General features: G+C 28.2%; 233 protein-coding genes (1 of these 233 cut by a window edge). 38 read left to right on the top strand and 195 right to left on the bottom strand.

Annotated features, from left to right (window positions below):
- Positions 1-151 precede the first annotated feature (151 nt).
- On the top strand, positions 152-340 hold the full coding sequence (locus tag JW646_RS16185; protein WP_228415658.1) for a DUF4236 domain-containing protein: 189 nt from the start codon (positions 152-154) through the stop codon (positions 338-340).
- A gap of 186 nt (positions 341-526) precedes the next feature.
- On the opposite strand, the gene JW646_RS16180 is transcribed toward JW646_RS16185, so the two are convergent.
- On the bottom strand, positions 527-1,420 hold the full coding sequence (locus JW646_RS16180; RefSeq protein ID WP_074915941.1) for a sulfite exporter TauE/SafE family protein: 894 nt from the start codon (positions 1,418-1,420) through the stop codon (positions 527-529).
- 237 nt (positions 1,421-1,657) lie between these two features.
- Positions 1,658-2,068 carry a peptide deformylase gene (locus JW646_RS16175; protein WP_074915939.1) on the bottom strand — a complete coding sequence of 137 codons (411 nt, stop codon included), beginning with the start codon at positions 2,066-2,068 and terminating at the stop codon, positions 1,658-1,660.
- Positions 2,069-2,254: 186 nt separating this feature from the next.
- Here JW646_RS16175 and JW646_RS16170 point away from each other — a divergent pair, with 186 nt between their 5' ends.
- Positions 2,255-2,698, top strand: coding sequence for a hypothetical protein (locus JW646_RS16170; RefSeq protein ID WP_148556489.1), 444 nt, complete (start codon positions 2,255-2,257; stop codon positions 2,696-2,698).
- A 45-nt stretch (positions 2,699-2,743) separates the two neighbouring features.
- On the opposite strand, the gene JW646_RS16165 is transcribed toward JW646_RS16170, so the two are convergent.
- From JW646_RS16165 to JW646_RS16095, 15 genes are all read right to left on the bottom strand, one after another.
- On the bottom strand, positions 2,744-3,184 hold the full coding sequence (locus JW646_RS16165) for a DUF2628 domain-containing protein (RefSeq protein ID WP_228415657.1): 441 nt from the start codon (positions 3,182-3,184) through the stop codon (positions 2,744-2,746).
- A gap of 201 nt (positions 3,185-3,385) precedes the next feature.
- The gene (locus JW646_RS16160) at positions 3,386-4,609 is read right to left on the bottom strand and encodes a deoxyguanosinetriphosphate triphosphohydrolase family protein (RefSeq protein ID WP_228415656.1); all 1,224 of its coding nucleotides are present in this window, start codon (positions 4,607-4,609) and stop codon (positions 3,386-3,388) included.
- A gap of 242 nt (positions 4,610-4,851) precedes the next feature.
- Positions 4,852-7,341, bottom strand: a complete 2,490-nt coding sequence (locus JW646_RS16155; protein ID WP_228415655.1) for an ABC transporter permease — start codon at positions 7,339-7,341, stop codon at positions 4,852-4,854.
- A complete protein-coding gene (locus JW646_RS16150) occupies positions 7,338-8,015 on the bottom strand; it encodes an ABC transporter ATP-binding protein (RefSeq protein WP_228415654.1) in 678 nt (225 codons plus the stop codon). The genes JW646_RS16155 and JW646_RS16150 overlap by 4 nt, the downstream gene beginning before the upstream one ends.
- Positions 8,016-8,123: 108 nt before the next feature.
- On the bottom strand, positions 8,124-9,044 hold the full coding sequence (locus JW646_RS16145) for a sensor histidine kinase (protein ID WP_228415653.1): 921 nt from the start codon (positions 9,042-9,044) through the stop codon (positions 8,124-8,126).
- A complete protein-coding gene (locus tag JW646_RS16140) occupies positions 9,044-9,721 on the bottom strand; it encodes a response regulator transcription factor (protein WP_228415652.1) in 678 nt (225 codons plus the stop codon). The genes JW646_RS16145 and JW646_RS16140 overlap by 1 nt, the downstream gene beginning before the upstream one ends.
- Before the next feature lie 238 nt (positions 9,722-9,959).
- Positions 9,960-11,204: a hypothetical protein gene (locus JW646_RS16135; protein ID WP_228415651.1), complete on the bottom strand. Its 1,245-nt coding sequence runs from the start codon at positions 11,202-11,204 to the stop codon at positions 9,960-9,962.
- Between the two features lie 14 nt (positions 11,205-11,218).
- Positions 11,219-12,049: a hypothetical protein gene (locus tag JW646_RS16130; protein WP_228415650.1), complete on the bottom strand. Its 831-nt coding sequence runs from the start codon at positions 12,047-12,049 to the stop codon at positions 11,219-11,221.
- Positions 12,039-12,731 (bottom strand): ABC transporter ATP-binding protein, encoded by a 693-nt coding sequence (locus JW646_RS16125; protein WP_228415649.1) that lies wholly within the window; start codon positions 12,729-12,731, stop codon positions 12,039-12,041. The genes JW646_RS16130 and JW646_RS16125 overlap by 11 nt, the downstream gene beginning before the upstream one ends.
- Before the next feature lie 16 nt (positions 12,732-12,747).
- The gene (locus JW646_RS16120) at positions 12,748-13,107 is read right to left on the bottom strand and encodes a GntR family transcriptional regulator (RefSeq protein WP_074915918.1); all 360 of its coding nucleotides are present in this window, start codon (positions 13,105-13,107) and stop codon (positions 12,748-12,750) included.
- 280 nt (positions 13,108-13,387) lie between these two features.
- On the bottom strand, positions 13,388-14,848 hold the full coding sequence (locus JW646_RS16115) for an aminoacyl-histidine dipeptidase (RefSeq protein ID WP_228415648.1): 1,461 nt from the start codon (positions 14,846-14,848) through the stop codon (positions 13,388-13,390).
- Positions 14,849-14,870: 22 nt separating this feature from the next.
- On the bottom strand, positions 14,871-16,286 hold the full coding sequence (locus tag JW646_RS16110) for a YfcC family protein (protein ID WP_228415647.1): 1,416 nt from the start codon (positions 16,284-16,286) through the stop codon (positions 14,871-14,873).
- 110 nt (positions 16,287-16,396) lie between these two features.
- Positions 16,397-17,746, bottom strand: coding sequence for an MATE family efflux transporter (locus tag JW646_RS16105; protein ID WP_228415646.1), 1,350 nt, complete (start codon positions 17,744-17,746; stop codon positions 16,397-16,399).
- 111 nt (positions 17,747-17,857) lie between these two features.
- Entirely contained in the window at positions 17,858-18,295 is a 438-nt protein-coding gene (locus JW646_RS16100; protein ID WP_148556479.1) for a MarR family winged helix-turn-helix transcriptional regulator, read from the bottom strand.
- Between the two features lie 113 nt (positions 18,296-18,408).
- Complete coding sequence (locus JW646_RS16095; protein ID WP_074915910.1) at positions 18,409-18,981, bottom strand: DUF4878 domain-containing protein; 573 nt, start codon at positions 18,979-18,981, stop codon at positions 18,409-18,411.
- Positions 18,982-19,253: 272 nt separating this feature from the next.
- On the opposite strand from JW646_RS16095, the gene JW646_RS16090 reads away from it, so the two are divergent.
- A complete protein-coding gene (locus JW646_RS16090) occupies positions 19,254-19,514 on the top strand; it encodes a hypothetical protein (protein WP_074915909.1) in 261 nt (86 codons plus the stop codon).
- Between the two features lie 51 nt (positions 19,515-19,565).
- On the opposite strand, the gene JW646_RS16085 is transcribed toward JW646_RS16090, so the two are convergent.
- The gene (locus JW646_RS16085; protein WP_148556478.1) at positions 19,566-20,294 is read right to left on the bottom strand and encodes a TraX family protein; all 729 of its coding nucleotides are present in this window, start codon (positions 20,292-20,294) and stop codon (positions 19,566-19,568) included.
- A 110-nt stretch (positions 20,295-20,404) separates the two neighbouring features.
- Positions 20,405-22,003, bottom strand: coding sequence for a hypothetical protein (locus JW646_RS16080; RefSeq protein ID WP_228415645.1), 1,599 nt, complete (start codon positions 22,001-22,003; stop codon positions 20,405-20,407).
- Between the two features lie 256 nt (positions 22,004-22,259).
- Between JW646_RS16080 and JW646_RS16075 the strand changes: the two genes are divergently transcribed.
- A complete protein-coding gene (locus JW646_RS16075) occupies positions 22,260-22,556 on the top strand; it encodes a YciI family protein (RefSeq protein WP_074915900.1) in 297 nt (98 codons plus the stop codon).
- 87 nt (positions 22,557-22,643) lie between these two features.
- On the opposite strand, the gene JW646_RS16070 is transcribed toward JW646_RS16075, so the two are convergent.
- Positions 22,644-23,231 (bottom strand): TetR/AcrR family transcriptional regulator, encoded by a 588-nt coding sequence (locus tag JW646_RS16070; RefSeq protein ID WP_148556476.1) that lies wholly within the window; start codon positions 23,229-23,231, stop codon positions 22,644-22,646.
- A 175-nt stretch (positions 23,232-23,406) separates the two neighbouring features.
- Between JW646_RS16070 and JW646_RS16065 the strand changes: the two genes are divergently transcribed.
- On the top strand, positions 23,407-25,620 hold the full coding sequence (locus tag JW646_RS16065; RefSeq protein ID WP_074915896.1) for a YhgE/Pip domain-containing protein: 2,214 nt from the start codon (positions 23,407-23,409) through the stop codon (positions 25,618-25,620).
- A 55-nt stretch (positions 25,621-25,675) separates the two neighbouring features.
- On the opposite strand, the gene JW646_RS16060 is transcribed toward JW646_RS16065, so the two are convergent.
- The 22 genes from JW646_RS16060 to JW646_RS15955 form a co-directional block, all read right to left on the bottom strand.
- Positions 25,676-26,773: a uroporphyrinogen decarboxylase family protein gene (locus JW646_RS16060; RefSeq protein ID WP_228415644.1), complete on the bottom strand. Its 1,098-nt coding sequence runs from the start codon at positions 26,771-26,773 to the stop codon at positions 25,676-25,678.
- Between the two features lie 24 nt (positions 26,774-26,797).
- Positions 26,798-28,603 carry an ASKHA domain-containing protein gene (locus JW646_RS16055; protein WP_148556473.1) on the bottom strand — a complete coding sequence of 602 codons (1,806 nt, stop codon included), beginning with the start codon at positions 28,601-28,603 and terminating at the stop codon, positions 26,798-26,800.
- The gene (locus JW646_RS16050; RefSeq protein WP_148556472.1) at positions 28,596-29,627 is read right to left on the bottom strand and encodes a methylcobamide:CoM methyltransferase MtbA; all 1,032 of its coding nucleotides are present in this window, start codon (positions 29,625-29,627) and stop codon (positions 28,596-28,598) included. Before JW646_RS16050 ends, JW646_RS16055 begins: the two co-directional genes overlap by 8 nt.
- Before the next feature lie 15 nt (positions 29,628-29,642).
- A complete protein-coding gene (locus JW646_RS16045; RefSeq protein ID WP_074915888.1) occupies positions 29,643-30,311 on the bottom strand; it encodes a corrinoid protein in 669 nt (222 codons plus the stop codon).
- 24 nt (positions 30,312-30,335) lie between these two features.
- Positions 30,336-31,205, bottom strand: a complete 870-nt coding sequence (locus tag JW646_RS16040; RefSeq protein WP_148556471.1) for a uroporphyrinogen decarboxylase family protein — start codon at positions 31,203-31,205, stop codon at positions 30,336-30,338.
- Between the two features lie 190 nt (positions 31,206-31,395).
- Positions 31,396-31,920 carry a hypothetical protein gene (locus tag JW646_RS16035; protein WP_228415643.1) on the bottom strand — a complete coding sequence of 175 codons (525 nt, stop codon included), beginning with the start codon at positions 31,918-31,920 and terminating at the stop codon, positions 31,396-31,398.
- 75 nt (positions 31,921-31,995) lie between these two features.
- Positions 31,996-32,904, bottom strand: a complete 909-nt coding sequence (locus JW646_RS16030) for a permease prefix domain 1-containing protein (RefSeq protein ID WP_228415642.1) — start codon at positions 32,902-32,904, stop codon at positions 31,996-31,998.
- Positions 32,904-33,212 (bottom strand): PadR family transcriptional regulator, encoded by a 309-nt coding sequence (locus tag JW646_RS16025; protein ID WP_033316522.1) that lies wholly within the window; start codon positions 33,210-33,212, stop codon positions 32,904-32,906. The genes JW646_RS16030 and JW646_RS16025 overlap by 1 nt, the downstream gene beginning before the upstream one ends.
- Positions 33,213-33,377: 165 nt before the next feature.
- Positions 33,378-33,995: a YitT family protein gene (locus JW646_RS16020; protein ID WP_228415641.1), complete on the bottom strand. Its 618-nt coding sequence runs from the start codon at positions 33,993-33,995 to the stop codon at positions 33,378-33,380.
- Positions 33,996-34,126: 131 nt separating this feature from the next.
- Entirely contained in the window at positions 34,127-36,022 is a 1,896-nt protein-coding gene (locus JW646_RS16015; protein ID WP_228415640.1) for an FtsX-like permease family protein, read from the bottom strand.
- The gene (locus JW646_RS16010; RefSeq protein WP_148556938.1) at positions 36,022-36,768 is read right to left on the bottom strand and encodes an ABC transporter ATP-binding protein; all 747 of its coding nucleotides are present in this window, start codon (positions 36,766-36,768) and stop codon (positions 36,022-36,024) included. Before JW646_RS16010 ends, JW646_RS16015 begins: the two co-directional genes overlap by 1 nt.
- A 153-nt stretch (positions 36,769-36,921) precedes the next feature.
- The gene (locus JW646_RS16005; RefSeq protein ID WP_228415639.1) at positions 36,922-37,902 is read right to left on the bottom strand and encodes a sensor histidine kinase; all 981 of its coding nucleotides are present in this window, start codon (positions 37,900-37,902) and stop codon (positions 36,922-36,924) included.
- A gap of 8 nt (positions 37,903-37,910) precedes the next feature.
- Complete coding sequence (locus tag JW646_RS16000; RefSeq protein ID WP_228415638.1) at positions 37,911-38,603, bottom strand: response regulator transcription factor; 693 nt, start codon at positions 38,601-38,603, stop codon at positions 37,911-37,913.
- A gap of 67 nt (positions 38,604-38,670) precedes the next feature.
- Positions 38,671-39,501: an undecaprenyl-diphosphate phosphatase gene (locus JW646_RS15995; RefSeq protein ID WP_148556464.1), complete on the bottom strand. Its 831-nt coding sequence runs from the start codon at positions 39,499-39,501 to the stop codon at positions 38,671-38,673.
- 201 nt (positions 39,502-39,702) lie between these two features.
- Complete coding sequence (locus tag JW646_RS15990; RefSeq protein ID WP_148556463.1) at positions 39,703-41,097, bottom strand: metallophosphoesterase; 1,395 nt, start codon at positions 41,095-41,097, stop codon at positions 39,703-39,705.
- A 239-nt stretch (positions 41,098-41,336) separates the two neighbouring features.
- Positions 41,337-42,152, bottom strand: a complete 816-nt coding sequence (locus JW646_RS15985) for an ABC transporter permease subunit (RefSeq protein ID WP_228415637.1) — start codon at positions 42,150-42,152, stop codon at positions 41,337-41,339.
- Entirely contained in the window at positions 42,152-43,045 is an 894-nt protein-coding gene (locus tag JW646_RS15980) for an ABC transporter ATP-binding protein (RefSeq protein WP_148556461.1), read from the bottom strand. The genes JW646_RS15985 and JW646_RS15980 overlap by 1 nt, the downstream gene beginning before the upstream one ends.
- Positions 43,046-43,154: 109 nt before the next feature.
- Positions 43,155-43,868, bottom strand: coding sequence for a hypothetical protein (locus JW646_RS15975; protein WP_148556460.1), 714 nt, complete (start codon positions 43,866-43,868; stop codon positions 43,155-43,157).
- 95 nt (positions 43,869-43,963) lie between these two features.
- The gene (gene dapB / locus JW646_RS15970; RefSeq protein ID WP_187359192.1) at positions 43,964-44,710 is read right to left on the bottom strand and encodes a 4-hydroxy-tetrahydrodipicolinate reductase; all 747 of its coding nucleotides are present in this window, start codon (positions 44,708-44,710) and stop codon (positions 43,964-43,966) included.
- Positions 44,711-44,886: 176 nt separating this feature from the next.
- A complete protein-coding gene (locus JW646_RS15965; protein ID WP_074915853.1) occupies positions 44,887-45,138 on the bottom strand; it encodes a kinase to dihydroxyacetone kinase in 252 nt (83 codons plus the stop codon).
- A 168-nt stretch (positions 45,139-45,306) separates the two neighbouring features.
- Positions 45,307-45,606 carry a hypothetical protein gene (locus tag JW646_RS15960; RefSeq protein WP_074915851.1) on the bottom strand — a complete coding sequence of 100 codons (300 nt, stop codon included), beginning with the start codon at positions 45,604-45,606 and terminating at the stop codon, positions 45,307-45,309.
- 60 nt (positions 45,607-45,666) lie between these two features.
- Positions 45,667-46,938: a dihydroorotase gene (locus tag JW646_RS15955; protein ID WP_148556458.1), complete on the bottom strand. Its 1,272-nt coding sequence runs from the start codon at positions 46,936-46,938 to the stop codon at positions 45,667-45,669.
- A gap of 389 nt (positions 46,939-47,327) precedes the next feature.
- On the opposite strand from JW646_RS15955, the gene JW646_RS15950 reads away from it, so the two are divergent.
- The gene (locus JW646_RS15950; protein ID WP_148556457.1) at positions 47,328-48,368 is read left to right on the top strand and encodes a PTS sugar transporter subunit IIC; all 1,041 of its coding nucleotides are present in this window, start codon (positions 47,328-47,330) and stop codon (positions 48,366-48,368) included.
- A gap of 151 nt (positions 48,369-48,519) precedes the next feature.
- Here the strand turns inward: JW646_RS15950 and JW646_RS15945 are convergent, their stop codons facing one another.
- The 10 genes from JW646_RS15945 to JW646_RS15900 all read right to left on the bottom strand — a co-directional run bounded on the left by JW646_RS15945 (position 48,520) and on the right by JW646_RS15900 (position 58,620).
- The gene (locus tag JW646_RS15945; RefSeq protein WP_148556456.1) at positions 48,520-49,353 is read right to left on the bottom strand and encodes a prephenate dehydrogenase; all 834 of its coding nucleotides are present in this window, start codon (positions 49,351-49,353) and stop codon (positions 48,520-48,522) included.
- A gap of 10 nt (positions 49,354-49,363) precedes the next feature.
- The gene (pheA, locus tag JW646_RS15940) at positions 49,364-50,233 is read right to left on the bottom strand and encodes a prephenate dehydratase (protein WP_228415636.1); all 870 of its coding nucleotides are present in this window, start codon (positions 50,231-50,233) and stop codon (positions 49,364-49,366) included.
- Between the two features lie 15 nt (positions 50,234-50,248).
- Positions 50,249-51,328: a chorismate synthase gene (gene aroC, locus JW646_RS15935; protein WP_228415635.1), complete on the bottom strand. Its 1,080-nt coding sequence runs from the start codon at positions 51,326-51,328 to the stop codon at positions 50,249-50,251.
- A complete protein-coding gene (aroA, locus tag JW646_RS15930) occupies positions 51,309-52,601 on the bottom strand; it encodes a 3-phosphoshikimate 1-carboxyvinyltransferase (protein ID WP_228415634.1) in 1,293 nt (430 codons plus the stop codon). Before aroA ends, aroC begins: the two co-directional genes overlap by 20 nt.
- Positions 52,602-52,632: 31 nt before the next feature.
- On the bottom strand, positions 52,633-53,646 hold the full coding sequence (gene aroF / locus JW646_RS15925; RefSeq protein WP_228415633.1) for a 3-deoxy-7-phosphoheptulonate synthase: 1,014 nt from the start codon (positions 53,644-53,646) through the stop codon (positions 52,633-52,635).
- Positions 53,647-54,123: 477 nt separating this feature from the next.
- The gene (locus JW646_RS15920; RefSeq protein ID WP_228417398.1) at positions 54,124-54,432 is read right to left on the bottom strand and encodes a rubredoxin-like domain-containing protein; all 309 of its coding nucleotides are present in this window, start codon (positions 54,430-54,432) and stop codon (positions 54,124-54,126) included.
- A gap of 170 nt (positions 54,433-54,602) precedes the next feature.
- The gene (locus JW646_RS15915; RefSeq protein ID WP_228415632.1) at positions 54,603-55,517 is read right to left on the bottom strand and encodes a CPBP family intramembrane glutamic endopeptidase; all 915 of its coding nucleotides are present in this window, start codon (positions 55,515-55,517) and stop codon (positions 54,603-54,605) included.
- A gap of 691 nt (positions 55,518-56,208) precedes the next feature.
- Entirely contained in the window at positions 56,209-56,751 is a 543-nt protein-coding gene (locus JW646_RS15910; protein WP_206923879.1) for an NADH peroxidase, read from the bottom strand.
- A 182-nt stretch (positions 56,752-56,933) separates the two neighbouring features.
- Positions 56,934-57,470 carry a (Fe-S)-binding protein gene (locus JW646_RS15905; RefSeq protein WP_074915837.1) on the bottom strand — a complete coding sequence of 179 codons (537 nt, stop codon included), beginning with the start codon at positions 57,468-57,470 and terminating at the stop codon, positions 56,934-56,936.
- Between the two features lie 13 nt (positions 57,471-57,483).
- Positions 57,484-58,620, bottom strand: coding sequence for an aminotransferase class V-fold PLP-dependent enzyme (locus tag JW646_RS15900; protein ID WP_228415631.1), 1,137 nt, complete (start codon positions 58,618-58,620; stop codon positions 57,484-57,486).
- 199 nt (positions 58,621-58,819) lie between these two features.
- Here JW646_RS15900 and JW646_RS15895 point away from each other — a divergent pair, with 199 nt between their 5' ends.
- Both JW646_RS15895 and JW646_RS15890 read left to right on the top strand, forming a co-directional pair.
- Positions 58,820-59,488, top strand: a complete 669-nt coding sequence (locus tag JW646_RS15895) for a deoxynucleoside kinase (protein WP_148556451.1) — start codon at positions 58,820-58,822, stop codon at positions 59,486-59,488.
- Positions 59,476-60,129 (top strand): deoxynucleoside kinase, encoded by a 654-nt coding sequence (locus JW646_RS15890; RefSeq protein WP_074915828.1) that lies wholly within the window; start codon positions 59,476-59,478, stop codon positions 60,127-60,129. Before JW646_RS15895 ends, JW646_RS15890 begins: the two co-directional genes overlap by 13 nt.
- A 53-nt stretch (positions 60,130-60,182) precedes the next feature.
- On the opposite strand, the gene JW646_RS15885 is transcribed toward JW646_RS15890, so the two are convergent.
- The 10 genes from JW646_RS15885 to JW646_RS15840 form a co-directional block, all read right to left on the bottom strand.
- Positions 60,183-61,097, bottom strand: coding sequence for a DMT family transporter (locus JW646_RS15885; RefSeq protein WP_228415630.1), 915 nt, complete (start codon positions 61,095-61,097; stop codon positions 60,183-60,185).
- Between the two features lie 148 nt (positions 61,098-61,245).
- On the bottom strand, positions 61,246-62,688 hold the full coding sequence (locus JW646_RS15880; RefSeq protein WP_228415629.1) for a sensor domain-containing diguanylate cyclase/phosphohydrolase: 1,443 nt from the start codon (positions 62,686-62,688) through the stop codon (positions 61,246-61,248).
- Positions 62,689-62,997: 309 nt separating this feature from the next.
- Positions 62,998-65,199 carry an SH3 domain-containing protein gene (locus tag JW646_RS15875; protein WP_228415628.1) on the bottom strand — a complete coding sequence of 734 codons (2,202 nt, stop codon included), beginning with the start codon at positions 65,197-65,199 and terminating at the stop codon, positions 62,998-63,000.
- Positions 65,200-65,510: 311 nt separating this feature from the next.
- Positions 65,511-66,284, bottom strand: coding sequence for a MurR/RpiR family transcriptional regulator (locus JW646_RS15870; RefSeq protein ID WP_228415627.1), 774 nt, complete (start codon positions 66,282-66,284; stop codon positions 65,511-65,513).
- A 4-nt stretch (positions 66,285-66,288) separates the two neighbouring features.
- On the bottom strand, positions 66,289-67,047 hold the full coding sequence (locus JW646_RS15865) for a MurR/RpiR family transcriptional regulator (protein ID WP_074915820.1): 759 nt from the start codon (positions 67,045-67,047) through the stop codon (positions 66,289-66,291).
- Positions 67,048-67,184: 137 nt separating this feature from the next.
- Complete coding sequence (locus tag JW646_RS15860; RefSeq protein ID WP_228415626.1) at positions 67,185-67,682, bottom strand: PTS sugar transporter subunit IIA; 498 nt, start codon at positions 67,680-67,682, stop codon at positions 67,185-67,187.
- A 13-nt stretch (positions 67,683-67,695) separates the two neighbouring features.
- Positions 67,696-69,033, bottom strand: a complete 1,338-nt coding sequence (locus JW646_RS15855) for a 6-phospho-alpha-glucosidase (protein WP_074915816.1) — start codon at positions 69,031-69,033, stop codon at positions 67,696-67,698.
- A gap of 207 nt (positions 69,034-69,240) precedes the next feature.
- Positions 69,241-69,783, bottom strand: a complete 543-nt coding sequence (locus JW646_RS15850; protein ID WP_228415625.1) for a hypothetical protein — start codon at positions 69,781-69,783, stop codon at positions 69,241-69,243.
- A 59-nt stretch (positions 69,784-69,842) separates the two neighbouring features.
- Entirely contained in the window at positions 69,843-71,429 is a 1,587-nt protein-coding gene (locus tag JW646_RS15845; RefSeq protein ID WP_228415624.1) for an alpha-glucoside-specific PTS transporter subunit IIBC, read from the bottom strand.
- Between the two features lie 221 nt (positions 71,430-71,650).
- Positions 71,651-73,414: a 1-deoxy-D-xylulose-5-phosphate synthase gene (locus tag JW646_RS15840; protein WP_228415623.1), complete on the bottom strand. Its 1,764-nt coding sequence runs from the start codon at positions 73,412-73,414 to the stop codon at positions 71,651-71,653.
- A 247-nt stretch (positions 73,415-73,661) separates the two neighbouring features.
- Here JW646_RS15840 and JW646_RS15835 point away from each other — a divergent pair, with 247 nt between their 5' ends.
- The gene (locus tag JW646_RS15835) at positions 73,662-73,895 is read left to right on the top strand and encodes a small, acid-soluble spore protein, alpha/beta type (RefSeq protein WP_018590242.1); all 234 of its coding nucleotides are present in this window, start codon (positions 73,662-73,664) and stop codon (positions 73,893-73,895) included.
- Between the two features lie 59 nt (positions 73,896-73,954).
- Here the strand turns inward: JW646_RS15835 and JW646_RS15830 are convergent, their stop codons facing one another.
- The 22 genes from JW646_RS15830 to JW646_RS15725 form a co-directional block, all read right to left on the bottom strand.
- On the bottom strand, positions 73,955-75,313 hold the full coding sequence (locus tag JW646_RS15830; protein ID WP_074915810.1) for an MATE family efflux transporter: 1,359 nt from the start codon (positions 75,311-75,313) through the stop codon (positions 73,955-73,957).
- A gap of 63 nt (positions 75,314-75,376) precedes the next feature.
- The gene (locus JW646_RS15825; protein ID WP_148556441.1) at positions 75,377-76,588 is read right to left on the bottom strand and encodes a GNAT family N-acetyltransferase; all 1,212 of its coding nucleotides are present in this window, start codon (positions 76,586-76,588) and stop codon (positions 75,377-75,379) included.
- Between the two features lie 273 nt (positions 76,589-76,861).
- Positions 76,862-78,403 carry an ABC-F family ATP-binding cassette domain-containing protein gene (locus JW646_RS15820; protein WP_228415622.1) on the bottom strand — a complete coding sequence of 514 codons (1,542 nt, stop codon included), beginning with the start codon at positions 78,401-78,403 and terminating at the stop codon, positions 76,862-76,864.
- 202 nt (positions 78,404-78,605) lie between these two features.
- Positions 78,606-78,869 (bottom strand): CD3324 family protein, encoded by a 264-nt coding sequence (locus tag JW646_RS15815; protein WP_148556439.1) that lies wholly within the window; start codon positions 78,867-78,869, stop codon positions 78,606-78,608.
- Between the two features lie 181 nt (positions 78,870-79,050).
- Positions 79,051-79,722 (bottom strand): VanZ family protein, encoded by a 672-nt coding sequence (locus JW646_RS15810; protein ID WP_228415621.1) that lies wholly within the window; start codon positions 79,720-79,722, stop codon positions 79,051-79,053.
- A 601-nt stretch (positions 79,723-80,323) separates the two neighbouring features.
- The gene (locus JW646_RS15805; RefSeq protein ID WP_074915799.1) at positions 80,324-80,527 is read right to left on the bottom strand and encodes a hypothetical protein; all 204 of its coding nucleotides are present in this window, start codon (positions 80,525-80,527) and stop codon (positions 80,324-80,326) included.
- Between the two features lie 243 nt (positions 80,528-80,770).
- Positions 80,771-81,271 (bottom strand): GNAT family N-acetyltransferase, encoded by a 501-nt coding sequence (locus tag JW646_RS15800; protein WP_148556436.1) that lies wholly within the window; start codon positions 81,269-81,271, stop codon positions 80,771-80,773.
- A gap of 68 nt (positions 81,272-81,339) precedes the next feature.
- Complete coding sequence (gene lepB / locus JW646_RS15795; RefSeq protein ID WP_074915795.1) at positions 81,340-81,876, bottom strand: signal peptidase I; 537 nt, start codon at positions 81,874-81,876, stop codon at positions 81,340-81,342.
- Positions 81,877-82,080: 204 nt separating this feature from the next.
- Complete coding sequence (locus tag JW646_RS15790) at positions 82,081-82,515, bottom strand: GNAT family N-acetyltransferase (protein WP_148556435.1); 435 nt, start codon at positions 82,513-82,515, stop codon at positions 82,081-82,083.
- A gap of 65 nt (positions 82,516-82,580) precedes the next feature.
- On the bottom strand, positions 82,581-83,165 hold the full coding sequence (locus JW646_RS15785; protein ID WP_148556434.1) for a sugar O-acetyltransferase: 585 nt from the start codon (positions 83,163-83,165) through the stop codon (positions 82,581-82,583).
- 93 nt (positions 83,166-83,258) lie between these two features.
- The gene (locus JW646_RS15780) at positions 83,259-83,759 is read right to left on the bottom strand and encodes a GNAT family N-acetyltransferase (RefSeq protein WP_148556433.1); all 501 of its coding nucleotides are present in this window, start codon (positions 83,757-83,759) and stop codon (positions 83,259-83,261) included.
- Between the two features lie 195 nt (positions 83,760-83,954).
- Positions 83,955-84,368 (bottom strand): GNAT family N-acetyltransferase, encoded by a 414-nt coding sequence (locus tag JW646_RS15775; RefSeq protein ID WP_148556432.1) that lies wholly within the window; start codon positions 84,366-84,368, stop codon positions 83,955-83,957.
- Between the two features lie 72 nt (positions 84,369-84,440).
- Positions 84,441-84,608, bottom strand: coding sequence for a hypothetical protein (locus tag JW646_RS15770; protein WP_228415620.1), 168 nt, complete (start codon positions 84,606-84,608; stop codon positions 84,441-84,443).
- Positions 84,609-84,723: 115 nt separating this feature from the next.
- The gene (locus JW646_RS15765; RefSeq protein WP_148556430.1) at positions 84,724-85,167 is read right to left on the bottom strand and encodes a DUF2628 domain-containing protein; all 444 of its coding nucleotides are present in this window, start codon (positions 85,165-85,167) and stop codon (positions 84,724-84,726) included.
- Positions 85,168-85,297: 130 nt separating this feature from the next.
- The gene (locus tag JW646_RS15760) at positions 85,298-85,750 is read right to left on the bottom strand and encodes a GNAT family N-acetyltransferase (protein WP_148556429.1); all 453 of its coding nucleotides are present in this window, start codon (positions 85,748-85,750) and stop codon (positions 85,298-85,300) included.
- 126 nt (positions 85,751-85,876) lie between these two features.
- Positions 85,877-86,236 (bottom strand): VOC family protein, encoded by a 360-nt coding sequence (locus JW646_RS15755; RefSeq protein ID WP_148556428.1) that lies wholly within the window; start codon positions 86,234-86,236, stop codon positions 85,877-85,879.
- A 139-nt stretch (positions 86,237-86,375) separates the two neighbouring features.
- Entirely contained in the window at positions 86,376-86,804 is a 429-nt protein-coding gene (locus JW646_RS15750) for a GNAT family N-acetyltransferase (RefSeq protein ID WP_228415619.1), read from the bottom strand.
- Between the two features lie 154 nt (positions 86,805-86,958).
- Positions 86,959-87,108 carry a hypothetical protein gene (locus tag JW646_RS15745; RefSeq protein ID WP_187359191.1) on the bottom strand — a complete coding sequence of 50 codons (150 nt, stop codon included), beginning with the start codon at positions 87,106-87,108 and terminating at the stop codon, positions 86,959-86,961.
- 91 nt (positions 87,109-87,199) lie between these two features.
- The gene (locus tag JW646_RS15740) at positions 87,200-87,586 is read right to left on the bottom strand and encodes a VOC family protein (RefSeq protein WP_074915776.1); all 387 of its coding nucleotides are present in this window, start codon (positions 87,584-87,586) and stop codon (positions 87,200-87,202) included.
- A gap of 352 nt (positions 87,587-87,938) precedes the next feature.
- Positions 87,939-88,928, bottom strand: a complete 990-nt coding sequence (locus tag JW646_RS15735; protein ID WP_228415618.1) for a CPBP family intramembrane glutamic endopeptidase — start codon at positions 88,926-88,928, stop codon at positions 87,939-87,941.
- A gap of 244 nt (positions 88,929-89,172) precedes the next feature.
- Positions 89,173-89,706, bottom strand: coding sequence for a leucine-rich repeat domain-containing protein (locus JW646_RS15730; RefSeq protein ID WP_228415617.1), 534 nt, complete (start codon positions 89,704-89,706; stop codon positions 89,173-89,175).
- 241 nt (positions 89,707-89,947) lie between these two features.
- Positions 89,948-90,754, bottom strand: a complete 807-nt coding sequence (locus tag JW646_RS15725) for a DUF975 family protein (RefSeq protein WP_228415616.1) — start codon at positions 90,752-90,754, stop codon at positions 89,948-89,950.
- Positions 90,755-91,029: 275 nt separating this feature from the next.
- Here JW646_RS15725 and JW646_RS15720 point away from each other — a divergent pair, with 275 nt between their 5' ends.
- Together JW646_RS15720 and JW646_RS15715 are read left to right on the top strand one after the other, a co-directional pair.
- A complete protein-coding gene (locus tag JW646_RS15720) occupies positions 91,030-91,341 on the top strand; it encodes a PadR family transcriptional regulator (RefSeq protein ID WP_228415615.1) in 312 nt (103 codons plus the stop codon).
- A gap of 15 nt (positions 91,342-91,356) precedes the next feature.
- A complete protein-coding gene (locus JW646_RS15715; RefSeq protein ID WP_228415614.1) occupies positions 91,357-91,893 on the top strand; it encodes a DUF2812 domain-containing protein in 537 nt (178 codons plus the stop codon).
- A gap of 102 nt (positions 91,894-91,995) precedes the next feature.
- On the opposite strand, the gene JW646_RS15710 is transcribed toward JW646_RS15715, so the two are convergent.
- The 5 genes from JW646_RS15710 to JW646_RS15690 form a co-directional block, all read right to left on the bottom strand.
- Entirely contained in the window at positions 91,996-92,265 is a 270-nt protein-coding gene (locus JW646_RS15710) for a hypothetical protein (protein ID WP_228415613.1), read from the bottom strand.
- Between the two features lie 10 nt (positions 92,266-92,275).
- Complete coding sequence (locus JW646_RS15705; protein WP_228415612.1) at positions 92,276-92,677, bottom strand: SHOCT-like domain-containing protein; 402 nt, start codon at positions 92,675-92,677, stop codon at positions 92,276-92,278.
- Positions 92,678-92,690: 13 nt separating this feature from the next.
- Positions 92,691-93,059 (bottom strand): DUF2089 domain-containing protein, encoded by a 369-nt coding sequence (locus JW646_RS15700; protein WP_074915761.1) that lies wholly within the window; start codon positions 93,057-93,059, stop codon positions 92,691-92,693.
- 391 nt (positions 93,060-93,450) lie between these two features.
- On the bottom strand, positions 93,451-93,612 hold the full coding sequence (locus JW646_RS15695; protein ID WP_148556419.1) for a MerR family DNA-binding transcriptional regulator: 162 nt from the start codon (positions 93,610-93,612) through the stop codon (positions 93,451-93,453).
- A 30-nt stretch (positions 93,613-93,642) separates the two neighbouring features.
- Positions 93,643-93,837: a hypothetical protein gene (locus tag JW646_RS15690; protein WP_148556418.1), complete on the bottom strand. Its 195-nt coding sequence runs from the start codon at positions 93,835-93,837 to the stop codon at positions 93,643-93,645.
- 572 nt (positions 93,838-94,409) lie between these two features.
- Here JW646_RS15690 and JW646_RS15685 point away from each other — a divergent pair.
- Positions 94,410-94,886: a hypothetical protein gene (locus JW646_RS15685; protein ID WP_228415611.1), complete on the top strand. Its 477-nt coding sequence runs from the start codon at positions 94,410-94,412 to the stop codon at positions 94,884-94,886.
- 108 nt (positions 94,887-94,994) lie between these two features.
- On the opposite strand, the gene JW646_RS15680 is transcribed toward JW646_RS15685, so the two are convergent.
- A complete protein-coding gene (locus tag JW646_RS15680) occupies positions 94,995-95,270 on the bottom strand; it encodes a hypothetical protein (RefSeq protein WP_148556416.1) in 276 nt (91 codons plus the stop codon).
- Between the two features lie 376 nt (positions 95,271-95,646).
- The gene (locus JW646_RS15675; protein ID WP_228415610.1) at positions 95,647-96,561 is read right to left on the bottom strand and encodes a DUF2935 domain-containing protein; all 915 of its coding nucleotides are present in this window, start codon (positions 96,559-96,561) and stop codon (positions 95,647-95,649) included.
- A 235-nt stretch (positions 96,562-96,796) separates the two neighbouring features.
- Here JW646_RS15675 and JW646_RS15670 point away from each other — a divergent pair, with 235 nt between their 5' ends.
- The gene (locus JW646_RS15670; RefSeq protein WP_331478028.1) at positions 96,797-97,834 is read left to right on the top strand and encodes a PQQ-dependent sugar dehydrogenase; all 1,038 of its coding nucleotides are present in this window, start codon (positions 96,797-96,799) and stop codon (positions 97,832-97,834) included.
- A 140-nt stretch (positions 97,835-97,974) separates the two neighbouring features.
- Here JW646_RS15670 and JW646_RS15665 read toward each other — a convergent pair whose 3' ends face one another.
- The 15 genes from JW646_RS15665 to JW646_RS15595 all read right to left on the bottom strand — a co-directional run bounded on the left by JW646_RS15665 (position 97,975) and on the right by JW646_RS15595 (position 112,209).
- Positions 97,975-98,319: a hypothetical protein gene (locus JW646_RS15665; RefSeq protein ID WP_074915742.1), complete on the bottom strand. Its 345-nt coding sequence runs from the start codon at positions 98,317-98,319 to the stop codon at positions 97,975-97,977.
- Between the two features lie 111 nt (positions 98,320-98,430).
- Complete coding sequence (locus JW646_RS15660) at positions 98,431-98,922, bottom strand: hypothetical protein (RefSeq protein ID WP_228415608.1); 492 nt, start codon at positions 98,920-98,922, stop codon at positions 98,431-98,433.
- 160 nt (positions 98,923-99,082) lie between these two features.
- Positions 99,083-99,757, bottom strand: coding sequence for a protein kinase family protein (locus JW646_RS15655; RefSeq protein WP_331478090.1), 675 nt, complete (start codon positions 99,755-99,757; stop codon positions 99,083-99,085).
- Between the two features lie 91 nt (positions 99,758-99,848).
- Positions 99,849-100,019, bottom strand: a complete 171-nt coding sequence (locus JW646_RS15650) for a hypothetical protein (RefSeq protein ID WP_175487619.1) — start codon at positions 100,017-100,019, stop codon at positions 99,849-99,851.
- 264 nt (positions 100,020-100,283) lie between these two features.
- Positions 100,284-100,739, bottom strand: a complete 456-nt coding sequence (locus JW646_RS15645; RefSeq protein ID WP_228415607.1) for a helix-turn-helix domain-containing protein — start codon at positions 100,737-100,739, stop codon at positions 100,284-100,286.
- Positions 100,740-101,015: 276 nt separating this feature from the next.
- Positions 101,016-101,231 (bottom strand): hypothetical protein, encoded by a 216-nt coding sequence (locus JW646_RS15640; protein ID WP_074915733.1) that lies wholly within the window; start codon positions 101,229-101,231, stop codon positions 101,016-101,018.
- A gap of 166 nt (positions 101,232-101,397) precedes the next feature.
- Positions 101,398-101,925 carry a putative immunity protein gene (locus JW646_RS15635; protein WP_228415606.1) on the bottom strand — a complete coding sequence of 176 codons (528 nt, stop codon included), beginning with the start codon at positions 101,923-101,925 and terminating at the stop codon, positions 101,398-101,400.
- Positions 101,926-102,241: 316 nt separating this feature from the next.
- Positions 102,242-103,129: an AraC family transcriptional regulator gene (locus JW646_RS15630; RefSeq protein ID WP_228415605.1), complete on the bottom strand. Its 888-nt coding sequence runs from the start codon at positions 103,127-103,129 to the stop codon at positions 102,242-102,244.
- A gap of 200 nt (positions 103,130-103,329) precedes the next feature.
- Entirely contained in the window at positions 103,330-104,673 is a 1,344-nt protein-coding gene (locus tag JW646_RS15625; RefSeq protein ID WP_228415604.1) for a Na+/H+ antiporter NhaC family protein, read from the bottom strand.
- A 277-nt stretch (positions 104,674-104,950) separates the two neighbouring features.
- Entirely contained in the window at positions 104,951-106,021 is a 1,071-nt protein-coding gene (locus JW646_RS15620) for a uroporphyrinogen decarboxylase family protein (RefSeq protein ID WP_074915727.1), read from the bottom strand.
- A 299-nt stretch (positions 106,022-106,320) separates the two neighbouring features.
- Positions 106,321-107,949, bottom strand: a complete 1,629-nt coding sequence (locus JW646_RS15615) for an amidase family protein (RefSeq protein WP_228415603.1) — start codon at positions 107,947-107,949, stop codon at positions 106,321-106,323.
- A gap of 392 nt (positions 107,950-108,341) precedes the next feature.
- On the bottom strand, positions 108,342-108,707 hold the full coding sequence (locus JW646_RS15610) for a phage holin family protein (protein ID WP_228415602.1): 366 nt from the start codon (positions 108,705-108,707) through the stop codon (positions 108,342-108,344).
- A 233-nt stretch (positions 108,708-108,940) separates the two neighbouring features.
- Entirely contained in the window at positions 108,941-110,269 is a 1,329-nt protein-coding gene (locus tag JW646_RS15605; protein WP_228415601.1) for a hemolysin family protein, read from the bottom strand.
- A 202-nt stretch (positions 110,270-110,471) separates the two neighbouring features.
- Complete coding sequence (locus JW646_RS15600) at positions 110,472-111,866, bottom strand: hemolysin family protein (protein WP_331478027.1); 1,395 nt, start codon at positions 111,864-111,866, stop codon at positions 110,472-110,474.
- A 175-nt stretch (positions 111,867-112,041) separates the two neighbouring features.
- The gene (locus JW646_RS15595; RefSeq protein WP_187359189.1) at positions 112,042-112,209 is read right to left on the bottom strand and encodes a hypothetical protein; all 168 of its coding nucleotides are present in this window, start codon (positions 112,207-112,209) and stop codon (positions 112,042-112,044) included.
- Between the two features lie 333 nt (positions 112,210-112,542).
- Here JW646_RS15595 and JW646_RS15590 point away from each other — a divergent pair, with 333 nt between their 5' ends.
- On the top strand, positions 112,543-113,103 hold the full coding sequence (locus tag JW646_RS15590; protein ID WP_148556404.1) for a cupin domain-containing protein: 561 nt from the start codon (positions 112,543-112,545) through the stop codon (positions 113,101-113,103).
- A 122-nt stretch (positions 113,104-113,225) separates the two neighbouring features.
- On the opposite strand, the gene JW646_RS15585 is transcribed toward JW646_RS15590, so the two are convergent.
- The gene (locus JW646_RS15585) at positions 113,226-113,687 is read right to left on the bottom strand and encodes a GyrI-like domain-containing protein (RefSeq protein WP_228415600.1); all 462 of its coding nucleotides are present in this window, start codon (positions 113,685-113,687) and stop codon (positions 113,226-113,228) included.
- A 270-nt stretch (positions 113,688-113,957) separates the two neighbouring features.
- Positions 113,958-115,202: a glycosyltransferase gene (locus tag JW646_RS15580; RefSeq protein WP_228415599.1), complete on the bottom strand. Its 1,245-nt coding sequence runs from the start codon at positions 115,200-115,202 to the stop codon at positions 113,958-113,960.
- Positions 115,203-115,321: 119 nt separating this feature from the next.
- On the opposite strand from JW646_RS15580, the gene JW646_RS15575 reads away from it, so the two are divergent.
- Positions 115,322-115,891 (top strand): TetR/AcrR family transcriptional regulator, encoded by a 570-nt coding sequence (locus JW646_RS15575; protein ID WP_148556401.1) that lies wholly within the window; start codon positions 115,322-115,324, stop codon positions 115,889-115,891.
- 139 nt (positions 115,892-116,030) lie between these two features.
- On the opposite strand, the gene JW646_RS15570 is transcribed toward JW646_RS15575, so the two are convergent.
- From JW646_RS15570 to JW646_RS15540, 7 genes are all read right to left on the bottom strand, one after another.
- Positions 116,031-116,273 carry a GNAT family N-acetyltransferase gene (locus JW646_RS15570; RefSeq protein ID WP_228417396.1) on the bottom strand — a complete coding sequence of 81 codons (243 nt, stop codon included), beginning with the start codon at positions 116,271-116,273 and terminating at the stop codon, positions 116,031-116,033.
- A 98-nt stretch (positions 116,274-116,371) separates the two neighbouring features.
- Positions 116,372-117,304 (bottom strand): M14 family zinc carboxypeptidase, encoded by a 933-nt coding sequence (locus JW646_RS15565; RefSeq protein WP_228415598.1) that lies wholly within the window; start codon positions 117,302-117,304, stop codon positions 116,372-116,374.
- A 105-nt stretch (positions 117,305-117,409) separates the two neighbouring features.
- Entirely contained in the window at positions 117,410-117,550 is a 141-nt protein-coding gene (locus JW646_RS15560) for a hypothetical protein (RefSeq protein ID WP_228415597.1), read from the bottom strand.
- A gap of 153 nt (positions 117,551-117,703) precedes the next feature.
- Positions 117,704-119,377 carry a bile acid germinant receptor pseudoprotease CspC gene (gene cspC, locus JW646_RS15555; RefSeq protein ID WP_228415596.1) on the bottom strand — a complete coding sequence of 558 codons (1,674 nt, stop codon included), beginning with the start codon at positions 119,375-119,377 and terminating at the stop codon, positions 117,704-117,706.
- Between the two features lie 9 nt (positions 119,378-119,386).
- Complete coding sequence (locus JW646_RS15550; protein ID WP_228415595.1) at positions 119,387-122,584, bottom strand: S8 family serine peptidase; 3,198 nt, start codon at positions 122,582-122,584, stop codon at positions 119,387-119,389.
- Positions 122,585-122,849: 265 nt separating this feature from the next.
- Complete coding sequence (locus JW646_RS15545; protein WP_228415594.1) at positions 122,850-123,269, bottom strand: GNAT family N-acetyltransferase; 420 nt, start codon at positions 123,267-123,269, stop codon at positions 122,850-122,852.
- 236 nt (positions 123,270-123,505) lie between these two features.
- Entirely contained in the window at positions 123,506-125,509 is a 2,004-nt protein-coding gene (locus JW646_RS15540) for an SH3 domain-containing protein (protein WP_148556396.1), read from the bottom strand.
- A gap of 341 nt (positions 125,510-125,850) precedes the next feature.
- On the opposite strand from JW646_RS15540, the gene JW646_RS15535 reads away from it, so the two are divergent.
- The 4 genes from JW646_RS15535 to aspD all read left to right on the top strand — a co-directional run bounded on the left by JW646_RS15535 (position 125,851) and on the right by aspD (position 132,179).
- Positions 125,851-127,587 (top strand): methyl-accepting chemotaxis protein, encoded by a 1,737-nt coding sequence (locus JW646_RS15535; RefSeq protein WP_148556395.1) that lies wholly within the window; start codon positions 125,851-125,853, stop codon positions 127,585-127,587.
- 231 nt (positions 127,588-127,818) lie between these two features.
- On the top strand, positions 127,819-128,727 hold the full coding sequence (locus tag JW646_RS15530) for a D-alanine--D-alanine ligase (RefSeq protein WP_148556394.1): 909 nt from the start codon (positions 127,819-127,821) through the stop codon (positions 128,725-128,727).
- Positions 128,728-128,794: 67 nt separating this feature from the next.
- Positions 128,795-130,249 carry a MocR-like pyridoxine biosynthesis transcription factor PdxR gene (gene pdxR / locus JW646_RS15525; protein WP_148556393.1) on the top strand — a complete coding sequence of 485 codons (1,455 nt, stop codon included), beginning with the start codon at positions 128,795-128,797 and terminating at the stop codon, positions 130,247-130,249.
- Positions 130,250-130,550: 301 nt separating this feature from the next.
- Entirely contained in the window at positions 130,551-132,179 is a 1,629-nt protein-coding gene (aspD, locus tag JW646_RS15520; RefSeq protein WP_148556392.1) for an aspartate 4-decarboxylase, read from the top strand.
- Between the two features lie 26 nt (positions 132,180-132,205).
- Here the strand turns inward: aspD and JW646_RS15515 are convergent, their stop codons facing one another.
- Positions 132,206-132,985 (bottom strand): sugar phosphate isomerase/epimerase family protein, encoded by a 780-nt coding sequence (locus JW646_RS15515; protein ID WP_228415593.1) that lies wholly within the window; start codon positions 132,983-132,985, stop codon positions 132,206-132,208.
- A gap of 287 nt (positions 132,986-133,272) precedes the next feature.
- Between JW646_RS15515 and JW646_RS15510 the strand changes: the two genes are divergently transcribed.
- The 3 genes from JW646_RS15510 to JW646_RS20150 all read left to right on the top strand — a co-directional run bounded on the left by JW646_RS15510 (position 133,273) and on the right by JW646_RS20150 (position 136,258).
- Positions 133,273-135,183 carry an ABC-F family ATP-binding cassette domain-containing protein gene (locus JW646_RS15510; RefSeq protein ID WP_148556390.1) on the top strand — a complete coding sequence of 637 codons (1,911 nt, stop codon included), beginning with the start codon at positions 133,273-133,275 and terminating at the stop codon, positions 135,181-135,183.
- Positions 135,184-135,273: 90 nt separating this feature from the next.
- Complete coding sequence (locus tag JW646_RS15505) at positions 135,274-136,014, top strand: glycerophosphodiester phosphodiesterase family protein (RefSeq protein WP_148556389.1); 741 nt, start codon at positions 135,274-135,276, stop codon at positions 136,012-136,014.
- Positions 136,015-136,126: 112 nt separating this feature from the next.
- On the top strand, positions 136,127-136,258 hold the full coding sequence (locus JW646_RS20150) for a hypothetical protein (protein WP_255701426.1): 132 nt from the start codon (positions 136,127-136,129) through the stop codon (positions 136,256-136,258).
- 238 nt (positions 136,259-136,496) lie between these two features.
- Here the strand turns inward: JW646_RS20150 and JW646_RS15500 are convergent, their stop codons facing one another.
- The 3 genes from JW646_RS15500 to JW646_RS15490 form a co-directional block, all read right to left on the bottom strand.
- Positions 136,497-136,748, bottom strand: a complete 252-nt coding sequence (locus JW646_RS15500) for a hypothetical protein (protein WP_074915685.1) — start codon at positions 136,746-136,748, stop codon at positions 136,497-136,499.
- Between the two features lie 124 nt (positions 136,749-136,872).
- Entirely contained in the window at positions 136,873-137,496 is a 624-nt protein-coding gene (locus JW646_RS15495) for a DUF3867 family protein (RefSeq protein ID WP_074915683.1), read from the bottom strand.
- A 178-nt stretch (positions 137,497-137,674) separates the two neighbouring features.
- On the bottom strand, positions 137,675-138,592 hold the full coding sequence (locus JW646_RS15490; RefSeq protein ID WP_228415592.1) for a S66 peptidase family protein: 918 nt from the start codon (positions 138,590-138,592) through the stop codon (positions 137,675-137,677).
- Between the two features lie 124 nt (positions 138,593-138,716).
- Between JW646_RS15490 and JW646_RS15485 the strand changes: the two genes are divergently transcribed.
- Positions 138,717-139,151: a YrvL family regulatory protein gene (locus JW646_RS15485; protein WP_228415591.1), complete on the top strand. Its 435-nt coding sequence runs from the start codon at positions 138,717-138,719 to the stop codon at positions 139,149-139,151.
- 33 nt (positions 139,152-139,184) lie between these two features.
- Here JW646_RS15485 and JW646_RS15480 read toward each other — a convergent pair whose 3' ends face one another.
- Positions 139,185-140,453, bottom strand: coding sequence for a Gfo/Idh/MocA family protein (locus JW646_RS15480; RefSeq protein ID WP_228415590.1), 1,269 nt, complete (start codon positions 140,451-140,453; stop codon positions 139,185-139,187).
- Between the two features lie 72 nt (positions 140,454-140,525).
- On the bottom strand, positions 140,526-141,404 hold the full coding sequence (locus JW646_RS15475; protein WP_148556385.1) for a DMT family transporter: 879 nt from the start codon (positions 141,402-141,404) through the stop codon (positions 140,526-140,528).
- 219 nt (positions 141,405-141,623) lie between these two features.
- On the opposite strand from JW646_RS15475, the gene JW646_RS15470 reads away from it, so the two are divergent.
- Positions 141,624-142,244, top strand: a complete 621-nt coding sequence (locus tag JW646_RS15470; protein ID WP_018590170.1) for a TrkA C-terminal domain-containing protein — start codon at positions 141,624-141,626, stop codon at positions 142,242-142,244.
- A 66-nt stretch (positions 142,245-142,310) separates the two neighbouring features.
- On the opposite strand, the gene glpK is transcribed toward JW646_RS15470, so the two are convergent.
- The 5 genes from glpK to JW646_RS15445 all read right to left on the bottom strand — a co-directional run bounded on the left by glpK (position 142,311) and on the right by JW646_RS15445 (position 146,017).
- On the bottom strand, positions 142,311-143,816 hold the full coding sequence (glpK, locus tag JW646_RS15465) for a glycerol kinase GlpK (RefSeq protein WP_228415589.1): 1,506 nt from the start codon (positions 143,814-143,816) through the stop codon (positions 142,311-142,313).
- 213 nt (positions 143,817-144,029) lie between these two features.
- Positions 144,030-144,230 (bottom strand): cold-shock protein, encoded by a 201-nt coding sequence (locus JW646_RS15460; protein ID WP_018590168.1) that lies wholly within the window; start codon positions 144,228-144,230, stop codon positions 144,030-144,032.
- A 155-nt stretch (positions 144,231-144,385) separates the two neighbouring features.
- Positions 144,386-144,643, bottom strand: a complete 258-nt coding sequence (locus JW646_RS15455; protein ID WP_148556383.1) for a DUF1294 domain-containing protein — start codon at positions 144,641-144,643, stop codon at positions 144,386-144,388.
- Positions 144,644-144,653: 10 nt separating this feature from the next.
- Positions 144,654-145,193: a hypothetical protein gene (locus JW646_RS15450; protein ID WP_074915667.1), complete on the bottom strand. Its 540-nt coding sequence runs from the start codon at positions 145,191-145,193 to the stop codon at positions 144,654-144,656.
- A gap of 14 nt (positions 145,194-145,207) precedes the next feature.
- Positions 145,208-146,017, bottom strand: a complete 810-nt coding sequence (locus tag JW646_RS15445) for a class I SAM-dependent methyltransferase (RefSeq protein ID WP_074915665.1) — start codon at positions 146,015-146,017, stop codon at positions 145,208-145,210.
- Positions 146,018-146,116: 99 nt separating this feature from the next.
- Between JW646_RS15445 and JW646_RS15440 the strand changes: the two genes are divergently transcribed.
- Positions 146,117-146,635: a superoxide dismutase family protein gene (locus JW646_RS15440; protein ID WP_228415588.1), complete on the top strand. Its 519-nt coding sequence runs from the start codon at positions 146,117-146,119 to the stop codon at positions 146,633-146,635.
- Positions 146,636-146,778: 143 nt separating this feature from the next.
- Positions 146,779-147,420, top strand: a complete 642-nt coding sequence (locus JW646_RS15435) for a GyrI-like domain-containing protein (protein WP_228415587.1) — start codon at positions 146,779-146,781, stop codon at positions 147,418-147,420.
- Positions 147,421-147,480: 60 nt separating this feature from the next.
- Here the strand turns inward: JW646_RS15435 and JW646_RS15430 are convergent, their stop codons facing one another.
- The 4 genes from JW646_RS15430 to JW646_RS20145 form a co-directional block, all read right to left on the bottom strand.
- Positions 147,481-148,332, bottom strand: coding sequence for a CAP domain-containing protein (locus tag JW646_RS15430; RefSeq protein ID WP_228415586.1), 852 nt, complete (start codon positions 148,330-148,332; stop codon positions 147,481-147,483).
- Between the two features lie 231 nt (positions 148,333-148,563).
- On the bottom strand, positions 148,564-148,821 hold the full coding sequence (locus tag JW646_RS15425; RefSeq protein ID WP_074915660.1) for a hypothetical protein: 258 nt from the start codon (positions 148,819-148,821) through the stop codon (positions 148,564-148,566).
- Between the two features lie 118 nt (positions 148,822-148,939).
- Positions 148,940-149,095 (bottom strand): hypothetical protein, encoded by a 156-nt coding sequence (locus JW646_RS15420; protein WP_228415585.1) that lies wholly within the window; start codon positions 149,093-149,095, stop codon positions 148,940-148,942.
- Complete coding sequence (locus JW646_RS20145; RefSeq protein WP_255701425.1) at positions 149,070-149,201, bottom strand: hypothetical protein; 132 nt, start codon at positions 149,199-149,201, stop codon at positions 149,070-149,072. The genes JW646_RS15420 and JW646_RS20145 overlap by 26 nt, the downstream gene beginning before the upstream one ends.
- Before the next feature lie 543 nt (positions 149,202-149,744).
- Here JW646_RS20145 and JW646_RS15415 point away from each other — a divergent pair.
- Positions 149,745-150,200, top strand: a complete 456-nt coding sequence (locus tag JW646_RS15415; RefSeq protein ID WP_018589594.1) for a hypothetical protein — start codon at positions 149,745-149,747, stop codon at positions 150,198-150,200.
- 67 nt (positions 150,201-150,267) lie between these two features.
- On the opposite strand, the gene JW646_RS15410 is transcribed toward JW646_RS15415, so the two are convergent.
- Positions 150,268-150,528 carry a TIGR03905 family TSCPD domain-containing protein gene (locus JW646_RS15410; protein ID WP_074915658.1) on the bottom strand — a complete coding sequence of 87 codons (261 nt, stop codon included), beginning with the start codon at positions 150,526-150,528 and terminating at the stop codon, positions 150,268-150,270.
- Between the two features lie 145 nt (positions 150,529-150,673).
- Here JW646_RS15410 and JW646_RS15405 point away from each other — a divergent pair, with 145 nt between their 5' ends.
- Both JW646_RS15405 and JW646_RS15400 read left to right on the top strand, forming a co-directional pair.
- A complete protein-coding gene (locus JW646_RS15405; protein WP_074915656.1) occupies positions 150,674-151,090 on the top strand; it encodes a hypothetical protein in 417 nt (138 codons plus the stop codon).
- A gap of 109 nt (positions 151,091-151,199) precedes the next feature.
- Positions 151,200-151,958, top strand: coding sequence for a peptidylprolyl isomerase (locus JW646_RS15400; RefSeq protein WP_148556377.1), 759 nt, complete (start codon positions 151,200-151,202; stop codon positions 151,956-151,958).
- A 41-nt stretch (positions 151,959-151,999) separates the two neighbouring features.
- Here the strand turns inward: JW646_RS15400 and JW646_RS15395 are convergent, their stop codons facing one another.
- From JW646_RS15395 to JW646_RS15385, 3 genes are all read right to left on the bottom strand, one after another.
- On the bottom strand, positions 152,000-152,482 hold the full coding sequence (locus JW646_RS15395; RefSeq protein WP_083399257.1) for an Lrp/AsnC family transcriptional regulator: 483 nt from the start codon (positions 152,480-152,482) through the stop codon (positions 152,000-152,002).
- A gap of 155 nt (positions 152,483-152,637) precedes the next feature.
- On the bottom strand, positions 152,638-155,406 hold the full coding sequence (locus JW646_RS15390) for a calcium-translocating P-type ATPase, PMCA-type (RefSeq protein ID WP_228415584.1): 2,769 nt from the start codon (positions 155,404-155,406) through the stop codon (positions 152,638-152,640).
- 156 nt (positions 155,407-155,562) lie between these two features.
- Positions 155,563-155,988 carry a CBS domain-containing protein gene (locus JW646_RS15385; protein WP_074915650.1) on the bottom strand — a complete coding sequence of 142 codons (426 nt, stop codon included), beginning with the start codon at positions 155,986-155,988 and terminating at the stop codon, positions 155,563-155,565.
- 149 nt (positions 155,989-156,137) lie between these two features.
- Between JW646_RS15385 and JW646_RS15380 the strand changes: the two genes are divergently transcribed.
- Positions 156,138-156,899, top strand: a complete 762-nt coding sequence (locus tag JW646_RS15380) for a hypothetical protein (protein ID WP_148556375.1) — start codon at positions 156,138-156,140, stop codon at positions 156,897-156,899.
- A 101-nt stretch (positions 156,900-157,000) separates the two neighbouring features.
- Here JW646_RS15380 and JW646_RS15375 read toward each other — a convergent pair whose 3' ends face one another.
- Positions 157,001-157,201: a cold-shock protein gene (locus JW646_RS15375; protein WP_018589602.1), complete on the bottom strand. Its 201-nt coding sequence runs from the start codon at positions 157,199-157,201 to the stop codon at positions 157,001-157,003.
- A 145-nt stretch (positions 157,202-157,346) separates the two neighbouring features.
- On the bottom strand, positions 157,347-158,498 hold the full coding sequence (locus tag JW646_RS15370; RefSeq protein ID WP_148556374.1) for an amidase domain-containing protein: 1,152 nt from the start codon (positions 158,496-158,498) through the stop codon (positions 157,347-157,349).
- Between the two features lie 221 nt (positions 158,499-158,719).
- Here JW646_RS15370 and JW646_RS15365 point away from each other — a divergent pair, with 221 nt between their 5' ends.
- From JW646_RS15365 to JW646_RS15355, 3 genes are all read left to right on the top strand, one after another.
- Entirely contained in the window at positions 158,720-159,538 is an 819-nt protein-coding gene (locus JW646_RS15365; protein ID WP_228415583.1) for a pyridoxamine kinase, read from the top strand.
- 87 nt (positions 159,539-159,625) lie between these two features.
- Positions 159,626-159,946 carry a YlbF family regulator gene (locus JW646_RS15360; protein WP_148556372.1) on the top strand — a complete coding sequence of 107 codons (321 nt, stop codon included), beginning with the start codon at positions 159,626-159,628 and terminating at the stop codon, positions 159,944-159,946.
- A 139-nt stretch (positions 159,947-160,085) separates the two neighbouring features.
- A complete protein-coding gene (locus JW646_RS15355) occupies positions 160,086-161,408 on the top strand; it encodes an aminotransferase class III-fold pyridoxal phosphate-dependent enzyme (RefSeq protein WP_228415582.1) in 1,323 nt (440 codons plus the stop codon).
- Between the two features lie 149 nt (positions 161,409-161,557).
- Here the strand turns inward: JW646_RS15355 and JW646_RS15350 are convergent, their stop codons facing one another.
- The 6 genes from JW646_RS15350 to JW646_RS15325 form a co-directional block, all read right to left on the bottom strand.
- Entirely contained in the window at positions 161,558-164,200 is a 2,643-nt protein-coding gene (locus tag JW646_RS15350; RefSeq protein WP_228415581.1) for a calcium-translocating P-type ATPase, PMCA-type, read from the bottom strand.
- Positions 164,201-164,513: 313 nt separating this feature from the next.
- Positions 164,514-165,635 carry a hypothetical protein gene (locus JW646_RS15345; protein ID WP_228415580.1) on the bottom strand — a complete coding sequence of 374 codons (1,122 nt, stop codon included), beginning with the start codon at positions 165,633-165,635 and terminating at the stop codon, positions 164,514-164,516.
- Positions 165,636-165,793: 158 nt separating this feature from the next.
- A complete protein-coding gene (locus JW646_RS15340) occupies positions 165,794-166,798 on the bottom strand; it encodes a DUF4097 domain-containing protein (protein WP_228415579.1) in 1,005 nt (334 codons plus the stop codon).
- A complete protein-coding gene (locus tag JW646_RS15335; RefSeq protein WP_148556367.1) occupies positions 166,788-167,510 on the bottom strand; it encodes a DUF1700 domain-containing protein in 723 nt (240 codons plus the stop codon). The genes JW646_RS15340 and JW646_RS15335 overlap by 11 nt, the downstream gene beginning before the upstream one ends.
- Entirely contained in the window at positions 167,503-167,832 is a 330-nt protein-coding gene (locus tag JW646_RS15330; protein ID WP_206923967.1) for a PadR family transcriptional regulator, read from the bottom strand. The genes JW646_RS15335 and JW646_RS15330 overlap by 8 nt, the downstream gene beginning before the upstream one ends.
- A 192-nt stretch (positions 167,833-168,024) precedes the next feature.
- Positions 168,025-169,359, bottom strand: coding sequence for a hypothetical protein (locus JW646_RS15325; RefSeq protein WP_228415578.1), 1,335 nt, complete (start codon positions 169,357-169,359; stop codon positions 168,025-168,027).
- Positions 169,360-169,504: 145 nt separating this feature from the next.
- Between JW646_RS15325 and JW646_RS15320 the strand changes: the two genes are divergently transcribed.
- Positions 169,505-170,620 (top strand): MGDG synthase family glycosyltransferase, encoded by a 1,116-nt coding sequence (locus JW646_RS15320; protein ID WP_206923968.1) that lies wholly within the window; start codon positions 169,505-169,507, stop codon positions 170,618-170,620.
- A gap of 55 nt (positions 170,621-170,675) precedes the next feature.
- On the opposite strand, the gene JW646_RS15315 is transcribed toward JW646_RS15320, so the two are convergent.
- The 3 genes from JW646_RS15315 to JW646_RS15305 all read right to left on the bottom strand — a co-directional run bounded on the left by JW646_RS15315 (position 170,676) and on the right by JW646_RS15305 (position 174,797).
- Entirely contained in the window at positions 170,676-171,350 is a 675-nt protein-coding gene (locus JW646_RS15315) for a hypothetical protein (protein WP_074915626.1), read from the bottom strand.
- 199 nt (positions 171,351-171,549) lie between these two features.
- The gene (locus tag JW646_RS15310) at positions 171,550-172,338 is read right to left on the bottom strand and encodes a M23 family metallopeptidase (RefSeq protein WP_228415577.1); all 789 of its coding nucleotides are present in this window, start codon (positions 172,336-172,338) and stop codon (positions 171,550-171,552) included.
- A gap of 551 nt (positions 172,339-172,889) precedes the next feature.
- Entirely contained in the window at positions 172,890-174,797 is a 1,908-nt protein-coding gene (locus JW646_RS15305; protein ID WP_228415576.1) for a type I glutamate--ammonia ligase, read from the bottom strand.
- 284 nt (positions 174,798-175,081) lie between these two features.
- On the opposite strand from JW646_RS15305, the gene JW646_RS15300 reads away from it, so the two are divergent.
- Positions 175,082-175,846 carry a 3'-5' exonuclease gene (locus JW646_RS15300; RefSeq protein WP_074915618.1) on the top strand — a complete coding sequence of 255 codons (765 nt, stop codon included), beginning with the start codon at positions 175,082-175,084 and terminating at the stop codon, positions 175,844-175,846.
- Between the two features lie 36 nt (positions 175,847-175,882).
- Here the strand turns inward: JW646_RS15300 and JW646_RS15295 are convergent, their stop codons facing one another.
- Together JW646_RS15295 and JW646_RS15290 are read right to left on the bottom strand one after the other, a co-directional pair.
- Complete coding sequence (locus JW646_RS15295; RefSeq protein WP_148556362.1) at positions 175,883-176,635, bottom strand: exodeoxyribonuclease III; 753 nt, start codon at positions 176,633-176,635, stop codon at positions 175,883-175,885.
- A gap of 13 nt (positions 176,636-176,648) precedes the next feature.
- A complete protein-coding gene (locus JW646_RS15290) occupies positions 176,649-177,611 on the bottom strand; it encodes a galactose-1-phosphate uridylyltransferase (RefSeq protein ID WP_228415575.1) in 963 nt (320 codons plus the stop codon).
- 302 nt (positions 177,612-177,913) lie between these two features.
- On the opposite strand from JW646_RS15290, the gene JW646_RS15285 reads away from it, so the two are divergent.
- Complete coding sequence (locus JW646_RS15285) at positions 177,914-179,134, top strand: pyridoxal phosphate-dependent aminotransferase (RefSeq protein WP_148556360.1); 1,221 nt, start codon at positions 177,914-177,916, stop codon at positions 179,132-179,134.
- Positions 179,135-179,191: 57 nt separating this feature from the next.
- On the opposite strand, the gene JW646_RS15280 is transcribed toward JW646_RS15285, so the two are convergent.
- The 29 genes from JW646_RS15280 to JW646_RS15140 form a co-directional block, all read right to left on the bottom strand.
- The gene (locus tag JW646_RS15280; protein ID WP_018589622.1) at positions 179,192-179,644 is read right to left on the bottom strand and encodes a MarR family winged helix-turn-helix transcriptional regulator; all 453 of its coding nucleotides are present in this window, start codon (positions 179,642-179,644) and stop codon (positions 179,192-179,194) included.
- Between the two features lie 234 nt (positions 179,645-179,878).
- The gene (gene purB / locus JW646_RS15275; protein WP_148556359.1) at positions 179,879-181,324 is read right to left on the bottom strand and encodes an adenylosuccinate lyase; all 1,446 of its coding nucleotides are present in this window, start codon (positions 181,322-181,324) and stop codon (positions 179,879-179,881) included.
- Positions 181,325-181,417: 93 nt separating this feature from the next.
- A complete protein-coding gene (locus JW646_RS15270) occupies positions 181,418-182,326 on the bottom strand; it encodes a tyrosine-type recombinase/integrase (protein ID WP_074915607.1) in 909 nt (302 codons plus the stop codon).
- A gap of 115 nt (positions 182,327-182,441) precedes the next feature.
- On the bottom strand, positions 182,442-184,226 hold the full coding sequence (locus JW646_RS15265) for a DEAD/DEAH box helicase family protein (protein ID WP_148556358.1): 1,785 nt from the start codon (positions 184,224-184,226) through the stop codon (positions 182,442-182,444).
- Positions 184,227-184,417: 191 nt separating this feature from the next.
- Complete coding sequence (gene rny / locus JW646_RS15260) at positions 184,418-186,004, bottom strand: ribonuclease Y (RefSeq protein ID WP_209006033.1); 1,587 nt, start codon at positions 186,002-186,004, stop codon at positions 184,418-184,420.
- Between the two features lie 178 nt (positions 186,005-186,182).
- Positions 186,183-187,211: a recombinase RecA gene (gene recA, locus JW646_RS15255; RefSeq protein WP_074915604.1), complete on the bottom strand. Its 1,029-nt coding sequence runs from the start codon at positions 187,209-187,211 to the stop codon at positions 186,183-186,185.
- A 232-nt stretch (positions 187,212-187,443) separates the two neighbouring features.
- The gene (pgsA, locus tag JW646_RS15250; RefSeq protein WP_074915601.1) at positions 187,444-187,986 is read right to left on the bottom strand and encodes a CDP-diacylglycerol--glycerol-3-phosphate 3-phosphatidyltransferase; all 543 of its coding nucleotides are present in this window, start codon (positions 187,984-187,986) and stop codon (positions 187,444-187,446) included.
- A complete protein-coding gene (gene rimO / locus JW646_RS15245) occupies positions 187,970-189,307 on the bottom strand; it encodes a 30S ribosomal protein S12 methylthiotransferase RimO (protein ID WP_074915599.1) in 1,338 nt (445 codons plus the stop codon). The genes pgsA and rimO overlap by 17 nt, the downstream gene beginning before the upstream one ends.
- Complete coding sequence (gene mnmH, locus JW646_RS15240) at positions 189,301-190,359, bottom strand: tRNA 2-selenouridine(34) synthase MnmH (protein ID WP_074915597.1); 1,059 nt, start codon at positions 190,357-190,359, stop codon at positions 189,301-189,303. The genes rimO and mnmH overlap by 7 nt, the downstream gene beginning before the upstream one ends.
- Positions 190,360-190,362: 3 nt before the next feature.
- Entirely contained in the window at positions 190,363-192,795 is a 2,433-nt protein-coding gene (locus JW646_RS15235; RefSeq protein ID WP_148556355.1) for an FtsK/SpoIIIE family DNA translocase, read from the bottom strand.
- 163 nt (positions 192,796-192,958) lie between these two features.
- The gene (locus JW646_RS15230) at positions 192,959-193,804 is read right to left on the bottom strand and encodes a ClpP family protease (protein ID WP_175487614.1); all 846 of its coding nucleotides are present in this window, start codon (positions 193,802-193,804) and stop codon (positions 192,959-192,961) included.
- 129 nt (positions 193,805-193,933) lie between these two features.
- Complete coding sequence (gene dapG, locus JW646_RS15225; RefSeq protein ID WP_074915593.1) at positions 193,934-195,139, bottom strand: aspartate kinase; 1,206 nt, start codon at positions 195,137-195,139, stop codon at positions 193,934-193,936.
- 9 nt (positions 195,140-195,148) lie between these two features.
- The gene (locus JW646_RS15220) at positions 195,149-195,394 is read right to left on the bottom strand and encodes a YlmC/YmxH family sporulation protein (protein WP_074915591.1); all 246 of its coding nucleotides are present in this window, start codon (positions 195,392-195,394) and stop codon (positions 195,149-195,151) included.
- A gap of 126 nt (positions 195,395-195,520) precedes the next feature.
- Positions 195,521-196,762, bottom strand: coding sequence for a M16 family metallopeptidase (locus JW646_RS15215; protein WP_228415574.1), 1,242 nt, complete (start codon positions 196,760-196,762; stop codon positions 195,521-195,523).
- Between the two features lie 93 nt (positions 196,763-196,855).
- Positions 196,856-197,605: a polysaccharide deacetylase family protein gene (locus tag JW646_RS15210; protein WP_074915587.1), complete on the bottom strand. Its 750-nt coding sequence runs from the start codon at positions 197,603-197,605 to the stop codon at positions 196,856-196,858.
- Positions 197,606-197,856: 251 nt separating this feature from the next.
- The gene (gene pnp / locus JW646_RS15205) at positions 197,857-199,962 is read right to left on the bottom strand and encodes a polyribonucleotide nucleotidyltransferase (RefSeq protein WP_228415573.1); all 2,106 of its coding nucleotides are present in this window, start codon (positions 199,960-199,962) and stop codon (positions 197,857-197,859) included.
- A 129-nt stretch (positions 199,963-200,091) separates the two neighbouring features.
- On the bottom strand, positions 200,092-200,934 hold the full coding sequence (locus tag JW646_RS15200) for a DegV family protein (protein ID WP_074915582.1): 843 nt from the start codon (positions 200,932-200,934) through the stop codon (positions 200,092-200,094).
- Between the two features lie 99 nt (positions 200,935-201,033).
- Entirely contained in the window at positions 201,034-201,288 is a 255-nt protein-coding gene (rpsO, locus tag JW646_RS15195) for a 30S ribosomal protein S15 (protein WP_018589639.1), read from the bottom strand.
- 101 nt (positions 201,289-201,389) lie between these two features.
- The gene (locus JW646_RS15190; protein WP_148556353.1) at positions 201,390-202,319 is read right to left on the bottom strand and encodes a bifunctional riboflavin kinase/FAD synthetase; all 930 of its coding nucleotides are present in this window, start codon (positions 202,317-202,319) and stop codon (positions 201,390-201,392) included.
- A 24-nt stretch (positions 202,320-202,343) separates the two neighbouring features.
- Positions 202,344-203,252, bottom strand: a complete 909-nt coding sequence (gene truB / locus JW646_RS15185) for a tRNA pseudouridine(55) synthase TruB (protein ID WP_228415572.1) — start codon at positions 203,250-203,252, stop codon at positions 202,344-202,346.
- A 12-nt stretch (positions 203,253-203,264) separates the two neighbouring features.
- Positions 203,265-204,245, bottom strand: a complete 981-nt coding sequence (locus JW646_RS15180; protein WP_228415571.1) for a DHH family phosphoesterase — start codon at positions 204,243-204,245, stop codon at positions 203,265-203,267.
- Positions 204,238-204,627: a 30S ribosome-binding factor RbfA gene (gene rbfA, locus JW646_RS15175; RefSeq protein WP_148556350.1), complete on the bottom strand. Its 390-nt coding sequence runs from the start codon at positions 204,625-204,627 to the stop codon at positions 204,238-204,240. The genes JW646_RS15180 and rbfA overlap by 8 nt, the downstream gene beginning before the upstream one ends.
- Before the next feature lie 28 nt (positions 204,628-204,655).
- Complete coding sequence (gene infB, locus JW646_RS15170; protein WP_074915573.1) at positions 204,656-206,584, bottom strand: translation initiation factor IF-2; 1,929 nt, start codon at positions 206,582-206,584, stop codon at positions 204,656-204,658.
- A 24-nt stretch (positions 206,585-206,608) separates the two neighbouring features.
- A complete protein-coding gene (locus JW646_RS15165; RefSeq protein WP_074915571.1) occupies positions 206,609-206,917 on the bottom strand; it encodes a L7Ae/L30e/S12e/Gadd45 family ribosomal protein in 309 nt (102 codons plus the stop codon).
- The gene (gene rnpM / locus JW646_RS15160; protein WP_074915569.1) at positions 206,907-207,182 is read right to left on the bottom strand and encodes an RNase P modulator RnpM; all 276 of its coding nucleotides are present in this window, start codon (positions 207,180-207,182) and stop codon (positions 206,907-206,909) included. Before rnpM ends, JW646_RS15165 begins: the two co-directional genes overlap by 11 nt.
- Positions 207,183-207,194: 12 nt before the next feature.
- Positions 207,195-208,250, bottom strand: a complete 1,056-nt coding sequence (gene nusA / locus JW646_RS15155) for a transcription termination factor NusA (protein WP_228108922.1) — start codon at positions 208,248-208,250, stop codon at positions 207,195-207,197.
- A gap of 30 nt (positions 208,251-208,280) precedes the next feature.
- Complete coding sequence (locus tag JW646_RS15150) at positions 208,281-208,742, bottom strand: ribosome maturation factor RimP (protein WP_074915565.1); 462 nt, start codon at positions 208,740-208,742, stop codon at positions 208,281-208,283.
- A gap of 181 nt (positions 208,743-208,923) precedes the next feature.
- Positions 208,924-209,169 carry a YgjV family protein gene (locus JW646_RS15145; protein WP_074915563.1) on the bottom strand — a complete coding sequence of 82 codons (246 nt, stop codon included), beginning with the start codon at positions 209,167-209,169 and terminating at the stop codon, positions 208,924-208,926.
- A gap of 80 nt (positions 209,170-209,249) precedes the next feature.
- Positions 209,250-213,545: a PolC-type DNA polymerase III gene (locus JW646_RS15140; protein ID WP_206923982.1), complete on the bottom strand. Its 4,296-nt coding sequence runs from the start codon at positions 213,543-213,545 to the stop codon at positions 209,250-209,252.
- Between the two features lie 164 nt (positions 213,546-213,709).
- On the opposite strand from JW646_RS15140, the gene JW646_RS15135 reads away from it, so the two are divergent.
- Both JW646_RS15135 and JW646_RS15130 read left to right on the top strand, forming a co-directional pair.
- The gene (locus tag JW646_RS15135) at positions 213,710-214,390 is read left to right on the top strand and encodes a hypothetical protein (protein WP_074915560.1); all 681 of its coding nucleotides are present in this window, start codon (positions 213,710-213,712) and stop codon (positions 214,388-214,390) included.
- Between the two features lie 204 nt (positions 214,391-214,594).
- Positions 214,595-215,329, top strand: a complete 735-nt coding sequence (locus JW646_RS15130; protein WP_074915558.1) for an NAD-dependent protein deacylase — start codon at positions 214,595-214,597, stop codon at positions 215,327-215,329.
- A gap of 58 nt (positions 215,330-215,387) precedes the next feature.
- Here the strand turns inward: JW646_RS15130 and JW646_RS15125 are convergent, their stop codons facing one another.
- From JW646_RS15125 to alaS, 19 genes are all read right to left on the bottom strand, one after another.
- A complete protein-coding gene (locus tag JW646_RS15125; RefSeq protein WP_175487613.1) occupies positions 215,388-215,531 on the bottom strand; it encodes a hypothetical protein in 144 nt (47 codons plus the stop codon).
- A 161-nt stretch (positions 215,532-215,692) separates the two neighbouring features.
- Positions 215,693-216,130: a GerW family sporulation protein gene (gene ytfJ / locus JW646_RS15120; protein ID WP_074915556.1), complete on the bottom strand. Its 438-nt coding sequence runs from the start codon at positions 216,128-216,130 to the stop codon at positions 215,693-215,695.
- Positions 216,084-216,674, bottom strand: coding sequence for a DUF2953 domain-containing protein (locus JW646_RS15115; protein ID WP_148556346.1), 591 nt, complete (start codon positions 216,672-216,674; stop codon positions 216,084-216,086). The genes ytfJ and JW646_RS15115 overlap by 47 nt, the downstream gene beginning before the upstream one ends.
- 98 nt (positions 216,675-216,772) lie before the next feature.
- The gene (locus tag JW646_RS15110) at positions 216,773-217,012 is read right to left on the bottom strand and encodes a hypothetical protein (protein ID WP_228415570.1); all 240 of its coding nucleotides are present in this window, start codon (positions 217,010-217,012) and stop codon (positions 216,773-216,775) included.
- A 68-nt stretch (positions 217,013-217,080) separates the two neighbouring features.
- Positions 217,081-217,617 (bottom strand): SMC-Scp complex subunit ScpB, encoded by a 537-nt coding sequence (gene scpB / locus JW646_RS15105; protein ID WP_228415569.1) that lies wholly within the window; start codon positions 217,615-217,617, stop codon positions 217,081-217,083.
- The gene (locus tag JW646_RS15100) at positions 217,610-218,338 is read right to left on the bottom strand and encodes a segregation and condensation protein A (protein WP_228415568.1); all 729 of its coding nucleotides are present in this window, start codon (positions 218,336-218,338) and stop codon (positions 217,610-217,612) included. The genes scpB and JW646_RS15100 overlap by 8 nt, the downstream gene beginning before the upstream one ends.
- A gap of 11 nt (positions 218,339-218,349) precedes the next feature.
- The gene (locus JW646_RS15095) at positions 218,350-218,940 is read right to left on the bottom strand and encodes a site-2 protease family protein (RefSeq protein WP_074915545.1); all 591 of its coding nucleotides are present in this window, start codon (positions 218,938-218,940) and stop codon (positions 218,350-218,352) included.
- Positions 218,941-219,075: 135 nt separating this feature from the next.
- On the bottom strand, positions 219,076-220,227 hold the full coding sequence (locus JW646_RS15090) for a D-alanyl-D-alanine carboxypeptidase family protein (RefSeq protein WP_074915543.1): 1,152 nt from the start codon (positions 220,225-220,227) through the stop codon (positions 219,076-219,078).
- A 118-nt stretch (positions 220,228-220,345) separates the two neighbouring features.
- Positions 220,346-220,633: a DUF503 domain-containing protein gene (locus JW646_RS15085; RefSeq protein WP_074915541.1), complete on the bottom strand. Its 288-nt coding sequence runs from the start codon at positions 220,631-220,633 to the stop codon at positions 220,346-220,348.
- A 15-nt stretch (positions 220,634-220,648) separates the two neighbouring features.
- Positions 220,649-220,984: a YlbF family regulator gene (locus tag JW646_RS15080; RefSeq protein ID WP_074915538.1), complete on the bottom strand. Its 336-nt coding sequence runs from the start codon at positions 220,982-220,984 to the stop codon at positions 220,649-220,651.
- 127 nt (positions 220,985-221,111) lie between these two features.
- Complete coding sequence (locus JW646_RS15075; RefSeq protein ID WP_139216733.1) at positions 221,112-222,788, bottom strand: ribonuclease J; 1,677 nt, start codon at positions 222,786-222,788, stop codon at positions 221,112-221,114.
- A gap of 203 nt (positions 222,789-222,991) precedes the next feature.
- Positions 222,992-223,447: a Fur family transcriptional regulator gene (locus JW646_RS15070; protein WP_206923986.1), complete on the bottom strand. Its 456-nt coding sequence runs from the start codon at positions 223,445-223,447 to the stop codon at positions 222,992-222,994.
- A 126-nt stretch (positions 223,448-223,573) separates the two neighbouring features.
- The gene (locus tag JW646_RS15065) at positions 223,574-224,464 is read right to left on the bottom strand and encodes an LCP family protein (protein WP_228415567.1); all 891 of its coding nucleotides are present in this window, start codon (positions 224,462-224,464) and stop codon (positions 223,574-223,576) included.
- 124 nt (positions 224,465-224,588) lie between these two features.
- Entirely contained in the window at positions 224,589-224,858 is a 270-nt protein-coding gene (locus JW646_RS15060; protein ID WP_074915529.1) for a DUF1292 domain-containing protein, read from the bottom strand.
- Positions 224,859-224,935: 77 nt separating this feature from the next.
- Positions 224,936-225,364 carry a Holliday junction resolvase RuvX gene (gene ruvX / locus JW646_RS15055; protein WP_074915527.1) on the bottom strand — a complete coding sequence of 143 codons (429 nt, stop codon included), beginning with the start codon at positions 225,362-225,364 and terminating at the stop codon, positions 224,936-224,938.
- 159 nt (positions 225,365-225,523) lie between these two features.
- Positions 225,524-227,704 carry a hypothetical protein gene (locus JW646_RS15050; RefSeq protein ID WP_228415566.1) on the bottom strand — a complete coding sequence of 727 codons (2,181 nt, stop codon included), beginning with the start codon at positions 227,702-227,704 and terminating at the stop codon, positions 225,524-225,526.
- 342 nt (positions 227,705-228,046) lie between these two features.
- Complete coding sequence (locus tag JW646_RS15045; protein ID WP_228415565.1) at positions 228,047-230,221, bottom strand: hypothetical protein; 2,175 nt, start codon at positions 230,219-230,221, stop codon at positions 228,047-228,049.
- Between the two features lie 17 nt (positions 230,222-230,238).
- Entirely contained in the window at positions 230,239-230,496 is a 258-nt protein-coding gene (locus tag JW646_RS15040) for an IreB family regulatory phosphoprotein (RefSeq protein WP_074915521.1), read from the bottom strand.
- An 18-nt stretch (positions 230,497-230,514) separates the two neighbouring features.
- On the bottom strand, positions 230,515-230,686 hold the 3' end of the coding sequence (gene alaS, locus JW646_RS15035; RefSeq protein WP_228415564.1) for an alanine--tRNA ligase. It continues 2,468 nt past the right edge of the window; 172 of the gene's 2,640 nt are visible here — the last part of the coding sequence; the start codon falls outside the window, past its right edge; the stop codon is at positions 230,515-230,517.

The raw sequence follows: 230,686 nt of genomic DNA, 5'->3' as shown, positions 1-230,686 counted from the left end.
AATTAAAACTTTTTCTGAGCATTTTATATTAAATTATTACATAAGAAAAATTGTTACCAATACTAGCAATATAGTAGAGTGTACTTGTAGTATAATAATATTATAAAAGAAAAAAATATAACAAAAATTTCAAGTAATAAGGGAGATCTGTATGGGGTTTAATTTTAGGAAATCAATAAAAATAGGAAAGAATTTAAAGTTAAATATTAGCAAATCTGGAGTCAGTACATCTGTGAAGATCGGCAATATAACTCATAATAGCAAAAGAGGAACTACAATCAATCTTGGTAATGGATTATCATACAAAGTAGAAAATTCTAAAAAGAAAAATACTAAGTAAGTCTAATCATAATCAAAGTCACTTAACTAAAGTATTTTAAACATGCGTAGCAAGTTTTTAAGTTATTTAGCAATTATATATCACTCATAAAAATTTCATTTTTATAACTTTCTACTAAAAAAAGTCTACCTTATTTTTATAAAGGTAGACTTGTATATTTTACTTAATAAATCTAATATTAAATTATTAGCTAACTTTTTCTTCTTTTTCAGTTTCTACATTTTTAGTCATAGCTGCTTTAAACATAGTTGCTGAAGTATAAACAACAACTAAAACTACTAACCATTTTAACCAATATACTGGCATGTTAGTTACGAATAATAATGCAAGAATTGAACCTATTACCCCACCTATAGTTATACCCATAGATACTTGTCTTTCATAAGCTCCTTCTTTAACGAACTTTGTACTAGCTATTGGTCCAACAAATGCACAAGCACCCATCATTATTGGGAATGCTGCTTTTGGGTTCATTCCAAGAAGTGCAATCATTGCCATACATGGTGCATATAATCCTATACCTGCTGTCATTAATGCTCCAAGTATAAAGTTACCAACTATACCTACTATTAATTTTCCACCAGCAAGACCCATAGCCTCCCCACCTGATGGCATTAATCCTAGTTGACCTAACACTAATAATACAGCTGTTCCTGCAAGAGCAACCCCCATAGTTAATTGAACTTTTTTCTCTGGTAATTTTGATATTATACCAGCTCCTATCCAAGAACCTACTACTGCTGATATTATCATTGATAATAAAGTAGTCATGTCTACAGATATTGCATTAAGTGATAAAAACGCTTGCGTTATCATTGGTAATGCATGTGCAACGTTTAATGTACCTGGTAATAACTTGTCTGGTACATTTACTTTCTTACTAAATTTTAAAATTGCTGTTGTAGTTGCAAAAGAACCTACGCCTATTGCATCTAAAAAATCTGTTATAAATCCTATAAATAGTCCTGCTCTGAATACGTTTGCCTTGGATGCATCCCTGTGTTTCCTAAAGTCATTTACGTAAACTGTTGTGTAACCTGCTGTTATAACGCCTAATGCGCCTAAAATTGCTGTTAGCATAATTGCTTTAGCCCCCTTAAAATTAAATATTTTTTTTGACAAGAACGATTATACATCTTATTTTTATATTTTTCTATACCTTTTTTAATTTTTTTTTAAATTTTTTTATATTTTCAAATACATATAATTATTTCATGTCTTATTTTGTTATAAAAAGGTTGAATTTTACACAATTCCAGTAAACTATCTATGGAGTTTAAATAAAAAAAATACTAGTATTTTTACTAGTATTTTACTCTAAATTATTATTCCATTACAGTGATCCACTTCATGTTGAATAATTTGTGCTACAAATCCATTAAATTTATTCTTATGTTTTTTGAAACTCTTGTCAAAATATTCTACCTCTATTGTTTCATATCTTGTTGTTTGTCTAAAACCTATTAAAGATAAACAACTTTCCTCTATCACATAACTATTCTCTTTCTTAGTTATAACTGGGTTGATCATTGGAACTATTGAATTTCCTACAGCAAATACAATTATACATTTCTTAACTCCTATCATGTTTGCTGCCATTCCAACACAGTTTTCAAGGTTTGCTCTCAATGTATCAACCAAGTCATCAACTACATGTATATCTTCTTTCGTAGCTAGTTCAGATTTTTCCCCTAAAAACAATATGTCTTTCATAATTGGTTTTATCATATTCATCCCAACCTTTCCAAATTTACTTATGTATTTATTTTTTCATAATATGTTTTTCTTATTATATCATATAAAAATTTTCTGTTCTTCATTATCCGCCTAATAATAATTTTAATAGCCCCTCTAATGATAAAATCTATAATTTTTGATATAATAACATTACACTAAGATGAGGAGATTTATAAAATGAACAATAACATTGATAATAAAATAACATCCAATCCTAATATATATTCCTGGAATGAATCTATGATTTTAGATAAAATACAAGAAATTTTAGATGATAAAAATATAGATGATTTAGAACTTAGCAAAGAAGAATTAGAAGATATAATATCTAAATTAAATAACAACATTACAACAGAAGAACTAAATGAATCTGCTTGCATTATAGCTGAAAATATTGATGAATTAAAAGTATTGCCTAAAGAAGATGTAAAAGAATACATATTAAGATTAATAAATTACTTAAACAATACTAATTTAAAATGTATTATAGGTGAATTTAAAGGAATTGAATTTGAAATATTTAAAGATTCCAATGTGGATGATGTATTTAAAGATTACTACTCAAAATACGATGAAACATATGGAATATCTAGCATGCTTTCAGACTTAGGTTTAAAATAAACAAAAATAGCATTCACTAAAATAAATTAGTGAATGCTATTTTATTTAAATTTTTGAAACCAAAACTAAAATTGCTATTACGACTATATTGTGAACTGCGTATAATCCAATTGCAAGAGATAAGTTTGTTCCTCCTCTTTTCTTTGCAATTATCTCTTTGGCCTCAGGTAATAATCCCTTTGTTTTTTCCATATTTCCACGTATCTGATCCTGGTATAATGCATTTGCATAAATCCCTATACCAATTAAAACTGCAAGGTTTAGTATGCCTCCAATATATGGTGTAGAAGATGCTACTAAGCTTAATATAAAAAATGCACCTGCTTTAAAGTACATTTTTCTATATATCATCCAATATATGCCCATAAAAAATGCTGCCCAGTTCCAAGATATGCTCTTTCCTGAATCATCCATTTTTCTAAATTTTTCTTCATAAAAATTCAGATTCTTTTGTATGAATAAATTTAATTCATTTACTTGTTGCATAAATTTTTCTCCTTGATGATTTTAATTATTGAAATACTTAATATACTATCATATTTTTGCTCATTATGCTCAAAATTTATTTGTCTTTTATATTAATATTTATACCCATTTTAAAATTAACAAAACTAAATTGTATAGTATTCAAAATATTCAAACAGACTTTTTCATAGTAATTTTATCTTTTTTGTTAAACTTTTATCACTAAAAACATATCAATTCATTAAAACATTTAATAGCATAAGAATCTGTCATACAAGAAATATAATCTACTATGGCTTCTTTATATATTTTTTCACTATGTAAGGTTCCATAAACCTTCACATTATTTAGACTATTTTTCAAATCTTTTCTATCAAAAATACTTTCATCACAATACTTTATTATCCACCCTTTAAAATCACTTAAGACAAATCTGTATTTCTTATATATATTAGTTTGCAAATTATTTATGGTATTTTCCTTGTCATAATATTTGAATAGTTCTTCAAATATGCTGTTAATCACTAAGTTTGCATATTTTTTATAGTAACTAAATTTTTCGTTATCGTATATTTTTTCATAGTTAAATTTTTTTATGGAGTCAATAAAGTTCTGTTTTTCATGAGAAAAGCAAATTCCATTTTCAATAGAGCTGTTTTCAATAAGATCGCCCATTAATTCGTGCATTATTACGGAAGTGTTTACTGTTTTTTGGCCGTACTTATGACCTAGTTCATATACTTCTTTTAAATCATCACGACTAATTATTTTTAAAAGAAGTGCATCTTCTATATCTCTTCCAAGATAAGCTATTTTGTCAGCAATTTTCACAACACAACCTTCCCAAGTATAAGGTTGCACCTGACCAGGATTAGTTATGGTATTTAGATCTATAAAATCTTTTCTAGGGTAGATTCCATTTTCATCCACCTCACCACAATGACATATTATGCCATCTCTTACTGCATATGTAAGGTTTAAATTACTTAGGTCTCCCTTATTATCTTGGAGTAATTCCAGCTTGTCTACTACTTTCAAACCATTTTTTTCATGCCAAAAAGAATAGTTTAAATTTTCTTCTAGTATATTTTTTATAACATTTTCCCCCTCATGACCAAAGGGTGCATGGCCTAAATCATGGCCTGTTGCTATTGCTTTTGTTAATTCATGGTTTAGCCCTAAAGCTTTAGCTATAATATAACTTACTGATTCCACATGAGATACATGTTCCATTCTTGTGCAAATATGATCATTTTGCGTGTTAAAAAATACTTGTGTCTTATGTTTTAATCTTCTATATGCTAAGCTGTGTAAAATTCTAGTATAATCTCTTTCAAACTCACTTCTCATATCATTTTTTCTTGAGTATAATTCTTTTTGTCTTAAAAGAGCGTCTTTACAATTTGTATCTTCATTAATTGCCACATGAGAAAATTTTTTGTACATAATCTCCCTCCATATATAAATATAAGTTATATACTAATAATATTATAACACTGTTTTTTTATGCCTATACTATTCTTACTAATATCTTCATCTGCATATAGCTTTTAACGGATAAAGGTATACACATTTTTGTGTATACCTTTAAAAGTAGACAGTTTAAAAATTATAAATTGTTGAAATAAGGAGGAGTATTTTTTATGTAGCAAAGTAACTTTTGTAATCCCTCTCCTGATATTAGAGTTCTAATCAATCATCATACGTTCTACAACACTTTGCCTACCTGTAAAGCGATAGATAACATATGGAACCAAAGAGCCTAGAACAAATAATAATGGTAATATGATCACCAGTGGCCAGAAATTAAATTTGAAGTTTAAAAACCAAATTTGATCACATAGTGGGCGCACGATAAATAGCGAACTTCCAATGCTTAACAATACTGAAATTATCCCAGTAAATGTGGCGTAATAGCATCCCTCCAGGCATAGCATTGTGACAAGCTGTTTTCCAGTCATGCCAATACTTTGTAATATTGCCAGTTCTCTGCGTCGAACCAAGATACTAGCTAAAATAGTATTGATAAAATTCAAAACACCAATGATTCCAATAATAAATGCAATGGTGCTACCAATTGATACAACCGTATTTTTAATGTCCGTAACACCTTCTAATGTAGTGAGTTTGGATTTATAACTCATTATTGGCTCAACACTATTCGTATAATGTTTTAGAAAGTGCTCCATGTCAGTTTCTTTATCTTGTGTAACATCAAATGCATAGCTCATTGCATAGGTATTTCCGGTAATTTTTTTATAAACATTCCCTGGGAAAAAGAAGCAGGAGTCCACCCAGTCATAAGTATTTGCCTCGTTTGCGATGACATGACCAAGTACAGTTACTTCATGAATATTACCCTTATAATTCAACTTAACTTTATCTCCAATACTATGATTCATACTGTCCATATCCATATTACCGCGGGAGTCTACCCATACCCCCTCTAGAATATACTTCCCTGTTGCCAGTTTCTTTGTATCTATTTCACCATCAACTAATTTCAAACGAGAAAATGGAAATTCATCCATACCATATATATGTGTAGAGAATGAACCATCCTTTTGTTGATTGATTGTCTGCTTGGTAGTATCACTTGTGTATGTAGCTTTACAGCCGTATTGGCGACCACCTATTTTAAATCCATCCTGTTTTTTTACTGAGCTGATAAAACTTTCGCTAAGCGCACTTTCTGAATTAACTTTATACTGAAAAAATAGGTTTGCCTGACCTATACTAAAATCAGAAACACTGGTATTTTTAAGAGCATTCTCCGCATCTACACTCTTTGAAAAATTGAAAACCGTATTGGTTAGTACAATGCTAAGGGATAAACTTAGAATCACCAAAACAGTACGTTTCTTATTTCGCCCAAAATTTCCCCATGCCATACTTTTGTGAGGAGTTTTATTATTTGTATTTTTCTTTCTTTTCTTGCCACTGCTTAAATTAGCATCTGTATAATGAACGGCTTGGATTGGGCATACTTTTGATGCCATTTTTGCTGGCTTTCTGGTGCTTATAAACACTGTAATTAGTGTGAATAGGGTAGATACTACAAAAATAAGAGGATTAGGTGATAAAATCACTACATTTCCCTGGAAGCTGGATTGTAACAACAAAGTCGGCAGAAGTGCCTTTCCCACAAAAAATCCACCACAAAGTCCCAAAGGAATTCCAATAAGCGAAAGCATCCAAGCCTGTCGACTAATGATAGCGTTAATTTGTCGTCCTGTAGTACCAATTGTTTTAAGCAGTCCATAAAAGTTCATATCACGCAAAACGGAAATATTAAAAATATTATATATAATCAGATAGCCTGTGAATGCAAATAACAGTAATGCACAGGAAAGTGCAATGATTGTTCCAACTCCTATTGTTGTCTGTTTCGACAAATACAGAGGATTAATTCCTGTATTTATATAGTTGGGTGCCTTCGTATCCATGGAAAATCCACTGTCTGCCACTACCTTCTCCAGGTCTTTTTCAATATTTTCTGTACCTGCAAATTTTATAATTCCGGAGATGGTTCCCGTTTCTGCTCGATCATAGGGGTAGGTGCTTTTCAATTCATCTAAATGAGATTCCACATAAGCCTGGGAGGCAAGAATCGTTCCAGTCTGTACACCAGGGTAGCTATTCCACCAACCAGCAAGCACAAAATCACGTGTAACTTTTTTATTGTGAACGGTAAAGTCTAATTTTATATGAGAGCCCAGTTTTTGTTGAACACCAAGCATCTCTAGTGTCATCGTATCGGTGATTATTTCGTTTTCTGCCTCTGGCTTATGACCACTCGTCGGCTCAACAAACCCATATTTCAGCCCAATATCATCATAATACCAAAATTCTGTATGACGCTTGATAAGTGAACCATTATCCACACTGTCGGCAAGTTTACGACAGTAGGCTATTTGGTTTATCAATGGATGATTGCTTATAGTGGTATATTCTGATTCAGTAATATAATTGATACGTGCGTGTCCTTCACCTCCAGACAAAATCATATCGGCACGCTGCATACTTTTCACCATACCAGACCCCATAGTAAACAGACTGGTAAACAAAAGTGCAGTTAGGGCAATTGCAATTACGGCGATGATGTTACGTGTTCTGTCAGCATAAAAACTTCTCACTGCCAATTTGCCAACTATTTTTCTATTTCCTACTCGAATCATATGGCATCACCGCCTAAAATTTTCCCATCCTCAATATGTATAATACGGTCTGCAAGCTGTGCAAGTTCCTCATTATGAGTAATCATGATAATTGTCTGATTAAATTTTTCCCCAGTCACCTTCAAAAGTCCAATTACATCTTGACTAGTCTTGCTATCCAGACTGCCCGTTGGCTCATCGGCTAATACAATAGATGGCTTTGTGGCTAATGCTCTCGCAATAGCAACTCGTTGTTGCTGCCCACCAGAAAGCTGATTTGGAAAGTCTTGCAGTTTACTTTCAAGTCCAAGCATCTGTATAATCTGCTTTATATATTTTTTATCTGGCTTGTTACCATCTAACTGTATGGGCAAAACAATGTTTTCATAGACATTCAGCATAGATACAAGGTTAAAGTTTTGGAATACAAAACCAATTTTACGACGGCGGAAAATGGTCAGTTCTTCTTCTTTTAATTCAAAAATTTTCTTATCATCTATTGTCACGCAGCCACTAGTTGGACTATCAAGACCTCCTAGCATATGAAGAAAAGTAGATTTTCCACTACCTGATGTTCCCACGACTGCAACAAATTCGCCTCTATCCACTGTTAGACTCACGTTGTCGATTGCATGAACAGCAGTTGGACCACTTCCATATATTTTTTTTAGTTGCTTTGCTTCTAATATAATCATAATAGCTTCCTCCATAAAAAAAGTCTGTATCACATTTTCATGTGATACAAACAGATTAACAAAACAATCTTACCAAATTCTTTCAGCATTATAACACTTTTGAAAGATTTACCTTTTCTCAGTAGGAAGGAAAATAGAAAAGGTAGAACCTCGATCTAGTGCCCCAGAAACCTTGATGTAGCCACCCCCCTCTGAAAGAATCTCTCGTGTTAAAAATAAGCCAAGCCCCATACCTTCCCGACCACTTACATTAGATGAACGATAAAATCTAGAGAATATTTTTCCTTGTTCATCTTCTGCAATACCAATACCCTGATCAATGACATCAATTCGAAAAAACAAATTATATGGTATACAACGAATTGTGACAGTACTTCGACAATGGGAGTATTTTACTGCGTTGTCTAGAACATTATAAATTGCCTCAACGGTCCATTTTGAGTCATAATAGACCCTTCCATTTGTCAATTCAGTTTCAACGGTAATCTGTTTTTCTTCTGCTTTGGGTCGGATTTGGGCAATGACGGCATTAAGTAGTTCCTTCATAGTACCCTTTTTAGGATTAACGGTAATAATCCCGCTTTCCAGACGAGATACCTTCACTAAGGCTAACATTAAAAAATCAAGTTTTTCCGCCTGAGTAGCCAGGGCTTTTGCACATACTTCACTGTCTTGTGGCAAGTCATGTTCCATAAGGATCTGTGAATAAAGCAATATATTAGCAACAGGTGTCTTGGTTTGATGAGAGATGTCAGAAATCAGACGTTTTATATTTTCTTTTTCCATAGTCAGATTTTGGGAGGATACTGCACAGGATGATAAAAAACGAAACATCTTTTCTTCCAATGCTGACATAGCAGATTCGTCAAAAGTATTAGCCGTAAAGCTACCATCTATGGCCCTGTCCAGCATATAATTCAGATAATTCATAGTTTTCTTTATTTTTCTACGATATAATAAAATAATTGGAATTACGATAATCACCACAGCCAGTGCTATAATTCCCATTATTAAAATCCACTTGTTCATTATATCACCGCCCAAGTGTATCCTATACCGTATATTGTTTTGATATATACAGGTGAGGACGGCGTGTCCTCCAACTTATCACGCAAACGCTTGACAGTAACTGAAAGGGCGTTTTCATCCACATACTCTCCCCCATCTGTCCAGATGACATCCACCAACTGTGATCTTGTTAAGGAGTGCCCTCTATTTTCAATCAAAATACGAAGCAACTTTTGTTCTGTTTTGCTCAATTCGATGGGCATTCTATTTTTATAAAACTCCATTTTTGCAAAGGAGAACTGAAATCCATTAATTAGTATTGGATCGATAGGGACAGGCGCAGCACTTCGGATTCGAGCTCCTACTCTTGCCCTTAGAATCATCAGGCTGAATGGCTTAGTTATATAATCATCTGCTCCCAATTCAAGACCAGTGACCACATCTGTCTCCAGATCATTTGCGGTAAGAATTATCACCGGAACATGGGAGTAACTGCGCAACTCTTTCAAGAAATCCAATCCATTTCCATCCGGTAAATTGATATCCAAAATGATAAGGTCAAAGGTCGTGACTTCTATTTCTCGCCATGCACAATGCAAATCCTGTGCTTGTACAAAGGTAAATTCACTATCTTTTAAGGCAAGAATTATACCGTTGGCTAAGGATAAATCATCTTCAATAATCAATATTCGTTTCATTTGCTGTTACCCCCCTTGGCTGATTATCTTTATGTTTTTCCGTCTTTCAGTACTAAAATCGATTCCATATATTTCAGTACTGGACTTTCTATTTCATTTCATTATAATTATAGACGAGCATCCCAATAACATCAATAAACATACTACAAATAATACGCTTTATTTTTATCAGTATAATTATATGTTTACTAATATCTAAGATAAAAAAGATGTTAGTATTTCTACTAACACCCTCTGTCTACAACTCATCTTCTTTCACAATTCCAACTTCACCATAATCTTTTGTGTTTTGATTTATTTTACCTTTATATACTACTTCATTTTTATCTTCATCAAATACTCCAAAATAATAAGAGTACTTTCCAGCATCTTTTCCTCTTTCATTATAACCTATAGTTATATAATATACCTTATTACCAACTTTTCTAACTTGTAAAATATCGTCGCCATTAGCATCTATTTTTATATGGTTAATATATTCCACCTTTGAACTTTCTAAATTAACTAAAATCTCTCTAACTTCACCATAATTAAGTTTTTTATTTTCACCTTCAATTCCACCATTAGAAAATAACAATAACTTATTATCCTCAACAGAGAATTTTTTTATGTTGTCTCTTTTAGTACCTAAGTCTATGGTCTTTATGTCTTTGCTAAAAGCATCAAATTCCAATAAAGAAGATTTGTAACCTTTTTCTTTATATTTTTCATTTACTAAGAAGTAAGCTTTATTTTTATTAGCAAAACATACTTCCCCCTTTATATAAATGTCCTTTCCATCAAGTTCTTTACTTAAGATATGTTTAGAATTTTCACTAGATAAATTGATTTTATATAAATTTAATTCAGTTTTATCAAAATCATCACTTAAAGATCCCTCATAATTTGCATCGTCTCTTTTTTTCATATATTCTTCTGAATAACAACTTTTAAGTGTAACAATATACAAATTATCCTTGTCTATACTTATGGGAACTGAAGAATAGACTACTTCTGTATTATTAACACTTTGATCACCTAAAGATATATTGTAACTTTCAACTTTATCTTTGTTATTATATTTAACTTTTACATTTGCAACTAATTTATAATTATCTTCATCTACACACTCATTATTTATACGAACTGATGCAAATCTATCATCATCTTTTAACAAAGCTGCTGAATAATCTACAAATCCATAAGTAAGAATTTCTAATGCTTCTCTTCCTTCTATGTTATTCTTTGATAAATTAAAATTAGGAACACCTTGCTTTGCCATATAATCTATTGATATATTATCTTTATCTATTTTTATTTCATTAGTTTCATACATTCCTTTATTATTTTGAAGTAAAATATTTACATCTCCCAGTTCACTTCTTTTTCCATATAAATCCTCTACTTCATCATTATTTTTCCCAAGGTAAAATAGAGAAATACCTGTTACTAAAAGACCTACACATATGACACTCAAAAATTTTTTACCAATATTTCTATTCATGTATTTCTCCCCCCTTAAACATATATTTTCTTAGTCAATGTACTGTAAGAAACAACCATAGACATGACAAATACTACTAGATAAAAGATCAAATGTGTTTTCATTAAAACATCTGAATATGTATTATAAAGTGCTGTTATTGATAAATATACACTAATTATTGATATAACATATATTACTCCAAGTAGTCCTCCTATTTTCTTAACTGTTTTATGCATCATAATTCCTGTAAATAAAACTGTCATAGCAAGTATTGGGCCGAGTATAAATATCATAATAAACTCTACCCTACTTATTTGCGGTACGTGAATCATGTAAATATCCGGTCTTGCATTGTTTATAATATTTATAATATGCTCAATAGATATTCCACTTATATTTTTCATTATCGCAACCATTATTAACCAACATAAAAATTGTACAAGAATTACACCATAAATTAACGTTAGTATAGTAATTAATTTAGATATAAATATAATAAACTTGTTTTCTGGTAACATAAACAAAGTATATATAGGTTTAGTTTTATTTGAAAAATCTTTGTACCAAATTGCTAACCCATAATATAAACACCATAATAATGCTCCTATTAAAAGAAAAAATGTTAACTGATAAGTCGTTTGTGCTACATCACTTGAACTAAATGCTTCTATTGCAGCCTCTTCTTTTAATGCTGACATTCCTACTTTATAGCCTAATATTGATTCAGATTCTTTAAGATTTAAATTAAATAAGAAAGAAAATAACCCTGCATTACTAAAAAACAACAAAGTAAGTAGAGCAAAATATATCTTTTGTATTCTTTTAAACTCTACTTCAAATAAAGTCCATATTTTATTTGCCATCATATACCTCCCTCATTTTGTCAACTATTGACATCCCCTCGTTTTCTCTAATTTCTTCTGCATTAAACTTATCTGCTACTTTACCATTATTAATAATTATTACATCATCCACAATTTGTTCGATTTCCCCTATTTCATGGGTAGTAATGACAATACTTTCATCTTCTTCAATAAACTCTAATATGGCTTTTATAAATTCTTCTCTTTTAAAAACATCTATTCCAGAGAATGGCTCATCAAGCAATGTGTATTTTGCTCTTTGTGCAAAACCAATTATTATTTTCACCCTTGCTTTATTTCCTTTTGATAATTTGCTAATATTTTGATTATCTTCTAAAGAAAACATTTTAAGCATTTCATAAGCTCTTTTTTCATCCCAATTTTTATAAAAAACTTTCATAAGCTCAAAAGTTTCTTTAATATTTAAATGAGAAAAATGTATATCTATATCTGGCACAAAGGCAAGTTTATTGTAAGTTTTCTGATTCAGCTTTTCTCCATCAATAACAATTTCCCCTTTGTCTAATTTTACAAGACCTGCAATAGATTTAAGAATAGTTGATTTTCCCACACCATTCACACCTAAAATAGCAGTAATTTTCCCCTCTTCTATATTAAAAGAAACATCATCTAAAGCTTTAACTCTTCCATATGTCTTTTTAACATTTTTCACTTCAATCATATTTACCTAAAGCCCCCTAATCATATTTTTCATTTATGATATTTTTAATTTCATCTTTCCCTACGTTAATAGCTTTCATTTGCTCAACAAAAATTTCTGCAGCTTCATTAATTAAACTTTGTCTTATTTGTCTAACAAAATTTTCATCTTCAGTAATAGTACTTTGATTATTTTTTATCGTATTAATAAGCCCCATTTCTTCCATCTCCTTATATGCTTTTTGCACTGTATTTGGATTGACATTTATATTTACTGCCATTTCCCTTCTAGAAGGAAGTCTTTCACCCATTTTCAATTCACCAGTCACAACTTTTTGTTTTATATTTCTAATGATTTGAATATATACAGGCTCTCTATCATTCACTATAAATTTCAATATCTATCTCCTTCTTTCAGAATTAATAAGGTTAGTGTACTATATATATAATACACCCTTCATAGTGTATTATATATATAGTACACTATGAAAGTCAATAATATTTTTATAAATCATTTTCCCAAATTTAGATTGTTTAAATATTAAAAATCTAAAACATTTTTTGTTATTTACCTAGAAATAGGTTAATATAAACTTTTTTAATACTTATTTACAAAAAAATGACACCTAATAAATTAGATGTCATTTCTTGTTTATTTTATAAAAATTTATAAAAAAATCATTTAATATTTTTAAGAATAGCTACTAAGTAGTCCCACGTTTTCTCTGTAGAACTAATACTTAAATGTTCATTAGGCGTGTGAACATCAAATAAGTCTGGACCTATGGACACTGCTTCTGCTCCTTTTATGGCGTCAAGTAATAATCCACATTCTAGCCCAGCATGTAATGCCACTATTTCTGGTTTTTTACCTGTTATCTCTTCGTAAGTGTCCTCACAAATTTTTTCTAGTTTAGAGTTTTTAGCATATTCCCACTCAGGGTAATCATCTTCTAAGTCAAGTTTTACCCCCATAAATTTGCTAAGTAATTCCATTCTATAGTTGAGGTCTTCTTTTAAGCTTTTTACTGAACTTCTAGTTGCAAATTCAAATTTAATATCATTATCATTTGTAACTACAACACCTAAATTAGTGGAGCATTCTACTAAGCCTTCTATATCTGGGCTCATAGTTTGAATGCCTCTAGGCATTAAGTTTAAAACACCAATAATTTTATTCTTAACATCATCACTTAATGCTTTATGATAAGTTTCTTCACCTTTATTACATTCTAAAATTACGCCTGGATCTGAAGTTTTTAACTCATTTTTAAATATATCTAAAATATTACCTATTTCTTTTTGTAAAGCTTCTTTATTATTATCATCTATAAGAATTACACATTCACTTTCACGAGGTATGGCATTATTTTTAAGTCCCCCATGAATAGATACTAAATCATAACTTATTCCATTTTTACAAATATGATTTAAAACTCTACCCATTAATACATTGGAATTTCCTCTTTTTTTATCAATTTCCATTCCTGAGTGTCCACCTTGAAGACCTTTTATTCCTATATTATAAGCAGTTTTTGGTGAAGAAACTTCCTTGTACTCTTTATCTATAGTAATAATTGCTGTTACTCCACCAGCACAACTTACAGTTATTTTTCCCTCTTCCTCAGAATCTACGTTTATTATATATCTTCCCTTAAAAATACTTCCATCTAGTTTCATAGCACCTATCATACTAACTTCTTCATTAACTGTATAAAGCACTTCAAGAGGAGGGTGAGGAATATCATCACATGCTAGTAATGCAAGGCCCATAGCAACTGCTATTCCGTTGTCAGCGCCTAATGTTGTTCCTGTAGCATATAAATATTCTCCCTCTACTCTTAATTTTATTTCATCTTTCGTAAAGTCATGAACTGTATCTTTATTTTTTTCACAAACCATGTCCATATGTCCTTGAAGTATTACACCTGGACTATTTTCATATCCTTTTGTACCTGGTTTTTTAATTATTACGTTTAGAGCTTTATCTTGAATTACTTGTAATCCAAGTTTTTTTGCTTCACTTACTAAATAATCACTTATTGCCTTTTCATTTCCAGAACCTCTAGGTATTTTAGATATCTGTGAAAAATATTTAAATACTAATTGTAGCTTTGGATTTTCTATATTTACTGTCATTTTGTTACTCCTTCGAATTATTTTATACCATCATCATAGCAACACTTAATATGATTGCTGATGCCACAAAGATTGCTAATAATACTTTGCTCACAAATTTCACCCATGATGAATAATCAACTTTTGCTATGGCTAGTGTTCCCATAATAACACCACTTGTTGGCGTAACCAAGTTTACAATACCACTACCAGCACTAAATATTGAGATTATTACTTCTGGTGGAAATCCTAAACTAACTGCCAAAGGCCCAAATATAGGCATTGATAAACCTGCAAGTCCAGATGTAGAAGGTATAAAAAATGACAATGCCATATAAATTAAATATGCAACTATTGTAAATATAATTGGAGACATTCCAACTAATACAGAAGAAGCTTTTGATAAAACATAAGCATCTAATCCTGTAGAGCTCATTATAACTGATATACCTTTTGAAACACCAATAACAAGCGCAACTCCAACCATGTCAGCTGCTCCGTCTAAGAAAGAATTTACTATTTCTAATTCTTTCATTCTATATACTAAACCTATGATTATTGCCATAATTACAAACCACATGCCTAGTTCAGAGAACCACCAACTTCCAAGAGGTGCTCCAGTTAAAAATGCTGTATTTGCAAATATATTTACTCCAAATTCTTCCCAAGGTATAATCCCTGCTACCATTACTAAAAATGTGAAAGCAAATAATGCTAACACAACTTTTCTCTGTCCAGTAAACTCTATTACTTCTTCCCTACCTTCTTCATTTCCTATAAAAGCTTCGTTTGCTTGTCTTATTTCTGAATCTGATAATAATGTTTTTGATTTATCTGCATGAACTTTTTTAGCATAATTCATTACAAAGAATATAGATATAAGTAGTGATGATAACCATAAAGCTATATTTGTGCCAATTACTATAACTTGATTAGTTGCTATATTTACTCCTTTTAATGCCCCTATACTTACTGAAACTAAAAATGGATTTACTGTAGATCCTAAAACTCCACTGCCTGCGCCTAAAATAATAGAGCCTACAGATACTAAAGGATCAAATCCTGCTATTATCATAGTAGTTGTAACTAAAGCTGTAAAAGCTATAGTTTCTTCTGCCATACCAAAACTAGTTCCTCCAAGAGAAAATAAAAACATTAAAACAGGTATTAAGATTAATTCTTTTCCTTTTAATTTTGCAACTACATTTCCTATCCCTGCGTCTAAGGCACCTGTTTTTGTTGTTACTCCTAAAAATCCTCCTATTAATAAGACAAAGATAGCTATATCAATTGCCTCCTGTAATCCAGTTATTGGAGCCATAACAAAATCAGCCAAAGTTGCCTTCTTAACTCCTGGTATGAAATATGTTGCAATTGCTATAATTGCTGTTATGGCTAATAATACAGTATAAGCCGTTGGTAACTTAAATGATTTTTTCTTATTTTCATTTGTGCTCATTTTACATTTCTCCTTTAATGACTTTTGCTATTTATATTAAATTTGCCATTAAAATATATTTTATGTAATTGTGAAAAGATTTAAATTAAACAAAGCCACTAATCATAACATTAATGGCTTTGTTTCAATAAATATTTTTTTGATAAAATCACAAAGTAAATCACACATAATATTATTTGTACAATTGTAGACATTGGTGTGGCAAGACCAACTTTAAATAGAGATACTGGCTCTATTTTACTCATAAGATACGAAACAGGTATTCTTACACAAAAGGCACCTACGATTCCTTGTATCATTACAAAAGTTGTTTTTCCACATCCATTAAAGTAACCTACCATAGAAAACATTATTGCAGTTAAAAGACAGTCTATTCCATAAGCTTTCATATATTCCCAAGCTGCCATAACTACAGGCATGTCTTTTGAGAACATTCCTGCTAATAAATTTCCATGGAAGAATGTAATATAAAACATTACAACACCACAACATAGAGATGATAGTATGGCATATAGAAGAACTTTTTTGGCTCTTTCATATTTTTTAGCTCCATAATTTTGTGCAACAAAAGCAGATACCGCTTGTGAGAATGAGGATGGTATAAGCATTATAAATCCAACAAGTTTTTCTGCAACACCAATTCCAGCTGATGGAATTACTCCCATAGAATTTCCTATAATCATAATAACCAGAAAAGATAAATGCACAAGTCCATCTTGTAGAGCTATTGGAGCACCATATTTAATTATTCTTGATGTTAAGTTTTTATGGAATTTTATACTTTGTTTTGAAAACTCAAAAGGCAATCCACGCCTTTTAATAATTATTAAAGATAAAATAACACTTATACCTTGAGCCATAATAGTGGCAATAGCTGCCCCTGTTGCTGCCATTTTAAATACTCCAACAAAAATCAAATCTCCAATAATATTTGTAACACAGGCAATTGCAACTGTTATAAGCGGAGTTTTTGAGTCCCCTAGACCTCTAAAAACACCTCCTATAATATTATAGGCAACTATAAAAACTGCACCTGCTGCACAAATTCTTATGTAAGATACAGTTCCACCAAAAGCTTCTTTTGGTGCATGCATAAAATAAGATATGGGCGTAGCAAAACTTACAACTAAAAATGTAATAATAATAGCCATAACTGCAAATATACAAATCCCACTTCCCACAACATTCCCAGCTTCTTTTGATTTTCCTTCTCCTAACTTTTGACCTATTAATATAGTAAGACCCATAGTTAATCCTGTAATTATTACTGTTATAGTCATCATCACTTGACTACCTGTAGAAACAGCAGACACATCTGCCGCGTGACCAAACCTACCAACTATAAGTAAGTCAACTGCGCCATACATTGTTTGTAAAAATAGTGCAAGTAAAATGGGTATGGCAAATTTTAATAAGGGCGAGAATATTTTACCCTCTGTAAAATCAGACACTTTTGACATATTCAATTCTCCTTTATTTATGTTTTATACAAAATAATATCCTTATAAAATTTCACTTGGTTTAAGAAATTAATAACCTTAGTCCAAGTGCTATATATAGTTACTAAGAATTTATTCTAAATTATTTCTTATTTTATCAAGTACTGTTTTAAATACTTTCATTTCTTGTGATGTTATACTTTCACACAACTTATTTTCTATTGAATCAATGGCCATAGAAATTTCTTTATAAAGCTTTTTAGATTTGTTTGTTAAAATTATTTTTTTTAAACGTCCATCCTCTGCTACAGGAACTCTTTTTATTAAATCACTCTTTTCCATGTTATTTAACATCAAACTGATAGATGAACGCTTCAGATCAAATTCTTTTTCCAAATCCTTTTGGAATATTTCTTGGTTTTCACCTTTCATAGAAATAAAATCTATTACATATGCTTGAGATACAGTTAAGCTATCATCAATAGCATTAATTACAGCACTATCCATTTTTCTTGAAATTATGTGATTTATTTTACTAATATGAAGACCTAGTTTATTTTTATTAGTCAATGAAACACCTCCATAAATTTGTTTTGCACTAAACTATAATAAACATTATTTATATTTATGTCAACAAAAAAAGATATGCTGTTGTGAGCATATCTCTTTTTAAGTATAACAATTTATTTATTTTTTGAATCAACTTCTAACTCAGCTTTACCAAGCATTAAAGCAACTATATCATCGTCAGATTTTATTGTCCATGCTTTATCTTTTTTTGTTAAATTTACTTTCCCAGTTCTTTTCTCTACCTTACCTGACTTAACTTTTTCTAATAAATTCTTACTCATATATTCATCATCTACTTCTTTTCCACTAAAAGCATCTGTAAGTCCTTCTTGCATTACTTCTATTAACATATTCCCAAAATTAAGACTACTAAGTTCTACTTCAACAGTTGCATTATCTCCATCTACTTTTTCAGATAATACTTTAGCATCCATTTTTGAAAGATATATTTTTAAAGCTTCATCCATAACTTCATCTTTTTCTTCCTTTGCAGCTTTGTCTCCAGTTTCATCTTCAGTTTCAGAAATAGTATCTTCAATAAACTTACTTGCTTCTTCACTATCTCCCTTTTTAAGTTGTGTAAAATATGTATTTACAACATCTGTTGGACTTTCACTTTTACACCCTACTAACATCATACTTAGTGATAATATTGCTGCCATTAATACTGCTAATTTTTTACTCACTTTTATTCCCCCACAATCTAATTATTATATTTTGACCCGCTCTCTTAGTATTATAAACTATAACCCTTGTCGAAATTAGCACTTTGTTGTCATAAGGAAAATTTTTATGTAATTTAATATCATATATTTTATATAAAATATATAATTCTTTTTATTTATACCAAATAGTGTTTTGTTTTATTGCTTGTAAGTATTTTCAAAATTATTATTGACTAATGTTCTATGTTTTTTTATTATAGATATATAAAATTCAAGTGAAAAAGAGGACTAATATGAAAAATTTTTATATGAAATATAAAAATCACATAGGTATTATAGTTGATAGTACTATTATAGTTTTGGGATTATATATTAAAAACTACATATTTGCTGCTATGGGGTTAGCATTGTTATTACTAACTCTATATGTTTATAAGTTAGAAAAGAGAAATGAAGAAGAAAAAGCTAAAAAAATTGCAGAAAAAAAAGCATCTAAAGCTGAGCAAAAGCGTCTAAATAAAGGCAAGAAAAAAAAGAAAAAGAAAAAAAGATAATAATAAAGCTCCCGTTTATTTAATGGGAGCTTTATTTTGAATTTTAATTTATTATTTTATCATAAAACTTAAAGCTGCTAAAATCCATAAATGTAATGGATAGAATACATAAAATAAATACTTACTAAACTTATTATTTAGACCTCTTTCTCCATTATATAGAAGTATTGTTGGTATGGCTAAAATCTCTAGGAAGTCTGAGTTATACATTAACATCTTAAGTGTATCCGTAATTGATTCATAAGGAACATATGACATAAAGAAAAGTATTATAGATAATAACAAGTATCCTATTATTTGTTTTTTCTTATTGCCTTTAAAGAAATAAGTAATCATTATGAATGGTATAACTGAAAATCCGCCTTCTACTAATGTTGAAGCATAAAATGCCACCACTATTGCTACTATATTCAATAATACTTTTACTAACCCTTCATTTTTTCTAGCTATTTCAAATATACTTATTACAATAAATCCTACAAATAGTGTGGCAAATATATTATTATCAACCATTACGTTTTTACTTGCAAATAAAGTATTTATTATCATATTTCCAAAATGCATAAATACTGCAAACCCCAATAATCTAACTCCGTATTTTCTTTTATCTCTAGTATAAAAATATCCTTCAACTAAGAAATATGCAAACATAGGTGCAACACCTCTTGTTAAAGCATGTACCCATCCTGGCATTAAACCATGAAATGCGAAAAATACATGATCAAGTAACATAAGTACAATTAAAAATATTTTTATCTGAAATGCATTAAATTTTTTCATTTATTTTCCTCCTCAAGTTGATATATTAATTCTATATCACAAGAGGGTTTCTAACTATTTATTTACATTGCATTAAAATTACATTTTTGAAATATAGTTATAATAAATTTTTAGTGATTATGCAAAATCAGTGACACTACTAAAATTACACCTGCTATGCCAAGACATATTAAACTATAAGACATTAATTTAGTTTTAAAATATACAAATGGATTTAGTACATATATTGATTCTGGATTTATAATTTTACTATATATATCATCTTCATCTTCTAATATAAGTAGTCTTACTTTCACTTCCAACTCAGATAATAAGCCTTTACTACCATTTTCTTTTGTATCTTCTATTAATTTTAACATTACTGCTTTCTTATCTAGTTTAAGATTATTATTTTCTTTTTTTAATCTTGAGTCTATAACTTCTTTTACTGTTTCTTCTATAATTTGTTTTATTTGTGGATTTTTTGATTGTATAAATTTAAGTTCTTTTAAAGTTATTTTTTCTCCTTTTAATATGTTTTCTTTTATATTTTCAAATTTTTTCAAATCTACTTCTTCATTTTTAATTGTTTGTTTAGAAGATTTTATAACTTCATTTATTATATCTTTTTTTAACTTTATTACTATTGTTTTTAGTGTATTTTCTTTGTTTGCTTGTTCTATGTTTTCACCTTTTTTTAATTTATTTATTTCTTTTGAAATTATTTCATCTAGTTCTTTACCTGATTTGCATTCTTTTAGAATACTTTTCAAAGATTCATATTCTCTTTTTATATCATTAGCCACATCTTTTGACTCTGGATATTTTTTATCTATAAATTCATTTTCTTCAGATGTTAAATTCTTACCTTTTATAAATTTCAATAAAATATTTTCTAGTTTGGATAAATCTTTTTTTATTTGTACGAAATATTTTTCAACCTGATTTATTGACTCTTCTTTTATTTTCCATTCACTTGTTGTTATTTTGCAATCTTTAAACAATGTATTATTTTTTACTTTTTCATTATTTATTAAATCATTAATATCTTTTTCTGTGTTTTGTATTTCACCTAATTTGCTCATCTTTATAAAATTTTTTAGTTCATTTGATTCTTTATGTGTTTTAGTAGCAAATTCTTTTAACTGTGGATAGTTCTTATTTATAAATTCCTTTTCTTTAGAAGTTAAAGACTCTCCTTTAACTATCTTTATTGCTATATTTTCAGCTTTAGCTATCATTTCTTTTATTTTAATTACCATTTCTTTATTATAATCTTCTTGAACATCCTTTAAAGTATTGCTTATTTCACCTTTTAATTCACCTGCATTTGCATTATTTAATTCTTTATTTTTGTATATATTATTTAACTCTAAATCATTATTACTTAAATTCAAATTATTTAATTTATTAATCATATGTAACTCCAAATTATTAATATCCGTATTTTGTATTTCATCTAATTTATTCATCTCTATGAAAACCCTTAATGCATTCGATTCTTTATGTGTTTTAGTAGCAAATTCTTTTAGCTGTGGATAGTTGTTATTTATAAACTTTTTTTCTTCGGAAGTTAAAGACTCTCCTTTAACTATCTTTATAGCTATATTTTCATTTTTTGCTATCAATTCTTCTATTTTAATTACCATTTCTTTATTAAAATTTTCTTGAACATCTTTTAAAGGATTAATTAATTCGCCTGTATTGGTATTATTTAATTTATTAATCATATATAACTCCATTTAATTTTTCATATTAATATACAGTCTTTATGTTTATTTATACTTTATATACGGATAGATTTTATTTTTCTAAAATTTAAAATTAATATATGTTTTGTGTAGTTAATTGTACAATTAATTAATTTAAGTATGTGCTGTTAATGAATACATTTATCTGGGTATTTATTATTACAAATAGATAAAAATATAATAAATAATCTTAGTTTAAATTTTTATCATACTTATTTAAAGGAGAATATAAATAATGAAATATTTTATTGTAGAAGGTAATTTAAAAAGTTTTGACCCAATAGATGATACTATAATGAAAGAACACATGGATTATTCAGGAAAAGCTATGAAGGAAGGTTCAATATTAATGACAGGACTTAAAGAAGATATGAGCGGTGTTATATTTATAATGAAGGCAGAAGCTCCTGAAGAAGTAGAAGAATATTTATCTAAAGAACCTTTAAAAATTCATGACATTCAAGAGTATAAGGTTACAGAATTCTCCCCTCACTACTTTAATGAATCACCAAAAGAATGGTTTAGAATATAAAAATGCTGGAATGAATTCTTTTCATTCCAGCATAAATCACATATTTTAATAAGTTTAACAAATTATATGTGGATTTTTAGTTATAAATTATAATTTACAACTATGTAAAACACCTTCTACTAAATTATATGTTAAGTTAGCAATATCCTGAGAAGACTCCACACATCCACCCTTCATCCATGATTTTAATATGCCAATATATCCACTTTTAACAAAGGAATATACATAAGCAGGATAATCCATTTTACCATCAAAATCTTGTCTAAGTTGATCCTTAATATGATCTTCAACTAGTTCCTCCAGTTTAAATAAGAAACTTATATCTCCATTTTGACTAAAAATACATTGGCAAAAATCGACATTCTCATTTATCACATCACACATATCTTCAATAAATTCATGAGCTTCTTTGTAAAGATCATGAGTCTTATGATCCTTAATAACGTGTAATTCTAAAATACGCATGAATTCATTGTAAAGCTCTGTTTCTAACTTTTCCAACATATCTGGTATATCACAGTAATAATTATAGAAGGTTGATCTGTTTAAGTCTGCAGCCAAAACCAATTCTTTTACTGTTATGTTATTTATTGGCTTATCTTTCATTAAATTTATTAAACTATGCTTTAAAGATTCCTTTGACTTTCTAATTCTACGGTCATTTTTTATATTCATAAATTTACTCCTTTCTTAAAAATAATCAACATTTTTTCGAAAAATGTCGCTTATCATACATTTTTGTAATTTTTAATGATTGAATATTATTCCTTACAAAATTATAATTCATATTATAGCAAAAAACAACACCATGTTGTTTAATGAAAACTTAATATTGAGAAGGGTGATATATATGCTAAAAAAAGAATGGAAAGACTTATTCAAAAACAAATTTCTAATTGTGGCTTTAATTGCTATAATTGCAATCCCAACTATTTATTCAACTTTATTTTTAAGTTCCATGTGGGACCCTTACGGTAAAGTTAGCAATCTTCCAGTTGCTGTTGTAAATAATGATGATCCTATTGATTATGAGGATATGGAAGTAAATGTGGGTGAAAGACTTGTTGATAGTCTAAAAGATAATGACTCCTTAGCATTTAATTTTGTTGATGAAAAAGTGGCAATGGATGGTTTAGAAAATGGTACTTATTATATGGTAATTACTATACCTAAGAACTTTTCAAAAGATGCTACTACTTTATTAGATAAAAAGCCTAAAAAAATGGTATTAGAATATGCTACAAACCCAGGTAAAAACTATATCGCCAGTAAAATGAGTGAAACAGCTTTAACTAAAGTTCAAAATTCTATTTCTGAAAAGGTAACTGAAACTTATGCAGATGTGGTATTTGAACAGTTTGACACTGTAGGTGATGGACTTAAAGAAGCATCTGACGGTTCTTTAGAACTTAAAGACGGCTTAGGTGATTTAAAAGATGGTGGTGTAAAACTAAGCAATGGTTTAAACACTCTTTCTAATAGTATGTTAACATTTACTAATGGTACAAATACTTTATCACAAGGTTTAGATACTTATTTAGCAGGTGTAAAAACTTTAAATTCAGCTTCTGGGGAACTTGCAAATGGTGCTAATAAATTGGCAGATGGTGCTAATCAGTTAAACTCTGCTGTTAAAGGAATCTCTATTCCAAATATATCTTTAAGTGAAGAGCAAAAAAACACTTTAAAAGACACAGCAGCTTCTGGTGTTTCTGGTTATTCTAAACAACTATCTTCTGGTATAGGTAGTGCAGTTAGCAATAAAGTAAGTAACACTTTAACTTCTGATAATACAGTTAAAGCAGTGTCTTCTGCAATACTTAGTGATAGTAAAATTGCTCAAATGGTAGGAGCACTTCAAGCAGCAGGCTATACTAAAGAGCAAGCCCAAGGCTTAGTTGTTGGAATAGTATCAAATACTTTAAAAGGTGTATCTTCTAATATTACAGCTGATTCTATAACAAGTGCAGTTTCTCCATCAGTATCTAGTACTATGAGCAAAATTGCAGCAGGTTCAGCACAAAAAGGAGCCGAGGCAGTTGTAAAAGAGGTAAACTCAAATCTTTCTACTTATGAAGAAATGTTTACTACTTTAAAATCATCTACAAAAACTCTTTCAGATGGATTAAATACATTAAGTGATGGTGCCAACAAATTAAAGGCTGGTTCAGATAAACTTGTAGCTAATAATCCTAAATTACAATCTGGTATGACATCACTTTCAGATGGTACAAATAAAATATCATCTGGTGTTAAGGATTTAAAAAATGGATCTGTAAGTTTAAAAGATGGTTTAAAAACTGCGTATGATGGAAGTAATACTCTTCAAACAAGTTTAGCTGACGGAGCTAAATCTGTAAAAGATACTACTTCTACAATAAACGATGACACATTAAAAATGTTTGCATCGCCTGTAGACTCATCTGAAACTAAAATAACTAAAGTTGCAGATAATGGTCATGCCATGGCTGCATATATGATGGTTGTTGGTCTTTGGGTTGGATGTATGGGATTCTGCACAGTTTATCCATTAACTAAAAATAGCTCAAAAATAAAATCAGGCTTTAGATTATGGTTAAGCAAAGCAAGTGTTATGTATCCTGCAATAATATTAGCTGCTGTAGGAATGATCTCAGCTTTAAGCTTCTTCAATGGATTTAGCCCAGCTGATTTAAATGGTACTATATTAGTTGCAGTTGTTGCCGCAATAGCCTTTATGAGTATTATATACTTCTTTAATGTGGCATTTGGAGTAGTTGGTAAGTTCTTAGTTCTAATATTTATGGTTATTCAGTTATCTGGTTCTACAGGTACTTATCCTTTAGAATTATCAGGTGATTTTGTATCTAAAATAACGGATTATCTTCCATTTACTCATGTAGTTACTGCATTTAGAAGTACAATATCTGGAGGAACAAGTATAGAGAGTCATTTAATTTTCCTTGCTACTATAGCTGTAGTAATGATTTTAATAACAATTGCATTCCTTGAATTTAAAGTAAGATATAAATCTAAAAATAATATTATTACTGAAGATGATATGGACGACAAATTAGCAGTTTAATAAATAAAAATAAGGATTATGTTTATAAACATAATCCTTATTTTTATTTTTACTACTATAATGTTGATTTTGCTAATATTTCTTCTTTAAAGTTATCACTATTTATTGGCCACTTGCCATATTTTCTTGCAGCTGCCATAAATGCATCTATATTTTCTATAGGAGTGTTAATAGGTATACCACATCCTGTACTTAGTAAATATCCCTTTGGACTGTCATAACCATCTTTTATACATTTTTTTACACCTGCATAAACATCTTCTTTTGACCCAAGCATCATTACTTCTACTGGATCCACATTACCAACAATAGGAAGTCTGTCACCCACAAGTTTTTTTGTATCAAATAAACTAACTCTATTGTCTATACTTAGCATATTACAACCACTTTCCACCAAGTCTAGAGTCATATGTGAAGTTTCCCCACAAACATGATATGTAAGGGATTTTCCAAAACTATGTACATAATCTACTATTTCTTTTGTATATGGAAGAACAAACTCTCTATAAGTTTTCTTGTCTATTAGTGTACCTGACGCTATTGGATCGCATAAAGATATTCCTGATCCTGCCTCTAAGAAATCTTTCATTACTATTTTAGTTGCATCTGTACTAAATCTTAATAATTCGTGAACTTTTTCCGGTTCTTTTCTTATGGATCTTAATAATTTTTCAACAGGATAAATACTCCCTGCTGCTGTTATTGGTCCATGAATACTTAAAGATGCTCCAACTTCATGGCCATATTTCTCCATACAAATATGATAAGCATCATAATTTAATTGGTACCATGGGTCATTTTTTCTTTCTATTTTTGATAAATCTAAAGAACTTAAATCTTTAAGATTTTTTAAATAATGATCTATTATGGCTGGTACCCCATCTTCTGGATCATTAGTTTTACTACCTAGTGCAATACCAACGCCATGAAGTCCGTATTCTATAGAAATACTGTCATTTCCAAATCTCTCATAACAAGCTATTTGTGCCTGAGCTTGGTTTTTAGCACAACTTCTTTTTTCTTTATGTGTAATTTCAGCTACTTTTCCTGATACTGATGTTACAAATGGTAGTGCTGGTATTCTATCTATGGGTTTTCCACTAAAAAATCCTGCTAGTCTTTCCTTAGGAGTCATTTGGTCATCTTTATGCATTGTAATACCCCCAGTTTAATAAATTTATAATTGATTAGATGGGAACTTTAAACAGCTAGAAAATAATCTTTCATAACCTTCTGATGCTCCAAGCTCCATATATTCCATATTTTTAGAAAGCAATTCCATATCTTTTTTAGCTTCCTTAGACATTAATGCCATATAAGCTCCTGTTTTTGAAGAATTACCTACATAAACTATTTTTTCTTTTACTTCCATAGGTAAAATCCCTGTTCCAACTAAACTGTCTACACTAACATGAGCTCCAAATTGACCTGCTATCATTACTTTTTTCAAGTCTTTCATTTCAATATTAGCTTTTTTAAGTAGTGCATAAAAACCAGAGAGTATGGCTCCCTTGGATAACTGAACTTGTCTAATATCACCCTGTGTAATTAAAAGTTTGTTTTTATTATCATCATATAAAATAAATTCTCTTTTTTTATTATTAATTTGTATTTTATTTAATCTGTAATCATCTTCTTCTAACTTTTCTAGCTTAATAAAAGCTCCATTATCTCTTACAATTCCTGTTTTTAATAGTTCTTTTACTACTGCTAAAATTCCACTTCCACATATGCCTATAGGTTTTTCTTCTCCTATAACTGTTATTGCCGTTTCTTCTTCATTAATAACTACATCTTCTATAGCTCCATTAGCTGCTCTCATTCCACAACTAATGTTCATTCCTTCTAGTGCTGGCCCTGCAGCACAAGAACAAGATAAAAGGTTTCCTTTATTTGATAAAACGATTTCGCCGTTTGTTCCTATATCTATAAAAAGCACATTTTCATCTGCTTTATTTAATTCACATACATAAGCACCTGCTACTATATCAGCACCTATATATGCAGATACAGAAGGCAGGCAATAAAGTCTCGCTTTTTCACAAGCTGATAATCCTATATCTTTTGCCAAAATATTTTTAGAAGTAGTGAAAATAGGTGCAAATGGAGATTTCCCAATAGACTTAGCATCTATTCCAAGCAACATATGCATCATAGTACAATTGGCTGCCACAGTAATTTCGTATATATGTTTTTTATTCACATTTGCTTTTTTGCATAATTTTTCTATCATTTCATTGATAGAAGTTACTATAGCCTTTTGTAAATTTTCAACTCCGTCTTCTTGATTTTCTACTTCATATGTAATTCTAGTTAGCACATCTAATCCATACTGTTTTTGTGAGTTAATCATAGACTCAACACATAGCTCTTCACCAGAATTTATATCTACTAAAGATGTAACTACTGTTGTTGTTCCTATATCCATAATCACGCCATATATTTTATCTCTTGTATCATTTGTTTCCAGATAAATCACTTCATCATTATTAAATACTGCTGTAATTTTCTCATCTTGTGGTTTTATTTCTTTTAACAATTTCCAGTCTAATTTATCAATATTTAATTGTCTTAAAATTTCATCTTCCAATGGTCTTTGATTTTCTAAAGTTGATTTTTCAAGACTTATTAATTTTTTATGTATAGAAGGATTAACTTGAAACTTTGGCATATATCCACTGCTTAATACTCTATGTTTTCTTTCTTTTTGTAATAATTCTATTTTTATATCTTCTTTTGGTTTTACTAAACAAGATAGACGTATATTATCATTAATTTCATCTTGTGATAAAAGTTTCTTCTCTGTTTCACTTAATTCTCCTAAATCTCCAGAAATAAGTTTAATTTTACATTTTCCACAAACACCTTTACCATTACAAGCATTATCAACAAATATATTTTCATCTAACAAAACATCCATCAATGTTTTATTTTCTTTTGCTTCTACGATTTTATTTTCTTTTTCTATGAAAACTTTACACATTTACCTTAATCCCCTCTGCGTTTAATGTACTTAGAATAGATTGTATATTTTTAAGTGGTGATTTTGTTCCAAGTCCACATGCTGGCGATATAATATTTGATCCATCTTTCACACATTTGTTAGTTAACAATGAAATTTTCTCTGGACTACCAAATTCTAATGTGTATGTACTTACATTTCCCATAAGAATTCTATTTGGTAAATTAGCTCTAGCATTTTTCATGGAAACTACTGAGTCAAAACTAAGAGCATTACTTTGTATCATATTTACTTCTTTGTAAACACTTCTCATTTGACCACAAATATGTACAATAGTTCCTATTTTTTCTTCTTGCAAACTATCAATTATTTTATTTATATATTTAACTGCAAATTGTTCAAAATCTCTTGGTCCTAAAATTTCTCCACTGCCACTTGGATCAGAGATGGCAATTATATCTGCTCCTGCATCTATTTGAGCTCTAGCAAAATTAATGATTTCATCTGTAACAAATGTCATAAATTCATGAGCTTTTTTATTTTTCTTTCTCAATTCTTTGTAAAAAACAACAGGCTCCATAAGAGAACTCGCTGTACTTATAGGCCCTGTAATATTTCCTATTATAGGTACATTATCATTTTTTAATTTTAAAATTTTTATGGCATCTAATACTACCTTTGCTCTGCCTTCTTGTAGATTCATTTCTTTTAAGTTTTCGTATTCGTCCACACTATTTATGGCATATTCAATTACATGTGGTTCATATTCTTTTGTTCCTAAAGTGGCTTTAGCTCCCATAGCTTCAGCTTCTACAGTCATACAAAAAGGAACTCCATAATTTTCAAAACACCCATTTTCATAGTTTGCACTGGCAAGTTCAGCCATTTTTTCTCCATTTAAGTGTGCCCCTGGCCAAAATACATTTGATCTATCCATTAAATCTGTTGTTATCATGTTCATCATGCCACCTGGACATATACAAGGTGGTCTATCAACTTCTTCATTATTAAATACTTTTATAATTCTCTCTTTTGGTGTAATCATTTTATCAACCTCATTTTAAATAGCATTTACTAAATTCTTAGCATGTAGAAGTTCTTTTGCAACTTTTACTGCTTCAACCGCATTACTTGAATATCCATCTGCACCTATTTCTTTTGCATATTTTTGTGAAATAGGACTTCCTCCAACCATAACTGTAACATTATCTCTTATTCCTTCTTCATTTAACATGTCAATAACTGTTTTCATTCCACCCATAGTTGTTGTCATTAATGTTGACATACAAAGAAGTGATGCATTTGTTTCTTTTACTTTTTCAACAAAAGATTTTAAATCAACATCTCTTCCTAAATCATGCATTTCAAAACCAGCAGTCTCAAACATAATTCTAACTAAGTTTTTACCTATGTCATGTGTGTCTCCTTCAACAACACCTATAACACCTTTTACTTTTGTATCTTCCTCTTGTTCTGGTAAATGAGGTCTTAAAACGTCTAGTCCTGCATACATAGCATCTGAACACAACAATACATCAGTTACAAAATATTCTTCTTCATCATAAAGCTTACTTGCTTCATTCATTCCCTCAACTAATCCATCCATTATTCCATCAAAAGCTGAATGTCCTTCATTTAAATATTCTTTGGCAACATCCACCACTTCTTCGTCTTCCATTTCAACCACACACTCAGCTAATTTTTTTAAAAGTTCTTTTTTCGATGACATAATTGTCCCTCCTATTTTATTATTTTATATTAGTTTGATTCCCTTAATCTTACCTTCAGTCAATTTATAATTTATATTTTTAATACACATTTGACCTACTATTTTTGTTTTTCCTATAACTTCAATACAGCCCTCACCATATTTCATAGGTTTTGATAATTCAATATCATATAAACTTGCTTTATTTGTTCCAAGAAGTGCAAATGTTGTTTTAGGACATAGCAATAATATGGTCTTTTCATCTATAATCTTTTCAGCCTTTTTCAAGAAAGGATATGTAAACATTTCCACACTTTCTTTCATCATTTTTGGCCCAAGAATATTAACACCACCTGAAGAGTCAGCAAAACTAATTAAGTTTGCACCTGCTCTTTGTCCTTCTTCTATAAAGTTAAGGATTTCATTTTGAAATTTATCAAATATTTGTTTCATCTTTTCTGGTTCTTTTCTAAAAATCTTAAATGCACGTGTAGCATCCATTAATACATTTAAGATTGTAAATGGTCCACTAACTTCTAAAACAACATTTTCCCCTTCATTTCTTAAACATGTGCAGGCCTTTAATACTTCTGATATTCTACCTTTAGTAAAATCAATACTTTTCAGATTTAATACATCATCAGCATTTTGGCACACATATTCCTTTGCCCTAGGTCCTATCTTTTCATCTCCATAATTGATAATTCCACCCATTGCTTCTCCTTCTACAGTATGACAAAAGGGTAGTTCACAAAAGGCTGCATTATCATGTTTTTTTAGTTCTTTTGCTATTAAGCTCATTGTCTCCCAATGTTTATAGGCCTGGGGAAAACTTAATTTTAAATTTTTTGTCACTTCTTCATTTATCCCTGCTGAATTATTATAAGTACATTTAAAATCAACTATCTTCTCCATATATTTTTTAGACCTTTCTAAATATTTAATTCTTCACATTAATAAGAGTAACATATAAAAATAACTTATAAAAATTGATAATTTTTATAGTTTCATGCTCTTTATAAATAAAATCAATATATATGAAAATTATAAACAAAAAAAGCCAATGACCTTAATCATTGACTTTTTTATTTAATTTATATTATTTTTACTTAAATAATTGAGCTTCAAATTCATTTTCCCAATTTTCTCCGTGCTTTTGTTCCATTAAGTCATCAAAATCATCACCATATTTAGCTTCTAATTCATCTTCCCAGTTAATAGGTGCTTCTACTCTGTTAAGCATTTTACTTAAATCACCTTCAATTGATTTGATTAAGTCTTCTTTTGTAGTTCCTTCGTTTAACTTATCATTCATTTTTGCTTCAAACTCATCGTCCCAAGTTTCACCGTATTTTGCTTCCATAGCATCTTCCCAGTCATCACCATACTTAGCTTCTAGTTCGTCTTCCCATTTTACGTTATATTCCCCCTCTTCTAAAGCTTTTAAGTCTTTCTCTAAAGAGTCCAAGTCCACATTACTAATTGTATCATTACTTGATGTTGTTACAAGTTGTATCCTTTGTTTAGTATTAGATTGAGCTGCATCACTTTCCACATTTCCCGAACATCCTGTTAAGATTATTGACCCTCCTATAAGAGTTAGTGTTAGTAAAGATTTTATGTTTTTCATTTAGTTTCCTCCGTAAAATTCATTTTTCTATATACTATATATACAAATTGGAATTTTTATTTGGGGACCTTTTTATTAAAAATAACGCATTTGCTCAATACTTCGTGATCTAAACATTTCTTCTATTAAATTAATTTGATAAGAGCTTACCTTTATACCAGCATTATTATTAGAAAACTTAGATTTTTTCTTAAGCTTTAACTCAAGAGTGTGACAAACCTTACCTTTCACATGTTCTTTAGTCCATCTATATCCACATACATTACTAAAAGGAATAAAGCTCATAAGCGTAAGTATACCATCTGTATATACAATATTATTACTGTTTTTAGGATTTAACACTGAGAATAAAATAACCATAATTAAGTAACTCTTTGATAGTATCAATGTTCTTAAAGCCTCTTTTAAAATTTCATTTTTAGGTATTTCATTAAAGTCTATTAAAAATGCTACTAAAGTTAAAATAATTGATGCCATAAAAAAATATTGTATGTATTTTGCCATTTGCTCATACCAAGTAGGCCTTTTATAGGACTGAATATAAAAAATCGGCTCTTTTTTAGAAAGTTCACAATCTTTTTTATGTGTTTTTATAAGGTCAAATATAAAATATCCATAACATAAAGTCATAACTATTACAAACAATGCAGATATAAAAACATTAGAATTACTTATATAAGTATCTACAATTTCAGCCCCAACATATAAAAGCAATGTTATGCCTATTAAAAATGATTTAAATAACCTTTTAGATTTATTGGATTCACTTTTATAAATTTCACTTAGAACATCAGGATCTCCCATTTGCTTTAATGCCATGTTTGTTGCTTCTTCATATTCCATACCTTCTTGTGTAAATTCTTCAATATAACTAGAAACATGATCTCTAAGTTCATCTTGTATATCTTTTGCTCTTTCTTCTGTGGAAATAAATTTACAAGTAGATTGTAAAAATTTTTCCACAGATTTATTTTGTGTATTCATTAATACTGTCCCCCTAATACTAAATTCATTGTTTTACTAAATATAACCCATTCATCTTTTCTATCTTTTAATTCCAAAAGTCCCTTTTTAGTAATTTTATAATATTTTCTACGTCTACCATTTTCCACATTCCAAAAAGATTCGATTAACTTACTTTTTTCAAGCTCATGTAATAGGGGGTATAAAGTACCCTCCTTAAAAAGAAATACTCCATTAGACTTATTTTCAATTTCTTTTATCATTCCATATCCATACATGGGCTCATTTTTTAATGCATCTAAAATTAATGTTACTGTACTACCTTTCATAAGCTCTTTATTCAAAACAACACCTTCTTTAATATTTTATTAAATCATACCTCGGATTTCTATGTATTATAAAGAAATTGTATTTCTATAGTCCTCATTAGTCAACTGTAAATTTTTACCAAATAAAAAAGTAGTTACCTAAATATTAATCTAGGTAACTACACATTAAATTGATTTACTAACTTTTAAAGGATTCACTTTCAAGAAATAATCTAATATCCTTGAGTATATAGATGTGAAAATTATTCCTATAATTATAGATTTAACTCCATATACAATTAATCCAACAAACAACACTACCATGTTAATTTTACTTATTGTTTTAGCTATATTTATATTATTATTCTTCTTATGCATAATAATAGCTATAACGTCTACTCCCACAGTTGATGCATTCACAATAATGCAACAATAATATCCCATTCCTATAAATATACATGCTAATATTAAATCTACTACTATATTAACATGTAGTGAAAAAGGTAGAGAGTAAAATAATGAAAATAAGGTGATATAGAATAAACTGCCAAATATAGACTTTGAAAAATTATCCTTACCTAAAAATATATAACAAGTTATTAATAATAGTAAAGTTAATCCATTGCTCAAGTATAAAAGTGGCACTGAAAGTAACTTATTTAGTATCATAGAAATACTTGTAACTCCACCATTTATAATTTCATTAGGAACCATCCACTTTGAATAAGCTATTCCCATAAATATATTTCCTAATAAAATAATGGATATATCTTTACCATACTTTTTAATCTTATTTTTATCCATGTTATTCTCCCATATTTAAATTTCCAAACATATATATTATACATGAAATTTTAATGCAGAAGACCATTTGGTTAAATATATCTATTCTAAAAATAAAACCTATCAATTATTTAATAATTTTTTATTTATATTTACTTATTTAAATATTCCCTTATTTCCTTTAAATAATTTCTTCTTATTATTAAGAAATAAATAATTAAAACTATAAAGAAACTTCCCATAACTATATATGCTGATGAAGCTACTTCCATATTAAAGGAGTTTTTAACTGCCAAAAGGGCAAATGTTGAGTGCATTACAGCTATTACATATGGTGCTAAAAACAAAATTCCTATTTCTATTGTTGAAATTTTTCTTATTTCTTTATATGTTAGACCTATTTTATTAAGCTTCATATACTTTTCTTTGTCTTCCTGACAATCCATATAAATCTTGTTGTATAAAAAACTACTTGCTGTAACGAAAAATATTAATCCTATAAATATAGTTAAAAACAACAAGGTAGAAAAAATTGTTTTTCCATAATCAAGTACAAAAGATTTTGATAAAAATTTATACGTTCCATTATTTAATTCTTCTTTATGAGTATTTTCAAAGTTTTTGCACACATTCAAAGTTCTCATATAATTTTGTGAATCAAAAGTAGTGAATTCATCTTCTACACAGTTATTTGTTTCATCATATAAATTATCTTTAACCACATATATATCATAATAAGCTGGCATAACAGACTTTTCTACTTGTCTAACAACTTTTAAATTATTATCATCTAATACAACTTTATTATTTACTTTTTTATTTTCAAATAGTGTTAAGGATATTGCTTCATTTTCTTTAAAGTTCACTGTTTGTTGATTTAATTTTTCAGCCAGCTCTTTATACTTGGATTCTTTAATTATTTTAATGGATTTTTCTTTATCCTTTGAGAAAACTGTTTTTATCTCTCCCCTTATTTTATAATAAGGAATCTTTTCTTCTTTCAATAAATTTTCCAACAAATCAACTTTATCCATATAATCTTTTTTATCAAATTCATCCAAATTATCAAGCATACTTTTATTTGTTGCAAAGTGTATAGCTTGAGGATAAGCCAACTCAACTTGTCTAGTTTGATCTTTCCAATAGGCATATACTGCACCTATAGCAGTAAATGCAACTGCTGAGGTTATACATATTAAGAAAAACATTCTTGTATTGTCTTTCATTTTATAATACAAATTTGATATGCATAACATATTAGTATTTTTCTTATAAAATTTTTTATTATTTTTTATAGTTTTTATAATAAATACACTAAGTTGAGAAAACAATAAATATGTTGATATAATAGTCATAAATGTTACTGGTGCTATGGTATTTACCAATTGTATTTTTGTAACTGTCACCGCTTTATAATATGACCATACAAAAAGAGCTATACACAATATAACAAGTAATATAGAAAACTTTGGCTCTGGTCTTTGAGTTTCGCTCCCCTTTAACAATTTTAAAACTTTATCTTCTTTTACTACAAAAGAAATAAACAAAGATATTAATAGGGAAAGTAGCATAAAGTAAATTATGGTTGCTATCATTGACATTGCTGGAATATAAAACTTTAGTGGCTCTATTCCCAGTAAATTTGATATGGCTATTAAAATTATCTTAGAAAAAATCAGTCCGACTGCTACACCAAGAGTAGATGATAATGCATTTATAATAAAGTTTTCTATAAAAATCATCTTTTGAACTTGTTTACTTGATATTCCCAAACTGTATAATATGCCAAACTCTTTACTTCTACCTTTCAAAAAAACACTTACTGAATAAAACACAAAGAAAAATAAAAACACATATACAATAATCGAGCATACTTTAATTGTTAACAGTAAATAATCATCAAATGTTGAAGTGTCTAAATTGGGATGATTTATAAACATATTAAAGGAAAATAACAAAGCTGAAGATATTAAAATGCTAAAGAAATATCCTAAATAAGACTTAGTGTTTCTCTTTACATTTTTATATGCAAATTGGACAAAGTTCATTATTTAGTACCTCCCAATAAAGAAAGTACATCTATTATTTCTTGATAAAATTGAATTCTATTTTCACCTTTATAAATTTCGTTGTAAATCTCTCCATCTTTTATAAACAGTATTCTATTACAATAGCTAGCTGCTAAAGGATCATGAGTAACCATCATAGTAGTTACTTTTTCTTCTTTATTTATTTTCTCCAAATATTCCATTACATCTCTTGCTGATGCAGAATCAAGATTTCCCGTTGGTTCATCTGCCAGTACTAAAGTAGGATTATTAATTAATGCCCTTCCTATGGCAGTTCTTTGAGCCTGCCCTCCAGAAACTTCATAAGTCCTTTTATCTAATAAGTTTTCAATTCCCAATATTTTTGAAACTTTATTTAATCTATTTTCTTGTTCTTTTAAATCTACATTGTCTAGGGTTAAAGGTAAAATCATATTTTCACCAATTGTCAATGTATTTAATAAATTAAAATCTTGAAATACAAATCCAAGTTCTCTTCTTCTAAATAAAGCTAGGTCATCACCTTTTAGCTTTAAAATATTTTCTCCTCTTAATGTTATTGTTCCTGATGTTGGTTTATCAATAGTTGAGATAAGATTTAAAAGTGTAGTTTTTCCACTACCACTAGGCCCCATTATACCCACAAACTCTCCATCATCAATAGCAAAACTTATGTTATTTAGAGCTGTTGAAATTACTTTTTTACCATATACTTTTTTTAAATTTTTTATATTTAATATTTCCATCATTCTTCTTCCTTTCTAAATTAATTGATTTTTCTTATATACCAATTTTAATTTAGATTTAAATATGTAACTATCTGCAAACCTTTCAAGAGTATTACATTCATGTAAGGTTTGTATATTTTAAAAGTCAGTAGTTCATTTACCACTGACTTCTCATTTCATAAATAATATGGATGCTTTCGTTCCTTTTTTCTCTTGGGATTTTATTTCTATATTATGTCCTAAATTATCACAAACTGTTTTTGCTATGTAAAGTCCCATACCTGTGGATTCTCCATATTTACGTCCATTTTCACCTGTAAAAAATAAATCAAAAACTCTTTTTATATCCTTCTTGCAAATTCCTACTCCTTCATCAATTATATCTAATGAAATATATATTTCATTTTCTTCATAATCTATAGTTATATATTTTCCATAACCTTTTGAGTATTTTACTCCATTTATAATAATTTGTTTTATTACAAATTTTATCCACTTCTTGTCAGTGTATACTTCTATGTCCTTGTTCAGATTCACCTTTGGCATTATTTTATTTTTTATAAATAATCTTTTTTCTTCATTTACAATTTCCATGATTTCATCATATAAATTAACTCTTTCAATTACAAAATCTTTTTCAAATTCATCTAGTCGTGCAAAATACATTGCCATATTTAATCCTTTGTCTAATTTATCTACTTCCTGCATAATTTCTGCCTGAATTTCCTCTCCTTCATAATCTTGAAGTTGAAGATTTATTACTGATAAGGGAGTTTTCATTTGATGTATCCAGTGATTTATAAAAGTTAAATGCTCATCATGCTTTTTCCTTTGCTCTTGCAAAGAATTTATGTATAACTCATATTGATTTTCTAAAATTAATGATACATTTTTACCTAAGTCAGATCTTCCAAGGTCCACAAAGGACTCGTCTAAAGTATTTATTTTTTTTCCAAAAAAGTTATATATTTTTTTAGAGTTTAAGTATTTGTATATTATAAAACAACTTATTATAAAAGTGTTAAACAATAATATATATATAGTTTCACTAAAATTTATATATTTCATCATATTACAATAAAAAAGTGTAATTACAAGTCCTAAATAATAAACAAAAACATATCCCTTATATTCTCTTATAAATAATTTCATATTCTTACCTACCAAGTTTTATTTAGTTTGTATCCAACACCTCTAACTGTTTGAACTCCATCCTCTATTCCCAAATCATAAAGTCTTTTTCTTATTCTACTTACATTCACATTTAGTGTATTTTCTTCTACAAATTCAATATCATCCCATATTTTTTCCAATAAATAATCTCTACTCACTACCTTTGGATATTTTTTTATAAGACATTCCAAAAGTATTCCTTCCTTTTTAGTTAGAACTAAATCTTTACTCTTATACTTTAGTTCTAATCTTTCTGGATAAAACTTCAATCCATCAAGTTCTACAATTCGTTCATCCAGCTTTGGAGAGTATTCACCATATGCTCTTCTTATATAACTTTTTATCTTTGCAATTACTACATCGTAATAAAATGGCTTAGTTATATAATCGTCTGCTCCACTTTCCAAAGCCCTAATTTGATCCATTCCACTGTCCCTTGCCGATATGAAAATTATTGGTACATTTGATTTTTGTCTTATTTTTGTACACCAATAAAAACCATCAAACTTTGGCAAGTTAACATCTAATAACATTACACTTGGAGTAAGCTCATCAAACTCTTCCATAATATTATTAAAGTTTTCAACTATTACTGCCTCGAAACCATATTTATTCATGTAATCTTTTAATAAGGTGCTAATTGATGTGTCGTCTTCCACAATATAAATTATATTATTCATATTACACCTCCTCCAGTATTTATCTTACAAATAGTTATTTATATTTATCATAAATATAACATTTAATCTATGATTTTATCAATAAAACATCCAATAATAATATACATCCTAAGACTATTCTATACCACCCAAAAACTTTAAAGTCATGCTTTTTAATATAATCCATAAGAAACTTTATAACAAATAAAGATACTATAAATGATATTATTATTCCAACTATTAAAACAGCTCCCTCCAAACTTGTAAATACAACACCAAATTTAATTAACTTTAATAAGCTGGCACCTAACATCACTGGTATGGCTAAAAAGAAAGTAAACTCCGCAGCAACCCCTCTGGAAACTCCCAATAATAACGCTCCTACTATAGTTGCTCCTGAACGTGATGTTCCTGGAAATACTGCTGCTATTAGTTGAAAAACGCCTATAATTATAGCAATTTTGAAACTTAAATTATTTATATTATCCACCTTTGGATTTTTTCCTTTATTATAGTTTTCTATTACTATAAATAAAACACCAAATACTATTAAAACTATGGCTACACTTTTAAAATTATAAAATAGCTCATTTATTTTATCATCCCACAATATCCCTACTATTGCTGCTGGCACACAAGCTATAAAAATTTTCACCCACATAATAAAAATATCTTTTTTTACTATTTCTTTACTTTTAAAATCAAATGGGAATATTCTTTCCCAATACAAAACTACTACTGCCATAATGGCCCCCAACTGTATTACTACAAAATACATTTCTTTAAAAGCTTCTGACATATTTAGCTGTAAAAATTGATCTACTAAAATCATGTGCCCTGTACTACTTATGGGAAGCCACTCTGTAATTCCTTCAATTATACCTAAAATTATAGATTTCAAAATTTCTATCAATTCCATAAATTCTACCTCGCTTTAAAATAAATTTGATTATACTAAAACTTTATTATTTATTTTACATTTAATCTATCTACAAACCTTACACAAAGATTACATCTGTGTAATAAAAAAAGACTAGGACATTACCTAATCTTTTCAATAATTCAACTATTAACTTATACTATTTTTTTCATATTATATGCTTCGTACGTATTTACTAAATTACTTTTCTTGGTAAGCAAGTTCTACAATTTTACTTCCTGTATAAAAATTTTTTTCTCCTCCTAAAACTTTAAAATCATCATTTTCTCCATAGTTTATAGTAAAAACATTTTTATCAAATTCATCATTATCAATATTAAATACAAAAGGTAAATTATTTTTCTTTACTTCTCCCATATGAGAATAATAAACAACTTTTCCTTTGTTCATTAAAACAATTTGATTTGCATCGTCTATTTCTGTAATCTTTAAAAATTTATATCCTACTTTTTCATATATTTCTTCTCTTGGGGTGTTTGGTTTAAATATGTACATCTTGTCCCATTTGATTGAAAGTTGCTTATCAAGACTTATAACTTTACCTTCTTTTCCTTCATTAATCAGTTCTGATAATGAACTCAACATACTTACATAATTTTCAAACAAATCATTTAAATTTTTCTTTGATTCATCAAGCTGTATTATATCACTTGATTTATGTAAAACATCCCATCCAGATTTACTTTCTTTTAACTTTATATTTATCTTTGATATACACTCACCATGCTTACCTGGCTCTGTTACTATTACAGTATCTTTATCCTTATTTTTATAATCATTTTGTTTTATCTGAACATGATTATGTCCACAAACTATAACATCAATTCCACTAACATTTTGGGCTAAATCTTGTATCTTATTTCCAGGGTGTTTTGGTTTTTTAGGTCTTTCTCCAGAATGAACCACTGCTATAATCACATCTGGTTTTTCTTTTTCTTTCATAATATCAACCCATTTTTGACCATCTTTAACTAAATCATTCATATAGAGTTTACCCTCATAACCCTGTTGATCTTTTAGCTCCATTGATTTATCTGTATCTTCTCCTACTTCTTTTAGTGAAAGTCCTAATATACCTACTTTTATAGTTTTATCATCAACTCCCAGTTTTTTTATTATATAAGGCTTTACATAACTTTCTCCATTTTTATTATATGTATTTGCAGACAAAACACTTATGCCTTGCTTTTCAAAATCTGATACCAAGCTATCTAAACCTTTTTTATCCTTTGAAATAAATTCATGATTTCCAAGAGTTACAGTATCAAATCCTGCTTCCTTCATTTCTTTTGCTAAAGGAATATTAGCTTCACTTTCCCCCTCAAAATACTTTAGCATATCTCCTGATGTTCCATATTCTTTATCATAAAAATCTCCTGCATCTACTACAACGGTATTTGAATATTTTGCTTTATCTTCTTTGATAAAATCAACCATTTCATATGGTAATACTCCGTGTAAATCTGTTGTTGCTAAAATATTTATATCTACTGTTTTTGTGGAACTACATCCTGCCAAAAATAGTGATAATAAGGCTATACTTATAGTAATTATTTTTATTACATTTCTATTCATAATATCCTCCCCCTATTTTGTTTTCATTTACATATTACCATATTTTTACTTATTTTTTTATAATTCAAAGTTCTTTCTAATATATGTTCATGTATTTGTTTTTCAACTCTATGACACAAATTTTTAGGTATCATAATCCCTTTACAATAAAAAAAAGTACTCTAGATAAATTCATCCGAGCACCTTAATTTTTTTATTTAATTTTATACTTATAATATATATCTAGAATTCTTCAACTTTTAAATATTCATATCTTTTCTATTATAAATTAAGTAAGTACTTATAATGGATACAATCATTATACAAATACCTATTATAATATATTTCATTTCAAATCCATTTTTTAAAAGGTCTCCTGGTGCATAATAATCAAAAGGCGAAAAATACTTAAGAAACTCAAAATCTTCTTTTAATTTACCTATTATGCCAAATAAATAAGAAACAAAGAATATTCCAATTGATATAGGAATTCCTCCTTTATCTGACTTAACCAAAGCAGATATGAACATTCCTATAAACATAAATACAAGGCCTAAAATAAACATTCCCATATATACTATTTTAATATTTATGAAAAGATCCATAAGTTCCACATTATCTGGTTTTACTGCCATGCAAACAAATATATTAGTTGCACCTATAATTACTATATAAAGAAAATAAATTGAAATTATTGATAATAACTTATAACTTACGATTTTGCCTCTTTTTATTGGTTTTGAATATAAAAATTCTATTGTTCCCTGACTTTCTTCTTTTATAAGAGAGTTAACTCCTAAAATTGCTCCATATACAGCACTTGCCATGGCTATATATTGAATAACATATGCCATATAATTAAATATATCTGAAAAATCTGTTCCTGCATCTATATTAAATGCCTTTAACATATCTACAGATAAGCCACTCATCTTACCATTTACCAATTCTTGCATTCCCATATCCGCCATACTTGGAAACAGTGACATAAATAAAGCTATCATCATACCACAAACTACTGACCAAATAAGACATGATTTTAATAGTCTTTTAAACTCAAATTTAAATATATTCATTATTTATCTTCCTCCTTATTTTCATAATAATTTAAGAAAGTATCTTCCAGGTCTTCTTTTTCTATTAATAATTCATCAATAGTATATTTGCTTAATTCTTTAACTAAATAATTTGCATCTTTGTAATAAAGGAAGACAAATGAATTGTTATTTGACTTATTTAAAATCTTTCCACCTAAGCTTAGTATTATTTCTTCATTAATACCCTTACTGCTTAATGTAACTTTTAGCCCTAGAGTCTTTGTAGCTTTTTCAAGTTCAATTACATCTATTATTTTCCCCTCTTTTATTACAGCTACCCTATCACATAAACTTTGTACTTCGTTTAAATTGTGAGATGATAAGAAAACAGTATTTCCTTTTTCCTTCTCTTTCACTAATATATTAAATAACTTTTTTTGCATTAGAGGATCTAGACCATTAGTAGGCTCATCTAAAATTAAAAGTTTTGGATTTTGAACTAATGCTTGTGCAATAGCTACTTTTTTCTTATTTCCTAAACTAAGTTCTTCCATTTTCTTTTCCATGTCTAATTCTAAATCTGTACATATTTGTGATAATTCTTCATCACTAACATTTGGATAAAAACTTTGAGCATATTTCATTATATCCTTTACTTTAACTGTGTCATAATATTTAACTTCACTAGGCACATATCCTATGTTTTCTTTTATTTTACAATTATCTTTTACAATATCCATTCCAAATATGGTTGCACTTCCACCAGTTGGATATATGAAGTTTAGTAATGTCTTTATTGTAGTAGATTTTCCTGCACCATTTGGTCCAATAAAGCCATAAATTTCTCCTTCATTTACACTTATATTAATATTTTCAATTCCTCTGTTTTTCTTATACGATTTTGTTAGATTCTTAGTTTCAATTATCTTCACTACAAATCCCCCATTTTAATTTTATTTTATAATATTAGTATAGAGTTAGTTGTTTATGCTTTCAAACATTTTATAAAAAATAACAAAAAGATTTACTAAGTCTTATAACCTAGTAAATCTTTTTAACTTGACTAAATCTAAATGGATTTAATCTAATTGCATTGTTGTATAAAAATGGATAAGATTTATTTAAATACTTTAAGTAATCAACCCATTGCATAGCAATATTTTTATAAACTCTTAAAATATCTTTTTCTAAATGACTAATATCTAACTGATTGTTTTTATCATTTTTGTAAAAAATAATCTCGTCTCTTAAATGTATTACGGACATAAGTAAATCTGTAAATATTTCATGTTCTGTTATATTTTCATTACTGATTAAATTCACTAATAAGTTGCTATTTTCAAGCAAAACATCCTTTATTTCATCCAGATCTATATCTTCCATATCAATAGTATAATTATGCTTTTCAACTTGATTTTTTACATCATCCAAATTATTAAAAGAAGTTATGGAGTTTTTACCTCCTTTATCTGCTTTTATAATTAGACGCATCAATTTGTATCCTACTTCAGTAAAAAATAGTCCAATTAACATACTAAGCTTTTCCATTCTTTCTTGCTTAGCTTTATAATCTATTAATCTTTCCAATATTAATGTAACAACTAAACTGTTTACAGGAATAAAACATAAATTCATTAATGAATAATATGCTGTGTTTACAGCTTGGCCAAATACTAAGTAATGTATTAGAAACATAATAGCAGATAAACCTACTAATACTAGTGATACTACAATATAATATTTTTTATTCTTCATTATTTTCCTCCTAATTTTACCAATACCTTGATTATTATATCATAGGAAGAAATTTTTGACTTATTATATTTATAATATTCTATCACTTATATTTATTATCCTAGTAAAACATCATTCATATCGTATAGTCCATTTTCTGCATTTACAATAAACTTAGCTGCCATAACAGCGCCTTTGGCAAATATCATATTTGAACCAGCTTTATGTTTTATTTCTAGTACTTCATCATCTCCTGCAAAAATTACATCGTTGTCTCCTATAATTGTTCCACCTCTTATAGTATGTATGCCTAATTCATTTTCTTGTCTTTTAGCATTTTTTCCATGTCTTCCGTAAATATTTGTAAGTTCATTTCTTACTTCTTTAATAGCATCTGCTGTCATAAAAGCCGTTCCACATGGACAATCTTCTTTTCTATTGTGGTGTTTTTCTATTATTTCTATATCAAATCCATCTAATAATCTAGTTGCTGTTTTTACTAATTGAAGCATCACAGTTATACCAATTGATGTATTTGAAGATTTAAATACTGGTATTAATTTTGATACTTCTTTAACTTTCTCATTTTGTTCATCACTGTGAGCTGTAGTACCTATAATTACTGGTGTTTTAGTACTTACACCATAGTCTAAAATTTCTTCTAGTCTAGATGCTTTCGAAAAATCTATTATTGCATCTGCTTTTCCTTGTATATCACTAAACTTTGGATATATTTTAAAATCTACGTCTTTTAAATCATGATCTGAAACTGCACAAAATACTTCTACTCCCTCAGTTTCATTTATACATTTTACTATTTCTCTTCCTGTATTTCCAAGACCACTTACTATTATTTTTATCATCACAAAATCTCCCCTGTACAATAATATGTATTTCCACTATAATGGTAATTTATTATATACATTTATGTCAATTAATTCACATAAAAATACCCTATTCTCCAAATGAAAATAGGGTATTTTTAATTATTATTAAATATCATCGTCTCTTCTATGAATAGATTTTTCACGAAATAACACTACCCTTGAAGTCCATGGGCTTGTCTATCCATATTTTCAATTACAACATCATGAATATCTCCCTTTGAAGCGCAGTATTCAAGTACCTTCCATGGAGTATTAGTGTGAAAGTGAATTTTAATTAAGCTTTCATCACCAACAGCAAGTAAACAATCTCCTTTAATATTTTCTGTTATGTAATCATTTATTTCATCTTCACTAAGATTAGTTCCTTCAATTAATAATTGTGTATCAAATTTATACTCTAACATATTCATACTCCTTTTCTAATTTATTATTTTATGCAATATACTTTTTCTAATAATTATATTATACACTAGTAATATGTGGTTCTAAACATTTTACTTTTAAAAATAATGACCACCCTCAAAACCATGAAGGTGGTCATACAAATTTCTAAATCACAAAATATTTTATATTTATTTAATTGCTTTTGCCATAAACTTAGCCATATGTCTGTTAATATAATCATCAATGTCGTCCTTATCACTATCAAATCCCCAGTTGTCTTCTAACACTCTTATACTTCTATAAGTTAGTCCCACATCACCTTTTAATTTAAAATCTATTAAATCATATAGCCAACATTCACGAGCATTTTCTTCCCAAAGGTCATTAGATTTAATATACTCATCTAAAATTAATTTGTATCTCAATAAAGTGAAACGGTCTATAGTTATATTATTTATTCCTACATTAAATTTACTTCCCCTTGTCATATGTTACCCCCTAAGATATATTTTCAATTAAATTATAACATAGGTAAGTACATTTTAGGATTATTTGTCAGTATAAACAATTTTTCCTTCGCTAATTGTGTATTTAACTTTTCCAAATAGTTTTTCACCTATAAAAGGAGAGTTACTTGATTTAGAATCAAAGTCTTTTACTGTCCATTCTTCATCTGGGTTAAATATTAAAATATCTGCAATAGCTCCTTCTTTAATAAATCCTCTGTCTAAATTGTAAAGTTTTGCAGGGTTTATAGTCATTTTTTCTAATAATCCCATTAGGCTTAAATGTTTCTCTTTTACTAAAGATGTTATACCTAATGCTAAAGATGTCTCCAAACCTATGATACCACTTGGACAGGCAGCAAACGCACGACTTTTTTCTTCTATAATATGTGGTGCATGATCTGTTGCTATTATTTCTATTGTATTATCTTTTAATCCTTCAATTATTGTTTGCTTATCTTTATGTGTTCTAAGTGGTGGATTCATCTTTGCCAATGACCCATGTTTTAGTACATCTTCTTCAGTTAAAGTAAAGTGGTGAGGCGCTGCCTCTGCATAAACTTTTGCTCCAAGTGATTTTGCAAATCTTACTGTTTCTACTGCTACACCTGAACTTATATGTTGAATACTTACTTTCGCTCCTGTTTCTAAGGCAATCATACAGTCTCTAGCTACCATAACATCCTCTGCACAAGTTTTGGCTCCACCTTTAAGACCTAATTTTTTAGCTATTTCACTGTCATTTACACCAGCAGTCTCTATAAAATTAGAATCTTCCTCGTGAAGGCTTATTGGCACATCAAGTTCCTTAGCTTTATTCATTGCTTTATATAAGATTTCTGTATCCATTATAGCTATACCATCATCACTAAATCCTACAGCACCATTTTCTAATAGTTCTTCAAAGTTTGTTAATTCTTTTCCTCTAAAACTTTTTGTTATGCTACCAACTTGAAGTACATTAATGCAAGCTTCTTTTGCTTTTTCATTTACATAATTTAGCGTTTTTACATTATCAACTACAGGTTTTGTGTTTGCCATACAAACAACAGTTGTAAATCCACCTCTTGCTGCAGATTTTGCTCCAGTTAATATATCTTCTTTATATGTGAAACCTGGATCTCTAAAATGAACATGAACATCAATTAGCCCTGGAGAAACTATATATCCTTTTGCATCTATTATTTTTTTAAATTTTTCATTAACTTCTATTTTACCAATTTTTTTAATTTTCCCACCATCAATAGCTATATCTACTACTTCATCTTTTTTGCTCAATGGATCAATTAATCTACCATTTTTTATTAAAAGCATAAATACCTCCTTTGCAATATCTATTTATATATAAATTATAAATATTGTACCATTTTTTATTAAAAAATAAAAAAGAATTTTATCAACACATACATAAAATCCTTATTTTTTAATATTATTCAGTTTTTACCATAATAGGCTCTAAAATGTAATTTGAAAAATATTCATTTTTTAAAGTATATAATTTAATGAAATTTTTAGAATTTATATAAAATTTTGTTTTTTGAAATTTTTGTCGAAAAATAGGTTTACAAATTTATTATTATAATGTAAAATGTTTTTTATACGTAAGAGGAAATCTTTCATCAATTGAGGAAAGGCTTATCCTCAAAATTTAATTCCTTAAACTTTTTCAGAGGAATTAGCAATAATTTTAGGAGGAAATCGATATGATTCAAATTTTAACAGGTACTGCTTTATTATTAGTAGTATTAGCACTATTTACTTTATTTAGTTACAAAGCACCACAAGGTATGAAAGCAATGGGTGGACTTGCAAACGCTGCAGTTGCATCATTCTTAGTTGAAGCTTTCCACTTCTCATTCTTTGGTCAAGTTTTAGGAATGAAATTCCTTGAAAACGTAGGAGCAGCAAACGGTTCATTAGGTGGTGTTGCCGCTGCAACTTTAGTACCATTAGCTCTTGGAGTTTCTCCAGTATATGCTGTAATGGTTGGTCTTACATGTTTAAACTTCAAGATATTACCAGGATTTTTAGCTGGTTACCTAGTATCATTTGTTATTAAAAAGTTAGAAGAAAAAGTTCCTGCTGGACTTGATTTAATCGTTATAATATTAGTAGCTGCTCCACTTGCATTTGGTATAGGACAATTTACTAGTCCAGTTGTAAATGGTGTTCTTGAAACAATAGGTACAGTATTAACTCAAGCATCATCTGCATCTCCAATATTAATGGGTGTAATACTTGGTGGTTTAATAACAGTTGTTGCTACTGCTCCACTTAGCTCAATGGCTTTAACAGCTATGATCGGCTTAACTGGTGCTCCAATGGCAATAGGTGCATTATCAGTATTTGGTTCTTCTTTCATGAACTTTGTATTCTTCTCAAAAATGAAGTTCGGTTCTAAGAAAGATAATATATCAGTTGCTATAGAGCCATTAACTCAAGCTGACTTAATATCTGCTAACCCAATACCAGTATATGTTACTAACTTTATAGGTGGTGCAATGTCTGGTGTAATAATAGCTATGATGGGACTTGTAAACAACTCTCCAGGAACTGCTACTCCAATAGCTGGTTTCGCAGTAATGTTTGCTTATAACCCACCAATGCAAGTTTTAATAACTGCTGCTGGTTGTATTGCAGTATCAATAGCTGCTGGTTTCATAGGATATGCAATATTCAAAAACTACAAAATAACTACTGCTGATGTAGTTCGTGGAACTAACTCAGATGATATAGCTGCTTAATATATTTAAATAGCAAATTAAAAAGCCTAAAGGTTTAATATAAATTATTCCTTTAAGCTTTTTTTTTATTCAAATAATCAATTTCCATATTTTAATTTATACCTTTTCCTTTCTTAATTATTTATTATATTTTTTAAGATCATTATTTATCTTATAGCATTTCTCTTCTTTTTGTAGATTTTATAAATAATTCTTCCAATCCACTTTTATCTTCATCTTCTATACATTTTTTTATTTTGTTTACTTCATTTTCAAAGCTATTTATGGCATTAAGCAAATTTTCTTTATTTCCTAGAAATAATAAACTCCACAATTCTTCATTCATATTTGCAATTCTGGTTAAATCTTTATAGCTATCACCAATAAATTCCCCTGTATTTCTATTATCCAAATCACTATTTATTAATGCTACAGCAAGAACATGTGGTAGTTGACTTGTAAAGGCTATCATCTCATCATGAAACTTAGGAGTAGTTCTTTTAACATGCTTAAAACCCATTTCATAAGCTAGTTTTTCTATTAGTTTTAAATTTTTTTCTTTATTTTTATCATGTTCAATTATCAAGAAATTAGCACCTTCAAATACTTTATTCGTAGCATAGTCTATTCCTTTTTTTTCTCTTCCTGCCATGGGATGAGCAAATACAAAGTCCATATTTTGTGGTAAGATTTCAATTATATCATGAATAAATAATTCCTTTATTCCTGTCACATCTGTAATTAAAGTATTTTCTTTAAATTCATTTTTATTTTTAATAATAAATTTTTTTACTAAATTAGGATATATGGCAAGAACTATTAAGTCTACCTTAGAAATTATTTCATTTTCATTTGTAAATCCTTCTTTTATAATCCCTAGTTTTTTTGCTTTATCTAAAGTATCTGCATTTTTATCTACTCCATAAACTTCTTTGTATCCTGCTTCTTTTAGGGCCATAGCATATCCTCCACCAATCACGCCAAGGCCTACAATTAATATTTTCATAATACACCTCTTAAATTTCTTTCTTTTTATAACACCCCAACAATTTAAAATATTTGCTTTTTCCTTCAATTATACTTATGGCATTTCTTACATTTTCATCGTTAATATTCCCCTCAAAATCAACATATAAAACATATTCCCACAGCCTACTTTTGCTTGGTCTAGATTCTATTTTTACCATGTTGATTTGGTTTTGTGCAAAATGTTTAAGCAAATTATATAAAGTTCCTGCTTTATTATCTAAAGAAAATGTCACAGTCATTTTATTACAATTGTTACTTAACTCTAGTTTTTTGCTAATTATTACAAACTTTGTATTGTTACTTTCATTATCATTTATTCCTTTTTCTATTAAATCCAATCCATAAATTTTTGCTGCTCTTTCACTGGCAATAGCTGCCTTACTTTTATCATTTAAATCTGAAACATGTTTTGCACTTATTGCTGTGTTATAAAAGTATATCAATTTCAAGTTTTCATTATTTTTCAAGAAGTTTTTGCTTTGTTCAAAACCTTGAGGATGAGAGTAAACTTCTTCAATATCCTCAAGTTTGCAACCTTTTATTCCTACCAAATTTTGTTTTATTTTTATACACTCTTCTCCCACAATATAAAATCCATATTTTGATAGCAAATCGTATACAGCAGTTATTGCTCCAGTACATGAATTTTCAAAAGGTAAAATTCCATAATCTATTTCATTCTTATCTAAAGCTATAAACACATCTTCAAATTTGTCATAACTTATTTCATTTTCATTTTCCCCAAAGAATTCAATCATGGCTTCTTCACTGAAAGATCCTTTAACTCCTTGGTAACCAATTATTATATTACTTTTGTTTTTGCCTAAATTTTCTTTTTTATAATCATGTAAATCCACTATTATTCCCCCTATTTAACTATTTTTTATAAGATCTAAAATCCCAATGGCACTAACCCCTTCTATAACAGGCAATGCTCTTTGGACAATACAAGGATCGTGTCTTCCTTCAATTTTTAAAGTAGTTTCTTCCATAGTTCGTATATCCACAGTACCTTGTTCTTTATATATTGAGGGAGTTGGTTTTATTGCCACCCTAAATATTATGGGCATACCATTTGTTATTCCGCCACTTATACCACCATTATTATTAGTTTTAGTTTTAATTTTTTTTCCATCTAAATAGTACTCATCATTGGCTTTGGAACCTTTTATCTTTGTTATATCAAATCCTCTTCCAAACTCAATTCCTTTTACAGCTGGAACTGAAAACATTAAGTGAGCTAAAGTTGATTCAACAGAGTCAAAAAATGGACTTCCTATACCTGCTTTCACACCTAAAATCATACATTCTATAACTCCTCCTACTGAGTCTCCTTCTTTTTTTGCATTTAGAATTTCATCTTTCATTTTATCTTCTAAATTTTTATTTAGTAAAGGAAATTCTTCATATTTTAACGAGTTTATTAATTCTTTATCTAAATCATAGTCTAGAAAACTTTTGTCTTTTATTTCTCCTATGGATTGAATATGTGCTACAATTTCAATTTTTTCTTTTCTTAATATTTGCTTGCAAATTGATCCTGCAAATACTAAGGGTGCTGTTATTCTTCCTGAAAAATGACCTCCTCCTCTATAGTCGTTAAATCCATTGTATTTTACAAATCCGGGATAATCTCCATGACCAGGTCTTATCGTGTTCTTAATCTTAGAATAATCTTTTGATTTATTATCATTATTTTTAATAATTGCGCAAAGAGGAGTTCCTGTAGTTCTTCCTTCAAAATATCCACTTAATATTTTCGGCTCATCATCTTCCTTTCTTAATGTTGAAAGATTATTTTTACCAGGAGCTCTTCTTTTCATTTCCCTCATAATTTCATCCATATCTAAAGCAAACCCAGAAGGCAAGCTATCAATATTGATACCAATAGCACTTCCATGGGATTCTCCAAAAATAGAAATCTTTATATTATTACCCCACATTCCACTCAATACTTATACCTCCTACTTTTTCAAAATCTCCAAAAAAATTCGGATAGGATTTTGATACACAATCATAGTCTTTAATTACTATAGGTTTTTTACATCTACTTGATACTATTGCTAATGTCATGGCTATTCTGTGATCCTTATGACTCCAAACTTCCACATTACCTTCCAATTCATCTACACCCTCAACTATTATACTGTCTTCTTTTTCAATAATATTTGCACCAAGCTTATTAAGTTCACTAGTTATGGCAGAAAGTCTATCACATTCTTTTATTCTAAGTCTTCCCACATTTACTATTTCAGTCCTTCCCTTTGCCAAAACTGCCACTGAAGTAATAACAGGTATTATGTCTGGACACTGACTTCCATCAATATAAGTTGATTTTAATTTTTTTCTTCTTTTGCCTTCAATCTCGTTTCCCTTTGCCAAAATATCCACATTCATTTTTTTCAAAATATTAATAACTTCTTTATCTCCTTGCAAAGAGTCAATATTAAGATCTTTACATACAATTTCATTTCCTAAGGCATCGGCACATAAGAAAAATGCTCCTTGAGAATAATCACCTTCCACTTTGTAATTACGTCCTTCATATTTCTGATTTCCCTTTATTATAAATTCTTCGTAATTATTATTAATTACTTCTATTCCAAAATCTTTTATTACTTTTAAAGTTAAATCAACATAAGATTTTGACTCCAAATCAGTAGTAATAACTATTTTTGAATCTTCTTTTAATAATGGTAGTGTAAATAATAACCCACTTATAAATTGGGAACTTACATTTCCCTCCACTTCAAAAGTTCCACCTTTTAATCTGCCTTCTACTTCCAAATTGAGAATATCTTTTTTAAAAGAATATTTTATATTTTGTTTATCAAAAATGTTGTAGTATGTGTTAAGTGGTCTTTTGCCTAAATTTCCCCTTCCAATAAATCTACTAGATCCATCAAATAACAAAGATATTGGAATTAAAAATCTTAAAGTAGATCCTGATTCATTACAATCTATCATTTTATTTTTCTTTGTATTTTGTATATTTTTGTAAACTCCAACTACCTCCAAATAATCTTCATGTTTTGTGATTATAGCACCTAAAGACTTCATAGCCTCTATAGTTGCAATAATATCATCTGAATAATCTATATTATCAATCCTACATAATTTATCACTTAAAGCTGCACAAATAATTGCTCTATGCGCCATACTCTTTGAAGGAGGTATTTTTAATTCTCCTTTTAACTTTGATGGATAAATTTTTAAATTTCCCATTTTTACAATCCTTTCTTTATTTAAGGTAAATTTATATTTCTCTTCCCACTGCACCAGCAATTATTTTAAGTTCATCCATTAAATCTGCAAATACCTCTGGTTTTATAGATTGGGCCCCATCGCACAAAGCATTTTTAGGGTCGTTATGAACTTCTATAATCAGACCATCTGCACCTACAGCTATAGCAGCTTTTGAAAGAGATTCTACCATCCACCATTTTCCTGTGCCATGACTTGGGTCTACTACTACTGGAAGATGACTTAATTTTTTAATTGCCGGAATCATGCTTAAATCCAGTGTATTTCTTGTGTAAGTCTCAAAAGTCCTTATTCCTCTTTCACAAAGAATAACATTTTCGTTTCCTCCAGCCATAATGTACTCTGCACTCATTAATAACTCTTCTATTGTTGCTGATAAGCCTCTTTTCAATAAAATAGGTTTATTTGTTTTTCCCAACTCTTTTAACAAATCAAAGTTTTGCATATTTCTAGCACCTACTTGAATTATGTCTGCACATTCTACGAATTTTGGTATATCACAAGGAGACATGATTTCTGTTACTATTGGAAGTCCACTTTCCTCTTTTGCTTTATTTAACAAATCAAGTCCTTCGTATTTTAGTCCTTGGAAGCTGTATGGTGATGTTCTAGGTTTGAATGCTCCACCTCTTAAAAATCCTCCGCCGTATTTTTTAACTTCTTTTGCCACTAATTTTATTTGTTCTTCACTTTCCACTGAACAAGGTCCAGCTATCATAGCAATTTTCTTACCACCAATTTTTTGACCACAAACATCTACTACTGTATTTTCTGGATGAAACATTCTATTTGCTTTTTTAAAAGGTTCCTGTACCTTCATAATCTTTTGTACAAATTCATGAGATTCAATAACCCACGGATCTATATTTCTGGTTTCTCCAACTAATCCAAGTATGGTGCATTCTGTCCCTTTACTTTTATCCACTGATACACTTAAACTCTCCAGTTCTTTTATTATCATGTTTATGTCCTCTTCACTAGTTCCTGGTTTTAAAATAACTACCATTTATAATTCCTCCTTATTTTTTTGTAATAAAAAAGAGAACTCATAATGAGTTCTCTGGAATAAACAAATTTAAACTACACTTAATTATTCATGATTATAGATATATTAACACCTATAATAACCCATTAGAAAAGATTTTATATTTTTTTCTGCAAAATAAGTAGCCAGCGCTAAAATAAAAGCCCCAGAACATAGAATAGAAAAAGTTATAAAATTTTGCAGTTAAATTCTTTTCTAATTTTTTCATGATTTTTCCCTTTCTAAATTTTAATTTAAAACATTAAATTTATTTTGTTAGTTTTTATTAATGATATGCATTTTTTTTCTTATTGTCAATCATTTTATTAAAATAATTTTTTTATTATAATCTCCACTATTAAAAAAAAATATGCTCCTCCTCACAATAAATAGTTGATAGACCACTCATCATAAGAAAGAGCATATTTTAATTTGTTCCTAATTTATTTATAATAAATCTTATCCAAAGTATCTTTCTAATAACCCTAAGAATGCTTTACCATGTCTAGCTTCATCTTTACACATTTCATGAACTGTGTCATGTATAGCATCTAATCCTAATTCTTTAGCTCTCTTAGCTATTTTTAATTTCCCTTCAGTAGCTCCATACTCAGCATCAACTCTAGCTCTTAACCCTTCTATTATCTCTGGAGCTACTCCTATTCTATGCTCGTCTGCCCAAACCATTTCACCTTTCATTTCTTCAAACTTATCTGCTCCAACTTTACATACTGGACAGATTTCTGGTGCTGTTTCTCCTTCATGTATATATCCACATACTGTACAAACAAATTTTTCATTTTAATTCAAGTAATAATTACAACATTTATAATAATAATTTTTTTATATAAAAAATGGTTCCTATTAAATATAGGAACCATTTGCTTAATGCTACTTTAATTTTCAAAACAGGTTTTTCTCTATATACTGCAATGATCTTACCTAATATTTTTTAAAGAATCTCTTTTACTTAAAAATAACATTATAACTATTAAAACTAAAATTACAAAACTACATACCATTCCAGCTTCTGGTCCAAATTGTCCCCCTGTAATAAACTCATTTCCTACTAAATTTAAGTCAACTATACTTCCTACTCCCACATCATTTCCACTAACTTGGAATCCAAATATATTGCCTTGAGCAAAATTCCATGCACTGTGAATTCCACAAGCAACCCATAAGCTACCAGTATTTATAACTATTAATCCAAGTAAAATTCCAACTAACACAATATTTAGCATAGCTACATAATTTATACCAGGGTTCTCAGAATGTATCAATGCAAAGAATACAGATGATAGTATTAAACCCACCGTAATATTATATCTAGCACCTAGCACATTCATTAGCCATCCTCTAGTTACTATTTCTTCTGTGGCACCTTGTATCAACCACCCTATTAAGATTATTGAAATATTTAATAATGCTCCTATTCCTACTGGTTGCGGTGATTTTGTTTCAATTGTTATAAATCCAAATATATATAGAATAAATACTACAGTACTCATCATAAGTAATCCTATAAGTAATCCTGATGCATATTTTGCAAGCCAACTCTCTTTATAAAATCCTAAAGTTACTATTTCTCTTCCTTCTATGGCTAGTACCCAAATAAATACTATTGATGATATCAATCCAAATACAATCAGCTGAACAAATTGTATTATTAAATTTTGATTCTGTATAAAAAAACTACTCTTTGATATTGATGTCAATATAGGTCCAAATATTAATTGTCCAGTAGCCATCCCTCCTTTTATAAATAAATATGCTAATAATATAGATAGAAAGAAATTAAGGAGTACTCTACTTTTTTTAGCATCTTCTGTAAGTCTAGTTTTTTCTATCATTAAAATGTTCCTCCTTATAAAGATAAAATTCCTTTATAATTAAATTAGTTTACACATATCTTTTTCATATTTAATTCACTTTATACATAGTTTATTTGTTACATTTACTCTATGCTGGTGTTTCAAATTGTTTAATTTATCACTTTCTATAAGTCTTCCTATAATTTTTTTATTTTGTTAACTTCATTTTCAAAGCTATTTATGGCATTAAGTAAATTTTATTTAAATTCATTTTTATTTTTAGTAATAAAAATTCGCTTAGCTCATGTCGCCAACGAGATGCCTTTGAGCAACGTGTTGGCGAATCATTTTGCTACCGCTTTAAGCCACTGTGTGGGCGATATGAAATTTCAGCCAACGACCTTGCTCAAGTAAAAAGTGGTTGGAAATTATACGTTATCAACAAATCAGATAACATATAATTTTCCTACAATAAAAAAGAGAACTCATAATGAGTCCTCTGGAATAAACAAATTTAAAATACACTTAATTATTCATGGTTTTTCCCTTTTTAAATTTTAATTTAAAACCTTAAATTTATTTTGTTAGTTTTTATTAATGATATGCATTTTTTTATTATAATCTCCACTATCTAAAAAAATATGCCCCTCCTCACAATAAATAGTTGATAGACTACTCATCATAAGAAAGAGCATATTTTAATTTATTCCTAATTTATTTATAATAAATCTTATCCAAAGTATCTTTCTAATAACCCTAAGAATGCTTTACCATGTCTAGCTTCATCTTTACACATTTCATGAACTGTGTCATGTATAGCATCTAATCCTAATTCTTTAGCTCTCTTAGCTATTTTTAATTTCCCTTCAGTAGCTCCATACTCAGCATCAACTCTAACTCTTAAGTTTTCTTTAGTATCAGCAACTACTACTTCACCTAATAATTCAGCAAATTTGGCAGCATGTTCTGCTTCTTCAAAAGCTATTCTTTTGTAAGCTTCAGCAACTTCTGGATATCCTTCTCTATCAGCTTGTCTACTCATTGCTAAGTACATACCAACTTCTGTACATTCTCCAGTGAAGTTAGCTCTAAGTCCTTCAACTATTTCTTCGTCAACTCCTTGAGCTACACCTATTCTGTGTTCATCTGCCCAATTCATTTCACCTTTCATTTCTTCGAACTTTTCAGATCCTACTTTACATACTGGACATACTTCTGGCGCAGTTTCTCCTTCATGAATATATCCACATACAGTACATACAAATTTTTTCATAGTATTATACCCTCCCAATAAATATTATCTTTTTTACTTATAACTAATAGATACCCCATGATTTTTTATCTAAACAAATTCTACAAAACTTTTAATAATATTTTTGATTTTGCCAAAATTAATCATGGTTATAAATAATGTTACCATTTTTTACAATTAAAAGCTACAATATAATTATTCTTTTATTGTAAATCGTAGCCTAACATCAAAACTATTTTTTCAACCTCTTCTTTATTTTCTTCATTTCCCTTTTCTCCTAAATGAACACACCTATTTGGTTTAAAACTTCCATTTATTAATTTTGTAGAAAAGGCAAGGCATGTGGCAACTCCACATTTACCACAATTTATTTTAGGCAAAAATTCATATATATCTATAGGACTTGGAAGCCTTCTCATCTCTTCATTGGGAGTAATTTTATCTATTTTATCAGCACAATCATTTATAACACTTTTTATGTAATCTAAAGTTTCAAAGGCATCAGTTTCATTTAATAATTTTGAAACAGCCACCTCTTCTTTGTACATAATAATTATTTTCGGTCCATGATTAAATGTCAGTGTTCCTGCCTTTTTATTATAAATTGCAGTTTTTAAATATGTATTTAAATAAGGAAATAAATCTTCAATATTTCGTGAAAAACTTCCTTTAATTCTTATTCTATTTGAATCTGTGGTGCAAGGTTGAATAAACTTTAAATCTAAATTTTCTATGTACATTTGCTATCTCCTTTTACAAATTATTTAGTGCATATGCTAATTTATCTATTTCTTCTTTTTCGTTAAAATATCCCATGCTAACTCTTACTGTTCCTCTTTCTTTGGTACCAATAATCTCATGAGCGCAAGGAGCACAGTGAAGACCCGCTCTTACCATAATATTATATTTGTCTCCAAGTATATGGGCCACGTCTTCAGGTCTTTTATTTTTTATATTAAAAGATATGACAGGTGTAATTTTTTCCCAATCCTTAGGTCCATAAATTTCTATATCTTTAACCTTTGATAAAATATTTAAAGCATATTTAGTTAAACTTTTTTCCTTCTCATAAATATTATCTACTTGTTCTTTTAATAAAAATTTAATAGCAGATCTTAAACCACAAATACCACTTACATTAAGAGTTCCCGTCTCCAATTTGTTTGGATAATAATTCACTTGATATTCATAAGCAGAGTCTCCACCCGTTCCTCCACTTTTTATAGGTTCTATATTATAATCACAGTTTATAACAATGCCTCCAGTGCCCATGGGACCTAGCAAGCTTTTATGCCCCGTAAATGTAAGTATATCTATATTATCTTTTTCAATATCAACTTTATATGCTCCACAAAGTTGGGCACCATCTACCACAAAAGGAATTTTATTTTTTCTAGCGATCTCTCCAATTTCCTTAATAGGTTGTATAGTCCCAATAACATTTGAAGCTGCAGTGAATATAATAAGCTTGGTATTTTCTTTTATTAATTTTTCCACATCATTTGCTTTAGTTATGCCATTTTTATCACATTTTACTTTACTTATATCTATATTTTTTTCTTTTTCTAAGGTTTTCAAAGTTCTCCATACTGCATTATGTTCCAAGGAACTTGTTATTACATGATCATTTTCTTTTATCATTCCCCTAAGAACCATGTTTATGGACTCCGTTACATTTGATGTAAAAATAACATTTTTAGGACTTTTAAAATTAAATAATTCGCCAATAAGTTTCCTACATTCGTATATTATAAAATCTGATTCCATTGCTTTTTTGTATGCTCCTCTACCAGAACTTGTGCCATTATTAGTCATAAAATCATATACTGCCTCACTTACTTCTTTTGGCTTTGGAAAAGATGTTGCTGCATTATCTAAATATATTTCCACATTAATTCCTCCCAGATAACTTTCCATAATATTACATCTTATATAAATGATAGCATAGTTATAATAAGTAAATATGCCATATAATCCTTAATTTTATTAATTTTTTATTTTTTTAAAATTATATAAAGTCAACAGTAGAATAATGTTTTTTTTTCTGATAAAATACTAGGGACATTATTTTTAGAGGGTGATTATATAGATGAAAAATAAAGGTATATTTATAGCAATAGAAGGCCCTATTGGTGCAGGTAAAACTACTTTAGCAAATTTACTTAACGACTATCTAGGCTATACTCTACTCAGAGAAATTGTAGAAGAAAATCCATTTTTATCAAAATTTTATACTGATATTAAGGAATATGCTTTACAAACAGAAGCATTTTTTTTATTCAATAGAGTAAAACAGCTAGAAGACGTTAATAAAAATATACTTAGCAAATGTAAGGGAGTTGTAAGTGACTACCATATAGTAAAAAATCTTATTTTTGCAGGTATTACACTTGATAATAATCAGTTTCATAGATACAAACAAGTTTATAACATATTCGTAAATGATTTACCACAACCAGATATTATCATATATTTAAATTCAAACACGGATGTATTAATGAGAAGAATAGCAAGTAGAGATAGAAGTTTTGAGAGACAAATGGACAGAAATTATATTGATAATCTTCGCAATGAGTACAAATATTATTTTAATCCACTTTCTATTAAACATAACTTTACTGGTAAAGAACCTATCATTATAGAAGTTGATAACTCTGATTTAGACTTCTTAAATAACCAATCAGACAGAAAATACATTATAGATAAAGTTGAAAAAGCTATATCATCTTTAGGAGGAAATTCAGGATGTTCAAATTAGAAAATAAAAGTGACAAATGTGCAAACAGAGATTTATTTATAACTGTTGCAGGAAATGTGGGAGCGGGAAAATCCACATTAACAAAATTAGTAGGAGAAAAGCTGGGATTTGAAACTCACTTTGAAAAGGTTGACGGAAATCCTTATTTAGAAGATTTCTACAAAGACCAAGACAAATGGGGATTCCATTTACAACTTTACTTCTTAGCTCAAAGATTCAAACAGCAAAAAGAAATACGTGCTAACGGACTTAACAATATACAAGACAGAAGTATATACGAAGATGTTGAAATATTTGCTAGAAATTTATTTGACAATGGCAAAATGACTAAAAGAGATTATATAACTTATAGAGATTTATTCAACGATATGGTTCCTCATCTTAGAACTCCAGACTTGATGATTTATCTTGATGGTTCAATAGACACTATAATAGGACGAATAAAATTAAGATCTCGTGATATGGAAAAAGATGTGGATATGGCATACTGGACAAACCTTCATAATAGGTATGAAAATTGGATAAAAGAATACAATGATTCTCCAGTATTATACGTAAATATTAACGAGGTTGACTTAATAAATAAACCAGAACATTTAGATATGTTATGTGATAAGATTAAAGAAATTTTAAATATATAATTTCCTAACATGTAAAAAAGGGATTCACACTACACTGTGATTCCCTTTTTTATTTACTCCATCTGAGATTCCATTAAATTATTTGTAGATTCTTCTACAGATTTTTTCTTAATAAAAGATAATTTAGTTTCAGCAACTATAATTGACACAAAAATTATTATACACCCAACTACCATTCTACTAGTTAATACTTCGTGGAAAATTAAAACAGACATTATTGTACCAAATACTGCTTCTGTAGATAAGATTATAGCTGTTCTTGTTTGATCTACTTTTGATTGACACATTGTTTGTAGTAAGAACCCAATAGCAGTAGAGAATATTCCTAAATATAATGCTCCCATAAATCCTACTGGTGTTGCACTAAAATTAGTTTCTCCCGTTACAGTTTGTAAAATTAAGGACAATAAAAAAGCTACTACAAACTGTGTAACTGTTAGTACGTACGAATTATATTTTTTACTAAATTCTCCAGTAAAGAAAATGTGAAATGCAAAACCAATAGCACATATAAATGTTAAGAAGTCTCCAAAATTAATGCTTAAATCAGCTTCTAAAGACAATACAGCTATTCCTACAAGTGCCATAAAACTACTTATAACGCCAATTTTATCAAGCTTTCTTTTATATAAAATAAAACCTATAAATGGTACTATTACAACATTTACAGCTGTAATGAAAGCATTTTTTGAAACAGTAGTATATACAAGACCTAGGGTCTGTGTTGTAAATCCTACAAAAGAAAACAATCCAAGTAAAGCTCCTGCTATTATAGATTCTTTTGATATATTCTCCTTAATTTTCTTATAAAATATTATTCCTAGCATTACACTTGCAATAAAGAATCTAAGAGTTAAAGTTTGTACAGTACTAAGTCCACCATCTAAGGCTAACTTGGTTCCTATAAACCCACTTCCCCATATAATTGCTATTCCAAATAATCCTATTTCTCCTAAATATTTTTTCATTTAATCCCTCCCTCTTAATGTCTACAATTCAATCATAATCTAGTTGGATTTATTTGTAAATCCATAATTAGATTATTTTCTTAAGTATATATATAATGTAAATGTAAAATACCATAATAAAAATACATTGAAGTAAAATCAATGTATTTTAATAATCTATATTTTTAATTGTTTCTAATTTTTGTTTAAATATTTCCACAATTTTAGGATCATATTTTGTGCCAATTCCAAATAAAATTTTATCTACAGACCTTTGGATAGGGTTATTAACACCTATATGCATGCCACGTATCACCTCTAGTACATAGTCATCACATACATGTATAATTCTGGAATAAATAGATATATTTTCTCCCCATAATCCAAAGGGAAATCCGCTACCATCCCAGTTTTCATGATGTGTTAGTATAGCTCTAGCAACTTTATAATATTGTTGATTTAATTGCATTATTCTAAAACTTGCTTCCACATTACTACTTACTATTTTATTAAACTTATAGTCATTACTCATAATAAATATTTCTGATATATCTTCATCGGTCATTGTAATCATTCCAATATGATGATATCTGGCAACAAGTTCTAGCTCATACATTTCACTTTTAGATAATTTTATTTCTTTTCCCATAATCTGAGCACATTTAAGCACATTTTTTGAATATATTTTACAATCTCTATTTTTATTTTCTAAAATATTAATAATATCATCTAGTTTTTGTATAACGGAAGCTTCATTTTTCAAAATTAATTTTTGCTTATATATTTCTTTATCTGCTCTTTTTATTATATCTTTCATATTTTCATGAATTGATTTCTTACATGCAACACCTAAGGATATACTACATGGTATTTTATTACTATCTATACGTTTGCAATTTTCTATTATACGAAACTCTATTTTCCTTGCAATTTCTTCACTTGTATTAGGCATTAGTATAGCTATTTCATCTCCACCAATTCTAAAGATCAAATCATCTTTTCTACATGACTTTTTTAAAATCGAACATATATTATGAATAAGATTGTCTCCCTCTATATGTCCAAGGGTGTCATTTGTAAGTTTTAAATCATTTATATCTCCTAGTATTAAACTCAGAGGATAGTTTAATGGTGTATCAAGTTCTTTTATTTTTTTATTAAAATAATCTTTGTTTAGAAGTCCTGTATCCCCATCTGTTATACTGAGCTTGCTTAGTTCTTTTATTAAATTATTTTTCTCTGTTACATCTTCTGATATACCCGTTATCCCTAGTAGCTCACCTTCATCATTAAAAAATGGATTTTTAATAGTTTTTACACATTTTTCTCCAAGATTATAATATTTGTGAACACTTTGTCTAGTTTCTATAACAATATCATCATCTTTTTTGTACATATCCGCTTCTTTTTTGCTTAATATATCATAATCCCTTTTATTGAGGATATCTTCTCTTTTTAATCCAGATTCTAGTTCAAACTCTTTATTTACAAATACATATTTTCCGTCTAAATCTTTAAGCCACATGGAAAATGGAATTGTATCTATAAATTTTATTGTTAAATGATGTTTTTCATTATAATTTTCGTATTCATCACCCAGTCTTTTAACCATTTGTTCCTCCTGTATAAAATGATCTTAATGCAGATACAGCTACACTATTAATAGAATGTATCATTTGCACTATTTCATAGATAAACTTATGATTTGATTTTACTAAGTCTATATAAGACGATTTATCTAGTACCGATTTTTATCAATTTATTAGTATTATCTACGAACTTATCTTTTCTCATGTACTTTGGAGAAATATTTATAGATTAACTTGTATCTTTATTTACATACTCATCAAAATTGTTTTCTTATTTTAATATAAAAAAATGTGTATATTCTTAAAGAATAATACACATTTTTTTAATAATCTTATTTATTTATAGTTACATATGAATTAGACACATAAGCAAAACCTTTATTGTATACTATTTTATACCATCCTGTTTTTGCATCTGTTCCTACTATTTCTACTTTTGTTCCACCATTTAAATAACCCACTTTTCCATAGCTTGATGATGGTCCACTTCTTACATTTACTCCTGATTTTGTTGTTCCTGTTTTTATTTCAGCTATATATAGTTTAGACGCATAAGCATATCCGTTGTTATATTTAATTTTATACCAACCTGTTTTTGCATCTTTTTCTATTATATCTACTTTTGTACCACTATTTAAGTATCCTAACTTTTTATAACTTGTTGATGGTCCACTTCTTACATTTACCCCTGATGTTGCTATTCCAGGTTTTGTTGATTCATTTTGAATAATTACATAAAGATTAGATACATAAGCATATCCATTATTGTATTTTATTTTATACCAACCTGTTTTTGCATCAATTCCTACTATTTCTACTTTTGTTCCACCATTTAAATAACCTACTTTTCCATAACTTGTTGATGGTCCACTTCTTACATTTACTCCTGATTTTGTTGTTCCTGTTTTTATTACAGTAAGTTCAGCATCAGTTTGTCCTTTTATTGATGAAGAATATTCTCCATATAAAGTATTTCCATCAACATTTTTATAAGCTCTTACTTTATAAGTATAAGATGTATTAGCTTTAAGGTTAGAATCTGTATATGTAATATTCGCATTTCCTGTAATTGTTTTTAATAATTTATATGAACTAGTGCTATTATCATATTTATAAACTTTATATCCCTGTGAATTACTAACTTTTGTCCATGATAATGTTAAAGAGTTTGTAGTTTTAGATTTTATAACTAAGCCTGTAACTTTACTTGGAGTATTATTAACTATTTTAAACGAAGTTGTTATACTTCCAGTATAACCTCCAATACCTGTGATTTTTACAGTGGCAGTCCCAACAGAAGTATTATTAGAGTAGCTTACCTGATAATCTTTACCAGATACCAACTCTTTTCCACTATAACTAACCTTTACGCTTGGTTTTATTTCTTTTCCTGTATACTCTTGGTCACTTATTGCACTTACAGTTGCTTTAGACAAATCTATAGCTTTAGTAGGTTCAGGTAATAAGAAAGTATAGTTCATGTCAAAATACTTTGGACTAGTAGAAGTACCAATACCTTCGATTGTGCCTTTATCAGTATATTGCCACATCATATATGGTCTTGGGTAAGTATTTGTGGATGAATACTGAGCTATCCATAAATAACTTGATGACAGTAACTCATCTGAAAAATATCTACTTCCAAAATCATTATTAGTATATAGTCCTCTCTTATATCCTTGGCCTTCAACATAATCTAAAAATGCATTAGACATACTTGTTGCTAAACTTTTTGTAACTGTTACACCTTGTTTCAATGCATAATCAACACTGTCATACTCAAAATCAAAAAATACTGGATATGATATTTTATCTTTATAAGGTGCAATAGTTTCTACACATTTTTGTGCTTCTATTTTTGCTTTGGCGCTAGTTGTAGCATAACTAAACCAATAAACTCCAACTTCAACACCTGCATTTATAGCTCCTTTGATATTTTCATGGAAATATGGGTCAACAGTAGAAGTACCGTAACCAGCTCTTATTATTGCATAATCTACACCACTTGCTTTTACTTTATTCCAATCAATTGAACCATTCCATTTACTTACATCAATTCCTAGTTGTGCCGGACTTAAAGTAATATAAGTGCCTGACACATATCCATATGTATCGTTATAAGATATTTTATACCAACTGCCACTTTTGTCTAAAACTTCCACATTAGTACCACTTGCTACTGTACCTATAACTCCATAAGAAGTTGATGGTCCACTTCTTACATTTAAATTACTTGTATTAACCACACCTTGTCCAATAAGGTTTGGTTTAGTAATTGGCGTTACCTGCAAATTAGGTAGTGCGCTCCTTGTAGTGAAAAGTCTCATTTCATTTTGGTGCCCCATATTATACTTTGGATTTTCTTTTGGATCTGGTTGATAAGAATTGTCATTAATAGCTACATTGTTTGATGATAATTTCTCAGCAATTTGTACAGAACCTGTTTCTTGAGCATTTGCTATTATCATTATGTTTTGAGAAACCATTGTAAATGATAATGATAATGCTAGAAATGATTTTGTATATTTATTCATAACTTCCCCCCTTCAACAAGAAATATTTCTTGCAAATTTAATGTAAATTTTCGACATTTTAGGTCAAATTTTCATCATATTCTAAATATATAATAAAATTACAAAATTGTAAACAAATATGTAAATAATAGATAAATTTGTATCAATAATATCTAATTTTTAAAATTTATATATTATTTTAATATAGTTATGAAGTTTCATGCGATCAAATTGCTTAATTCAACTATCTAGAAATAAAAAAAGATCCACATATTATCTATGTGAATCATTTTACTTATGTAAATATTGTACTTTTATTTTTTAAAATATGATTATTTATTTTTTGAGTATTTGTGCTCAATATATTTCAAAAGTAGAAACTCATTTATCAAGAAAAATTGGCTTCCTATAATTATTTTTAAATCATTGTCTAGTCTAGCTGCCTCGTGAGTATAAAATTGAATACTTATATCACTAATTTTTGATAAAGTATTGTTACCACTTCGGCTTATTGAAATAACTTTTAGCCCTTTTGTTTTTAATTCTTTGGCAAAATCGTTTACAAGTTTATTTTCACCTGACAAAGAATATAAAAATATTATGTCATCTTCTTTCATGTAATTAGATATAGTATTTAATTCCTCTTTGCCCTCTAATACATTTACTAACTTTCCTACAGAAAGTAATGTTCTTTTAAGTTCCTTTACCGCATTATTTTGTATCTCCCCTGAACCATAGGCATAAATTCTGCTACATTTATCTAGTAGTGTGAACACGTCAGTAAAATCTCTTTCAATAAGCACGTTTATAGTTTTGTTCATATCATCAAAGACCTTACTGTATTCTATTTTATCAAAAACTGGAGCTTTATTATTTTGATTATCTAATTTCAAGTAAAATTTCAGTTCACTATATCCATTTAGTCCCAGTTTTTGTGCAAACCTTAAAATAGTTGTATGAGAAACATTACAACTAGATGCCAGTTCATGAATAGACATACTTTCACATTTCATTTTATTATTTAATATAAAACTCCATATATGTTTATCATTATCATTTAAGTTTTTATAGTTATCACAAATTAATGTTTCTAATCTCATATCCATTTATCTATTCCTCTTTCCCATTTTTATATTCAATATATTTTAAGAATAAAATCTCAATAAGTATAAAATAAGATGTAACTGACTCATAACTCATTTCGTTTATCGTTTCTAAAAATGTAACAGATGATATATATAAGTTATAATCACTCATTTGAGACAATGTATTTTCTTTTAATTTAGTAATTGAAAGAATGGGTATGTTTCTTACTTGTAACTGTGATGCAAAATCTATAAGAAATTTATTTTCTCCAGATACTGATATAATAATAAATAAATCCTCTGAATTTGCAAGATTTAATGAAATATCAGACTCTTGATATCCATTTAAATCATATAGTATTTTACCAGCTGTCATAAATATACGTTTAAGTTCTTTTTTTATGGATGATTGCACCATTCCAACACCATAAATATATATGTTTTTTGCTGAGTCAAACTTTTCAAAAATCTCTGTGCAGTCTTTATTTTTAATACTTTCTATTACCTTATTATAAGTTGCACAAACCATTTCTGTTTGCCCCATATTTTCTTTTGGCTTTTTATTTTCTAGTTTTAAATATAACTTTAACTCGCTATATCCCTTTAGTGACAGTTTCTGAGCAAATCTAAGAATAGTTGTTCTAGATACATTACATTTAAAAGCCAGCTGATCAATAGCTAATTTTTCACACTCTTTTTTATTATTAGATATATAGTTCCAAATATGGAAATCGTTATCGTTAAGTTGATCATAATATTTATTAATTAGTTCTTCTAGTTTCATTATTTGTCTCCATCTTTCATGCCCCTTTACATGAAGCTTTGTTATAAATACAATTATAACTTAGTTGTTAATTTTTTACCATAATAAAAAAGAGTGAAAAGCTATATGAACTTTCCACTCTTTTTTATTAACATATATTATTTATATTCTATAAGTATACTTTTACCTGCCTCTACTGATTGGTTTGTATGATAGTTTGATAGTTCATAACCATTTTGTTCAACAACAACCATCATAGTAACATCTTCTATATTTTTATCTTTTAAGAATTGTCTATTTACATTAGCCAAAGGTTGTCCTACTTTTATTTTATCACCTATTTTACAATGTGTTTCAAATCCCTCTCCATTAAGTTTAACTGTATCAAGACCTATATGAATTAATACTTCTATACCGTCTTCATTTTTTAAACCTATTGCATGTTTCGTATCAGAAACTAATGTTACTTCACCATTACAAGGTGATACTACAATATTTGATGATGGTTTAGTAGCTATTCCATCTCCTAACATTCTGTTTGAAAACATGTCATCCTCTACTTGGGATAAGTCTATACTTGTACCATCTACTACCGCGTAAAATCCTTTTACAGCTTGTGTGTTACTTTTTTTCTTTTTACTAAATAATCCAAACATGTGAACCACATCCTTAGTGTAATTCTGGCCAGTATTCTTTGTTTGCTTCTATTAAATCATCTAGTATAAGTTTAGCAACTCTTGCACTTGGAACAGTTTTTGATAATGTTATTGCTTGCCATAATTTATTGTAGTTACCTTCTATCCAAGCTTCTACAGTAAGTTTTTCCACACTTACTTGTTGTTCCATTAATCCTTTTTGGAATTGTGGTATAGCACCTTGGTTTATTTTTTCATATCCATTTCTTCCAACTATACAAGGTATTTCTACCATTGCTGTTTTATCAAAGTTTTCTATTGCACCTTCATTTTCAACTATAAGAAGGAATCTTTCATTTGTATTTTCTGCAAGTGCGCAAGCTAAGTCAACTATATAAGTTGCATGAGCATCTGGCTCAAATCCTCCAACACCTTTACAAGTTCCTTTTTCTATTATTTCGTTGCATAAACCAAATACGTGTTTTTCTCTTCCATCCATAACTTCGTTTGCTCTAGTGTACTCTTTGTCTGAGTGCTCTACTACATAGTCTGGATATAAGTAGTATTTTAGGTAAGTGTTTGGTATTGTAGTTGGATCTACTGCATAAACATCTTTAACTTTTGTAAAAGTTTCTCTCCAACTTGGATCAACGTGTTGATTACTATCAGATAATGCATCTGCAAATCCATTTACAGCAACATGTTCTTTTATTTGTGGCATTAAATCATTTCCATCTTTGTCATATATTTTGTGCCACCATCCAAAGTGGTTTAATCCGTAGTAACCTACTTGCATTTCTTTTCTTGATTTTAATCCACACATATGAGCCATTTTTTCTTCTAAGTCTATTGGCATGTCACATATATTTAATATTTTTGAATCTGGTCTAAGTCTTCTTGTTGCTTCTGCTACTATAGCAGCAGGATTTGAGTAGTTTAACATCCAAGCATTTGGTGAATATTGTTCCATAAAGTCAAGTATTTCTATAACTCCACCTATTGAACGCATTCCATAAGCTATTCCTCCAGGCCCGCAAGTTTCTTGTCCTACAACACCATATTTTAGTGGTATTTTTTCATCCTTTTCACGCATTGCATATTTACCAACACGAATATGTGCTAATACGAAATCTATGTCTGTAAATGCTGTTTCTGGATCTGTTGTATATGCAAATTCTACTTCTGGTGCATTTTCTTTTAAATATATTTCACAAGCTTTCGCTACTGTTTCTTGTCTAGCTGCATCATTATCATAAAACTTTATTGATCTTATTGGAAATCTATCCATATTTTCTAATAGCATTAATACTATTCCTGGTGTGAAAGTACTTCCTCCACCTGCTACTGTAACTGAATATTTTTTATTGTTCATTTTTATTTCCTCCCCAAAGATTAGTTGTTTTTATTTATCTTATGATTAAATACTACACCCCAAAAAACATTATTACAATACGTTTTCCTTCTTTAGGGAAAGGGTTTGTTCAAGTGTATTTTATAACATTTTCTGTGACAATTCACAGGCATTAGTTATAAATAAAAAAGCATGTTGATTTGTAATCAACATGCTTTTTTATCTATTTTACATACTAATTCTAATTGTAGCAAATAAGCATATACTAGCTAAAGAAATAACAACTAAGCTTCCTGAAATCGTCATTAACAACCCATCTTTTAGTTTGTCTTTAAAAGACTCTTTAATAGTTACATTATAAACTTTAAGAGTTTTATATAAAATAAATCCAAATAGTATAACATACAGTGTATTTCTTAGTAATAACTCAGCAACTATAAACATAACTAAATTTGTAACTGCATATTTTACATCACTTGATTCTATTTTTCTTTGTATAAATATTAGCAAATAAGCTATAAACGGATTTATCATAGATACCAAAAATAGTATTGTAAGTCTTGGATCTTGTTGTATTGCCTGTGGTAGCGATAAACCTATTTGTGCTGAATTAATGGATAAGTAAATTAAGCTCATAAAAGGCGATAATATAAGTAATACTTTTGCCACATTATAATACTTGTTTAAAGACTTTACTTTATTTTGATCAACTTTTGGCTTATTGTCTTTAACTTTGACTTTTTTAGCTTTAGTTTTTTTGCTCTTGCTCATTTCATCTCCTACTTTCGAATTAATATAATTTAGTCATTTCATATATTGCTATATAATTTTTATAAAGCCTTCTTTTGTTCTCTCTCTAATAGATTTTCAAAATCATCTCTAACTTTTGGCACTTTTAGTCCAATTATAACTTGGAATGATTTTCCGTTAGCTGAGCATCCATGTGCTCCTATTGATTTGAAGTATGTGTCGCTTTTACATAAGCTTTCATCTTTTACATTAACCCTTAAACGAGTAGCGCAGTTTGTTACGTCAACAATATTTTCACAACCACCTAGACCTTCTAATATAGATTCAACAAATACTGATTTATCATCATTACCTTTTGAACTTTGCTTTTCTCTATATTCTGCTTTTGAACGTAGTTTAACGTCTTCTTCATCATCTTCTCTACCTGGAGTTTTAACATCAAATTTTAATATTAAAGTTTTGAATACTACAAACCATATTCCTGTAAAAGATATACCTATGCCAAACATTAATAAGTATTCTCTCCAGTGACTTGACATTAATGGTATCCAGTTAAATGATGCCATTTCTATTACACCACCAGAGTGTATTCCAACGATTCCAGCAATATACATTACAGTAGAAAGGGTTGCTGCTAATAATGCATGTACTATGAATAACCATGGTGCTACAAATAAGAATGTGAATTCTATTGGTTCTGTTACTCCACAGAATATTGCTGTTAAAGTAACTGGTACTAATAATCCAAGAACTTTCTTTTTATTTTGTGGTTTAGCAGTTGAATAAAATGCCAGTGCAACACCTAAACATCCAAATATCTTAGAAAATCCTGTTGAAGTAAATCCTGCTTCTGGCACTATTGATTTTAATGACTGCGTACTAGCTGCAAGTTCTGGCAATTTCGTTGCCCAATAAGTATAAAGTCCACCTGGAACTAACACGTTATCATAGAAGAATGGAGTATATAGTAAATGGTGTAAACCAAATGGTATAAGTGCTCTTTCAAGGAATACAAATATCCATATACCAAATGCACCTGCATCCTTTACAAATCCTTGGAATAATAACATTCCACCTTGTACTTTAGGCCATACAAATGCTGCTAAAACAGCTACAGGAATCATTACGAAAAATCCTATCATGAATATGAATGTTGAACCACTAAATGTTCCAAGCCATTCAGGCAATTCTGTATCAAAGAAGCGGTTATGTAAATAAATTACAATTCCAGATATAATTAATGCACCTATCATTCCCATGTCTAAAGTTTTAATATTAGCTATCATAGTAAGACCACTTGTTCCGCCAACTTCTGCAGCGAAATCAACCCCAAATGTAGGTCCCCATTGTGCAAGAATAGTACTTAAGAAATAATGGAATGTTAGATAAAGTACAAGTGCTTCCATTGCACATCTTGCATTTTGTTTTTTAGCCATACCTATAGGAAGACCCACAACGAATAGTAATGGTAGTTGGTTAAATACTGTCCAGCCACCTTGTAGTACTACATTCCAGCATTGATACCACATACTAGTTGGTGCTGCAAGTGATCCCATTATTGCTTCTGTTGTAAATAAAGTACCTAAGCCTATTACTATCCCTGCAAAAGCAAATAATAACACAGGTGTAAACATGGCTCCCCCAAATTTTTGAATCTTCTGCATCATAACTTTTCTCTTCCCTTCTGTGTATAAATTTACTAGTTATTAATTCTTTGTTAGCTAAATATTATCAAACTATATTTTCCCCAGCAATACGTTTTCCCAATTCAGGGCATTGGTGCTACTTAATATTATATTTAACATTATCTGTGATTTTTCACACAAAAAGAGCTGTTTCTATTAAAACACAGAAATCAGCTCTTTACCATACTACCTATTTACAATTTTTAATCTTTTAGTACTCTCTTTATATCTGATATTATTAAATCTTCACTTAAATGATAACGTTCATATAGCTCTTTTAGTGGCACACTATCAGTAAATTCCTTAGTTGCACCAAAGTTTAAAACTTTCATATTTTTATCTCCATAGAATCTAGATATTTTTTCACCAAATCCACCATCTAGTATTCCATCTTCTAAAGTTATTACTAATTTGTGATTTTCTTGTAATTCATTTAGTAAATCTTCATCCACACCAGTTATAAATCTTGGATTTATTAATGTGGCATTTATACCAAGTGATTTTAATTTGTTGTGCACTTTTTTACCTAAGTGGAAGAATGTTCCAAGACCTATTATGGCTACTTCACTTCCTTCTTCAACTTTAACATATTTATTTAATTCATCAAAGTTAGGTTCAACGTCTATACCAGTTGATACTACTTCCATATTTGGAACACGTATTGCTACTGGGTGCTTATCTTGTTCTATTGCCCAATCAACCATGGCAAGATGCTCCTCTTTTGTAGTTGGAGCCAAATATACTATGTTTGGAATATTAGATATTAGTGGTATATCAAATAACCCTAAGTGAGTTACGTCTCCTCCACTTATTCCTCCCCAGTAAACCATTATAGTTGCTGGATTATTGTTTATGGAAAGATCTTGAGATAGTTGGTCATATGTTCTTTGTATAAATGAACTTATAAATCCTGCCACTGGTTTTGCACCTCTCTTTGCCATACCTGATGCAAGTGCTATGGCATGTTCTTCTGCTATACCAACATCCACATATTGATCTTGTAATTCACTTCTAAATCTATTTACTCCAACTATTCCTGGAGTTGCCGCTGTAATTGCTACTATAGACTTATCCTTTTTAGCTTTTTCTATTAAAAAATCTTCTGTAATGTCTCCATAAGTTTTAACATATTCATCTGTTGATTCTTCATCTTTATTTTCCAAGTCAAAAGGCATTACCCAGTGGAATGCTTCTTTGTTTACTTCTGCATCTTTATATCCCTTGCCTTTTAATGTCTTCATATGAATAACTACTGGATGGTCTGTATCTTTAACTTTTTCAAAAGTTTCTATTAAAGATTCTAAATTGTTTCCATCTTTAACAAAGTGATATTCAAAACCTAAAGATTTAAAGAAATTATTTTCTGCTTTTCCTTCACTTTCACGAAGTTTAGCTAGGTTTTCATAAAGTCCACCGTGATTTTCTGCAATGGACATATTGTTATCATTTACTAATATTATTATATTTTTATTAGATGCAGCTGCATTGTTTAATCCCTCGTAAGCTTCTCCTCCACTTAGAGAACCATCTCCTATTATAGCTACTATATTTTCTTTCCCTCCTAATGCATCACGACCTTTTGCCAAACCACAAGCTAAACTTATGGAAGTCGATGTGTGACCTATAGTAAAGAAGTCATGGTCACTTTCCTTTGGTTCACTGTATCCTGTAACAGTTTTAAATTTTTCAGGGTTTATAAATGCTTCTTTTCTTCCTGTTAGTATTTTATGTGTATATGATTGATGAGAAACATCGTATACGAATTTATCAACAGGTGAATTAAACACATAGTGAAGAGCTATAGTTGCTTCCACCATACCTAAGTTTGGGCCAAAGTGCCCTCCTGTTGTACTTACTTTTTTAATTAATACATCTCTTATTTCAGATGATAATAAATTTAAATCTTCTCTTGAAAAAGATTTTAAATCTTTTGGTTCATTAATTTTATTTAAAATATTTAATGTCATATTTATCTCCTTGTAGTTTATTTTTTCTTCCTATGTTTGAAATTATAATATTTGGAGTTAACTCCAAGTCAATAGCTTTTTTAATTTTTTTTTTAATTTAATAAAAATATTAATATTATACATAGGTTTAATTTATTTAATATTATCTTTTTTTTGTAATAAATAGGAATTATTAAAATAATGTTATATAAGTTTTAAATATGCTAATCCTATATTTATACATGACATAAAAAGTGGAGGACACAATATGGATCTTAATGCTAAAATAGCCTTTAATAATCTTAAAATGGAAATAGCCAATGAATTAGGATACAACTATAACAATATTACAGATAAAGTAGAAAGTAACGCTCCCCAAGACACTATAATGGGTCACGCTAAAAATGTGCTAGCTGGAGAGCAAGTTGGCGGTCAAATGAGTAAAAAATTAGTAGAGCTTGGAGAAAAAGCTTTATTAGATAAATATAATTCACAAAACTAGTTATTTATATTTTAAAACAAATAAGCTGTCTCCCAAAATGGTGAGACAGCTTTATATTCTTAATTTAATAATATATTTTTTATTTTCTTTGAGTACATAATCACTAATATAAGTGTTGAAATTGGTATGGCTAAAAATACGGCTAACTGAGGCGAAATGTTCATAATATTATATTTTGAAAATATTAAAGGTATAATTATAGTAAGTGGTATAAGTAGTACAACCTGTCTAATTAACTCTATCTTACTTGCACTTACTTCGTCGCCTGACACCTGCATAAATGTAATTAAAGCATATAAAATTCCCAGTAATGGAAAACCTACTAACACTATTCTAATTATAGGTGTTGCTAATGCTACTAAATTTATGTCATTAGTAAATAGCTTAGAAACATTACCTGCAAATAAATATATTAGTATAGTTGTACTTATAGAATATATTAAGCTATATTTTATAATCTTATGTTTTGCATCTCTCTCTTTGTTCTTATCATTTTTGCCATGGAAATATGCTATTACAGATTGAGCTCCTTGCGTTAATCCTATAAGTGGTAAAAGAATAACCATATTTATATTGCTACAAATAGACCAGGCTCCTATGTATGAAACACTACCGTATTTTATTAAAACTTTGTTTATTATTAATCCACTTATACTATTTAATGACTGCATTAAAAACTGAACAAAGCCTATTTTCACTAAACTTACTAGTATGTTTTTAAACTCTAAATAATCCAAATGACTTCTTTTTATCCATAACTTTTTCTTTAGTAGAAATATTATGGAAAATCCAAAGTAAAATATTTCGCTTATTAATGTGGATAGTGCAATTCCAACAATGCCCATATTAAACACTAATGTTAGTATTATATTAAAAACAATATTTATAATAGTAGATAAAACTCCAACTATAACTTCAATTTTGGGATATCCAAATGCTCTTATATTGTTAACTAACATATAGCCAACTGAGCTAAATACGTTAAATATTATGGCTATGTTTAAAAACTCTTTCGCCAAAACTTTAACTTGACCACTTGCTCCAAGAATATTTAATAACTGATCTTGAAGTAAGAATATAATTATAGATATTGCCGTACTAGATATACAGCTGGAATAAAAACCCACCTTAAAAGTATTATTTATTTTTTCTTTATTATTTTCTCCAAGTCCTTTTGATATAACTATACTTGTTGAAACTCCAAATATTAATTGAGCTGCAATTAACAATAAAAGTATGGGATTAAGAATACCCATAGCTGATAATGCGATACTACTCATGCTTCCCAAATGTCCTGCAAATGCAGTGTCTATCATTGATGTTAATGATTCGAGAACTAAAGAGCATATAGTTGGCAATGAGTAGAGAGCTATCAACTGCTGTATAGATTTTTTTTCAAATATATTTTCATTAGTCATACTTATTTTCTCCTAAACAAAGCAGTAAACCTGTGTATTTACACAGGAAGTTATCAATTAATTTTAGAAGTAGTCTGAAAAATATGTAGTTTGTTGTTCTATTGAATCCTCCAACATGTCTACTGTTTCATGACTACAAGAAATACGTCCTATTTTATATAAATAGTCTGGACGCTTATATCCAAGCAACATTGTTGCCATTGTTTGAATATCTATTTTATCATCTGTTTGTTTTGAAGTACGTGTGACTTTTCCCTTTCCATCAGAATCTATAGTAAGTATGAAATTTCCCTGGTTCCATGAAAGAAGAGGGTCATCCATTTTAAATATCCACTCTCTTTTTATTGTGTCTGGTTTAAATGGATATTGTTCAATAAAACCTGCTAAATCCACAATACGAGCCATAAAGTATGGAGATATTGTTTCTTTAATATCTGCATCTTCAAGTAAAAATGCCAAAGGTTCATCTGTGTAAGTGTATCCTTTAACTTTAGTTATCATTGAAAAATGTGCACTTATAAAATTCCAAAGACCTGTACGAGCTTCTTCATTAATAGATATCATATCTTTTATATGGAATATTTCTTCTTTTATCCAATAAAGTATATATCCATCTGGTTCATTTTTTTCATTGTAGTATACGGCAGCCATTAAGTCGTCTGAATCCCACAGCCAATACTCATTCCAAGCTAAATCATCTCTAATTAATGCTCCATGTGTTTGAAGCGCAAATCTCTCATAAGCCTTTTTTACTTCTTCACTATCTACATCAACTCTCTCCACATCTCCAGATACTTGTTTTATTTTAGGAAGTTGATAATCATTGATTTCATAAGCGATTCTATCAGAAATAATTTCCCATCCTTTTCTACGATAATATGGTATAGAGTAAGGATATAAATAAGATATAGTCTGTTTTCTTTCTTTCATATTTTTTAATGCCTGATATAATAATTTGTGCATAAGCCCCTGATTAGCATACTCTGGATATGTACCCACACCAGTAAGTCCACCCATATCATAAGTTCTATTAAATATACGAACTTTCATAGGATAAACAGCTACTTGAGATATTAACTTGTCACCATCAAACCACCCAGAAACATCAGCTTTTTTCAATGTTGGGGATTTGGCCCGAATAATTTCTTTTTCTTCCCATCCTATTTCTTGTAGATCTTGATCAGTTACTTGAAAAACATATCTTAATAACTGATTGTATTGCTCTAGATGTTCTACGCCTACTGGCTTCATCTTTAATTCTCTCTTTCTTATCATATAATTCCCTCCATTTTATTCAATTTTCTTATCATATTTAAAATAATATTTAAATTTCACTATATATATAATTGTAAACCTAGGGGTTACCCCAATGTCAATCTTAATCTTTAATATTTATTTTCAACTCTGTTATATTATTTGATTGTTAATATGAACTATGCACACTCATTATAATAAAATTCCTTTTGAACTATCTATTACAATTATATCATAATGATTATATTGTAATTAAAAAGTAGTTACTAGGATTTCACTTCTAGTAACTACTTTTTAAACTCTCCACTTTTCACAGTCCCACACTTTATTAACAATATCTTTGTAAAATTCCTTGTCATGACTTACTAAGATTATGCTGCCTTCATATGCAATAAGGGCTCTTTTTAATTCTTCCTTTGCTTGAACATCCAAATGGTTAGTGGGTTCATCTAAGAAAAGTATATTACTTGGTTTATTTATGACTTGGCAGAGTCTAACTTTTGCCTGCTCACCACCACTTAGAACAGAAACTTCACTGTTAATATGTTCATCAGTCAAACCACATCTTGCAAGGATTTTTCTTACATCTGTTCTATTCATATGAGGATATTCATTCCAAACTTCATCTAAAACAATATTATCACTTGCAAATACTTCTTGTTCATAATAGCCCATATCTATGTGATCGTCTAAGATGACTTTCCCACCTATTGGGTTTATGATTCCCATCAAACTTTTTAATAGTGTTGTTTTTCCTATTCCATTTGCACCTGTAATTGCTATTTTATCATCTCTTTCCATTTGTAAGTTTAAAGGCTTTGTAAGAGGTTTATCATAGCCTATAACAAGATTTTTTGTTTTGAAAAGAACTTGCCATGGTGCTTTAGAGTATTTAAAATTAAAATGTGGCTTAGGTTTAATTTTATTAATTTCAATTTTACTCATTTTTTTAAGTTTCTTTTCCCTTGATTTTGCCTGAGCTGCTGTTGCTGCTCTTGTTTTATTTTTTCTAATATAATCTTCCAATTTATTAATTTCATTTTGTTGCTTATTATAATCTCTTTGCAATTGCTCTTTTTGCAATTCATGCTGTTCTAAAAACTTTTCATAATTACCCACATACCTTGTTAATTTCTTATTTTCCAGATTATAAATTATATTTACTACCTCATTCATAAATTCAGTATCATGAGAAATAAGAATAAATGCATTTTCATAACTTTTCAAATAAGATTCTAGCCAATCAATATTTTCTTCATCTAAATGATTTGTAGGTTCATCCAGCAGTAAAATATCTGGCTTTTCTAATAATAATTTGGCAAGCAATACTTTACTTCTTTGACCACCACTTAAGTTGTTAGGATTTCTCCATAAAAATTCTTTTATTCCTATACCATATGCAATTGCATCCACCTTGGAATCTATACTATAAAAATCACTTTCCTCTAAAACACCTTGCAAATTTGATGCTTTATCCATTATTTTTTGTAGTTCATCTTCTCTTGCAAATTCCATTTTTTCGTATAACTCTGTTATATTAGCTTCCATTGAATACAAATCTTTAAAAGCACTTTTTAAAAATTGCCCCACACTTTCATAGTCATCTATATTAACATTTTGATCCATATAACCCACACTTATTTTACTATTCCACTCTATAATCCCACTGTCTGGTAAAAGTTCATTTGTAATAAGCTTCATAAAACTTGTCTTTCCTTCTCCATTTGCCCCTACAAGGCCTATGTGTTCTCCTCTCAATAATTTGAAAGATACATCATTAAACAATATTTTATCCCCAAATCCTTGGGTCAAGTTATCTACACTTAAAATACTCATAGTCATCACTTCCTTTGTCTTTTTACATAATACTTACAAGTATATATTAAGACTTTTGACATGTAATAGCCAAGTTCATACATATTTCTGTATTAAACTTGCACAAAAATAGCTAAATTTATCATATGTAAATTTAGCTATTTTTGTTGGGAGTCTCACCTAAACCAAGTTAAGTCAACTCCTTGGCAATATTTCATTTTCACTATTTCTTTAGTGATCTTATTATTCTTCTAATACTTGATTCTGTAAGATAATACTCCTTTGCCAAGTCCTTTACAGATTTGCCACTAGAATATTTGATTAATATTTCTTCGTTACGTTTTTTTAATTCCCTTTTTGTGTTTGTATTTTCTCCCCAAGATTTTTTGTTTTTCTTAGGAATATATATATAACCACCTTCAACATACTCTTGTAAGATTTCAATTATATTTGAAGGTAAAATATCTTGCGCTTTTTCATACTTCATAAGTTTTAGCTCCCATCTACATTTTTTATTTGTAAATTAAGCAACAACTTATAGAAAACATGCGCTCTTTTTATTTGAAATTTACTCTATACAAATACTACATGTTTTCTTAGTTATTGCATAGAGCTTACTTCATTCATTCTCTTCATAAACATTCTTACCACCTCTCTTTAAATTTATATTAAAATAATCTATTTATATTCGAATATCCCCTGTTTATAAATATCGTACCAAAAGATATAATAGTTATAATAACAGGTATTTGATAACATGCTAAAGCAAATACTTTACTTTTTAAACTCCCCTTATTTCTTTTTGAAAATAATAAAAAAATCATTATTATTCCATATCCGATCATGCAGCCTAAAGCATTATTTATAATATCATCAATCTCAAATATACCTCTCTTACTTACTAATTGAAGTACTTCGATAAAAATCGTCATACATAATCCTAAAAAATAAGTAATATAAAACTTTTCACATTTTTTGAAAAGTAAAGGCAGCATAATCCCAAGGGGAACAAACATCAATATATTAAGAATTAAGTTCCTAAGTTCTAGTAAGGAAAATCTATTCCACACTTTTATATAAGAACTAAATATATGTAGATTTATATTTTCATACATTCCAGGTATTCTATGAACAAATGTAGCTCCAAGTACCATAACTATATAAATTAAAAATATACTCCATAATAAAACTTTACTGGTATTTAATTTTTTAGTGCCTTTCATAATCTTCTTATATATTAAAAAGTATATTATCAAGAATATACCAATTCCAATGGACACACTTCCTATGCCTAGTAAAAAATATTCACTGGCCATGTGAATAATTGATGAGATTCGCAATTTGCTGCCTCCTTATGTAATATATTTCTAGCTCATCTATAAATTCTAGTTACTTTTTTAGTTTATCATATGCTTTCATAACTTTATATTACAATATGGTAATTTGCAATTATTTCTATCTAAAATAAATAAGAATTTATAGGTAGCCCTCATCTTTTATTTTTTTAGCTTTCTTTACAATAATAATAAGCTTACTAAACTTGTTATTAGAAATTTTCTTAAACACTTTATTTTTAGTATTAACATAATAATAGCAAAATTTTATTATTGGTAAATCTAAATAGGCTATTTAATTATTTTCAAAAGAATCTTATCACTTGAATAATCTAGTTTATATAAGTAATCAGATATAAGAATAAACACAATACTGTGTCTTTTAGATAATACACCCCTATTGGAATCTTCTAAATCATCCATCATATTAGGACAATTTATTAATCATAATTATTAACTATATCCAATATTGTGAATTTCAATGGCTTGAAATACAATAAATTATCTCTTTATAGAATTCTGTTATTGGTTGGCTCATCATTTCAACATTAAGAATAATTATTATCTTTATATTATTTACTAATCTCCTTACATAAGATTAAAAATTTTACTTATTTTTTTCTAATTCTTCAATTTTTCCTTTTGCATAATCTAATTCATGTTTCATAGTAGTTACATCGTGATTTAATTCATTTATCTGATTAGATAATGATAAAAATCCCCAAAATACTATTAATAACAAAACTAAACATACATATAGTTGTTTCCTTACTGCTTTTAAAATTTCATCTTTACTTAAATATTTTTTCATTGTAAACCTCCCTCTAAGACTGCCAAATATTAACTCCTTATAAAGCAAATTAATATTATATTATTTATTCAAATACTACCATCTAAATAAATTAAAAAAATATCAATCAATAACTATTGTATCATAGTCAATAATTTAACATTCCAATCAAAATAAATTATATATATATTATTTTTTATATTTAAAAAAGAGCACATATTATGCTCCTTAGTTTAGAATATATTTAAAGTTCATTTTTCTCTCCTAATATGTAAGATGTAACTCCATTTGAAGCACATCTTCTTTAACAAGGTTATCCTGCCACACAAATCCACCTGTAACTGTATTTGTTTCTGCAAATCCTAAAGACTTGTAAACATGAATTGCCCTACTATTACTTTTTAACACATCAAGCTCAATCTTTTTATATCCGTATGATTTTGATAAATCAATAATTTGTTTTAAAGCATTACTTCCAATGCCTCTTCCTCTATATTCAGGTAGTATACCCATACCTAAATAACCGATTGTTTCTGTTTTTGGTGAAACATCACACCAACCAACACATTTGTCATTTTCTAAATCAATTATGAACAAATGTGGAAAGCCTTTAATTATGGCATCCTTTATAAATTCAACTGTGCTTTCAAAAGGAAATGCTTCATTCATGGCTAAATATTTTCTTTCTTTTGCTACTGTATCAAATGTCTCCCAATATGAGGGAATATATTGTTCTTGTGGTTTTATAAATTTTACTTTTCTCATCGTCCAATCCCCCTTTTTTAATATCTAATTTGTAATCTTGCATAAGATAGCATACTTACACAGTTTTGCTACTTTACTTGACCTATTTTGTCAAATGGAAATATTCTAATAAAAACTTCTCCTACAACATCATCTAATGAGATAGCTCCTATATATGATTGTCTACTATCATCACTATTTTCTCTATTATCTCCCATAGCAAAAATATGGTTGTCAGGTACAATAATATCTATATCTCCATCTGTATATACATCTACTAAATAATCTTCTTCTAAGTGTTTACCATTTATATAAACATTGTTATCTTTTATAACCAAATGCTCCCCTGGTAGTGCAATAACCCTTTTTACTAAATTCTTTTTTGAACTAGAATTATTGCCACTTAAATCTGCTTTAAAAACGATAACGTCACCACGTTGTGGCATATGACTTTTATAAGCCAATCTATTTATAAATAAATAATCATTATTTTTTAATGTGGGATACATAGATTGACCACTTACCATTGTTGGCTGAGCTACTATATTTATACATATAGCTATTGCTCCTGATATACATATAGTTCTAATCCAATCTATAATCTCATCCTTAACCTTTTTATTCAAAATAATATCCTCCTTAGTAGATTTTCTTATGGAGTATACTGCAACCATATATTTAATATATTGTCGCTATTTTGAAAAAATCCTTTTATGTATTATATGAAATATAATACATAAATCTAGTTAATGTCTCACTTTGTGACATAGATGCTTATCTTTCTTCACTACTGTATTTTTTACAAGAATTTTCTAACTTACTAGATATTTTTATTTTGTAAATAACATTGGAGTGTACCTTATTCCATCTGTTATTTGTTCTTCTTGCATTGCTGAGAATCCAAGGTGTTTATAAACTTCTATAGCATAAGGAGAAGAATTAACAGTAATGGCATCTCTTGTACTATTTTGAATAACTGCTTCAAATAGTTTTCGTCCAATCCCTTGTTTATGATATTCACCTTTTACAAAAAATAATGCGATATGATTACCTGCATTTCTAGTTGCAATAATACCTATTAGTAATTTGTCTTTATATGCACCAAACCATTCTAAAGAACCAACCCATTCAACATCATTGATACATTTTTTAAATGTTTCAATCCCCCTTTTAGAATAATCTGGTGCTTCATATTGCATAAATACATTTATTACTAGGTCCAAGGCTTGTGAAATATCACATCCTTTTAACTTTTTTATATCCATATACACACCTTCCATAAATATAAAAATCCCTCATTATAAATTAACACTTGTAACTCTTAATAAAACTATACATTATCTCTAATAACCTGACATGGATTTCCATAGGCTATTTTATTCGATGGTATATCTTTTGTTACTATACTTCCTGCACCAATTACCACATTATCACCTATAGTCACTCCAGGCATAATAATTGCCCCACCACCAATCCAAACATTATTTCCAATTATAACAGGCGCTGTTTGAGTTTTGCAAAACTCAAAAGAACCATCTTCTCTTACTTGCCCAAATCTATCTTTTGCATTTGTTGGATGAAAGGCCGTATATATTTGCACATTAGGTGCAATAAGAGCGTTATCTCCTATGATAATTTTATTGTCATCTAAAAAAGTACAATTCATGTTTACTTCACAATTATTTCCAAAATATATATTATTACCATAGTCCACAAAAAACGGTGAAGTAATCCAAAGATTATCACCTCTTCCACCCAATAACTCAGTTAAAATATTGTTTTTTTCCTCTAGTTTTTCTGAATCTAATTTATTATAATCTCTAATTAAATTTTTTGCTTTGTGCCATTGAGTTAGTAATTCACTATCCCCACAATCATAAAGCTCTCCTGCTAACATTTTTTCTCTTTCAGTCATCTTATTTCCTCCATAACATTCATTAGCTTTGCTATATCTTTTATATAAATTTCAGAAACTACTTTCTTAATTAAAGTTTTTGTCTAGTAAAATCTATTTATATTTCCCATATACATATAAATCATAAATATTATTATTTTTAAAAACAGCGTTCTTCATAATCCCTTCTAAAGCGAACCCGTTTTTTTCAAGAACACGTTGTGATGCCACATTTGGTTTATATACTAAACCTGTAATCCTTACAATATCCAGCTGTGTAAATGCAATATGAGTAATTTGCTTTACTGCTTCTGTCATTATACCCTTTGACCAGTTTTTTGATAATAAAAGATATCCGATTTCAGCATCTTTTACATATACATCATCCTTTACTTCCACTGATATATTTCCCACATATTCCTTATCAACAACAATTGCTCTAAAAATGCCTTTTTGACCTTCACTTTCTTGAGCCATATTTAACCACCAGTTTGCATCCTTTTCTGTATATGGAAAAGGTATTCTGTTTGATAAAAATTTTCTATCTACATTATTACATATATTTGCTAATATGTGTTTATCATCCAATGTCCATTTTTTTAAGACAACTTCCATACATATCCCTCCAACATTTATTTAAATCATGTAGATTTATATTCCCCCTTCTAATTATTTAAAACAATTGTAGCATAGTAATTAGTTTATAACATTATACAAAAAAGTGGTGTCCATAAGAACACCATTTAATCTATTTCTTAATAATATCTATTTAATTCTTTAATACATTACAAATTGCTATTTTCTCTGCTTTTAAAGAGTTTTAGTAAAATAGTGCCTATTTCCTGTTACAGGATAATTTTCTAATACAAAGACTTCCTTATATCCATGTTTTCTATAAAATTCAGGCGCTTGAAAGCTAAAAGTATCTAAAAATGAATACTTACAACCACGCTCTTTTGCTGTCTTTTCTGCTTGACTTAGAATATCACTTCCTATATTTTGTCCTCTCATTTCTTCACTTACCCACAAAAACTTTATAGATAACCAATTACCGTGTGTATTTCCAATTAAGCCAGCAATTTTTTGCCCTTCTTCATCTTGTAAATAAATTCCTAAATCTCTTGGATTTTTATCTTCAATTCTTGCTAGATTATACCCCAATAATTCTTTAAAAATAATATTTTCATCTTCTTCTGTGATTTTATCAGTAATTTCAAGCTTCATTCAATTCACCTCTTTTTATTAGAATTGATAATTACTTTAATAAAGAAGTAATTTCATCTAAACAATATATATTTAACACATGAATAGCTCTTGAGCAGCAAGTATAAAAAAGTAATCTTTCATCTTCAATGTTATAGTTCTTGTTGCTTGCATCGTATATAACATATTCATCTTAATTAAGAATGTATCTAGATGCTTAAACAAATCTTTGTAGATTTCAATTAAATTAAACTCTGTCATTTGAGAAATTTTATAATAAACATCTTTTAAACTTTTTTTACTACTGAGGTACTTTTTTCTATCATTTCTTCTCTTTCTATACAATCTCCAGATTCAAAAATCTCCTAAAAAGTATTTAATATGGCGCTGGATTATATTTAGTATATATTCCTGTAGCAACAAACACAATTATAAATACTACAATCAATCCAACTATACTTACACCGCCTGAGTTTTCCAATCTATTATTTTTTATATCATTATCTAAGCTCATTGCATCATTCACCTTTTTTTCACAGTGTTTAAAATATATGTAATTTCCGTAAACCCCACATATTAAACGGATTATTAAAGACACTGATGTTTCATATTTACCTATGTACATCAGTAATATCTTTATACCTAAAGCAACAAACCCTTCTACATACATTTTCCTATAAACTAACCAACTAAAGGAAAAGAAAAATCCAGCAAAATTCCAGCTTTCTTTATTCTCATTTTCTTTTAGATTTTCAAATTTTGGAATATAATAGTCACTTTTTCCTTGAACTACCTTAGAAAAATCTTCATTGTTAATCATAAATTTATTGCCCCATTTCTGTAATATATTTTAGCTTATGTGACTTTGTGGTCATTTAAATTTTTCCCCTGAAAAAAGCGAAACAACTATGTTATCTCGCTATTGAGTCTATAAATGTTTATATTCTAAACTAAATTACTAACTTCATAATTATCTCATCATCGTCAACTTCACCTGTATCTTTAAACCCTAGTTTCTCATAAATATGAATTGCTTTATAATTTTTCATATTACAAGTTAATATAATATCATTTGATTTTCCAAATGGTTTTTGCTTTATATAATCTACACACAATTCTAAAGCTTTCCTTCCATACCCTTTGTTTTGATACTTTTCGTCTATCATCATGTGCCAAATATTATAAGTTTCTTCATCATAATCATAAATAACCATAACATATCCCACCATAATGTTTTCTTTGTATATAGCAAAAGGGGTACATTGATTATAATATACGTATGCTTGTGCCAAGCTACGAATAGGATGAGATACAAATTTTTCTTGTTCTACTTTAAGCTTTAAATTAAAGCACTCTACAAAATTACTTTCATCAATCTTTTTTAAAATTAATTCTTTATTCATAAATTTCCTCCATTAATTTATGGGGGATTACTTATTCTTTATCCCCCTATTATTAAAATAACTTTTTTTAAATCTGTTATATGTCATATTAACCAACTCACTTCATTTTTTATATTATGATATATATTATTTAATGATTTGTATTCCAATTCCATTAGGATCTTTCACAAAAAAGCATTCCATATGACCTCCCAAAATTACTGGTTCAGCAGTAATAATCTTGCTTTCTCTTGATTTTTTCAAAAGATCATTATAATTTGATGAGCAAATTCCAATAGAAATATTGTTATTTTCACAAGCTTCTAGTTTTGAGTTTTTATCATAAATCAGTTCAATTTTCATTCCATTATCTGCTGTAAAAAAAGCAATGACCATAGAATCATTTGGTGAAAATTCCTCTTCTTCCTTCATTCCTAAAAAATCCCTATAGAATTCTTTTGATTTTTCAAAATTCTTGACTTTAATAGTAATCCAATTAATTATCATATTTATTTTCCTCCTTTTATACTGTTACTCTAACTACTATTCTATTGGCTTCTATTCTCATATTTGCCTTAACCTTCTAATACACAATAGTTTTACAATAACTCTTAAAAATAATCTAACTTATAATTTTTACTACGAATTATAGTTTCTTCTTTAAAGTATATAGCCTAATGTCATCAGGAAAACCATCTATTTCTCCGCAAATAGCATATCCTTGCTTTACATAAAAAAGTGGAGCTTGAAAAGAATATGTAGTCAGATGAGCAATATGGCATCCTGCGTTCTTAGCCTGTTCCTCGATTACTTTCAACAAACGAGATGCAATATTTTGACCTCTATAAGATTCCTGTACCCAAAGAACTTCTATTTCTAAAGATGATAGATAAGTAGAACCCAATACACCACCTACTATAAGTCCTTCTTCATTGCGTGCTATACTCACAAGTTCCATATTAGGTACATTTAATTGACCTTTTGTTTTTTTCATATTGTACTTTAGTAAACCGTTTATACGAACTGATTTTAAAAACTCTTGCTCATCACAGTCATTGTAAATCTTAATCTGCATCTTTACCGCCTCCACAAAACAAATATAGATAATCATTATTATTTTACTATCAAGCAGATAAAATTAAAATTTATTGGGCAATATACTAAATTAATAAAACAAATCAAAGAGATTATGAATTCACTGTGATACAATTTAATTAATATAATATTATTTATGGAGGTGCTCTTATGCCAATATATCTAGCTTTATTATTATCAGCAGCTATTTCTGCTTCTACCATGATTATAATTATTTTCAACTTATGTGACGATATAATTTTAGATAAAATTTTTTCAAAATTAAGTAATAAGTCCCAATCCATGATATTGCTTGTTTCAATTAGTTTTATTTTAATTTATATTATCTTACTTATAAATAATTTAATAAACAACCTTTAAATGAATATCTTATAACTATATTATCTCTGCAAAAATTTCATGTATGTTACCATCTGGATCTGCAAATAATGCAGTCCTTTGGTTCCAAGGCATATTCTGTGGCTCTTGGATAGAAATTGCACCCATTGCAATTAACTTATTAAATGATTTATCAACATCATTTGGATTTTCACATGGGAATGCTAGTTCAAAAGACTGACCAGTTGCTTTTTTAGTATATTCATTGCTATATCCTTCCATCACTTTTCTCAAACAAATTGCAAACCTTACTCCATTGTTTTCAAATTCAACATAATCTCCCAGGTCATTTTTAATTCTAAACCCAAGAACTTGATTATAAAAATTTTTCATCTTATCTATTTCATCTGTCCAAATTGTAACAAGATTAATTTCTGGTTTCATATAATTACCCCCTATTAATTTCAATTATAACTAAATAAGTTTCTCATTTCTATTTAACTGCTATACTATAGTTTAATAGTGTCTTAAAATATCCTAATTTATTGCACCCAAGATATCAGCCTCCTTTTCACACCTTAATTAAACTACAAAATTATAACTAATATTCGTTCAAAAACTCTTACATTTAAAACCCTTTAATAATAATTGTAATACATACTAAGATAAAATTTATGATTTTAATTCAAGTTTTTTATTATATTTATAGTAAAGTCATCTACGAAAACTTTTAGTTAATATAAAAAATGTGCAAGACTATATCATTGTTGATATAGTCTTGCACATTTTAATAGTCCTAGGACAAAACTTTATTTTCTTTGTCTGATTTATATTCTTTAGTAAGTAAAAATGGTGTGAAAAGTATTGCATAAGTTAAAATACTATATATAAAACTTTCCCATGTGTATACTGTAGTATATCCGCCTCCAAATATAATTCCAATAACGTTGTTTACCATGTGTAACAACATTGGAGCCCATACATTCTCCGTTTTCATATAAGCGTATCCCAAATAAATACCTAAGAATATGCAAGCAATTGCATGACCAGCTACACAGTATAAAGGTGTTTTGGGGCTATAAAGAGTAAAGCACAGTGGAGCATGCCAAATTCCCCATATAAAACCTAAAATTATAACTCCTATCCTTTTACCACAAAGCTTTTGTAGTCTAGGTTGTAAAAAGTATCTCCAGCCAAACTCTTCTCCAAAGAATAAATTAAATCCTATTAAAAAATTAATAATTAAGCTCATAATAGCCATTACCATATTTTCCATAATTTTATCTGAGTTTACTTGACCATTTATTAATTCTGGTATATTACTAGCAAAAACAATTGCTGCAAATATTAATATAACAGTTGCCACTTTTTTTGAATTTTTTCCAAAACATAGGTTTATATCTTTCATTTCATTACTATTTACTAATACTAAATATAAAAGATACGCAGATACAATAGTGTCTATAATTTCTGAAAACCACCCACCATTTGGCAAGAATGATTCGCCTATTGTAGTAATTATTCTCAAAATTGTTGCTATGGCAAAAACCTTGAAAAATTTATCTATTTCAGGCTTAAACTCATACTTTGAAATTTTCTTTAAAACTATAATCGTTGAAAATGCTGGAATATACATAAATAGTCCAGCAAAGTTCATAGCTAAATCCTCAGCATTTGTTTTTGACGAAGAAAGAAATAAAAATACTGATATGAAGGCTATAATCCCAAAATTGATTAGTAGAAAATCTTTTATTTCTTTTTTAATAATTTTAACATCATTACTCATTATAACTCCTCCTTGTGTAGCCTAATATAATTATTAACTTACGGATAAGTGTAAATTCAAATACCTAGATTTCCTATGTATTCAAGATGATTGTATTCCATTTTATGGTAGTAGTCAAGTAATATAATTTTATTTATTATAATTAAAAATTCTTTTTAAAATTTAAAATAGCACCCACATTAATGGGTGCTCTATGTATGTTTATGTTAATCTATTACAAATTATTATAACAAGTTTTTAACAATTATATTTCTTCTTTATATTCTATATTTAAACTCTTAGAAGATAAGAACTCTTCAACAAAACTACCTTTTTCAACCACAAAAGTAGTAGATTTACTTCCTTCTATGCTTTTACCAAAAATCTTATTGCTAATCTTTTCAACTGAACTTGGAATTGTTAATTTTCTCAGTTTTACACAGTCAAGTGAATTTTTTCCCATAGATTTTACTGATGATGGCACATTAAGCTCTTTAAGCTTTCCACAAAAGGCAAGCATTCCTTCTGGTATAGCTTTAAGATTTTCTGATAACTTTATTTCTGTCATACACATATTTGATGCAAAGGCAAATTTACCTACTTCCTTAATAGTATCTGGCATGTACACTTCTAATAGACTTTTTCCCTCAAAAGCTTCGCTAGCAATTTTTGTTACTGGCTTATTTTCAATTGTTTCTGGTATGTTGATTATTTGGTCTTTGCCAATATATTCTTTTATTATAATACCTCTGCCTTTTACTTCATAAACATATTCGTCTTTTTCATTTTCTTTTGTCATCTTTCTGTCTCCCCCTAATATAGATATATATATTATATCTATTTTGAAAATAATGTAAAGTTATCTAACTAATATGATAGATTTATAATTAAATAATATAAAACAAAAAATAAAATATAGGGTTTATTCACCCTATATTTTTATATTTACGATTTGATAAACAACTTATTACTATATGCAAAACCTATAACTAAATAGGATGAAAATAGGCTATTTATAAATGTAACTATTATTCTCCCCACTAAAATCCAATTAATTCGCTTTCTTGTGCATACCCCTTCTCTAAAGCCTCTTCTCTAAGAAAAGCATATAGCTCAGCATTTGTACTTTCCACATATGGATTTACATAAAATATATCAAGTAATCCTAAAGTAAATATTGATAATAAATACCAACCTATAAAAGATATATCCAGTAAAAGAGCTCCACATTTATTACCATACATCATATTTTTACTTATTTCAAAAGCTCTCTTTCTGCTTATATTAGGATTTTCACTTAATATATAAGGTATCATTCTATATTCGTAAGATTTTACTATTCCTGGTATTAAAAATAATAGTGACCACAAATTTATGAATAAATCCTTCATAAACATGGTGAATATTGAACTTTTAAGTTTTCCGCTTTTATAAAGAAATAATATACTTTTTACAGGCTTTTCTTTATGCCTAATTCCCATAAAATAATTATTTTTACCTATTATTATAGGATAGGCAATTAATAATTTAATAAGTAAACTTAAAATAATTACAACTACAAATATGTTTACAAAGAGTAGGACGAAACCATCTGCAAATATATTTTGAAATATATTTTTAGCTCCTCCTTTTAAATCTAGAGATGTATCTTCGTATTCTTCTGTGTAGTTTTCGTTGTAGGCGCTGTAGGCACTATTGTAATCCTCTTTAATATCGTTAACACCATTGGCTACTTGTCCCATACCTCCTGCTAAAACAAATGTTATAAAACTTACTAGTACTGCTTTCCAGTAACACCTCTTAAAATTGATTTTTGCTATTTCTTTTAACTGACTACTTGTCCACATATTCTCTCCCCTCTCTTTGATATGATTATATCTTAAAATACGATTATATAATCTTACAGTTTCGTATAGTTTCTTGTGATAGTGTAACTTCCCTTTCTTGATATTTTATATAACACCTTATTATACATTTTTATGAACAAATATAATACTGATAAATGCCTTATAAATTATTATTATAAAAAACTTCAAATTGAATTGACATCTATTACGTTTACCGATATAATTTTATTACGGTTAACGATATATCTTTAATCGTAATAAAGAGAGGTGATACTTTGAAGGAAAATGTTAAAGGTGGAGCTCTAACAGAAGTAACGTTATACATTTTACTCGCTCTATATAGTCCCAATCATGGTTATGGAATAATGCAATTTGTTGATGAAAAGACAAAGGGTCGCCTAGTTTTAGGTGCTGGCACATTATATGGAGCAATAAATACTCTGGTAGATAAAAAATGGATAGAGCTTGTACATGAGGAAAAGAAAAAGAAAGATTATCTAATTACAAAACTGGGGAAAGAAATTGTTAATAAAGAATTACAAAGATTAAATAAGGTTTTAGAACTTGCTCATGAAATAATTAATTAAAAAGGGGAAATAATTATGCACAAAACAAGGGTATTTTTTGATATTGAAAAAGAAACAAATTGGCTCAATAACTTATCAAAAGAAGGATATAGATTAACTAATAAAAGTTGGTTTACTTATTATTTTGAAAACTGTGACAAAGAAAAATATATTTATCAAATAGAAAGAAGAAAGCCTTTTTCTTCTAAAGAAAATGAAGATTATATAAATTTTGTATCTTCATTAAATATAAATACCGTGTCAACACAATGGGGTTGGTTTTATTTTGAGAAAGAAAATGACGGTAAGGAATTTACTATTTTTTCAGATATTCCTTCAAAAATAGCTCATTATAGAAACTTAATTATTACAGTACTAATAATAGCATTTTTTAGTTTCTCTATTTTTAATAATTGTTTAAACTCACCCGTAGGATCACAAGGTCCATATGTGTTTAACTTATCTGTTCCTCTTGTAGGAAATTCAATAATCATTTTTGCATCAATTACTACTGCTATAAAATATATACTAAAAATACATATGTTGAAAAAAGAAAACTCTGTTGTTGAATAACATAGATGTATTATTTAAAATAAAAATAACTGTATATTAGTTATGACACTAATCCACAGTTATTTTTTATGTTTCGTATAGTTTTCGTAAAGAATCACCATCTTAAATCTTAATTTTTACAATATCTCCATTTTCTTCTTCTACATCTACTATATAAAGTCCTTTATGTTCTTTGTTTAGATACTTTAAACCTTTTATAATCACATCCACATCCTTGGATCCAAATATATAATTTATTTTACTATTTTTAACTTTTTTAAAATCTATTTTTATAAATGGCTTAGATACTCTAAGTAAAGTCGTTATAACACTTAAAGGTGCTATGATATTTATGTTAACATTATCTTCTTTGTTTTTTACAATTATTCTCATATCAAAACACCTATTGTATTTCTACTATTACCTTGTCGTTTCCATCTTCAACTTCCACAATTCTTCCAACAAATCCATTGTCTATTGCATCCATTAATTTAGCTATATCTATATTGTATTTTTCAAGCTCATTACTGTACATACTTCCTATCCCACCCATTATTTTTATAAATTCCAATGGTATATTAACCTTTACTTTGCTTCCATCTTTGCTTTTTACTCTTACAAACAACATTTTTCCGCTTTTATCATCATTATTTATATGAAAAAAGTCATCATCTTCAATTACTTCTTCTTGAACAACAATATCACATTTTTCATTAGAATCTAGTACATCTAATAACTTTATAGCTTCTTCTGCAGTAATTTTCCCCTCTTCAACCATCTTTAAAATTCTCTTTTTATCTTCCATATTGATTACTCCTTTATAATTTTTTTAAAAGATTAATAGCTTCCTCTGAGCTTATTTCTTTGTTTTCTAACATTTCCATAATTTTTTCTTTTCCTTTTTCCTTCTCTGTATCTTTTTTAATTGCTAATCCTAGCTTGTTATTAACTTCATCCAGTTTACCTCTTACAGTTGGATAAGATATTCCCAGTTGTTTTTCCACATCTTTTATGTTTCCTCTACAAGATAAAAACACTTCTACAAAATTTAGTTGCTCTTTTGATAATCTATCAAATTTTGAAATAGAAAACTCGTTTTCTATAATTGTGTTGCAATGGTTACATTTTAATTTCATAATCTTCATCTCTTTTGCACAAACGGGACATTTAGTTATAATTTTATGCACATTATCACTTCCTTTAATATAAGTATATTATATTTTATTAAAAACACAATATATTTTTTAATTTTATTAATATTCATTTTAAATATTTTAATTTTTATTAATATATTTATTAATAATATTAATTTAAAAATCATTATTTTAAAATAGTAGGTTTGATTTCACATTTTAGTGACCAAGTGTTATAACTTTAAGCAAATTTAAATAATAAAATAAGTGTAAACATTTAAGTAGTATTTTACTTAACATTTACACTTATTTTTTTAATACTTTAACCAAGTTTAAACTTAAATACAAAGTTAAATTTAGCAATGCACTAATATTTAGTCTTTCTTTTTAATTCTATTTTTTAATAATTTAAAACATATAATTATTGTTATTACTTCTGCAAAAACTATACTTCCCCATATTCCATTTCTTTAATTGAATAATATCTATAGCCATTATCTTCATTTATTATTGGTTTAAGTAAACCTATTTTATCATAATGCCTAAGGGTCTCTGCAGTAGTATTAAATAGTCTAATCATCTGCCCAACTGTCATCTTCCATTCCATATTATTTACTCCTTATAATAGCTTACAACTTTACTTCTTATCCCTAATCGCTTGTGTAAGCTTTTTTATATTGTTATTAATACAGATTAATACAATTATTATAACAATTCCAACACCTGAAAACGAAGCTCCACAATCGTGGTTTTCTTTTAACTCTTCTACTGCACTACTTATATTCTCCATAGAAGTTGATATATCTTGTAATTGTTCCTCTAAACCATTCACATTACTCACCCCTAACTTATTGTGAATTAGTTATTGGATTAAATTTAATAAAAAATATAATTTCAACAACTTTTGATTTTTGCATACTTAACTAGTTTGATTTGCTTTATATGATTGTTAATATATTCTTCTATTATAGTATTTTACTTTTTGTTATTAATCAATTGATTTACATAATCTTATAATATTGTAAGTTATGTTCAAAAACTTATAAAATACATATTACTGAGAAACTTGTTATTAGCTTAAATAAAGAGTGGAACACATATGTATAAAATATGATAAAGTTGAGTATCATATATTTGCATTTGTAGATATTATTTATGTTCATACTTTTTCAAATGTTTCTTTATTTTAATTACATCTATCTCTATACATTTAATTAACATGTCTCATAAGTTAAATATTCGTTTTATCTTAATCAAATTAAAATATTTAATTTTTTCTATTCACTTACACTTGAATAAACTTTAATGCAACAGTATAAACTATTCTTAAATTATTAATTTAGAAAGGACACCAAAATGAAGAAAAAATGCATCCTCGTAAGTTTATTATTAATTTCACTTTTCATGACAAATAATTATACAAGCTTTGCTGCACAATCTGAACTATCAGTACCTCCAATGTATAAAAATTTAAAAGGAAAAGATGAACTAATGGGATTTCTTAGTGAAATAGGAACAATAAGAATAAATATAAGTACTATCACTATCACCCCAGCAACAGTAAAAGAAAGTTCTAGTAAAATAAAAAGAGAAATAAATTTTTATATATCCGAATTGTCATCAGTAGAAAATTCAATAAAAATGTTTGAAAAGAAATATAATAACTCTCAGCCAGATTTATTATTTTCTCAACAAATTAGTATTATATTAAATTCATATAAGATGAGTTTAAATCAACAACTAGTATTAGTTGATGGAATTATGAGCAACGAAGTTGAAGCATCTCGCCTTTTTCATTCTGATTATTTAACATATATATATTACTATTTGAATCTAGGAGATCAGTTAATTGCATATATTGAGACATTTTATAACTTATAATGTATTCTCAATTACATTATAAGTTATAAATAAAAAGGTAGATATGGATTTTTCCACACCTACCTTTTTATATGTAATCAGATTAATTTACTTTATACCTTTTCTTGTTTAATAATAAACTAATCCATGTCTTCCTTTGCCTTTCATAAATGTAAAGGAAAACTTTCTAGGAAAAAATCTTCTATCAAAATACCGCACTATTTTTTTCTCTCTACCCGCTGCTTTTACTATATTTTTAAAATTTGAATTAGTCCAATATAAATATATTCCATTTCTTTGGTTGTGCTTTAATATATTTGAGCAAGTTACGTATGATGGTAGCATGGATATAAAAATAATTGATAATATACAAATATATAGTATTATTGATTTCTTAAATTTCATAAAACCCTCCTTATTAACACTCCCTATAATATATACGACAAATTAAGCAAGAAAGTTTGCCATATTTTTAAAATCGTATATGATTATATGTTAACACTGTATTTATTGTTAATCAATAAATAAAAATTGTAAATCAATATTTTTTTATTTATAAACGCATAATAACAATTATAATTTAATTGCATTTGTTGTTGGTGCTTCATGTAATAAATAGCTCCAGTGCTAATTTTATGGTGCATAAAAAAAGAGCTTCGCACTATTTTTATGTGCGCTAGCTCTTTAACATTATATTCATACCATATATTTTTTGTAAAAAGCAGTATGACTTACTTATAATATGCCCTTTCAATTCACCAATATTTGTTCATAAAAATCATTACATTTTTTTATAAGTTTCTAATAATCTAATATAATGATTAGCTTCTCTTAGTACATGATCTCCAAGTAGAGGTAATATTATAGATCTTATTATACATTTAGAAATGCCATCTGTTCCTGCTTGTTTAAAATTCTTAAGTTGAACAGTTTGATTTAAAGTTTGATCTGTAACACTATTTATAGTCATATTAGTCATATGCTGAGCCTCTTTCATTAAATCATCAAATACACCTGCAAATTCATCTGCAGTATCAATTAAGTCATCTTCAGTAGGATCAAGTAATCCTCTTATAAATTGTGAATGTTCCATCATAATTTGATTCCAAAATAATTCAGTATCTCTAACATCTCTAGAATCAATATCAACCCTATTTTCCAGATCATTTACTAATGATAAATATAACTGGGCTTCACGAGTTATATGCTCAATAAGTAATGGGTAATTAACTGTAAATAAATTACATGATAAAACACCATTTAATATCTTTTTCTTAAAATTAATAAGTCCATTAAGTAGCCTTCTTGCATTCATATTAAGTTGATTTACATAGTTTACTAAATTAGAGCTAACTTGAGGATTATTTCCACTACGCAACTTAGATTCCATAATAGTTATATTTTTATCTATTTGTATACCTGTCAATCCTTGAGTTTTTTCTTCCGCTCCCTGTGTATAATCGGTTATAATTTCTCCAGAGTTTAAAACCTCTGGCCTTATTATGCCATTACTAGCACTCACTGCATATGATAGTAATTTTTCAAATTGATTTTTATAATGTTCTGCCTCTTTAGCAAGTTCTGAGTCTTTAACTGTAAATCCAGCTTCTAAAAAAAGACTGTGTTCCTTCATTATCCTTGCAAAAAATAAATGTAATTCAAGTGATAAAGTAGCATAACTTTGATCGTTTATCATATTGACCCCCAAAAATAAGTTTTCTACATTTTATGTATTGGAATATTAATATATGATAAAAGTAGTATCTTTATGTTTTTAAAGGAATATTATTATAAATATATGAATAGTGTTTTTTATTAAAAATTTTTATTTGTTACTAAATTGCTTATTTTAATTTGGAGGACAAAATATGAAAAAAATAATTTCTAATATCTATCATAAAATCATATTTCATAAGCCAAACAGGAATAACTTGAAAATTAAGGAAATTAAATCAAGACAAATACCTTATACTGTTGAAGTTATTGCTGAAAATTTAAATATTCCTTGGGCTATGGATATAAGTGATAGTGGCAACATCTACTTTACTGAGAGGACTGGATCAGTAAGAGTTATTGAAAATGGTAAACTAAATCCACAGCCACTCATCACATTTACAGCTCCATTTATAAGTCAGGGAGAAGGTGGGCTAATGGGTATTGCCTTAGATCCTAATTTTTCACAAAATCATTATTTTTATGTTATGCATTCATACACAGAAAACAATAAACCCTACAACCGTATTGTTAGACTAATCGAAAACAATAACAAAGCGTATCTTGATAAAATTCTCCTAGACAAAATTCCAGGAGGAAGGATCCATAACGGAGGAAGGATAAAAATTGGACCAGATAATAAGTTATATATAACAACAGGGGATGCAGGAAATTCTTCCTTATCTCAAAATCTCTCAAGTACTGCTGGGAAAATACTTCGAATAGAACTAAATGGTAGTATTCCTAAAGACAATCCCTTTGCTAACTCACCTGTTTATAGCTTTGGCCATAGAAACCCACAAGGTCTAGCATGGAATTCAACAAATATATTATATTCATCAGAACATGGTCAATCAGCTCATGATGAAATAAATATTATTTATCCAGGATCAAATTATGGATGGCCTCTGGTTCAAGGAGATGAAGATTCATCAGAAATTGATGTTCAAAAACCTTTGATACACAGCGGTAAAGTTACATGGGCTCCATCTGGCATAACTTTTGTAAACCAGGGTCCTTGGCAAGACAAATTATTAGTTGCTACACTACGAGGCCAACAGCTTCTTATGTTTTCATTAAATAAAGATGGAACAGTAGTTGAAAATATAGAATCTTTGTTTAAAAACGAGTACGGACGTTTACGTGAGGTGATTCAAGGAAAAGATGGGGCGATATATATTACAACAAGCAATAGAGACAGTCAGGGAAATCCAGATATTACCGATGATAAAATCATTCGTCTAATTCAAAAATAAATTATATTTAAATAATAATAAACCGTATGACATATTAGTAATACGGTTTATTATTATTTAAATGTATTGATAATTTTATTTAGCCTTTTATTACAGTAGCTATTAATAAAGATTTTATAATACTGTTTATATAATGTTTTTTAATAAGGATAGTATGGATAATATGGATATGGTGGAGCATAGTATGGATATGGTAATAATGATAAGGCTGCTAAAGTGGCAAGTGGAAAAAATCGGCGTCTAAAACGTCTAAATTTTATAGGTGGACCAAATTGTCGTTTATTACCACATTGATTTTCAACATCATTTTCCATTACATCTTCACCAACCAAAACAATAACTTGATCACCTTCTACACCTTCAATAATCCCATCGAATACATTTCCATCTTTCATTGTAAATATAGTGTGGTAATTCATCAGTCTTTTACATTCATCATGCAAATTTTGCACACTTCTATTTTTATTATTTTTATCTGAATACATTTTTGACCAACTCCTCTCTATAACATAATATTAGTTAATGAAAAGAGTGTTCTATTTATAAGAAGTAAATCGTAATTGAAAGTTCTACAAATTATTTATATAAATCATAAGCTAGTATTTAAACTCCAAAAATATATCTTCAATAAATTTCTCAAAATTTTCTCTTTGTGTATGATTATTCCCATAATATTTTTCTCTTAGAGCTAAAACTCTGTTAATCTCCATAGCATTTAAGCTTTTCATTAATTTATAATTTTTTTCATTATAATGACGTTGCAATGTCTTTCCTATATTATAAAGTGAGTCATAATGCTTAGTATTTGAAAAACCTGGTATCTTCCAGTCTTCATACTGTTTGCCAAAGAATATTGATTTTGCAAGCCAACCTTTTATTGCCGTAGCGTCTAATGTAGTACTTGAAAGAACATAATTTATATACTCACTAAATTCCGTGAATTCCCCTTCTTTTGTTTTTATACCTACAATAGGATACCATAATCCTTTGATCTTGTTGTTGTTGGTTCCTGAAGATCTATAAAAAGCTAAGGTAACCCTTTCTACCCCATAGTAAAACTCCATATCTACATCTATTAATCCAATCACTCTAAATGGCTTTTTAGAGTACTTATTTACTCTAAATGTATCTTCATATATCTTTACTATTCTAAGAACATTTTTTATAATAAAGCGCCTCCTTAATATAAATTATTATTAATAAACCATATAACTTTAAAATTAAAAGCTATATGGTTTATTGTTTTCTCTAAATATTTGAATTTTTAATTACAATAAGATGTCTCATTATTTCATCTGTATTTTCATATGGTTTTTCCATTCCCATTAATCTTTTTAAAAAAATTAATTCGTCATTTTTCAAATCCAATTCTTCATACCATGGCTTATCTTCTAATTCTAGTTTTTCATCATCGTAAGATGAGTAATATAGATGTATTAGAAAATCTGCCATATACCAATAATCTATTTCTTTTTTATATTTCTCCTCATCGATATATCTAGCTAATCCAAAATCAATTAATATTAAATCTTTTTTTTCATTCATTATTACATTAGAAATTCTAATGTCTCTATGAACAATGTTTTTTTCTTGCAAGGTAATTATAATTTTCAAAATTTTTTGTGCAATATCATATATTTCATTTCTACTAAATTCATGTTCGTCAAAATATAATAATTCGTAAAAGTCTTTTCCTTGTACAAATTGAATTACATAGAATTTTGTATCATCATAATCAAATTTTTCTATGAATTTAGGAAATTTTTTATCATTTAAAGATTTCATTATTTCTTCTTCATAAAATAATTTATCTTTACCTTTTTCCATCATGTCTTTTTTTAATTGTTTTATTACATATTTCTTATTTGTATTTTTTTCACACAGATATGTTATACCATATCTACCCTCACCTATTATTTTTATAATAGTGTAATTTTTTATATTTTCACCAGGTGTATAATATTTGTCTATACTATCTCCTCCCAGTGGGATATTTTCTCATATTTTTTATAAATTATTCACTATATGGTCTGCTATATGATGAACTTGCACTTGAAGCACTTTGTGATGCGCTGGATCCACTTCCTGATACACTAGATCCACTAGCAGAGGCACTTGTTCTTCTTTTTCCTTTTTTCTTATAATATTCATGGCCTCTTTCTGATTGATTTTTTAAAGAATCCATTATATCACTCCTCAATCACATATTAATAACTAGAATATTCTAGTCATTAATATAACTTATGACATATTAATGTAATTTGCTACATTTTTTTCATATAATCTTATTTTATTATTCAACTAATCTTCAACATAAAATTTTGCTTCAACCAAGCCAAATGTGGAGGAATTACTTTGATACCACTTTAAGCTATCATTTCCTGACATGCAAAAAAGGTATGTGGGGACTTTCAAGTCCATACATACCTTAAGCTTCAAAATAAAAATTTTATCCTTTTTTTATAACTAATTCTAATATATTGCCTATCCCTATTCCAACTAAAGTGCCAACAACAGCCCATATGGGGTTATTCGTTACAATGCCTACTACCATCCCAATTATTGATCCAACTGTCATTAAATAAATTCGTATATTGTCACTTCTTTCAACTAATTTCCCATTTTTTTCATAATTAGGTTTTATATAAATGTCTTTTAATGCTACATTTCTCTTCTTAGAATCTTTACACCCTACAATATTGTCATTAATTACTAGATCATCTATTGTTACATGAAATATATCCCTTAACATTACAAGGTATTCCATATCTGGATGTTCTTTTCCTAATTCCCATTTTGATATAGCTTGACATGGTAAATTTAATTTTTCTGCAAGTTGTTTTTGTGATAGATTATTATCTGCCCTTAGTTTTTTTAAGTTATTTCCAAAATTCAGCTTAATCACCTCACATAAATTATATTTATATATTAACCACTTTTGTGCAATTATTTTTTTCTCTACAAATACCTATAGTGTAATATAATATTAAACAGCTCCCTCCCTTATTTAGTATACGGTTATAATACCTTACTCTAAAGAGTTCACCTTTATTTTTACCTTCATTATTATTCTAAATATAAAAACAAACCAAATAATAAAAGGCCATATCTTAGTGGATATGGCCTTTTAGTTGGCAAATTCATGAGATCACCAACTTATTATGGTAATGTTTTTTATATTTTACTTTGTCTTAGACTTAATTTTACTTATTTTTCGTTGTACTAAACTAACTATGCTTCCTAAAACCATTGAGGATATAATTAATAAAAGGAAATAAAAAATAAAGTTATTGCTACCAGGTTTAGACTCTGCTGCATCTACTATTACAGTATTTGTTCCTATTATCATTAGAAAACTAATAACTAAGGTGATGATTAAACTTTTGCAATATTTCATTTTTTTCGCCTCACTTTTTATGAATATATCTTTAAAAAATATACTCTTTATATATTATATTGTCAGGCATAGAAAAAATTTCATTTATTTATAAATATATAAAATGAACTTTATGCATTGTCACAGTTAATAAAAAATAATTTCTGTTCATTCTACAAAATCACTTTTAGCAACTCCATTTTATTTTTGCCGGATTAGGTTCATCCTCTATGGCGACCCTTAGCAAGTCATCTTCCATGTTTTTGCACTCTCTTGCTGCTATTGCTTCATAAACATCAGGTGTTTCTTCAACACCAACTGTTGAATATGCTATGGATGCACTTCCATAAAATACAAGTCCTAAAGAACTTGTTAAAGTGTTGATTGTTGCAGTTGTTGCTCCAATTGCCCTAGCTGCAGCTTGTGAGGCTGGATTTCCTTCTGCTTCTCTTGCTGCTATTTGCACTTCCCTAATAATCTTCTTTGCTTGTGCTAATTTTATATTTCCTTCTAGATACTCATTAACTGTATCTAGTGCATTTTTTAAACGTAAATCCTCTGGATAATCCTTTTCGTAAATAGGTAGAATGTATTCTCTTGCATATTCATTACACCATTTTACAATTGTATTTTTGCTTTGTGTTTCTATTAGTCCCATAATAGAAACAATATATGGTGAGTCTGCTTTTCCGAGCATTTTTCTTATTTTAGCCATGATAACTCCTCTTTTAATATATTTTTAATTTAGCATTTTCATTATAGTTAACTTTATTTTTTAAATTATTATACATCAATCATATCATATTTTAAATTCAAACCTAAAATTATTGTTCCATGGATTATCCATGCTCTATTTGACTTTACAACTTTTGGTATTGGTTATCTTATATCATTATTGCTTATATAAATATCACCTAACATATTATAATATGTTAGGTGATATTTTCAATCTTAATTAGTTTTCATTTAAAATTTAGTTATATTATATGATAAGTATCCTCATCATAAACATACTAATAATCCATTATTTTTTACTTTTCTATTATTGGAATATATATCTCCATAACTGTATCTTTTCTTCCATGACATCTCTCATCATAAAATTCAAAATCCATCTTACTCTCATCAAATATATATTTAGTCTCTTTGAACCATTCTTTAAAAATATATTTCCAAGTTTCCTTAATTATTTTAGCAAATTCCTTTTGCTTTGTATCATTTGATGTGTCTACTGGCGGAGTTGTAAATACTGCATATGTTGCTTCAGGTATATCTATTGTCATCATATCATCTGTTGCGCGTTGAAAGTCATCAACTATAACCCCTAAAAGGTAGATAGTTTCTCCATATCCATTTTTTGATGGTATACACAACCCTACCTCACCATGCTTTGGTGGTTCTAAGATTTTATACATTTTACTTTCCAAATTTTCTCCGTTATAATTACTCCAAAATGAAGCAACATCTTTAGTATAATTTCCATTGGAAATATTCGTCTTTATACCATATCCTGCAACTTTAAATGCAGGTCTTTTTACAATAATAGGATCCATAATATAACCTCCAATTTTATATATTGATTCTTTCGAGAAATAGCCATCCATTCGTTTTATATATTGTGTAGGAGTAAATCCATATTCTTTTTTAAATGCTTTTGAAAATCCATTATGCGTATCATATCCATACTCAATGGCTATATCTATAATTCTATTTCCTTCAAATAGCTTTGCAGCTGCCAAGGATATTCTTCTTTTTTTCACATATTCCATTAAAGTTATTCCTTGGTGAATATTAAATATTCTACAAAAATGAAAAGTTGAATATCCACATTTATTTGCTATTAATTCTGGTGTTAAATCGCTTTTTATATTTTCTTCAATAAATTCAATACATTGTGATATCACATTACTATAATTCAATTTGTATACCTACTTTCATCACGTGATACTTAAATTATATCAACTATATTAAAGTTATATTGTTCCTATATTGCTAAGTTTATTTTTTAATATTTATATAAAAAACCGTATCACTTATTCGTGATACGGTTTTTAATCATTTCTTTTCTCTATTTACAAAAGACCTTGTGTAACAAAGAACACGTCAAATACTATGATTTTTATGCTCTAAGTTTATTGTTTTCTACCTTTAAATTTTTCTTCGATGACATTTTAGGCCAACCTATTAATATAGACACTACTCCAAACACTACCATTAACATAGAATACCAGCAATAAGGTAAAATTGAAGCTGGTGATATACTTGCCAAAGCACCTGCTGTTAGTAATTGACTTCCATATGGTAGTAGCCCTTGGAAAGCTGATGAGAATAAGTCAAGAATACTTGCCGTTCTAGCTCTTGGAATATTATATTCATCAGCTATATCTCTAGCAATAGGTCCTGCTGTTATTATTGATATAGTGTTATTTGTTGTTGATATATCTATTAAACTTACTAATGCTGCTATTGATAACTCTGCACCACGAGCAGTCTTAGTCTTTTTAGTTAGATTATAAAGTAACCAATCTATACCGCCAAGATAGTCCATCAATACAACTAAACCACCAACTAATATAGCTATTAAAGACATATCTTCCATCCAAGTCATACCTTCATGAATAATAGCTAAAGATCCTATTAAAGTAAAATCTCCATGCATAACACCTATTATTACTCCTACAAGCACACCTACACTCATAACTGTTATAACGTTTGCTCCTAATAGTGATAATGCTATAACTATTACATAAGGAAGCATATTTATAAGGTTGTACTCTCCTTTTACTCCAGCAAATGAACCACCTGTTGTTTGTAAAGCTAATAAAATTAAAGTAATAATAACTGCTGGTAAAACCATTAACATGTTTGCCTTAAATTTGTCTCTCATTGGTATATCTTGAGTACGAGTGGCTGCAATTGTAGTATCTGATATGAATGATAAGTTATCACCAAACATAGCTCCCCCTACAACAACTCCACATACTAAAGCCATATTAAACCCTGTAGCATTAGCTAGAGATATAGCAATTGGCATTAATGCTGATACTGTTCCCATAGAAGTTCCCATAGAGAAACTTAATATACATCCTATAAGGAACAAACCAGGTAATACCATATTAGATGGTAATATACTTAAGCAAAAGTTTGTAATAGAATCACTAGCATGCATTGCTCCAACTATTCCATAAAATGCTCCTGCTAATAAAAATATTACTACCATAAGTATTAACGTATCATCTCCTGCTCCCTTACAAAGCATTGTAACTTTTTCTTCAAAAGACAACTTTGCTTCACCTTTTTTATTTAATACTAAACCTACACCAATTGCAATTGCAATACCTATCATTAAAGGCATGTTTTCAAAACTTCCTGTTCCTATCCCAATTGCAAAATATAAAACTAAAAATACGCATAATGGCACTAATCCTAAAAAACTTCCTTTTGATTTCTTACTGTTTTCCATTTTACTCTCTCCTAAAATATTTTCTAATTTTTACTTTTTTTACCTGATAAATGTATCATAGAAATAAGGCTTCAACAACAAAATGCGACAACTTTCAATATTTCGTCCTTACATATCGATTTTTTTTATAGTTATATTTTTATTTTCTTTGATTTATTGTTGTTTTTTGTAAAAATTATATAGGCTATCTCACTATTTTAGTGAGATAGCCTTATTTTGTTGTATAAATATATTTAATATAATTAACTATAAAAATCCTGAAATTAATTTCTATAGTTTACTCAAAATTATTAGGATTTATTGGCCATTTACCATACTTTCTGGCAGCACTCATCATGGCATCTATATTTTCAACTGGTGAGTTAATAGGTATACCACATCCTGTACTTAATAAGTATTTTTTAGGGCTATCATAACCATCTTTGATACAATTTTTTACGGACTCATATACATCTTCCTTAGTTCCAAGCATAATTGCTTCCACTGGATCCACGTTCCCTACAATAGGCAGCATATGTCCTACTAATTTTTTTGTCTCTAATAAACTAACTTTATTATCTATACTTAGCATGTCACATCCAGTTTCAACTAAGTCTAGTGTCATGTGAGAAGTATCTCCACAAACATGATATGCAACAGTTCTTCCATATTTATGAACATAATCTATTAATTCTTTTGTGTATGGAAGTACAAATTCTCTATAAGTTTTCTTATCTATAAGTGTGCCTGAAGCAATTGGATCACATAAAGATATATCTGATCCGGCCTTTAAAAAATCCTGCATTACTATTTTTAATGCATCTGTACTAAATCTTAATAACTCATGTACTTTTTCTGGTTCTTTTCTAATTGATCTTAATAATTTTTCCACAGGATAAAGACTTCCTGCTGCTGTTATTGGACCAACCATACTAAATGATGGTTCTACTTCATCTCCACACTCATCTAGTGCTATATTATAAGCATCATAATTTAGTTGAAGCCATGGGTCATTCTTTCTTTCAACTTTTGATAAATCTAAACCACTTAAATCATTAAGATTTTTTAAAAAGTGATCTATTATAGCTGGTACACTATCTTCTGGATTATTTGTTTTACTTCCTATTGCCGTTCCAACTCCATGTAGTCCATATTCTATAGAAATACCATCATTTCCAAATCTTTTGTAACATGCAATTTGTGCATTTGCATGATTTCTTGCACAACTAGTTTTTTCTCTAAATGTCATTCCTACTACCTTACCTGATATTGATGTAACAAAAGGCATTGTCGGTATTCTATCTATTTCTTTTCCTGCGAAAAACGCTGCTGATCTTTCCCTTGGTGTCATTTGATCATCTTTATGCATTATATACTCCTCCTAAAATCCCATATATTATCAATTGCTTGGAAACTTCGAACATTAAAAATAATCTTTTGTATCCTGCTTATGCTTCAAGCTAATCTACAACTGCTTCAGCCATCTCTTTCTTTATTTTCCAAAATGATTTTATACTATTGTTCGTTTATAGATTACCATATAAAAAAGATTTATAAAAATTGATAATTTTTATAAATCTTTGTCATATATTGATTAAATTAATATTTAATTTCTTATTTTTCCTCCATAGAACCAGTTGGTATATTTTTAATCTTAATTATTAGTTTTTATTTTAGGTTTGGTTCTTTTCTATGTTTAGTATTATCTTCATATACATTTGCTATTTTTATTAATTTACCTTCTTGGAATTTAGATCCTACGAATGTAACTCCTATTGGTTCTCCAGTACTTTTGTACCCTGCAGGAACAGTAAGTGCGGGATATCCTGCAGGTGCATATACCTGAGATATCTGATTACTTAGGGATAATATTACATCTGCATTTTTTAATACATCGTCTATTTCTTTGCCTGCTTTTTCTCTATTGTTATTAATTAATTTTTCATACTCTTCAATAGTAGTCTTGTCCTCTAATGATTTTTCTAATAACTCTTGACCATAAGGAGCTCTATTATCTAAATCCTTTTTATTAAATTCAACTATATCATTTAAGTTGTTAATTCCCTGAACTTTTGCTATTTTAAGATACTTGTTAATATCATATTTAAAACCAACTTCTAAAGCTTTGCTCATATCAATATCAGTAACTTCCTTGGAAAATGCAGTTTTTGTTACTACTGCTCCCATATTTTCTAGTTCTTTTACTACCCTATCTAAAATCTCATTTTCTTCTTTTCTAGGTGATGAAGGTTTAATTACAGCTACTTTTACGCCATTTATAGAGTTTTCTTCTATATTTTTAGAATAGTTTTCCTTGTATTTTTCCCCTTCTTTAGTTTCTATGTCATTTTTATCATATCCAGATATACTTTCCAGTATTAAAGCGGAATCCTCAACATTTCTTGCTACTATACCTGCTGTATCTTGCGCCTCAACTATTGGAATTATTCTATCTCTACTTACTACACCTATAGAAGGTTTGATTCCAACAACGGAGTTTTGACTAGAAGGATATACCATAGATCCAGCAGTTTCTGTGCCTATTGAGGCTACTGAAAATCCACTTGCAACAGAAGATGCAGACCCAGAACTGGATCCTCCCACGTCGTACTTACCATAAGCATTATGTGTTTGGCCCCCTAATGCGGAGTATCCATTAGACGAATTATCAGACATATAGTTTGCCCATTCACTAAGATTGGTTTTTCCTAGTATAATAGCTCCTTCTTCTCTAAGCTTTTGTGCAACAAAAGAGTCTTTATCTAAAATAGAATCCTTTAAAGCATATGCTCCTGCAGTAGTATGCATTTTATCTGCCGTACCTATATTTCCCTTTAAAGTTATTGGCATTCCATATAATTTACCTGTTTTATCTCCTGAATCTTTTTCTCTTGCTATTTTTATTGCATCAGGGTTTAATTCTATTATTGAGTTAAGTTTATTAATATCATATTTTTCAATTCTTTTTAAGTAATATGTAACTAGTTCTTCACAAGTTAATTTTTTTGTATCATACATTTCCTGTATATCTTTTATATTTGCATTTGCTACTAATTTTTCAATTTTTTCAAATTTAGCATTATCCATTTTTTCAAGTTCATTTCTAAATGGTTCCATATTAATTTCATTTTTTAATTTTGTTATTTTTTCATCATCATATTGATATGTTATTTGTGTTTCAATATTTTTTTCCATTACATAGCTAACATATTTTGTCATGATTTTTTCAAAATTTAGCGCTACAACTACTACAATTAATCCCAATATACCTGCAGTATATATTAAAAATTTCTTCACAATTTTTCACCTCATGTTTAATTTTTTAGTTTATAAAAATCAAATTATCACTCTAATTTACATTGCAATGAATTATTTAATTTTATCTTATTATTTTCCAATTGAATTATTATATTCACTGATTAAAACTAAGAATTATTAATTTTTTAATTTCTTTCTACATAATTATAAACCTCTATAGCTATATATTTTCTTTTACTAAATTTCTCATTATAAAATTCAAATTTATTATATTAATATTATTCCATGAGGTTATTAAATTATCTACAAAAAATGAAAAGTATGTATCAATTTTCACATTAATACATACTTAACTGATATCTATAATATTTTCATTTATCTACATTTCTAATAATACAATTCTTTTTTTATTTAAAAATCCTCCTACTTTATTACATAGATCTAGCAGGAATTATTGCATCTAAAATTCCAATAACAACGGCTGCCAATACTGCTCCTAAAAGGGATACTTCCATATTAGGAACAAAAATTTGTGCAACGTATATTATTATTGCTGCTATTATAAATCCTTTTATTCCTTTTCCAAAAGGAGATGCATCAACTCCCATAAACAATTCTACAAAATAGTCTAATAGTGATATTACAACAGCAGCAATTAAGAATGACCAAATTCCTCTAATTGTAAATCCTGGAGTTAAATATGATGTTATCATTAGAATAACCGCAACTAATATAAATCTACCTATCCATCTTATTAAACTACCATCATTTCCTCTTTCATTGTTATTAGATTCCATAGAATACACTCCTTTAATAAAATAATGTTTTGCATTTCTCTCAAAATTTATAAGTTATTATTATAAGTTAACCATTCTAATCACATAATATCCTTATAATATTAGTAAAACTTAAAAACCATAAGTTTTTGTATAATTAGTGTTAGAGTTTTTTATAATATAAAAAATGAGCAAAGACCTATTTTACAAGGTTTTACTCATTTTTGTTAATATTTTAAGTATACAAAAAATTATTATGATACTTTTTCACATCTATTTTTTATACTTACTCTTATATCTTCTATTCTTCTTTTATTTACATTCTCAATTAAAAAATCAACATTATCTAATTGGATTTGTCTACCTTCTTTTGGAAAATCACCTAAAAGTGTAAGTATGTATCCATTTAAGGTATCATAATCACCTTGTTCTATATCTATATCAAATTTATTGTTAAAGTCATTTATTGTCAAATATCCTTTTACAATAAAATTACTATCATCAATTTGTGTTATGGTAGATTGGGTTTTATCGTGTTCATCCTCAATATCTCCCATAATTTCTTCAATTAAATCTTCTATAGTTACTAATCCTTCTATTCCACCGTATTCATCAATTAATAATGCCAGATGTACTTTTTTCTCCTTTAGAAGTTTAAACAACTCATTTGTTCTAATTGATTTTGAAACAAAGTATGGCTCATGAAGCATTGTTTTTAATTCTATATTTTCAAATCCAATCTTTTTAGCTTTTGCTAATAAGTCTTTTTCATATAGTATACCTATTATATTATCCTTATTGCCTTCGTATACAGGTATTCTAGAATATCCTGAAGTAATTACACCATCTAATATTTCTTCAATATCATCATCAATATCTATGGCAAATACATCATGTCTAGGTGTCATAATTTCCTTGGCAGTTTTATCATTAAATTCAAATATGCTATATATCATTTGTTTTTCTTCATTTTCAATGCATCCATCTTCTTGAGATTGTGATACCATAGATCTAATTTCTTCTTCAGATACACTCTCTTCAATATCTTTATCATTATTTCCTGTCATTTTTAAAATTGTACTAGTTGAAAATGATAAAAGATTTATAAATGGTTTTGTAAACTTTGATATGATGTAAATTGGCTTTACTGAAAATAAAGATATCTTTTCTGATTTTTTCAGAGCAATTCTTTTAGGTACTAATTCTCCAAATACTAATGTAAAATATGAAAGTATTAACGTAACTCCAAGCATACATATTTCCTTAGAGTAAGGTATATTTAATGGAGCTAATACCATTGAAAGATGTGTAGATACTCCTGTAGCAGCAGATGCACTTGAGAAAAATCCAGCTAAAGTTATTCCTATTTGAATAGTTGATAAGAAGTTACTTGGGTCTTCTATTAACTTTTCAAGTAATTGGGCTTTCTTGTTTCCATCTGCACTTAACTGTTTTATTTTTGACTTGTTCACAGAGACTATGGCCATTTCAGCCGATGCGAAAAATGCGTTAATAGCAGTAAGTAATGCTATTAAAATTATTTGAGGCATAAAGGCCCCGGGGTCTGAATCTAAATTATCCATTTCTTCCTCCTTAAAATAATAATTAAAATTTAAAATAAAGATTCATTAAATACCATTAGGTATATTTTTATTTAATGTAAATTATAATCTATCAAGTAACTTTTATCAATATTATATGAATTAAAATATTTTAACTAAATTAAAAAATTGTAAAACAGTTAAAGCCCCTTTAGTTCTTTTTAATTACTAAAAGGGCTTTTTATTATTTATTAGATAAATTCTTTATCAATAATTTGTTTATTCTATTTCTATCACATTTTAATATAATAAACTCATAGTCTTCATAAGTAAATTTATCATCTACTTGTGGATATGACTCTAGTTGAGTATAAGCCCAACCTCCCATAGTATCGATATTTTTCTCTTCAATATCTATATGTAAAAGTTGGCTTATGTCTTCAATAAGTACTTTTCCATCCACAATGTAACTGTTGTCTTCAGTTTTAATAATTGCGTCTTCTTCCTCATCAAATTCATCTTGAATTTCACCAACAATTTCCTCTAAAATATCTTCAATTGTTACTAAACCAGAAGTTCCTCCATATTCATCAATAATTAAGGCAACTTGTCCTTTATCTTTTTTAAATATTTTGAGAAGTTCACTTATTGACATAGATTCTGGCACAAACTTTATCTCACGAATAATGTTTTTTATGTTTTGATCTTTGCCTTCAATCTTTTGCTTATATAAATCTTTAATATGTATAAATCCAATAACATTGTCTTTGTTTCCTTTACATACAGGATATCTAGTAAGCTGTTCATTAAATGTATAAGATATAATATTGTCAAATGAATCTTCTATAAAAATATTTCTAATATCAGTACGTGGTACCATTATTTCTTTTACAGTTTTATCAGTAAAATCAAATATATTTGATAAAAGATTTAATTCAGTTTTATCTACTAATCCGTGATTATAACTTTCTTCAACTAATAGTTTTATTTCCTCGTCAGTGTGAACAGATTCATGTTCATCAACTTGAGAAAGTCCAAATACCTTTAGTATCCAATTTGTACTATGGTTAAATAGCCACATTACAGGATAAGTTACTTTATAAAAAAGTATAAGTGGAAGAGCTGTACTTAAAGCTACTTTTTCTGAACTTATAATTGCCAGGGATTTTGGAACCAATTCCCCAAGTACAATATGAAAACCAGTTATAATTGAAAAGGCAATAACAAATGAAATTGAATGTGTCAAACTTGGTGGCAAATGTAATAGATTAAATATTGGCATTAACAAACGTAAGATTGCAGGCTCTCCTACCCACCCCAGTCCTAAAGATGCTAATGTTATTCCAAGCTGACAAGCTGATAAATATGAGTTTAAGTCTTTAACTATAATCAAAGTATTCTTAGCACGTTTATTTCCTTGAAGTATCAGTGTTTCTATCCTAGATTTCCTCACTTTTACCATAGCAAACTCTGTGGCAACGAAAAATCCATTTAAAAATACAAGAAAAAATACTATAAGTACATTTATAAAAATAATCATATCTATATTATTCACCTCTAATGTTAGTATAAATACATTTTTAAAATAATATACCCATCCTTTACTTTGACAAGTTTTATATGAAATATATCTTTTCATTGAGTATTTAACAGTATGAATTTTTTCACATTAATTTTTGATTCCTACATTAATAAAATCATTTGCCATTATATGACTATTTTAATTCATTCATAAGCTTATAGTTTATGCAAGAATATTTTTTAGTATAAATAACCCTCCAATATTGTAATCATAATAAATTTCAAGTTATTGCTTAAAGAGAATTTATTTCATACTTTTCAAATATCCATATAGGCATTGTCATACGAGCTGTTACAAGGGGATTTACAACTTGACATATTTCCATATTCCCAGTAATTGATAAAAGCATTATAGCTTCGTACACATCCATTGACAATTTAGACTGTAAAAGTTTTAGCATTTTAAAACAAGCTGCTTTATTTGCTTGGTCTAAAGTTTTTCCAGATTAATCACATATGAATCGTGAATCTAAAATACTACTGCAGGTAATATTCGTTGTAGTCAAGATTGGCTTATGAATTTATCACTCAAGTCAAAACGGATCTTTTATTAAGCTCGGTTTTATTTTATGTAGTTCTTATTTAGTAATAATTTTCATTTTTAGTTTTGATTGTTTTAAGCAAGTCATGAAGTTAATACTTAATAGCTAATCCTATTTGTGAATTCTAAGTAATTTATTTAATAGTTAATCATATAATTTTATAAAGTTCATAAAAAGGAGTGATAAATAAATATGCCTAATGTTCCTAACCCATATCCATATCCTTGTATTATGCCACCACAAATGTACAATATGTACTCATACCCTTTTTGGTGTAACCAACAAATGTACAATATGTATCCATATACTTTTGAATACACTGAACCAGTATATAAAAGATCGGATATTATATTAAAGGATTATGGTCCAAATCCTTTAGTAATTAATATTCAAGATGCAACCAAACAAAACAATACTTTCCGTACAGTTTTGTGGACAGGGGAAAACTTGCAAGTTACTTTAATGAGTATTGATGTTGGTGATGATATAGGTCTTGAAGTTCATACAGTAGGAGATCAATTTATAAGAATTGAAGATGGTGAAGCACTTGTTAAAATTGGAGATACGCAATATAATCTTAATTTCGAGAAAAAAATATCTGCTAACTATGCTATTATTATACCTGCTGGCAAATGGCACAATGTTATAAACATAGGAAGTAGACCAATTAAACTATACGCTATCTATGCTCCACCTGAGCATCCAAAAAACACAGTACATCCAACTAAGGCAGATTCAGAAGCTGATGAATAAAGTGATTTTTAGATATTAATTAATTACAAATTGTAACAGGAGCTGAATAATTTATTTCATTTAGCTCCTATTTTAATATGAAAACTATTTTTGTATTAGATACTCTAGCTTGTTTAAAGTTATTAGTTTATAGAAATATAAATATGAATTTCTTGGTTTTGCATATCTTCTGTATTATTTTGGTATTCTTCAAAATCACAAGAATACTTTCTATCTAGGTTCATCTGCCATAATTCCATCCAAAACTTTCCTACTGAATTTTGAACATCCCCATTTATAATAAATTTAGCATATTTTCCCCTTGGAATTGTTTTACTTACTAATGGATCTTCTATGCTATCAGTTTTGTTTACTTCACAACAACAAAAAAAGTTATATGGCTTGGTAAAATCCCCTTGATAATCTGTATACAAGCCAATGGATTTATTATCTTTTCTATTTTTTATATTTTCATAATGACCTTTTATAAAAAATTCTTCCCATAATCTTTTAATATCCTCAACTGACTTATTGCTGTTATTAGTAGTTTCTTTTACTAAACCCACAACTTGTTTCTCTTTTAAATTAACTATTTCATAATTCATAAATAATTCTCCTATCTACTTTTTCTTAAAGTATATCTAATGTGATATGACATAAGTGTGTCATATTATAAATATTTATTGAAATAAGGGAATAATCTATTTCAAGTTGTTTTTATATGCAGCTTTTTCAATATCCTTAGTCAAAACTAACGAAAACTTTTCTTGTGTTAAATAAAAAGTTACTCCTGTGAAAAGCATCACTGTACCTGTAACAATCATCCAAATACATGGTCAAAATAATTGAGAAAATGGTGATAATTCTTTCATGCTTTACCTTCCTAACATATTTACTATTACTTTAGCACTATCCAATGCACCATTTTCTAAAGCAATCTTTTCTGATAACATTTTTGCATTATTAACTATATTTTTATTTAGTACATAATTTATACCCTCTGAAAGTTTATCAGCAGTAAGATCTTTTTTATAAATAGGCTTAGATCCAACACCTAAATCAAATGACCTATGTGCCCAAGCAAACTGATCATTGGAAAATGGTATAATAACACTTGGTACCCCTGCCCTAAATCCTGCAGCTGTAGTTCCTGCACCACCATGATGACAAACAACTGATACTTTTTCAAATAACCACGTATGAGATATACTTCCTACTGAAATAATATTATCAGGTAAATTATCTATTTCACCCATACCTGAGATAATTCCACGCTTACCGCATTTTGTAATAGCATCTATGATAATTTTAGCTATCTCATCTTTCTCATCACTATCAAACACACTACCAAAACCTATATACACAGGTTTATCACCGTTATTTACAAAGTCTTCTATTTCCTTAGGTGGTTTGTATTCATTATTTTCCTCTACAAACCAATATCCACTTTGATGAATATTTTTATCCCAATCCTTTGGTCTAGGGAATACATAATTGCTGCATGAAACTATTGCAGGATGTAGTGTGGATACTTTTTCATAAGGCATTTTAAAATTTTTTGGCATTCTCCCAAAATGTTCTTTCCAATGTTGTTTCACCGTATTACTTGAAGCTAACCAAAGCATACTCTGTATCATCTTATAACTTATTTTCTTATTAATACTTGTAGGTTTACATTTTCCATACGTTACTACAGACAGATAATCATCAGTTTTGTGCATAGGAAATGGCGTAGCAAGTACTGATGGTATGCTCATTTCATTAGCTGCAAAATATCCTATAGTACACCCTGGATGATATACGATTAAGTCACTTCCTTCAAATGCTTCGTAGGTTTGTTTTGCTATTTGAGCACCATATTTTTTCATTTTGTTAAAAGTTAAAAGCATTTTAAGTGGATTATCTGCTGAACTTGCTTGTTTTAACATTTTAGGATCTACTCCTAATACATCATAATCTGCTTCTATTGGTATATAATCAATTCCATAACTTTTCACAAAACTTTCAAATTGAGAAAATCCTGTTATTCGTACTTCTTCACCTAGTTTTTTTATTTGTTGAGCCAGTGCTATATAAGGTTGAAAATCCCCTCTTGAGCCTGAACATATTATTGTAATCATATTGTAATCACTCCTCTTGTATAATCCAACAGCCTGTTGTATATTGATATTATAAAAAATCTTATATTTATCATCAACCGACAATGTTAAAGCTAATGTCGGATTTACAGAGGTGGAAAATGAAAAATAATAAAGAGATTATATCCAATACTAAGCAAGATTTGATAGATGCCTTTTGGTATTTTTATTGTAATAAAAGAATTGAGAAAATCACTATAAAAGAAATAACTTTGAAAGCTGGATACAATCGCAGTACTTTTTATGAGTATTTTATAGATATTTATGATGTACTTGAACAAATAGAAAGTTCACTTATCCCTAATATAAATGAACTTCCTCCCACAACTATTTTGAATAAAAATTTTGAAATTCCAATAGATGTTTTCTTAAAACTATATGAGAAAAACGAGAAGTATTATTCAGTTTTACTTGGTGACAATGGAGATCCTGCTTTTGCAAGTAAACTAAAAAACTCAATTAAACCTATGCTAAAAGAAACTTTAGTTACAAAAGTAAAGCTTAATGATGTAGAATTTGATTTTATCTTAGAATACATACTATCATCTATGATTAGTGTTATGAGTTATTGGTTAAAAAATAATAAAATTTTATCTGCAGAAAAGTTAATATCTCTAATGAATGATATTATGGAGGATGGAGTTATTACTTTATTAAAAAATAATATTTGACTATATATCAATCTTACTATAAGTTCACAATATATAACAATTGCTCAGTTAATACAAAATTTAATAGAGCCATCAATAGTCTATATCAATGGCTCTATTCATACCTGAAAGTCTTATTTTTTAATTCTAATAATCATTTTTAGAGTAATTTTTCATATAGCCTAAACCACTTCAATCCATAATTCTCTAATCCTAAATCAACAGTATCTATATATTTAAAACCGAACTTTTCATAAAGCTTGATTGCTGGTAAGTTTTTCTCATAAACATCTAAACGAAGTACCTTAATATTCATCTTATTTGCCTGTTTCTCTGCAAATTTTAGTAGTTCTTTTCCGACTCCTTGACACCAATAGTCTGGATGTATAGCAAATGTATAAATTTCTATTTTTAGTCAGCTACCTCCGAATTTTTATCCTAATTAAAATACTAGTCTGTTGAAAGTCGTGATAACATTGAAAAAATGTGAAATATAATTATTTATATAACTCTATAAAAGACTTCTTGAGCAAATAGTATAGGCACATTTTTATTCCTTTCAAATATGTCTCTATAATTTTCTACAGGAACTTTCTGCTCCCCTACATAGGTGGATACTTCTATAGTTAGTCCTGGTTTTTCATAATTTTCAATAAACCAATCTTTATATCCACTACCTGTAACAGGTTGTTTTTCTTCTTCTAAAACATATCCTGTCTCCTTATATATTTTGTTGGCTATAGCCAAATCCCTTTCTATATTTAATTGATTATACTGATAGTAAATTATCTCTCCTGAAGAATGATAAGAAATTGTACCATCAAATAAGTATTTTTCTGTCAAGCATTTTAAGGCATAGGTTTCTGGTTCTGAGAAATAATATGGTCCTTTATAAAGGGCATACTGTGGATTGGTTACGATATCATCGTCTGGGTACTTGGTTGGATAATTTCTATTTAAATCTACTCCGTTTATATTAGCTTTCCAACGTGAAAACAATTCTTCTTTTAGATATGATTTATATTTATACTCTGAAGGTATATATTTACCTCCATTTATTACTAAATCTGCACCATCTGGATTAACTAATGGCACAAAAACAAAAGTTACATATTGTAAAAGTTTATTAATACTCATATTGTTTATACTTTTGTCCATTTTATATAATTTTAAAAGATAGTTAATTTGGTCTAATATCAATATGGTTGTAATAGCTTCTCTAGCATGATGAGTTCCTTGAATTAATATTTTTGTACTTCCTTTACCCATAGTTATAGATAGTATTGGTGTTCCTTGTACCGATTCCCCTATTTTGTTTAGACTTAATAATTTTTCATTATGCTTGTATAGATTGTAAATAGCTTCGTTGATACTTTTGGAAAAATGGCTGGATTGGTATAAGTTTATATAACTTTTAATACATCTATTTATCATATTATCACTCCATTATTACATTTTTGTGCATATATAATATATATTCTATGATATTTAAATAAATTCACTGTATGAATAGAGGATTTGATAATTAAAGTAATAAAACTAAGAATTTTTATTTAAAGCCTCACTAAACTTATCTCTATCATTTTTGCTAGCAAAAACATGAGTTGGAATCATAAAAATAAGTCCATTTATTTTGCCAAGTACTACTATAGTATTATTTTTCAAAATAAACTTTTCCATATTTAAAAACCAATTTTTCTAATTGATTTCATCAATTATTGTTACCCTTTAAAATAAAAAAATAGTCAATACCTGAATATTAACTATTTTATAATATAGACTCATTTACTTGTTTTGCTAATTAATTTTTACAATTATGCTGTATAGTACCTTCTAAAGATATTTGGATATAGCATTTATTGTTCCTTCTAAATCTACAACTCCATATCCTTGATATGTATTAGGATATAAATACATTTCATCTTTAGTTGAACCAAGCATTAAGTATGTTTTTAGAATATTTGTAAATAACTCTCTTTTTTGCAAAGGCTTTCTTTGTCTTATATACTCTATTATAAGAGCTAGTATTCCTACAACTATAGATCCACTTATGCCTGTTCCCGTTGCCATACCATAACTTTTATTAATATATGTTGATATTATATCAACTCCTGGAGCCACTAAGTTAGGTTTTGTCAGCCTTCCCCTCAAGGACCCTTTCGATGATCCTATCCACATACTATTAATTCTATCATTATATGCACCAACGGTTATTATTCTTTCTGTTAATGCATATAATGTTACCGTTGAGTTAGCGCTTGAATCTATAAATCTCGTATTTGCATCTATTATATTTTTATTTGGAAGATACACATTGTACTGTCCTATTATTATAAATTCAGGATATAGTCTTAATGTCCATATACCTGGCTTTATATTATCTACGCTTATTTTTAGCTCTTGATTTCCTGAAAAGAGCCATGGATAATCCATGTCAATCCTATATATGGAATTTGCTAAATTAAACTGTCCTTCAAATATAAACAAATCTGGAGCATACTGAGCTGTATAACTTATTTCTCCAAAAGGTGATATTAAATTTGCTGCAATTTTACCAGGTCCTGATGGTGAAATTGCAATGTCTAAAGCTTTTTGATTTCCCACTTGAATTAATATGTCTTGGTATTCTTGCTTATTTGTAAAACTACCTTCATAATGAATATCTGTATTCCCCTCATTCCCTGCTCCACTCACTAATACAACCCCTGATTTTCTTATTTCTGAAAATGTATCTAATAGGTTAGTTATTATATATTCCCTTGACCTATCTGCTACAGTAATATTTATAATAATTATTTTTTTTTCCTTTTTAGATATATCTAACACATATTTTATACCTGCCAAAAAATCAGTGTCTATATAGTTTATTTTTCCTTCCTTATATTTTCCTTTATACTCTCTTAATTTTACTATTACTAATTCACTGTTAGTAGCAACACCCTTATATTCTTGATTTAACCTTCCACTTCCAGATGTTATTCCTGCTGCTATAGTACCAGTACCTATGGTATCTTTACTTAAATTTGAATCACCTTTTGATATTGCTTCGTTTATATCTTTTCTACTAAACTCACTTCCAAATAGCATTCCTTCTGGAGGAGGATTTTTCTCACTTTCTTGGTCCCATATGGCTACTATTTTGCTTGTTCCATCTTCTCTTATAAAGTCCGGGTGTAAATACTCTATTCCTGAATCTATTATAGCGATTAAAATTCCTGTTCCATCAATATTTACATATGGGTTGTTATATATATAGTCTGTTTTAGCAGCATTTGTCACACTTTCTCCCCCTGCCATTCCTTCTTGTAACTCAATCAATGAACTAAGTGGCATCTCAATCTCCCACCACGCAATCTCATTTATTTTATTTAATCTTTTTTCATCAAAGTCTTCTAAAACATATATTATTGCCAGCTTTTTATTTAAAATCATATATTTAGTAATACCATTTTTCTCTAGAGCATTAACTATATCACCTTGATAAATTATTGTATAGGATTTTTCCATATTATCCTCCTATCTAAACTGCTCAAATGAGTTTCGTATATTTAAAATTCCAAATCCATATTCAGTATTTGGATACACCATATTATCATTTCTAGTTGCTCCAATTCTAAGGTAAGTTCTTATGCTTTGGACAAACCCTTTATCTGGGTATTCTTGATTTACTAATAAATATTGTAATAGTAATGCCACACCACCTGCAGTGTATGATGCAGCTGCTGACGTGCCCGCGATCATAGCATATCTGTTTTGCGGATATGGTGCTACTATATTAACTCCTGGTGCTACTATGTCTGGCTTTTGCAATCCTGATATTGCTAAACCTCTTGATGTTTTAGGCCATAAACTATTATCAGCTATATCATAAGCTCCAACTGTTATGTTATCTTCAAATGTTGCTGGGTATGTTATGGTATCATATGGATCTGAATTTTGAAATCTAGTATTTTCATTTATGAGAATTCTATTTGGCAAGTATACATTATATATTCCATTTGTTATATATTCCCCCTCTAATCTTATTTTCCAGATACCACTTTTTAAACTTGTTAATTTTATTACTACCTGCTGCTGACCCGAGTAACTAGTCGGGTAAATATTTGTTATCTCATACTTAGTTTGCTCTATATCTAATATACCTGATACGACACTATAATTTGATAAAACATTTTTTCTAGTATATTCTCCTGTTGGAGTTATAATGGATGCATTTATTATATCTGGTTTATTCATCCAGATTTGAATCCTAACCTCTTCTTCATAATCGTTCAAAGAAAATTCAACATATTTTATATCTCCTTTAAATAATATTTTACCAGATGAATGTGTTTGAGTATTACCTTCATTTCCAGCAGCTGTTACAGTACAGATTCCTCTTGTATAAAATGTTTCATCCAATATAGCCCTTGTGTATAGCCCTGCATAGCTTATCTTTCCATATGATTCATTTATAACTACAGGCATTCTGTTTTCTGCTGCTTTTTGAATAGCATAATCATATGCAGCAAAATACATTGCATTATTATAATGCCCGTTAATTTTACCCATTTTAATTACTATCAATTCAGAGCCTTCTGCAACTCCTTTATACTCACTATTTATATTTCCAAGCCCTGAACATATACCTGCATTCATAGTTCCACTTCCATCTTCATCAAATGATAAACTATAATCATTCTTTGATATAGCTTCATTTATCTGAGTTCTAGTGTATTCCACTCCTATTAAGTACCCTTTTGGAGGATTTCCTTCTTTTGTTTGATCCCACAAAAATAGTATTTTAGAAGTACCATCAGTATTTATAAAGTCAGGATGTAAGTAGTCTATACCACTTCCGATTATAGTAATTAAAACTCCTTTTCCTGTTAAAGCTAGATTGGGATTGTTTTTTAAAAAATTTGCACCTATTTCTTCATTTGCATTTATACCATTTGTAGTACCTTGAGAAATCTCAGAAAGGGGAGCTAGCATTACTGTAGGTTCATGCCTAATGACAGATGGTAGGGATATAATTGTTAAAACTAAATCATAATTATTTTCATCTATAAATACTACTCCAAATTCATCACTTATTTTATAAAAATTTATTTCCTTTGATACCAACCTCATCTCTTCTTCAAAATTAGGTTCATGCAATATATTAACTCCTTGTATAGTTTTAGACATTCGAAACAAATTAAAATCCACATTCTTTCCAATATTTTTACTTTGCTTTATTACTTTAGTTCTTTTTCTAAAAGTACAATCACTAGATTTATTTATATCTAAAAATTGTTCAAGCTTTATTATTGATAAGAGTAATAATTCATAGCCCCCTATTTTTTCTGATTTTACTGAAGATTTTAGAATAAGTTCTTTTAATCTTGTCGAATATAAAAATAAATCATTTCCATTTACAATTCCCCATTGTAAAAGTAGTGAACATATTCCAGCTATATGTGGAGTACCTATTATTACTCTAGAATCGGTTCCTGAAGCAATCGCTGTTAAACCTTTATTTGGATTTAAAATTTTTGTACCCTTGCTTAATTTTTCTGGTGTTTGCAAATATATGTCTACATTTCCATTTATTATACTTATAGGAGTAAAAATAATTTTCCATACTCCTTTTGTTATATGATAGTCTGAAGAGAGTTTGAATGTTATTTTCCTTTGAATAGAATCTTGAGATGTAGACAATAAATATCCACTTATTTTTGTATTTCCTATTAAATTTTTAAACTTTGAAAATGTTTGTGATAGGCGTTGTGATCTTTGGTTCAATGGGTTAACTAAATATATAGCAAAATCATCTTCGAAATTTTGCCAAATATTTATATATACTATTGTTTCACCTTCATCTATTAAAACTTCTACTTTTTGGATTTTATTTGTAAGTTTTATATTTGTATGATTTTTTTTAACTTTATTATTTTCTACGGGAATAACTATATTGTTTTTCCAATATAAACACATCTCATCAATATATTCTTCAAATAAAGATACTTCTCTATGAGATTTTTCATTACTTATGTAATTTATACTTATTGCTACTGGCATTTTAAGCTCTCTCGACTTATCAAGTATAAACTTTATTGCTCTCATAATTTCTGTACTTCTAGCACAAGTGTCTGTATTGTTACTTCCAACTTTTACAGCAATTATATTTGCTTCATTAGCTATTTCTGAGCATATTGAAGCTATATGAGCACCTTTATAGCTATTTGAATAAATTGGAACAGTGGCTTCATTTTTAATTGAATTATTTATATCTTCATTCGTATATAAAGTACCTTCTTTAAATCCCTCTGGTGGTGTACTAGTAATAGACTGATCCCAATAATAAAGTATCTTCGATTTGCCATAAGCATCTTTGAATATTGGCAGATTATAATCTATACCTGAATTTATAATGCCTAACACGGTCCCTTTGCCAGTTAATTTACTTATATTCTTAAAGTTATTAATTTCCTTGCTTACTAAAATTTGTTCATCTTGCTTTTCTAATATAAAAGGCTTTTCTATGCATTCAATTTGAGGATATGATATTAAATTCTCAATGTCTTCAACACTTGATAATGTTATAATTGCATATGTTGAACTCAATATTTCTATATTTACATCTAATTCTTGCTTAATATTTGAAATATCTCCTTTATATTTTAATACAACATCATATTTTATATAGACCACCCCATTACGCATATAATTTCTTTTTATATTTATATTCATTTATGCATAATATATTATTAATTTGAATGAAATATAAGTATAATATCTCTATGGTATCTTCTATTAGTAGTCCCTTTACTAAATCCTACTTTCAAGTATTTATTATGATTGTATATTCTATCTTAAATTGTCTTCAATTGTTCTAGTTTACTTCTGGATTTTACTGATTCATAAATCTTTATATTGCTAGAATACTTATATAAAAGATGTTTTATGAATTATAGTAAAAATACTAATTATTTTGTAGATTATAATTTTTTTCATTTTATTCCTCACTATTCTTTTGATTTCGCAACATACCACATTTATCTTCTGACAAATACTCAAATTTATGTTTGCTATATAGCAAATCAGCAGGATTATTTGCTATTAAACAAATATAGCTATCTTCATATGTATTTTGCTCAAAATAATTATCCAGCTCTTTCATTATCAAATCTGCTAATCCTTTTCTACGATAGTTTTCATCTACCATAATGTCGCTTACCACATAAGTTATTCCACCATCACCTACTATTCTTCCAAAAGCAATTAATTTATCTTCATCATATATTGATGCTGTAAATAGTGAGTTTTGCAAAGCTATTTCACTTCTTTGTAAATCTTTACTCCCCATGCCTGAACGCAATCTTAAACTTACATAATCTTTTGCAGCTGGTACTTCATAAATAAGTTGTATATCCATAATTCACCTCAACTAAAATTTTTATTTAACGATTTCATATTATAATAAAATTGTATACTAAATTGTATATTTAAGTGGTAATTTTATATTTTTATAGACCTTTGTATTAAATTTTCATTGCCAAGGTTGTTGAATGCATGACATACAATAATATAAGGAATTTAAAAATACTCCCTTCATGACATCAATTTTACGTATGTCTTAGAGGGAGTATCTTCATTTTAACTAACTATTTATCACCCTAAAATTCTTTTATAACCCTTTATTAGTGCCCTTTCAGGATGTATTAATGGCCAATTTACAACTTTTTCTGGCCAAGACTCTATTACTCTATTATTTCCTAAATATATAGCTACATGTATTACTTGTCCTGCACTATTTTTATAGAAAACTAAATCTCCTCTTTGTGGAGTTTGAACCGTTTTTAGCGTTGAAAGATTCCAAAGGTTCCTAGACTCATACTCGTATCCTGGTTGAGAGTGACGAGTTACACTCACTGGAGCTGGATCAATTCCTATAGAATACATAGATTGCATAACTAAACCACTACAATCAATTCCACTTCCTGGAGGACCAGCAGCACCAACTACATACTCTGTACCTAAATAGCTCTGTGCAGTACTTATCATTTGTTCAACAAGATCTGATCTTGTTGACTTTGAGTTTGTCTTAACTGGAGTTACATATGAATCTAATGAATACCAAGAAGACTCACTGAATCCCATCTTTTTCCACGTAGCAAGATCAACTACACCAGTTGCTTTTAGGCCATTTTTCTTTTGAAATTCTGTAACCTTAGTCATTGTATTTGGTCCTACAATTTCCCATACACGACCCATACCTAATTTTCTTTGAACTTTTGCAACTCTAAGTCCCATTGTTCCTTTAACTAGGTTTTTTCCTGCTCCACTTACACTTATCTTATCTTTTAATTGAATATATCCTGCTGGATTTTTATAACCTCTATCTGATTCACCACTAGAGTTTACATCTACTACATATGATGAACTTATATATCCATAACCATTCTTATACTTAATTTTATACCATCCATCTTTTTCTACTTTTACTATCTCAACTATAGTTCCTTTTGATAATGTTCCTAGTTTCGAACTATTTGTTGATGCACTACTTCTTACGTTAAGTGTATTTGTATTTATTTTCCCTTTTTTTATTACTGTTGTTCCGCTTGATGAATCATTTAAATCCATTACATATTGTCCACTTACATATCCATAGCCTTTTTTATACTTAATTTTATACCATCCATTTTTATCTATTTTTACTATCTCAACTACAGTACCTTTTGATAATGTTCCTAGTTTTGAGCTACTTGCTGATGCATCACTTCTTACATTAAGTGTATCCGTATTTATTTTCCCTTTTTTTATTACTGTTGCTCCGCTTGATGAATCATTATTTGTATTATCGTTAGAATTTACATCTACTACATATGATGAACTTACATATCCATAGCCTTTTTTATACTTAATTTTGTACCATCCATTTTTTTCTACTTTTACTATCTCAACTACAGTATCTTTTAATAATGTTCCTAGTTTGGAACTATTTGTTGATGCACTACTTCTTACTTTAAGTGTATCTGTATTTATTTTTCCTTTTTTTATTACTGTTGCTACGGTTGATGAATCATTATTTGTATTATCGTTAGAATTTACATCTACTACATATGATGAACTTACATATCCATAGCCTTTTTTATACTTAATTTTGTACCATCCATTTTTTTCTACTTTTACCACCTCAACTATAGCTCCTTTTGATAATGTTCCTAGTTTCGAACTATTTGTTGATGCACTACTTCTTACGTTAAGTGTATTTGTGTTTATTTTTCCTTTTTTTATTACTGTTGCTACTGTTGATGAATCATTTGAATTATTTAAAATCTCTATATATTGTCCACTTATATAACCATGTCTATTACCATACTTAATTTTACACCATCCACTAGAGGACACACTTTCTATATCAATAATTGCCCCCTTTTTTAATGAACCAATCTTATAACTATTGCTAGAAGCACCTGCTCTTACATTTAACGAGCTTGCTGTAACTTTTCCTTTTTTTATAGTATTTATTACATTTACATGCTGAATTGATAACTCAGATGATACTTCCTCATTATTTTCAGCATGAGAAATTACACTTGTTGATAATATTCTACTCATCAAAACCCCTGATAATATTATCATTAAGCGTTTATCAATTAATTTATTCACAATCCGGTTCCCCTTCCATTTTATGCCATATTGTACATATAGTATATCATTATATACTTTTTTAAACAACTTGCTTCATATTTTTATAATTTACGCCAAATTAACTCTGATTTACCCATATAGTGCCTTACCTTTTTCTAATTTTACTTCCAAACTTCCACCTATATACTCTAAAGAAATACTTTTGCATCTTGTAATTTCTTGTGAGCATTTATTTTATTAAAATCCTGTATTATTTAAAAATAAAGTTTGTGAAGATATACAGATTTTATTGTTTTTGTCGTAAATAAAAAATAAGTAATATTAAAAATATTGTGCATGAAAATCAGAGGAGAAACTAAATGAAAAGTATAAAAGTTAAAATTATTTCTAGTGTGTTAGTGATGTTTGTTCTTTCCTTATTATTGATAGTAGGAATGGGAATTAGAAGAAGTTCGTCAACGATTGAGCAAGTTGTAGGATATGAATATACTGAAAGAATAGAAGGTAGTAACAATATGTTACAATCATACTTAAAAGAACAATTTGGAACTATAAAAAATAGCAATGGTGAGCTAGTTGATGTTAATGGTAAATCAATAGAAGATAAACATGATTATATTGATAAATTTTCTGAAAACATGAATTTAGTTGCAACAGTTTTTACTAAAAAAGATGATACATATACGAGAATACTATCAACTGTAAAAGATGAACAAGGTAAAAGATCCGTTGGAACAACTTTAGATCAGACAGGAGAAGCATACAAAGCATTATCAAAAGGTGAGTCTTATTTTGGAGAAGCCGAGATACAAGGTAAGAAATATTTAACAGGTTATGTGCCAATGCATGATGATAGTAATAATATAATAGGTGCTTACTTCTGTGGAGTTCCTATGGATACTGTTGATGGATTAATAAATGATGGTAATAAAAAAACAATCATAGGAGTAGTAAGTGTAGCACTGATAGTGTTAATCTTTGTAGCTGGTATAATCTATATTATTGCCAGTTCAATAACGAAACCAATAAAAAAAATAACTGAAGTAGCTCACGATATAGCACAAGGAGATTTTGATGTTGATTTAGATATTAATTCAAATGATGAGGCTGGACAACTGGCGGAGGCTTTCAACAAAACTATTTCTCAACTTAATAAGTATCAAGATTACATAGATGAAATATCTATAGTTTTGGAAAAAATGGCTAGTGGTAATCTAGATATACAACTTGAAAAAGAATATGTGGGTCAATTTAAAAAATTAGAAACCAATATAAATGATTTAATATATGGGCTAAACTTTATGGTGTCTCAAATTTCATCAACTTCAGATCAAGTTGCTATAGGTTCCCAGCAAGTATCTGCTGGAGCTCAAGAACTTGCTCAAGGAGCTACAGAACAAGCAAGTTCCGTTCAAGAACTAGCTTCAACAGTAAATGAAATTTCTAATCAAATAAATGAAACTGCTCAAAATGCACAAAGAGCACAAGAAGTTTCCAGGGAAGCAACTATAGCTACAACTAAAGGACATGAACAAATGAATCAAATGATTGCAGCTATGAATGACATAGGTAATGCCTCAAATGAAATTAGTAAAATAATAAAAAATATTGATGATATAGCTTTTCAAACCAATATATTAGCTTTAAACGCAGCAGTTGAAGCAGCAAGGGCAGGAGAAGCTGGCAAAGGATTTGCAGTTGTTGCAGATGAAGTTCGTAATCTAGCAGGTAAATCTGCAGAAAGTGCAAAAAATACTGCAATATTAATTGAAACTGCTCTTAATGCAGTAGAAAACGGAAGAAATATTGTAGATGAAACGGCAAAATCCTTAGAACTAGTGGTAAATACCTCTAATCAAACTGCTCAAGTAATACAAAATATTGCAGATGCAAATAACCAGCAAGCAGTAGCTATAGCACAGGTAAACATAGGTGTAGAGCAGATATCAGACGTAGTACAAAACAATAGTGCAACAGCAGAAGAAAGTGCTGCATCAAGTGAGGAATTATCAGCACAAGCTCAAATCCTAAAAGATACAATTAGTAATTTTAAGACGAAAGAAGGAGACTATAAATCAGTTTGCTCTTTAGATTAGTTTAGGATATTTATTTTAAAAACCACAGTATTTAAAAATTAAGCTATCTGTGGTACTTTCAGATTTAACAACTTAAACATATAATTGTTACTAGAAAAACAAATTTACCACAAAATACAAGTGATTATAAATTCTTAGCTTGACTAAAGCTAAATGATGGTGGGAAAAAATAAATTATGTGAATTTTTATCTTATGTATTGTACATGAGGTATATTAAGGAGTTGTTAATTATGAAGAAAAAAGTTGCTGTTTTAATGGGTGGAATTTCTACAGAAAGAGAAGTTTCTTTAAATTCAGGAAGATCTGTTCTTAATGCTTTAGATAGAGAGAAATATGAAGTACATGAAATAATCTTAAATAACAAAATGGATGTTATAAACAAAATGCCAGAAGGTATCGAGTTTGCATTTTTAATGTTACATGGCAAATACGGTGAAGACGGTACTATACAAGCAATACTAGAATCTATGGATATTCCTTATTCAGGATGTGGACCTTTAACTTCTGCCATGTGCATGGACAAGAATATTACTAAAAAAATGTTAAGAGATTCAGGTGTTGCCACTGCAGACTGGACTATAGCAAAATCAATAGATGATATAGACTATGACAAAATAGAAAAAATGGGTTATCCAGTTTTTATAAAACCAAATAGCGGTGGTTCTTCTGTTGCTACTTTCAAAGTAGAGAAAAAAGAAGATGTTGAAGCTGCTGTAAAAGCTGGTTTAGAAGTAGATACCGTAGTAATGATAGAACAGTATCTACCAGGTGATGAATACACTTCTTTCGTTTTAGATGGTGAAATTTATCCAACAATAAAAATATCAAGTACTACAGGTTTCTTTGACTATGAGGCAAAATATTCAACTGGTGCTAATGCAGCAAAAGAAGAAATAGTTTATTTAGATGATGAATTACAAGAACAAATTGACAAAGCCTCTAAAATAGTTTGGGATATCTTCTACTGTAGAGCTTATGTAAGAGTAGATTTTATATTATCTAATGGAAAATTTTATGTTCTTGAACTAAACACACTTCCTGGAATGACACCAACAAGTTTAATCCCAAGAAGTGCTAATGCTAAAGGCTTATCTTACAGTCAATTAGTAGACAAAATAATGGAGACATCAATAAAATAATAACCTAGACTAAAGTAAGTTTATTTAATATAATTACTTTATATAAATAAAGCTTAGAGGTGATAATTTGTTATTCTCCGATTTAACAATTAATGAAAATGAACCAATATATATTCAGATAAAAAAATATTTGGAAGAAATGATTTCAAAAGGACTTCTTCCTCACAATTCTAAGCTGCCTTCCACAAGGGAGCTTAGTTTGCTTTTAAATGTAAGCAGAAACTCTATTGTATTAGCTTATGAAGAGTTAAAGTCTGATGGTATTATTTATTCCATTTCTGGAAAAGGAACTTTTGTAAATAGTGATAATAATATTAGCAATAGTCATTGGAATATCAATTACAAAAACTTTGAAAATGATTATATGAAAACAGCAAATAACATGGACATTATAAAAAGTGAAATAAGATGGAAATCTGGTCAAATTTCTTTCAAAAGTATATCTCCTGATGGAGATTTGTTTGATATGGAAGAATTAAAAAAATCTTTTTTAAATAGATTTAATTTAGAAGGTCATAAGTTGTTAAACTATGGATATGCCCAAGGATACAAACCATTAATCGATTATTTACATGGGTATATGAACAAAAAGGGTGTAAACACTACAAATAAAGACATTCTAATAGTCAACGGTTTTACAGAAGGATTAGATCTTATAATATCAACACTAACTAATAAAGGTGATTATATACTTTGTGAAAATCCTACTCATAATACCTCTATTAAAATAATGAAATCTTATGGTCTTAATATTATACCAATAAATATGAATGAAAATGGTCTTGATTTTAAAGACTTAGATATGAAGTTAAAAAAATATAAAAGTAAAATAAAATTTTCTTATATTACTCCTTCTTATCATAATCCTACAGGTATGGTTATGTCTCCAGAAAATAGATATAAGTTTTATAATTTAATGAAAAAAAATAATATACCAATTATTGAAGATGGCTTCAACGAAGAACTTCTTTATTCCTCTTCTCATATATTTCCTATTTGTTCTTTAGATAACAATAGCAATGGTGTTATCTATATTGGAAGCTTTTCTAAAATATTGTTTCCAGGACTAAGAGTAGGATGGATTTTATGTGATAAAAATTTAATAAATAGATTAGAAAGTGTAAAAAGATGCACTAATATTCATGTTTCTTTCTTAGACCAAGGCATCTTATATGACTATTTGCAAAATGGAGCTTTTGAAAAATATATAAAAAAGACTAGAAAGTTTTATGGAGATAAATTTAACTTTGCAAAACAGTGCGTTGAAAAATATATAGAATGTGATTATATATTAGGTGATGGAGGGCTTCATTTGTTTTTAGTTTTCAAAAATTTAAATACTAGAAAACTTCTTCATGAGTGCTATAAAAAAGATGTAATCTTTATGCCCGGTGACTTATTTTATATTGATGACAAAGGCAAAAACACCCTTAGGTTAGGTTTATCCCGATTATCTGATAATGATATTGAAAAGGGAGTTAAAATTATAGGTGAAACTATAAAAGAATTAGACCATAAATAAATTATAATATTATTACACAAAAAACGCGTAAACTAATAGCTTACGCATTTTTTTATGTAAGTGACTAATAATAAATTTGCTCATTATAACAAACAACCTTCCACTTTATAATAAGTTTGTGTTTTTAAGATATATCTTTTTATATTAAAGACTTCCAAGCAATATACTTTATATGTTATAATCATATTAAATATTTAACCTTACTTATTAAATTCCATTTAAGGTAAGTAATTTTAAATATTAATGACATAATATAAATGACAAAACTTTTTTATAAATATACATAGGGAGGAATCTTTTAATGACGGGTGTAAATCTTAATAGACAAGAATTAGAAAATATATATGGTCAAATAAGTCCTTTTGAGTTCAAAAATAAACTTATAGAACTTGCTACCATATCAAATAGGAAAAGTACTAGAACTTTACTTGATGCTGGGCGTGGAAATCCAAACTGGGTTGCTGCTACACCTAGAGAAGCATTTTTTACTTTTGGTCATTTTGCCGTAACAGAAAGTAGACATTCTTGGGATAATGGTGATTTAACTGGAATACCTAAAAAAACAGGAGTTTATGATCGTTTTTGTAAATTTATTGAAGAAAATGCTTCTATGCCAGGCATAAATACTTTAAAAGAAATTATAGATTATGGTATTAATGATTTGAAATTTGATGCTGATCATTTTTTACATGAATTAACTGATGCAATAATTGGAGATAACTATCCTTTTCCTGACAGAATGCTTGTTCATATAGAAAAAATAGTCAAAGAATATCTAAAATCAGAAATGAAATATAACTTAGAAAAAGGTGGCGACTTTAATGTATTTGCTGTGGAAGGTGCCACTGCTGCCATGTGTTATATATTTGATTCATTAATAGCAAATAACTTACTTCTTAAAGGAGATAAAATTGCCATAATGACTCCAGTATTTACACCTTACTTAGAAATTCCTCATCTTCCAAGATATGAGTTTGAGGTTGTATATATAAACTCTGACGAAGTTGATGAAAAAGGTGAACACACTTGGCAATGTTCGCAAAAAGAATTGGAAAAACTAGCAGATTCAGATATAAAAGCATTGTTTGTAGTTAATCCAAGTAATCCACCTTCAGTATCCATATGTGATAAATCCATATCAAAAATAGTAGATATAGTTAATAATCACAATCCTAATTTAATGATTATTTCTGATGATGTTTATGGTACTTTTGTTCCAGGCTTCAGATCTTTAATGGCAGATTTACCATACAATACTATAGGAACTTACTCTTATTCAAAATACTTTGGTGTAACAGGTTGGAGACTTGGTACTATTGCTTTACACGAAGAAAATGTATTTGATAAATTAATAAAACAATTACCTTATTCTATAAGAAAAAGAACAAATAAAAGATACTCTGATATGAACCCAATACCAGAAAATGTACCTTTTATAGATAGAATAGTTGCTGATAGTAGGCAAGTAGCTCTAAATCATACTGCTGGTCTTTCTACTCCTCAACAAGTTCAAATGGCCTTTTTCTCTGCATTCACTCTTATAGATAGAAAAAATGATTATAAGAAAAAGACTATGGATATATGTGTCAGACGTAAAAAATTATTATTTAATTCTTTAGGTTTAGAATTAAACAATGATCCAAATGATGCTTGTTACTATACTGAGTTTGACTTATTACAATGGGCTGAAAAAAATCACGGTATAGAATTTGCAAAATATTTAAAATCAAACTTCAAACCTGTAGATATATTATTTGATTTAGCCCAAGACTCATCAATTGTTTTACTTGGTGGTGGTGGATTTGCCGGACCTGAATGGTCAATAAGAATTTCACTTGCTAACCTATATGATGAAGCATATGCTACTATTGGTATAGCTTTAAGAAGAATACTTGACGACTATGTAACTAAGTGGAAAAAAACTTTATAAGTTTATAGGTAGCTAAATATAGCTACCTATTTTTGTATATTCAGTTTTACAAAACCTTCTTCTACTAAAATATCTAAAGATTTCTTCAACTGTTCTAAATCTGTAATTTCCAAAGATACGGTTATATCATTATTTATAGCATTTAGTTTATTAAGTATGCTTATTACATTCATGCTTCCTTTATCTATTCCACAATGACTATCTTTATCTTTATAATTATTGTGTAAATGTATATGATTTAGCTTATAAGCAAGAACATTTATCCATTCGTCTACACTTATTTTAGAATAAGCATTTATGTGACCTATGTCTATACAAACAGAAAAATTATCTTTATTTGTTTTATTCATTAAATCATCTAAAAGCTCATAATCTTCATCAAGTACATTTTCTATAACTATGTCCTTATTATTTTTTCCCTTTAAAAACTCAGTCCAAAAATCATACGCATTCTTTTTCCATTCTACATATGTATACGTTCTTGGAGTATATCCATTATGATAAAGTATCTTCTTGGCTCCTAAATCATTAGCCACTTCATACGCTTGATCCATTCTAAGCTTTGTTATCCTTTTTATTTCACTGTCTCGACTTGCAGGACATAAATCTGCATATGGACCATGAATTATTAAATCAATATTTCCATATAAGTCTTTTAGCTCCTTTTTGTATATATCCATAATCTCATATCTATTATCCAATATGTAAGGATTTGCAAATTGTACAACTTCCAAACCTACATCATACTTTTTTAGTATTGGTAAAATTTTTTCTGTTTCTACTAACTGAGATACGTAAAATTTCATCTTATCACTCCTAATTTTTTTATATTGTATAATTCTCTTCTTCAATCATAATACTATAAATCTTATATATCTTTTCAATAAACATCAAACTTTCATTTATAAAAATTTTAACTTTTCAAAATAACTAGTCTATGAATATGTATTTGAGTTATAATAAGTTTATATTTTGACTAACAATTATAAAAACATAAATAATATTTAAAATATTATTACTATATTTAAAAATTACTATTTTTTATAATTTTATCTATAAATATAATAAACGATAATAAGCAAAGGTGATAGAAATGAATTTAATAAGCTTAGAAAATATAAGTAAAAACTACTCAGAAAAAACATTATTGAATAATATTTCTCTAGGTATAAATGAGGGAGAAAAAATAGGACTTATCGGTGTTAATGGTACTGGTAAATCTACTTTATTAAAAATAATAGCTGGTAGCGAAGAAACTGAAACAGGAACTATAATCAAAGCTAATAAAGTTAGGATTGAATATCTTCCACAAAACCCATACTATGACGAAGAAGCCACTGTTCTTGAACAAGTGTTTAAGGGTACTTCTTCTGAAATGAAATTAATAGGTCAGTACCAAGATATATTAGAAAAAATAAATCATACTTACGATGAAAAATTAAACGACACACTACTTTCTCTTCAAAGTAAAATGGATGATTTAAATTTATGGGACTTGGAAAGTGATGCAAAAACCGTACTTATGAAGTTAGGAATAAAAGACTTTAACCAAAAAGTTAAAGAATTATCTGGCGGACAAAGAAAAAGAGTTTCTCTTGCTTCTGCTTTAATTACTCCTTGTGAATTGTTAATACTAGACGAGCCTACAAACCACTTAGACAACGATACAATAGACTGGCTAGAAGAATATTTGAATAAATTTAAAGGTTCATTACTTATGATAACTCATGATAGATATTTCTTAGATAGAGTTACTAATAGAATAATAGAATTAGACAAAGGTAGCCTATTTAGCTATGATGGTAACTACTCTATTTTCTTAGAAAAAAAGGCTGAAAGACTTGATTTGGAGCAATCATCAGAACTTAAACGTCAAAATCTACTTAGAAAAGAACTTGCTTGGGTTAGACGTGGAGCACAGGCCCGTAGTACTAAACAAAAGGCAAGACTACAAAGATTCGATGAACTTGTTAATGCAGACAAAAACACAATTGATGAAAAATTAGATATATCTGTAGGCTCATCAAGACTTGGAAATAAAATCATAGAAATTCATAATATATGTAAAACATTTGATGATAAAAAAGTAATAGATAATTTGGAATATACTTTAGCTAGACATGACAGAATAGGTATTATAGGGAAAAATGGATTAGGTAAATCTACTTTAATTAACATACTTGACGGGAAAATTAAACCAGATAGTGGTGAGATTGAAGTAGGTGAAACAGTTAAAATAGGTTGTTTTTCTCAAGATGATTCACACATGCACCCTGATATGAGAGCCATTGACTATATAAAAGAAGAAAGTGACTACATTACAACTGCTGATGGAAGTAAAATCACAGCTTCTCAAATGTGTGAAAAATTCTTATTTGATGGAACTATGCAGTATACTTATATTAGAAAGTTGTCTGGTGGCGAAAGAAGAAGATTACATCTTCTTAGAATTTTAATGTCTGCACCTAATGTACTTTTACTAGACGAACCTACAAATGACTTAGATATAGAAACTTTAAATCGTCTTGAGGACTACTTGGATGAATTCAAAGGTGTAGTTATAACTGTATCCCATGATAGATACTTCCTTGATAGAATTTGTAATAAAATATTTGCATATGAGGGTAGGGGCAAAATTCATATATATACAGGAAATTATAGTGATTATCTAGTATATAGAGAAAATGAAAAAATAGAATTTGAAGAATTTGCTCAAAGTATCCCAAAAGAAGAAAAACTTAAAAAAGAAAAACCTAAAAACGATAAAAAACTTAAATTCTCTTTTAATGAACAAAGAGAGTTTGACACTATTGATGATGATATCTCTAAATTAGAAGAAAAAATAGAAAAACTTGAAGGAGATACAAGTAAGTTTGCAACAAACTTTACAAAACTTCAAGAAATAATGAATGAAAAAGAAAAGTTAGAAAAAGAGTTAGAACATAAATATGAAAGATGGGAATATTTAAACAATCTAGCAGAAGAAATATCTAACCAGAAATAATGGTCCCTTCGTTCATAAAGTCAACGTCTAAGTCTTTACTTACTGGCAGACTTAGACTGTTGCTTATAATTTAGTTTGGAGGTTTAAATAATGAAAATAATCGCCCATAGAGGACTAAGTGGATTTTATCCAGAAAACACCATGCTAGCCTTTAAGAAATGTCTTAATTTAAACATATATGGCATTGAGCTTGATGTTCAAAAAACAAAAGACAATCATCTTGTAGTTATACACGATGAAAAAGTTGACAGAGCATTTAATGGTACCGGTTATGTTAAAGATATGACTCTAAAAGAACTACAATCTTTAAATTCTAATTTTAAAAATTATGAAAATAACAAGGACTGCAAAATACCTACCCTAAAAGAGGTTCTTATATTATTTAAACCTACAAACTTTATAATAAACATAGAACTAAAAAATAATAAAGTAAAATATAGAAACTTAGAAGAAAATGTGATTAACTTAGTAAAGGACTTAAAAATGGAAAAAAGGGTAATTATATCTTCTTTTAGAATGAAAAGCCTTCATAGTGTAAAATCCCTTTGTCCTAAAATATCAAGGTCTTATTTGATAAGTGAAAGATTTTATAAATATAGACTTAAAAGTATGATCTTTTCAAAGGCTATAAAAAACAAATCTACTTATATAAGTAGTAGTTATTCTATTACAGACAAATATTTTATTAATAAATGCCACAGAAGAGATTTACAAATTCTTTGTTACACAGTAAACACTGTTGAAGAATACGAAAAACTATTAAAGCTTAAAGTAGATGGTATATTTACTGATTTTCCTAATATTATTTCTTCAATAAACAAGCAAATTTAATATGAATTTATAAATTTTATTTTCATTTCTTTTCAATATGTATATACACATATATTTATATAATTTCTCAGTAACTATAAAATAAGGTTATATTATACTGGGAGGTTTTTTGATGGAAAAAATAATTAATCCTATAGCTGATTTTGGAAAATCAATATCTTACAAAATAAATACAATCGTAGCCTTTACAGACACTCATAATGAATATGATATAGAACTAAAAAGTTCCCCCATCATTGCTTAAGAGGAGATAAAGAAAGCGAAATTGTAAAGGAAATACTCGATATAAATAATTTAGAAATATTAGAAAAGAATTCTACCAATGGATTCTTTGTTATGAACATGGAAAAATACAAAAACATAGATAATTTTATAGTAGTATGATGCAAAACGGAGTTGATGTAGCTAAAAGTATTTCAATATAATTAAACTAAAAGGTGTTATTTCTTTTGGAAATAACACCTTTTTATTATAATTGCAAATTAGACTCTTATATTGTTTGTAAGTATCATACCTAACAATACAAAGCCAAGGAAAATGTTTATAATTCCTAATGTACAGTCTTCTGATTCAGTATTTACTAATATTTCTTCAAATCCTGTATAAAATAATCCAGCTGTACAAAAACATGAAATAATTAAAATCGTTGGTATTCCTAAAATATAAATTTCATTAATACCTAAAAGTAACGCTAAAAATAATAATAAAGTTTCCTTTACTACTGTTAATATCATTTTCTATTCCTCCATTCCCCCCCTTATACCCCTATTGTATTTCACCTTTTACAATAAATCCATAATATTTAAAATCTTACGGAAAAATACTCCATAAAAAAATACACTTCCATTGAAGTGTATTTTAATAATCATACTCTTTGCATTTTTCACAAATAGTTATTTTTAATTTTTTATTTTTAATACCTTTGTATGATAATAATAATTCATTTAGTTGAGCATCTACTAAATTTATAGAACCTTCACTAATTAAAGTTACCTTCTCATTTTCAATAATAATTTTCATATCATTTACTTCATTCTTTAAAAAAGTTGTTATTAGTACCTTACTTTCTAAATCTTTATTATATTTTTTATAAAAATCAGAGTTTTTGTCTATATCATAATCTATTTTTTCTTTTATTTCATTTATTGTATTTTGTGTATTGTTTGTAGGGTTAAATTTATTTAAATCATCAAAGCTTAAACTATTAGGGTTTAAACCAAGATTTTTTATTTGTTGGTCCAATTCTGTTGGATCCACTCCATATCTTTCCATTAATCTATTTTGCATTTTCAAAAACTTTTCTTGAGATATATTATTTTCTCTCATATATTCATATATTTTAGATGTAAATTGAGACATAGTCATACTTCCATCTGCCACAGAGAAATATAAATCATACATATAATTTTCAAATTTATCCACATCACTGTCTTTCACTTTATTTTTTAGTTCATTAAAATCAATTATTCTATCATCAGACATGTTAATTCCTCCTGCCAAAATTGTACTTAATATGAATTATACCACATTTATTTAAATATACATAATATAAAAAGGAATGTGGTGATTATTTTGTCATTTCGTCTATTTCTTGTTTGTGCTATTTTATTAGCATTGGTTACACCTCAAAATAAATCATCTTAAGGATAGTTTACTATCCTTAATTTATACTTTTTATTATTTTTATTTTTTTTTCATAAGAGTTAAGGTAACAATTCATATTTAAAGGTATGGTAACCATAGGCATACAGTGACCAGACTTTAAATTGCATATGGTTGGCTTTTTATTTTTTATAGCAATTTCCTTAAGTATATTTAAAATTCCTTCGTCATTTTGAAATGCTTTTTTACAATTTGTAAATTCTCCAAATATTATTCCTTTACAATCATTAAATTTTCCTGCCATTTGCATATGATTTAACATTTTATCAACTTTATAAGTATATTCTTCTATTTCCTCTATAAATAATATTTTATTTTTAGTGTCTATTTCATATTTAGTTCCTAGTGTTGATACAATCACAGATAAATTACCTCCTATTATTATACCTTCACAAATACCATCATATAAGGATACTAAGTTTTCAGTAGATGGATTTTCAATTATTAATTCTTCTTTAAAATTTAAAGCTTTTATTAGTGAACTATAAGTAAATTCATCCCATTTTTTTATACTTGCTGCCATAATTCCGTGATAAGTTGCTAAGTTAGATAGCTGATTTATAGCTATATGAAGAGCTGTAACATCAGAAAAACCTATAAATACCTTAGGGTTATCTCTAATTATAGTAAAGTCTATTAAATCGAGAATCCTGGCACACCCATACCCTCCTCTAACACAAATAATAGCGTCTATATTTTTATCTAAAAACATTCTTTCTAAATCTAAAGCCCTATCTTTGTCTTTGCCGCTTAAATATCCTTTGTATGATAAGTAACAACTCTTTCCTATTTTAACTTCATAACCCAATCTATTTAATTCATATTTTATTTCTTCTATTTTTATATCTCTTAAAGGTCCTGCTGGTGCAATTAGGCCTATTGTATCTTTTTTTTCCAAAGGCTTTGGATACTTCATATTATCCCCCATTCCATAATATTTTACTTATTCATTAGCATTTTATACTAATTTCAATCGTAATATTACTATAAGTAAGTTTATAAATATTTATAGTTATATATTATTAAAATTTTTATAGGAGTTGATTAATATAAAAAAAGAAAAAATAATACTAAAATTTACTCTGCTTTCTTTTATTATTTATATGATTATCATGCTAATTTTCGAAACAATTATATATACAATAGCAGGAATAGGTTTTTTATCTTTTTTAGGATTTACATATGATTCATATAAAAGCGTTATAATCTTTCTAATAATTTGCTACATTATGCTTATCCCTGCCGATTATTATACTTCCATTCTAATCGGTTTATTTAAAGCTAAAAGCAATATTTCTAGGTTTCAACAAAGAGCCATAGATTTTATTTTATATACTTCTTTTTCCTGTTTAGTAGTTGGAGTTGTAGATTTTTTTATAGAAGGAATAAGTATAAGTCCTGCTAATCAAATTCTCTTTGTTTTACTTTACTACCTACTAGAAATATATTCTGATGTTTTACTTTTAAGCAAATAAAAAGTCTATCAAAAGATAGACTTTTTATTTCTATTAAAATAATAATTTTTCAATTTTCTTAGTCATCTCACAAGATTCACTCCAAAATTGATCTATATCTACTACTGTTTCACTTACATTTGCAAACTCACATGCAAATCCTGTAACATGGCTATTTATAGTTGAAATAACGCTAGATTTCAAATCATCAAGATTTCTATTTTCTACTTGATTTATAAAATCCTTTATTAATTGTTCTTCAAAATTATCTTTATCAAGTTTGATCACTACTTCTTCCTCATTAACAAATTTTTTAATAATAATAGTGTTGTCTTGCAAATCTGCATAAACTTCTCCATGAGTAAACATGAGTGTAAAGTTTCTATTTTCTTTTTTTGTAAATGCACTAATATTAAGTGTTGCTGTAATATTATTTTTAAATTTAAGTATACTTATTATATTATCAGAAACATTATTATCACAAGAATAGACACATTGACCATATTGGCCCTCTTTTAATATATTATTTATGTTTTCTTTAGTTGGATTTATATGTAGTGCATGACTCATTTCATCTTCAGCTATGTAAATTTTTTGAGCACAATAAGGACATTCTTTTTCTTTACTACATCTTATACATAACTCACTCATATCCAGTTGTAAATTTTCCCTCATAAAATGATTCAGTTTACCAAAGGATGAAATCTTCTCACATTGTGAATTTGTTAAAAATTCAAGTATGTCTAAATCATAGCAACTATTTGTCAAAATAAGTGGAGCCGTATCATTATCTAATCTCCAATTCCCTCTTACAAAATTATGTGCAAATTTTCTATATCCTATATAAGAATTATAATTAATATTAATTAAATTCCCCATCTCTTTGCTTAATATTATTTGTCTAATCTTTAAGAATAACTTTGAATATCTAAAAGGCGTTGCAGCCATAAAAACTTTATCTTTGTTTTTTTCACATAAATCTTTTAAATGAACTAATTTATCTAGGTTATTGGCAACAGGGCCTTCGACTAACACATCATAACCTTTTTTTAAAGCAGAAGCAGCTATATAAAAATGAGTATTATCATTACTACAAACTATAACTGCATCTGCCATTTTTTCTTTTTTTAAAAAAACATCTATATTTTCAAAGACTTTATCCTCAGATAAATTAAATATTTCCTTAAACTTTTCTCTTCTTCCTATTTTACTTTCTACAACCGCTACAACTTCACATATATCATTATTATTTTTTATAAATTCACCATAAGTGTATCTCCCCCTTACACCTGCTCCAATTATAGCTAATTTAACTTTATTCATCAAACAATCCCCTTTATTAGAAAAATAAATTACTTCTATAAATAATTATAATATACATTTTTCATATTTAGATTATTTTCTTAACTTATCTTGTCTTTTATTATATAAAAACATATATAATGCTGCAGCAAATATTATAAAGTAACCTACAATACTAAGACTATCTGGATATACACCAAATAAGAATATACTTAAAATAGCTGAAAATATTATATTACTATAATCAAATATAGAAATTTCTTTAGCTGGGGCATATTTGTATGCTAAGGTAACTCCAAATTGACCAAGACTGGCAAATACCCCTGCTAATATTAAATAAATAAACTGCACAGGTGTCATTGGCTCATAAACCATTAGAAACATTGGTAAAACTGTAATTAATGAAAACGTGGAAAAGAAAAATACAATAGTATAATACTCTTCTTTATTTCCTAACATTCTTACAAAAGTATATGCAAGAGCAGCAAATACTGCACTTAAAAAGCCTATCATGTATGGCACAACTCTAACATCAAAAGTAGGTTTTATTATAAATAATGCACCAATAAATGCAACAATAATAGCTAATATTTGCTTTGAATTAATTTTTTCCTTTAGTATTAAAGCGCAAAATATTACTACTAAAAATGGACTTATTTTATTTAACATATTTGCATCTGATAATACTAGTTTGTCTATAGCATAATAATTAAAAATAACTCCAATTGTTCCAAATATAGAACGATAGATTAATATTTTTCTATTTTCTTTTTTTCCTGTAAAGCTTCCTCTATGTTTTATTATTAAAAATAATGCAATTATTGCAGCTACCAAATTTCTAAAAAATACTTTTTGCATATTAGGTAAGTCACCTGATAATTTTATAAAAGCCGACATCACTGCAAATCCAAAGGCAGATAAAATAATAAAGAATATGCCTTTTAATCTGTTTGATTTTGTTATTTCACTCATTTTTTCTCCTTTTATTTATTAATTTTTTCTAAAATTACACTAATCTATTTTATATGTGCAAAATACAATAGTCAAATTTTTTATACCCATTTCATTACATTTATATTTATACATATTTATATTTTTTATGATAGCGTATTGCATATTTCTAAATTATCTATACAATATTAATAGTGATATTATTTTATATTTTACAATTTTAAAATAGAAGGTGAATAAATGAAAGAAAAATATACCGTTCCTATATATCAAAAAATAGCATTAGATTTAGCAAATAAGATACATACTGGGGACATAAAAGAAGGTAGTACTCTTTATGGTCGTTCTATACTTGCAGGGAAATACAATGTCTCTCCAGAGACAATAAGGAGAGCCATAAAACTACTAGAAGATATCGACATAGTTGAGAGTATAAAAGGTAAGGGTGTAATAGTATTGTCTTCTAATAATGCATTATCTTTTATAAAAAAATATGAAGACATTACAAATATATCTTCTTATAAAAGTAATTTATATAGATTACTAGAAGATAAATCAAGAATTGATAGCGATATAATTCTTACATTAAACAAAATTTTAGATTATTCTGATAGATTAGAAGTTATTAATCCTCTAGTTCCTATACAATTCACTGTAGAAGCTCACTGCAAATTTATTGGGAAAACAGCAGCAGAAACTAAATTTTGGCAAAATACTGGGGCTACTATTGTTGCAATAAAAAGAGGAGATGAATTAATTATTTCTCCAGGACCTTATATAGTATTTATGGAAAAAGATATATTATTAGTTGTTGGTGATAGATATATTTACAACTCAGTGCCAACTTTCTTATACGATTAAATTTTTACTTGAAAATTTACTATTAACAAAGGCATATGAAGCCTGTCATCTTCATATGCCTTATTATTATTCTTCGTCTTCTCTGGCCCAATCAAGTGCTCTAGATACAGATTTTTTCCACCCCTTGTAAAGTTTTTTTCTTTTCTCATCTTCCATAGAAGGTGTAAAGTGCTTATCTGACTTGCAATTGTTTTTTATGTTACTAAGGTTATCATAAAAACCTACTGCTAATCCTGCTAAATATGCTGCACCAAGTGCAGTTGTCTCTACAATTTTAGGCCTATCTATATTTACATTTAAAATATCAGATTGAAACTGCATTAAGAAATTATTTTTACTAGCACCACCATCAACTCTTAAATCTTTTAATAATATATTAGAGTCTTCTTCCATGGCAGCAAGCACATCCTTAGTTTGATAAGCTATAGATTCCAAAGTTGCTCTAATTATATGTTCCTTTTTAGCACCTCTACTAAGACCTAGTATAGTTCCCCTCGCATACATATCCCAGTATGGTGCCCCAAGACCAGTAAAGGCTGGAACCACATATACACCATTTGTATCCTCTACTTTATTTGCATAATCTTCGCTATCAGAAGCATTTTTCAACATACGAAGTTCATCTCTAAGCCATTGAATAGATGCACCACCCATAAATATACTTCCTTCTAGTGCGTAAGTTACACTCTCTCCTATTCCCCAGGCAATTGTAGTTAATAATCCATTTTTTGATTTGACTAATTTGTTTCCTGTATTCATTAATAAGAAACATCCTGTACCATAAGTATTTTTAACACTACCTTCTTCAAAACAAGTTTGCCCAAATAATGCTGCTTGTTGATCTCCTGCACAACCTGCAATAGGCACTTCTTCACCAAATATATGCATATCTGTATTGCCATATATGTAACTAGATGGTTTAACTTTAGGAAGCATGCTTAATGGAATATTAAGCTCTTTTAGTATGTCTTCATCCCATTTTAATTCATTTATGTTGAACATCATAGTTCTAGAAGCATTGGAATAATCTGTAACATGAACTTTTTTATTTGTTAATTTCCATATTAACCAAGTATCCACCGTTCCAAATAAAAGTTCTCCTCTTTCTGCTTTTTCTCTAGCACCTTTCACATTGTCTAATATCCATTTTACTTTTGTTGCAGAAAAGTACGCATCGATTATAAGCCCCGTCTTATCTCTTATCACCTGTTCTAAATTCTTTTCCTTTAATTCATCACAAATCTTTGATGTTCTTCTACATTGCCATACAATGGCGTTATAAATAGGTTTTCCTGTATTTTTATCCCATACTATTGTAGTTTCTCTTTGATTTGTTATTCCTATAGCCGCTATTTCTTTTGGGTCTATTGATGCAGTTTCCACAACTTCTCTCATAACACCACTTTGACAACCCCAAATTTCCATAGGATCATGTTCTACCCATCCTGACTGTGGGAATATTTGACTAAACTCTTTTTGTGACACAGATACTATTTCACCTTGTTTATTAAAAATTACCGCTCTAGAGCTTGTCGTTCCTTGGTCTAGGGCAATTACGTATTTTTTTTCCATCAATCTTCCTCCAATTTTAAAAATGAAACCTTATATTAAAATCATATTATTTTTCTATATATTTTAATTATATATTTTCATAATTAGTTTGTAAAAGAATTTTCTATTTTAACACTTATTAATATTTACTTTAATTTATTTAAATAATAGTCCACAATTTTCACACTAAAAAAAGACCCCCGTAGGGGTCTTAAAAGCATTCTGACAAATATATTATAATATAGTTATGTTAGCTGCTTGAAGACCTTTAGCACCTTCAACTATATCAAAGCTTACTTTTTGACCTTCTTCTAATGATTTGAATCCATCACCTTGTATAGCTGTGAAATGAGCGAATACATCATCTCCACCTTCTACAGATATAAATCCGAATCCTTTTTCGTTGTTAAACCATTTTACTGTTCCGTTATTCATTTTGGAATCTCCTATAAACCTACATCAAGCTTTTCTTGACTTACTGTGTATTTCTACAATATTTATTATAACATTATTTTTTAAAAATAGCTACCTTTTTATTTTTGTGATTTTAATTTTTCCTATATCATTTATATAACTATTTACATAACTATTTATAGCATTTTCGTCATACTATATATCATTATTATATTGAATATTAGCAATGATGGAACTCCATATACAAATTTATTGTGTTTAGTCTTGTGATGAAACTTATACATTCCTATTAGCATCCCTAGACTTCCTCCTAAAACGCATATAAAAAGCAAGTTCTTTTCTGGTATTCTGTAAGCTTTTTTTATAGCTTTTTTCTTATCTATATTCATTATAAAAAATCCAATTACATTTATTATTATTAAGTAATATATCAATTTACTTCTCCTAACTAACTTCCTCAATTTTTATACCTTTTATTATACTGTCTATTATGTTAGCGTTATTGTTGTAATTTTCCATATTCGTTTCTAAATGAATGCGAAAATCCCACTGCTCTGTTGATATTAATACATCTTCATTGAAAACTTCTTTTTCATCTGTTTTAGTTTTATATGTGGCTTTAAAAGCTGGATAAGATAACTTCTTGCTAATTTCATCATCTACGCTTTTATCCTTTTGTTTTAAGTCATATATATCCTTATTTTCTATGTATACTGGAAATTCTGAGTAGTCTTTATGCTTCATTCTTTCCAAAGTAAATTTGATATTTTCATATTTATAGCTTTGTTTATAATATCCGTCATCTTTATTTTCTTCGTCTATAAATTCACTCTCTGTAAAATATTTACTGTCACTTATCATTATTAAATTTACAGATGGTGTATTTTTACCTTCGTCAACAACTTCTTTTTTACTTTCTTTGTTGTTACATCCTACGCTAAATAATAAACATAGTGACATAATTAAAACACTTAATCTTTTCAATTTAATTCCTCCTTTTAATCTGTACTCCATATAAGAGTAGCTATAGTAGAGTTTATCTCTTCTTCTACACATCCATTATGACTTATATCTTTTAAAAATTGTTTTATTTTACTTTCCTCATCATCATTAATTTTTCTAATTGTTTTTATTTTTTTTATGTATGTATTATAGGCTTTTTCTAATGGCTCCTTATAAATCCAATTTTTATATTCATAATTTATTTTAGGCATATATCCTTGTAAAAATAACATATTTATAGCATATAAAAAGTTTAAATTTTGTTCATCATCTGAAACATTTACAATTTTCCTTAGTTTATCATAAACAGTATCATTTCTTTTTATATTAACCCTCAGTGCACAATATTTCTTACTAGCTTCATTCATTTTTTCAAGAGTAAATGCACTTTGTATGGCAGGTGTCATGGATGCAAAAACAAAATCAAACTTTTTATATAAATTTGATTTTTTTATGTTTAATTCATGCCAATCATCACAAATAAAAGAAGCATTATTAATATTAAACTTCCTTTTATTCTCATTAGCATAATATATCATTTTAGGTGATAAGTCTACTCCATATATATGGCTGCACTCCTTAGATAGTGAAAGAGTATATTTCCCTCCTCCACACCCTACATCTAGTACTTTAAAGTTATTTTTTATTAAATTCTCATCTTTTAAAAATTTTATAAATTCATCATTTTCCCTAGTTAAAATCTTATAATTTCCAAAATGATCTGCCTTTTCATCCCATAAATTTATATTAGCTTCTTTATCCTGATTCTTCAGTCCCCACTTCAACCTTATTTCGTTTATGTCCATTTATTATCCCCCCTAAAATTTCACCTATTTATATTGTAACAATTTATTTTTAAAAATCATAAAATACTTTATATAAATTTAAATATAAGGGGGTTGAATATGGATTTCCCAATAATAAATAATGAGATGATTAAAGTTTTTTCCTCTTATCGACCTAATTACCCTACGGCTATTGCAAAAATTCAAGGTGATGCAAATAATCCATCCTTAAAAGGTGAGGTACTTTTTTATCAATTAGACCAAGGCGTCTATATTAAAGCATATATTATAGGAATACCTAACACTGATTCTAAGGGTGAACCTACAAAATTTCACGGTTTCCATATACATGAAGTAGGAGATTGTAGTCTTGGAACACCTCAAAATCCTTTCCCATCTACAGGGGGGCATTTTAATCCTGGTGATAGTGAGCATCCTTTTCATGCCGGTGATTTGCCTCCAATTTTATCCGCTAATGGAATTGGTATTTTGTCTGTTTTTACAAATAACTTTCGTGTAATAGATATTTTAGAAAGATCTATTGTTCTTCATGAAAACCGTGATGATTTTACATCCCAACCATCTGGTATGTCTGGAAATAAAATTGCTTGCGGTAAAATATTACCTTATCATTATTAAATGATTTTTAGAGTATTATTAAATAATTTTAATAATACTCTTTTATTTTCACAAACTTGACATTGATCAGCAATCTAACTATTATTTACTTAGTATATTTTATTATTTATCTAATTTTTTTAAGTAATACATAAGGAGGACTTATGATTGAAAAGTATGATTTTAAAAAAGAATATAAAAACTTGTATTCATCAAGACAAAAACCAATATTAATAGATGTTCCACCTTTAAATTATATTATGATAGATGGTATAGGAAAACCAACGGGAGAAAACTACCAAAACGCTATGCAAATTTTATACGCTCTTACTTATACTATTAAAATGAGTAAAAAAGGAGATAAACATATTAAGGGCTATTATGAATATGTAATTCCTCCTTTAGAAGGTTTGTGGTATTTAGACAATGGTAAACTTGACTTTAATGTAAGCAAAGACAAATGGTTATGGACTTCTATGATTGCCCAACCCGACTTTGTAAATGAATATATTTTTAATTGGGCTTTAGATGAATGTAAGAATAAAAAACCCAATTTGGATTTTTCAAAGGCTAGATTTGAAACTTTTGCTGAAGGTTTATGTGTACAGTCTATGCATATTGGCTCATATGATGATGAGCTTAGAACTATTGCTAAAATCGAAAAATATATGGATGAAAATAAGTTAACAAACGTTACAAGTAATATTAGGAAGCACCACGAAATTTATTTATCTGATCCTAGAAGAACTTCACCTGAAAAATTAAGAACTATTCTTAGATTTCCTGTAGAGAAAACTTCATTTTAAAAAAAGGGCTGTGTTATAACAATATTTAATTGTTTATTACACAACCCTTTTAATTATTTATTATTTACCTATAAACATTTGTGTCCAATATAAAGTTCCATTTGAACTTTTTGCTACTCCCACACCTATATCTGTAAAGTTTGGATTTAATATATTTTCTCTATGTCCTTGAGAATTCATCCAAGCATTTACAACCTCTGCTGGAGTTTTTTGTCCCATAGCTATATTCTCTCCTGCTGCCTTATAGCTTATGTTAAATTGCTTCATCATGTCAAATGGTGAACCATAAGTTGGAGAAGTATGGCTAAAGTAATTTTTATTTATCATATCTTGTGATTTTAATGTTGCCACATTAGATAATTGACTATTGAAAGATAGTTCACTTAAACCTCTTTTACTTCTTTCCACGTTAACAAGTCTAGTTACTTCTTTTTGGAAGCTTGAAAAAGATCCTGTTGTACTTTCATTATTATTTGATGTATTATTGTCAGTACTTGGCTTTTCAACTACATTGTCATTTTTATCATTTGTGTTGTTATTATTGTTTCCTGTGTTTGCATTGTTATTGCCTTGGTTATTACTATTTCCTGCATTAGTATTGTTATTATTTTGGTTACTATTATTTCCTGCATTAGTATTGTTATTATTTTGGTTATTATTATTTCCTGTATTAGCGTTGTTATTACCTTGGTTATTATTATTTCCTGTTGAAGTATCTTCCTTATGTGATGGTTTATTACTTACCACTAGAGGTATTTTATATTTTTTACCATTTATGTTAAGGTATACTGCTCCTTTTGTTTTATGAGTATCAATTGTTTTTTTACATAGAGCACTTGATGATACTATGCTAGAACCTGCTATTACAGTAACTAATCCAGCTGTCAATAATGTTTTAAATTTTTTATTCATACAATCCACCGTCCTGTTTTCTAAATTTGTAACTTTTTTGTAACCTTATGTGTACAGGTTACCCCTGTGATTAGTATTCTAGCATCATTTCATTAGATTTTTAACTGTTATTTAATGTAAATTTATTATTTTGCCCCTAAATTTGTTGAAATATACATGTTTTTTCACAAAAAAATACAACATAATTTTCACTATGTTGTAACTTTTACATTTTATTTTGTAACCTTTTTGTTAATTATCAAAGTCTACATGATATGTCTTTCCATCTGCTTTTATATCTAAATAAGATAAATTAAATTGTTCTTCCATTACATCTATTTTGTACTCATATATTACATCATCTTCTTTTTTACTCATAAATATGTAACTACCTTCTTCTTTATCTTCTATTTCATCACATATTTCATCATAAATTTCTTCCCCACTTATTGTTCCTTTATATCCTGATGCATATATTTTATCTTCTATCATTTTATATAATTCTTCCATTTGATGACACTCCTTAATATTAATTTTTAATCATAATTATATATTATACACAAATATAAAATAATTAAAATATTTTCTTTAATTCCCATTTTACAAATAAATAGTCATAATTATTTATTTATAAAATATAACTAAAATCCAAATTATCATTAGATTCATAGGCTATTGTTTTTGCTGTACCCTTATCAACTTCCCCAATGATAGTACAGCATTTATTCAATTTTTCTTCACTTTCTGGATCTAACCCCTTAGTAATTTCCTTCACTTCTATCAAACAATAAACCCGTAGATATATTTGCTACGCATAAGGTTCCATAGATGCATCCACGCCCTCCTAAGCCTCCAAAAAGCCCTGAAGTAACTCTAACAATACTATTCATCCACATTCATATCAAAATCACTTACTATTGCTTTTATTGCAGATTTTTAAGATGATAATTTTTTATTTTTAAAGTAGTTTTGTCGCTCTTTCCAAATTGAATTTAAATCAATTTTTTTCATAACAAATACCCTTTATTTTTTCATAATAAATTTACATTAAATTCTAATTACTTATTTATAATTAATGTAAAGATAATCTTAGTGATATGTATTTTAATATCTCTGATGATGATGAAAAATTTTTCGTCATCATCTCCCCTTTTTTACCTACATAAAATAGTTATATATAGTTAATACTATCATAGTTACATCAATTAGTTTTCAAATCATTTTTAATTCAATATAATTATTATTGTTTTAAAAAATCTTTTCCCATCTCATTTATTTTCTTTTTATACTTTTTATGTTAAAATAGTTATTATATTTTGATAATCTTGAATATAAATTTTAATAGATATTTTGTTAATAATATAAATATAATATTTGTTTCAAGTATCAAAGATAAATAGATTAAATTCTATTAAGGAAACAGGAGGATTGAAATGAGCATAAGACAAAAATTTGCCGAATCATTTGCAAGATCTAAGACGATGACCGGCCCAGAAAAAAGAGCCAACGAAATAATGGGGAAAATCCTTTTAAAAAAAGCTATACTTCCAATAGTTGCTATGGTTGTAGTTATTATAGCATTTGCTGCACTAAGAATTAATGGTTGGTATGCTTTTGCAATAAACATAGCAATAGCAATTGGTACTTTCTTCTATATGAGAAACGCTAGTAAAAAGTATCAAGCTTTTAAACCTTATGTTGGTAACTTAATAAAAGTTGAGAAAAAAGGTAAAAAAGAATATGTTGCAATCATAAAACAAGGTAAAATGCCTGTTAAATTACAAATAGCCTATGGTGGAGAAGATTTAGAGAACATTAAGAAAAATCAACTTGTACAAATAAGCTACAATCCAGATTACAAAATAGCTATATTAGTTACAAAGCAATAATATTAATTAATAATTAATACATATAAAAAACTTCTACTATTTTTAGTAGAAGTTTTTTATTATTTGTTTAATCTTTATTAAGCACATAGTCTCTGTAGATTTTAAGCGCTTTTGCAAGCTGATCTGGACAAGATGTATTTTTATTTCTACAAGGTATATATTCAAGTTGATCAATTATCTCATCAATATGTCTTCCCTCAACAAAATGTTTTAAAGCTATTAATGAACCATCGCATCCTCCATCAAATACTACATCTAATAAAATATCATCTTTTATATTTAATAAAATAGATTTTGAACAAACACCATGAGTATAATATCTATACATTTTCTTCACCCCCATAATAATTTATGATAAAAAAAATGCTATAATGATATTATAATTATTTATCTTAATAAAATTTAATGTTTAAGAAGCAAAATTGAGGTAAATAGTAATAGTAAAATATTACTCATGTGAAAGGAGTATAAATTTGAAAAAAGAATATTATTTAGAAATGGGTTTTAGAGGCCTAACTCTTATTTTCTGGCCCATAATAATATATAAATGGATTTTCATTCCAAATATTTATGTGGAGAAAAATTCTCTTTTAATCTTTACTATTTTGGCTATAATATACATAATAAATATTGGAATTTTACAAATAAAATATAAACTTTTAGATAATATAATAATATACTATAGAATTTCCACATTAGTAGCTTTTATATTAACATTAGCATCATTTTTGCTATATCCTACTAATATAACATTAATGTGGTTGAAATTATTATCTATTTTTATCTACTTCTATATTTCTTTTAAAAATGTTTATAATCACAAAATAGAAGAATGTGTAGTAGGTATGATTAGTTCAGTGTTATTGTTAGTCATAAGCATATGCTATTAATTACCATACATTAATATAAGGAAATATTAGACATAGTATATATTTTTTGGTATTATTTATACTGAAAGCTATTATAAAATTTTAAGGGTATAAAGGAGTAACTAATAATATGGAAAAGAAAATATTAGCTAAAGTTGGAGAAAAAGAAATATCTAACTTAGACGTTCAAAGTGCAATCCAAGGACTAGATCCTTACCAAGCACAACAATTTCAAACTGAAGAAGGTCAAAAATATGTATTAGATGATTTAATAAATCAAGAATTATTATACATATATGCAAAAGACAACAAAATAGACCAAGATGAAGAATTCAGAAACGAAATGAAAAGAGTAGAAGAAAATGTATTAAAACAATACGTTATAAACAAAATATTAACTAGCGTTAAATTAACTGAAGAAGAAAAAAGAGCTTTCTTTGAAGCTCAAAAGCAAAACTTCTCTAAACCAGAAACTGCTTCAGCTAAGCATATATTAGTTGATAGCGAAGAAAAAGCTAATGATATATTAGGTAAAATAAATACTGGTGAAGTATCATTCGAAGATGCTGCTAAAGAGCATTCTTCTTGCCCATCAAAGGATGCTGGTGGAGATTTAGGTTCTTTTGGAAGAGGACAAATGGTTCCAGAATTTGAGGAAGCTGTATTCAATATGAATAAAGGTGAAGTAAGTGGACCTGTTAAAACTCAATTCGGATATCACTTAATCAAATTAGAAGATAGAAAAGAAAGTATTCTTCCTGAATATGATGAAGTTGCTGAAGAAGTAGGAAAAACTTTATTATACCAAAAACAAGGTGAAGTTTATCAACAAAAACTAAATGAAGTTAAGTCTTCATTACCTAATGCAGTTGAATATATGAATAAATAATTAATAAAACAGCTCTTAGATCATCTAAGAGCTGTTTTTAATTATATAAATATTCCATTACTTTTATATTTTTTAGTTATTAAGTTAAAATTAACTTCTGTCACACCTTTAATTTTGTAAACTTCCTCAAATATAAAATTGTTTAGTTCTTGAAAATCTTTCACATATCCATGAACATGCAATTCGTTCTTCCCCGTTGTAGCACATACTGATTCTATTTGCGGATGCTTGCAAAGTTCATTTGCAACAAAATCAATTTCACTTGGTGTTGCAGATATTTGTAAAAATACAGCTGTATTAAGTCCTACTTTAGGTGAGTTAACCTGTACTGTAAATTTTTCAATTATTCCCTCTTCTGTCATTTTCATAACTCGCTCTCTTACAGCCATACGAGATAGATGTACTTCTCTTGCTATTTCTGCGTAAGAAATTCTACAATCGTTTGCCAATAGCCTTAATATGTCCATGTCAATCTTATTTAGCTTCAGGCCAATTTTATTAAAGTTCAAAGTATCTTCTTTCATAAAATCAACACCCCCCCTTAAAGTCAATTATATCATCATAAAATAAGGGTGTATACATAATTTACCATTATATGCTATTTTTTGTATATTATTTCAAATTCTTTTGTACTTTTGTATGTGAAAACTTTTATTAATTTATCTAAATAGAATTTTTATTATCTCCTAAATAAAAGATTTCTTTGTTTCCTTACTATTCTAAGGGCTAGTTTAACAATTTCATTTAAAATAAGTACCATGGAAGACAATAAAATTATTTTACACCACATAAGTACACTTAACGGAACTGAACTAAAAAATTCTCTAAATATTTGTGTAAACAATATCTGAGCTACTGCTGTAAGAAATATCACTTCAAGAGCTAATTTGTTTTCAAAAAAATTTGGTATTGTGCTATTTAGTCCAAACTCTCTGCAGTTTAGCGCATTAAACAATGCACTAAATGCAAATAAAGAAAATATAACAGTTCCTTGTTCAGTTGGTGTAGCATTTAGTATGTTAAAGTACTCTTGTAATTGAACTATAGATACTATAAGCAATGCATTAATAAATATATTAATACACATACTTCTTGCTATAATACCAGCATTTCTTCTTATTGGATTTCTTTTAAGAACATAATCTCTTACAGGCTCTAATCCTAAAGCTAGCGCTGGAGGTCCATCCATAATTATATTCACCCATAATAATTGTATTGTCGTAAAAGGCATTTCTTCTCCTAAAACTTGTGATATTATAGCTGTAACAAAGGCAACTATATTTACTGTAAGTTGAAACTGTATAAATCTTTGGAAGTTTTCATATATTCCTCTTCCCCATTTTATCCCATCAACTATAGTACTAAAGCTATCATCTGTTAAAATTATATCCGATGCGTTTTTTGAAACTTCAGTTCCTGATATTCCCATTGCAATTCCTACATCTGCTTTACTTAATGCTGGTGCATCATTTATTCCATCACCTGTAACAGCTACAACCTCCATATTCTTTTGTAATGCTTGTACAACTCTCATCTTTGTGTCAGGTTTTGAACGAGCAACTATAGATATTTCATTAATTTCTTTTCTTAATTCTTCATCTGACAATATATCAATATATGTAGCTTCAACAGCTTTTTTATTCCCATCTAATAATCCTATTTCCTTTCCTATGGCTATCGCTGTATTAATATTATCACCTGTAAGCATTTTAACTGTAACACCTGCGTTATAAGCTGTTTCAATAGATTCTTTTACTCCCTCTCTCAAAGGATCCACAATTCCCACAAATCCACTAAATATTAAATCACTGTCATTTTCATACAGCTCTGTATATTCATTAAGATATTGTATATCTTCAAATGTTGCAGCAACTTCCATAGAGGCTCTATCTATATTTTTATAAGCGAACCCTAAAGTTCTCATTGATTTATTTTGAAGTTTTTTAATTTCACTTAATAAATGTTTTTTCATTTGAGGCGTCATTGTCACAATATCTTTTCCTTTTTGTAAATAATCACATTTTTTTATTAAAACTTCTGGAGCCCCTTTGCTTAGAAATATTCCCTTATTTTCTATATCAATTAAAGAAGACATTCTTTTTTTCTCTGAGCTAAAAGGCACTTGAGATAATAAATTAGTATTTTTTCTAAAACTCTTATAGTCTTTGTCAATATGATATAAAAGCAGAGCACATTCTGTTGCACTTCCTATATACTTGTAAGACTTGTCCACTTTTTCTATATCAGCTGTTGAATTTACTATACAGTTTTCTTCAAAATAACTATAACTCCTATGTCCTTTGCTACTTATATACTTTCCATCAATATAGGCAACCTCAACAACCATCTTATTTTTAGTTAAAGTTCCCGTTTTGTCTGAACAAATTACAGATACACACCCAATAGTTTCACATGCTTCCTTTTTAGTTACGAGTGCATTTATTTTAGCCATCTTTTGCATAGTAATAGCTAGAGTAATATTAACCATAGTTGGTAAACCTTCTGGAACAGTAGCTACAATCAAGGCTATGCACACCATATATATGTCCTTAGCAGGCTCTAATGATTGTAAAAATGGAATAAATCCTGAATTATTTAAACTTATTTGTCCATTTATACTCATTTTCGTAATCATATATATACATAATAAAAATGATATAACACCTGAAATAACTGCAATATTAGCTCCTAATTTACCAAGTTTTATTTGAAGTGGAGTTTGTACACTATCATCACTTATATTTTCAGCTATCTTACCCATCTCAGTCTTATCACCAGTGGCAGTTACAAGCATTGTACCTCTTCCATAAGCTACAAATGTTCCTCCAAACACCATGTTTATTTGTTTTGCTGGTATTGTCTCTTGTTCTATTATTTCAGTTTTTCCATAAACAACTTCCATTTCTACTATTTCATCTTCACTCTTAGCAACATCTGCCGATTCTCCTGTAAGCATGTCCTCTCTTAACTTTAAATTTATAGACTCTATTAACCTTCCATCTGCTGGTATCATATTCCCACTTTCTATATAAACTATATCTCCAGGTACTAAGTCTTTCTTAGAAATCTGATGAATATTTCCTTCTCTTAATACTTTTACTTCTATATTTTCAGTTAATTTAGATAGAGATTCAGCTGCTTTTTTTGATTTATTTTCCGTTACAGCTCCTATAGATAACCCTAATAAGACTGCTATAAAAATTCCAATGGCATCATGTATTTCTCCTATAAATGCACTTATTACAGCTGCTGTTAGCAAAATAAGTATCATAGGTTCCATAACACTCTCACTTATAACTTCATACAAAGGCTTTCTTTCTTTAGCTTTGAACTCATTATAACCATAAGTATTTCGTCTTAATTCTACGTCATTACTACTTAATCCAGTTTCTTTGCTTACCTTTAAATATTTTAAGCTTTCATTAGTTGATTTATTATAGTATCTCATATTTTTATCCCCCTAGTTACTCTCACTCAAACTTGTATAAATATATGTATCTTTGCATTTAGATATTCTAGTAACTAAGTTAAAAAATTTTAATTTATATTCAAATAAAAAAATAGATAAATCCCATTAGAATTTATCTATTTTCTAAAACTATTTTTATATTTTTACAGTTTTATGTATTTTATCGTAACAATATTCAATAATCTCTTTTCGTTTTATTATTCCAATAAAAGTCTCATGGTCATCAATTACCGGAACAAAATTTTGATTTCTAGCCTTTGATATTAGGTCCTCAATATTTGCTTCCACACATACCGGCGTATTGTCCTTTCTTCTTTTTATTGTACTAATTGGCATATCTTCCAATGCTTTAAAATCAAGTGTCTTCTCTTGAAAATTATCTTTTAGTGTCCACAACAAGTCGCCTTCTGTTATAGTTCCTACATATTTCCCTTCACGAGTCAATATAGGTATAGATGAATATTTATGATACTCCATCTTTTCTAGAGTTTGTCTCAATGTATAGTCTTCATAAATAAAAGCCACTTCACTTTTTGGTGTTAAGAAAAACAATATATTCATTAACATTACACCTCCAAAATTAACTAGCTAATTATAAAAGTATTTCCCTTAATATTAATTTTATCATATTTGCCTCATAATTAAAATTTATATTTTGAATTTCAATTTAAAGGGTATAAATATACTACTAACTTTTTTGGAGGAATAAAATGAATTATCAATTAGAATTAAGGAATTACTTATACAAAATATACAATGAAAAAATTTATCAAATACTTATAAAGGAAGACTTATCTAAATTAAAAAACATGAATTTAAATGAAATTAAGTCTTTATTAAACTCAAAGGAAGTTTATTTGGGTAGCGATTTAGATGATTATATTATAAATTTAATACCAGAAGGATTTAAAGGATATCTTTTAAGAAAAACTATTTCAAAAGAACATAATCTTACTTATCCTCTACTTTATGATGAAGATGGTAAACAATTAAAAGTTTATACTCATAATAGTTTTTCTACTGTACTTTGGAAAGACTTTACTAATGAAACATTTATTGAAGATTTGAACAATAAATTTAGTTGTAAAGACTTTTATAATTATGTAAATGAAAATCTTCATATCATATATAGCAATTTAATTAATAAAATTGAAGTTTTTAAAAATGATAATGTTATTATTATACCTTATAAAAGTAATAATTTAGTGAATACTGTAAAAGAAATGATTTTAAGTAAAAAGCTAGATTTTTCTTATGCTTTATCATTTGTAGATATGGTTAAAATAAGAGAAGAAATGGAATCTTTTGCTATTGACCTTTCTTACTACGATGAGTTTGATAAACTAGAAGATGATTTGGAAGAGTGTTTAAATAAATTTTTTAAATACAATGATAGTGAGTTGTATGATTTATTAATAAATAAAGAGAACTTTACTTTAATAGATAATAATAAATTAGTTAAAAAAATTTAACCTCAAAAAAAAGCCACTTTAATAGGTGGCTTTTCTTTCACATATGACTAGATATTACTAATATTTTGTTACTAATTAATACTAATATATATGAATTTTAATTATATTCTTACTACGTTAGCAGCTTGAGGACCTTTTGCACCTTCAACTACGTCGAATTCTACATTTTGTCCTTCTTCTAATGACTTGTATCCATCACCTTGTATAGCTGAAAAGTGTACGAAAACATCTCCTTCACCTTCTACAGATATAAATCCAAATCCTTTTTCATTGTTAAACCATTTTACTACACCAGTTTTCATTTAATTAAATCCTCCTAAAAACACACTTTAATTTAGCTGCTTAAAAATGCAACTTTACCTTTATTTTAACATATATACATAGTTTTGTCAATCTTATTTGTTTCTATACTGTCCTTATAATTTTTTTATTATATAATTATATTACTTAGTAATTAACTTTAATTAAATGAAATTTAATAGCTTTATCACTCCATCCTAAATCCCATGGAACTAGTAGCCTGTCTGTATTGTGGCAAGTTACCAAAGGATATCCTTTTGAGTCAAATCCTGTAACAGTTGACACATGAGTTATTCTCCCTTTTTTTTCATATCCAACGAAATCTCCAGGTCTTAAGTTATAAGACTGTCTATATACTTCTTCATAGCTTCCTTTAGAAATATAACTTCCTCTTCCGCTGTTTATTATATAGTTTTTAAATCCCTGTGCATTTACCCAAGCTTTTGTTGCACTACCATTGTCATAATTCCAAATTCCATTTTTTTTAAATTTACCACTCTCATACATTATTTGAGATGCAAAATTGGCGCAATCTCCACCATCACCATTAAAATCACGATATTTTGTATTAAACTTTAATCCAAACTCTTCATCAGCTGCTGCCCCACAGTATCTATGTGCATATTCTATAGCTTTTTTTTGTTCTTTCGTCAATTCAGGATGAATTTCTTCATGATTTATAATGTAATTTTTTATATCCTCAGATTTAATGTTTTCTAAGTTTAAAGAGTCAGCAAATGGATCTGTGTACCATTCCTTTACAATTATATAATTGCCATCTTTTATTTTTACATGAAGGTAGTGATATGTACCTATTCTAAACATATTTGTTTTATCAGGTTCATTTTCATAAGAATATTTATATTCTGTAGATACATCACAAATAATGCCATATAAATTTTTTTCTCTTTCTTTCATTTTTTTTATTTTAACTTTTGTTTTTATATTGTTAAAATTTACTCCTTGTTTACTTGACCAATTTTCTAAGTACTTCATCTTTTTCACTTCTTGCTCATATGCCCAAAGTCCAAACTTTATATCAGTATCATAAAGTCCTTTTAATATATCTTCATTTTTTTCTAAAATTGCTTTGTTTCTATAATCAAATAAATTTTCCAAAAGTACAGTATACTGTTCACTTATTTCCTTTGGGTGCTCATCATTATTATAAGCTTCTTTAATTAATGCTTCTTCTTTGCATAAACTATTATTCTTATAGTTAAAAAATAATGACATAAATAAAACCAAGGATAACGTAAATAACATATACTTAATATACTTATTTTTGGCTACCTTCAAGCACTACACCTCCCAATAAAAAGTACATCAATTTTTAAGTTAATTTTAGTATGTCCAAATTACCCTAAATAATTTTAGGATTATTTGCAAATTTATAGATAAAATTGTATTAATACGCTTTTTATTTTCCAATTAATCTTTAAAAGATTAACAATTTTTTATTTTTTATAGTAATATAAAATTGTATGATAATTTTAATGTTTTAAAATGGAGGTTTATAGATGTTAAAAAAAGTAGCTGCCATAAATGATTTATCTGGTATTGGAAAATGCTCTCTTACCGTAGCAATTCCTATATTATCGGCTTTAAAAGTACAGTGCTGTCCATTTCCTACAGCTATTTTATCTAGCCAAACTGGTTTTAGTGAATATACTTTTTTAGATTTGACTGATGAAATGAAAAAATACTCAAATACTTGGAAAAACTTAAATTTGGAAATAGATACTATATGTAGTGGATTTTTGGGTTCTATAGATCAAATAGATATTGTAAGCAATTTTATTAAGGAAAATCCTCAGTCTTTTGTAATTGTTGACCCAGTCCTTGGTGATGATGGTGTAATGTATCCCATATTTAGTGAAAAAACATGCGAAGAAATGAAAAATTTAGTTATACATTCAAACCTAATCACACCTAATATAACTGAAGCTTGTTTATTGTTAAATAAAAAGTTTAGAAAAGATTTTAGCGAAAAAGAAATAATAAATATAGCTAAAAATTTAAGTGATTTAGGTCCTGAAAAAGTAATTATAACTGGTATAATTAGAAATGAAATGATTTACAACTTATCTTATGATAGAAAAACTAATAAATCTTTTACATATGAACTTAAATATAATAAATGTTCTTATAGTGGTACTGGTGATATATTTGTTTCAATAATATGCGGACTTATAACTAATAATTATGATTTAGATTTTGCAGTAAAAACAGCATCTGATTTTATATACAAATGTGTTTCTTATACTTCTAAGTACGAAAATGATAGGAATCAAGGAGTAATGTTTGAAATGTTTTTAAGTGACTTAACTTCAATTTAATAAAAAATCTAAATATTAATGAAAATTTATTCTATATCTTACTTTAAGCTTATAAAATATAATATATGCCTAAAGGAGGATATTTTTATGGATATAAATCAAAAAGCTAAAGAACTTGCTTATTATATTAAAGGTACTAGAGAGTTTAAAACAATGAATAGATGTAAAGAGGAGCTTGAAAGAAATAAGTCTTTAAAAAGACATCTAGATGCATATTTAAATAAAAAAAATCAAATTTACTCTAGATATAAAATGGACGATGCAAATAAAAGAGTTTCCAAACTTGATAAAGAATATATAAATTTCTTTAATGATCCTCTTGTAACAAATTACATGAATAGTACTAATGAATTTAATTCTATGATGAAAAAAATTTACTCATCAATAGAAAACGAGCTCTTAAAATAAATTATATTTCTAACACATAAAACTTCCATATATCCATATGGAAGTTTTAATATCTTATTGACTTTTACAAATATAACGAATTATGATTTATATAATATATTATCATTCTAGATTTTTAATTTGTTGGGGGTGAAATACAATGAATCTTACTAATAAAGATATTTGCGAGAGAGAAAAGAAAGTTTTATCTAGCATTCAAAAACTACCTTATTGTCCAATAGCTATAAAAAGTGGAAAAGGAGCTTTGCTTTATGACTGTGATGGAAATGAATATATAGATTTTCTATCTAGTGCTTCTTCTGCTAACATAGGCCACGGTAATAAGGAAATTACCCAAGCTGTAAAAAATCAAATGGACAAAATTACTCAATATACGATTGCTTATTTTACTTGTGAACCACCAGTGATTCTTGCAGAAAAAATAATAAATTTAGCTCCTGGAGATAACAATAAAAAAATTCTTTATAGCACTAATGGCTCTGAGTCTATAGATGCAGCTATAAAGTTATCAAAGGGATATACTGGTAGAAATAAAATTATCTCATTTCATGGGGCTTATCATGGTAGTACTTATGGATCCCTTTCAATTTCTGCAATAAGCTTAAATATGAGAAAAAAAATAGGCTCTCTTTTACCGGACATTTATCATTTTAATTATCCCATATGCATCAAATGTCCCTATGGTAAAGAGGAATCCGAATGTAAGCTAGAGTGTCTAGAAGAAATAAAAAATGCTTTTCGAATGTATTTGCCTGCTGATGAAGTAGCTGCAGTATTTTTTGAGCCTGTTGCTGGTGACTCCGGTATTATTGTTCCTCCAAAAAGATATGTAGAAAATTTATATAAATTATGTAAAGAGAATAATATCCTATTTGTTGTAGATGAGATTCAGCAAAGCTTAGGCAGATGTGGTTATTGGTTTTCTATAGAGCATTTCAATATTGAACCTGACTTAATTGTTATGGGCAAATCTCTGGGAGGAGGTTTACCTTTAGGAATAGTAATTGGTGAAAGTGAAATTATGGAATGTTTAAACGCTCCTGCTCATGCCTTTACTCTTTCTGGAAATGCCACAGTATGTGTTGCAGCCTTAAAAATGATTGAAATATTTGAACGAGATAATATTATTCAACAAACTAAAGAAAAAGGATCATATTTAATGAATAAGTTAATCTACTTAAAAAATAAGTATCCCAACATCATAAGAGATATACGTGGTTTAGGCTTATCTATAGGTGTTGACTTACCAGATAAACTTGCTACAAAGAAAATATGCTATCAATGCATCAAAAATGGTCTTCTAATTATATCTTTAGGGGAAAATACACTTAGAATTCAACCACCTTTAATTATTACTAAAGCACAACTAGACAAATCTATTGAAATATTAGAAAATTCAATCAATGTTTTTATAAAAGGGAAAATCAGTGATGATGCTTATATTTTTATAAATGGATGGTAAAATACCTGATAATTAGTTTATAAAAGAAATTATATACAAAAACAACACAAAAAAAAGATTTTTTAATGTTTAATATTGGTGTAGTAAATAGTTATTGATATATATTGTAAATAAAAAAAGGAACTGTAAAATACAGTTCCTTTTTTTAATTATTTTGATTCATATCTTCTTTGGCAAAACTTAACTATTTCTACTATAGGTATCACTGTAAATGATATTACAAGAGATACACCATATTCTATTATTGATATACTCTCTAGTCCAAAAGCATTTGACAAGAATGGTATATAAATAACTGCAAGAGTAAGTAAAAGTGATAATATCATTGCACCCCACAAAAACTTATTATGAGATTTTATAGTAAATACAGAACCTCTTCTAGATCTAAGGTTAAATGAGTGGAATATTTCTGCCATTGACATAGTTAAAAATGCCATTGTCATTCCATCTGCACTGTTTACAAACTCCCAAACTCCACTTTCCATATAGTGGCCAACTACATAGGCTACTATAGTTATTATGGCTATCATAAACCCTTGCCATATTATATCAATACTTACTCCACCAGCAAATATACTCTCTTTTGAATTTCTAGGTGATCTTTTCATTATATGATCTTCTGCTTTTTCTGTTCCAAGAGCTAGAGCTGGAAAACAATCAGTAATTAAATTAATCCATAATAAATGAACAGGTTTTAAAATTACAAAACCTATTAAGGTTGCAAAAAATATAGCTACAACCTCACTAAGGTTTGATGATAATAAGAACTGTATAGATTTTCTAATATTATCATAAATTCTTCTTCCTTCTTCTACTGCATGAACTATAGTTGCAAAATTATCATCAGCAAGAACCATATCCGATACGTTTTTAGTAACATCTGTGCCAGTTACACCCATTCCCACGCCAATATCCGCGCTTTTTATAGCTGGTGCATCATTTACTCCATCTCCTGTCATAGCAGAAATTTTCCCCTTTTTCTTCCATGTATTTACTATTCGAACCTTGTGTTCTGGTTGAACTCTAGCATATACTGAGTATTTTTCTATATCCTTTTCAAACTGTTCATCACTAATTTCATTAAGCATTGCACCTGTTATAGCTTCACTACCATCTTTTATTATTCCTAGTTCCATGGCTATGGCAACTGCTGTATCTTTATGATCTCCTGTAATCATAATAGGTCTAATTCCTGCACTATTACATTCTTTTATCGCATCTACTACTTCTTCTCTTACTGGGTCTATCATTCCTGTAAGACCTACAAATATAAGATTATTTTCTAGTTTTTCACTAGTAATGTCTTTTGGAATTTCTTCATAATATCTTATGGCTGAACATAAAACTCGAAGAGCTTTATCAGCCATATCTTTATTTTCTTTAATTATTTCGTTTCTAATTTCTTCACTTAAATTTTCTATTTTATTATTTATTAATATCTTATTGCAACGTTTTAATATTACATCAGGAGCTCCTTTTGTATATTGTACATAATTATCTTTATTTTTATGAATTGTAGTCATCATTTTTCTATTTGAATCAAAAGGTAGTTCTTTAACACGAATTTCAGTTTTTACTAAGTCATTTTTATTTAGCCCTAATTTGTATGCATAATTTACTAAAGCACATTCGGTAGGTTCCCCTATAGCTTTTTTGCTTTCTTCATCTACTACTGCATCGCTACAAAGTGCCATGGATTTTGCTAAAAGTTTTTCATCATCTCCATAATGTTTAACTACTGTCATCTTATTTTGAGTTAAAGTTCCTGTTTTGTCTGAACAAATAATTTGAGCACATCCTAATGTTTCTACTGCTGTTAATTTTCTTATAATCGCACTTTTCTTAGACATATTTGTAACTCCAATAGCTAATACTATTGTAACAACTGTAGCTAAACCTTCTGGTATAGCTGCCACTGCCAAGCTTACAGCAACCATAAATGTATCTATAAACACTTCTCCACTTAAATTAGGATAGGATTTCCCAAGAGTAAATAAAAATATAAAAATACATATTCCTATGACTAAAAAACTAAGCGTTTTGCTAAGTTGACTTAGTTTAACTTGTAGAGGAGTTTGACTTTCTTTTGTATTAGAAAGTACATGAGCTATTTTCCCCATTTCTGTATTCATTCCTGTAGCTGTTATTATAGCTTTCCCACGGCCATAAACAACTGAGCTACCCATGTAGACCATATTTTTTCTATCTCCTAAAGATATATCTTTTTCACCAGATGATAATGACAATGTATCACTATGCTTCGTCACTGCTACAGATTCTCCTGTTAAGGCAGCTTCTTCAATTTTCAAACTTGCACTTTCTATAATTCTTCCATCAGCTGGTACTGCATCTCCCGCTTCTAATAAAACAATATCCCCTAAAACAACTTCTTCACTTTTAATTATTAATTGTTTATTATTTCTTATTACTTTACAGGTTGATGCAGTCATACTTTGTAAAGCCTCTATAGCTTTTTCTGATTTATTTTCTTGATATACTCCAAGTATTCCATTGATTATTACTACTGTAAATATAATAAAGACATCTGTAAAAGATTCATTAGCATAAGCTGCTGTTATACCTGATATTATAGCAGCTACAATAAGAATAATCGTCATAGGATTAGTTAATTCTTTTAAAAATTTTATAATTATTGGTGTTTTCTTACCCTCCTCAAGTTTATTCAATCCATTTTCTTTTAACCTAATTTTACTTTCTTCTTCGCTAATTCCTTCAAATCCAGATCCTAATGAATCTAATATTTCTTTGTAGTTAGCCAAGTATTCTCTCATTTTGTTACCTCCTCCTTATTATAAAATATAAAAAATGAGACCTATGCATAGAAAAATCTATACACAAGTCTCATTCATTAAGGTAAACCAGACTGAATTCTCAGCCAAGATGTTGACTTACCTCGCATATACTGCGGAATTACTCCCTCGTGGATTAACTTACTTTAATACTATATTTTTAGTATATTATGATTATATTAATTTTAGAATAATTTTCCATATTTTTTTTATTATTTTACATAAAGTTAACATGTCTATATTATGTAAAAAGGTAGAACTAAAAGCCCTACCTTCTCCCCCTATTTAATTGACCCTATTTTTTATAAGGCATTTGCTGCATAGGCATTTGCTGCATAGGCATTTGTTGCATCATTTGCTGCATATACATATAATAATTCATCCACATTTCATCATATTCATTAGTATAAGGAGACATATTAGAATTATCTAAAGATGGATATTTATTAGTAAAGTTACCCATACACTGCATTGGTGCCATATTATACATTGGACTTACATAAGTTGAACATGAATTTTCAAAAGAACAATCATTATCCATATCTACATAAATTATTTCATCGTAGCATTTACATGTCTTTTCTACTATAGTTTCACAAGTATTTTTACAAGGCTTTTTACATCCACAAGATGGCATTGAAGGCATATTCGTTCCCATATCCATTTTATGTTGTACTGATGGATTTGACACACAATTATTTTCACAGTTTTTCAATTTATTACCACATTTATCTAGCATTTCTTCACATTTCTTAGACTTACCTTCATACTCTTTTATCTTATCCCCTGCTGTTTTATAACATTCTAATGCTTTTTCATCATATTTTAATGCTTGATTGTATAAACATTTAGCTTTATCATTATAAGTTTCTGCTTTTTCATATAAACATCTAGCTCTTTCACAATTATCTTTAGCTTCTCTTTCTATACATTCTGCTTCTTTATTTAAAGCTTTAGCTTTTTCACACAATTCTTGTGCTCTTTGCATTAATTCTTTTGCTTTACACTCATCATTTCTAGCTTGATTTTCACTTTTGTTTGCATTTTGTAGTAAATTACATGCCTTTTGTGATAATAATTTAGCACTCTTTTCACATTCCTTAGCTTGGTTAAATGTTTGTGTCGCATCTACTTCATATTTGCAAGCTTTTTCAAATAATTCTTCTGCTTTTTTAGCTAGCTCCACACATTTATCTACACAAGTTATCTCATAATCCCCACAAGGACACTCTACATAAGAAGCTATTGGTTTCTTTTCAGTATGACATGGTTTACAAGATGAAATAGGTGTACATTCTACTACAGTTTCACAAGGTTTGCAAACTTCGCATTTTTTAATAGTTTTTACAGTTTCAACTGGTTTACAAGCTTCTTTTTGAGGAGTGCAAGAACAAGATTGTTTCTTCTTTTTTTTCATAATAAGTCAAACTCCTTTTGTTGTTTTTATTCCATAAGCCCTAAAACTTATGTTACTTAATATAATTATATGAAAAGCCTGTAATGTGGTTACTTATTGTAATATAAAAAAACAATACAAATAGGCTTTACTTGTATTGTTTAAGTTTAAAAATATTTTTAATTGAAATATATATTTGTAGCTTGAATGTTTACTTTGTATTCATTTTTTAAGTCTTTATTAATAGTTTTTTTAAATTCTTTTAAATCATAATCTTTTTCATCATCAAAATCTTTTTGTAAAAATTCGTTAAGATCAATATTCTCATAGGCTTTTATATCAAATATAAATTTATATCTATCAAGAGGAAGATTAAGATTAACCTCTGACTTATACCCATCTATAGTGAGATTTTTACTTATTGGTAAATTGGACTCTATATTAATATTGATATTATCTAAATTATTAGATTTTATATTAACTTTATTAGGTAAATACTTTTCAATATCTTCTAAGTTATACTTATCACTTTCTATATAAACATCATTGCTATAAATATCCACTTCTTTTATGCCTAGAATTTCTCCAAGTTGAAGTGATACATAATTTTGTGAACTTATACTCAATTTATTTAAATTTTTAACTTCATTAGGCAGTGATAAATGCCCACTGTATGTTTCAAAGGAAAACTCATTTAAAAATATATCATTTTCAATAGTTAATGATCCACTTTTGCTTATAACTTTTAAATTAATATCTTTAGGTACATAGATTGTTATCATGTTCGTATGATTAGAAAATACATTTTCTAAAATCTTAGATGTAAAGTCATCTACACCTTTAATTTTACTCATAGATAAATTCTTATCTACTTCTTTAACTGACAGTATTTTATCATTATCTCTAACCTGTATATCCGTATTTTCATAAAGTCCTCTAGATTTAACTACTATCTTATTTGTATTGCTTTTAACTATTTTTGTATTAACATAATTAGTATTTATATTTAATTCCTCTACGTCAATATTTTTTTCATATATTGTATTTTCCATATTTACTTGCTCATCAAAATCTTGTAATTTATTTATAAAATAAGGCATAGAGAAAAAACCTGACCATACAGTTCCAATTAATCCTACTACAATTAAAACTATAGCAAATATCGATAATTTTTTATTCATCATCTCTACCTCCTTCATATTCTCCTTTATTTATATTTTTCTTTGACTCATTTGCATTAATATATATTTTTCTTGTTTTAACCCAATTGTTATATATTTTATAAGTTTTCTTCATATATTTAACAATAAATATGAATATTTGCCATGCAAGAATTTGAAATCCTATAAATGCAATGGATAAAAAAATAAAGAAAAATGCTATTTGTGGTGCAGACCAAGAAAAACTTATCATTAGTGGTATTGCCGTAAAAAAAGCAATTAAAGATAAAGATAACATACCTGCTACAGATGCCATAAAACATATAACCATAAAAGCTGGTACAATTAATACTAAAGATAGTAAAGTTAAAACCAGCCTTACTCCTTTACTTGATAATGAATTTTCATTATTTAAGCTAGGTGTTAACTTTTCATCAAAAAAATCTTTACATTTAAAATAGCTTTCTTTTATTTTCCTTTTATATCTAATAAGTATATCTTCTATTTTCTCTTTTTGATTACTTTTACTTTCATCTTCTTTAATTTGTTTAATTAAGTCTCTAGATATTAATTTTGGAGAACCAAGAGCTGCAATAGTGTCCAAATCACTTTTTCCTTCTATTTCTCCATTTACAAAATACTCTTCATAGTCTCTTATTATGTCACTAATTTCATCTTCTGAAAAATCTTTTTTTAAATAATCCTTTAAAATATCTAAAAATTCTTTTCTATTCACAGTCTATACCTCCTTGATCATTTAAAATTAAACTTACTGCGCTTACAAAATCATTCCATTCATTAATCATTTTGCTTAAATAACTTTTGCCCGTAGTTGTTATCTTGTAATACTTTCTAGCTGGACCCTCACTGGATTCTAGTATATATGCCTCAAAAAATTCATCTTTTGTTAGTCTTCTTAATATAGGATAGATAGTACCTTCATTAACATTAATAACTTTTGATATATTTTGCACAATTTCATATCCATACATATCCTTCTTACTTATTAGAGCCAGGACACATATTTCCAGTACACCTTTTCTAAACTGGGTATTCATATGTCTTCTCCTTTCAATTTCACGAATAAATTATTAGCTACAACATAACTACTGTGCACCAACCAATACTATGTTAAGCTTATCATGTATTAATATTAGCACAGTACTGTGTTAAACACAATAGATCTTTTATTAAGATTTTATTACAAAAAAAATTACAAGATATTTCACTTGTAATTTAGTCCTAATAATTTAAAGTACATATCCTAAATAAAAATTATAGAAAATGAAAAAAATGAAGATCATTATTAAAAACCTTTCAGTTGCTACTAAAAATATTTCAAAAATATTCAAGTCAATTATTGATGTTTTAATAAAAGGTATTAAAAAGCTAATACTAATACATTGAATACTTATAAATAATCCTATCATTATTCTACTTAAATAATAAGTATTATTATTTATAATTTCAATAGCCAAAATGTTGTTAAAAAAGTTTAAATTAACTATTTTAGATATTAGTATACTATTTGGAACATTAAGTTTTGTAATGATAATACAAATAAAGTTGTTTATTATATCCATTACAAAAGTTATATTATACACAATATTTCCTACAAAAAAGATAGTTATAATTATAGGAAGCAAATCCATCAAAATATATATTACATCATTTAAATATGACAAAGATAAATTAATAAATTTTTTACTGGTTTTATTTTCATAATATTTTTTAACTGCTGTATTTAGCTTATGCTTTTTACAATTTACATTTTTATGACCAGATTTAAAATAATAACTTTGTTTTTTTCTTTTTAAAGGATATACTCTGCTTATAATAACATTGCATATAATTAAAACTAACATTTCAATTATTAAGAATTTACCCATATTTATATCTATTTTGTTACATAAATCACTAGTTAAACTTAATGATAAAACCGAAAAATTTAAAATTGTAATGGCACATTCTCTCTCTCTAAGTTTGCCTGCCTTATAAAGACTATATGTAACAAAAGCACCGCATACATTATCTACTAAAAAATACACTAAAAAATTCAAAAATACCTTTCCACTGACTCTAAATAGTTTTTTCATAACTTTATGAGTAAATGCTTCTGTAATTTCAACTAACCCGTAATCTAGCAAAAATGGCATAAACAAAGATGCCATAGGAAGAACAATAGTTAAATTTAATATTAAATCTTTTAAAATAAATATAAAGCTATCATCTATGAAAAAAATTTCTCCTTTTCCAACTGATATAAAAACAAGTATTATTAAACTAAATATTTTTGTAAATACTAAAAATTTATTTATACTTGATTTGTTCACATTTATTATATTTTTTAAAGCAGATAATAAAATAAAAAACAAAATGCTTAAATTTATAAGTATAGATGCTTTATTCTCTAGGAAATAAGATATATGATATAATAATGTTTCAGTTTGATTATTAATTTTTATAGGTACGAAAAAGATGATTATTCCTATTAGTGAAAATATATATACTTTCATTTTTTTTAATAAGTCCTCGCCATTGCCTGAGTTATTTTTATTACAAGTACTATCTTTAATACTTTCCATAATTTCACCTCTTTTTCTATGTTTTACATAAGAGGTTAACTTTCCTTTATAATTTTTAAATTTATTACCAAAATCATTGTCATTGATTATAATTAAATACAAAGGTATAATACTATAAACGAAACTTTCTTTTCGAGGTGATATTTTGAATGAAATAGAGAATAAAAAAACTATACTAATATTAACAGCTCAATTTGGTGCTGGTCATATTAGTGCAGCAAAGGCCATAAAAGAATATATTCAAGAAAAAGATGATAATATAAATATTTTAATTGAAAATTTTATTAGTGCAAGTGTTCCTCGTATAAATAAACCTATGATAAAAATGTACGAAAGTAATACTAAGTATGTTCCTGGACTATACAATTATTACTACTATATAAAAAAATCTTTTGATTCTAAATATGATATATCTTACAAAATATATATGCCAAAACTTGCTGAATACATAAAAAGCATTGATCCTGATTTAATTATTTCAACATTTCCATGTGCCGCAGCATGTGTAAATGATTTTAACACAAAACATCCACACAAGAAAATACCATCTATAACTGTAATAACTGACGTAGTAGATAGCTTGGAATGGATATTTAAAACAACAGATATGTATTTTGTACCATCTTATGAAATAAAAAATAGATATGTACAAAAAGGATTAGATCCTAGTATTTTTAGAGTAACAGGTGTTCCTGTAAGTAAGAATTTCATATGCGACCAAAAAATACGAAGCAATAAACTTAGACTACTTCTTATAGGTGGTGGCAGAGGTTTATTTGATTTTGATGAAAGTTTTATGCACTGGCTTGATGAGTACTTAAATGAATATAATGATGTACTTGATGTAACTATAGTCACTGGTAGCAATAAAAAACTTTATGATACTTTAACTATAAAAAAACCTCTTCAAAATATTGATGTTAGAGGGTTTGTTACTAATATGTCCGATCTGTTAAAAAATTACGATTTGATGCTAACTAAGTCTGGTGGTGCAACATTATTCGAAGCAATTAGCTCAAATACTCCAATAATAGTTAAAAATCCAAAAGTTGGTCAAGAAATAGAAAATGCGAAATTCATTAGAGATAAAGGAATCGGTATTTTATACGATAATGATGAAGATTTAAAAGATATAATAAAAGATTTACTAAATAATAAATTGAATTCAAGGGTTGAGTTTATGGATGAAAATATTACTTATTTCAAAAAAAGTATACATCCTAATAAAATAGGAGATTATGTTTTTGAACTTCTTAAATAACAAAAAAATCATGTTTGCATATTCAAACATGATTTTTTAATGTTATTATAAATAACTATTTAAATGAGTTAAAATTAATTACCTTTCCTTTTGTATTATCTTCATTATTTATTCCCTTATTTTTTTTATCAATATTGAATTTTTTAGATTCACCAATAACTTTGATAATTTTATAAATAATAAATCCCGTAAATATAGATCCTGCACAATTTGTTATAAAATTTAAATATGAATTGCTTCCTCCTCTATAAATCAAAATATTGATAATTCTTAAAAGAGATACTAATATTAAATTTGTTTCTATCATTGAACATATTTTATTAATTTCACCTAACATTGACTTTTTCTTTAATAGCCTAATCATCGCCAAACTATTTTTATTTAAAGACTTTAATATATCTTTAAGCACTATTATACTAATATCTTTATTAAATACCTTTAATCCTGGAATTATTAAAGCTAGAGATAAAAAGATACATGTATTATAAAAATATACATCATCTGAGTCTGGATTTTTACCAGATAAAAAATAAGCAATTGTTATAAAAAATATAGTTAAACCAGTAAAATTCACTCTAACTTCCTTGATTCTAGTGTAAACTGAATAACTTATTGCAATAGCACACGAAACTCGAAAGGCAATTTCTATACTACTTACAAAAGTCGCATTAAAAAGTAATACAGGAACTACAACATATACTAATATATCTTTTAACAACCTAGACTTCATACAACCCCTCCCCCATTCCTTCATCAAGCCATTATTTTATATTTATATTAAATTATATTAATATTACTTTCTATACATTAATAATTAAATCCTTTTTATTACACCATAAAATTTTCATTTTATACTAAATATTCTAAATTGTCTTAAAATTAAAATAATTACAAATAAAAAAGCAAAGAATTAATCTTTGCTTTTTCATTTATATATCATTGCTTATACCATAGAGTGGATTTATTCTCTTATCATTAATTCTAACCTCAAAGTGGACATGATTTCCCGTTGAATTTCCTGTTGATCCTACCTTAGCAATAACTTGTCCTTTTTTAACTATTTGATCTACTTTTACTACTATACTATCATTGTGGGCATATAATGTTTTTTTATTATCAAAATGTTGAATTTCCACTACATTTCCATATCCTTTTTTATAACCCGCGAAATTTACAATCCCATCATCACTTGCAAGCACAGATGTATCTTTTGGTGCAGGAATATCAATACCATTGTGAAAATTTATTTTTTTTGTTATTGGGTGTATTCTATATCCATACCCAGAGCTAATATATCTATAGTTTTCTAAAGGCCATTCTCCTTTTATGTAAGTAGCATTACTATTTTCCAGGATTTCCTCTTTTTCCTTTTTAATTTCTTTTATTAATAAACTTTCACTTTTTTCACAATTTATTAACTGTTTCTCAAAGAACATTTTAAAAAATTTAATTTGACTATATTTCAAAATATCTATATTAATTTTTCTTTCCAGCAAACTACTTTCCATATCATTACTTAAAATTCTATTTTGATTTTCATTTTTTAATATGCAGTCTAAATCCTCTATTTTATTGTTTAGATCTTTTTCTTGTTTTGTTATTGATATTAACATATCTATGTTATTGCTTTGGCTATAGGAAATATTGCTTTGAAAGCTATATATTAAGCTTATAAATATAAGAGTATTGGCAATTAATGCCTTTAAATATTTATTCATTTTATTCCTCCTTTTCCTATAAACATTATTATTAACCAAGTTTAATTTTTTTATAATTCCATCTATAATTTTCGTTCAAATTTAATAAAATATATTAAGGGCAAAGGGGGAATTTTTATGGATATAAATTTTAAAGATTATTTATTTCTAAGTGTTTTTGTATTTTCATTTTTGTATTGCTTACTTTACATACTTAGAGACTATTATTTTGCAACACAAAATTTCCAAATGAAAAAATATATAAATAAAATATTGCCTTTTTTTACAAAGTACAATGGATTCTTTCTTGTACTCACATTTATATTTTTAATTATCAATTTTTATAATTCATATATTACAAAATTATTATTCTATATAATTGTGGTGACTATTATTTCAAGTCTCATATTTATTTATATACCAATAAAAAAACTTACATCTACAAAATATTTAAGATTTTTATCTTATATTTTATTTATAGGTGTATTATTAATACCTCTAATGTGATTTTGTACCAAATAAAAATACTGTGGACTTTTAATCCACAGTATTTTTATAGTAGTAAACTTATATTAAAATATATTTTTTGCATAATCTACGTATAATGATTGAAGTATTTTCATATCATAACTAAGCTCTTTTTGAAGATTTGACACTGTCTCATAATCTTTATTTTCTATAGCTTCTATAATATTTGTAAATAAACATTTACTTGTTAAGGTATCTTTCATTACTTTTGTTTTTAACTCTGTAATTGCATTCCAGTTTACTTCGTCTAAAACATCCATATTTTCTTTTGTATGTAATTTTACATAACTTCTTAGTCTATCCATATGGTCATGAATTATTCTAAATCTTAATTCTTTTTTCCATTTATCAATGGCACCAGTTCTAAAAGAATTAATTATACTGTCACTAAAAACATTTCCGTTTTTTAATGATTTAAGTTTTTCTTCGTATTTTTTGAAGTTTTGCATATTTTCATATACTGTTGCAGGTGGTTCACCAAATCTTATTCTTCTTTCTTCCTCATTATAATGTTCAAACACATCATTTTCATCTCTATATACTCTATTTTTATCTAGATAAAAACTTTCTTCTCCTAAATCTTTAGATATTTCTTTTTCTAATTCTTTAGTTGTTAGCTTGCTTTTTGCAGTAGCTATAATTCCATCTAATATAGTTTGATAACAACCTGCTATAACTAAATACGTATTTGAAAGAGGATTTGGTGATCTAAGTTCAAATCTTAAAGTTTTAGGATTTTTCGCATCTCTAACAAGTCCAACAAGTACGGATCTATTTCTTGATGGTATTTCATAAGTATGACCAAGAGATGTTACTATACAAACTGGTGCTTCAAAACCGGGCACTAACCTTTCAAATCCATCATTTGTGCAAGTTACTATTGGATTTAAAACTTCATAGTTATGAAGCAATCCCATTAAAGCTCCATATCCTATTTCGTTTAAATAGTCTTGTTTCATATCTTTTGGAGCAAATAAGTTTTGAACTTTTCCATTTTTTAATTTTACACTTGCACCTATATGAGCATGACCTCCACTTCCTGCTACTCCGTATATAGGCTTAGCCTTAAAAGTTACTTCTAGTCCGTTCATTGTAAATATATCTTCTATCACTTCTCTTACTATTAATTGATTGTCTGCTGCTCTAAGTGGGGAATCAAACTTCCAAGAAACTTCTAATTGTTCCATGGCATGATTTGTTTTGCCTTCTATACTTATAGAACTTTGTATTCCTCCAACTTCTTTATGAGCCATTTCTGGACTTATTCCTAAGTTTTGTAATTTAATTAATGATTTTTCTAGACACGTTCTTATTATTCCATGAGTTCTTTTCCAATATTGTTCTTTTAAACTTTGAGATACTGCTAATTTTTCTAAATCTGCTTTATCTTCTGGAGTGTTAACCCAAAATTCCAATTCCGTAGCTGCCGTTAAAAGTATATCTTCTATATCATCTACGCTATCTATTCCTATGTTTTTTATTAAATGAGGATACTCTTTAAATAAATCAAGCAAAGATTTTTTAAAATGCCTTTCTGATTTTTGTAGTATGCCCCTCGAACAAACTTTTTTATTATCATGAATTAGAAAAGCTGGAATTTTCAGTGTTCCTATTGGCAAATTAGTATTTTCATCTATATGTTCTAAATTATAATCAACATACCACTTCGAATTAATATCTGGCATTAAATCTACCTTTGCATTATTTAGAGTTGCTATATCATATAATTCAACAGAGGATCCATCTGTTTGTATTGCTGACTTTAAAAATCCTTCAACGTCTTCTAAAAAAAACTCTATGGGAATTTTCTCGTCTGTTGCATTTCCTCCTAAATCCACTCCAACTAAGGATACAAATCTTATATTTTTATGTCTTGACATTAACTCTTTAAATTCTTCGTCATTATAATTATTTTTATTAACATAGTACAGCATGTCATTAAAGTTTTTCATTTTTTATTTCCTCCAAATTTAGGTCAAATATATTCCGTATTATTTTTCGTTCCATCCCCAAAATAATTCGTAATTTCATTTATTTTATTATAAACAATTTAATAATTCTTCGCAATATATTTTTTATTCATATTCATCATATAATTAATAATAATATAAATAATATAAAAAGTTTAACTTTTTATTAATAATAGGTTATACTTAAAAATAGATATTATAGTTTATTTTAATTTTATGTTCACTAATTATAGTATTACACAATTATTATTTAGGAGAAAGATTTTATGGAATATATAGTTTTTGATTTAGAGTTTAATCAAGGATTTGATAGAAAGCTAAATAAGACAGTTTCTAATGAAAAATGCCCTTTTGAAATTATTCAAATAGGCGCTGTCAAGTTGGACTCTAACTTAGAAATAATTGATACTTTTAACACTTTTGTTAAACCTCACATATATAGAGAAATTCACCCCTTCATAAAGAAAATGACTAACATAACTAATGAAGATGTAAAAAATGCACCTTGTTTTTCTGAAGCTTTTAGTATGTTTAAGTCTTTTATAAGTAATGAAAACAATATACTTTGTGTTTGGGGCAATGGAGATTTAAAAGAATTATACAGAAATATCAATTATTATAATTTATCTGTAGATAATTTATCTTGCACTTACATCAATATCCAACATCATGCTTCTGTTTACTTTAAAAATCCAAGTGGAAAAAGCATTGGTCTTCAAAATGCTATTACTCTTTTAGAATTGAATGAAGATAAATCTTATCATAACGCTTTAAATGATGCGTATTATACTTCTTTAGTATTTCAAAATATTTTTAACGATGAAATAGAGACTAAAAAATATAATTTCGATAATGATGACAAAAAGAAACCTGCTACAAAACGAAAAGTAAATTATGATAGTATTTTCGGTGAATTCAAAAAAATTCTAAATAGAGATTTAAACAAAGAAGAAAAAAAGATTATTCATCTAGCTTATAAAATGGGTAGAAGGAGTAAGTCTTCTAAAGAAAAAAATAATCTAAAAGATTAAAAAATCCTTCCTTTAATATTTGGAAGGATTTTTATATTATTTAATTATAAGTTCTACTGGACAGTGGTCTGATCCTAATACATCTGTATGTATTTTAGCACTTACTAATCTTTCCTTTAATTTTTCAGATGTGCAAAAATAATCTATTCTCCATCCTGCATTCTTTTCTCTAGCCTTAAACCTATAAGACCACCACGAGTATATATTGGCTTCCTCTGGATAAAAATATCTAAATGTATCAATAAAACCTTCATTAAGTAGCTCTGTAAACTTATTTCTTTCTTCATCCGTAAATCCAGCATTTTTTCTATTAGTTTTTGGATTTTTTAAGTCAATTTCTTTGTGTGCCACGTTTAAATCACCACATATTATAACAGGCTTTCTTTCATCAAGTTTTTTCAAGTATAATCTAAAATCATCTTCCCATTTCATTCTATAATCTAGTCTTTTCAATTCACTTTGAGAATTTGGAGTGTATACCGTTACCATATAGAAGTCTTCAAATTCTAGGGTTATCACTCTTCCCTCTTGGTCATGTTCTTCAATATTTATTCCATAAGTTACACTTAATGGTTCCTTTTTTGTAAAAATAGCTGTTCCTGAGTATCCTTTTTTCTTTGCGTAATTCCAATATTGGAAATATCCTTCAAGTTGCAAATCTATTTGATTTTCTTGTAACTTTGTTTCTTGCAAGCAAAATATATCTGCATCAACTTCATTAAAGAAGTCCATAAAATTTTTACTCACACAAGCTCTTATTCCATTTACATTCCATGATATAAGTTTCATATTTTCTCCTTTTTTAGTCAAATTTTAATCTATTTGCTATATCCTCTGATTTAACTGATGATATATACATACCAGTGCTTAATTCAAACCCTCCAAAATTAAATTTTCTTGGTACAATATGAATATGTGCATTATACTTATCTTTATAATTTTTTTCTATATTTACAGGATGAGTATGAATATATAAATTAAATGGGCAGTTTCCATACTCTTTATATATTCTTTCAAATAATTTTTTTAATATAATAGATAATTCTTTTATATTTTCATCATTTAGGTCATAAAAATATGTGTCATCTTTAAATAAGATAACCGTATCCCCTGTATATTTACAAACCTCAGGTACAAACACTAAAAAATTCTCACTATCATGTATAACTCTCTTTTCATTTTCAATTTCTTGTACAATAAGATGGTTATACATATTTGTACCCATCTTTTCATAAAATTCATCACAAACTTTATATTCATCTTCCAAATCTGGAGGAATAAATGGTAGAGATAAAATTTGAGAATGAGAGTGCATCAATGAAGCTCCAGCTTCTCTTAGATAATTTTTAAATAAACATATATATTTAATATTTTCCTTTTTTTTAAGTGACCTAAACCTAATTTTATACATTATTAATAAGTTATAAAACTCTTCTTCCACCATATTATAAAAATTTCCGTTATGTTTATATGTATCTATTATTACCTCATGTTCTCCTTTTATTTCATTTAAAGGGTTCTCATCTATAATCGGATATTTATTCTTAACTGATTTAATTATCCATTTATTGTTTTTGTTTATGACACAAGCTTCATCAGATATATTATCTTCATTCCCTCTACAAAATGGACATGTCTCGCTATATTCATTATTTTCAATGGGTTTATCAGCTTTACTATTCATTTTATCCAAGGGCCTATTGATTCTTTCTCTTGCAATAATAACTTTACTATTATTTAATGTATCCATTCCAAGTTCTTTCATTATAAACTCCTCTATATATAGCCTTATTTATAAACTATTATTTTTAAAAAGCACTTCACATAAATTATATTTTAACAAAGTTTCTTTGTAAATGTTTTATATCCTTACTTTAATTATTATTGTACTATTGGAATTCCACTATATGCAATTAAAAAGATTGTATAAAAAATAATTAAGATATTTATTAGTTTTTTTGGAAATATATTTTTTTATAATAATGCAGTTTATTCGCCATTATGCTAATATTAAGGTAGATTGAGATTAAATAATCAATTCATATGTTTATAAGGGGGATTATTCAAATGAAATTTTCAAAAAGACTTAGTTCAATGCAACAATCACCAATAAGAAAGTTAGCACCATTCGCTTCAGCTGCTAAGGCTGAGGGAGTTAAGGTATACCACCTAAATATAGGCCAACCAGATATAACAACTCCAGAAGGATTTTTTAACACAGTTAAAAATTTTGACAAAAAAGTTTTAGAATATGCAGGTTCTCAAGGAATGCCTGAATTAATTGAGGCTATAAGAGAGTACTACACTACATACGACATGCACTTTGCAAGTGAAGATATTATAGTTACTAATGGTGGTAGTGAAGGTTTATTATTTGCTTTTATGGCTGCATGTGACCCAGGGGATAATATATTAGTTCCTGAACCATTCTATACAAACTACAATGGCTTTGCTCAATGCTTAAATGTAGAGGTTAAATCTGTTACTACAGTTGCAGAAAACGGTTTCCACCTACCTTCTAAGGAAGAAATAATAGCTAAAATAGATGATAAGACTTCTGCTATATTAGTTGTTAACCCAGGAAATCCAACTGGATGCGTTTATACTAAAGAGGAAGTTCAAATGATAGCTGAAATAGCTAAAGAAAAAGATTTATGGATAATAGCTGATGAAGTATATAGAGAGTTCGTATATGAAGGACTTGAGTATACAAGCTTTGGAAATGTTAAAGAAGTTGAAGATAGAGTTGTTATTATAGACAGTGTTTCTAAGAGATACAGTGCTTGTGGTGCTAGAATAGGTTCTATAGCTTGTAAAAACAAAAAATTCATGGCTGAAGTAATGAAAGTTTGCCAAGGAAGACTTTGTGTTGCTACAATAGAACAATTAGGTGCTGCAGCTTTATATAATACTCCAAAATCTTATTTCAAAGAAGTTAATGATGAGTATAGAAACAGAAGAGATACTTTATATAATGAATTAATGAAAGCAGAAGGAGTTATATGCGAAAAACCTATGGGTGCATTTTATATAGTTGCTAAATTACCAGTTGAAAGTGCTGAAGATTTTGTTACTTGGACATTAAAAGAGTTTAGAAGAGATAATGAAACTGTTATGTGTACTCCTGCTGAAGGTTTCTACTCTACTCCAGGTCTTGGAAAAAATGAAGTTAGACTTGCTTATGTATTAAAAGAAGAAGATTTAAGAAGATCTGGTCAATTGCTAAGAGAAGCTCTAGAAGAATATTGCCAATTAGAAAAAGAAAAATCTGCTTTAGCTAAAGCTTAATATACAATTTCTAAACGCAATTAAAAACCATCTTACTTTTGTAAGATGGTTTTTTTATTAATTTAATTCTTCTTTATTTAGTATGTACTGAAGAGTTTCTAAAGCCTCTTGATATCTTAATCTATCACTTTCATCTAGCTTAAATAACTTTTGTTCTAGTTCATCACTTAATTTACTAGTAAAGTTTATAGCTAACTTTTCACCTTCTTCTGTAATAACTATCATATATTTTCTTCTATCCGCTAAATCCTTTTCCCTATAAACATAGCCTTTTTTAGTCAAATCGTCGATCATACTTGTTAGACTACCTTTTTCTATATTTAGTTTAGCACATAGCTCTGTCATACTTATACTACCATGATTTTTTATGAATACTAAAGCTCTTAATTGCGTTTTATTTACATTGTATAATGCCGAATATTTCTTTAGGTATTCTAAGTAAAGACTTGAGTAAATTTTAGGAAAGGTTTTTGATAAAAAACCAATTGTATTTGTTACTATACAGTTCATTTAATCACCTCAGATGCTTAATTTATTGACTTTTTCCCACTTCTATAGTTTACAATAAAAATATTTGTAGTACAATACTTTTTATGAATATACATCTTATAATTTGCTAATATTATCATGGACTGATATAATTTTACTTTTTATGAAATTACTATTTTAAAGCTTCTTAATCTATATTTGAACTTAAATTTAATCAAAATAAAATAAAGAGCCTTTATGGCTCTTTACTTATAATTATACTTTTAAATCTACTTCTATACCTATGCAGTCTTTATAGTCGCTTATAGCTGGCTCTAAATATTCTTCTACAAACTCTACAACTTGCTGAGGAGCTCTTCCTACAAAGTTCATAGGGTCTAGTATAGATATTATTTCTTCTTCATTTAACATCTTAAAAGCTTCGTCTTCAATTATTAACTCTATTAAGTTATTATTTAGACCTTCATGTTTAACTCTGTAAGCTGCTTTCATAGATAACTCTCTTATTACCTCATGTAATTCTTGTCTATCTCCACCTCTTTTTACAGCTTCCATAAGTATATTTTCTGTAGCCATAAATGGTAATTCTTCGTCTATATGTTTTTTTATCATGTTTTCATATACAACTAATCCATCAGTTACATTTATACCTATATCTAATATTGCATCTGCAGCCATAAATGCTTGTGGTATAGAAAGTCTTTTGTTAGCTGAGTCATCTAAGCTTCTTTCTAACCATTGTGTAGCTTCTACTAAAGCTGGTGATATTGATTCAGAAATTATAAACTTAGATAAAGAAGCTATTCTTTCACTTCTCATTGGATTTCTCTTATAAGCCATAGCAGATGATCCTATTTGATTCTTTTCAAATGGCTCTTCTAATTCCTTTAAGCTTTGTAATAATCTTATATCATTTGTCATCTTATGCATACTTTGTGCTATTCCAGCAAGTACATTTAATACTTGAGAATCTAATTTTCTAGTATATGTCTGACCACTCACTTTATATGATTCTTTATATCCCATTTTTTCACATACTATTTTATCTAGTTCTTTTATTTTATCTGTGTCATTTTCAAATAAGCTCATGAAACTTGCTTGAGTTCCAGTAGTTCCTTTTACTCCTCTAAGCTTCATATTTTCTAATCTATAATTTAAGTCTTCTAAGTCTATTATTAAGTCTTGTGCCCAAAGAGTAGCTCTTTTTCCTACTGTTGTAAGCTGAGCCGCTTGGAAGTGTGTAAATCCTAATGTTGGAACATCTTTATATTTTAAAGCAAAATCTTTAAGATTGTCAATTAAGTTAACAAGTTTAATTCTTATTAATTTTAATGCTTCATTCATTTGAATAACATCTGTATTATCACCAACATAAGCTGATGTTGCACCTAAATGAATTATACCTTTTGCTTTTGGACATTGAAGTCCATAAGCCTTAACATGACTCATTACATCATGTCTTACTTCTTTTTCTATTTTTTTTGCTTCATCAAAATTTATATCATCTATATGAGCTTTTAATTCTTCTATTTGCTCATCACTTATATTTATTCCTAGTTGTTTTTCACCCTCAGCTAATGCAATCCATAGCTTTCTCCAAGTTGAAAACTTAAATTGAGGAGAAAAAATATAACTCATATTTTTGCTACAATATCTTTCTGTTAAAGGATTTGAATATGTTGTGTACTTATTTTCTATCATTTTTTGCACCATCCCTAAATCTTTTTATTCTACAAAGATTATTATATATAATTCTACGAACAATAACAATACTTTTTATGTTTTTTGTTCACATCATTTTTTGTTTAATTTAAAATTATCTTTGCCAAGTATGTAATCAATACTCTCACTATCGACAAAATTTAAAACATGTTTATATCTTATAGCGTAGTATTTATCACTCCATCCCAACTGTTTCTTTATATCTTCTTTATCTGCTCCAAGCATTAAAGAAATAGCTGCATATGAATGCCTTAAATCTTTTGCTGAGTATTGAGGCAATCCTGCTATGTCAAAAGCTTTTTTTACTATTAATCTTACATTTCTATCTGTAATAGATTGACTTTTCTGTGTTGTAAATATGTAATCCTCAGAAGGTATTATTATTTCACCAAGCCCAGAGAAATATCTATAACTTTCTATAAGTCTGAAACAATATGGATGAAGTTTTATAACTCTTTCTTTTTTCCCTTGTCCAAGTCTTATGTAGAAATTATTTTCTTCATCTACAATTAAATCTTTCCATTTTACCCTTACTAATTCATTTAATAAACATCCTGTTGTAACTAGAAATACCATTATTAGCTTATCTCTAGCATTAAGCTTATCTAAAGAATCTATTAGCTGATTAATTTCTTGTATACTTAACACATCTTTTTTCCCTTTTTCCCTTGTAACTATAGGTTTGTTAACAAGAGTGAATGGATTTAATTCAATATATTTTTCCCTTTTCATAAAAGCATAAAAACTGTGTAAGTAACTAAAAATTTTTTCACTTGTTGATATGGCATATTCATCTTCTACAAAAGATATAAAATCCCTACATTCATTTTTTGTTACTTCTAGCAAGTCATCCACTTTAGTCTTCTCTTTAAATAAAAGTATTTTACTAAAATAGTCTTTTTTTGTTGCTGGTGTCATTTTTGTTGAAAATAATTCAAATATTTCAAATTCTCTCTCACTCAATATATAACTATTATCCATAAGGTCTCCTTTCATTATTATTTTATTCAAATTTCAATTTTATATATTATTATTTTTTAAATTGTAGTTTGTTTCGATAAATAATTAAGAAGCACATAAGTGCTTCTTTGAGTCATTACTTATTTGCAGAATTAACTAGTATATTAATTAATTCACTTGATTTTTCGTTAAAAGTAGTTATAAATGTTAAATATTCACTAGCTCTATTCATAACCATATACATTTTATTAAGATCACCTATAAAGTCATTTACTTGATAGTCTTGATCTTCTTCATTTATAGTTTGATTATACAACATTTCTAACTCACAAAATACAACTGCTTTATATTCTAAGCTTTTTATAAAGTATAAATTTGATATTGTTATACCAGTTCTTTTTCCATATTTAGTTAAATTATCATCTCCCACGATATATGGAATACTTACATCATCTAATGCCTTTCTAAGTAGATATTGAAAATATATTGTCTTTCCATTTTTCAATTTCTTTTTATTATATGGAAATACAATGGCTATATCACTGTAGTTTACTCCCTTGTTATTTACAAGATATTCAATTTCCCATAATATGGAGTTAATTTGTTCTTCTAAATCTTCTACTTTAACAATTTGAGTTGAAATTCCACCTTCCAGAAGAATATCACTAGGTATATATATGTCTCGCTTTACATTACTTCTCAAATCTTTTATATAATCATTAGCACTTGTACAAAATTCATTAGAAAAATCAATAACTGCCTTTTTCTGTCTGTAATTTTTTCTTAGCTGTATTTTTTCATCAAAATTAGTATTTTGCAAAGGACTTTTAAAGATATTTACACTATTGTATATATTTAAAGATTCACAGTAATACATATTAAATATATATTTAGTTTCATATAAAAATTCTTGAATAAACTCAATATCTCTTTTATCAAAACTTTCACTTTCATCTATAAATATACCTTTAAACATTTTTTTATTTTTTATAACATTTTTAGCTTGTTTTATCAAATTATTAAAAGTTTTCTCATAGTCTTTTTTTAATAAGCCATAGTCTAGTATTAAGTTGTACTTTTTAGATAGTTTAAATACAAAAGAAGAAATTGTATGTACCTCTAAGTTATTATTATCTTTATATAATAACTTAATACTTTCTCTAAGTTGATTACAAAGTTGCTTCGTATGAGTAAATATTATAAAATTATGATGTGGATATATACGTGCTAACTTTATTGCTCTACTCATCATAATAGTTGTTTTTCCACTACCCGTAGGACCTTCTATTAATGTTTTACCGTAATTAATAGAAAGTGCTTTTTCTAATTGTTCATCCGTAATCATAGTAGCACTATAATTGTACTCATCTTGAGAAAAAGTTATTTTTTTAAACTCTTTATTAATATGATAAGCACCGTTTAATTCATAATATTCTGGACATATATCCAAAATATATAAATTTAACTCTATTTCATTATTTTTTTCTTTCAAATAATTGTCTAGCTCTTCTTCATTATTCATTATACTTTTTAATTTATTCTTATCTATTATATTGTTGCTTACAAAATCTTCTAAGCCATATGTCTCTTCTATATCCACATAAGGCATGACAAATACATAATTGAAACTAATATTATTGTAAAATTGAGCCATTTTCAATTTTAACAACTCATATTCTTCATTCATTACTTCAATTAATTCTTCATCTAATATAGAAAATAAATCTTCACTTGTATCCATAAATTTTATAAAAAGTATTTTATTATTTTTTATATATAATAAATCTGTGTTAATTCCTCTAAAAGGAGTAACTTTTGGCACTACATTTGTATTGTCATAGTTCTTTTCGTAAAAAATTTTTTCAACTTCTTTTACTTTTAATGCATCTAATTGTGAGTTAATATTAATATTTTGTCTCAATTTGCATTCCCCCTTTATAGTAATTATATCATTTAAACATATATTTTACTATATTATCAAATATATACATTTTATTATAGTAAAATTCATTTTACATAATCATCTGAATAGTTATATTACTTACTATACAAACCAAACAATACTTTGCATATATTTTAATAAAAAAAGGAGAGTTAATACTCTCCCTTTTATTATTTAGCATATTCTATTGCTCTTGTTTCTCTTATTATACTTACTTTTATTTGACCTGGATATTCAAGCTCGTCCTCAATTTCTTTAGTCATCTTTCTAGCTAATAAATGAAGTCCTTCATCATTTACACTATCAGGTTTAACCATTATTCTAATCTCTCTACCAGCTTGAATTGCATAAGATTTTTCTACACCTTCATAAGAGTTAGCTATTTCTTCAAGTTTTTCTAATCTCTTAATATATGCTTCTAAAGTTTCTCTTCTTGCACCTGGTCTTGCTGCAGATATGGCATCTGCTGCTGTAACTAACACAGCCTCAACTATTTGTGGCTCATAATCTCCATGGTGAGTACTCATTGCATGTATAATTTCTTTAGATTCTTTATATCTTCTAAGTAAATCCATACCTATTTCAACATGAGTTCCTTCCATTTCGTGGTCTACTGCTTTACCTATATCATGAAGTAAACCAGCTCTCTTTGCTAGTTTTATATCTGCTCCAATTTCTGCTGCCATAATTCCTGCTATATGAGCAACTTCTATTGAATGTTTTAATACATTTTGTCCATAACTTGTTCTATAATTCAATCTACCAAGTAATTTAACTAGTTCAGGATGTAATCCATGTACACCAGTTTCAAAAGTAGCTTGTTCTCCAAACTCTTTGATGATATTGTCAACTTCTTTTCTTGCCTTTTCTACCATTTCTTCTATTCTAGCTGGATGTATTCTTCCATCTGATATTAGTTTTTCTAATGCTATTCTTGCTACTTCTCTTCTAATAGGATCGAAACCTGATAAAATTACAGCTTCTGGAGTGTCATCAATTATAAGATCTATACCTGTTAAAGTTTCTAGAGTTCTTATATTTCTTCCCTCTCTACCTATTATTCTCCCCTTCATTTCATCATTAGGTAAATTAACAACAGTAACTGTTGTTTCAGCAACATGATCTGCTGCACATTTTTGTATAGCATAGCCTATTATTTCCCTAGATTTCTTTTCAGCTTCTTCTTTGGCTTGCGTTTCAATGTCCTTAATCATTATAGACATCTCATGTCTTACTTCTCTCTCAGCATTTGCAAGAATTATATCTTTAGCCTTTTCACAAGTAACACCAGATATATCTTCAAGCTTTTCAAGTTGCTTAACTTTTATTGCCTCTACTTCTTCTTCTTTTCTTTGTACCGCTTTTAACTTTTCATTTAAACTAGATTCTTTGACCTCTAGATTTTGTTGCTTTTTTTCAATAGATTCTTCTTTTTGAAAAACTCTTCTTTCATACTTTTGAACTTCATTACGTCTTTCTCTTTGTTCTTTTTCTGCATCAGTTCTCCATTTGTGAATCTCTTCTTTTGCTTCTAATAATTTTTCTTTTTTTATTGTTTCTGAGTCTTTATTTGCTTTATCTATTATATCTTTGGCTAAGTCTTTAGCTTCACCAATTTTAGTTTCAGATATATTTTTTCTAACAAAATATCCAACTATAATACCAATAGCTAAACCAAGTATGCTTGCTATTATTGCTATGACATCCACCTCCTTTTGTAATAATCCCAAAATATCAATATTATTCTTTAGCATCATTTAAATTATGCCCTTTTTCACTATAAGGCCCAAGTTTTAAATTTAATAAAGTTTCTTTATCTATAATCTTGGAATACTTTAAATAAAATCATCATAATTTAAAATATTTTATCCTCATTTAATTTTATAATTTTTTCTAATTCATGTCAAGTTTATAGGAGGGGTGTATTCATATTTATTATTCACTTTCACTATCTTCTTCCGCAACTGTTTTATCAAGGTTATAATGTTTTCTAACTTTAGCATTTATTTCATCAGTTAAGTCCATATTATCAGCTAAGAATTTTTTAACATTTTCTCTACCTTGTCCAAGTTTTATATCGTTGTAAGCATACCATGAGCCTGATTTTTTAACTATGTCAACATCTGCTGCTATATCTAATAAGTCACCTATTTTAGATATACCCTCTCCATACATTATATCAAATTCAGCTTGTTTAAATGGAGGTGCAACTTTGTTTTTAACTACTTTTACTCTTGTTCTATTTCCAAGTACTTTATCTCCTTGTTTTATACTGTCTATTCTTCTTACATCAAGTCTTACTGATGAGTAGAATTTAAGAGCACGTCCACCTGTTGTAGTTTCAGGATTACCAAACATTATACCTACTTTTTCTCTTAACTGATTTATAAATACAGCTACACAGTTTGATTTTTTTATTGAACCAGTTAACTTTCTTAAAGCCTGAGACATAAGTCTTGCTTGAAGACCAACATGAGAATCTCCCATTTCCCCTTCTATTTCCGCTTTTGGAACTAGAGCAGCTACTGAGTCAACTACTATTATATCTATAGCTCCAGATCTTATTAAAGCTTCTGTTATTTCAAGAGCTTGTTCCCCTGTATCTGGTTGTGAAATTATTAAATTATCTATATCCACACCTAAGGCTTTAGCATATACTGGATCTAAGGCATGTTCTGCATCTATAAATGCAGCTATGCCTCCATTTTTTTGTGCTTCAGCTACTGTATGTAGAGCAACTGTTGTTTTACCTGAAGATTCTGGTCCATATATCTCAACAATTCTTCCCTTAGGAAGTCCACCAATACCTACTGCAATATCTAACCCTATAGATCCTGTAGATATTACGTCTATGTTCAATGAAGTAGCTTCTCCAAGTCTCATAACAGATCCTTTACCAAAGTCTTTTTCTATTTTACCTAAAGCCTGATTAAGCGCTTGTAATTTTTCTTTTTCTATACTCATATTATTTCATCCTTTCTCTTCGCAAACATTTGTTCTATGTACTACTTTTATTATATCTTATAAAACTTTCTTCGTCAATTGAATTCCAGCTTTATCTTTAACATATATTATAAGTTTATAAATTTAAAGACATACATTTATATTTATAAACTTATATGTGAACTTTTATACGAATATTTTTTATTTTTTCAAAAAAATCCTTCCTGAATTCAATTCAGAAAGGATTTATACTTTATTTACTATTCATAAATAATTCTTTATTTTTATATAAATAGTCGGCACCAGAATATAAAGTTAACATTGTTGCAATCAACATAAATATGGTTCCCACTTGTAATAACATACTATTATCTATATTGGCTCCAAGAAGTAATATTATTATTGCCAACATTTGACTTATGGTTTTTATTTTCCCTCCACCACTGGCTGCTATAACTTTTCCATCAGCTGCAGCTATAGCTCTTAGGATACTCACTGTAAGCTCTCTTGCAACTATAATAATAACCATCCAACCTGCAACTAAATTTGATTCTATCATACATATAAGGGCTGTTATTACTAATAGTTTGTCTGCTAAAGGATCCATAAATTTTCCAAAGTCAGTAACTAAATTATTTTTCCTTGCAATATGACCATCTAGAGCATCTGTTATTGATGCAATAATAAATATTAAACAGGCCATTAAATAATGATTTGTAACGTCTAACATCATTATAATTACAAATACAGGTATTAACAAAACTCTAAGTAATGTTAATTTATTTGGTAAATTCATCTTGTATCTCCCCCATTAAATCATACTCTAGGGCAGTGTTTATTTTAACATTTACAAAATCTCCTGGCTCTAGGCTAGTGTGTGATTTTACATATACTATACTATCAATTTCCTCTGCATTTAGTTGAGTTCTCCCAATGTATACATTGTCCTCAATTTGTTCTTCTATTAAAACTTCATATGTTTTACCTATTTTGCTTTGGTTTATTTCTTCTGAGATGTTTTGTTGAATCATCATTATAACATCTCTTCTTTCCTCTTTTACTTCTTGGTCTAAATGATTAGGAAGATTGTCTGCTGCTGTTCCTTCTTCCCTTGAATAAGGGAATACACCTAACTTGTCAAACTTTACTTTTTTAACAAATTCCACAAGTTCTTCAAAATCTTTCTCATCTTCTCCAGGGAATCCTGTTATTAGTGTTGTTCTAAGCGTCGCATCAGGTATTGCAGTTCTAATCATATTTATCTTATCTAATAATTCTTCTTTAGTAGTTTGTCTATTCATTAATTTTAATATTTTATTGCTTGCATGTTGTATCGGCATATCAAAGTAAGAACAAATATTATCATTTCTTTTTATAACATCTACTAATTCCGCTGTTATTGACTCTGGGTATGAATACATTATTCTTATCCACTTTAAACCTTCTATTTTAGCTAACTCTTCTAATAACTGAGGAAGTTTTGCCTTTGCGTATATATCTGATCCATACATTGTAGAGTCTTGTGCTATAACTACAAGTTCTTTCACTCCACTCTTTGCTAAGCTTTTAGCTTCAGCTACTATATCTTCTATTTTTCTACTCTTTTGCTTACCTCTTAATTTAGGTATTATACAGTAAGTACAATGTTTGTCACATCCTTCACTTATTTTTATATAAGCCATATATTCTGGTGTTGAGACATACCTTGGTAAATCTTCATTGTATACAACTTCTATATCATTTAAGCTAATTACTTGTTTTTCTTTTTGTAAATTTGCTAAAATTTCGTCAATATTTTGGTAACTTCCCGTGCCTACTATTGCATCTATTTCAGGAATTTCTTCCTTTAATTCGTCTGAATATCTTTGAGCTAAACATCCTGTAACAATAAGTAATTTTAAATTTCCAGTTTCTTTAAGATTTGCAAATTCTATTATAGTTTCTATAGATTCTTGTTTTGCTGATTCTATAAAACCACATGTGTTTACTAAAATCACATCTGCCTCATCAAAATCCCCTGTAAGTTTGTAACCTTTTTTATTTAATATACCCATCATTATTTCTGCATCTACTAGGTTTTTCGAACAACCTAACGATTCTAGTGCTATTTTTAACATTGTTTAACTCCTTCCTTTGCTGCCTTATGAAAACTTATTAATTTTTCTATTGTATCATTTATGTCTTCGAATTTAATTACGTCATTATACTTGTATTGATTTACTGAATGCATATAAAGAGGGTCATAGTAGTATACTAAGAACTGTTCTACTAATTCTTCATATTTTTCATTGTCTAATAATTCTAAGTATTCATCTACAGTTTTATTTCCAAGTCTTTTTCTAAATGTATTTATACATTGTCTTAAGGCCTGTATATTATCTTCATTTCTATTATATATATAATCTTTACAAAGTCTTTTTACTCTGTCTTTTGTGTCACATTCTATAAGTATGTGATATCCATCTCTTGTTATTCCTTCATATATATCATTTGGAATAAGTACATGACCTACTCTTTTACTTTCACTTTCTACGAATAAATAATCACTTTTTGAGAAAAATAAAGATTCAAATATCCTAGTCTCGAAAGTCTTTTGAGTTGGTGGTTTTTCATCATAAGTAATAAATCCAAATACAGAACCAGTATTTCTAGCCATATATTCCAAATCCACTATATCTATATTATTTCTTTCTAATTCTACTAATAATTCTGTTTTCCCAACTCCAGTTAATCCATGAAGAACTATAAACTGCTTTTTATTCATTATGTTGCTTAAATAATTTTGCACATAATTTCTATAAGATTTATAGCCTCCTTCTAATTTATATAAATCTATACCAATAGAACTAAGTAAATTGGCTACAGAGCCACTTCTCATTCCACCTCTTGCACAATATATCACTATATGTTCATATTCACTTGACAATTCTTTTGCTAGTTTGTACATATCTTTTAACTTAGGAGAAACAAATTCAAACCCTTTGTCTATAGCTTCATGTTTCCCCTCTTGTTTGTATATTGTACCCACCTCACAATACTCATCATTATCAAATAATGGCATATTATAAGCATTTAATATATGATCATCTAAGTATTCTTTTTCGGTTCTAACATCTATAAAAATTGTTTTTTCTAATTTTAAAGCATCTTCTATTTTAATTGTTTTCAAATTTTATTCACCTTCTAATTTTGCTAATTCTTCCATTGTTATTAGTACTTTTCTAGGTTTACTTCCTTCACTAGGCCCAACTATTCCTCTTTCTTCCATTGAATCTATCAGTCTAGCTGCTCTGTTAAATCCTATTTTATACTTTCTTTGTAACATAGAAGATGATCCTTGCCCACTTTGTACAACAAAGGCAATAGCGTCTTCTAAAAATTCATCTACATCGTTATTTTTGATGTTAGCAGTTTTTGAAATAGTTTGTATTATTTCTTCTTCATATTTAACTTCTTCTTTTACTTGACCTTTTACAAAGTTTATTACTTTTTCAGAGTCATCTTCTGATATATAAGCCCCTTGCAACCTTACTGGTTTTGCAGCTCCTAGGGGATAGAATAGCATATCACCTTTTCCAAGTAATTTTTCTGCTCCACCCATATCTAATATAGTTCTTGAATCTGTTTGTGATGAAACTGCAAAGGCAATTCTAGATGGAACATTTGCTTTTATAACTCCTGTTATTACATCAACAGAAGGTCTTTGTGTTGCTATAATCAAATGCATTCCAGCCGCCCTAGCCATTTGAGCCAATCTACATATATAGTCTTCAACTTCATTAGCACATGCCATCATCAAGTCTGCTAACTCATCTATTATTATTACTACTTTTGGAAGTTTTGTTTCACTTTTTTCATTATAACTAGTAATATCTTTTACTCCTAAATCAGCAAACAACTTGTATCTTTTATTCATTTCTACTACTGCCCAGTTTAATGCATTTGCTGCCTTTTTAGGGTCAGTAACAACTGGTGATAGTAAATGAGGTATGCCATTATAATGAGCAAGCTCAACTACTTTTGGATCTATAAGTAATAACTTTACTTCGTCAGGTGTCGCTTTGTATAATACAGAATTTATTATTGTATTTATACAAACTGACTTACCTGAACCTGTAGCCCCTGCTACAAGTAAATGTGGCATTTTACCAATATCTGCAATAACTGGATTACCACTTATATCTTTTCCAAGCCCTATAGCAAGAGAAGATGAATCTTCTTTAAATTCCTTACTTCCAATAACATCTCTAAGTCCTACAACCTGTGGTTCGTCATTTGGAACTTCTATTCCTATGGCACTTTTGCCTGGAATTGGGGCTTCTATCCTTATACTTTTTGCAGCTAAAGAAAGAGCTATATCATCTGATAAGTTTACAATTCTACTTACTTTAACACCTGGGTTAGGTTGTACTTCGTATCTTGTTATAGTAGGTCCTAGAGTTACTTGACCCATTTTTGTGTCAACACCAAAATTAGATAATGTTTTGATTAACAAAGATGCATTTTCTAATGCCTTTCTTTTATCATTTTCATTACCTTTGTGTCCAATTTTAGTTATTAAATCTAAACTTGGTTTTGTATAGTTTTCATAATTTGATTGACTGTTAATGTGCAAATCATTTGTATCTCCTAAATTTATTGGAGCAGTTTTTTCAATATTAGTATTCGCCTTAGTTTTTGTATTACTCATTGTATCGCTCATTTTAACATTAGGATTTGTATTTTGAAGGTCCTTAAGCACATCTAACTCTGGCATACTACTTGTACCTTCTAAAATTTCTAGATAGTCATCATCACTTTTGTTAAATCCTACTATTTTTATCGTTTTGTCTTCATCATCATAACTAGGCTCAACTAAAGTATTTTCTAATTCCTCATTTTTATCATTTTTATTAAAAATATTCTTTAAAAAACCTTTTTTATTTTTACCAATTTGAGTAGTTTCATCAACTTCTTCAGTTACTAAATTAATTGCAGATTCTTTTAAGTTAGATACCTTATCTTTTACATTTACATTTCCATTTTTTATTTTACTAGACTTATTAGTAATGCCTTCCATTAGATCTTTAAGAGATATATTAAATGTGTACATTACTGTAATAAATAAAACAAATATACTAATTAACCATCCACCTGTTAAGCCAAATACTGCTTTAATAAAGTATGCTATTGTTGATGTGATTAGACCGCAACCACTTCCATCAATTCCCATCTGCATAACATCTCTATACATATTAGCCTTTAGAGGATTATCTACTGGAATTTTTCTTGCATTAAATAATCCATAAAAAATGAATAAAAAGACTATAAAAATATAGACTGTTTTGCTTTTTTTCATTCTATAGACATATTCATTTCTTTCAAAAAATCCAAGAATACCTATAATTATTATAAGCAACGGAATAATTACTGAAAGAGCTCCAAACAATCCTTTAAAAGTGTCTTGTATGAATTGTCCTAAAAGGCCCATGGAATTTGAGTTTAAGCTATATAATAAAAATATTCCTATAAATACAGTCACTAGATTATAATATTCTCCAGATACTATTATTCTATCTTTGTTATGCTTTTTATTCTTAGCGCCTTTACTTTTTTTCTTAGCCACCAATCTCACCTCTTATTTCTTATACCTTATCAATTAAAATTTATAATTTATCCACAAACTAAATCAATTATAAATTCTTAAAAACTTAAAAGTGTTAATGGTATACATTAACACTTTTAATTATTAAATCATTATATCACATATTACTTATTTTAAACAAATCTTATTTATTTCCTTCATTTTTGTTATCTTCTCTTATTAATTCTCTTAATTTAACTAACGCTTCTTTTAATCCTCCAACTTCATCTATAAGGCCACATTCCACAGCTTCTTTGCCTATCAAAACACTACCTACATCACTTACAAGCTCATCTTTTGCGTGCATAAGCTTATTTAACTCTTCTCTTTCTATATTAGAAGTTCTTGTTATAAATTCTACTATTCTTTCTTGCATTTTCTTGAAATATTCAAAAGTTTCATTAACACCTATCACTAATCCATTTGTTCTTATTGGGTGTACTATCATCGTTGCAGTTGGTGCAATATAAGAATAATCGCCTGCTGTTGCAAGAGGAACTCCTATGGAATGACTTCCTCCAAGTACAAGGGTTACGACTTTCTTAGATATGCTGTTAATTAATTCCGCCATGGCAAGGCCAGCTTCTACATCTCCACCTACTGTATTTAAAATAACTAAAATACCTTTAATTTCATTACTTTCTTCTACTGAATATAATAAAGGTATTATATGTTCATATTTTGTAGATTTTTTTTGTGGATTACCTACAAAATGTCCCTCAATTTCTCCTATTATAGTTATACATTGAATTTCTTTTTGTGCATTAGAGGGCATATTAGGAACACCCATTTGCTTTATATCTTGAACTTTATCACTGTCTTCGTCTTCACCTTCATTGTTACTATTATCAACATTATTACTTTCATTATTATCAGGTTTATTTTTCCCCTCATCTTCTTTTTTATCTTCAAGTCCCAGCTGATTCAAATCATAGTTATTATAATTATTACCATTTATGTATTCATTCATATTATTTTCTTTTTTTGTCATTTATTTCACCTCATATAATATATTTAATTTTATCTTTCCCAATGATTATGAAATAATTCTAAAGTTTCTTAGATCAGGTTTTGACACAAAAAAAGCAAGATAAAATATATCTTGCTTTTTTATATACTATTAATCTGCAAATTCGTTATGAATAGCATGAACAGTTTCTATCATATCTTCCTCTTTTACTAAACAAGTAAGACATGTATATGAATCTGATGATTGTAAAAGAGTAATACCTGCCTTTGATAAGGCTCTAACTACTTTTGCTATAACACCAGGAGTTTCAGTAACTTTTGAACCGATTAAAGTTACCTTAGCACAATGTTTTCTAATATCATATTTTACATCGTATTTTTGTAAAATTTCCTCTACAGCAAAAATATAATTTTGTTCCAATGCAAAGGCTTTTTCTTCTGTAAAGAAGTTTATCATATCTAAATTTATATGTTTTTCTTCCATTTCATTCAATATTTTTGAGAACAACTCTTCAGATGATTTCACTTTAATCTGAGCTATGTTATCTTTATGAGCTACTGATGTCATAAATCTAGATTGGAAATCTTCATAATTACTTGTTACACCACGAGTTAAACCAATTCTAGTTCCTTTACATGTAGGGTTTAAAGTATTTTTTATTTCTAAAACAATATCTCCATTTTTAGCAAGTTCTACCGCTCTAGGATGAATAACTTTTGCACCTTTTTCTGCCATTTGGAATACTTCTTCGTAATCACAATAATCAAGTATTTTTGCTGATGGCTCTATTCTTGGATCAGCAGTCATTATCCCATCTACATCTGTGTAAATTTGTACAGTTTCACTTCCTAATGCTTTTCCTATGGCAACTGCAGATGTATCACTTCCTCCTCTTCCTAAGGTAGTAACCTCTCCGTCTTCTGTACCGCCTTGGAATCCGGCTATAACAACCACTTTACCTTCATCTAACTCTCTATGAATTCTTGTTGGGTTTATTTCTTTTATTTTTGAATTTGAATAAACCTTAGTTGTTATTATTCCAGCTTGCATTCCTGTTAGAAATACTGATGGTATTCCCCTAGCTTCTAACATAGATGATAGTATTGTTCCTGATATTATTTCTCCGCAAGACATTATTAAGTCAAGTTCTCGTTTTTTAGATTTTTTGTTAACATTAGTACATAAATTTATTAGTGTATCAGTCGCATAGGGTTCTCCCTTTCTTCCCATGGCTGAAACTACTATCACTAAGTCGTTGCCCTTTTTCTTATATTGTTCTATTATATTGCACACTTCATTCATTTTTTCAACTGATGCTACTGATGTACCACCAAATTTTTGTACTAGAATCCCCATAAATGCCTCCTAAAATATTCCATCATATTCAATGATTATCATATCATTGCCAATTTTCTTTACATTCCTCCACGGAATTTCTAAATCTCCTCTATCCTTTTTTATACCAAAAAATCCTCTTTCTCTTGGTATGGAAAGCGCCAATATTTTCCCTGTAGTTTCATCTATTATAATATCGCACTCTCCAATTACTCCAAGTCTTTCTCCACTAACTAAGTTTACTATTTCTTTTCCAGCTAATTCAGATAAATTCATATTTTCACCCCGATAAATAAAAATTTTAATTTTCTTAAGTCACTGTGTAGGTTTTCAGTTCATATTTCCAACAATATGCCTTTCCCACTAATTTAGGTCACCTTACTCAAGCAGCGCTTTTTACAATTATATCTGAACACCTTCTACGTTTTTTCCTACTATACACACTCCTAAATTCTCTATATTAAATACTTTATTAATAATTGCTTCAACTTGTTCCATATTTACGCTATTTATATGTTCAATAATTTCATCTTCGTTTTTAATCTTATTATTAAGCAGCATAGACTCTCCATGAGATAGCATTTTTGAACTAATACTTTCCAAGCTTAATATATAATTACCTTTTAACTGTTCCTTACTTTCTTTAAGTTCTTCTTCAGTAATATAGTTTTCTTTTATATTCTTTATTTCTTTTATTATTAAGTCATAGACTTCTTTTAAGTATTCTTCACTGGTACTAGCAAATACACCCAACTCCCCACATTTTTTATATAAAGTCTGAGAGGAGTATATGGAATAGACCAATCCTTTATCTTCTCTTATATTTTGGAAGAGTCTAGAGCTAGTACTTCCACCAAATATATTGTTTACAACTGCTAACGCATAAGCTTCCTTTTCGTTTTCTTCTGGTATAGCTTTTAAGCTAATTGCTATATTAACTTGCTCACTATCTTTATTTTTAGTTATAAAACAAGAGTGAAACTTAGCTTCTTTTACTTCTATGTTTACTTCCTTTTCTTCCCATTTTCCAAATTTTTCTTCAATGAACTTTACTACTTCCTCAAAATTAAAATTGCCACAAACTGATATGACTGCATTATTAGGAACATAATATTTACTATAATGATTTAAAATATCTTTTCTTTTTAAACTTTTAATCGTCTTCCTATTTCCAAGTATATTCATACCTAGTCCATCATCAGCATATATATTTTCTACTAATAAATCATAAGACAAATCATCTAAAGAATCTTCATACATTTTAAGTTCTTCTAATATTACGGCTCTTTCTCTGTCTATATCATTATTATTAAAGGTTGAATTTAATATCATATCGCTTAAGACATCTATACCTATGTTTATATGCTCATCTAAAAGATGAACGTAATAACATGTACATTCTTTATTTGTAAAAGCATTTATTTGTCCACCAATATTATCTACGTCTCTTGCTATATCTTTTGCACTTCTACTTTCAGTTCCTTTAAACAACATGTGCTCAATAAAGTGTGACACACCACTTTCCTTAGGTGTTTCTATCCTAGATCCTGTATTTATCCAAATCCCAAGAGATACGGATTTTAAGTAAGGTATTTCCTCTCCCACAATGGTAAGACCATTTTTTAGGGTTTGACATTTATACATATCGTCCTCCAAATTCTTTACTACGTCATTATATACTTTAATTTTTACAAGTTAAAAAAATTTATAGTATTAATTATAGTTTAGGAACTTAATTTAATCAACAACAAACACATCACTAAGCCTTCCTGGTTTTAAATTTTTTTCTCTTATAATTTGAATAATATCATCAATACATTTTGTTGTTGCATCTGTTGGATGCATTAATACAATACTTCCATCTACTATGTTTTTATTTTTTACTCTTTCAATAATTTTTTCAGGATTATCTCTATCTTGCCAATCAATAGTATCCACATCCCATTTGAAACATATGTAGTTTAAACGTTGTGCTGCTTTAACTGTATTTGACCCAAAGGAACCTGCTGGAGCTTGAAAAAATTTAGTTTCCTCTCCAATAGCATCATCAATTATTTTCTTAGAAGTGCTTATTTGATTATAATTTTCATCATATGAAAGGTTAGCATAGTCTAAGTGTTTATATCCATGATTACCTATCTCATGGCCTTCATTTTTAATTCGCAAAAGCAAGTCCTTTTTATTTTCAGCCCACTTTCCTGTAACATTGAAAGTTATATGTACCTTCTCCTTTTTTAAAGCTTCCAAAATAGATATTACATACTCATCCTCCCACCCCAGGTCTACGTTGCAAGTTAATGCAACATAGCCACTATTTTTTTTAGTCCCCTGAGTATAAGGGGCTTTTGCCAAATCTAGAATATTAATACTTGGAGTTGTTTGGTTTTTCTTAAGTGTAAAAGCAATTCCACATATTATAAGCAGAATGATTAGAATAAAAATTATTAATTTTTTTAGTTTGCCTTTGTTTAGCACCATCATTATCATATTGGTTTCCTCCTAATATGTACAAATTATTTCTTATTTTAAGTTTATTATTACAACTTATAATTTATTCTTAGGAATAGGACTTGTTATCTAAAAATTCACTTCGTTCATGTACCTAACCATATGTCTTTACTAATACTTAAGTTAAATACGTGATTTAAAATTTAGTATCTTTAATCCACCTATGATCCAAATTTTTATAATAAAAAAAACGAGACTATGTCTCGTTCCCTTATTTTATAAATGAATTGTTATTTATTTTTTCTCTCTGGTCTAGGTAATAATACTTTTCTAGATACATTTACTCTACCTTTGTCATCTATTTCAGTAACCTTAACTTCTACTTCATCTCCAACGTTTAATACATCTTCAACTTTTTCTATTCTTTCATGAGCTATATTGCCTATACGAAGTAATCCTTCTTTTCCTGGAAGTAATTCAATGAAAGCTCCGAAGTTAACTACTCTTGTTACTTTACCTTTGTAGATTTCGTTTAACTCAACTTCTGCAACTATGTCAGATATTTTTTGCTGAGCAAGTCTAATCATATCTATATCTATACCAGCTATGAATACTTCACCATCTTGTTCTATATCTATTTTAACACCAGTTTCGTCTATTATCTTAGTTATTACTTTACCACCAGCACCGATAACATCTCTTATCTTATCTGGCTTAATTCTCATAGTAACTATTTTTGGTGCATATTTAGATAATTCTTCATTTGGCTTATCTATGCATTTTCTCATTTCATTTAATATATGAAGTCTACCAACTCTAGCTTGAGCTAATGCTCTTGTTAATACTTCTTCATCTATACCAGCTATTTTTATATCCATTTGTATAGCAGTTATACCTTTTTCAGTACCTGCAACTTTGAAGTCCATATCACCTAAATGGTCTTCCATACCTTGTATATCTGATAGTATAGCCATTTTTCCATCATGTTCTATAAGTCCCATTGCAATACCTGCAACCATATCTTTTAAAGGTACACCCGCATCTAATAAAGATAATGTAGAACCACAAACAGAACCTTGAGATGTAGAACCATTTGAACTTAATACTTCAGACACAAGTCTTATAGCATAAGGGAATTCTTCTTTTGAAGGTATTACTGGAAGTAAAGCTCTTTCAGCTAAAGCTCCATGACCTATTTCTCTTCTTCCTGGACCTCTTGATGGTCTAGCTTCTCCAACAGAGTATGCAGGGAAGTTGTAGTGATGCATATATCTCTTGTTCTCTTCTTCATCAAGTCCGTCAAGTATTTGAACATCACCTAATGCTCCAAGAGTTGTAATTGTCATTACTTGAGTTTGTCCTCTTGTAAATAATCCTGAACCATGAGCTCTTGGTATAAATCCATGATCACACCATATTGGTCTTATTTCATCAGTTTTTCTAGCATCTGGTCTTCTACCTTCATGAACGATAGCTTTTCTAACTTCTTCTTTTATTATAGAATCTAGTGTAGCTATTATATCATTTCCAAACTCTTCTAAAGTTTCTTCATCAAAACTATTTATAGTTTGTTCTTTTACAGCATCCATAGCTTCTTGTCTTTCAAGTTTTTCAACAACGCTAACAGCTTCCTTCATTCCTTCAGTAGCTATTTCTCTAACTTTAGCCTCTATTTCTGCATTTGGTTTATTTTCAACAAACTCTAATTTTTCTTTTCCAACTTCAGCTTGAATTTGTTCTATAAATTCAGCTATTTTTTTGATTTCTTCATGTGCTTTTAATATTGCTTCAAGCATTAATGATTCTGGTACTTCATCAGCTCCAGCTTCAACCATCATTACCGCTTCTTTAGTTCCTGATACTACTAAGTGTAGTACACTTTTTTCTCTCTCTTCAGCTGTAGGATTCACTACAAGCGCTCCATCAACTAAACCTATACATACAGAACCTGTTGGCCCATTAAAAGGTATTTCTGATATTGATAAAGCCACTGATGAACCTATCATAGAAACTATATCAGGAGTACAATCTTGGTCCACTGATAAAACTGTAGCAACAACTTGTACGTCATTTCTAAAAGTTTTTGGGAATAAAGGTCTTATAGGTCTATCTATAAGTCTTGATGTAAGTATAGCTTTTTCTGATGGCTTTCCTTCTCTTTTTAAGAAACCACCTGGTATCTTACCAACTGAGTATAATTTTTCTTCATAATCAACACTTAGTGGGAAAAAGTCTACGCCATCTCTTGGTTGAGCTGATTTTGAGCAGTTTACCATAACCATTGTCTCACCGTATCTAAGTATCGCACTACCACTAGCAAGTTGTGATATTTTGCCTATTTCAACAGAAAGTTCTCTTCCTGCTAAATCCATTGTAAAAATTTTATGTTCAAACATTAATGCTTGTACCTCCTCTTATACTAAAACCACTATTTCTTCTATGTACTATATTAACAAAATTACTACTAATTAACAATATAATTATACAATGTAAAGAATTAGTGTTGTAGTATATCCTCTTATTTATTAATTGGAAGAACTTATCGCTAAAATTTCAGGCCCTGTATGTGCACATATACAAGATCCACCTCTAGTAATAAATACTTCCTTTGCTTTTATTCTTTTAGCAACTTCTTCTTTAAGTTTTTCAAAATCCGACTCATTAGAGCCATATCCTATTGTAAGAACTTTAGATTCTAAGTTATTGTCATTAACTTCTAAAATCATATCTACTAGTTTGGAAGCCACTTGTTTGGCTCCTCTAACTTTTGTTACTATTTTATTTTTCCCCTCTTCCATGGTGCATATAGGTTTTATATTTAACATATTTCCTACAAAAGATACCACACTTGGTAATCTTCCACTTTCTTTCAAATAATCTAGTGTAAAGGGTACGAAAAATAAATTTACGCTTTCTCTAATGTCTTCTAATTTATTAAATATTTCATTAGCAGGTAAATCGCTATTTTCCACTAATTCACAGGCTTTTATTACATATTGTCCACTTCCTAAAGATAAAAATAATGTATCAAAAACATATATATTACCAGCAACATCGTTTTTGGCCATCATTGCACTTTGATATGTACCTGAAGTCTTTGATGATCCTGTTAAACAAATCACATCATACCCTTCATTTACATATTTTTCAAAAGCCTCTTTGAATTGAATGTATGTAACCTGAGATGTTTTAGGTAAAATTTCACTACTGTCTAAAACCTTATAAAATTCTTGTTTAGTAAAATCTATTCCGTCTTTATATTCTTTCCCATTTATGCTGATAGTAAGCGGAATCATATCTAAAAAATCTTTTTGTTTTATTTCTTCAGGAATGTCGCACATGCTGTCACACAGTATTTTAATCTTCATGGCTACTGCCCCCTTATAGAAATTAATTCTTCGTTTTTTTATCAATACAAAAAAAGCAGATACCATAAGTATACCTGCTTTTTCAATAAAGTAATAAGATTATTTTCTTAATCCTAATTTAGCTATTAATGCTCTGTAACCTTCTAAGTCTTTTTCTTTTAAGTAACCTAATAAGTTTCTTCTTCTACCAACCATTTTTAATAATCCTCTTCTTGAATGGTGGTCTTTTTTGTGAACTTTTAAGTGCTCATTTAATTCGTTTATTCTAGCTGTTAATAAAGCTATTTGAACTTCTGGAGAACCAGTATCTCCTTCTTTTCTTCCGAATTCTTTTATTATTTCTGTTTTATTCATTTGATGTACCTCCAAATAATTTGATATAATCGCCATTTACTAAGCATTGATTGGAGTATTCATATGCCGAGTAATGGTTACTTTGATTATTTTATCATAACTTAGCTACTTTTGCAAATATACTTTTTATATATATAATTAGTATCCATCTTTAATTGTAATTTTAGTTCGTTTAAATCTTTAAACTTCTTCTCATCTCTTATTCTTTCCAAAAACTCAAGTTTTATAGTTTTGCCATAAATATCTTTGTCAAATTGTAATATATTTGTTTCTACTGACATTTTTTCTCCATTTACTGTAGGATTATAACCGATATTTGTAGCTCCAACATATACTTCATTGCCTATATGTACTTTTGTAGCATATATACCTCTTTTAGGTATAATAAGATTTTCTTGTAGTCTAAGGTTTGCCGTTGGAAATCCTAAAGTTCTACCTAGTTGCTTTGCATGAATTACTGTACCTTCAATTGCATAGTTTCTCCCTAAATAGTTCTTTATTTCATCTACTCTTCCTGCATATATTAAGTCTTTTACATGAGTGCTACTTACTCTTATGTTGTTAATAACTACAGGTTCAATTACCTCCACATCAAATCCATATTTTTTACCTAATATTTTTAATATTGGCGGAGTACCTTCTCTTTTTCTTGCAAAAGCAAAATCATGTCCTATAATTAGTTTTTTGGCTCCTAATTTGTCAACTAATATTTGTTTTACAAAATCTTCTGCTGATATTTCTGCCATATCCTTATTAAATGGTATATCTATAACTACATCTACACCTAATAACTTAAGCTTATTCATTTTTTCTACTTCTGTTATTATTTCTCTAGTTATAATATTAGAAAAATAACTAATAGGGCTGTTTTTAAATGTAAAAACTACACTTGTTAGCTGTTCTTGTTTTGAATAATTAACAGTTTTTTCTATAAGAACCTCATGCCCTTTATGAATTCCATCAAATTTACCTATAGTAACAACACTTTTATCAAAACTTTTTACTTCATTTAAAGAATTTATAATAATCATGTCTTTTCCCCACTGATATAAAAATTATTCTATAAAAATTTTATCACTCTTTAGACTAATAGTGTTATTATTTTTTAATAATTTTCCAGTTCCTATAAATTCATCATTACAATATACTCTGACATATTCATCATTTTGTGATAAATTATCATTTGTAAATCTTTTAGAATCTATTATTCCACCATTTCTATAGTATTTAAGAGCAGTATCTTTTAATTCAACTTTTTTAAAATTATCTAGAACATAATCAATATCATATAAGTAATTTTCTAAGATGTTATCATCATAATATTTTTCTAATTCTTCTAGAGTTATTGCATTTTCTAAGTTAAATTTTCCAGAAGATGTTCTAAGTAAAAAGGACATATGTCCTCCACATTTTAAGTACTGTCCAATATCATGACATATACTTCTCACATAAGTCCCTTTTGAACATTTAACTAAAAATAATACTTTATTTTCAATTATATTTAAAATTTTTATTTGTTCTATGTTAACTTTTCTAGGCTTAATTTCAATAGTGTCAGCTTTTCCTTTTCTAGCTAAATCACACATTTTTTGTCCATTAACTTTCAAAGCTGAATAAACAGGAGGATATTGATTAATTTCTCCTTTTTGTGTTTCAAAAGCTTTATATATATCCTCATTTGTAATATTTGAAGTATTACCTTCAAATGTTATTACTCCAGAAGAATCATAAGTGTCTGTGGCAGCACCTAAGGTTAATTCACATATGTATGATTTTTCTTTATTTAAAATAAGCTCACTTACTTTTGTCGCCTTATTTAAACATATAGGAAGAACTCCCGCGGCATCAGGATCTAGCGTTCCTGTATGACCAACTTTTTTCATGCTTAAAATCCTTCTCACTCTACTTACAACATCATGAGATGTCATTCCCGTAGGTTTTAATATATTTACTATTTTATTCATTAAAAATCATCCTTAAATTTCTTTTAATGCTTCTTCTAATATTTTTTCTTTTGCATTTTCTATGCTATCATTTATGGTGCATCCAGCAGCTCTTATATGTCCGCCTCCACCAAATACCTTAGCTAAGCGACTTACATCTGCATAGGATTTGGATCTTAAGCTAACTTTAATTTCATTATCACTTTTTTCTTTAATCAAAATTCCTATTTCAACATTTTCTATATCTCTAGCATATGGTACAATACCATCGATATCCTTAAAATCAATACTGTATCTTTTAAGCATATCTAGTGTAACCATCATTATAGCCACTTTTTCATTAATAATTTCAAGTGTGTTTAGTGACTCTCCCAGTAATTTATAAAAGTTAAAAGGATTGCTACCAAAAACATGTTGAACTACTTTTTGTGTTTGGGCTCCATTGATTAATAATTGCTTTGCCATATCAAAACTACTTGCATGAGTATTTGAATACGTAAGTTTTCCAGTATCCGTCATAAGACCTGTATAAAGAGCTGTAGCTATATTTTCATCTATAGATTTAAATTTGTTTATTTCTTCATTTCTTACAAGTAAATTATATACTAATTCACAAGTTGAAGAGGCTTCAGCAATTACATAATTTAAATCACCATAAAAATCATTGCTTGCATGATGATCTACATTTATTAAGTTTATACAATTATATTTAATGTCGTCATCTACACAAACTCTGTTTTTATCTCCACAATCTAAAGTAATCAAAGTATAGTTGTCTACTTTCAACTCTTTAAATTCACTAGAGTTTATTATATTTACACCTTCAATAAGGAACTGCATATTTAAAGGCATATCATCATTCATAACATAATAAACATTTTTATTAATTTTTTTTAAGAAATAATAAATTGAAAGAGTTGAACCTATATTGTCTCCATCTGGATTAACATGAGAAGTAACGACAAAATCGTTACTTCCATGTATATACTTTATAATATTATCTAGACTATTCATTTTCATTTTCCTCAACTTGTGTTTGAGGCTTATCTTGTTCTTTTTGTGATACTTTTTTTATAAGGCTGTCCATGTACATACCTTTAACCAAAGAATCATCTACTTTGAATATGATTTGTGGGATATGTCTTATTTTTATACTTCTACCTATTTCTCTTCTGATGTAGCTTTCTGCAGCTCTTAAACCTTGTAAAGTAGATTCTTCATCTCCACCTAAAATACTTACGTATATATAGGCATAGCTTAAATCGCTAGTAACTTCCACATCTGTAACACTTACCATAGAGTTTATTCTAGGGTCTTTTATTCCATTAATAAGCATAGTACTTACTATTTTTCTGATTTCTTCGCCTATTCTACGTGTTCTATTATATGATGCCATAATATCAACCCTCTTTACCTGTAGTTATTTATAATTTTCTTTCTATTTCTTTTGTTACATAAGCTTCTACTATATCTCCAACTTTTATATCGTTGTAGTTTACGAAACTCATACCACACTCGTAACCATTATTTACTTCTTTTACATCATCTTTAAATCTCTTAAGAGCTTGTATTTCACCTTCGTGGATAATTATACCATCTCTTACTATTCTCACTTTACCGTTTCTGAATATTTTACCATTTGTTACGTAGCATCCTGAAACTGTACCAACACCAGATATTTTGTAAACTTCTCTTATTTCTGCTTTACCTGTGTCTTCATCTCTATATTCTGGATCTAACATACCACTCATGGCAGCTTGTATATCCTCTATAGCTTTATATATTATAGTGTAACTTCTTACATCTACACTTTCTTTTTCTGCAAGAGATTCTGCACTTGGTACTGGTCTAACATTAAATCCTATTATTATTGCATTTGATGCAGCTGCAAGCATAACATCTGATTCATTTATAGCTCCAACACCACCATGTATCACTCTAACTGCAACTTCGTCGTTAGATAATTTTTCAAGTGATTGTTTTACTGCTTGAACAGAACCTTGAACATCTGCTTTTATAACTATATTAAGCTCTTTAACTTGACCTTCGTTCATTTGCTCGAAGAATTGGTCAAGTGACATTCTTTGGTTAGATTTTAACATTTCTTCTCTAGCTATGTGTTGTCTTTTTTCTGCAACATTTCTAGCTATTTTATCTGAAGGTACAGCTACAAACTGATCTCCACCTTGTGGAACTTCTGAAAGTCCTAATATTTCAACAGCTGTTGATGGTCCAGCAGTTTTAACTCTTTTTCCTTTTGAGTTTATCATTGCTCTTACTTTACCTGAAGCAACACCACAAACTATTGGATCTCCAACGTTTAGAGTACCACCTTGTACAAGTACTGTAGCCACTGGTCCTCTACCTTTGTCAAGTTCAGCTTCTACAACTGTACCAACTGCTCTCTTATTTGGATTAGCTTTTAATTCTTCCATTTCAGAAACTAAAAGTATCATTTCTAATAATGTATCTATTCCTGTTCTTTGTCTAGCTGAAACTGGAACTGCTATAACATCTCCACCCCAGTCTTCAACAAGTAATCCTTGTTCAGATAATTCTTGCTTAACTCTATCTTGATTAGCTGCTGGTTTATCTATTTTATTTATAGCTATGATTAGTGGAACACCTGCTGCTTTAGCGTGGTTTATTGCTTCTATTGTTTGAGGCATTATACCATCATCTGCTGCAACTACTAATATTGCTATATCTGTAACTTGCGCACCTCTAGCTCTCATTGCTGTGAAAGCCTCATGTCCTGGAGTATCTAAAAATACTATCTTTTGCCCATTTATTGATACTTCAGATGCACCTATATGCTGAGTAATTCCTCCTGCTTCACTAGTAGTAACATGTGTACTTCTTATAGCATCTAGTAAAGATGTTTTACCATGGTCAACATGTCCCATAACTGTTACAACTGGTGGTCTTGGTTTTAAATCTTCTTCTTTATCTTCTTCTATTTGCATTAATTCTTCTATTTCTTCTTCTATTTCTTCATCATTTGAACCTGCAACTAATGTGAATCCATATTCACTTGCTAAATGAGAGGCTATTTCAAAGTTAACTTCTTGATTTAAAGAAGCCATAGTTCCCATTTTCATAAGCTTCATTATAACTTCTGTAGCTGGTTTTTCTAATGCTTCAGCCAATTGTTGAACTGTTAAAGTTCCATCAACTTTTATTACATTCTCATCAGATTCTTTTAAAAGATCCATAAGTAATTCTACTTCATCTTCTTCTAATTCAGATTTTTCGTTTTCTACTTCAATTCCTAATTCTTTTATTTTTGCTAAAATGTCCTTATTTGACATCCCTACTTCTTCTGCTATTTGGTAAACTCTTGTTTTATTCACAAGATCACCCCCTATTATTATTTGTTAATCCATTAACTGTATGATTTTATTTGCGAATCCTATATCTTTAATTCCTATAACTGCTCTAGAATCTTTACCAATAGACATTCCTAAATCACTTTTTGTAGACATCTCTATACAATTTACTTTTCTAAAAGATGTTTTATCGTTGAATAATTTTTTCGTATTATTCGATGCATCACCTGCAACTATTACTAAATTTAACTTTCCTTTTTTTAAATCTAACATAGTTGCATCTTCTCCAGATACTAATTTACCTGCTCTCATTGCAATGCCAAGTAATGAGTGTATTTTATCCATATTATTTTTCATATGATTCTAACTCCGCTAATAATTTTTCGTATACCTCATTTGGCACTTCCATTTTAAAAGCTCTATTTAAAGCTTTGCTTTTTATAGCTTTTTTTAAACATTCAGAATCCTTGCATATGTATGCCCCTCTTCCATTTGCTTTTCCAGCTAAGTCTATAAAAATTTCGCCTTCTTTATTTTTTACTATTCTAATAAGTTCTTTTTTGTTATCTCTATCTTGACAAGCAATACATTTTCTTTGAGGCACTTTTTTTATTTTTGTCAAAGCAATCCCTCCTTATTCTTCGTCATTTAATTGAGATTCACTTTTAATGTCTATCTTCCAATTCGTAAGTTTTGCTGCAAGTCTAGCATTTTGTCCTGCTTTACCTATAGCTAAAGATAATTGATAATCTGGCACTACAACTAATGCTGATTTTTCTTCTTCGTTAACTTCTACTTTAACTACTTTTGATGGACTAAGTGATGCGCATACAAACTCAGCTGGATTTTCGCTGTAGTTTATTATATCTATTTTTTCTCCACCTAATTCATCAACTACATATTTAACTCTAGTTCCTTTTGGTCCTACACAAGCTCCAATTGGATCTATTTTCTCATCTATTGAATGAACAGCCATTTTAGTTCTTGATCCTGCTTCTCTAGATACAGATTTTATTTGAACTATACCTTGGAATATTTCTGGCACTTCTGATTCAAATAATCTCTTAACAAGATTTGGATGGCTTCTTGAAACTACTATTTGAGGTCCCTTATTAGTTTTCTTCACCTCTAATATATATACCTTTATTTTGTCTCCAGCTTTAAAATGCTCTCCTGGAATTTGTTCAGTTTCAGGCATAGATCCTTCTATTTTCCCAAGTCTCACATAAACAATCTTTTTATTATCAGATACTCTAGCAACCTCTCCAGTTACTAATTCTCCTTCTTTTTCTATAAACTCATTGTATATTATTTCTCTTTCAGCTTCTCTTATTCTTTGAACAACTACTTGTTTAGCTGTTTGTGCTGCTATTCTACCAAAGTCTTTTGGAGTTACTTCATTTTCTAATATATCTCCAAGTTCATACTTTGGATTTATTTGTCTAGCTTCATCTAGTTCTATTTCTAAAAAATTATCATATAAGTCTGACTCATCAACAACTCTTCTTTGTGAGTAAACTCTTACTTCTCCCTTTTCTGGGTTAAAATCTATTCTAACATTTTGTGCTGAACCAAAGTTCTTTTTGTATGCAGTAAGTAATGCTTGTTCTATAGTATCTATAAGTATATCTTTATCGATACCTCTATCCTTTTCTAATTCATCTAGCGCTTCCATGAATTCGTGATTCATTTGTTTATCCTCCCTATATTAATGTTACCACTAAAACTTAATAGCTAATCTAATAAGCGCAACATCTTTTTTATTGAATTCAACCTCTTTATTATCTATTATAACTTTAATATTTTTCTCTTCTGTCAAACCAACAAGCTCTCCTTCATGTAGTTTAGAACCGTCAATTGATTTATAAAGCTTTATTTCCACATCTCTACCTTGGTATTTCACAAAGTCCTTATCTTTTTTAAGTGGTCTATCAAGACCAGGAGATGATACTTCTAAATAATAGTTATCTTTAATTGGATCTTTTTCATCTAGAATTGGATTTAGCGCTCTTGTAACTAATTCACATTCATTTAAAGAAACTCCGTCTTCTTTATCGATGTAAACTCTAAGGAAGAATTCTCCACCTTCTTTGACGTATTCAACATCTACTAACTCTAAATCGTTGGCTTGTGTTATAGGTAACACTATTTGTTCTATTTCAGTAGCTATGTTCTTTTTCATATTGTTTACCTCCTATTCAGTTGTATTTATAGTATTTAAAATAAAAGAGTGAGCACAGATGTCTCACTCTTAGTTTCTGCAAATATACTATTTTATATATCACTATATCATAAAAATGTTATATTTACAAGCTTTTGTATTGATTTAATATTTGTTTTAGCATCCTTACATTAATAATAAATTATTTATTTTGACTTTTATTATTTAATCCTCTTAGTTTATATAAGTTATAAATATTTATAATAATTATGATAGCATTAGCTAAAGCTACAGGATAAGCACCAACATTTAAACCATATATAACAAACATCAAACATCCTATGGAGTTTATTATTCTTAATTTATACATATCTGTCATTGTAAGAGATATAGCAATTAAAATAGACGCTATATATCCCACTAGTTCTATATACTCAAAACTAAACATATTAATTCCTCCTTACAATTATAAGTACATTAATATACTTAGTTTGTTCATTTTTTATACTATAATTCACTCATAATTTATTAAAATAATGAAAGTTGATTTTTATCACTCATATTGTCTAACGATCCATGATTAGTTAGAGTTTCAATAACAGTTTTTGAAATTTTAGTTCTCTTTCTTAAATCTTCTTTGGATATAAACTCACCATTTTCTCTTTCTTGCTGTATGTGTATAGCTGCATTCTCTCCTACCCCTTGCAAAGCTATCATAGGAGGTAGAATTTGATTTTCTCCCATAACTTTAAACTCAGTTGCATCTGATTTGTAAATATCTACTGGAAGAATTTTTATATTCCTTGCATACATCTCATAAGCAACTTCAAGAACTGTCAGCATATTTTTTTCTTTAGCCGTTGCATCATTACCTAGAGAAATAATTTCATCCATTTTGTTTCTTATAGAATCTAGTCCTTTTACAATTAAGTCAGCATCAAAATCTTCTGCTTTGGTTGTAAAATATGTGGCATAAAATGCTTCTGGATAATGCACTTTATAATAAGCCAGCCTAAAACTCATCATTACATAAGCAACAGCATGAGCTTTAGGGAACATGTATTTTATCTTTTGACATGAACCTATATACCAATCTGGCACATCATTTTTTTTCATTTCTTCAATAAATTCAGGTTTCAATCCTTTACCTTTTCTAACACTTTCCATTATGGTAAATGCCATCTTTGGTGGAAGCCCTTTAAATATTAAGTAGTTCATTATATCATCACGTGTTGATATAACTTCTTTAAATTCAACTGTACCTTCCACAACCAAGTCTTGTGCATTATTTAACCAAACATCAGTACCATGAGATAATCCTGATATACGTACAAGCTCTGCAAATGTTGTTGGCTTTGTATCAAGAAGCATTTGTCTAACGAATTTTGTTCCAAATTCAGGTATAGCAAGACAACCTATTGGACAGTTAATCTCCTCCGGTGTTACACCTAAAGCATCTGTAGATGTAAATAATGACATTGTTTCTTTATCATCTAGAGGTATTTCTGTGGCAATCTTACCTGTAATATCTTCTATCATTCTGATGATGGTGGGAACGTCGTGTCCTAATATATCAAGCTTTAGTATCCTACCACTTATAGAGTGATAGTCAAAGTGTGTAGTTATAACTCCACAGCTAGTATCGTTGGCTGGATATTGTATAGGTGTTATATCATAAACATCTTTGTAGTCTGGTATAACCATAACTCCACCGGGGTGTTGTCCTGAAGTTCTTTTTACTCCTGTACATCCATTTGCAAGTCTTAAAACTTCTGCTGATGTTGAATTTAAATCATTTTCTTCTACGAATTTCTTAGCATAACCAAAAGCAGTTTTTTCTGCAACAGTACCTATTGTTCCTGCTCTATATACATGACCTTCTCCGAAAAGTTCTTCTGTATATTTATGAATTACAGGTTGATAACTTCCTGAGAAGTTAAGGTCAATATCTGGTTCCTTATCTCCTTCAAATCCAAGGAAAACCTCAAAAGGTATATCATGTCCATCTTTTTTTAATGGTCTTCCACATTTAGGACAATCCTTTGCCGGTAAATCCACTCCAGAACCCCATTCACCTATTTCATAGAAATAAGAATACTTACACTGTGAATTTTCACAAATATAATGTGCTGGCAGCGGATTAACTTCAGTTATATCACTCATTGTAGCCGCAAGGGAAGACCCTACAGATCCCCTAGAACCAACTAGGTATCCATCTGCAAGAGATTTTGTAACTAGTTTTTGAGCTATAATATACATCACTGCATAACCATTACTTATAATCGAATTTAACTCTCTATCAAGTCTTTTTCTCACAACGTCTGGGAGAGGGCATCCATAAATCCTCTCTGCCTTAGCATTACACATCTCTCTAAGTTCTTTATCAGAACCTTCAATTACTGGTGGAAAAGTTGCATTAGGTATTGGAAGTATATCTTCAATCATATCTGCTACCTTATTTGTATTTTCTACTACAACCTCATATGCTAAATCTTCTCCTAGATATTTGAATTCATCTAGCATTTCGTCTGTTGTTCTAAAATGAAGATAAGTTTCCTCTTCATCTATCTTAAAACCTTGTGAGTATTTAAGCACTTTTCTATAAATAGCTTCATGTTTATCTATAAAGTGTACATCTCCTGTAGCTACAGGAATTTTTCCAAAGTTCTTTGCCACTTCAATCATTCTTCTATTTAAATCTTTTAATTCTTCTTCATCTTTAACTTCACCTTTATCAATCATAAATCTATTATTATCAATTGGCATAACTTCAATATAATCATAAAGAGATATTATTCGCTCTAAGTCTTCATCGCTTTTATTTTGTTTTACAGCTTGAAAAACCTCCCCAGCTTCACAAGCTGAGCCAATTATTATTCCTTCTTTATATTCCTCTAAAACACTTTTTAATATTCTAGGCGCTCTATAAAAGTGGTTTACATGAGCATCAGATACTATTTTATATAAATTTTTTACCCCAATTTGATTTTTAGCAATTAATGTTACATGATTTGTTCTTAATTTAGTATAATCTATATCTCCTAAAATCATATTTACATCGCTTAATTTTTCTGCACCCTTCTTTTTTATCATTTCTAAAAATTTAATAAATATATGTGCAGTAGCTTCTGCATCATCTACAGCTCTATGATGATTAAGCAATGGAATTCCTAATTCCTTAGCTATAAGGTTTAATCTAAATCTTTTCATATGAGGAAGTAGGGTTCTTGCTAATGTTAATGTATCAACTGATGTATTTTTAAATTCGATATTTTGTTCTCTACATTTTTGTTGCATAAACCCCATATCGAAGTCTGCATTGTGAGCAACTAACACACTATCTCCTATAAATTCAATAAACTTTGGTAATATTTCTTCAATAGTAGGTTTATCTTTTATTAAGTCATTTGTAATGCCAGTAAGTTCTTGGACTTTATAAGAAATATCCTTCTCAGGATTTATCAATTGGCTAAATCTATCTACAATTTTAAAGTTTTCTACTTTTACTGCACCTATTTCTGTAATTTTATCATTTTTATTTGAAAAACCTGTAGTTTCTAAGTCAAATACTATGAATGTTTGAGATAAGTCTTTATCATTTGCCTTTTGTATTACAGGTAAATTATCTTCTACTAAATAACCTTCTACTCCATAGAGTATTTTTATATTGTTAGCTTTCCCTGCATCCATGGCTTCTGGGAAAGCTTGAACAACACCGTGATCTGTTATGGCGATTGCCTTATGCCCCCAATCAGCTGCTTGTTTAACTAGTTTTTTTGCAGGAGATAAAGCATCCATCGAAGACATTTGAGTATGAGCATGTAACTCAACTCTTTTGCCTTTTTCACAAATATCTTTTCTTTTTGGTTTTTCTTCTTGTCTGATACCACTTATAGTCATAGTGATTTCTCTTTGATAAGTATCATATAATACGTCACCTTTAATTTTTACATAAGATCCTTCTTTTACACTATCTAACACCTTATCCTTGTTCAAGTCATTTAAAAACAACTTACAATTAATAGAGCTTGTATTATCTGTGATAGACATAATTGAAAGTATTTTACCATTTCTCAATTCTTTATTTTCTATATTAAATATTTCACCTATGATTGCTACTGTCTTAGATTTTTGATTAAGATCTTTTATTGGATGTACTAAACTATTAACATCTTCACCATAAATTAAATGTTCATCATATTCATCCTTAATTACATAACTTTCTTCTTCATTATCTTCATCTACTACTTCAAATTCCATTTCTTTTATTAAATCTTCAATTTCTTTATCTGTTTTTTCTATTAACTTTTTTATATCCGTCTTATCACTAACTGCTTTTTCAACTTTAACCTGATAGTCAATTCCCAATTCTTCTAATAATACATTTCTTATAACATCTTCTATATTATTCTTTTTTAGTTTTTCATAAAAAATATCTTTAGGAATCTTTATCTTTAGCATATTATCTAAACACATGTACTCTACTTGTTTTTTCCATCCTTCAATAGCTGGACAGATTTTTTTTAATATATATAAAATATTATGCCAATAGTTTTTCACTATATCTTTATCCGATTTTCTGCCAAAACCATTGAACTTAATTTTGAGCCTAATATTTTTAAAATATTTCAATTTGCCTAATAGCTCTTCTCTAAGTTCATCTAAAATCTCATGCGATATAATATCCTTTGACACTAAATACATATAAAAAATTTTTTCTTCCTTGAAGTATACTACTTTGGATACTTGTACTTCTTTTAATTGCTTTTCTAATCTACTATTTTTAATTTCTAGTTTTTCTAAATAGTCTTTAATATTATCCATGAGATTATCACTTCCTTTCCTAGATAAATTATTATATCATATCTAAAAATAAATTCATTACCATGTTTTATAAAATAAAATTTATTTTTAGGATTAGCTTCAAAATACAACTTAATTAATATTATATAATATGACCACAATCCAAACTAAGGCGGTGTTTTAATATGGCATGCAATAATATTTTTGACATAAATTATATGTCCACATATTATGATAACCTGGGAGGAAAAAAGTTATTTAAAAACTGCGTAAAAGACTTCAATTCAAAAATAGATAAAAAGGTACATCTTTATTATTCTAACAAAAAAGACACACCCATATGCGCGCTGCCAAAACTAAGAATGTTATTTGTAACGAGAATTGGTTTTCTATCCTTTTGTTATAATTTCTATTTTTATGTTAATACCTTTAATTATTATAATATAGATATATCTGAAGAAAACTTGAAAATAATAGCGAAATGTGTCTGTTCTCATGAGGTAGGTCACATACTAGATAACAGCATTTCAAACAATAAATGGGAACATTCTAAAATACTCACTGATATTATAGAAAAAATGATAAATTACAATATTGATATCTCAAAAGAAGATTATTATAAAAATAATTTACCTAAAGATTTAGAGGAAAGTGTAGTAAGTTTAAAGAAAAATTTAATAGAAAGAGAATCTATTGCTTGGGAAATTGCAAAAAATATTATGAATTTTAAAAGCGAAAAAGAAAAATTTTTATTTTCAAAAATTAGAGAATATGCTCTTGCAACATATAATTATGGTGACCTTAAAACTATTGTAAAAGAAAATAATTTAGAAGTTTTTTTTAAATATAAAAGATATTTTGTTTAATAATGTAAGAGCTTTCTTTAAAGTAAGAAAGCTCTTACATTATATTTTAACTTATACAAAGTACTCTCATAAAAATACACTCTTCTTAATATTATATTATATAATTTAACTTAAAATAATTACATTTTTTTGCATACTTATACTTATTTTGGTGAATATTTGGTATTATAATATTATAAGTATTATTTTAGGAGGTATCTATATATGGATGATAGTATTAAAAGATTAAAAGAACTTATAGATAGTCATGATAATATTGTGTTTTTTGGTGGGGCTGGTGTATCTACAGAATCTAACATTCCAGATTTTAGAAGTGCCTCTGGTTTATTTAACAAAAAACTAAATAGAAATTTTACTCCTGAACAATTAGTATCTCATACATTTTTTATGCGATATCCAGAAGAGTTTTTTAAATTTTATAAAGATAAATTAATCTATGAAGATGCTAAACCAAATAGTGCTCATATAGCCCTTGCTAAATTAGAAGATATAGGAAAATTAAATGCTGTAATTACTCAAAATATTGATGGCTTACATCAAATGGCTGGGAGTAGAAATGTATTAGAGCTTCATGGATCCATACATAGAAATCATTGCACTAAATGTGGAAAAGCTTATACATTGGAGGAAATGTTAAATTTAGGTGGTAATATTCCCTACTGCGATGTATGTAATAGTATAGTTAAGCCTGATGTAGTTTTATATGAAGAACCATTGGATAATTCCATAGTGAATGAAACTGTAAACGCTCTAAGTAACGCAGACTTATTAATCATTGGAGGCACTTCATTAGTTGTTTATCCTGCAGCTAGTTTTATTGACTACTTTAATGGCGATAGCATTGTTTTAATAAACAAAAGTAGCACAGGTTATGATACAAAAGCTTCTATAGTCATTAATAACTCCATAGGAGAAGTACTTTCACAGGCAGTATTATAGAAAATTAAATTTTAAATTATAGAATAAATTAAGAATAAGGTAAGATTATAATCTTACCTTATTCTTTTTCTTTTTTATTTTCATATACATCCTTATATATTAAAACAGCTTCATAATATGCTTCTTCTTCACTTATACCTTTTTCCTGTGCTATTTTCTCAGCTGAGTCTTTTATAATCGATGCAGCTTCAAGTATGTTCATAGAAACACCTTCCTATTAATTATCCTACTACTTCTTAATATATATTATTCCCCAAAAAACTGTAAAATTACCTTATTTTATTAAAAATTACATTTATTTATAATACTTATAAAAAAAAATAAGTTCTTTGACATAAAACATCAATAGAACTTATTTTTTAATTATTCTTCTTTATGTATTTTCCCATTATTGTCCATATCTTCTTGAAACTTAACATTACTATCGTGTTTTAATATTCTTTGAACTTTGTCTATTATCCTAGGTGTTACTGTTAAAATGTTATCTACTAAATTAACATTATCCTCCAAAGAAATTAAACGTGTTTCTCCATTTTCCACTACAACGAAGGCTACTGGTGATATGGTAATTGCTCCACCACTTCCTCCTGCAAAATTAGTATCGCATTTTGTCTCAGTTTTACAGTTTTTATTATATTCACCTCCGCCAATACCAAACCCTACAGTTACTTTTGATATAGGAACAATAACAGATTCTTCTGCTTTTATAGGGTTTCCTACTATGGTATTAGAATCTATGGAATTTTTTATAGTCTCAAGAGTTGTCTCCATAATGCTTTGTATTGAATTTGTAGCTGTCATTTTTGCCACCTTCCTTAGACTTAAGTTTTATTATTCTTATAAGAATTGGAATAGATTTAAACATAGTATTTAATCTAAATTTTATATGTATTTTTACACTTCCTTTAATATTATTTTCATTAAACTTAGGGACTATGTTTAAATATATTTTTTCACATTTACATATATTTGTTATGTTTCCATAAATCCCGTTAATTAATGCATTAATATATATAGTTACATATGGATTAACATTACTAAAATATATATTTGAGTATAACTCTATTATTTTCACTTTTTTAACTAAGTTTAAAATATTACCCAACTCTTTATCTAATATTTTTAAATCCTTTAAACTACCTCTTTTTTTCTTTTTATTTTTCTTTGACGGATATAATTGAATATTAAATCTTATTAATTTGAATAATAATTTAATTTTTAATTTTACAACTATTTTTTTATTATTAAAATCAATTGCAAATATAAAATGAGAATAGGATATTAATAATAAAATCAATATAAAAAAAATACTTATACATATATATTTCAAATTAAAATATCTCATATTCTATATTGTTTGCAAAACTTATGGATATATACTAATTAAAAGGAGATAGGCCTTAGGCGCAAAAAAATCATAGGCAAGACACCTATGATTTATATTTATTTTGATTTATTTTTACTTTTTTTGTTTGACATGACACTTTGTGACGATGGTGCCATTCTTTGTTTTTGCCTTCTAGTTGTCCCACTATTATTGTAAATACACATCCCCCAACATGCAACTGCAACCATAAATAGTATACCCCTTGATGTATCTCCCTCTCTAAACATATACACTCCAAATAAAAAACTTGCTATAGCAAATATTACATATATGGCCATTGCTAGTTTACTTTTCATATTTCTCCCCCTTAAATTATTATCTTACTGAAATAGTATCACATTTTATGATAAATAATAATTTTTTATTAAATTTCTTCTTCATTTTCGAAACTATCTATTGGTGGTAATTCTTTTAAACTTTCAATTTGCAATAATTTCAAAAATTCCTGAGTTGTCTTATATATAATGGGTTTTCCTATTCTATTTAAGCGTCCTGCTTCTCTTATTAGTTCATGTTCTAAAAGTGTTTGTAAAACTTTATCACATTTAACACCTCTAATACTTTCTATTTCCACTTTAGTAATAGGTTGTTTATATGCAATAATAGTTAAAGTTTCTAGTGTAGCTTGACTTAAAGACTTTCTTTTTTTAGGCTCTAGTACCTTTTTTATATAGTCTGCATAGTCTTTATTAGTACACATTTGATATTTATTTTCTAGTTTTATTATTTGAATTCCTCTATTATTTTCTCTATATTCTTCAATCAAAGAATTCATCATAAATTCTATTTCTTTAAGTGAAAGTTCTTCATTAATAACACTATTAAGTTCTTTTATGCCTATAGGTTCACCATAAGCAAACATAATTGATTCAATTATATATTTTATTTCTTCTCTATTCATTTTCCACTCCACGCTTTATTATAAGAATATCATCAAAAAATTCATTTTGAACTACAACAATTAACTTTTCCTTTATTAATTCAAGAATAGCTAAAAATGTAGCTATAGTTTCATCCTTATCATAAGGCCCTACTAATTCTACAAAGCTTACTTTATCTTCTTTTTTCATTAAATCTCTTAAATCTGACATTTTTTCTTCAGAAGATACTACTCTTTTTTTAACTATCATGTCTAATTCTTCTGTTTTATCAAAACCTTCTATAACTTTTGTTTTTAGTATCATAGGAAGAATTGTTCTGATAGCTTCTATTGATATTTCATCTAAGTCTATTTTATTATCTACGATTACTTCTTCTTTTGCTCTAAAGAAAGTGTCACAAGTATAATGGACATTTTCTTTAATACTTAAAGATGCTTCTTTAAATTTCTTATATTCCTCTAATTTTTCCACTAATTCTAATCTTGGATCTTCTTCATGTTCTTCATGGTGCTGTTTGTATAGTAAATACTTTGACTTTATTTCAACTAGTTTAGAAGCCATTATTATAAATTCACTGGCAACTTCTAGATCCATCTCATTTAACTTATCAATATAAGCTAAATATTGACTTGTAATTTCTGAAATGGATATATCTTTTATATCTATTTTTTGCTTTGAAATCAAATCACAAAGTAAATCTAAAGGTCCATCATAAACATTTAAATGTATATTATACTTCATTTAATTACCTCTTACATAAAGATACTTACTATAGCATAAAATGCCATCATTATAGGTGTTGTTACTATCGTATATACTTTTGTAAATAGGGCAATTAGTAATACAACGTAACCTATATTTTCATATTTATAAATAAATTCATTATATTTATATGGAAGTAATGATGATATAACTCCCCAGCCATCAAGTGGTGGTATAGGAAGTAAGTTAAATGCTCCAAAACCTATGTTAATCCACATAGCATTATCAAATATTAGTTGTATAGCATACATATCAGAGTATTTAACTATTAACGCACAAACAATTGCACCTATTAAATTCCCTAATGCTCCAGATAAGGAAACTATTATATTGCCTACTCTATAGTTTTTAAAGTTATTTGGATTAACTGGAACTGGTTTTGCCCATCCAAAATGGCATACTATTAACATTATTAATCCTAAAGGATCCACATGTTTTGCAGGGTTTAATGTCATTCTTCCATCATACTTAGCTGTATCATCTCCAAGTAAGTGTGCTGAGTACGCATGACCAAACTCATGAATAGATATGGCTATGGCTATTCCTACCAATGATGCTAATAAATCACTTAAGTTAAACATATTTATTTTCTCCTACTATTTTTTTGTAATAATATTATTATAACATTAATAGAACTATAATCAAAAGGTTTATGTTTTTATTAATGAGAAAAGCTATGAAGCACATATAAATACGCACTGCATAGCTTTTTAGTATTATAATAAGTTGTCTACTATTCTTCTTAACATTTGTAAATAAGATGCTTTATTTATATCTTCATTATTTATTATTTTAGTTTCTCCCACAAGTTCTTTTCCTCTGTAGACTTTTACAACTCCTAATTCTGTATTTTTCTTTATTGGAAGTTTTAGATCTTGTTTTATTTCTACTTTCTTTTGGAAATCTTTTTTATCACCTTTTTTTATTAACACACTTAAATCATCTTTTGCTACTAAATCAACATTTTCTTTTTCACCTTTTTCAAATTTAACTGTTGCGACCTTGTCTTTTGCTCCACAAATTTTAACACTTTCATAGTTTGCAAATCCATAATTCAAAAGATTTGTAGCATCTTTAAATCTTATTGGTGAAGTTTCAGCACATAATGTAACAGCTATTAAATGTGTGTTATTTCTCAAAGCAGATGCTGATAAACAATATTTTGCTTGTTGAGTAAAGCCAGTTTTTACTCCTGTTGCTCCTGAATAATGCTTTACTAATTTATTAGTATTGGATATTCCTATTTTAGCTTGTTTCTTTCCAACTACAACATCATCCATCCATGTAGTTAGATACTTAGAAATCTTCTTATGACTAAGCAATTCTTTTGACATTAGTGCAATATCATAAGCTGAAGTATAGTGATTATCTACAGGAAGTCCATTTGTATTTACAAAGTTTGTATCATTCATTCCTAATTCTTTAGCTCTTTTATTCATAAGTTCTACAAACTCTTCCATACTTCCGCCTACATATTCTGCCATAGCAACACAGGCATCATTGGCAGATGCAACTGCTATGGATTTTACAAGTGTATCTACCTTTTGTATTTCTCCTGGTTCTAGGAAAATCTGGCTACCTCCCATACTAGCAGCATTTTCACTTATTTGAACATCATCTTCTTCTTTGATTTTTCCATCTTCTAAAGCTTCACAAATTAAAAGTAATGTCATTATTTTTGTTACGCTGGCAGGTGGTAATTTTTCATGAGGATTTTTCTCATACAGTACTTTGCCTGTAGATGCATCCATCAATACTGCTGATTTAGAAGCTATATCTAACTTAGCTTCTTTGGTATTGGCAAAAATAAAATTTCCTTGACTTATTACAATAACTAATGCAAGTAGAAAGCTAATAAACTTTTTCATATCGTCACCTCTTAATTGTATTTAATTTTATTAACCTTTATATTATTTCTCTTATATTATTTTTTACCAATACTTCTAATTTATAATTAGTATCTTTTACATATTATATTTTTTTATATTAATAATTGATAATTTCACTTTCTATATCAATTATTTCAGCATCACAATTTTCTTCAATAAAGTTTATAATTTTTTCCATTGATTGATCACTATCCTTACTGTTTAAATCAAGCTTTACCATACCAATACTTATTCTTTGATGTAAATCTTGATTTTCAACTTCTCTTATACTAATATTAAACTTGTTTTGCAATTTAGCTATTATACTTTTCACAATCATTCTCTTTTCTTTTAAAGAGTGTGCATATGGTGCCCTTAAATCAACTTTAATAACTAGTATTTTCATTTAAATTCCTCTTTTCTATTTATAATCTTCTTTTATTGCCTGTGCTATTACTTTATTTATATCATCCATCATTTTATTAAATTTTTCTTCAGCTAGTATATAGTTATATATTTTTTCATTGTATCTTATTTTATTCTGAATTTCTTCCATTTTTCTCATGGATTTTTTATCTATTTTTTTATTATTCATAGTGGCGTATTGAAGACTGTATCCTGTTTTTTTATATTCACTTAATAATACTTCATTATTTTTATCCACTTTCATCACTTTCATGTTATATATAAAATCTTTATACTCTTTACTATTTTTTATTTCACTAGCCAACTTTGTAGCTGTATCATATACACTCATATTACCCTCCTAATTAATATTAAAATTTTTAGGTGTTATAATTATATATGCATTATGAATGTGTTTTTGTTTATAGTTACAAAAAAATACCTCAGTATTTTTTATTCAAATACTGAGGTATTTCTAATTATACTTCCATGATTATTGGTAATATCATTGGGTTTCTCTTAGTTTTTATATATAAATATTCCTTCAAGTTTTCTTTAATATTATTTTTTAAATATGCCCATTCTTTTATATTCTTTTCTTCACATTCAGTTAAAACATCTTTTATTACTTTCTTAGCTCCATCCATTAAATCCTCTGATTCCCTAACATAAACAAATCCTCTAGATATAATGTCTGGCCCAGCAAGCACTTTACCATCTTCTTTAGATATAGTAACAACTACTATCATAAGTCCATCTTCAGATAAATGTTTTCTATCTCTTAGAACTATGTTTCCTACATCTCCTACTCCAAGTCCATCCACAAGTACATTTCCTGTTGGTACTGTAGCAGTAACTTTTGCAGAATTTCTATCTAATTCTAAAACTTGGCCAGTTTGCATAACAAATACATTTTGGTCTGGCATACCAAGCTCATTAGCTAATTCTGCATGACGTTTTAACATTCTATATTCTCCATGAACTGGCATAAAGAATTTTGGCTTAACCATTCTGTTTATAAGTTTTAAATCTTCTTGAGCAGCATGACCTGATACGTGTATATCAGCTATATCGTTGTAAACAACTCTCGCTCCTCTTTCAAATAAAAGATTTATCACTTTTGAGATTAGCTTTTCATTTCCTGGTATTGGATGAGCTGAAATTATTACTAAATCTCCTTTTTTGATTTCTACTTTTTTGTGTTCGCTACTTGACATTCTAGCAAGAGCCGACATTGGCTCTCCCTGAGTTCCTGTAGTTATAATTACTAATTCATTGTCATCATATTTAGATAGGTCATTTAAGTCAACTAATGTATCGTCTTCCATTTCTAAATAGCCAAGTTCCTTAGCAACACCTATTACATTAACCATTGATCTTCCTGAGACAGCAACTTTTCTATTAAATTTAACAGCCGTATTTATTATTTGTTGTAATCTATGAATATTTGACGCAAAAGTAGATACTATAATTCTACTACCATTCGCCTTTCTAAATAAATCATCAAGACCTGCTCCTACTGTTCTTTCAGACATAGTAAACCCTGGTTTTTCCACGTTTGTACTATCTGCTAACATTAAAAGAACTCCCGCACTTCCAAGCTCACATATTCTGTGAATATCCATAACATCTCCATCTATCGGTGTAAGATCAATCTTAAAGTCTCCTGTATGGAAAATAACCCCTTGGTCTGTGTGTACAGCCAGCGAACAAGACCCTGGTATACTATGGTTATTTTTTATAAATTCTACACTAATATTTTTAAGCTTAATTATTTGTTTAGGAGTAACAACATTTAATTTTACATTATTAAGTTTATGTTCTTTTAATTTAACCTCGATTAGTCCAATACTAAGTCTAGTTCCGTACACAGGTACATCGATTTTTTTAAGTATATATGGAAGAGCTCCAATATGATCTTCATGTCCATGTGTTATAAATATACCTTTTACCTTATCCTTATTTTTTAGTAAATAAGTTATATCAGGTATAACTATATCAACACCTAACATTTCATCTTCTGGAAAACTTAACCCCGCATCTATTACAACAATCTCATCCTTATACTCTATTACGGTCATGTTTTTGCCTATCTCGTTAAGACCACCTAAAGCCATTACTTTAACTTTGTTGGTGTTTTTCTTAAACAATTGCATCATCTCCTCTGTCTATTCAATTTTCAATTTTCAATTTAATGTTGCATATAAAAATAATATTAAATCACGCACTTTTTACCAACTAAGTTTATTGTATCATAAATTTCCTTATATTTTAAGTATATTTAAAATACTTTTATCCATTATCTAGATAAAATACCTTTTTAATATACAAAATCAACAAAAGTAAAAAGATATAAGTTCTATTTAGAACTTATATCTTTATTGCAGTCTTGACATAATCCATAAAATTTAACATCATGGTCTAATATTTTAAACTTATAAGCACTTTGTATTTCTTTTTCTACATTGTCCATTAAATCATCTTCAACTTCAATTATTTTTCCACATTTTTTACAAATTAAATGGTGGTGATTATGAGTTTCTGATTTATTTAAATTAATTTCGTACCTAATACATCCATCATCTAAGTTTAGTTTTGATATTACTCCAATTTCATCTAATAACTGCATTGTTCTATAAACTGTTGCAAGTCCTATTTCTGGACAATTCTCCCTGACTAAATCATAAATTTCTTCACTGCTTAAGTGTCTATTTTCATTATCAAGAAGAATATTAATTATAGCTCTTCTTTGAGGAGTTATTTTTAGTCCTGATTCCTTTAATTTAATTTTTAAGTTTTCCATTGTATTACACATAATACCACCCGTTTTCAATTGATAATCTTTTGTAATTATTGTAAATGATAAATTCACTCATGTCAATATTTAGAAAATTATTAATATATTTATTTTTTTATAACAATATATATTATGCTTATATGCTTAGTTATAAATAAATTCATGTAATATTTTTAAGTTCCTATTTTTTTCCCATTTAATTACGTATTGTGAATTGTGTTTTAGCCTTCCGTCTTCTCTATATTCGTTACTAGGGAATTCCAATTGCTTTATTTTATAATTAGTTAAATCCCTCGATATTATTGCTAGGTCTAAAATTTTATCTGGGGATACGCTAACATTTACATATTTAAGTAGTATTTTTATCAATTCTGGATATTTAAAAACTGATACTTTTGATAGTTTATAAGCTAAGCTTTCTAGCACCTTTCGTTGTCTAGCATCTCTATAAAAACAGTTGTCTATTTTTCTAAGTCTACAATAAGCTAATGCTTGATATCCATTTAGTAAATGATTGCCACTACTAGTTATATATTCTATATTATTACCCTTATTTTCAATTTCTAATCCATAACATGCATCTATTACTTTATTTAGTCCATCAACTTCTCTGTCCTCAATATTTACTTCTACTCCTCCTAGTACATTTATAACATCTACAAAACTTTTAAAGTCTACAACCGCATAGTCTTTTAAATTAAGATTAAAATTGTAATTTATTGTTTTAAGTAATAAGTCGCAGCCTCCATATGCAAAAGAGTGGTTTACTTTGTCATATCCTTTTCCAGGTATATATACTAATGTATCCCTAGCTATAGATGTAAGTTTTAAGGCTTTATTTTTATTGTCTATAGTTAGAATAATCATAGTGTCAGCTCTAGAAGTTTTATCTCCTATACCATCTTTTCCTATTAATAATATATTATAAATTTCTTTTTCTGTGTAAGAATCTATGTCTTTAGCAAAAACACTATTATTTAATATTATGGGAAAAATTATTATAAGTATTATGCTTATTAGAATCTTTTTTTTCATTTTGTCATCCCCTTTGCTTTTTTCAATATTTTCCCCAGTGATTTTAAAATTAAACTCTATAATTAGATATATTATTTTTTAATTTTGAATAAAAAAAAACTACCTGTAAAGGTAGTCTTTTTTATTAGAATTCATCGTCGTTTAGTCCTTCTTCGTCCATTAATGTATTATAAACATCAACAACTATTTCATATTCTTTATCATCTTCCAAAGGAACTAACATTTCTCCTTCTTCATCTTGGTCTATTCTAAATACTAAGGCCTCATCACTATCTTCGTCATCAACAGGCATTAATATAGCATATTCCTTATCATTAGCTTCTAAAGTTAATATTACTTCAAATTCACTTTCTACTCCATTTTCATCAATTAAGCTTATTATATTATCTTGCATCTAGATCACCTCAATTTCTTTCTTCTTTTTTATATTATATATTATACTAAGATAATTTCAAATATATTATTAAAATATTATTGGAAATTTCTTTGTAAGTCTAAGTAACCTTGTAATATTATTACTGCTGCCAGCATATCTATTACTTTTTTTCTATTTTCTCTTCTAACATTGCCTTCAATTAAAGATCTTTCAGCAGCCACTGTAGATAATCTTTCATCCCAAAATTCTATTGGTAAATTTGTTTCTTTCTTTATTAGTTCACAAAATTTTTGAACTTTTTCTCCTTGTGGTCCTACAGTACCATTCATATTCTTCGGTAGTCCTGATACTATTTTATTTACTTGTTTTTCTGAAATTATCTTTTTAATTTCTTCTATGTCTTTTTTCTTGCCAACTCTTTTAATAGTTGTTACACCTTGAGCAGTTAATCCCATTAAATCACTTACTGCAACTCCTATAGTTTTATCTCCTATATCAAGACCCATTATTCTTCCATCAAGCATGTTTTTCTCCTTTATGTAGCCATCATCATCCCTCTTAATTTTACATAAACATAATTAATAGGGACATCTATTATTTTATCTTATTTTATTTTTCTCATACCTTATTTTATATTATATTTTAAAAATTAGCCAGAATTTAATTCTGGCTAATGTAATTTTCTATTCTATTTTATCATTAAAAATTATCATATTAATACTTATAATTAATATTGGTATTAGTATGTATATAGAAGCTGTAGCTGCTGCTACTATTCCAGAATCATTAACTAGTAATGTTACTAAACATCCAACCATAGATGCAATAAATCCTTTAAATATCATAGGGTATTTATTAGATATATTTTTCATATGTTTAGAAGGTCTAAATATAAATATACCAACTACTGCTATTCCCGTTAATAAGATGTTAACCCAAACAGTAGACCTAGCCAGTTTTAAATTCATTGAAATTTTTCTAGAGAATGTTAATATTATAACACTTGGCCCCTTTTGAAGTATTTCCATTACAAATGCTCCTAAGTGAGATTCTGTTCCCATTAGTATATCTAACCCAGCAAATCCTAACACTAATAAAAGCGCTGCAAAACCTACTATTATTATTTTCTTTAAGTCTAACTTAACACCATATATCAACATCATAAATATTAAGAATGCAACACATTCAGATATAGCTGCCCCAACATTAGCTCCCATAAATGGTGCTGCCGTTGTTATTAATAGTACAATAAACAATACTCCAACTAACCATTTGTGTATTCTTTCCTTATTTAATAAAACTGCTAGACCAAATATGGCGCTTCCTATAATAACACCTTGGTATTCATTACCTACCCCATAGTATCTAGCACCTACTATAGCGTCATAACTCATCACACTATATTTCATAAAGAATGTTCCAATTATTGAATCAAATACTACTAGTCCTACTGTTAGTAAAGCATAATATGACATTTGTTTTATATCACTATTTTTAAATAATAATCGACCAGACAAATATATTAAAATACTAATTACTACAACACTTATTATTATACCAGTCTGAGTTTTAGCATTAAATATTGGTGCAGATAGTAATGCTAGAGGCATTATTAGCCCTAATTTAATAAATTCTTTCAAAACTGTAAATACTTTATCTTTATAAGATAATTTATTTTTAAATAGTAAAGCTAGCATGGCTATTACACCTGATGCAGATACAATCCCTACAAAAACATTAACTAAAGTTGATCTTACACTATTTATGGAAACTATCTTTTCATATTGGTTGGATAAATAACTTATATTATCACTTTTTTCAACATGGTCAAATGCTCTACCTATCATAATATTACTAGATAATCCAAATTCCTTTAGTATATCCACACCTAAATCTAAATTTGCAATTATACCATCTCTTCTTGTAGTAGCGCTTGATAACAACCCTTTTTTAGAATCACTAAACTTAACTACTGGAGATAAACGTCTTTTATTATTGTAATCCAACTTACTTTGGAATTCACTTACAATATATACTACATCATTTTCACCTACCATATTGAAGACTTCACTTAAGTAATTATTTATATTGGCATATACATTTTTTTTAATATCCTTATAAGTCTTTTCATTTAAATTAGATTTATATTCATCTAATCTATATGTATCACCTAATTCTATAAATAAGGCATCATTACCCTTATAATATGATTTAGTTTCTTTGATTAATTTTTCGTAGTCTGTTTTTATTCCATAAGGCATAGATAAATCTTTTGTATTTATATTATCTACATTACCTGCATTGACTCTACCAAAATTATCCATACATATTAACCCAGCATTTCTTATTTTTACTATATTATTATTTTTTACTATGTCACTATTTCCTAAAAGCGCAATTTTCTTATTAGCATCTGATAGTGTTTGACCTAGCACTCCTAATGTAGAACCATAACTACCTTTTTCAATATTAACGTTAATAGATGCATTAATATCCAAATTATTTATACCCTTCGGATTTTTTCCTATGGCAGACTTGTACATTAATCCATTGTCTTTATTTAAGTTTTCAAAAGAAATAGGACCATTGCTAATAACATTAGCCCTGCCTCCTGCACCTATACTAGCATATGACCTTGCATCGTCATTACCTTGATCACCTCTAGTATTCATCAAACCAATGTATCCACTCTTGCTTAACTTTTCTTTTAAAGCAGGTATTCTTTGTAAATCATTTATATTAGATCTATTCATACTTATATAAATAACTTTACCTTCTCCTGTTGTTGTTGCAAAGGAATATTTAGGCATAAACCCTATACATATCATAACTACTGACAATAATGATATTATTTTTTTCATCATTATAACTGACCCACTTTCTATTTTGATAAATTACACTTGAGAGTTTCTTCTAGCAATTCATCTCTTTCTTATTTGCTTGTTACTGTTGTAGCGTCTTTTTTATAAAATCACCTAAGCTAAAGATATTTAAGCAGCTACATTTCATTTCATAAAAAACTATGTATATAAATATGTTTTTTCATTAATTATTAACAAAATTTTCGAACTCTTCTTTTTATAGTTCTACAGTATCATTTGTATTATTTAGTAATTTTAATACAGTTTTTTTTACTTATTTTTATGAAAAGATTTATATTATTTTTTAAAAATTAGCCAGAATTAAATTCTGGCTAATTTAAATCTCTATTCTATTTTATCATTAAAAATTAACATGTTAATGCTTATAATTAATATTGGAATTAATATATATATGGATGCTGTAGCTGCTGCTACTATTCCAGAATCATTAACTAACAATGTTATTAAGCATCCTACCATAGATGCAATAAATCCTTTAAATATCATAGGATATTTATTGGATATATTTTTCATATGTTTAGATGGTCTAAATATGAATATACCAATTACAGCTATTCCTACTAGTAATATATTTACCCACACAGATGATTTTGCTAGCTTTAAGTTCATAGATATTTTTCTACCAAATGTATTAAATATAGCTTGTGGTCCCTCTTGTAATATTTGTTGAGTAAATACTCCTAAGTGAGACTCCATACCTAACATTAAGTCTAATCCTGCAAATATTAAAACCAATACAACTGCTGATATTCCTAATAGCATGATTTTTTTGAAGTCTAACTTAACATCAAATATTAACATGATAAATAATAGGTATGCTATACATTCAGATATGGCACCGCCAACATTTGCCCCCATTGAAGGAAATGCACTTGTAATAAGTATTACAACCGATAATAATATGGTGAACCACTTTGGTATTTTTTTGTAATTAAGAAGAACAGATAGGGCAAATACTGCACTTGCTATTGTTACACCTTCATACTCATTACCAACTCCATAATATCTAGCTCCTACTATTGCGTCATAACTCATTATGCAATTTTTCATAAGAGGTGTTCCCATGACTGAGTCAAGAACTATTAAAACTATTGTAAGGAACGCATAATATCCCATTTGTTTAATATCATTGTCTTTAAAGAGTAATCGTCCTGATAAATAAAGTAAAATTGTCATTATTACAACACCACTTACTAATCCTAATTGACTTTTAAAATTAAATATAGGTGATAGTAACAAGGTTAAAGGCATTATCAATCCTAACTTAATTAACTCTTTTAATATTACGAATATTTTTTCTTTGTGAGGTAATTTATCCTTGCATAGTAAGGCTAACATTGCTATTACCCATGATGCAGATACAATTCCTACGAAAGTATTTACAACAGTAGCTCTAATATTATTTATTGAAACTATTTTTTCATATTGTGAAGATAGGTAATTTATATTATCATCTTTTTCAATATTGTTCAATGTTCTTCCTATCATAGCTTTATTTTTTAGGCCAAATTCACTTAAAATATCAACACCTAAATCTAAGTTAGCTATTATTCCATCTCTTCTTGTTGTTGCACTTTCTAATAATCCTTTTTTATTATCAGAAAATTTAATAACAGGAGCTAGACGTCTTTTATTATTATAGTCTAGAGTACTTGGAGACTCACTTACAATATACACAACATCATTTTCACCTATCATATTAAATACTTCTTTTAAATATGTATTTATATAAGAGTAAATTTGCTTTCTTGTTTTGTTATATGTATTTTCATTTAAATTTAATTTGTACTCATCTAGTCTATATGTGTCTCCAAGTTCTACAAACAAAGCATCACTGCTCTTATAATATGTTTTAGTTTCAGCAGTTAATTTGTCATAGTCTGTTCTTAATCCATATGGCATATTTAAATCTTTTACAGTAATATTATCCACATTTCCAGAGTCTACACGACCTGAAGTGTCCATACATATTAATCCTGTATTTCTTATTTTTTTTAATTGATTATTTTCTACAATATCACTATTACCTAATAGTGCTACGCTTTTGTTATTATCAGATAATGTTTGACCAAGTAGTCCTAATGTAGAACCATAACTTCCACTTTCAATATTGTTATTAATAGACTTGTTGATACCTAGGTTATTTATATCTTTTGGATTTTCTCCTGTAGATGCCTTGTATATTTTACTATTCTCATCATTTAGATTTTCAAAAGATATAGCTTCGTCATTAACTACATTGGCTCTACATCCAGCACCTATACTAGCATATGATCTTGCATCGTCATTTCCTTGATCACCTCTAGTATTCATTAAACCAATATATCCACTCTTGCTTAGTTTTTCTTTTAGAACAGGTATTCTTTGTAAGTCTTTTATATTAGCCCTATTCATGCTTATATAGATAACTTTACCTTCTTCTGCTGCAAAGGAATAATTTGGAATAACCCCAATACATATCATGATTAATAATAATAATGATATTATTCTTTTCCTCATTATAATTGACCCACTTTCTATTTTGATAGATAACTCTTAAGAATTTCTTCTAGCAACTCATCTCTTTCGTATTTTCTTATTGCTGTTCTAGCGTCTTTGTGGCCTGTTATATAACTAGAGTCACCAGATAGGATATATCCTATAATTTGATTGATAGGATCATATCCCTTTTCTTGTAAAGCTTGGTAAACATAATTTATTGTTTCTCCTACACTCATACTTTTATTTTCTGTAACTCCTTCGAATTTTACTGTATAATCGAAATTATTATCCAAAATAATTCCCCCTTTCAGTTATTTAATTTGGCCTTTTATAACCTCACTTGCATAACTTAAAGCTTCGTCTACTTTTGATATATCAGTTGCTCCAGCTTGTGCCATGTTTGGTCTTCCGCCACCTTTACCATTAGCTATTTTTGCAACTTCTCTAACAATATTTCCTGAGTGTATACCTTTTTCTATTACA

Origin of the sequence: Terrisporobacter hibernicus, assembly GCF_020809405.1 — a bacterium.
GTDB lineage: Bacteria > Bacillota > Clostridia > Peptostreptococcales > Peptostreptococcaceae > Terrisporobacter > Terrisporobacter petrolearius.
The sequence above is the reverse complement of the archived record's forward strand: the minus strand, read 5'-3'. Positions and strand labels throughout refer to the sequence as shown.

Coding starts and splice junctions, on each gene's coding strand:
- JW646_RS15890 (WP_074915828.1), top strand. CDS start 59,476: ATGTTCAAATTAGAAAATAAAAGTGACAAATGTGCAAACAGAGATTTA.
- JW646_RS15730 (WP_228415617.1), bottom strand. CDS start 89,706: ATGACAAAAGAAAATGAAAAAGACGAATATGTTTATGAAGTAAAAGGC.
- JW646_RS15665 (WP_074915742.1), bottom strand. CDS start 98,319: ATGTATTCAGATAAAAATAATAAAAATAGAAGTGTGCAAAATTTGCAT.
- JW646_RS15210 (WP_074915587.1), bottom strand. CDS start 197,605: ATGATAATGATGGTGCTAAACAAAGGCAAACTAAAAAAATTAATAATT.
- JW646_RS16075 (WP_074915900.1), top strand. CDS start 22,260: ATGAAATATTTTATTGTAGAAGGTAATTTAAAAAGTTTTGACCCAATA.
- JW646_RS16010 (WP_148556938.1), bottom strand. CDS start 36,768: ATGGAAATATTAAATATAAAAAATTTAAAAAAAGTATATGGTAAAAAA.
- purB (WP_148556359.1), bottom strand. CDS start 181,324: ATGATAGAAAATAAGTACACAACATATTCAAATCCTTTAACAGAAAGA.
- JW646_RS15835 (WP_018590242.1), top strand. CDS start 73,662: ATGGATCTTAATGCTAAAATAGCCTTTAATAATCTTAAAATGGAAATA.
- JW646_RS15310 (WP_228415577.1), bottom strand. CDS start 172,338: ATGAATAAATATTTAAAGGCATTAATTGCCAATACTCTTATATTTATA.
- JW646_RS15300 (WP_074915618.1), top strand. CDS start 175,082: ATGGAATATATAGTTTTTGATTTAGAGTTTAATCAAGGATTTGATAGA.
- JW646_RS15110 (WP_228415570.1), bottom strand. CDS start 217,012: ATGAAAAGTAAACTAGCAATGGCCATATATGTAATATTTGCTATAGCA.
- JW646_RS15095 (WP_074915545.1), bottom strand. CDS start 218,940: ATGTTTAACTTAAGTGATTTATTAGCATCATTGGTAGGAATAGCCATA.
- JW646_RS16030 (WP_228415642.1), bottom strand. CDS start 32,904: ATGAATACACAAAATAAATCTGTGGAAAAATTTTTACAATCTACTTGT.
- JW646_RS15710 (WP_228415613.1), bottom strand. CDS start 92,265: ATGAGAATAATTGTAAAAAACAAAGAAGATAATGTTAACATAAATATC.
- JW646_RS15295 (WP_148556362.1), bottom strand. CDS start 176,635: ATGAAACTTATATCATGGAATGTAAATGGAATAAGAGCTTGTGTGAGT.
- JW646_RS15150 (WP_074915565.1), bottom strand. CDS start 208,742: ATGAAAAAGAACATAGCTACTGAAATAGAACAAATAGTGTTACCTATA.
- JW646_RS15610 (WP_228415602.1), bottom strand. CDS start 108,707: ATGGAATCTAATAACAATGAAAGAGGAAATGATGGTAGTTTAATAAGA.
- JW646_RS15130 (WP_074915558.1), top strand. CDS start 214,595: ATGGATGATAGTATTAAAAGATTAAAAGAACTTATAGATAGTCATGAT.
- JW646_RS16140 (WP_228415652.1), bottom strand. CDS start 9,721: ATGAAACGAATATTGATTATTGAAGATGATTTATCCTTAGCCAACGGT.
- JW646_RS15640 (WP_074915733.1), bottom strand. CDS start 101,231: ATGAAATATTGCAAAAGTTTAATCATCACCTTAGTTATTAGTTTTCTA.
- JW646_RS16115 (WP_228415648.1), bottom strand. CDS start 14,848: ATGACAGTAAATATAGAAAATCCAAAGCTACAATTAGTATTTAAATAT.
- JW646_RS15495 (WP_074915683.1), bottom strand. CDS start 137,496: ATGTCTGATGATAGAATAATTGATTTTAATGAACTAAAAAATAAAGTG.
- JW646_RS15350 (WP_228415581.1), bottom strand. CDS start 164,200: ATGAGAGAATACTTGGCTAACTACAAAGAAATATTAGATTCATTAGGA.
- JW646_RS15785 (WP_148556434.1), bottom strand. CDS start 83,165: ATGACTGAAAGAGAAAAAATGTTAGCAGGAGAGCTTTATGATTGTGGG.
- JW646_RS15550 (WP_228415595.1), bottom strand. CDS start 122,584: ATGAATATAAATATAAAAAGAAATTATATGCGTAATGGGGTGGTCTAT.
- JW646_RS15345 (WP_228415580.1), bottom strand. CDS start 165,635: ATGAAAAAAAAGAAGAAACAATCTTGTTCTTGCACTCCTCAAAAAGAA.
- JW646_RS15135 (WP_074915560.1), top strand. CDS start 213,710: ATGGCATGCAATAATATTTTTGACATAAATTATATGTCCACATATTAT.
- JW646_RS15590 (WP_148556404.1), top strand. CDS start 112,543: ATGCCTAATGTTCCTAACCCATATCCATATCCTTGTATTATGCCACCA.
- JW646_RS16070 (WP_148556476.1), bottom strand. CDS start 23,231: ATGAATATAAAAAATGACCGTAGAATTAGAAAGTCAAAGGAATCTTTA.
- JW646_RS15865 (WP_074915820.1), bottom strand. CDS start 67,047: ATGAAACTAGAAGAACTAATTAATAAATATTATGATCAACTTAACGAT.
- JW646_RS15855 (WP_074915816.1), bottom strand. CDS start 69,033: ATGAACAATAAAAAATATTCAGTTACAGTAGCAGGTGGAGGAAGTACT.
- JW646_RS15685 (WP_228415611.1), top strand. CDS start 94,410: ATGACAAATAATTATACAAGCTTTGCTGCACAATCTGAACTATCAGTA.
- JW646_RS15635 (WP_228415606.1), bottom strand. CDS start 101,925: ATGGCTAAAATAAGAAAAATGCTCGGAAAAGCAGACTCACCATATATT.
- JW646_RS15535 (WP_148556395.1), top strand. CDS start 125,851: ATGAAAAGTATAAAAGTTAAAATTATTTCTAGTGTGTTAGTGATGTTT.
- JW646_RS15090 (WP_074915543.1), bottom strand. CDS start 220,227: ATGAAAAAGTTTATTAGCTTTCTACTTGCATTAGTTATTGTAATAAGT.
- JW646_RS15360 (WP_148556372.1), top strand. CDS start 159,626: ATGGATATAAATCAAAAAGCTAAAGAACTTGCTTATTATATTAAAGGT.
- JW646_RS15875 (WP_228415628.1), bottom strand. CDS start 65,199: ATGAATAAATATACAAAATCATTTCTAGCATTATCATTATCATTTACA.
- JW646_RS15430 (WP_228415586.1), bottom strand. CDS start 148,332: ATGAATAAAAAATTTAAAACATTATTGACAGCTGGATTAGTTACTGTA.
- JW646_RS15715 (WP_228415614.1), top strand. CDS start 91,357: ATGCACAAAACAAGGGTATTTTTTGATATTGAAAAAGAAACAAATTGG.
- JW646_RS15280 (WP_018589622.1), bottom strand. CDS start 179,644: ATGAACTGTATAGTAACAAATACAATTGGTTTTTTATCAAAAACCTTT.
- pgsA (WP_074915601.1), bottom strand. CDS start 187,986: ATGAATTTACCAAATAAATTAACATTACTTAGAGTTTTGTTAATACCT.
- JW646_RS15290 (WP_228415575.1), bottom strand. CDS start 177,611: ATGAAAGAACTTGGAATGGATACATTAAATAATAGTAAAGTTATTATT.
- JW646_RS15190 (WP_148556353.1), bottom strand. CDS start 202,319: ATGATTATTATAAATTCTTTAAATGAAGTAAAAAGTTTTGATAAAAGT.
- JW646_RS16060 (WP_228415644.1), bottom strand. CDS start 26,773: ATGCATAAAGATGACCAAATGACTCCTAAGGAAAGACTAGCAGGATTT.
- JW646_RS15480 (WP_228415590.1), bottom strand. CDS start 140,453: ATGAATAAAGTTAAATTAGCTATAATTGGAGCAGGTGTAAGGGGGAGA.
- JW646_RS16040 (WP_148556471.1), bottom strand. CDS start 31,205: ATGGAGAAGATAGTTGATTTTAAATGTACTTATAATAATTCAGCAGGG.
- rny (WP_209006033.1), bottom strand. CDS start 186,004: ATGATGCTAAAGAATAATATTGATATTTTGGGATTATTACAAAAGGAG.
- JW646_RS15620 (WP_074915727.1), bottom strand. CDS start 106,021: ATGCATAAAGATGATCAAATGACACCAAGGGAAAGATCAGCAGCGTTT.
- JW646_RS15470 (WP_018590170.1), top strand. CDS start 141,624: ATGAAAGAAAAATATACCGTTCCTATATATCAAAAAATAGCATTAGAT.
- JW646_RS15705 (WP_228415612.1), bottom strand. CDS start 92,677: ATGGAAGATAAAAAGAGAATTTTAAAGATGGTTGAAGAGGGGAAAATT.
- JW646_RS15625 (WP_228415604.1), bottom strand. CDS start 104,673: ATGGAAAACAGTAAGAAATCAAAAGGAAGTTTTTTAGGATTAGTGCCA.
- JW646_RS16175 (WP_074915939.1), bottom strand. CDS start 2,068: ATGATAAAACCAATTATGAAAGACATATTGTTTTTAGGGGAAAAATCT.
- JW646_RS15990 (WP_148556463.1), bottom strand. CDS start 41,097: ATGAATAGAAATGTAATAAAAATAATTACTATAAGTATAGCCTTATTA.
- rbfA (WP_148556350.1), bottom strand. CDS start 204,627: ATGGCATCATATAATAGAACACGTAGAATAGGCGAAGAAATCAGAAAA.
- JW646_RS15600 (WP_331478027.1), bottom strand. CDS start 111,866: ATGAAAAGATATATTTCATATAAAACTTGTCAAAGTAAAGGATGGGTA.
- JW646_RS15840 (WP_228415623.1), bottom strand. CDS start 73,414: ATGACATTAAATATTTTAAATAAAATTAATGAACCAAAAGATTTAAAA.
- JW646_RS15215 (WP_228415574.1), bottom strand. CDS start 196,762: ATGTATAAATGTCAAACCCTAAAAAATGGTCTTACCATTGTGGGAGAG.
- JW646_RS16085 (WP_148556478.1), bottom strand. CDS start 20,294: ATGAAAAAATTTAATGCATTTCAGATAAAAATATTTTTAATTGTACTT.
- JW646_RS15325 (WP_228415578.1), bottom strand. CDS start 169,359: ATGGAAAGTATTAAAGATAGTACTTGTAATAAAAATAACTCAGGCAAT.
- ytfJ (WP_074915556.1), bottom strand. CDS start 216,130: ATGACAGCTACAAATTCAATACAAAGCATTATGGAGACAACTCTTGAG.
- JW646_RS16135 (WP_228415651.1), bottom strand. CDS start 11,204: ATGAATAGAAATATTGGTAAAAAATTTTTGAGTGTCATATGTGTAGGT.
- JW646_RS15385 (WP_074915650.1), bottom strand. CDS start 155,988: ATGAATATATTGTTTTTCTTAACACCAAAAAGTGAAGTGGCTTTTATT.
- JW646_RS16020 (WP_228415641.1), bottom strand. CDS start 33,995: ATGGATAAAAATAAGATTAAAAAGTATGGTAAAGATATATCCATTATT.
- JW646_RS15475 (WP_148556385.1), bottom strand. CDS start 141,404: ATGAGTGAAATAACAAAATCAAACAGATTAAAAGGCATATTCTTTATT.
- JW646_RS15125 (WP_175487613.1), bottom strand. CDS start 215,531: ATGAACATACTTGAAGCTGCATCGATTATAAAAGACTCAGCTGAGAAA.
- JW646_RS15945 (WP_148556456.1), bottom strand. CDS start 49,353: ATGAAAATATTAATTGTAGGCCTTGGCGTGATTGGTGGAGGATATGCT.
- JW646_RS15045 (WP_228415565.1), bottom strand. CDS start 230,221: ATGAGGAAAAGAATAATATCATTATTATTATTAATCATGATATGTATT.
- JW646_RS15960 (WP_074915851.1), bottom strand. CDS start 45,606: ATGACAAGGGGAAGTAAATTTAATGTAGGAATAAATAATATAACTATA.
- JW646_RS15100 (WP_228415568.1), bottom strand. CDS start 218,338: ATGAAGTATAATATACATTTAAATGTTTATGATGGACCTTTAGATTTA.
- JW646_RS16050 (WP_148556472.1), bottom strand. CDS start 29,627: ATGATTACACCAAAAGAGAGAATTATAAAAGTATTTAATAATGAAGAA.
- JW646_RS15870 (WP_228415627.1), bottom strand. CDS start 66,284: ATGGATATGAGATTAGAAACATTAATTTGTGATAACTATAAAAACTTA.
- JW646_RS15140 (WP_206923982.1), bottom strand. CDS start 213,545: ATGGATAATATTAAAGACTATTTAGAAAAACTAGAAATTAAAAATAGT.
- recA (WP_074915604.1), bottom strand. CDS start 187,211: ATGAGTATAGAAAAAGAAAAATTACAAGCGCTTAATCAGGCTTTAGGT.
- JW646_RS15780 (WP_148556433.1), bottom strand. CDS start 83,759: ATGGAAGTTGTCTTAAAAAAATGGACATTGGATGATAAACACATATTA.
- JW646_RS15075 (WP_139216733.1), bottom strand. CDS start 222,788: ATGCAATTGTTTAAGAAAAACACCAACAAAGTTAAAGTAATGGCTTTA.
- JW646_RS15500 (WP_074915685.1), bottom strand. CDS start 136,748: ATGATATTAACAGTAGTAAAGGAAACTTTATTATTATTTTTAGCGTTA.
- scpB (WP_228415569.1), bottom strand. CDS start 217,617: ATGAATAGAGAAGAAATAAAATATATAATTGAATCAATTATGTTTGCT.
- JW646_RS15905 (WP_074915837.1), bottom strand. CDS start 57,470: ATGTACATAGAAAATTTAGATTTAAAGTTTATTCAACCTTGCACCACA.
- JW646_RS15675 (WP_228415610.1), bottom strand. CDS start 96,561: ATGATAAACGATCAAAGTTATGCTACTTTATCACTTGAATTACATTTA.
- JW646_RS16125 (WP_228415649.1), bottom strand. CDS start 12,731: ATGATTGAAGTGAAAAATGTTAAAAAGACATATGGAAGAGTTAAAGCT.
- JW646_RS15445 (WP_074915665.1), bottom strand. CDS start 146,017: ATGGACATAAACGAAATAAGGTTGAAGTGGGGACTGAAGAATCAGGAT.
- aroA (WP_228415634.1), bottom strand. CDS start 52,601: ATGGGAAATTTAAAAATTTATCCATCAAAGTTAAAAGGAGAATTAAAA.
- truB (WP_228415572.1), bottom strand. CDS start 203,252: ATGAATAAAATAGTAAATATATTAAAACCTACGGGAATGACATCTCAT.
- JW646_RS15080 (WP_074915538.1), bottom strand. CDS start 220,984: ATGAGTGTATATGATACAGCTACAAAGTTGGCTAGTGAAATAAAAAAT.
- JW646_RS15365 (WP_228415583.1), top strand. CDS start 158,720: ATGTTAAAAAAAGTAGCTGCCATAAATGATTTATCTGGTATTGGAAAA.
- JW646_RS15355 (WP_228415582.1), top strand. CDS start 160,086: ATGAATCTTACTAATAAAGATATTTGCGAGAGAGAAAAGAAAGTTTTA.
- JW646_RS16150 (WP_228415654.1), bottom strand. CDS start 8,015: ATGATTATATTAGAAGCAAAGCAACTAAAAAAAATATATGGAAGTGGT.
- JW646_RS15820 (WP_228415622.1), bottom strand. CDS start 78,403: ATGAGTATTTTAAGTGTAGATAACTTGACCCAAGGATTTGGGGATAAA.
- JW646_RS16080 (WP_228415645.1), bottom strand. CDS start 22,003: ATGATTAATAAATTAAATAATACCAATACAGGCGAATTAATTAATCCT.
- JW646_RS15695 (WP_148556419.1), bottom strand. CDS start 93,612: ATGGAATGGAAGATGACAGTTGGGCAGATGATTAGACTATTTAATACT.
- JW646_RS16165 (WP_228415657.1), bottom strand. CDS start 3,184: ATGCAACAAGTAAATGAATTAAATTTATTCATACAAAAGAATCTGAAT.
- JW646_RS15800 (WP_148556436.1), bottom strand. CDS start 81,271: ATGAGAAAAGTAAAATTTATAAAACCACAAGAACAATATATTCCCTCA.
- JW646_RS15400 (WP_148556377.1), top strand. CDS start 151,200: ATGGAAAAGAAAATATTAGCTAAAGTTGGAGAAAAAGAAATATCTAAC.
- JW646_RS15880 (WP_228415629.1), bottom strand. CDS start 62,688: ATGGTTAAAAGACTGGGTGATGAATACGAAAATTATAATGAAAAACAT.
- JW646_RS16145 (WP_228415653.1), bottom strand. CDS start 9,044: ATGAACAAGTGGATTTTAATAATGGGAATTATAGCACTGGCTGTGGTG.
- JW646_RS15505 (WP_148556389.1), top strand. CDS start 135,274: ATGAAAATAATCGCCCATAGAGGACTAAGTGGATTTTATCCAGAAAAC.
- JW646_RS15915 (WP_228415632.1), bottom strand. CDS start 55,517: ATGATAGAAAAAACTAGACTTACAGAAGATGCTAAAAAAAGTAGAGTA.
- JW646_RS16025 (WP_033316522.1), bottom strand. CDS start 33,212: ATGAAAGGTAGTACAGTAACATTAATTTTAGATGCATTAAAAAATGAG.
- JW646_RS16130 (WP_228415650.1), bottom strand. CDS start 12,049: ATGGCAAATAAAATATGGACTTTATTTGAAGTAGAGTTTAAAAGAATA.
- JW646_RS15440 (WP_228415588.1), top strand. CDS start 146,117: ATGGATTTCCCAATAATAAATAATGAGATGATTAAAGTTTTTTCCTCT.
- JW646_RS15860 (WP_228415626.1), bottom strand. CDS start 67,682: ATGTTTGGATTATTTAGTAAAAAGAAAAAAAGTAACACACAAGCTGTA.
- JW646_RS15410 (WP_074915658.1), bottom strand. CDS start 150,528: ATGTATAGATATTATACTCATGGTGTTTGTTCAAAATCTATTTTATTA.
- JW646_RS15775 (WP_148556432.1), bottom strand. CDS start 84,368: ATGAAGCTTGAAATTACTGATAAAATCACAGAAGAAGATGAAAATATT.
- JW646_RS16055 (WP_148556473.1), bottom strand. CDS start 28,603: ATGTGTAAAGTTTTCATAGAAAAAGAAAATAAAATCGTAGAAGCAAAA.
- JW646_RS16160 (WP_228415656.1), bottom strand. CDS start 4,609: ATGTACAAAAAATTTTCTCATGTGGCAATTAATGAAGATACAAATTGT.
- JW646_RS15230 (WP_175487614.1), bottom strand. CDS start 193,804: ATGACAAAAAAAGAAAATAATATGAATGAATACATAAATGGTAATAAT.
- JW646_RS20150 (WP_255701426.1), top strand. CDS start 136,127: ATGGAAAAAATAATTAATCCTATAGCTGATTTTGGAAAATCAATATCT.
- JW646_RS15580 (WP_228415599.1), bottom strand. CDS start 115,202: ATGATTACAATAATATGTTCAGGCTCAAGAGGGGATTTTCAACCTTAT.
- JW646_RS15955 (WP_148556458.1), bottom strand. CDS start 46,938: ATGCTTTTAATAAAAAATGGTAGATTAATTGATCCATTGAGCAAAAAA.
- JW646_RS15545 (WP_228415594.1), bottom strand. CDS start 123,269: ATGGATATACAACTTATTTATGAAGTACCAGCTGCAAAAGATTATGTA.
- ruvX (WP_074915527.1), bottom strand. CDS start 225,364: ATGCTTGATGGAAGAATAATGGGTCTTGATATAGGAGATAAAACTATA.
- JW646_RS15315 (WP_074915626.1), bottom strand. CDS start 171,350: ATGAAGTCTAGGTTGTTAAAAGATATATTAGTATATGTTGTAGTTCCT.
- JW646_RS15815 (WP_148556439.1), bottom strand. CDS start 78,869: ATGAAGTATGAAAAAGCGCAAGATATTTTACCTTCAAATATAATTGAA.
- aspD (WP_148556392.1), top strand. CDS start 130,551: ATGACGGGTGTAAATCTTAATAGACAAGAATTAGAAAATATATATGGT.
- JW646_RS15745 (WP_187359191.1), bottom strand. CDS start 87,108: ATGGATTGGGACTTATTACTTAATTTTGAAAAAATTTTATCTAAAATT.
- JW646_RS15180 (WP_228415571.1), bottom strand. CDS start 204,245: ATGAATAGTCTAGATAATATTATAAAGTATATACATGGAAGTAACGAT.
- JW646_RS15565 (WP_228415598.1), bottom strand. CDS start 117,304: ATGATAAATAGATGTATTAAAAGTTATATAAACTTATACCAATCCAGC.
- JW646_RS15305 (WP_228415576.1), bottom strand. CDS start 174,797: ATGAAAAACTTTAATGACATGCTGTACTATGTTAATAAAAATAATTAT.
- JW646_RS15395 (WP_083399257.1), bottom strand. CDS start 152,482: ATGAAAGAAGATACTTTGAACTTTAATAAAATTGGCCTGAAGCTAAAT.
- JW646_RS15650 (WP_175487619.1), bottom strand. CDS start 100,019: ATGGATTCTTTAAAAAATCAATCAGAAAGAGGCCATGAATATTATAAG.
- rimO (WP_074915599.1), bottom strand. CDS start 189,307: ATGTTAAAAATAGCACTAGAATCGTTAGGTTGTTCGAAAAACCTAGTA.
- JW646_RS16005 (WP_228415639.1), bottom strand. CDS start 37,902: ATGAAATTATTTATAAGAGAATATAAGGGATATGTTTTTGTTTATTAT.
- JW646_RS15975 (WP_148556460.1), bottom strand. CDS start 43,868: ATGAAGAATAAAAAATATTATATTGTAGTATCACTAGTATTAGTAGGT.
- JW646_RS15330 (WP_206923967.1), bottom strand. CDS start 167,832: ATGAATACCCAGTTTAGAAAAGGTGTACTGGAAATATGTGTCCTGGCT.
- JW646_RS15060 (WP_074915529.1), bottom strand. CDS start 224,858: ATGCAAGATAATATAATAAGCTTAATTGATGAAAATGGAGTAGAAAGT.
- JW646_RS15965 (WP_074915853.1), bottom strand. CDS start 45,138: ATGTTAGAGTATAAATTTGATACACAATTATTAATTGAAGGAACTAAT.
- JW646_RS15750 (WP_228415619.1), bottom strand. CDS start 86,804: ATGCAGATTAAGATTTACAATGACTGTGATGAGCAAGAGTTTTTAAAA.
- JW646_RS15895 (WP_148556451.1), top strand. CDS start 58,820: ATGAAAAATAAAGGTATATTTATAGCAATAGAAGGCCCTATTGGTGCA.
- JW646_RS15735 (WP_228415618.1), bottom strand. CDS start 88,928: ATGAGTAATGATGTTAAAATTATTAAAAAAGAAATAAAAGATTTTCTA.
- JW646_RS15490 (WP_228415592.1), bottom strand. CDS start 138,592: ATGAAGTATCCAAAGCCTTTGGAAAAAAAAGATACAATAGGCCTAATT.
- JW646_RS16105 (WP_228415646.1), bottom strand. CDS start 17,746: ATGTCAAAAGTGTCTGATTTTACAGAGGGTAAAATATTCTCGCCCTTA.
- JW646_RS15200 (WP_074915582.1), bottom strand. CDS start 200,934: ATGAAGATTAAAATACTGTGTGACAGCATGTGCGACATTCCTGAAGAA.
- JW646_RS15765 (WP_148556430.1), bottom strand. CDS start 85,167: ATGATTAACAATGAAGATTTTTCTAAGGTAGTTCAAGGAAAAAGTGAC.
- aroF (WP_228415633.1), bottom strand. CDS start 53,646: ATGGTAGTTATTTTAAAACCAGGAACTAGTGAAGAGGACATAAACATG.
- JW646_RS15740 (WP_074915776.1), bottom strand. CDS start 87,586: ATGAAACCAGAAATTAATCTTGTTACAATTTGGACAGATGAAATAGAT.
- JW646_RS15085 (WP_074915541.1), bottom strand. CDS start 220,633: ATGAAAATACTAGTTATTAAAGTTGATTTAAGGGCACCATATGCACAC.
- glpK (WP_228415589.1), bottom strand. CDS start 143,816: ATGGAAAAAAAATACGTAATTGCCCTAGACCAAGGAACGACAAGCTCT.
- JW646_RS15415 (WP_018589594.1), top strand. CDS start 149,745: ATGAGCATAAGACAAAAATTTGCCGAATCATTTGCAAGATCTAAGACG.
- JW646_RS15885 (WP_228415630.1), bottom strand. CDS start 61,097: ATGAAAAAATATTTAGGAGAAATAGGATTATTTGGAATAGCAATTATA.
- JW646_RS15460 (WP_018590168.1), bottom strand. CDS start 144,230: ATGAATAACGGAACAGTAAAATGGTTTAACAACGAAAAAGGATTCGGA.
- JW646_RS15340 (WP_228415579.1), bottom strand. CDS start 166,798: ATGATGAATAAAAAATTATCGATATTTGCTATAGTTTTAATTGTAGTA.
- JW646_RS16065 (WP_074915896.1), top strand. CDS start 23,407: ATGCTAAAAAAAGAATGGAAAGACTTATTCAAAAACAAATTTCTAATT.
- JW646_RS15825 (WP_148556441.1), bottom strand. CDS start 76,588: ATGATAAGAAAGAGAGAATTAAAGATGAAGCCAGTAGGCGTAGAACAT.
- JW646_RS15755 (WP_148556428.1), bottom strand. CDS start 86,236: ATGATAATTAATTGGATTACTATTAAAGTCAAGAATTTTGAAAAATCA.
- JW646_RS15070 (WP_206923986.1), bottom strand. CDS start 223,447: ATGTGTAATACAATGGAAAACTTAAAAATTAAATTAAAGGAATCAGGA.
- JW646_RS15390 (WP_228415584.1), bottom strand. CDS start 155,406: ATGAGATACTATAATAAATCAACTAATGAAAGCTTAAAATATTTAAAG.
- JW646_RS15510 (WP_148556390.1), top strand. CDS start 133,273: ATGAATTTAATAAGCTTAGAAAATATAAGTAAAAACTACTCAGAAAAA.
- JW646_RS15830 (WP_074915810.1), bottom strand. CDS start 75,313: ATGACTAATGAAAATATATTTGAAAAAAAATCTATACAGCAGTTGATA.
- JW646_RS15910 (WP_206923879.1), bottom strand. CDS start 56,751: ATGAAAAAATTTGTATGTACTGTATGTGGATATATTCATGAAGGAGAA.
- nusA (WP_228108922.1), bottom strand. CDS start 208,250: ATGAATCACGAATTCATGGAAGCGCTAGATGAATTAGAAAAGGATAGA.
- JW646_RS16045 (WP_074915888.1), bottom strand. CDS start 30,311: ATGTCATCGAAAAAAGAACTTTTAAAAAAATTAGCTGAGTGTGTGGTT.
- JW646_RS15435 (WP_228415587.1), top strand. CDS start 146,779: ATGATTGAAAAGTATGATTTTAAAAAAGAATATAAAAACTTGTATTCA.
- JW646_RS15850 (WP_228415625.1), bottom strand. CDS start 69,783: ATGAGCAAGAGCAAAAAAACTAAAGCTAAAAAAGTCAAAGTTAAAGAC.
- JW646_RS20145 (WP_255701425.1), bottom strand. CDS start 149,201: ATGAATAGTATTGTTAGAGTTACTTCAGGGCTTTTTGGAGGCTTAGGA.
- JW646_RS15985 (WP_228415637.1), bottom strand. CDS start 42,152: ATGAATATATTTAAATTTGAGTTTAAAAGACTATTAAAATCATGTCTT.
- dapB (WP_187359192.1), bottom strand. CDS start 44,710: ATGATAAAAATAATAGTAAGTGGTCTTGGAAATACAGGAAGAGAAATA.
- JW646_RS15270 (WP_074915607.1), bottom strand. CDS start 182,326: ATGGATAATAGTTATATATTGAGTGAGAGAGAATTTGAAATATTTGAA.
- pnp (WP_228415573.1), bottom strand. CDS start 199,962: ATGTTTGAACATAAAATTTTTACAATGGATTTAGCAGGAAGAGAACTT.
- JW646_RS15425 (WP_074915660.1), bottom strand. CDS start 148,821: ATGGAAGAATTATATAAAATGATAGAAGATAAAATATATGCATCAGGA.
- JW646_RS15115 (WP_148556346.1), bottom strand. CDS start 216,674: ATGAGATATTTTAATTTGAAATATATATGTATAAGTATTTTTTTTATA.
- JW646_RS15515 (WP_228415593.1), bottom strand. CDS start 132,985: ATGAAATTTTACGTATCTCAGTTAGTAGAAACAGAAAAAATTTTACCA.
- JW646_RS15805 (WP_074915799.1), bottom strand. CDS start 80,527: ATGAAAAAATATTTAAGTAAAGATGAAATTTTAAAAGCAGTAAGGAAA.
- JW646_RS15220 (WP_074915591.1), bottom strand. CDS start 195,394: ATGAATTTATCTGAATTAGCTGGAAAAGAAATAGTAAACTTAGTTAGT.
- JW646_RS15770 (WP_228415620.1), bottom strand. CDS start 84,608: ATGACAGAGTTTAATTTAATTGAAATCTACAAAGATTTGTTTAAGCAT.
- JW646_RS15595 (WP_187359189.1), bottom strand. CDS start 112,209: ATGCTAAAACTTTTACAGTCTAAATTGTCAATGGATGTGTACGAAGCT.
- JW646_RS16000 (WP_228415638.1), bottom strand. CDS start 38,603: ATGAATAATATAATTTATATTGTGGAAGACGACACATCAATTAGCACC.
- JW646_RS16155 (WP_228415655.1), bottom strand. CDS start 7,341: ATGATTCGAGTAGGAAATAGAAAAATAGTTGGCAAATTGGCAGTGAGA.
- JW646_RS15790 (WP_148556435.1), bottom strand. CDS start 82,515: ATGGATATAAAAAAGTTAAAAGGATGTGATATTTCACAAGCCTTGGAC.
- JW646_RS15165 (WP_074915571.1), bottom strand. CDS start 206,917: ATGAAAAATAATATGGATAAAATACACTCATTACTTGGCATTGCAATG.
- JW646_RS15285 (WP_148556360.1), top strand. CDS start 177,914: ATGAAATTTTCAAAAAGACTTAGTTCAATGCAACAATCACCAATAAGA.
- JW646_RS15995 (WP_148556464.1), bottom strand. CDS start 39,501: ATGGAATTGATAGAAATTTTGAAATCTATAATTTTAGGTATAATTGAA.
- JW646_RS16185 (WP_228415658.1), top strand. CDS start 152: ATGGGGTTTAATTTTAGGAAATCAATAAAAATAGGAAAGAATTTAAAG.
- JW646_RS15065 (WP_228415567.1), bottom strand. CDS start 224,464: ATGAAAAAAAAGATTCTAATAAGCATAATACTTATAATAATTTTTCCC.
- rpsO (WP_018589639.1), bottom strand. CDS start 201,288: ATGAATAAAACAGAAATAATAAAAGAATTCGGAAGAAAAGAAGGAGAT.
- JW646_RS15845 (WP_228415624.1), bottom strand. CDS start 71,429: ATGATGCAGAAGATTCAAAAATTTGGGGGAGCCATGTTTACACCTGTG.
- JW646_RS15575 (WP_148556401.1), top strand. CDS start 115,322: ATGAAAAATAATAAAGAGATTATATCCAATACTAAGCAAGATTTGATA.
- JW646_RS15725 (WP_228415616.1), bottom strand. CDS start 90,754: ATGTGGACAAGTAGTCAGTTAAAAGAAATAGCAAAAATCAATTTTAAG.
- JW646_RS15145 (WP_074915563.1), bottom strand. CDS start 209,169: ATGTTTAGTTTTGAGTATATAGAACTAGTGGGATATATAGCGTCTATT.
- JW646_RS15605 (WP_228415601.1), bottom strand. CDS start 110,269: ATGGATAATTTAGATTCAGACCCCGGGGCCTTTATGCCTCAAATAATT.
- JW646_RS15760 (WP_148556429.1), bottom strand. CDS start 85,750: ATGAATAAAGAATTAATTTTAAAAAAGATTGATGAAAGTAATTTTGTA.
- JW646_RS15380 (WP_148556375.1), top strand. CDS start 156,138: ATGAATTATCAATTAGAATTAAGGAATTACTTATACAAAATATACAAT.
- dapG (WP_074915593.1), bottom strand. CDS start 195,139: ATGGGGATTCTAGTACAAAAATTTGGTGGTACATCAGTAGCATCAGTT.
- JW646_RS15950 (WP_148556457.1), top strand. CDS start 47,328: ATGATTCAAATTTTAACAGGTACTGCTTTATTATTAGTAGTATTAGCA.
- JW646_RS15560 (WP_228415597.1), bottom strand. CDS start 117,550: ATGGAAAAGTTTATTTTGAAAAATAATACTATAGTAGTACTTGGCAAA.
- JW646_RS15375 (WP_018589602.1), bottom strand. CDS start 157,201: ATGAAAACTGGTGTAGTAAAATGGTTTAACAATGAAAAAGGATTTGGA.
- JW646_RS15680 (WP_148556416.1), bottom strand. CDS start 95,270: ATGAAATTTAAGAAATCAATAATACTATATATTTGTATATTATCAATT.
- cspC (WP_228415596.1), bottom strand. CDS start 119,377: ATGGAAAAATCCTATACAATAATTTATCAAGGTGATATAGTTAATGCT.
- JW646_RS15050 (WP_228415566.1), bottom strand. CDS start 227,704: ATGATGAAAAAAATAATATCATTATTGTCAGTAGTTATGATATGTATA.
- JW646_RS16015 (WP_228415640.1), bottom strand. CDS start 36,022: ATGAACTTTGTCCAATTTGCATATAAAAATGTAAAGAGAAACACTAAG.
- JW646_RS15530 (WP_148556394.1), top strand. CDS start 127,819: ATGAAGAAAAAAGTTGCTGTTTTAATGGGTGGAATTTCTACAGAAAGA.
- JW646_RS16170 (WP_148556489.1), top strand. CDS start 2,255: ATGAACAATAACATTGATAATAAAATAACATCCAATCCTAATATATAT.
- JW646_RS16090 (WP_074915909.1), top strand. CDS start 19,254: ATGAAAAATTTTTATATGAAATATAAAAATCACATAGGTATTATAGTT.
- JW646_RS15585 (WP_228415600.1), bottom strand. CDS start 113,687: ATGAATTATGAAATAGTTAATTTAAAAGAGAAACAAGTTGTGGGTTTA.
- JW646_RS16110 (WP_228415647.1), bottom strand. CDS start 16,286: ATGAGCACAAATGAAAATAAGAAAAAATCATTTAAGTTACCAACGGCT.
- JW646_RS16035 (WP_228415643.1), bottom strand. CDS start 31,920: ATGAAAAACATAAAATCTTTACTAACACTAACTCTTATAGGAGGGTCA.
- JW646_RS16180 (WP_074915941.1), bottom strand. CDS start 1,420: ATGCTAACAGCAATTTTAGGCGCATTAGGCGTTATAACAGCAGGTTAC.